Origin of the sequence: Pusillimonas caeni, assembly GCF_003545815.1 — a bacterium.
Classification (GTDB): domain Bacteria; phylum Pseudomonadota; class Gammaproteobacteria; order Burkholderiales; family Burkholderiaceae_B; genus Pusillimonas; species Pusillimonas caeni.
In genome coordinates this window covers 452,575-674,683 of sequence record NZ_PDUW01000002.1, presented here as the reverse complement: position 1 = coordinate 674,683, position 222,109 = coordinate 452,575, and the positions used below count along the sequence as shown (strand labels likewise).

The 222,109-nt window shown below is 64.4% G+C and carries 238 protein-coding genes and 1 riboswitch (1 of these 239 cut by a window edge); of the genes, 88 read left to right on the top strand and 150 right to left on the bottom strand.

Going from position 1 to position 222,109, the window contains the following annotated elements; translation table 11 throughout:
* The 4 genes from CSC67_RS06990 to CSC67_RS21525 all read right to left on the bottom strand — a co-directional run.
* On the bottom strand, positions 1–64 hold the start of the coding sequence (locus CSC67_RS06990; RefSeq protein ID WP_118993769.1) for a MotA/TolQ/ExbB proton channel family protein. Its footprint begins 491 nt before the window's first position; 64 of the gene's 555 nt are visible here — the first part of the coding sequence; its start codon is at positions 62–64; its stop codon lies beyond the left edge, outside the window.
* Positions 65–66: 2 nt separating this feature from the next.
* A complete protein-coding gene (locus CSC67_RS06985) occupies positions 67–2,091 on the bottom strand; it encodes a TonB-dependent receptor (protein WP_209304278.1) in 2,025 nt (674 codons plus the stop codon).
* 289 nt (positions 2,092–2,380) lie between these two features.
* Positions 2,381–3,142 carry a class I SAM-dependent methyltransferase gene (locus CSC67_RS06980; RefSeq protein ID WP_245220152.1) on the bottom strand — a complete coding sequence of 254 codons (762 nt, stop codon included), beginning with the start codon at positions 3,140–3,142 and terminating at the stop codon, positions 2,381–2,383.
* A complete protein-coding gene (locus CSC67_RS21525; protein ID WP_118993767.1) occupies positions 3,139–3,636 on the bottom strand; it encodes a hypothetical protein in 498 nt (165 codons plus the stop codon). The genes CSC67_RS06980 and CSC67_RS21525 overlap by 4 nt, the downstream gene beginning before the upstream one ends.
* A 192-nt stretch (positions 3,637–3,828) precedes the next feature.
* On the opposite strand from CSC67_RS21525, the gene CSC67_RS06970 reads away from it, so the two are divergent.
* Positions 3,829–5,166, top strand: coding sequence for an MATE family efflux transporter (locus tag CSC67_RS06970; RefSeq protein WP_118993766.1), 1,338 nt, complete (start codon positions 3,829–3,831; stop codon positions 5,164–5,166).
* A 33-nt stretch (positions 5,167–5,199) separates the two neighbouring features.
* On the opposite strand, the gene CSC67_RS06965 is transcribed toward CSC67_RS06970, so the two are convergent.
* The 3 genes from CSC67_RS06965 to CSC67_RS06955 all read right to left on the bottom strand — a co-directional run bounded on the left by CSC67_RS06965 (position 5,200) and on the right by CSC67_RS06955 (position 9,804).
* Positions 5,200–6,645 carry an NAD-dependent succinate-semialdehyde dehydrogenase gene (locus tag CSC67_RS06965; protein ID WP_118993765.1) on the bottom strand — a complete coding sequence of 482 codons (1,446 nt, stop codon included), beginning with the start codon at positions 6,643–6,645 and terminating at the stop codon, positions 5,200–5,202.
* A gap of 130 nt (positions 6,646–6,775) precedes the next feature.
* A complete protein-coding gene (locus CSC67_RS06960; RefSeq protein WP_118993764.1) occupies positions 6,776–8,731 on the bottom strand; it encodes a DUF4139 domain-containing protein in 1,956 nt (651 codons plus the stop codon).
* Between the two features lie 119 nt (positions 8,732–8,850).
* Positions 8,851–9,804: a helix-turn-helix domain-containing protein gene (locus CSC67_RS06955; protein ID WP_118993763.1), complete on the bottom strand. Its 954-nt coding sequence runs from the start codon at positions 9,802–9,804 to the stop codon at positions 8,851–8,853.
* Between the two features lie 150 nt (positions 9,805–9,954).
* Between CSC67_RS06955 and CSC67_RS06950 the strand changes: the two genes are divergently transcribed.
* Together CSC67_RS06950 and CSC67_RS06945 are read left to right on the top strand one after the other, a co-directional pair.
* Positions 9,955–10,608: a cysteine hydrolase family protein gene (locus CSC67_RS06950; RefSeq protein WP_118993762.1), complete on the top strand. Its 654-nt coding sequence runs from the start codon at positions 9,955–9,957 to the stop codon at positions 10,606–10,608.
* Between the two features lie 57 nt (positions 10,609–10,665).
* Positions 10,666–11,304, top strand: a complete 639-nt coding sequence (locus tag CSC67_RS06945) for a helix-turn-helix domain-containing protein (protein ID WP_118993761.1) — start codon at positions 10,666–10,668, stop codon at positions 11,302–11,304.
* Between the two features lie 59 nt (positions 11,305–11,363).
* Here CSC67_RS06945 and CSC67_RS06940 read toward each other — a convergent pair whose 3' ends face one another.
* Together CSC67_RS06940 and CSC67_RS06935 are read right to left on the bottom strand one after the other, a co-directional pair.
* Positions 11,364–12,725 (bottom strand): MFS transporter, encoded by a 1,362-nt coding sequence (locus CSC67_RS06940; protein WP_118993760.1) that lies wholly within the window; start codon positions 12,723–12,725, stop codon positions 11,364–11,366.
* A gap of 122 nt (positions 12,726–12,847) precedes the next feature.
* A complete protein-coding gene (locus CSC67_RS06935; RefSeq protein WP_118993759.1) occupies positions 12,848–13,315 on the bottom strand; it encodes a cupin domain-containing protein in 468 nt (155 codons plus the stop codon).
* Positions 13,316–13,440: 125 nt separating this feature from the next.
* Between CSC67_RS06935 and CSC67_RS06930 the strand changes: the two genes are divergently transcribed.
* On the top strand, positions 13,441–14,082 hold the full coding sequence (locus CSC67_RS06930) for a DJ-1/PfpI family protein (RefSeq protein ID WP_118993758.1): 642 nt from the start codon (positions 13,441–13,443) through the stop codon (positions 14,080–14,082).
* 73 nt (positions 14,083–14,155) lie between these two features.
* On the opposite strand, the gene CSC67_RS06925 is transcribed toward CSC67_RS06930, so the two are convergent.
* A complete protein-coding gene (locus CSC67_RS06925; protein ID WP_342447671.1) occupies positions 14,156–14,887 on the bottom strand; it encodes an anti-virulence regulator CigR family protein in 732 nt (243 codons plus the stop codon).
* 72 nt (positions 14,888–14,959) lie between these two features.
* On the opposite strand from CSC67_RS06925, the gene CSC67_RS06920 reads away from it, so the two are divergent.
* From CSC67_RS06920 to CSC67_RS06895, 6 genes are all read left to right on the top strand, one after another.
* Positions 14,960–15,676, top strand: coding sequence for a PIG-L deacetylase family protein (locus CSC67_RS06920; RefSeq protein WP_118993756.1), 717 nt, complete (start codon positions 14,960–14,962; stop codon positions 15,674–15,676).
* Positions 15,673–16,572: a glycosyltransferase family 2 protein gene (locus CSC67_RS06915; RefSeq protein WP_245220151.1), complete on the top strand. Its 900-nt coding sequence runs from the start codon at positions 15,673–15,675 to the stop codon at positions 16,570–16,572. The genes CSC67_RS06920 and CSC67_RS06915 overlap by 4 nt, the downstream gene beginning before the upstream one ends.
* Before the next feature lie 510 nt (positions 16,573–17,082).
* Positions 17,083–19,071, top strand: a complete 1,989-nt coding sequence (locus CSC67_RS06910) for a S8 family serine peptidase (RefSeq protein ID WP_118993755.1) — start codon at positions 17,083–17,085, stop codon at positions 19,069–19,071.
* A gap of 31 nt (positions 19,072–19,102) precedes the next feature.
* A complete protein-coding gene (locus CSC67_RS06905) occupies positions 19,103–19,561 on the top strand; it encodes a hypothetical protein (RefSeq protein WP_118993754.1) in 459 nt (152 codons plus the stop codon).
* A gap of 10 nt (positions 19,562–19,571) precedes the next feature.
* Positions 19,572–21,563 carry a S8 family serine peptidase gene (locus CSC67_RS06900; protein ID WP_135227435.1) on the top strand — a complete coding sequence of 664 codons (1,992 nt, stop codon included), beginning with the start codon at positions 19,572–19,574 and terminating at the stop codon, positions 21,561–21,563.
* 33 nt (positions 21,564–21,596) lie between these two features.
* Entirely contained in the window at positions 21,597–22,055 is a 459-nt protein-coding gene (locus tag CSC67_RS06895; protein ID WP_118993752.1) for a hypothetical protein, read from the top strand.
* Positions 22,056–22,096: 41 nt separating this feature from the next.
* Here CSC67_RS06895 and CSC67_RS06890 read toward each other — a convergent pair whose 3' ends face one another.
* Entirely contained in the window at positions 22,097–22,438 is a 342-nt protein-coding gene (locus tag CSC67_RS06890) for a four-helix bundle copper-binding protein (protein ID WP_118993751.1), read from the bottom strand.
* A 264-nt stretch (positions 22,439–22,702) separates the two neighbouring features.
* On the opposite strand from CSC67_RS06890, the gene ppk2 reads away from it, so the two are divergent.
* Positions 22,703–23,638: a polyphosphate kinase 2 gene (gene ppk2, locus CSC67_RS06885; protein ID WP_118993849.1), complete on the top strand. Its 936-nt coding sequence runs from the start codon at positions 22,703–22,705 to the stop codon at positions 23,636–23,638.
* Here the strand turns inward: ppk2 and CSC67_RS06880 are convergent.
* On the bottom strand, positions 23,632–24,633 hold the full coding sequence (locus CSC67_RS06880; RefSeq protein WP_118993750.1) for a LysR substrate-binding domain-containing protein: 1,002 nt from the start codon (positions 24,631–24,633) through the stop codon (positions 23,632–23,634). The two genes, ppk2 and CSC67_RS06880, sit on opposite strands and share 7 nt — an antisense overlap.
* A 192-nt stretch (positions 24,634–24,825) precedes the next feature.
* Between CSC67_RS06880 and ligA the strand changes: the two genes are divergently transcribed.
* The 7 genes from ligA (at position 24,826) to CSC67_RS06845 (ending at position 32,622) form a co-directional block, all read left to right on the top strand.
* Positions 24,826–25,218 carry a protocatechuate 4,5-dioxygenase subunit alpha gene (gene ligA / locus CSC67_RS06875; RefSeq protein WP_118993749.1) on the top strand — a complete coding sequence of 131 codons (393 nt, stop codon included), beginning with the start codon at positions 24,826–24,828 and terminating at the stop codon, positions 25,216–25,218.
* A gap of 3 nt (positions 25,219–25,221) precedes the next feature.
* Positions 25,222–26,061 carry a class III extradiol dioxygenase subunit beta gene (locus tag CSC67_RS06870; protein WP_118993748.1) on the top strand — a complete coding sequence of 280 codons (840 nt, stop codon included), beginning with the start codon at positions 25,222–25,224 and terminating at the stop codon, positions 26,059–26,061.
* A 96-nt stretch (positions 26,062–26,157) separates the two neighbouring features.
* A complete protein-coding gene (locus CSC67_RS06865; protein WP_118993747.1) occupies positions 26,158–27,384 on the top strand; it encodes a Rieske 2Fe-2S domain-containing protein in 1,227 nt (408 codons plus the stop codon).
* A 10-nt stretch (positions 27,385–27,394) separates the two neighbouring features.
* On the top strand, positions 27,395–28,744 hold the full coding sequence (locus CSC67_RS06860; RefSeq protein ID WP_118993746.1) for a peptidase dimerization domain-containing protein: 1,350 nt from the start codon (positions 27,395–27,397) through the stop codon (positions 28,742–28,744).
* Positions 28,745–28,880: 136 nt separating this feature from the next.
* Entirely contained in the window at positions 28,881–30,398 is a 1,518-nt protein-coding gene (locus CSC67_RS06855; RefSeq protein ID WP_118993745.1) for a carboxylesterase/lipase family protein, read from the top strand.
* 74 nt (positions 30,399–30,472) lie between these two features.
* On the top strand, positions 30,473–31,642 hold the full coding sequence (locus CSC67_RS06850) for an ABC transporter substrate-binding protein (RefSeq protein ID WP_118993744.1): 1,170 nt from the start codon (positions 30,473–30,475) through the stop codon (positions 31,640–31,642).
* Positions 31,643–31,677: 35 nt separating this feature from the next.
* On the top strand, positions 31,678–32,622 hold the full coding sequence (locus CSC67_RS06845) for a PDR/VanB family oxidoreductase (RefSeq protein ID WP_118993743.1): 945 nt from the start codon (positions 31,678–31,680) through the stop codon (positions 32,620–32,622).
* A 19-nt stretch (positions 32,623–32,641) separates the two neighbouring features.
* On the opposite strand, the gene CSC67_RS06840 is transcribed toward CSC67_RS06845, so the two are convergent.
* A complete protein-coding gene (locus CSC67_RS06840) occupies positions 32,642–33,106 on the bottom strand; it encodes an Lrp/AsnC family transcriptional regulator (protein ID WP_118993742.1) in 465 nt (154 codons plus the stop codon).
* Between the two features lie 128 nt (positions 33,107–33,234).
* Between CSC67_RS06840 and metC the strand changes: the two genes are divergently transcribed.
* Positions 33,235–34,428, top strand: a complete 1,194-nt coding sequence (gene metC, locus CSC67_RS06835; protein WP_342447670.1) for a cystathionine beta-lyase — start codon at positions 33,235–33,237, stop codon at positions 34,426–34,428.
* Here the strand turns inward: metC and CSC67_RS06830 are convergent.
* Genes CSC67_RS06830 through CSC67_RS06810 form a run of 5 tightly spaced genes read right to left on the bottom strand, consistent with a single transcriptional unit; the run spans position 34,421 to position 38,767 of the window.
* Positions 34,421–35,311 carry an IclR family transcriptional regulator gene (locus tag CSC67_RS06830; RefSeq protein ID WP_118993740.1) on the bottom strand — a complete coding sequence of 297 codons (891 nt, stop codon included), beginning with the start codon at positions 35,309–35,311 and terminating at the stop codon, positions 34,421–34,423. The genes metC and CSC67_RS06830 overlap by 8 nt on opposite strands.
* A gap of 26 nt (positions 35,312–35,337) precedes the next feature.
* Positions 35,338–36,096 (bottom strand): aspartate/glutamate racemase family protein, encoded by a 759-nt coding sequence (locus tag CSC67_RS06825; protein ID WP_118993739.1) that lies wholly within the window; start codon positions 36,094–36,096, stop codon positions 35,338–35,340.
* Positions 36,096–36,998, bottom strand: coding sequence for an ABC transporter permease (locus CSC67_RS06820; RefSeq protein WP_118993738.1), 903 nt, complete (start codon positions 36,996–36,998; stop codon positions 36,096–36,098). The genes CSC67_RS06825 and CSC67_RS06820 overlap by 1 nt, the downstream gene beginning before the upstream one ends.
* Positions 36,999–37,001: 3 nt before the next feature.
* On the bottom strand, positions 37,002–37,778 hold the full coding sequence (locus CSC67_RS06815) for an ABC transporter ATP-binding protein (protein WP_118993848.1): 777 nt from the start codon (positions 37,776–37,778) through the stop codon (positions 37,002–37,004).
* Between the two features lie 11 nt (positions 37,779–37,789).
* Complete coding sequence (locus tag CSC67_RS06810) at positions 37,790–38,767, bottom strand: ABC transporter substrate-binding protein (protein WP_167752783.1); 978 nt, start codon at positions 38,765–38,767, stop codon at positions 37,790–37,792.
* A 167-nt stretch (positions 38,768–38,934) separates the two neighbouring features.
* Between CSC67_RS06810 and CSC67_RS06805 the strand changes: the two genes are divergently transcribed.
* The 8 genes from CSC67_RS06805 (at position 38,935) to CSC67_RS06770 (ending at position 47,049) form a co-directional block, all read left to right on the top strand.
* The gene (locus CSC67_RS06805; RefSeq protein ID WP_209304276.1) at positions 38,935–39,942 is read left to right on the top strand and encodes a zinc-binding dehydrogenase; all 1,008 of its coding nucleotides are present in this window, start codon (positions 38,935–38,937) and stop codon (positions 39,940–39,942) included.
* 4 nt (positions 39,943–39,946) lie between these two features.
* Positions 39,947–41,761 (top strand): AMP-binding protein, encoded by a 1,815-nt coding sequence (locus tag CSC67_RS06800; protein ID WP_118993736.1) that lies wholly within the window; start codon positions 39,947–39,949, stop codon positions 41,759–41,761.
* Positions 41,758–42,618 carry a VOC family protein gene (locus CSC67_RS06795; protein WP_118993735.1) on the top strand — a complete coding sequence of 287 codons (861 nt, stop codon included), beginning with the start codon at positions 41,758–41,760 and terminating at the stop codon, positions 42,616–42,618. The genes CSC67_RS06800 and CSC67_RS06795 overlap by 4 nt, the downstream gene beginning before the upstream one ends.
* Positions 42,615–43,799, top strand: coding sequence for a M20 aminoacylase family protein (locus tag CSC67_RS06790; RefSeq protein WP_118993734.1), 1,185 nt, complete (start codon positions 42,615–42,617; stop codon positions 43,797–43,799). Before CSC67_RS06795 ends, CSC67_RS06790 begins: the two co-directional genes overlap by 4 nt.
* Positions 43,800–43,830: 31 nt before the next feature.
* The gene (locus CSC67_RS06785) at positions 43,831–44,250 is read left to right on the top strand and encodes a PaaI family thioesterase (protein ID WP_118993733.1); all 420 of its coding nucleotides are present in this window, start codon (positions 43,831–43,833) and stop codon (positions 44,248–44,250) included.
* A 26-nt stretch (positions 44,251–44,276) separates the two neighbouring features.
* Complete coding sequence (locus CSC67_RS06780; RefSeq protein ID WP_118993732.1) at positions 44,277–45,431, top strand: CaiB/BaiF CoA transferase family protein; 1,155 nt, start codon at positions 44,277–44,279, stop codon at positions 45,429–45,431.
* Positions 45,432–45,575: 144 nt separating this feature from the next.
* Positions 45,576–46,586: an acyltransferase gene (locus CSC67_RS06775; protein WP_118993731.1), complete on the top strand. Its 1,011-nt coding sequence runs from the start codon at positions 45,576–45,578 to the stop codon at positions 46,584–46,586.
* A gap of 70 nt (positions 46,587–46,656) precedes the next feature.
* A complete protein-coding gene (locus CSC67_RS06770) occupies positions 46,657–47,049 on the top strand; it encodes a hypothetical protein (RefSeq protein ID WP_118993730.1) in 393 nt (130 codons plus the stop codon).
* Between the two features lie 52 nt (positions 47,050–47,101).
* Here CSC67_RS06770 and CSC67_RS06765 read toward each other — a convergent pair whose 3' ends face one another.
* The 4 genes from CSC67_RS06765 to CSC67_RS21190 all read right to left on the bottom strand — a co-directional run bounded on the left by CSC67_RS06765 (position 47,102) and on the right by CSC67_RS21190 (position 51,573).
* On the bottom strand, positions 47,102–48,232 hold the full coding sequence (locus tag CSC67_RS06765) for an ABC transporter substrate-binding protein (protein ID WP_118993729.1): 1,131 nt from the start codon (positions 48,230–48,232) through the stop codon (positions 47,102–47,104).
* Positions 48,233–48,416: 184 nt separating this feature from the next.
* Positions 48,417–49,589 (bottom strand): acyl-CoA dehydrogenase family protein, encoded by a 1,173-nt coding sequence (locus CSC67_RS06760; RefSeq protein ID WP_118993728.1) that lies wholly within the window; start codon positions 49,587–49,589, stop codon positions 48,417–48,419.
* A gap of 143 nt (positions 49,590–49,732) precedes the next feature.
* Entirely contained in the window at positions 49,733–50,554 is an 822-nt protein-coding gene (locus CSC67_RS06755) for a crotonase/enoyl-CoA hydratase family protein (protein ID WP_118993727.1), read from the bottom strand.
* Positions 50,551–51,573: a 3-hydroxyacyl-CoA dehydrogenase NAD-binding domain-containing protein gene (locus tag CSC67_RS21190; RefSeq protein ID WP_167752782.1), complete on the bottom strand. Its 1,023-nt coding sequence runs from the start codon at positions 51,571–51,573 to the stop codon at positions 50,551–50,553. Before CSC67_RS21190 ends, CSC67_RS06755 begins: the two co-directional genes overlap by 4 nt.
* 176 nt (positions 51,574–51,749) lie before the next feature.
* On the opposite strand from CSC67_RS21190, the gene CSC67_RS06745 reads away from it, so the two are divergent.
* Both CSC67_RS06745 and CSC67_RS06740 read left to right on the top strand, forming a co-directional pair.
* Positions 51,750–52,817, top strand: coding sequence for a ligand-gated ion channel (locus tag CSC67_RS06745; RefSeq protein WP_167752781.1), 1,068 nt, complete (start codon positions 51,750–51,752; stop codon positions 52,815–52,817).
* Between the two features lie 131 nt (positions 52,818–52,948).
* Positions 52,949–53,665 (top strand): tellurite resistance TerB family protein, encoded by a 717-nt coding sequence (locus CSC67_RS06740; protein WP_118993725.1) that lies wholly within the window; start codon positions 52,949–52,951, stop codon positions 53,663–53,665.
* 46 nt (positions 53,666–53,711) lie between these two features.
* Here CSC67_RS06740 and CSC67_RS06735 read toward each other — a convergent pair whose 3' ends face one another.
* Positions 53,712–54,155 (bottom strand): MarR family winged helix-turn-helix transcriptional regulator, encoded by a 444-nt coding sequence (locus CSC67_RS06735; protein WP_118993724.1) that lies wholly within the window; start codon positions 54,153–54,155, stop codon positions 53,712–53,714.
* Positions 54,156–54,238: 83 nt separating this feature from the next.
* Here CSC67_RS06735 and CSC67_RS06730 point away from each other — a divergent pair, with 83 nt between their 5' ends.
* On the top strand, positions 54,239–54,592 hold the full coding sequence (locus CSC67_RS06730) for a DUF1428 domain-containing protein (RefSeq protein WP_118993723.1): 354 nt from the start codon (positions 54,239–54,241) through the stop codon (positions 54,590–54,592).
* Positions 54,593–54,595: 3 nt separating this feature from the next.
* Here CSC67_RS06730 and CSC67_RS06725 read toward each other — a convergent pair whose 3' ends face one another.
* Positions 54,596–55,471, bottom strand: a complete 876-nt coding sequence (locus tag CSC67_RS06725; RefSeq protein WP_118993722.1) for an EamA family transporter — start codon at positions 55,469–55,471, stop codon at positions 54,596–54,598.
* A gap of 163 nt (positions 55,472–55,634) precedes the next feature.
* Here CSC67_RS06725 and CSC67_RS06720 point away from each other — a divergent pair, with 163 nt between their 5' ends.
* From CSC67_RS06720 to CSC67_RS06710, 3 genes are all read left to right on the top strand, one after another.
* A complete protein-coding gene (locus tag CSC67_RS06720) occupies positions 55,635–56,795 on the top strand; it encodes an FUSC family protein (RefSeq protein ID WP_118993721.1) in 1,161 nt (386 codons plus the stop codon).
* Between the two features lie 80 nt (positions 56,796–56,875).
* Entirely contained in the window at positions 56,876–58,402 is a 1,527-nt protein-coding gene (locus tag CSC67_RS06715) for an FAD-dependent oxidoreductase (RefSeq protein WP_118993720.1), read from the top strand.
* Positions 58,403–58,490: 88 nt separating this feature from the next.
* Positions 58,491–59,492, top strand: a complete 1,002-nt coding sequence (locus CSC67_RS06710; RefSeq protein WP_118993719.1) for an SDR family oxidoreductase — start codon at positions 58,491–58,493, stop codon at positions 59,490–59,492.
* A gap of 570 nt (positions 59,493–60,062) precedes the next feature.
* Here the strand turns inward: CSC67_RS06710 and CSC67_RS06705 are convergent.
* The 4 genes from CSC67_RS06705 to ggt all read right to left on the bottom strand — a co-directional run bounded on the left by CSC67_RS06705 (position 60,063) and on the right by ggt (position 64,092).
* Complete coding sequence (locus tag CSC67_RS06705; RefSeq protein ID WP_118993718.1) at positions 60,063–60,800, bottom strand: amino acid ABC transporter ATP-binding protein; 738 nt, start codon at positions 60,798–60,800, stop codon at positions 60,063–60,065.
* An 18-nt stretch (positions 60,801–60,818) separates the two neighbouring features.
* Complete coding sequence (locus tag CSC67_RS06700) at positions 60,819–61,508, bottom strand: amino acid ABC transporter permease (protein ID WP_118993717.1); 690 nt, start codon at positions 61,506–61,508, stop codon at positions 60,819–60,821.
* Between the two features lie 10 nt (positions 61,509–61,518).
* A complete protein-coding gene (locus CSC67_RS06695; protein WP_118993716.1) occupies positions 61,519–62,259 on the bottom strand; it encodes an amino acid ABC transporter permease in 741 nt (246 codons plus the stop codon).
* 69 nt (positions 62,260–62,328) lie between these two features.
* Positions 62,329–64,092, bottom strand: a complete 1,764-nt coding sequence (gene ggt / locus CSC67_RS06690) for a gamma-glutamyltransferase (protein ID WP_425337633.1) — start codon at positions 64,090–64,092, stop codon at positions 62,329–62,331.
* A 224-nt stretch (positions 64,093–64,316) separates the two neighbouring features.
* On the opposite strand from ggt, the gene CSC67_RS06685 reads away from it, so the two are divergent.
* The 7 genes from CSC67_RS06685 to CSC67_RS06655 all read left to right on the top strand — a co-directional run bounded on the left by CSC67_RS06685 (position 64,317) and on the right by CSC67_RS06655 (position 71,415).
* Positions 64,317–64,661, top strand: a complete 345-nt coding sequence (locus tag CSC67_RS06685) for a hypothetical protein (protein ID WP_118993714.1) — start codon at positions 64,317–64,319, stop codon at positions 64,659–64,661.
* Between the two features lie 301 nt (positions 64,662–64,962).
* The gene (locus CSC67_RS06680) at positions 64,963–66,132 is read left to right on the top strand and encodes an ABC transporter substrate-binding protein (protein WP_167752780.1); all 1,170 of its coding nucleotides are present in this window, start codon (positions 64,963–64,965) and stop codon (positions 66,130–66,132) included.
* A gap of 236 nt (positions 66,133–66,368) precedes the next feature.
* The gene (locus tag CSC67_RS06675; protein ID WP_118993712.1) at positions 66,369–67,013 is read left to right on the top strand and encodes a nuclear transport factor 2 family protein; all 645 of its coding nucleotides are present in this window, start codon (positions 66,369–66,371) and stop codon (positions 67,011–67,013) included.
* A gap of 38 nt (positions 67,014–67,051) precedes the next feature.
* Positions 67,052–67,612, top strand: coding sequence for a MarR family winged helix-turn-helix transcriptional regulator (locus CSC67_RS06670; RefSeq protein ID WP_245220150.1), 561 nt, complete (start codon positions 67,052–67,054; stop codon positions 67,610–67,612).
* Positions 67,613–67,682: 70 nt separating this feature from the next.
* Positions 67,683–69,449, top strand: a complete 1,767-nt coding sequence (locus CSC67_RS06665; RefSeq protein ID WP_245220149.1) for an FAD-dependent oxidoreductase — start codon at positions 67,683–67,685, stop codon at positions 69,447–69,449.
* A gap of 12 nt (positions 69,450–69,461) precedes the next feature.
* On the top strand, positions 69,462–70,316 hold the full coding sequence (locus CSC67_RS06660; protein WP_118993711.1) for an intradiol ring-cleavage dioxygenase: 855 nt from the start codon (positions 69,462–69,464) through the stop codon (positions 70,314–70,316).
* Between the two features lie 34 nt (positions 70,317–70,350).
* Positions 70,351–71,415 (top strand): maleylacetate reductase, encoded by a 1,065-nt coding sequence (locus tag CSC67_RS06655; RefSeq protein WP_118993710.1) that lies wholly within the window; start codon positions 70,351–70,353, stop codon positions 71,413–71,415.
* Between the two features lie 92 nt (positions 71,416–71,507).
* Here the strand turns inward: CSC67_RS06655 and CSC67_RS06650 are convergent, their stop codons facing one another.
* From CSC67_RS06650 to CSC67_RS06630, 5 genes are all read right to left on the bottom strand, one after another.
* Entirely contained in the window at positions 71,508–73,346 is a 1,839-nt protein-coding gene (locus tag CSC67_RS06650) for a phosphoenolpyruvate carboxykinase (GTP) (protein ID WP_118993709.1), read from the bottom strand.
* A 98-nt stretch (positions 73,347–73,444) separates the two neighbouring features.
* Complete coding sequence (locus CSC67_RS06645) at positions 73,445–73,843, bottom strand: nuclear transport factor 2 family protein (RefSeq protein WP_118993708.1); 399 nt, start codon at positions 73,841–73,843, stop codon at positions 73,445–73,447.
* A 185-nt stretch (positions 73,844–74,028) separates the two neighbouring features.
* Positions 74,029–74,742, bottom strand: coding sequence for a type 1 glutamine amidotransferase (locus CSC67_RS06640; protein ID WP_118993707.1), 714 nt, complete (start codon positions 74,740–74,742; stop codon positions 74,029–74,031).
* A 40-nt stretch (positions 74,743–74,782) separates the two neighbouring features.
* Positions 74,783–76,231, bottom strand: coding sequence for a glutamine synthetase family protein (locus tag CSC67_RS06635; protein ID WP_118993706.1), 1,449 nt, complete (start codon positions 76,229–76,231; stop codon positions 74,783–74,785).
* A gap of 9 nt (positions 76,232–76,240) precedes the next feature.
* Positions 76,241–77,566 carry an aromatic ring-hydroxylating dioxygenase subunit alpha gene (locus tag CSC67_RS06630; RefSeq protein ID WP_118993705.1) on the bottom strand — a complete coding sequence of 442 codons (1,326 nt, stop codon included), beginning with the start codon at positions 77,564–77,566 and terminating at the stop codon, positions 76,241–76,243.
* A 353-nt stretch (positions 77,567–77,919) separates the two neighbouring features.
* Between CSC67_RS06630 and CSC67_RS06625 the strand changes: the two genes are divergently transcribed.
* Positions 77,920–78,660 (top strand): GntR family transcriptional regulator, encoded by a 741-nt coding sequence (locus CSC67_RS06625; RefSeq protein ID WP_118993704.1) that lies wholly within the window; start codon positions 77,920–77,922, stop codon positions 78,658–78,660.
* Between the two features lie 35 nt (positions 78,661–78,695).
* Here the strand turns inward: CSC67_RS06625 and CSC67_RS06620 are convergent, their stop codons facing one another.
* Genes CSC67_RS06620 through dctP (CSC67_RS06595) form a run of 7 tightly spaced genes read right to left on the bottom strand, consistent with a single transcriptional unit; the run spans position 78,696 to position 85,241 of the window.
* Positions 78,696–79,988, bottom strand: a complete 1,293-nt coding sequence (locus CSC67_RS06620) for a RidA family protein (RefSeq protein WP_118993703.1) — start codon at positions 79,986–79,988, stop codon at positions 78,696–78,698.
* A gap of 11 nt (positions 79,989–79,999) precedes the next feature.
* On the bottom strand, positions 80,000–81,238 hold the full coding sequence (locus CSC67_RS06615; RefSeq protein ID WP_118993702.1) for a M24 family metallopeptidase: 1,239 nt from the start codon (positions 81,236–81,238) through the stop codon (positions 80,000–80,002).
* 1 nt (position 81,239) lies between these two features.
* Complete coding sequence (locus CSC67_RS06610; RefSeq protein WP_118993701.1) at positions 81,240–82,211, bottom strand: DUF1989 domain-containing protein; 972 nt, start codon at positions 82,209–82,211, stop codon at positions 81,240–81,242.
* Positions 82,208–82,360: a hypothetical protein gene (locus tag CSC67_RS21315; RefSeq protein WP_167752779.1), complete on the bottom strand. Its 153-nt coding sequence runs from the start codon at positions 82,358–82,360 to the stop codon at positions 82,208–82,210. Before CSC67_RS21315 ends, CSC67_RS06610 begins: the two co-directional genes overlap by 4 nt.
* Positions 82,361–82,379: 19 nt before the next feature.
* Positions 82,380–83,696, bottom strand: a complete 1,317-nt coding sequence (locus tag CSC67_RS06605; RefSeq protein WP_118993700.1) for a TRAP transporter large permease — start codon at positions 83,694–83,696, stop codon at positions 82,380–82,382.
* A complete protein-coding gene (locus CSC67_RS06600) occupies positions 83,683–84,201 on the bottom strand; it encodes a TRAP transporter small permease (protein ID WP_118993699.1) in 519 nt (172 codons plus the stop codon). The genes CSC67_RS06605 and CSC67_RS06600 overlap by 14 nt, the downstream gene beginning before the upstream one ends.
* A gap of 23 nt (positions 84,202–84,224) precedes the next feature.
* Entirely contained in the window at positions 84,225–85,241 is a 1,017-nt protein-coding gene (gene dctP / locus CSC67_RS06595; protein WP_118993698.1) for a TRAP transporter substrate-binding protein DctP, read from the bottom strand.
* A 143-nt stretch (positions 85,242–85,384) separates the two neighbouring features.
* On the opposite strand from dctP (CSC67_RS06595), the gene CSC67_RS06590 reads away from it, so the two are divergent.
* Positions 85,385–86,101 (top strand): GntR family transcriptional regulator, encoded by a 717-nt coding sequence (locus tag CSC67_RS06590; RefSeq protein ID WP_167752778.1) that lies wholly within the window; start codon positions 85,385–85,387, stop codon positions 86,099–86,101.
* Between the two features lie 80 nt (positions 86,102–86,181).
* The gene (locus CSC67_RS06585; protein ID WP_118993696.1) at positions 86,182–87,165 is read left to right on the top strand and encodes an asparaginase; all 984 of its coding nucleotides are present in this window, start codon (positions 86,182–86,184) and stop codon (positions 87,163–87,165) included.
* An 18-nt stretch (positions 87,166–87,183) separates the two neighbouring features.
* Here CSC67_RS06585 and CSC67_RS06580 read toward each other — a convergent pair whose 3' ends face one another.
* From CSC67_RS06580 to CSC67_RS06515, 14 genes are all read right to left on the bottom strand, one after another.
* On the bottom strand, positions 87,184–88,356 hold the full coding sequence (locus CSC67_RS06580) for an ABC transporter substrate-binding protein (protein WP_118993695.1): 1,173 nt from the start codon (positions 88,354–88,356) through the stop codon (positions 87,184–87,186).
* Between the two features lie 78 nt (positions 88,357–88,434).
* Complete coding sequence (locus CSC67_RS06575; RefSeq protein ID WP_118993694.1) at positions 88,435–89,373, bottom strand: fumarylacetoacetate hydrolase family protein; 939 nt, start codon at positions 89,371–89,373, stop codon at positions 88,435–88,437.
* Between the two features lie 16 nt (positions 89,374–89,389).
* Entirely contained in the window at positions 89,390–89,767 is a 378-nt protein-coding gene (locus CSC67_RS06570) for a YciI family protein (protein WP_118993693.1), read from the bottom strand.
* On the bottom strand, positions 89,764–90,693 hold the full coding sequence (locus tag CSC67_RS06565) for a VOC family protein (RefSeq protein WP_118993692.1): 930 nt from the start codon (positions 90,691–90,693) through the stop codon (positions 89,764–89,766). The genes CSC67_RS06570 and CSC67_RS06565 overlap by 4 nt, the downstream gene beginning before the upstream one ends.
* A gap of 63 nt (positions 90,694–90,756) precedes the next feature.
* A complete protein-coding gene (locus tag CSC67_RS06560; RefSeq protein WP_118993691.1) occupies positions 90,757–91,659 on the bottom strand; it encodes an NAD(P)-dependent oxidoreductase in 903 nt (300 codons plus the stop codon).
* A 90-nt stretch (positions 91,660–91,749) separates the two neighbouring features.
* Positions 91,750–92,649 carry a LysR family transcriptional regulator gene (locus CSC67_RS06555; RefSeq protein ID WP_118993690.1) on the bottom strand — a complete coding sequence of 300 codons (900 nt, stop codon included), beginning with the start codon at positions 92,647–92,649 and terminating at the stop codon, positions 91,750–91,752.
* 75 nt (positions 92,650–92,724) lie between these two features.
* Positions 92,725–93,441, bottom strand: a complete 717-nt coding sequence (locus CSC67_RS06550) for an ABC transporter ATP-binding protein (protein ID WP_118993689.1) — start codon at positions 93,439–93,441, stop codon at positions 92,725–92,727.
* Positions 93,442–93,446: 5 nt separating this feature from the next.
* Positions 93,447–94,202: an ABC transporter ATP-binding protein gene (locus tag CSC67_RS06545; RefSeq protein ID WP_118993688.1), complete on the bottom strand. Its 756-nt coding sequence runs from the start codon at positions 94,200–94,202 to the stop codon at positions 93,447–93,449.
* The gene (locus CSC67_RS06540; RefSeq protein WP_118993687.1) at positions 94,199–95,206 is read right to left on the bottom strand and encodes a branched-chain amino acid ABC transporter permease; all 1,008 of its coding nucleotides are present in this window, start codon (positions 95,204–95,206) and stop codon (positions 94,199–94,201) included. Before CSC67_RS06540 ends, CSC67_RS06545 begins: the two co-directional genes overlap by 4 nt.
* A complete protein-coding gene (locus CSC67_RS06535) occupies positions 95,206–96,123 on the bottom strand; it encodes a branched-chain amino acid ABC transporter permease (RefSeq protein WP_118993686.1) in 918 nt (305 codons plus the stop codon). Before CSC67_RS06535 ends, CSC67_RS06540 begins: the two co-directional genes overlap by 1 nt.
* 96 nt (positions 96,124–96,219) lie before the next feature.
* The gene (locus tag CSC67_RS06530) at positions 96,220–96,531 is read right to left on the bottom strand and encodes a non-heme iron oxygenase ferredoxin subunit (protein WP_118993685.1); all 312 of its coding nucleotides are present in this window, start codon (positions 96,529–96,531) and stop codon (positions 96,220–96,222) included.
* 46 nt (positions 96,532–96,577) lie between these two features.
* Positions 96,578–97,048, bottom strand: coding sequence for an aromatic-ring-hydroxylating dioxygenase subunit beta (locus CSC67_RS06525; RefSeq protein ID WP_118993684.1), 471 nt, complete (start codon positions 97,046–97,048; stop codon positions 96,578–96,580).
* 6 nt (positions 97,049–97,054) lie between these two features.
* A complete protein-coding gene (locus tag CSC67_RS06520; protein ID WP_118993683.1) occupies positions 97,055–98,317 on the bottom strand; it encodes an aromatic ring-hydroxylating dioxygenase subunit alpha in 1,263 nt (420 codons plus the stop codon).
* Between the two features lie 65 nt (positions 98,318–98,382).
* On the bottom strand, positions 98,383–99,372 hold the full coding sequence (locus tag CSC67_RS06515) for a 2Fe-2S iron-sulfur cluster-binding protein (RefSeq protein ID WP_118993682.1): 990 nt from the start codon (positions 99,370–99,372) through the stop codon (positions 98,383–98,385).
* A 286-nt stretch (positions 99,373–99,658) separates the two neighbouring features.
* On the opposite strand from CSC67_RS06515, the gene CSC67_RS06510 reads away from it, so the two are divergent.
* Positions 99,659–100,585: a LysR family transcriptional regulator gene (locus CSC67_RS06510; RefSeq protein ID WP_118993681.1), complete on the top strand. Its 927-nt coding sequence runs from the start codon at positions 99,659–99,661 to the stop codon at positions 100,583–100,585.
* Here CSC67_RS06510 and CSC67_RS06505 read toward each other — a convergent pair.
* Positions 100,582–101,283, bottom strand: a complete 702-nt coding sequence (locus tag CSC67_RS06505; protein WP_245220148.1) for a TetR/AcrR family transcriptional regulator — start codon at positions 101,281–101,283, stop codon at positions 100,582–100,584. The two genes, CSC67_RS06510 and CSC67_RS06505, sit on opposite strands and share 4 nt — an antisense overlap.
* Before the next feature lie 191 nt (positions 101,284–101,474).
* Between CSC67_RS06505 and CSC67_RS06500 the strand changes: the two genes are divergently transcribed.
* Both CSC67_RS06500 and CSC67_RS06495 read left to right on the top strand, forming a co-directional pair.
* Positions 101,475–102,566, top strand: a complete 1,092-nt coding sequence (locus CSC67_RS06500; RefSeq protein WP_118993680.1) for an aromatic ring-hydroxylating dioxygenase subunit alpha — start codon at positions 101,475–101,477, stop codon at positions 102,564–102,566.
* A gap of 130 nt (positions 102,567–102,696) precedes the next feature.
* Positions 102,697–103,803 carry an ABC transporter substrate-binding protein gene (locus tag CSC67_RS06495; RefSeq protein ID WP_245220164.1) on the top strand — a complete coding sequence of 369 codons (1,107 nt, stop codon included), beginning with the start codon at positions 102,697–102,699 and terminating at the stop codon, positions 103,801–103,803.
* Between the two features lie 48 nt (positions 103,804–103,851).
* Here the strand turns inward: CSC67_RS06495 and CSC67_RS06490 are convergent, their stop codons facing one another.
* The 4 genes from CSC67_RS06490 to apaG form a co-directional block, all read right to left on the bottom strand.
* Entirely contained in the window at positions 103,852–104,826 is a 975-nt protein-coding gene (locus CSC67_RS06490) for a DsbC family protein (RefSeq protein ID WP_245220147.1), read from the bottom strand.
* Between the two features lie 72 nt (positions 104,827–104,898).
* A complete protein-coding gene (locus CSC67_RS06485) occupies positions 104,899–106,080 on the bottom strand; it encodes an FAD-dependent monooxygenase (RefSeq protein ID WP_167752777.1) in 1,182 nt (393 codons plus the stop codon).
* The gene (gene mltA / locus CSC67_RS06480; protein WP_118993677.1) at positions 106,077–107,369 is read right to left on the bottom strand and encodes a murein transglycosylase A; all 1,293 of its coding nucleotides are present in this window, start codon (positions 107,367–107,369) and stop codon (positions 106,077–106,079) included. Before mltA ends, CSC67_RS06485 begins: the two co-directional genes overlap by 4 nt.
* 66 nt (positions 107,370–107,435) lie before the next feature.
* Positions 107,436–107,810 (bottom strand): Co2+/Mg2+ efflux protein ApaG, encoded by a 375-nt coding sequence (apaG, locus tag CSC67_RS06475; RefSeq protein ID WP_118993676.1) that lies wholly within the window; start codon positions 107,808–107,810, stop codon positions 107,436–107,438.
* Positions 107,811–107,927: 117 nt separating this feature from the next.
* Here apaG and rpe point away from each other — a divergent pair, with 117 nt between their 5' ends.
* The 3 genes from rpe to trpE all read left to right on the top strand — a co-directional run bounded on the left by rpe (position 107,928) and on the right by trpE (position 111,084).
* A complete protein-coding gene (gene rpe / locus CSC67_RS06470; protein ID WP_118993675.1) occupies positions 107,928–108,629 on the top strand; it encodes a ribulose-phosphate 3-epimerase in 702 nt (233 codons plus the stop codon).
* A gap of 12 nt (positions 108,630–108,641) precedes the next feature.
* Entirely contained in the window at positions 108,642–109,310 is a 669-nt protein-coding gene (locus tag CSC67_RS06465; RefSeq protein WP_118993674.1) for a phosphoglycolate phosphatase, read from the top strand.
* A 253-nt stretch (positions 109,311–109,563) separates the two neighbouring features.
* Positions 109,564–111,084, top strand: a complete 1,521-nt coding sequence (gene trpE, locus CSC67_RS06460) for an anthranilate synthase component I (RefSeq protein WP_118993673.1) — start codon at positions 109,564–109,566, stop codon at positions 111,082–111,084.
* A 439-nt stretch (positions 111,085–111,523) separates the two neighbouring features.
* Here trpE and CSC67_RS06455 read toward each other — a convergent pair whose 3' ends face one another.
* The gene (locus tag CSC67_RS06455; protein WP_118993672.1) at positions 111,524–112,777 is read right to left on the bottom strand and encodes an iron-containing alcohol dehydrogenase; all 1,254 of its coding nucleotides are present in this window, start codon (positions 112,775–112,777) and stop codon (positions 111,524–111,526) included.
* Between the two features lie 124 nt (positions 112,778–112,901).
* Between CSC67_RS06455 and CSC67_RS06450 the strand changes: the two genes are divergently transcribed.
* The gene (locus CSC67_RS06450) at positions 112,902–113,660 is read left to right on the top strand and encodes a GntR family transcriptional regulator (protein WP_118993671.1); all 759 of its coding nucleotides are present in this window, start codon (positions 112,902–112,904) and stop codon (positions 113,658–113,660) included.
* 6 nt (positions 113,661–113,666) lie between these two features.
* Here the strand turns inward: CSC67_RS06450 and CSC67_RS06445 are convergent, their stop codons facing one another.
* Positions 113,667–114,491 carry a sterol desaturase family protein gene (locus CSC67_RS06445; RefSeq protein ID WP_118993670.1) on the bottom strand — a complete coding sequence of 275 codons (825 nt, stop codon included), beginning with the start codon at positions 114,489–114,491 and terminating at the stop codon, positions 113,667–113,669.
* A 307-nt stretch (positions 114,492–114,798) separates the two neighbouring features.
* Here CSC67_RS06445 and CSC67_RS06440 point away from each other — a divergent pair, with 307 nt between their 5' ends.
* From CSC67_RS06440 to CSC67_RS06420, 5 genes are read left to right on the top strand one after another with little or no spacing between them, the layout of a single operon-like run.
* Complete coding sequence (locus CSC67_RS06440) at positions 114,799–116,082, top strand: ABC transporter substrate-binding protein (RefSeq protein ID WP_118993669.1); 1,284 nt, start codon at positions 114,799–114,801, stop codon at positions 116,080–116,082.
* Positions 116,070–116,969 carry a branched-chain amino acid ABC transporter permease gene (locus CSC67_RS06435; RefSeq protein ID WP_245220146.1) on the top strand — a complete coding sequence of 300 codons (900 nt, stop codon included), beginning with the start codon at positions 116,070–116,072 and terminating at the stop codon, positions 116,967–116,969. The genes CSC67_RS06440 and CSC67_RS06435 overlap by 13 nt, the downstream gene beginning before the upstream one ends.
* Positions 116,966–117,964: a branched-chain amino acid ABC transporter permease gene (locus tag CSC67_RS06430; protein ID WP_118993667.1), complete on the top strand. Its 999-nt coding sequence runs from the start codon at positions 116,966–116,968 to the stop codon at positions 117,962–117,964. The genes CSC67_RS06435 and CSC67_RS06430 overlap by 4 nt, the downstream gene beginning before the upstream one ends.
* A complete protein-coding gene (locus CSC67_RS06425) occupies positions 117,921–118,706 on the top strand; it encodes an ABC transporter ATP-binding protein (RefSeq protein WP_118993666.1) in 786 nt (261 codons plus the stop codon). The genes CSC67_RS06430 and CSC67_RS06425 overlap by 44 nt, the downstream gene beginning before the upstream one ends.
* Positions 118,707–119,417 carry an ABC transporter ATP-binding protein gene (locus CSC67_RS06420; protein ID WP_118993665.1) on the top strand — a complete coding sequence of 237 codons (711 nt, stop codon included), beginning with the start codon at positions 118,707–118,709 and terminating at the stop codon, positions 119,415–119,417.
* A 17-nt stretch (positions 119,418–119,434) separates the two neighbouring features.
* Here the strand turns inward: CSC67_RS06420 and CSC67_RS06415 are convergent, their stop codons facing one another.
* Both CSC67_RS06415 and CSC67_RS06410 read right to left on the bottom strand, forming a co-directional pair.
* Entirely contained in the window at positions 119,435–120,436 is a 1,002-nt protein-coding gene (locus tag CSC67_RS06415) for an AraC family transcriptional regulator (RefSeq protein ID WP_118993664.1), read from the bottom strand.
* 225 nt (positions 120,437–120,661) lie between these two features.
* Entirely contained in the window at positions 120,662–121,789 is a 1,128-nt protein-coding gene (locus CSC67_RS06410; RefSeq protein WP_118993663.1) for a cupin domain-containing protein, read from the bottom strand.
* A gap of 318 nt (positions 121,790–122,107) precedes the next feature.
* Between CSC67_RS06410 and CSC67_RS06405 the strand changes: the two genes are divergently transcribed.
* The 11 genes from CSC67_RS06405 (at position 122,108) to CSC67_RS06355 (ending at position 132,508) form a co-directional block, all read left to right on the top strand.
* Positions 122,108–123,277 carry an ABC transporter substrate-binding protein gene (locus CSC67_RS06405; RefSeq protein WP_118993662.1) on the top strand — a complete coding sequence of 390 codons (1,170 nt, stop codon included), beginning with the start codon at positions 122,108–122,110 and terminating at the stop codon, positions 123,275–123,277.
* 604 nt (positions 123,278–123,881) lie between these two features.
* A complete protein-coding gene (locus CSC67_RS06400) occupies positions 123,882–124,448 on the top strand; it encodes an anthranilate synthase component II (RefSeq protein WP_118993661.1) in 567 nt (188 codons plus the stop codon).
* An 18-nt stretch (positions 124,449–124,466) separates the two neighbouring features.
* A complete protein-coding gene (trpD, locus tag CSC67_RS06395; protein ID WP_118993660.1) occupies positions 124,467–125,492 on the top strand; it encodes an anthranilate phosphoribosyltransferase in 1,026 nt (341 codons plus the stop codon).
* A 121-nt stretch (positions 125,493–125,613) separates the two neighbouring features.
* Positions 125,614–126,402 (top strand): indole-3-glycerol phosphate synthase TrpC, encoded by a 789-nt coding sequence (gene trpC, locus CSC67_RS06390; protein ID WP_118993659.1) that lies wholly within the window; start codon positions 125,614–125,616, stop codon positions 126,400–126,402.
* A 185-nt stretch (positions 126,403–126,587) separates the two neighbouring features.
* Positions 126,588–126,911: a type II toxin-antitoxin system RelE/ParE family toxin gene (locus tag CSC67_RS06385; protein WP_245220145.1), complete on the top strand. Its 324-nt coding sequence runs from the start codon at positions 126,588–126,590 to the stop codon at positions 126,909–126,911.
* A complete protein-coding gene (locus CSC67_RS06380; RefSeq protein WP_118993657.1) occupies positions 126,892–127,209 on the top strand; it encodes a helix-turn-helix domain-containing transcriptional regulator in 318 nt (105 codons plus the stop codon). Before CSC67_RS06385 ends, CSC67_RS06380 begins: the two co-directional genes overlap by 20 nt.
* A complete protein-coding gene (locus tag CSC67_RS06375; RefSeq protein WP_118993656.1) occupies positions 127,209–127,661 on the top strand; it encodes an HIT family protein in 453 nt (150 codons plus the stop codon). The genes CSC67_RS06380 and CSC67_RS06375 overlap by 1 nt, the downstream gene beginning before the upstream one ends.
* A gap of 310 nt (positions 127,662–127,971) precedes the next feature.
* A complete protein-coding gene (locus CSC67_RS06370; protein WP_118993655.1) occupies positions 127,972–129,693 on the top strand; it encodes a DEAD/DEAH box helicase in 1,722 nt (573 codons plus the stop codon).
* A gap of 331 nt (positions 129,694–130,024) precedes the next feature.
* Positions 130,025–130,216 (top strand): hypothetical protein, encoded by a 192-nt coding sequence (locus tag CSC67_RS06365; RefSeq protein WP_118993654.1) that lies wholly within the window; start codon positions 130,025–130,027, stop codon positions 130,214–130,216.
* 12 nt (positions 130,217–130,228) lie between these two features.
* Positions 130,229–131,452, top strand: coding sequence for a class I SAM-dependent methyltransferase (locus CSC67_RS06360; protein ID WP_118993842.1), 1,224 nt, complete (start codon positions 130,229–130,231; stop codon positions 131,450–131,452).
* A gap of 117 nt (positions 131,453–131,569) precedes the next feature.
* Positions 131,570–132,508: a DMT family transporter gene (locus tag CSC67_RS06355; protein WP_118993841.1), complete on the top strand. Its 939-nt coding sequence runs from the start codon at positions 131,570–131,572 to the stop codon at positions 132,506–132,508.
* A 55-nt stretch (positions 132,509–132,563) separates the two neighbouring features.
* Here CSC67_RS06355 and CSC67_RS06350 read toward each other — a convergent pair whose 3' ends face one another.
* Positions 132,564–133,253 (bottom strand): TetR/AcrR family transcriptional regulator, encoded by a 690-nt coding sequence (locus CSC67_RS06350; RefSeq protein WP_245220143.1) that lies wholly within the window; start codon positions 133,251–133,253, stop codon positions 132,564–132,566.
* Between the two features lie 205 nt (positions 133,254–133,458).
* Here CSC67_RS06350 and mhpA point away from each other — a divergent pair, with 205 nt between their 5' ends.
* From mhpA to CSC67_RS06320, 6 genes are all read left to right on the top strand, one after another.
* On the top strand, positions 133,459–135,168 hold the full coding sequence (gene mhpA / locus CSC67_RS06345) for a bifunctional 3-(3-hydroxy-phenyl)propionate/3-hydroxycinnamic acid hydroxylase MhpA (RefSeq protein WP_118993653.1): 1,710 nt from the start codon (positions 133,459–133,461) through the stop codon (positions 135,166–135,168).
* Positions 135,169–135,185: 17 nt separating this feature from the next.
* Complete coding sequence (locus CSC67_RS06340) at positions 135,186–136,514, top strand: ABC transporter substrate-binding protein (RefSeq protein WP_118993652.1); 1,329 nt, start codon at positions 135,186–135,188, stop codon at positions 136,512–136,514.
* A 76-nt stretch (positions 136,515–136,590) separates the two neighbouring features.
* Complete coding sequence (locus CSC67_RS06335) at positions 136,591–137,256, top strand: ABC transporter ATP-binding protein (protein WP_342447669.1); 666 nt, start codon at positions 136,591–136,593, stop codon at positions 137,254–137,256.
* Positions 137,249–137,944: an ABC transporter ATP-binding protein gene (locus CSC67_RS06330; protein ID WP_118993650.1), complete on the top strand. Its 696-nt coding sequence runs from the start codon at positions 137,249–137,251 to the stop codon at positions 137,942–137,944. The genes CSC67_RS06335 and CSC67_RS06330 overlap by 8 nt, the downstream gene beginning before the upstream one ends.
* 14 nt (positions 137,945–137,958) lie before the next feature.
* Positions 137,959–138,825, top strand: a complete 867-nt coding sequence (locus tag CSC67_RS06325; protein ID WP_118993649.1) for a branched-chain amino acid ABC transporter permease — start codon at positions 137,959–137,961, stop codon at positions 138,823–138,825.
* A complete protein-coding gene (locus CSC67_RS06320; protein ID WP_118993648.1) occupies positions 138,822–139,823 on the top strand; it encodes a branched-chain amino acid ABC transporter permease in 1,002 nt (333 codons plus the stop codon). The genes CSC67_RS06325 and CSC67_RS06320 overlap by 4 nt, the downstream gene beginning before the upstream one ends.
* Positions 139,824–139,900: 77 nt before the next feature.
* On the opposite strand, the gene CSC67_RS06315 is transcribed toward CSC67_RS06320, so the two are convergent.
* From CSC67_RS06315 to CSC67_RS06305, 3 genes are read right to left on the bottom strand one after another with little or no spacing between them, the layout of a single operon-like run.
* Positions 139,901–140,296 (bottom strand): RidA family protein, encoded by a 396-nt coding sequence (locus tag CSC67_RS06315; RefSeq protein ID WP_118993647.1) that lies wholly within the window; start codon positions 140,294–140,296, stop codon positions 139,901–139,903.
* Between the two features lie 29 nt (positions 140,297–140,325).
* Positions 140,326–141,495 carry a tRNA nucleotidyltransferase/poly(A) polymerase-related protein gene (locus tag CSC67_RS06310; RefSeq protein WP_118993646.1) on the bottom strand — a complete coding sequence of 390 codons (1,170 nt, stop codon included), beginning with the start codon at positions 141,493–141,495 and terminating at the stop codon, positions 140,326–140,328.
* Positions 141,496–141,506: 11 nt separating this feature from the next.
* The gene (locus CSC67_RS06305) at positions 141,507–143,615 is read right to left on the bottom strand and encodes a lytic transglycosylase domain-containing protein (RefSeq protein ID WP_118993645.1); all 2,109 of its coding nucleotides are present in this window, start codon (positions 143,613–143,615) and stop codon (positions 141,507–141,509) included.
* Positions 143,616–143,689: 74 nt separating this feature from the next.
* On the opposite strand from CSC67_RS06305, the gene CSC67_RS06300 reads away from it, so the two are divergent.
* Positions 143,690–144,331: a 5-formyltetrahydrofolate cyclo-ligase gene (locus tag CSC67_RS06300; RefSeq protein ID WP_118993644.1), complete on the top strand. Its 642-nt coding sequence runs from the start codon at positions 143,690–143,692 to the stop codon at positions 144,329–144,331.
* Positions 144,332–144,340: 9 nt separating this feature from the next.
* Here the strand turns inward: CSC67_RS06300 and metF are convergent, their stop codons facing one another.
* From metF to metK, 6 genes are all read right to left on the bottom strand, one after another.
* Entirely contained in the window at positions 144,341–145,189 is an 849-nt protein-coding gene (gene metF / locus CSC67_RS06295; protein WP_118993643.1) for a methylenetetrahydrofolate reductase [NAD(P)H], read from the bottom strand.
* Positions 145,190–145,525 carry a phage holin family protein gene (locus CSC67_RS06290; RefSeq protein ID WP_118993642.1) on the bottom strand — a complete coding sequence of 112 codons (336 nt, stop codon included), beginning with the start codon at positions 145,523–145,525 and terminating at the stop codon, positions 145,190–145,192.
* A 76-nt stretch (positions 145,526–145,601) separates the two neighbouring features.
* Positions 145,602–147,020: an adenosylhomocysteinase gene (gene ahcY, locus CSC67_RS06285; RefSeq protein ID WP_118993641.1), complete on the bottom strand. Its 1,419-nt coding sequence runs from the start codon at positions 147,018–147,020 to the stop codon at positions 145,602–145,604.
* Between the two features lie 70 nt (positions 147,021–147,090).
* A riboswitch (S-adenosyl-L-homocysteine riboswitch) is annotated at positions 147,091–147,189 on the bottom strand.
* 57 nt (positions 147,190–147,246) lie between these two features.
* On the bottom strand, positions 147,247–148,542 hold the full coding sequence (locus tag CSC67_RS06280) for a CynX/NimT family MFS transporter (RefSeq protein ID WP_245220142.1): 1,296 nt from the start codon (positions 148,540–148,542) through the stop codon (positions 147,247–147,249).
* Positions 148,543–148,648: 106 nt separating this feature from the next.
* Positions 148,649–148,846: a DUF1289 domain-containing protein gene (locus CSC67_RS06275; protein WP_118993640.1), complete on the bottom strand. Its 198-nt coding sequence runs from the start codon at positions 148,844–148,846 to the stop codon at positions 148,649–148,651.
* Positions 148,846–150,012 (bottom strand): methionine adenosyltransferase, encoded by a 1,167-nt coding sequence (gene metK, locus CSC67_RS06270; protein ID WP_118993639.1) that lies wholly within the window; start codon positions 150,010–150,012, stop codon positions 148,846–148,848. Before metK ends, CSC67_RS06275 begins: the two co-directional genes overlap by 1 nt.
* 241 nt (positions 150,013–150,253) lie before the next feature.
* Between metK and CSC67_RS06265 the strand changes: the two genes are divergently transcribed.
* Genes CSC67_RS06265 through xerC form a run of 5 tightly spaced genes read left to right on the top strand, consistent with a single transcriptional unit; the run spans position 150,254 to position 154,656 of the window.
* Positions 150,254–151,189 (top strand): lysophospholipid acyltransferase family protein, encoded by a 936-nt coding sequence (locus CSC67_RS06265; RefSeq protein ID WP_245220141.1) that lies wholly within the window; start codon positions 150,254–150,256, stop codon positions 151,187–151,189.
* A 13-nt stretch (positions 151,190–151,202) separates the two neighbouring features.
* Positions 151,203–152,093, top strand: a complete 891-nt coding sequence (locus CSC67_RS06260; RefSeq protein WP_118993638.1) for a lysophospholipid acyltransferase family protein — start codon at positions 151,203–151,205, stop codon at positions 152,091–152,093.
* Between the two features lie 5 nt (positions 152,094–152,098).
* Positions 152,099–152,992 (top strand): diaminopimelate epimerase, encoded by an 894-nt coding sequence (gene dapF / locus CSC67_RS06255; protein WP_118993637.1) that lies wholly within the window; start codon positions 152,099–152,101, stop codon positions 152,990–152,992.
* Positions 152,989–153,675 carry a DUF484 family protein gene (locus CSC67_RS06250; RefSeq protein ID WP_118993636.1) on the top strand — a complete coding sequence of 229 codons (687 nt, stop codon included), beginning with the start codon at positions 152,989–152,991 and terminating at the stop codon, positions 153,673–153,675. The genes dapF and CSC67_RS06250 overlap by 4 nt, the downstream gene beginning before the upstream one ends.
* A gap of 18 nt (positions 153,676–153,693) precedes the next feature.
* Positions 153,694–154,656, top strand: coding sequence for a tyrosine recombinase XerC (gene xerC / locus CSC67_RS06245; RefSeq protein WP_118993635.1), 963 nt, complete (start codon positions 153,694–153,696; stop codon positions 154,654–154,656).
* A 58-nt stretch (positions 154,657–154,714) separates the two neighbouring features.
* On the opposite strand, the gene CSC67_RS06240 is transcribed toward xerC, so the two are convergent.
* The 3 genes from CSC67_RS06240 to aztA all read right to left on the bottom strand — a co-directional run bounded on the left by CSC67_RS06240 (position 154,715) and on the right by aztA (position 157,438).
* Complete coding sequence (locus CSC67_RS06240; protein ID WP_118993634.1) at positions 154,715–155,737, bottom strand: metal ABC transporter solute-binding protein, Zn/Mn family; 1,023 nt, start codon at positions 155,735–155,737, stop codon at positions 154,715–154,717.
* 88 nt (positions 155,738–155,825) lie between these two features.
* Positions 155,826–156,725, bottom strand: coding sequence for a metal ABC transporter permease (locus CSC67_RS06235; protein WP_118993633.1), 900 nt, complete (start codon positions 156,723–156,725; stop codon positions 155,826–155,828).
* On the bottom strand, positions 156,722–157,438 hold the full coding sequence (gene aztA / locus CSC67_RS06230; RefSeq protein ID WP_118993838.1) for a zinc ABC transporter ATP-binding protein AztA: 717 nt from the start codon (positions 157,436–157,438) through the stop codon (positions 156,722–156,724). Before aztA ends, CSC67_RS06235 begins: the two co-directional genes overlap by 4 nt.
* Positions 157,439–157,666: 228 nt before the next feature.
* Between aztA and CSC67_RS06225 the strand changes: the two genes are divergently transcribed.
* From CSC67_RS06225 to CSC67_RS06200, 6 genes are all read left to right on the top strand, one after another.
* A complete protein-coding gene (locus CSC67_RS06225; RefSeq protein WP_118993632.1) occupies positions 157,667–158,176 on the top strand; it encodes a Fur family transcriptional regulator in 510 nt (169 codons plus the stop codon).
* Positions 158,177–158,369: 193 nt separating this feature from the next.
* Positions 158,370–159,482, top strand: coding sequence for a CobW family GTP-binding protein (locus CSC67_RS06220; protein WP_118993631.1), 1,113 nt, complete (start codon positions 158,370–158,372; stop codon positions 159,480–159,482).
* A 56-nt stretch (positions 159,483–159,538) separates the two neighbouring features.
* Positions 159,539–159,982 (top strand): RNA polymerase-binding protein DksA, encoded by a 444-nt coding sequence (dksA, locus tag CSC67_RS06215; RefSeq protein ID WP_118993630.1) that lies wholly within the window; start codon positions 159,539–159,541, stop codon positions 159,980–159,982.
* Positions 159,983–160,170: 188 nt separating this feature from the next.
* A complete protein-coding gene (gene hslV, locus CSC67_RS06210; RefSeq protein ID WP_118993629.1) occupies positions 160,171–160,704 on the top strand; it encodes an ATP-dependent protease subunit HslV in 534 nt (177 codons plus the stop codon).
* A gap of 2 nt (positions 160,705–160,706) precedes the next feature.
* A complete protein-coding gene (hslU, locus tag CSC67_RS06205; protein ID WP_118993628.1) occupies positions 160,707–162,038 on the top strand; it encodes an ATP-dependent protease ATPase subunit HslU in 1,332 nt (443 codons plus the stop codon).
* A 192-nt stretch (positions 162,039–162,230) separates the two neighbouring features.
* Positions 162,231–162,533, top strand: coding sequence for a copper-binding protein (locus CSC67_RS06200; RefSeq protein WP_118993627.1), 303 nt, complete (start codon positions 162,231–162,233; stop codon positions 162,531–162,533).
* Positions 162,534–162,536: 3 nt separating this feature from the next.
* Here CSC67_RS06200 and CSC67_RS06195 read toward each other — a convergent pair whose 3' ends face one another.
* From CSC67_RS06195 to CSC67_RS06135, 13 genes are all read right to left on the bottom strand, one after another.
* Positions 162,537–164,768: an autotransporter outer membrane beta-barrel domain-containing protein gene (locus CSC67_RS06195; protein ID WP_135227433.1), complete on the bottom strand. Its 2,232-nt coding sequence runs from the start codon at positions 164,766–164,768 to the stop codon at positions 162,537–162,539.
* Between the two features lie 47 nt (positions 164,769–164,815).
* Positions 164,816–165,622: a DNA adenine methylase gene (locus CSC67_RS06190; RefSeq protein WP_118993837.1), complete on the bottom strand. Its 807-nt coding sequence runs from the start codon at positions 165,620–165,622 to the stop codon at positions 164,816–164,818.
* Positions 165,622–166,668, bottom strand: a complete 1,047-nt coding sequence (locus tag CSC67_RS06185) for a reverse transcriptase domain-containing protein (RefSeq protein WP_118993625.1) — start codon at positions 166,666–166,668, stop codon at positions 165,622–165,624. The genes CSC67_RS06190 and CSC67_RS06185 overlap by 1 nt, the downstream gene beginning before the upstream one ends.
* A gap of 329 nt (positions 166,669–166,997) precedes the next feature.
* Entirely contained in the window at positions 166,998–167,312 is a 315-nt protein-coding gene (gene avd, locus CSC67_RS06180) for a diversity-generating retroelement protein Avd (protein ID WP_197723105.1), read from the bottom strand.
* A gap of 44 nt (positions 167,313–167,356) precedes the next feature.
* On the bottom strand, positions 167,357–168,430 hold the full coding sequence (locus CSC67_RS06175; protein ID WP_118993624.1) for a phage major tropism determinant: 1,074 nt from the start codon (positions 168,428–168,430) through the stop codon (positions 167,357–167,359).
* Complete coding sequence (locus CSC67_RS06170; RefSeq protein WP_118993623.1) at positions 168,430–168,777, bottom strand: hypothetical protein; 348 nt, start codon at positions 168,775–168,777, stop codon at positions 168,430–168,432. The genes CSC67_RS06175 and CSC67_RS06170 overlap by 1 nt, the downstream gene beginning before the upstream one ends.
* 3 nt (positions 168,778–168,780) lie before the next feature.
* Entirely contained in the window at positions 168,781–169,050 is a 270-nt protein-coding gene (locus CSC67_RS06165) for a hypothetical protein (protein WP_181391112.1), read from the bottom strand.
* 2 nt (positions 169,051–169,052) lie between these two features.
* On the bottom strand, positions 169,053–169,679 hold the full coding sequence (locus CSC67_RS06160; protein WP_167752776.1) for a YmfQ family protein: 627 nt from the start codon (positions 169,677–169,679) through the stop codon (positions 169,053–169,055).
* Positions 169,664–170,716 (bottom strand): baseplate J/gp47 family protein, encoded by a 1,053-nt coding sequence (locus CSC67_RS06155; protein WP_118993621.1) that lies wholly within the window; start codon positions 170,714–170,716, stop codon positions 169,664–169,666. The genes CSC67_RS06160 and CSC67_RS06155 overlap by 16 nt, the downstream gene beginning before the upstream one ends.
* An 11-nt stretch (positions 170,717–170,727) precedes the next feature.
* Complete coding sequence (locus CSC67_RS06150) at positions 170,728–171,171, bottom strand: phage GP46 family protein (RefSeq protein WP_118993620.1); 444 nt, start codon at positions 171,169–171,171, stop codon at positions 170,728–170,730.
* Positions 171,171–171,737: a phage baseplate assembly protein V gene (locus CSC67_RS06145; protein ID WP_118993619.1), complete on the bottom strand. Its 567-nt coding sequence runs from the start codon at positions 171,735–171,737 to the stop codon at positions 171,171–171,173. Before CSC67_RS06145 ends, CSC67_RS06150 begins: the two co-directional genes overlap by 1 nt.
* On the bottom strand, positions 171,734–172,813 hold the full coding sequence (locus CSC67_RS06140; protein WP_135227432.1) for a phage baseplate assembly protein: 1,080 nt from the start codon (positions 172,811–172,813) through the stop codon (positions 171,734–171,736). Before CSC67_RS06140 ends, CSC67_RS06145 begins: the two co-directional genes overlap by 4 nt.
* A complete protein-coding gene (locus CSC67_RS06135) occupies positions 172,806–174,110 on the bottom strand; it encodes a DNA circularization protein (protein ID WP_118993617.1) in 1,305 nt (434 codons plus the stop codon). Before CSC67_RS06135 ends, CSC67_RS06140 begins: the two co-directional genes overlap by 8 nt.
* Before the next feature lie 41 nt (positions 174,111–174,151).
* Here CSC67_RS06135 and CSC67_RS06130 point away from each other — a divergent pair, with 41 nt between their 5' ends.
* Complete coding sequence (locus tag CSC67_RS06130; RefSeq protein WP_118993616.1) at positions 174,152–174,874, top strand: hypothetical protein; 723 nt, start codon at positions 174,152–174,154, stop codon at positions 174,872–174,874.
* On the opposite strand, the gene CSC67_RS06125 is transcribed toward CSC67_RS06130, so the two are convergent.
* The 39 genes from CSC67_RS06125 to CSC67_RS05935 all read right to left on the bottom strand — a co-directional run bounded on the left by CSC67_RS06125 (position 174,871) and on the right by CSC67_RS05935 (position 200,312).
* A complete protein-coding gene (locus tag CSC67_RS06125) occupies positions 174,871–176,799 on the bottom strand; it encodes a phage tail tape measure protein (RefSeq protein WP_135227431.1) in 1,929 nt (642 codons plus the stop codon). The genes CSC67_RS06130 and CSC67_RS06125 overlap by 4 nt on opposite strands.
* Before the next feature lie 120 nt (positions 176,800–176,919).
* The gene (locus tag CSC67_RS06120; RefSeq protein WP_060833174.1) at positions 176,920–177,279 is read right to left on the bottom strand and encodes a hypothetical protein; all 360 of its coding nucleotides are present in this window, start codon (positions 177,277–177,279) and stop codon (positions 176,920–176,922) included.
* A 3-nt stretch (positions 177,280–177,282) separates the two neighbouring features.
* Positions 177,283–177,642 carry a phage tail tube protein gene (locus CSC67_RS06115; RefSeq protein ID WP_060833175.1) on the bottom strand — a complete coding sequence of 120 codons (360 nt, stop codon included), beginning with the start codon at positions 177,640–177,642 and terminating at the stop codon, positions 177,283–177,285.
* A 28-nt stretch (positions 177,643–177,670) separates the two neighbouring features.
* The gene (locus CSC67_RS06110; RefSeq protein WP_118993614.1) at positions 177,671–179,158 is read right to left on the bottom strand and encodes a phage tail sheath subtilisin-like domain-containing protein; all 1,488 of its coding nucleotides are present in this window, start codon (positions 179,156–179,158) and stop codon (positions 177,671–177,673) included.
* Positions 179,158–179,373, bottom strand: coding sequence for a DUF2635 domain-containing protein (locus tag CSC67_RS06105; RefSeq protein WP_060833177.1), 216 nt, complete (start codon positions 179,371–179,373; stop codon positions 179,158–179,160). The genes CSC67_RS06110 and CSC67_RS06105 overlap by 1 nt, the downstream gene beginning before the upstream one ends.
* Positions 179,370–179,930 carry a DUF1834 family protein gene (locus CSC67_RS06100; protein WP_118993613.1) on the bottom strand — a complete coding sequence of 187 codons (561 nt, stop codon included), beginning with the start codon at positions 179,928–179,930 and terminating at the stop codon, positions 179,370–179,372. The genes CSC67_RS06105 and CSC67_RS06100 overlap by 4 nt, the downstream gene beginning before the upstream one ends.
* Positions 179,931–180,341 (bottom strand): gp436 family protein, encoded by a 411-nt coding sequence (locus CSC67_RS06095; protein ID WP_118993612.1) that lies wholly within the window; start codon positions 180,339–180,341, stop codon positions 179,931–179,933.
* Between the two features lie 2 nt (positions 180,342–180,343).
* The gene (locus CSC67_RS06090; protein ID WP_118993611.1) at positions 180,344–180,646 is read right to left on the bottom strand and encodes a hypothetical protein; all 303 of its coding nucleotides are present in this window, start codon (positions 180,644–180,646) and stop codon (positions 180,344–180,346) included.
* A gap of 62 nt (positions 180,647–180,708) precedes the next feature.
* The gene (locus tag CSC67_RS06085; RefSeq protein WP_118993610.1) at positions 180,709–181,644 is read right to left on the bottom strand and encodes a major capsid protein; all 936 of its coding nucleotides are present in this window, start codon (positions 181,642–181,644) and stop codon (positions 180,709–180,711) included.
* Positions 181,645–181,668: 24 nt separating this feature from the next.
* Positions 181,669–182,031, bottom strand: coding sequence for a capsid cement protein (locus CSC67_RS06080; protein WP_102776375.1), 363 nt, complete (start codon positions 182,029–182,031; stop codon positions 181,669–181,671).
* Positions 182,032–182,035: 4 nt separating this feature from the next.
* Entirely contained in the window at positions 182,036–183,145 is a 1,110-nt protein-coding gene (locus CSC67_RS06075; RefSeq protein WP_118993609.1) for a peptidase, read from the bottom strand.
* 268 nt (positions 183,146–183,413) lie between these two features.
* Positions 183,414–183,926, bottom strand: coding sequence for a phage virion morphogenesis protein (locus CSC67_RS06070; RefSeq protein ID WP_060833184.1), 513 nt, complete (start codon positions 183,924–183,926; stop codon positions 183,414–183,416).
* A 3-nt stretch (positions 183,927–183,929) separates the two neighbouring features.
* Positions 183,930–184,724 carry a phage head morphogenesis protein gene (locus CSC67_RS06065; RefSeq protein ID WP_118993608.1) on the bottom strand — a complete coding sequence of 265 codons (795 nt, stop codon included), beginning with the start codon at positions 184,722–184,724 and terminating at the stop codon, positions 183,930–183,932.
* Positions 184,725–186,197, bottom strand: coding sequence for a DUF935 domain-containing protein (locus CSC67_RS06060; protein WP_118993607.1), 1,473 nt, complete (start codon positions 186,195–186,197; stop codon positions 184,725–184,727).
* Positions 186,198–187,913 carry a hypothetical protein gene (locus tag CSC67_RS06055; RefSeq protein ID WP_118993606.1) on the bottom strand — a complete coding sequence of 572 codons (1,716 nt, stop codon included), beginning with the start codon at positions 187,911–187,913 and terminating at the stop codon, positions 186,198–186,200.
* A 2-nt stretch (positions 187,914–187,915) separates the two neighbouring features.
* Complete coding sequence (locus CSC67_RS06050; RefSeq protein ID WP_060833188.1) at positions 187,916–188,464, bottom strand: DUF3486 family protein; 549 nt, start codon at positions 188,462–188,464, stop codon at positions 187,916–187,918.
* A gap of 1 nt (position 188,465) precedes the next feature.
* A complete protein-coding gene (locus tag CSC67_RS06045; protein ID WP_060833189.1) occupies positions 188,466–188,765 on the bottom strand; it encodes a VpaChn25_0724 family phage protein in 300 nt (99 codons plus the stop codon).
* A gap of 4 nt (positions 188,766–188,769) precedes the next feature.
* Positions 188,770–189,111, bottom strand: coding sequence for a DUF2730 family protein (locus CSC67_RS06040; protein ID WP_060833190.1), 342 nt, complete (start codon positions 189,109–189,111; stop codon positions 188,770–188,772).
* On the bottom strand, positions 189,111–189,266 hold the full coding sequence (locus CSC67_RS21735) for a TraR/DksA C4-type zinc finger protein (protein WP_118993605.1): 156 nt from the start codon (positions 189,264–189,266) through the stop codon (positions 189,111–189,113). The genes CSC67_RS06040 and CSC67_RS21735 overlap by 1 nt, the downstream gene beginning before the upstream one ends.
* Before the next feature lie 40 nt (positions 189,267–189,306).
* Entirely contained in the window at positions 189,307–189,615 is a 309-nt protein-coding gene (locus CSC67_RS21310) for a hypothetical protein (protein ID WP_118993604.1), read from the bottom strand.
* The gene (locus CSC67_RS06025) at positions 189,612–190,019 is read right to left on the bottom strand and encodes a hypothetical protein (RefSeq protein WP_135227430.1); all 408 of its coding nucleotides are present in this window, start codon (positions 190,017–190,019) and stop codon (positions 189,612–189,614) included. The genes CSC67_RS21310 and CSC67_RS06025 overlap by 4 nt, the downstream gene beginning before the upstream one ends.
* Positions 190,013–190,645 (bottom strand): transglycosylase SLT domain-containing protein, encoded by a 633-nt coding sequence (locus CSC67_RS06020; RefSeq protein ID WP_118993602.1) that lies wholly within the window; start codon positions 190,643–190,645, stop codon positions 190,013–190,015. Before CSC67_RS06020 ends, CSC67_RS06025 begins: the two co-directional genes overlap by 7 nt.
* 1 nt (position 190,646) lies before the next feature.
* Positions 190,647–190,964: a putative holin gene (locus CSC67_RS06015; RefSeq protein WP_118993601.1), complete on the bottom strand. Its 318-nt coding sequence runs from the start codon at positions 190,962–190,964 to the stop codon at positions 190,647–190,649.
* Positions 190,965–191,069: 105 nt separating this feature from the next.
* Positions 191,070–191,495, bottom strand: a complete 426-nt coding sequence (locus tag CSC67_RS06010) for a Mor transcription activator family protein (RefSeq protein WP_118993600.1) — start codon at positions 191,493–191,495, stop codon at positions 191,070–191,072.
* Entirely contained in the window at positions 191,488–191,877 is a 390-nt protein-coding gene (locus CSC67_RS06005) for a hypothetical protein (RefSeq protein WP_060833196.1), read from the bottom strand. The genes CSC67_RS06010 and CSC67_RS06005 overlap by 8 nt, the downstream gene beginning before the upstream one ends.
* Positions 191,870–192,334 carry a hypothetical protein gene (locus CSC67_RS06000; RefSeq protein WP_118993599.1) on the bottom strand — a complete coding sequence of 155 codons (465 nt, stop codon included), beginning with the start codon at positions 192,332–192,334 and terminating at the stop codon, positions 191,870–191,872. The genes CSC67_RS06005 and CSC67_RS06000 overlap by 8 nt, the downstream gene beginning before the upstream one ends.
* 14 nt (positions 192,335–192,348) lie before the next feature.
* Entirely contained in the window at positions 192,349–192,636 is a 288-nt protein-coding gene (locus CSC67_RS05995; protein ID WP_118993598.1) for a hypothetical protein, read from the bottom strand.
* Positions 192,636–193,238, bottom strand: a complete 603-nt coding sequence (locus tag CSC67_RS05990) for a gp16 family protein (protein ID WP_118993597.1) — start codon at positions 193,236–193,238, stop codon at positions 192,636–192,638. Before CSC67_RS05990 ends, CSC67_RS05995 begins: the two co-directional genes overlap by 1 nt.
* Positions 193,239–193,343: 105 nt before the next feature.
* Entirely contained in the window at positions 193,344–193,916 is a 573-nt protein-coding gene (locus CSC67_RS21520) for a hypothetical protein (protein ID WP_245220139.1), read from the bottom strand.
* A gap of 4 nt (positions 193,917–193,920) precedes the next feature.
* Positions 193,921–194,190, bottom strand: a complete 270-nt coding sequence (locus CSC67_RS05980) for a hypothetical protein (protein WP_118993596.1) — start codon at positions 194,188–194,190, stop codon at positions 193,921–193,923.
* A 2-nt stretch (positions 194,191–194,192) separates the two neighbouring features.
* Positions 194,193–194,873, bottom strand: a complete 681-nt coding sequence (locus CSC67_RS05975) for a DUF7168 domain-containing protein (protein ID WP_118993595.1) — start codon at positions 194,871–194,873, stop codon at positions 194,193–194,195.
* 2 nt (positions 194,874–194,875) lie between these two features.
* Positions 194,876–195,499 carry a DUF3164 family protein gene (locus CSC67_RS05970; protein ID WP_118993594.1) on the bottom strand — a complete coding sequence of 208 codons (624 nt, stop codon included), beginning with the start codon at positions 195,497–195,499 and terminating at the stop codon, positions 194,876–194,878.
* A gap of 28 nt (positions 195,500–195,527) precedes the next feature.
* On the bottom strand, positions 195,528–195,914 hold the full coding sequence (locus CSC67_RS21305) for a hypothetical protein (RefSeq protein WP_167752775.1): 387 nt from the start codon (positions 195,912–195,914) through the stop codon (positions 195,528–195,530).
* On the bottom strand, positions 195,911–196,222 hold the full coding sequence (locus CSC67_RS05960) for a restriction endonuclease subunit S domain-containing protein (protein WP_118993593.1): 312 nt from the start codon (positions 196,220–196,222) through the stop codon (positions 195,911–195,913). The genes CSC67_RS21305 and CSC67_RS05960 overlap by 4 nt, the downstream gene beginning before the upstream one ends.
* Before the next feature lies 1 nt (position 196,223).
* Positions 196,224–196,406, bottom strand: a complete 183-nt coding sequence (locus CSC67_RS05955; RefSeq protein ID WP_102773498.1) for a hypothetical protein — start codon at positions 196,404–196,406, stop codon at positions 196,224–196,226.
* Positions 196,403–197,371, bottom strand: coding sequence for an AAA family ATPase (locus tag CSC67_RS05950; protein ID WP_060833206.1), 969 nt, complete (start codon positions 197,369–197,371; stop codon positions 196,403–196,405). The genes CSC67_RS05955 and CSC67_RS05950 overlap by 4 nt, the downstream gene beginning before the upstream one ends.
* Positions 197,372–197,453: 82 nt before the next feature.
* The gene (locus CSC67_RS05945) at positions 197,454–199,421 is read right to left on the bottom strand and encodes a transposase domain-containing protein (RefSeq protein ID WP_118993592.1); all 1,968 of its coding nucleotides are present in this window, start codon (positions 199,419–199,421) and stop codon (positions 197,454–197,456) included.
* Positions 199,418–199,903, bottom strand: a complete 486-nt coding sequence (locus tag CSC67_RS05940; protein ID WP_118993591.1) for a hypothetical protein — start codon at positions 199,901–199,903, stop codon at positions 199,418–199,420. Before CSC67_RS05940 ends, CSC67_RS05945 begins: the two co-directional genes overlap by 4 nt.
* A gap of 106 nt (positions 199,904–200,009) precedes the next feature.
* Positions 200,010–200,312: a helix-turn-helix domain-containing protein gene (locus CSC67_RS05935; protein WP_102773495.1), complete on the bottom strand. Its 303-nt coding sequence runs from the start codon at positions 200,310–200,312 to the stop codon at positions 200,010–200,012.
* Between the two features lie 101 nt (positions 200,313–200,413).
* Here CSC67_RS05935 and CSC67_RS05930 point away from each other — a divergent pair, with 101 nt between their 5' ends.
* Together CSC67_RS05930 and CSC67_RS05925 are read left to right on the top strand one after the other, a co-directional pair.
* Positions 200,414–200,914 carry a transcriptional regulator gene (locus tag CSC67_RS05930; RefSeq protein ID WP_135227429.1) on the top strand — a complete coding sequence of 167 codons (501 nt, stop codon included), beginning with the start codon at positions 200,414–200,416 and terminating at the stop codon, positions 200,912–200,914.
* Positions 200,915–200,938: 24 nt separating this feature from the next.
* On the top strand, positions 200,939–201,139 hold the full coding sequence (locus tag CSC67_RS05925) for a hypothetical protein (RefSeq protein WP_118993589.1): 201 nt from the start codon (positions 200,939–200,941) through the stop codon (positions 201,137–201,139).
* Between the two features lie 251 nt (positions 201,140–201,390).
* Here the strand turns inward: CSC67_RS05925 and CSC67_RS21185 are convergent, their stop codons facing one another.
* From CSC67_RS21185 to CSC67_RS05870, 11 genes are all read right to left on the bottom strand, one after another.
* Positions 201,391–201,879, bottom strand: coding sequence for a hypothetical protein (locus CSC67_RS21185; RefSeq protein ID WP_135227428.1), 489 nt, complete (start codon positions 201,877–201,879; stop codon positions 201,391–201,393).
* A 147-nt stretch (positions 201,880–202,026) separates the two neighbouring features.
* Positions 202,027–202,110, bottom strand: a complete 84-nt coding sequence (locus CSC67_RS05915) for a hypothetical protein (RefSeq protein WP_245220163.1) — start codon at positions 202,108–202,110, stop codon at positions 202,027–202,029.
* Between the two features lie 45 nt (positions 202,111–202,155).
* A complete protein-coding gene (locus CSC67_RS05910; protein WP_118993587.1) occupies positions 202,156–202,710 on the bottom strand; it encodes a carboxypeptidase-like regulatory domain-containing protein in 555 nt (184 codons plus the stop codon).
* 68 nt (positions 202,711–202,778) lie between these two features.
* The gene (locus CSC67_RS05905) at positions 202,779–203,792 is read right to left on the bottom strand and encodes a TauD/TfdA family dioxygenase (protein WP_118993586.1); all 1,014 of its coding nucleotides are present in this window, start codon (positions 203,790–203,792) and stop codon (positions 202,779–202,781) included.
* A gap of 105 nt (positions 203,793–203,897) precedes the next feature.
* Entirely contained in the window at positions 203,898–204,659 is a 762-nt protein-coding gene (locus CSC67_RS05900; protein ID WP_118993585.1) for a class II aldolase/adducin family protein, read from the bottom strand.
* Positions 204,646–206,202, bottom strand: a complete 1,557-nt coding sequence (locus tag CSC67_RS05895; protein ID WP_118993584.1) for a long-chain-fatty-acid--CoA ligase — start codon at positions 206,200–206,202, stop codon at positions 204,646–204,648. Before CSC67_RS05895 ends, CSC67_RS05900 begins: the two co-directional genes overlap by 14 nt.
* On the bottom strand, positions 206,199–207,410 hold the full coding sequence (locus CSC67_RS05890; protein WP_245220138.1) for a thiolase family protein: 1,212 nt from the start codon (positions 207,408–207,410) through the stop codon (positions 206,199–206,201). The genes CSC67_RS05895 and CSC67_RS05890 overlap by 4 nt, the downstream gene beginning before the upstream one ends.
* Entirely contained in the window at positions 207,407–208,144 is a 738-nt protein-coding gene (locus CSC67_RS05885; protein WP_118993583.1) for an ABC transporter ATP-binding protein, read from the bottom strand. The genes CSC67_RS05890 and CSC67_RS05885 overlap by 4 nt, the downstream gene beginning before the upstream one ends.
* Positions 208,144–209,922: a branched-chain amino acid ABC transporter ATP-binding protein/permease gene (locus CSC67_RS05880; RefSeq protein WP_118993582.1), complete on the bottom strand. Its 1,779-nt coding sequence runs from the start codon at positions 209,920–209,922 to the stop codon at positions 208,144–208,146. Before CSC67_RS05880 ends, CSC67_RS05885 begins: the two co-directional genes overlap by 1 nt.
* Entirely contained in the window at positions 209,919–210,956 is a 1,038-nt protein-coding gene (locus CSC67_RS05875; protein ID WP_118993581.1) for a branched-chain amino acid ABC transporter permease, read from the bottom strand. The genes CSC67_RS05880 and CSC67_RS05875 overlap by 4 nt, the downstream gene beginning before the upstream one ends.
* Positions 210,957–210,964: 8 nt before the next feature.
* Positions 210,965–212,116, bottom strand: a complete 1,152-nt coding sequence (locus CSC67_RS05870) for an ABC transporter substrate-binding protein (RefSeq protein ID WP_209304273.1) — start codon at positions 212,114–212,116, stop codon at positions 210,965–210,967.
* Positions 212,117–212,278: 162 nt separating this feature from the next.
* Here CSC67_RS05870 and CSC67_RS21730 point away from each other — a divergent pair, with 162 nt between their 5' ends.
* Complete coding sequence (locus tag CSC67_RS21730) at positions 212,279–212,605, top strand: helix-turn-helix domain-containing protein (RefSeq protein ID WP_118993580.1); 327 nt, start codon at positions 212,279–212,281, stop codon at positions 212,603–212,605.
* Here the strand turns inward: CSC67_RS21730 and CSC67_RS05860 are convergent.
* From CSC67_RS05860 to CSC67_RS05810, 11 genes are all read right to left on the bottom strand, one after another.
* The gene (locus tag CSC67_RS05860; RefSeq protein WP_118993579.1) at positions 212,537–212,860 is read right to left on the bottom strand and encodes a type II toxin-antitoxin system HicB family antitoxin; all 324 of its coding nucleotides are present in this window, start codon (positions 212,858–212,860) and stop codon (positions 212,537–212,539) included. The genes CSC67_RS21730 and CSC67_RS05860 overlap by 69 nt on opposite strands.
* A gap of 178 nt (positions 212,861–213,038) precedes the next feature.
* Complete coding sequence (locus tag CSC67_RS05855) at positions 213,039–213,341, bottom strand: BrnA antitoxin family protein (RefSeq protein WP_425337630.1); 303 nt, start codon at positions 213,339–213,341, stop codon at positions 213,039–213,041.
* 219 nt (positions 213,342–213,560) lie between these two features.
* A complete protein-coding gene (locus tag CSC67_RS05850) occupies positions 213,561–214,880 on the bottom strand; it encodes a TRAP transporter large permease (protein WP_118993578.1) in 1,320 nt (439 codons plus the stop codon).
* The gene (locus CSC67_RS05845; protein WP_167752774.1) at positions 214,880–215,326 is read right to left on the bottom strand and encodes a TRAP transporter small permease; all 447 of its coding nucleotides are present in this window, start codon (positions 215,324–215,326) and stop codon (positions 214,880–214,882) included. Before CSC67_RS05845 ends, CSC67_RS05850 begins: the two co-directional genes overlap by 1 nt.
* A gap of 117 nt (positions 215,327–215,443) precedes the next feature.
* The gene (dctP, locus tag CSC67_RS05840; RefSeq protein WP_118993576.1) at positions 215,444–216,442 is read right to left on the bottom strand and encodes a TRAP transporter substrate-binding protein DctP; all 999 of its coding nucleotides are present in this window, start codon (positions 216,440–216,442) and stop codon (positions 215,444–215,446) included.
* Positions 216,443–216,622: 180 nt separating this feature from the next.
* On the bottom strand, positions 216,623–217,840 hold the full coding sequence (locus tag CSC67_RS05835; RefSeq protein ID WP_118993575.1) for an amidohydrolase family protein: 1,218 nt from the start codon (positions 217,838–217,840) through the stop codon (positions 216,623–216,625).
* 76 nt (positions 217,841–217,916) lie between these two features.
* On the bottom strand, positions 217,917–219,395 hold the full coding sequence (locus CSC67_RS05830; RefSeq protein WP_118993574.1) for a 4-hydroxyphenylacetate 3-hydroxylase family protein: 1,479 nt from the start codon (positions 219,393–219,395) through the stop codon (positions 217,917–217,919).
* 65 nt (positions 219,396–219,460) lie between these two features.
* A complete protein-coding gene (locus tag CSC67_RS05825) occupies positions 219,461–219,859 on the bottom strand; it encodes a RidA family protein (RefSeq protein ID WP_118993573.1) in 399 nt (132 codons plus the stop codon).
* Between the two features lie 29 nt (positions 219,860–219,888).
* Positions 219,889–220,791 (bottom strand): fumarylacetoacetate hydrolase family protein, encoded by a 903-nt coding sequence (locus CSC67_RS05820; RefSeq protein ID WP_167752773.1) that lies wholly within the window; start codon positions 220,789–220,791, stop codon positions 219,889–219,891.
* A gap of 95 nt (positions 220,792–220,886) precedes the next feature.
* Complete coding sequence (locus CSC67_RS05815) at positions 220,887–221,375, bottom strand: flavin reductase family protein (RefSeq protein ID WP_118993571.1); 489 nt, start codon at positions 221,373–221,375, stop codon at positions 220,887–220,889.
* A gap of 23 nt (positions 221,376–221,398) precedes the next feature.
* Complete coding sequence (locus CSC67_RS05810) at positions 221,399–221,932, bottom strand: MarR family winged helix-turn-helix transcriptional regulator (RefSeq protein ID WP_118993570.1); 534 nt, start codon at positions 221,930–221,932, stop codon at positions 221,399–221,401.
* Between the last annotated feature and the right edge of the window lie 177 nt (positions 221,933–222,109).

Here is a 222,109-nt window from a genome sequence, read left to right as displayed (position 1 = left end):
GCAATGCCAGCACCGGTTGAAACAACCATTGGGAGACCTGCTCCAGTATCAGTTTCAATGCCATGGTTACAAAGCCCTCGTGTAGCGCAGGTAGAAGGCGCGGCCCGGCATGGTGTAGTCGGCCTTTTCGTAGTAGTCGCGGTCGAACAGGTTGGAGACGTCGAAGCGCAGCGTGTCATGGCGCGTGATCTTCCAGCGGGCGCTGAAATCCACCACGGTAAAGGGTTCGTTCTCGAACACTCCGCCCCGCCCGCCGGTATAGATGCGTCCCTGGCTGTTGTCGTTGTCGTAGCGCACGTCCACGTGGCGCGCCGTCAGCGTCGCCCACCATGCCTGGCCGTCGCTGACCGTCAGCGACACATTGCCTTTCCACTTGGCCACGTTGCGTATCGGCACAGCGCCGCCGGCATCGAAATCCTCCGCCTGTATCAACCGTGTCAGGCTGCCCGACAGGCCGACCCGGCTGGCGGGCAGGCCGAACAGCCGTCCCGCATCCAGCGCCAGCCTGGCCTCGATGCCGCGCATGCGGGAATCGTCGGCATTCTCGTAGCTGCTGATGCGCTCCGTCGGCGTTTCGCTGACGATGACCGAGCGGATGCGGTCGCGGATGCGGGCATTGAAGTAGGTCAGGTCGGCATCCAGGTAGTCGTCGGCATAGCCCACGCCCAGATCCCAGCTTTTGTTGCGCTCGGGACTCAGGCCGGCGTTGCCGACGCTGACACGCCGCTGGGCGCCCGCATACTCCACGTTCTCGCCGGCCAGTTCATTGCCTTGCGGCGGAGCGAAGGCCGTACCGGCCGAGCCATGGACGCGCCAGCTGTCCGTCAATTTGTAGACCACCCCGCCGCGCGGATTGAAACTGGTGAAGCTTGACGAGCCCGGAGTGAAGGTGTCCTTGTACGGCGTGGTGCGCGTGCTGGCATCGATCCAGTCCAGCCTGCCGCCCAGCGTGACGATCAGACGATCGTCCAGCCACTTGCTGCCCCATTCGGTAAAGATTCCTCGGCTGTCGCGCCGCTCGTTGGGGCTGTAGGGCGCCAGGCTCTCGCCCGCGGCGTCGAAGGAGAAACGGTCGGCCTCGACACGCTGCCAGTCCACGCCGTAGGTCAGCGTCATGCTGTCGCTCAGGCTCCAGACGTCCTGCAACTGCAGGCCCATGTAGCTCGACTCGGTGCGGCTGGATCGGTAGCGCGGCGCCTGCGCCGGCACGGTGATGTAGTTGTAGTTCTCCCGCGAGGCATAGGCCACCGCCGTCACCTCGTGGTCCCGCGGGGTCAGCGTCAACCTGACATCGCCCCCGACACGGCTGGTTTCATTGGCCGATGCGTTGGGCGGATCGTAGCTGAGCGGGCCGGGCGCATTGTTGTTCAGGTCCGCCCAGTCCAGCGTGACGTCCACCCTTACCATATCGGTCAGGTCGCTGCCCAATCGCGCCTTGCCCGATATGCGGCGGAAATCGCTGTTGGGCCGCGTGTCGCCTCCGCCGGTGCGGAACTCGCCGTTCTGATTCACATAGCCGACGGCCAGGTCGAAGTCCGTCCTGTCGGACAAAGAGCCGCCCAGCGCCACATCGGCCTGGCGCGTATCGAACGAGCCGTAGCCCAGGCTGACGCTGCCGCCTATGGGGCCGGTGGAGCGGCGCGTGATGATGTTGACTACGCCGCCCATAGCCGACGCGCCGTACAGCGACGACGCCGGCCCTTTCAACACTTCGACGCGCTCTATGCTTTCCGGCGACAGCGTGGTGAAGCTGGTGGAGCCGGACGGCCTACCGTCTATCAGTATCAAGGTCCGTGGATTGATGGTGAACTCGAAGTTCGGCCGCATGCCGCGCAGGCCGACACCCGCCAGTCCGTTCGGATACTGGATGACGTCCACGCTGGCGTTTTTCTTGAGCTGGTCGAGGAAAGTATTGCCCACGGTCTCTTCCAGGACCTCGCCTTCGACCACCTCCATCGAAGACGGCACTTCGTCGCGAGGCTGGACATTGCGCGTCGCCGTCACCACGATCGGGCTCAGCTTGACCGATTGGCCGTGGTCAGTGTCGGCGGCGGGCGAGCCCGGCGCTGAAGCCAAGACAGTGTCATTCACGTCCCCGCCGCCCTCGGCGGCTTGAACGCTGCAAGCAAGGCAGAACGCAGCAGCCGCCAACCCCGTCCGCTTCTCTATGCCGATACTCCGCCTTCGATACGACCTGGCCGCTTGCACTTTCATGTTGAACTTCTCCGATCCCTTGAAAACGTTATGTTATAACATAACATTTCGAGACTGAAGAAATCATGCCGGCTCAGGCACGCCGATGGATAGGCGTGCGATCAGGTCGTTCGCGGCGTATGCGAGCGCGAGGTCAGGAAGGCCAGAGTGGTGGCCTATAGGCCGCTCACAACCTGCCGACTCTTATATTGATAGGCCAGGCAACAGACCGCCTGCGGTGTTCGTCGCCCCAGAGCTCCGAAATGTCTTCAGCAAATCGGTTCAGCACATCCATTCGCCCCGCTTCCCTGGCGTGTTGAACCGCCGACCAGGTAAGAAGGTAGCCGAGGAATTCACTCGAGTCCCATTCAAGGCGGATTTCCATTGAAGGCGCCTCGAACTCTTCAAAGGGGAAGTCCATGGTTGCGTAGCCTTCGTCGACGAGTTTGCGTTGCGCAGGCCAATAGGAAGCAATCTCTTCCCAGTAGAACCTCTGGAAACGACACTCGAGATCGGGCTCCAGCCTCAGGACGCCGTAGCTGATCAAGGCAAGCACGCCCCCGGCAATACCGACGCGCCGGACCTCTTGGTAAAAGGCGTGCAGATCGAACCAATGCGCCGCTTGAGCCGCAGTGATCAGGCTTGCGCTATGGTCAGGCATCGGCAGTTTTTCAGCGGGAGCGCACTGATAAGTGATGCGCTCGTTCGGGATGGCGTTTGCGATCTGATCGGCGCTGGGGTCCAGGCCTACGACTCGGTCAAAGCATGAAGCGAGAGAACGGGTCAACTGTCCGTTGCCGCATCCGACATCGACGGCCAGACGCAAGTCGGGGGCCATCGAAGCGAGAAAGTCGGCCAGTTCGGAAGGGTACTCCGGCCGGAATCGGGCATAGTCGCCGCCGCCTTGCTCAAACCAGTTGCGTGCCGGGCGCGGATCGATGGACGTCAAGAGGCTGCTTCCGTAGCGGTTCGTCGGGCCACATCGCCTTCCATAAGCGCCTGGGCGCGCCGCCAGACGATCTGGGCCTGCATGGCCACCATGGCCGCGATCATCAGCAGAACTTCGCCAAAACCGCCATGCGGGTGGGCGTGATGGACGTACTGCCATGCGCCGAATGAGAACTTGCCGATCACCAGCAATAGAAAGAGCGAAATGGTCAGCGCCGTGCCCTGGCTGTATAGGCGGCCGTCGGGTTCCAGGTAGAGCCTCGTCAGCCTTCCACGCACCACACCGACGACGACGCTGGCCAGTATGCTAAGACCCAGCGTCAGCCACGACAGCGCGTCGGGCGGCAGATAGAATCCGCCCGCGACAACGCCCACGACAGCGTAGATGATGGCCAATTTGAAACGCGTACGGCCGACAACCTCGTGGCGGACCGACTGCCTGTAGACGGCGAAAAGCGTCAAGGCAAGCAGAATCAGAATCTGGGAATCAGTCATGGTCGGACGTGCGGTTACGGCAGGTGGCGCCCGCCGCCGTGGTTTGCATCGAGCATGGCAGAAATTTAGTTTTGATCGAAGAAGGCGTCAAGATTTTTAGCTTGAAGGCCTATTCCGTGTGCCCAAGCGACGCAAGGCTCGACCACCTCAGGCACAATAGAGAGCGCTTTCCCGTACCGCCTCCCTTACTTCATGACCTCCATTTCGCCCGCACTCGTCAGCTACCGCAAGGTGTTGTATCTGGCCATTCCCATCATTCTGGCCAACCTGACCCAACCGCTGATGTCGGCAGTGGACACGGCGGTCGCGGGCCATTTGCCGGGCGCCCACCATCTGGCGGGCGTGGCCTTGGGCAGCCTGTTCTTCAATCTGCTTTTCTGGGTCTTCGGTTTCCTGCGCATGGGCACCACCGGCGTGGTGGCGCAGTACTTCGGCGCGGGCAAGGCCGAGTCCATCGTGCTGACGGTGGGGCGCGGCGTGCTCATCGCCACGGCTATCGGCTTGCTGATCCTCCTGCTGCAGCGTCCGCTCGTCAACGGTGGACTTGCGCTGCTGGGCGCCTCCAGCGAGGCGGCCGAACAGGCGCGTCTTTATGCTTACGGCCGGATCTGGTCGGCTCCGTTCACGCTGACCAACTACGTCATCCTGGGCTGGCTGCTGGGCTGCCAGCGAGTGCGTGTCGCCCTGGCCATTCAGATCCTCATCAATATCGTGAACCTCGCCGCCGTCCTGGTTTTCGTATACGGCCTGGACTGGGGCGTAAGCGGAATCGGCCGCGCCACCGCCCTGGCCGATCTCAGCGGCATGACGGTTGGCGCTGTGCTGCTGTGGCGCACTTACCGCGTCCAGCTGAGTGCGATACGCTGGGCCGAGGTCATCGAACCCGCCGCGCTGCGCCGGCTGATCCAGATCAACGGCCACATCTTCGTTCGCACCGCCTGTCTATTGGCCACGTTTGCCTGGTTCACGCACCTCGGCGCCAAGCAGGGAGACGCCCTGCTCGCGGCCAACGCCATCTTGCTGAATTTCCTCAGCTTTACCTCGTATGGGCTGGACGGGTTCGCGCATGCCGCCGAAACCCTGAGCGGCGCCGCGGTGGGCCAGCGCAACGCAAACCGGCTGGCGCGCGTCATTCGCGTTTGCATGGTGTGGGGGTTGATCGGTTCGCTGCTTTACATGCTGGTGTACAGCCTTGCCGGGGTGAATTTGATCGGCCTGCTTACCGACCAGCAGGACATCGGAGAGCTGGCCCGGCGCTATCTGGTCTGGGCAGTGCTGGCCCCCTTGGTGTCCATGCCCGCCTATCTTTACGACGGCGTATTCATAGGCGCGACGCGCACACGGCCGCTGATGTTCATCATGCTGGGGTGCTCGGCGGCCTTTCTGGCCCTGTCGCTGGCGCTGCTGCCGCTTTGGGGCAACCACGGCCTGTGGCTGTCATTCCTGATATTCAACGGCTTGCGCGGAGCGGGGCTGGCACTGGCATTGCGGCCGACCATATATCGGCCGCTTGCCGGCAGCAACGCCTGAACTGGAACGAAGCCCAGGGAGCGCGTAAAGCGCTTACGCCCCCACCACCGACACCGCCTTGGTATTGAGATAGGCCTCGAGCGCCTCGGGACCGCCTTCGGTGCCGTAGCCGGAATCCTTGACGCCGCCGAAGGGCAGCTCGGCCGAGGGCGTGGCGGGCTGGTTGATCCACAGCATGCCGGTCTCGACCCGGTTCGACAGCAGCTGCACATTCTTGAACGAACGCGTAAAGGCATAGGCCGCCAGGCCGTAGGGCAGGCGATTGGCCTCTGCGATGGCTTCTTCGAGCTGGTCGAAAGTACGGACGCCGGCGATGGGGCCGAAGGGCTCTTCGTTGAACAAGGCGGATTCCATCGTCAGGTCGCTGATGATGGTGGGCGCAAAGAAGTTGCCCGCCTCGCCCACCCGTTCGCCGCCTGTCAGGACGCGCGCACCGCGCTGGCGCGCATCGGCCACCATTTTCTCCATGGCGGTGACGCGCCGCGGATTGGCGAGAGGCCCCAGTGTCGTGTCCTGGGCCAGGCCGTCGCCCAGCTTGAGCGACTGAGCATACTGGGCGAGCGCATTCGTGAACTCGTCCGCCACGCGGCGATGGACGAGGAAGCGGGTGGGCGAAATGCATACCTGCCCGGCGTTGCGGAACTTGGAAGCGGCGGCGATCTTGGCGGCCAATTCGAGGTCGGCGTCTTCGGCGACGATGACAGGGGCGTGGCCGCCCAATTCCATGGTGACGCGCTTCATATGCTGCCCCGCCAGGGCAGCCAGCTGCTTGCCCACCGCCGTGGAGCCGGTGAACGTGACTTTGCGGATTACCGGATGCGGAATCAGATAGCCGGAAATCTCGGCCGGGTCGCCGAAGACCAGCCCTACGACCCCGGGCGGAATGCCTGCATCGACGAAGCAGCGCAGCAGCGCGGCCGGAGAGGCGGGGGTTTCTTCCGGCGCCTTGCACAGAAAGGAGCAGCCTGTCGCCAGGGCCGCGCCCAGTTTGCGCACGATCTGGTTGACGGGAAAGTTCCATGGCGTGAAGGCGGCCACCGGCCCGACCGGCTCCTTGAGCACCCATTGCTGGGCGGCCACGTTGCGACCCGGCACGATGCGGCCGTAGACGCGGCGGCCCTCGTCGGCGAACCAGTCGATGATGTCGGCGCCGGCGTTCACTTCTCCCCTGGCCTCGGCCAGGGGCTTGCCATTTTCTTGTGTGAGCAGGCGGGCAGTGTCGTCGGCGCGCTCGCGCAGCAGCGCGGCGGCGCGGCGCATCACGGCCGCTCTCTCGTACACCGAGGCGTCGCGCCAGACTTCAAAGCCGCTTTGCGCCGCGGCCAGGGCGCGATCCAGATCGGCAATGCCCGCATGGGCGACGGCGCCGATGACCTGGCCGGTGGCGGGGTTTCGCACCTCGATGGTCTTGCCGCCCGCGGCGCCCACCCATTCGTTTGCGATCAGAAGCTGCGTGTCGGGATAAGCGGGGCTGCTCATGGCGTTTACCTTGCTCGAGTCGGAGTTCTGATGATAACGCTCCTGAACCCGAGCGGGCTACCCCGGCGGACATGATGCTGCCGGGGCAGGCCAGCCCTCAAAAGAGCATTGAGCCGGCGGCGTTCTTCGCTCAGCGGGCCGACAGGCCCTCTTCCAGCGCCTCGCGCCGGTTGGCGGTTTCCTGCCTCGCCGCTTGCCTGCGCTGGCGCAGGGTGTCGATGCGGTCCTCTTCTTTTTCGAGGGCGGCCAGATAGCGCTGGCCCAAGGCGCTGTCGTCCGGCACGGCAGCCAGGTTGTCGCGCACGCGCGCCTGGTTCTGCGCCGCATCGTCCAGTTGCTCGTCGAGCGCCTGCTCTTGCCGCTGGGCATCGGCCAGTTCGCGCCGCAGATCGGCCAGACGCTGCAGATCCCGGCGCGTGCGATCATCGGCGGCATTGGCGCTCCAGGCGGCCAGGACCTGCTCGTCCGTCTCCATCAGCGCAATGGTCTGCCGGTCTTGGCGCGACATCACGGCGCGCACCGTGGCGCTGCCCTGCGCGGGCACTTCGACCCTGAGCCGGTAGCGAGTGGCGGTTTCGCCCGCCAATTGATCGGACTCGAATTTCCAGCCCTGTGCGCGTGGATGCTCGATGATCACGGTGCGAGGCGCATCGGCGGCGCCCTTGACGGTGTAGACGGTTTCGCGGCGCAGCAGCCGCTGCGCGCGCAGCACGCCTTGGCTGATGCTGAGCTCCGACAGGCGCTCTTGGGGATGCTGCTCGCTGCGGACTTCGACCTTGCCGTCTTCCGCGAAATAGACGAAGCGGCTTTCTCCGACCGGGATGGACGTGAGCTGGGCATCGCCCACGTGGCCCGCCTGGCCGTCGTACACGGTAAGAATGCCCGGGGGCAGGCTGGCCTGCGTGCTGTTCTTGAGCCATACCGCCGCCACCGGATGAAGCCCGCCCCGTTCGGGCTGGAACACAGAGACCTGTTCGGCCTGCACCCGGGTGTCGATGAACGGCACGGAGGCCGTCTGTCCGGCAGCCACCGATATGGGTTCGGGTAGCTCGTAGCGCACGCTGGTCTGCCCTTCGCCGGCCATGGACGGCGCCTGGGGCGCCGGCGCCGGCATGGCGGCCCGGCCTGCCGCAAACGATTGCAGCACCGGGGCGGCCGCCTTAGCCATGGGCGCCTCGGCCATTTCCATCATGGCCGAGGTGTCGGCGCGCGGCGCTTCCACCGCACCGACCGCCACCGGCAATTCGGGGCGGGTATGCCAATAGCGTTGATACAGTCTTTGCGACAGTGTGACGGGTGCGCCGGACACCAGGGTGACCTTGACCGCATCCCAATCCTGGCCGCTGGCGTTCTCGAGCACCGCCCAGGCCTGCAGCCTGGCCTTGCCGTCCTTTTCCGCCGACAGCCGGTAGGCGCTTTTCCACACCGGCGCAGCCACCACGTATGTGAACATGACATCGCGCTCGCCCGTGCCGGACAGGGCGACATCCAAGGTGCGCATCGTGTCCGCCTGGCGCTGGCCGCTGGCCTGAAGCGCCGCCTGCAGGCGCCGCGGCAGGGAATCATCCATGAGTTCCAACACCGTATCGGCGCCCAGCCGCAGGGCATGCACCTGGTTTTCCTGCGTCATCACCGACAGCAAGGCGCCGGGGTCGTCGTCTCGCGGAGGCTCGACGCCCAGCACCCGGCCCTGCACCGTGCGGCCTCCCGAAGAGGCGCGCACCTGCATGCCCGGCAGCGCCGCTGCCAGCGCGGCCGGCGAGGAAAGCGCTTCGGGGCCGAAAGGCAGTCGGGAAAAGGCTTCCTGCACAGGGGCCTCGCCGTCCAGCACGATGCTGGTGGCCTGGCCGCCCGGGTCGTGTACGACGAGGCTTTTCAGGACGTCGTCCACTTGCTCCAGCGGCACGGGCAGTTTGATGGACGATCGGTCCGTGGCGCGCACGTGGCGCTCGATCTGCGCCAGCCCGCCGGACGAAAGAATGAAAGAGGTGATGCGGTCGCCGTCCTGGGCCGCCAAGGCCGCGCCGTTCCACGCCAGGACCGCTGCCGCCAGCCCCGTCATCATTGGTTTGAATACAGTCGCCATACGCTTCCTCGTCTCCCGGATCGTAACCGTGCAGGCATGATACACAAGGCGCTTCGGCACCCGGGGCGGATTCCCCTGCCTGGAACAACTGGATTCAAAATATGTGCGTGCGCCGGCGCCTACGAGGCGCGCGACTTCAGTATCTGCTGAGGACTATGGCCGTACGCTGTTTTGAATGCGCGGCTGAAGTGGGAAAGATCCTTGAAGCCGAAGGCCAGCGCCGCATCGGTGACACGCGCGAACCTTCCTTGCTCGAGCGCCTGGCGGCTGGCGCGCAGCCTTTCCGCCCACAGCCAGCGCATGGGCGTGGTGCCTTCCGAAGCGAACAGGCGCAGCAGGGTGCGGCTGGACATATAGGTTTCGCGGGCGATGCACTCCACATCCAGGCCCGCGTCGTCCAGGCGGCGGGACAGGAAGGCCTTGACCTGCGCCAGGCGCTGGCTGCGACGTTCGGTTCTGGCGTCGGGGCAAGCCAGAGCCGAGTCGATGGCGCTGCTCCAGATATCGAGCGCCGCCGTATCGATCCGGGCGAGAGGCGAGGCCGGCTCGCCCGAGGCGCTTAACGCCATGCATTCCTCGGCCAGGGCGGCGCCCAGCCGGGCCAGAGGGGAACGCCCGTCGATGCGGCGCGCGACCATGTCGTCGACTCCGGCAAGGTGGGACTGCATCAGCTCACGCGAGACGATCACAATGGTGTATGCCGAGGTCTGGCCGAAGGCCAGCGTGAATGGCCGCGCCTGGTCCATCAGCATGAGATCGCCGGCCTGCAGGGTGATGGCGCGCCCTTCCTGCTCGAAAAAGATCGTGCCGCCGCAGCCGACCCATAGGAAGATGTCGTCGCGCAGGTCGCGGCGAATGTCCGCCGGCCCCCGAGTGACGCGCAGGTGGCCGGCGCCCGGTACACGCGAGGAGTTCCGGCTGATGGCCAATTGTCCGAACCGATGCACGGCAACGCTGGCGCTGAAGCCGGGCTCGGCCATCGGCCGCGCCTCGGTATGCGAATAATTGCGGCAGGTCGCATGGTGCCAGCGTTCAAAACCATCGCCGGGATTGACAACGTCGTAAGCATTCATGCCGTACTCCTTGAGACGGGCGGAAGATGAAGATGGCGCACGCAGCAAAACGGTTGGCGGTTCAAGACAATCGTATCAAAGCGCCCCGTACTAGAGTAGGCGCATGCGGGCGGACTTTGCCGCTTCTTGAACCAACTCCGGGAGACAACCATGCCATACCAATGCGACACAATCGACCCCAAGAAAACCGCGGTCATCGTGGTCGACATGCAGAATGACTTCGTAGCGCCGGGCGCGCCGCTGCTGTCGCAGCAAGCGCAAGACATGGTGCCGCGCCTTGCCGAAACCTTGCAGGCCTGCCGCGAGCAGGGCATGCGGGTGGTATACACCGCCCACGTGCATCGCCGCGACGGCTGCGACATGGGCCTGTACGACGACCTGTATCCGCCCATCGCGGACCGCAGTGCGCTGGTGGATGAGACCGAGGGCGGCGACATCTACAAGCCCCTGGCGCCCCGGCCGGGAGAGCACGTCATCAAGAAGCATCGCTACAGCGCTTTCTTCGCAACCGACCTGGACCTGATTCTGCGCGAATGGGGCATCGAGACCGTGATCATCACGGGCACCACCACCGAGAACTGCTGCCACGCCACGGCGCGCGACGCCATGTTCCACAACTATAAAGTGGTGTTTCTCTCTGACGCAACCGGGACTTTCGACTACCCCGACATGGGTTACGGCGCCATGTCCGCCCAGCAGGTGCACCAGGCCACCTTGGCCATACTGGCCTTCTCGACGGCTCACGTGATGACCTGCCAGGAACTCCTGGCACGCAGCGGCGTTCGCGAAGCCGTGCCTTCCTGACGCTCCAGGCCATGGGCCGCCGCGTCCGGCGGCCCATGATCGGGGTAAAATCGGCCCATGGACAACCACAGTGTCAATGAACCGATCGAACAAGCGCACGCCGACGCAAACTCCAGGCTTCCGAACGAACTGGGCCGGCGTCTGCGCGAACATCGGCTGGCACAGGGGCTGACGCTGGAAGGCCTGGCAGCCAAGGCAGGCTTCGACAAGGGCTATCTATCCCGTATCGAGAACGGCAAAAAAGTGCCTCCCATCGCGACGCTTTCGCGCCTGGCCGCAGCCCTCGATACCGACATATCCAGCTTTCTGTCACCGACCGCGCGCGCCGCGCGCAAAGGCGTGAGCGTAGTGCGTCACAGTGAAAAGCGGCCCACGGTTCTGGGAGGCAGCGCATTCGGCTATGACTATTTCGCTCTGAGCGACGCCACCGAAGCGCATGCGGTACAGCCCTTCCTGTTTTCATTTCCCGCCGAAGTCGACAAGTTCACTTTTTTCCAGCACGACGGGGAAGAGTTTCTGTACGTCCTGACGGGGCGCATCGAATGGCAGGTGGGCATGGAAAAATACGTGCTCGAAGCAGGCGACGCCATCCACTTCGATTCGCGCATGCCTCACCGCGGGCACAGCCTGTCCGGCGAGGCCACGGCGCTGGTGGTGATGTATTCGCCCGAAAGCTCGCGCGACAACCTCGCCTAAAAAAGCGCTGAACAAAGCCGCGCGGGCTTGTTCAGCGCCTTGCTGGAAAACGCCTGCAATTAATCGGTCGCCTTCATCATCGGCATGGCCTTGTCCTTCGCCGGGTAGGCATTCTTGCCCGATACGACGGCCGGCGCCGTTTCCTTTGCGTAATAGACGGCCAACATGGTCACCGCCGCAATAGCGATCATCAACAAGGAAACCGTCCAGGTTCCCCCCGCGGTCATGCCTACGAGCGCCGCGGCCGCCACCGGAACCAGGCCGCCGCCTATGGGCGCCGCCATCTGGTAGCCCAGCGACGCCCCGCTGTAGCGCAGGTTGCTGGGAAACATCTCGCTGAGAAAGCTGGCCTGCACGCCGTACATGATGCCGTGGCCCACCGACATCCCGATCACGAACGACAGGATCACGGTAACGGGATTACGGGTTTCGATTCCCCAGAAAATGGGGAACGCCAGGGCGATTGCCGCGACGCAGCCAAGCATGTACACCGGGCGGCGGCCCATCCGATCGGAAATCGCCCCGAAAAGCGGAATCGTGATGAGCTCCACGGCCGCCCCCAGAGCGATCGCTCCCAGCACGAGGCTGCGCGAGATGCCCAGGTCGGTGACAGCGTAGCTGAGGCCGAAAATGGTGATGACGTAGATCCATGAGATTTCGGTGATGCGCGCCCCCAGGCCGATGAGCAGGTCTTTGGGATGGCGCCTTATGGCGTCGATGACCGGAAAGCGAACCAGCTTGCCTTCGCTGGCACTGCGCTTGAACTCCGGCGTTTCATCGATGTGCAGGCGGATGAACGTCCCGACCACGACCAGGACGGCGCTGGCCAGGAAGGGAACGCGCCAGCCCCATGCCATGAACTGCTCGTCGCTGAGGTAGGCCAGGGCAAAGAACGATGCGGTGCCCAGGGCCATGCCCAGGGGAAAGCCGATTTGCACGATGCTGCCGTAAAAGCCCCGCTTGTTCGCGGGCGCGTGCTCGGTCACCATCAGGACCGCCCCGCCCCACTCGCCGCCCACGGCAAGGCCCTGGACCAGCCTGCAGACGACCAGCAGTATAGGCGCCGCAATGCCGATGGTTTCGTAGGTGGGAAGCAGGCCGATCAGCATGGTGGCGATGCCCATGCTCGAAAGGGTCAGAATGAGCATCGACCGGCGTCCCAGCCGATCGCCATAGTGGCTGCAGATGATGGCGCCCAGCGGGCGCGCGAAAAAACCGACCCCGATGGTGCCGATTGAAAGCAGCTTGCCGACCAGGGGGTCGTGGGTAGGAAAGAACAGCGTATTCAGAACCAGCGATGCCGCTGTGGCGTAGATGAGGAAGTCGTACCATTCAATCGTTGTACCAATGGCGCTTGCAGTAGCCACCGTTCGTATGGACGTCTTTTTTTCGGTACCATTTTTTGCAGGATGAGTAGCCATTTCCGCTCCATATAGTGCTCGCGGGGAAGATCCACCATGCGCTGCATGATGGGGCGCATTGCAGCCGGACTTCTATTACTCATAAAACGGTAAAAATGATTACGGAAACTACTGCGCAGGGTCTATGAAGCGGCGGGAGAGAAGGTCGAAGGCTGACGATCGGTCTTGATCTGCTTCTTGTCTTCGACGTCGTATCCGGCGCTGTTTCTGAAAATATTGGGCTTGCGGTAGATGGCGAGAATGGTGCACCCTTCTGCGCTATGGGTTTCGTGCATGGAGCCGGGAACGCGATAGACGTATTCGCCCGCGCGGCAGATTCCGTCGTGATCCGAAAACGACCCTTCTATCACCCAGCTCTGTTCGATCTCGGGGTGCTTGTGGAACGGCAGAGTGGTGCCCGGAGCCCATTTCAGCAGGCAGGTCATCTCGCCCGCTTCCTTGTTTTCGTACAGCACTTTGATCTGGACCCCCTCGAACTGAGAGGGCCGCCACTCCATGTCTTGCGGCTTGACATACACCGACCCGTTCTGGGTGGGCTCCAGCTTGCCCTGCAGACGCTCTTGGAAATGCTCGCTTGCTTGAGTACTCATGGTTCCTCCTTGACGGTGATAACCCTATTGATCGCCTGTCAGGCAAATAGTAGGATTATGTTGTCCAACAGGCAAGTAAGGGATTATGCCTATTCGCAGCGAAGCCATCCTGAACGGGGAATGAAATGCAACTGACTTTTTTGCTGTATCCTGGCATTGAGCCGATAGATCTTGCGCCTTTGGGCGTATTTTCCATGGGAAGGCGAGTAGTCCCCGAACTCTCGTACCGTACGGCCGCGCCTACGCCGAATGTCTTAGTAGAGTTGTCCAATGGGCTAAAAGTAATGCCCGACGTCAGCTTTGGCGACATCGAAGATATGGACGTCTTGCTGGTACCCGGCGGCCCCGGCTGGAAAGAGGCGGCAAGCGACCCGCAAGTCATCGATTTCATTCGCCGCTGGGCGCCCGGCGCCACGATTTGCTCGGTATGTACGGGAGCCATGATTCTTGCCGCGGCCGGCGTACTCGACGGCATGGCGGCCACCACCAAGAATCTCGTGATACCGCCGGAGCCCTCCGTCATGGAGGAGCTGAAACAGCGCTATCCCCAGGTAAGCGCCACAGAAGCCCTGCTGGTGGACAACAAGTCGGTCATTACCGGCGGCGGCGTGACGCTTTGCATCGATACCGCCCTGTATCTCATCGCATCACGATACGGCGAAGAGGCGGCCGATGAAATAGCCCGCATCATGGAATACGGGGCGGCAAGAAAAGCCAATGCCGAGAGAATGCCGCTGGTGGTCTCCGATACTTCCGCCCCTGCTTGACTCCGGCTCAAGCCTCGAAGCATCGAGGCCGCGCCGGACGATACCCGGCCGGCGGCCGGGTATCGTCACAGTTTCAGTCAAAGACGTCATAAAGGATATCGGCAACGACCATTGTGGCCGCGGCAATCAGGATCAGGTCGGTACCCGCGACGCGCCATTCGTAGCCCGGATATCGGGGCAGACGGCCCAGCAACGGCCCCGGCACGACCTTCTTGGCGATGCCGGGAGGCAAGGGCTTGCCCCTGGCCAGATTTTTCCGGATGCCGGGCGGCAATGAGGAATAGCCGCCAAAGCCGTAATCGAGGGCATATTCTCTTGCCAGTGCCGCGGTAATGCCGGCATACACGAGGTCGCCGTAGGCATCGCCGCCACGATAGCGGCCGTGCCGGTCTCTGTGGTCATCAAAATAATCGTAGTACCGGCCCCTGTCATCGTATCGGCGGCCCTCGTCGCGCTGATCGGAACCACCCGCCCGCAGTACTTCCTGATTCTGCTTGCCCGAGTTGCTGCCGTTGCCCTTGCCGGGGTTGCTGCCGCTCCCCTTGCCCGGGTTGTTGCCGTTGCCTTTTCCCGGATTGCCGCCGTCGCCCTTGCCCGGCTGTCCGGCGTTCTGGCCGGGCCCTTTACCTTCGGGAGGCGCCGCCTGGGCGGTGAACACGAGCGCGCTACCGACGAGCAGCGAAGCAATCAAGACCATACGTCGTTTCATTGTGCAAACCTCATTTTTCTTGAACGAACCCATCAAGAATAAGACCTTCGCACCGGCATGCTCATAAAGTTTGCATCCGTTTGATACAACGCTCATGAGACGGAGCCTTATACGCCGATACAGGCGGATCCCGGCCTGCTTGGCACATGGGTTGCTTTCATCGCAGCCATGACTCGCCCGACCCCCCATATCGATCTTGTCGCGACAATGAGCCCGTTGCTGGTGCTGTCCCCGCACTATGACGACGCCGTGTTCAGTTGCGGCCGACTGGTGGCGGCGGTGCCCGGCAGCACCGTCGTGACGGTTTATACCGGCCTGCCCAAAAATTCCGACATGCAGACGGATTGGGATCGCCGCTGCGGGTTCTCGAGCGCGCGCGAGGCCATGCGATGCCGGGCGGACGAGAACCGCAAGGCCCTGGCCGCCTTGCAGGCGCAGGGCGTGGAGCTCGATTTTCTGGACAGCCAGTACGCGCAGACCGCACTGCACGGCGCAGACCTGCTTGCCGATACGTTGATGATCACCATCGCCCGCATTCAGCCTGCCACGGCGATCTTCCCGCTGGGCCTGTTTCACGAAGACCATATTCAACTCTCGAACGCGGCGTTCACGATATGCCCGCACTTTCCCGGCATCCGCTGGTTCGCCTATGAAGATATTCCTTACAACAAGACGGCGCAGCGAGTGCAGGGGCGCATCGACGAACTGGCCGACCGCGGCGTGGTAACCGCCGCGCTGAGCCTGAACGGAACGGGCGGCGATAAATCGCACGCGGTCGAGGCATATCAAAGCCAGTTCCGCGGCCTCGGGCACGAAGATGCCGGGCCCATATTGCAGCATCCCGAACGCTACTGGCGCATTCAGTGTGAAATGGAGTTCTTGTGAAGGAAGGGCTTGCCGGTCGCGCTGGCGCGCAGGACGGCCGGGTGACCATCGTCGTGCTGACCTACAACCGCAGGCAGGAGCTGCAGCGCAGCCTGGCCAAACTCACGGCGCTGCCGGACCGGCCCGCCGTCATCGTCGTGGACAACGGCAGCAGAGACGATACCGCACATTGTGTTCGCCACGATTTCCCTCAGGTGGAACTGCTGCGGGCGCCATCGAACCTGGGCGCCGCCGGCCGCAATCTGGGCGTGGAGCGGGCACGCACGCCCTATGTCGCCTTCAGCGACGACGACACCTGGTGGGCGCCCGGCGCACTGGATGCGGCGGCCGACCTGTTCGAGAGGCATCCGCGCATCGCCGTACTGAACGCCCGCATTGCAGTGGGTCCTGAATGCCGCGAGGATCCGACCTGCAGCGCCATGGCGGCGAGCCCACTGGAACGCATTGCGGGCGTCGGCCCGACACTGGCCGGATTCATGGCGGGCGCCTGCGTCATGAGAACCAGCGCCTATCTCGAAGCAGGCGGATACTGGAAAGCTTTTTTCATCGGCGGGGAAGAAAGCCTTCTTGCGATGGACATTCTCGACGCGGGCCACCAGATCGCGTATGCGCCTGCTCTACAAGTGCATCACTGGCCGTCGCAGGCGCGCGACAGCATCCTGCGCCGCAGGCTGCTGGTTCGCAATGCGATATGGACGGCATGGCTCAGGCTTCCCACAGACCTGGCCTGGCATCGCACCCGGACTTGCCTGGATCAGGTGTCCGACGCCCGCTTACGCTGGCGGACAGTGGCCGACACCTTGCCGGGCCTGCCTTCCGTATTCGCACAGCGGCGGGTGCTGAAGCCGGCAACGTGCAAGCTGCTCGAGCAGCTGTGGCAGCGTCAGGCGCTTTAGCGTCAACAGGCCCTAGCGCGAAACCGGCGGCGTGTGCTTGCTGTGTTCCACGCTCGGTGTGTCCGCCGTGCCTTCGGCTTGCGTCGCAGCGTGGTCGCGGTTTCCCGGCCGTTGCCCCACGGCGGCATCCTGGGAGGCCGCCGCGGTACCGCGATCAAAAGAGGCGCGTTCCGCGCTCTGCCGGCGAGGAGGCGAATCCATCGACGGCTTGCTCGATGCATCTGCCTTTCCGGAGGGTCGGGGCGCCTTGGCGTTGGGATCTGGAGTGTTCATTTCGTTTCACCTGCCTCTATTGCGAAGTCGATATTGACACTCGAGACCAGCACCCCGCGTACCCGGGCGCGGCTCCATCGCGCGGATTTGCGAATTTCCAACAAAATTATTATTTCTTATTGATTCTTTTTCTTGCTTTTATAATCGTCCGCTGAAAGCTTCGGGGGCAGCCTGACCGGAAGCGACAAGCATCCATGCGCGTCCGCCATGGCCTGACAATCTCACCGTCAACGACTCATGAATATAAAAACAATGCGTTTTGGCCTGCTTCCCCTGATCGCCACGCTGCTTGCCGCATGCGGCGGCAGTGGTTCGGACGGAGACAAGCCCGTAGCCTGCGTGGAAACCGGCGCCTATGCCTGCAAGACAGGCGCGACCGAGCCGCTGTATACCTTCCAGTGGGCCCAGAATTATGAAGACAGCTACTTCAAGGCTTTCCCGGACACCTTCAGCGGCGGGATGGATCTGAACGTAGAGCCCGTGCATAAGCAGGGCTACAAGGGCCAGGGGGTCAACGTGCTGGTGCTCGACTCGGGCACCGACCTGCACAACGAAGACCTGGCGCCCAATGCCGACTTCAGCATGTCCTGGAATTTCATCACCAAGACGGACGATCCCTATCCCGACCTGTCCGACCCGGACGACGCCCCTCACGGCACGGTCGTCGCCGGCATCATCGCCGCGGCGCAGAACGAAAAAGGGGTCATGGGCATTGCACCCCTGGCGAACCTGGGCGGCGCAAATTTCCTCGACGGGCAGGATCAGGCCGCCGCCGCGTACGGGGGCGCCTCCTGGTCGAGCAAGGCCCATGTTTTCAATGCCTCCTATGGCGGCGATACCGAAGCCGCCTCGTATGAATCCGAACTCGAGCCCGGCGATACCGCCGCCCTGCGAGGCCTGAAGAAACTGCGCGACGGCAAAGGCGCGCTGTTCATCAAGGCGGCCGGAAATTCGTTCGAACACGGCGCCTGCGGCCAAACGGCGCCCTACTACGACTGCACCAACCCGGCGAACGACACCGGCACTCTGGAGTCCAACATCATCACCGTGGCGGCCCTGAACGCCAAGGGCAGCGCCAGCAGCTACAGCAGCGCCGGCTCGGTGGTGTGGATCACCGGCATGGGCGGCGAATACGGCAGCGAGGGCACGTACGGCGAAGGCGCCGGAGAGGACGGCACCGACGGTCCCACCATCTTCAGCACCGACATACGCGGCTGCATACACGGCTACAGCAAAACGGATGCGAACACGCCCTTCCAGCGCGGCCAGACCGAACGCGACGGCAAGCCCGACAACGCCGACTGCGACTACACCTACATGAACGGCACGTCGGCGGCCACCCCCACCATCTCGGGCGTCGTCGCCCTGGTGCTCAGCGCCAATCCGGACCTTACCTGGCGCGACATGCGCGACATCCTGCTCGCCTCGGCCCGCAAAGTGGATGCCGACTACATTCATCACATCCCGGTAGGCGGCGAAATGCCGTTCGGGGGCCTGATGGACCTGAACACCAACGTGCCCACCGAAACCGTCGGCGGCCCGGCCGACATCCATGACGGCGCCACGGCCATTCCCATGGACCTGGGCTGGCAAAAGAACAGCGCCGGCCACGAACACTCCAACTGGTACGGTTTTGGCGTGCCCGACACGGAGAAAGCCGTGGCTCTGGCGCTCGAATACAAGAAAAACCCCAGCCTGAGCCGTTCCGGCGATGTGCTCATACCCGAGTTCAGCCCTCTGGCCTACTGGCATGAGAACCACCCGCCGGAAGACGAGGAAGACTACGAAGACCTCGGCGACGCAAACGTACGCAGCGGAGCGTTTCCCTACAAGCGGGTGACGTCGTTGGGCACATTCAAAGGAGGGGCCCAGACCGTGGACCAGCTACAGGTCCGCCTGTCGGGCGACAACGTCTGCCTGGGTTCCCTGGGCATCGCCGCCAAGTCGCCCTCGGGCACGGTGTCCCTGCTCAAGCTGCCCAATGACCATTTCAAGGTGGACGGCCTCAACGAGTTTGCCGACTATGCGCTGGGCAGCTTCGCCTTCTACGGCGAGCCGGCGCAAGGCGACTGGGAAATCTTCGCCGTCGCGGGCAATCCCGACATCCCAATCTATGTGTACAAGCTCATAGACGGGAAATATGAACTCGTTAAATCAGCGCCTTGCCCGTCGGCCGATGCGGACGGCTTCAGGCTGCTTGCCGAAACGCGCATCATCGCGCAGTAACCGTGCCATCATCCGTCCAGGAATCTAAAACATGACAAAAAACTTTCTTTGCTCTCTCGGACTGCTTGGCATGTCGCTGGCTCTTGCCAGCAGTGCGGCCTTGGCTCTGACACCGGGACAAAAACTCACCAAGACCGAGATTGCCGAATGGGGCGCCTTGGCCGAATACAAGATCGGCTCCAGCCGCGTTCGCGTCGTCCCGCCCCAGTACTCCGGCAGCCAGGACACCCTGCTGCTGAATGCGCAAGGCGTGGTCGGCAGCAGCCGCAACGAGGTGGCCGTTTCCGAAGCGCCCGCCGATGTCCAGGCAGTGATTCAACAAACGCAGCCGCGGCCCGTGTCGATACAGCATTTTGCGCCGACCGGCATCACGGTGGCGAAGTATGCCGACTTCGGCCAGGCGGTCGACGCGCTGCGCGCGCTCAAGGCGGCCCTGCCCGGCGCCAAAGTGAGCCTTCCCGTGCAGTTCAGCAAGCAAGTACCCTATTGAGGGCGGTAAATTGAACGTAAAAACCATGCGTTTCGGCCTGCTTCCGCTAGCCGCCGTGCTGCTTGCCGCCTGCGGCAACAGCGGTTCTGACAACGACAAGCCCGTCGCCTGCGCGGAAACCGGCGCCTACGCCTGCAAGACGGGCGAGACCGAGCCGCTGTACACGTTCCAGTGGGCCTTGAACTACGAAGACAGCTATTTCAAGGACTTCCCGGAGACCTTCGGTGGCGGACTGGACCTGAACGTAGAGCCGGTGCATAGGCAAGGCTACAAGGGCCAGGGCGTGAACGTGCTGGTGCTGGACTCGGGCACCGATCTTAATAATGAAGATCTGCTTCCCAACGCCGACTTCAGCATGTCCTGGAATTTCCTGACTGAAACCAACGATCCCTATCCCGATCTGTCCAATTCGAGTTCGGCGCCCCACGGCACGGTCGTCGCCGGCATCATCGCAGCCGCTCAGAACGAAAAGGGCGTCATGGGCGTTGCGCCGTCGGCCACGCTCGGCGGGGCCAATTATCTGAGCGGCGTGGACCAGATATTCGCGGCCTACGGCGGAGCGCCTTGGTCGAGCAAAGCCCACGTATTCAACGCATCGTATGGCGGCGACACGGGGGCGCTGCCCTATGAATCCGACATCGGCTACGGCAACGTAACGGCGGCAAGGGGCCTGAAGAAGCTGCGCGACGGCAAGGGCGCCATCTTCGTCAAGGCGGCGGGCAATTCGTTCGACCCCGGCTTGTGCGGCAAGGAGTCCGCCGCCTATTTCGATTGCACCAATCCGGTCAACGATCCCACCACACTGGAACCCAACATCATCACGGTTGCCGCCTTGAACGCCAAGGGCAGCGCCAGCAGCTACAGCAGCGCCGGCTCGGTGGTGTGGATCACCGGCATGGGCGGCGAGTACGGCAGCGACGGCAATTATGGCGAAGGCGTCGGCTACGGCGACGACGGCCCGACGATTTTCGCCACGGATCTGCGCGGCTGCATCCTCGGCTACAGCAATACCGGCGCGCGCACGCCCTTTCTGCGTGGCCAGACCGAACGCAACGGCCAGCCCGACAACGCCGACTGCGACTATACCTACATGAACGGCACCTCGTCGGCCACTCCCACCATCTCGGGCGTGGCGGCCCTGGTGCTCAGCGCCAACCCGGACCTTACCTGGCGCGACATGCGTGACATTCTGCGCGCCTCGGCCCGCAAAGTGGACGCCGACTATATCCACCACATCCCCGTGGGCGGCGACAAGCCCTTTGGCGCCTTGGTGAACCTGGCCGACAACCAGCCCACCGACCGGATGGGCGGCGCCGCCGACATCGTCGACGGGGCGAAGGCCTTCCCCATGGACCTGGGCTGGCTCAAGAACGCCGCGGGCTATGAGTATTCCAACTGGTACGGCTTCGGCGTTCCCGACGCAGAAAAAGCGGTGGCTTTGGCGCTGGAGTACAAGAAGAATCCAGACTTGAGCCGTTCGACGGACGTACAGATTCCAGACTTTCGGGAAGCCGCCTATTGGCAGCTGAACGAGCTGGACGACCCGCAGGACGATACCGGCGACGCACACGTCCGCATCGGCGCCTTTCCCTACCAACAGGTAACGTCCCTGGGCAAGTTCAAGTGGGACGCTCAAACGGTGGACCAGCTTCAGGTACGCCTGTCGGGCGAGAACGTTTGCTTGGGTTCACTGGGCATTGCTGCAAAATCGCCTTCGGGCTCCGTTTCCCTGCTCAAGCTGCCCAATGACCATTTCAAGGCGAACGGCTGGAACCAGTTTGAAAACTATACGCTGGCAAGCTACGCTTTCTACGGAGAATCCGCGCAGGGAGACTGGGAGTTCTTCGCCATTGCGTCGAATCCCGACACCCGGATCACCGTGGTCGAGCGCATCAATGGCGAGCGCCGGGAACGCTTGTCCACGCCCTGCCCCTCGAAAAACGATGACGGCAGCGACCGGGACTTTCATTTGCTGGTCGAAGCGCGCATCATTGCGCAGTAAGCCGTGCCATCCACCGTTCCAGGAATCCGAAACATGAAAAACAGTTTTCGCCGCTACGTCGGACTGCTCGGCATGTCGCTGGCACTGGCCAGCTCGGCGAGCTTCGCCCTGACCCCGGGGCAGGTGCTCACCGAAGCGGAAATCGCCAAATGGGGCACGCTGCCCACATATGAAATCGGCAAAAGCCGCATCAGGGTCATTCCGCCCCAGTACTCCGGCAGCCAGGACACATTCTTGCTCAACGCCCAGGGGATGGTCGGCAGCAGCCGCAATGAGGTGGTCGTGTCCGAAGCGCCCGCCGACGTCCAGGCGGTGATTCAGCAAACCCAGCCCCGGCCCGTGTCGGTGCAGCACTTCGAACCGACCGGCATCACGGTGGCCAAGTATGCCGATTTCGCCCAGGCGGTCGACGCCCTGCGCGCGCTCAAGGCGGCGCTGCCCGGCGCCAAAGTGGGGCTGCCCGTGCAGTTCGGCAAGCAGGTGCCCTACTGAAGCCTGACGGTCGAACACCTGCGCCTGCGCGCAGGCGGCGATCAGGCGCTGGCCGACTGCGCCATGCGCCGGCATTCCTCGGCGCATCGGCGGCACGCTTCGGCGCAACGCTGGCAATGCTCCATCTGATGCCGGGCGCATTCCTGCGCGCAGGCCTCGCAGACCTCCGCGCATAGCCGGCACAGGGACGCGGCAAACCGGCTGCCCCTGGACATATAGCCGGCCGCAAGCCGGCAGATCTGGGCGCAGTCCATGTCGAGTTCAATGCAGCGCGCCATGCTTTTGACGTCCTGTTCATTCAGACAGGAAGCCGCGCAATGGTCGCATGCCGTGGCGCAGGCGTTGCACGCATCGATGCATGACTGGAATTGTTCATGTGGCATAGCAATCTCCGTATCAAGGCTGTCAAAGCGCCGCCCTGCGGCGCGAAATATTGAAGCCGGGAACCAGCAACCCCGATGCCCGCCGGGTACGCGTCGCCGGCATGCGCGCCGCACGGCGAGCGGCTAGCCGAAGACGCGTCGTAGAAATTTTTTCCGGATTCCCCTCCGGACGCGGACTCGCCCACGAGTTCTGTTCACTCCTGTCATGAAATCGCCAGATCCTTGAGGCAAACTGGCGGCATCGCCCACTTCTGCGCGTTCGCCATGACCGACACCCGCCCTCTCCCGCCGTCCATTTCGCCGGCCCAGCGCGCCGAAGCCGAATTGCTCGACAGTTTCGACGAAGAACTGGAAATGGAGCTGGACGACGAGCGGCTCGACGAGTTGCTGCTGGAGGTGCCGCCCCAGGGCCCCACCCCCGAAGGCCGCCTGGACCGGCGATTCTATTTCCGCGAGCTGTTCCGGCTGCAGCGCGAGCTGGTCAAGCTGCAGGACTGGGTGCAGGCCCATAAGCTCAAGATCGTGGTGCTGTTCGAAGGCCGGGATGCCGCCGGCAAGGGCGGCGCCATCAAGCGGATCACCCAGCGGCTCAATCCGCGCATCTGCCGCGTGGCCGCCCTGCCCGCGCCCAGCGAGCGCGAACGCACGCAATGGTATTTTCAGCGCTACGTGTCCCATCTGCCGGCAGGCGGCGAAATCGTGCTGTTCGATCGCAGCTGGTACAACCGCGCCGGCGTCGAGAAGGTCATGGGCTTTTGCACCGACGAGGAATACGAGGAGTTCTTCCGCTCGGTACCCGAGTTCGAGAAGATGCTGGTGCGCTCGGGCATCATCCTGTTGAAATACTGGTTCTCCATCACCGACGAAGAGCAGCACACCCGCTTCATGATGCGCATCCGCGACCCCCTGAAGCAATGGAAGCTCAGCCCCATGGACCTGGAGTCGCGCCGCCGCTGGGAGCACTACACCAAGGCCAAGGAAATCATGCTGGAACGCACCCATATACCCGAGGCGCGCTGGTGGATCGTCGACGGGGTCGACAAGAAGCGCGCGCGACTGAACTGCATCCGCCATCTGCTGGACCGGATTCCCTACGGCGACCTGGAGCATCCGGAAATCACCTTGCCCCAGCGCGAATACAACCCCGACTACTTCCGCCACCCGGTGCCCGCCGACATGTATGTGCCGGCGGTTTATTGATCGAGGCGGCCCCCTCCGGCTGCGGCATAAGCAAGCGTTGGCGGCGTATTCATGGCCGCTGGCTGCTGTGCCAGTAATAGAGCGACTTCGCGGTTGATGGCGGGAATCAATACCTCGCTGCAGATTTCCAGCACGAGATTGAAGACCGCCTCCTGGGTGGAGGTACGGGGGCGCCTGGACGAAGTCGCCAGGACCAGCCTGCTTCCCAGACAGGGATCGACGATGCGCCGGAAGCGGTAGACGCCGGACTTTGAATAAATCGCCACGGCATACAGCGGCAGAACGGCATACCCTGGCCCGTCCGCCAGGATGTCCAGTATGGCTGGGACGCCGTCGACTTCGATCATCACCTGCGGTTTGCAGCCTAGGGACGCCATTTTCGTTTCGACGATGTTCCGGATCTCGTGCGGACGCCGCGGAATGACGAGCGGCAGGTCCGCCACCTCTTTCAGGCTGATGGGAGAGGCGTCACTGGGACTGGACGCCCCGCAAACCAGATACAGCTCCTCTTTCATGACAGTGACCGTATCCAGGTCGGGGGAAGATTGCGGTTTGTACAGCAGCGCCATGTCGAGCCGGCCGCTCAATATGGATTCGTGCATGGGTACCGAAAGGCCGTCGCTGATCGACAACGCCGCACCGGGCAGCCGTTCGCGCACCTCGGAAATAAGACGCACGGCGAGCAGCTTCGACAAGCTGGTGGGAATACCGACATCGACATGGCCCCCGACAGTGCCGCGCAGCTTTCCGAGCTCTTCACGCGCCGTTTCGATCTGGTGCATGATGCGCCGGCCGTGGTCCGTCAGAAGTCTGCCTGCCTCGGTGGCGACCACTCCCCGTCCGGTGCGAATCAACAAATTCTGCTTGAGTTCGACCTCGAGGAGCCGCACCTGCCGACTGAGGGCCGGCTGGGCCACGTCCAGGAGCCGCGACGCCTTGGTGAAGCTTCCCTGGTCCACGACGCACAGAAAATACTGAAGCTGTTTGAAGTCCATGGCCTTTCGGATCCGCCTCCTGTAGCTATTCGGTAATTTTATATCTGCTAGATCTCAGCGAATCTTGCCCGAGCACTCGACGCCGCTGACAATGAGCCCATCGCCATCCCACGGGACGCCAGCACTGAAAAGGCCGGGAAACACAATGCAGCTTAACGCATTCGGCCTTCAATTTCTTCCCCGACAACGCCCATGACAATATTGAGAGACGCCTTGCGAAGCATTCCCGGCACGACGGTCTTCGACGCGACGCAATCGCGCCTGGGCTACCGACTGAACACGTGGTGCATGACGCTTCAATCCGAAGAAAACCGCAAGGCCTTCACAGAGGACGAACGGGCCTATCTGGAGCGGTACGACCTCAGCGCCGAACAGCGCCAAGCCGTGCTCGATCGCGATTACAACCGGCTGCTCGAACTGGGGGGCAATATCTATTTTCTCAGCAAGCTCGCCGCTGTGGACGGCCAGTCTTTTCAGCAGATCGCGGCCAGCATGTGCGGAGTAAGCGCCCAGGAATTCCAGCAAATGATGCTGGACGGCGGCCGCTCCCCTCACGCCTCCCTATGCCAACCGAAAGGAAAATGAAGCATGGCAAAGATCACCGCAGGAGTCGGCACATCGCACGTGGGCGCCTTGGGCGTGGCCATGGACAATGGGCTGACCGGCAACGATTACTGGCGGCCGGCATTCAAGGGGTTCGAATATTCCAGAGAATGGATTGCAAGTCAGCGGCCGGACGTCGTCATTCTGGTCTACAACGATCATGCCGCAGCCTTCTCCCTGGACATCATCCCTACCTTCGCCATCGGCTGCGCCGAGGCTTTCCAGCCGGCCGACGAGGGTTGGGGCCGACGTCCCGTCCCCGAGGTGAAAGGTCATTCCGAACTGGCATGGCATATAGCCGAATCGGCCATTCTCGATGAATTCGACATGACCATCGTGAACAAGCTGGATGTAGACCATGGCCTGACGGTTCCGATGTCCTTGATGTTCGGACAGCCAAAGGCATGGCCGTGCAGAGTCATCCCGCTGGCCGTCAATGTGGTGCAGTTTCCACCTCCCACCGGCAACCGCTGTTACGAACTGGGCAAGGCGATCCGCCGGGCGGTCACGTCCTTCGATCAAGACCTGAACGTCATGGTGTGGGGAACGGGCGGCATGTCGCACCAGTTGCAGGGGCAGCGGGCCGGACTGATCAACAGCGAATTCGACAATCGCTTCCTCGACCTGCTGGCGTCGGATCCCGAGACCGCGGCGCGCATCCCGCATCTCGACTACCTGCGTGAAGCGGGCTCGGAAGGCATCGAACTGGTGATGTGGCTCGTCATGCGCGGCGCCCTCTCTCGATACGCGAGGGAAATACATCGGTTCTACCACGTGCCCGCATCCAACACCGCGCTGGGGCATCTGATCCTGGAAGAAACCTGACACGCCCAGCGATTGATTTTTTTCCTGAAAGCCTTACGCCCATGCCTCTTCGGTCGCGGGCTTTCAGACTGTACTCATTGTGGATGGAGAATTTGCATGACTTTGCCAGCAACCAGACTCGACCTTAACGGTTGCGCTTATGGACGGCCCGTACAGACCCATGATGCCGAATTGACCGAGGTGGGGCCCGGCACGCCATGCGGCGAGTATCTGCGACGCTATTGGCATCCCGTGGCCGTCTCGGACGGCGTCACCACTCGCCCTCAGAACGTCCGCATCCTGGGCGAAGACCTCATCATTTTCCGGGACGGCAGGGGGAGACCCGGTCTGCTGACGCCACGCTGCGCTCATCGCGGTACGTCGCTGTTCTATGGCAAGGTGGATGACGACGGAATCCGGTGCTGCTATCACGGCTGGCAGTTCGACGTGCAGGGCCGCTGCATCGACCAGCCATGCGAACCCGAACGCGGCCGCCACAAGGACAAGGTCCGCCAGCCCTGGTATCCGGTGCAAGAGCGTTATGGACTGGTGTTCGCCTATATGGGTCCGCCGGAGAAAATGCCCGACCTGCCGCGCTGGGATATTTTCGAAGACCTTCCGGGCGAAGAAAAGCTTTTCGCCACCGACTCCAGCTTCAGCGTCGGCGGCGACGACTCGATCAAGATCATTCCATGGAACTGGCTCCAAGACTGGGAAAATACCTTGGACCCCTTCCATGTACAGGTATTGCATTCAACGTTCACAAGCGCCCAGTTCGCAAAGGAAATGGCCGTCATGCCGGAGGTCAGCTACGAACTAACCGAGCTGGGCGTGCGCTATACCGCGCACCGCAGACTGCCGGACGGGCGTGAGCTCGACCGCCGGTCGCCGGCGATCTTCCCCAACATCATCAGCACTCCCGACGTGCATCTGCTGGCCGGCCCCTCCACCACCATGGGGTGGGTGGTGCCCGTGGACGACACCCATCACCGCAGGTTTCACGTGATGCGCATTCCCGCCGACTCCGATCCCTACGTCACGAGACCGCGGCAGATGTACACCGAGCAGGGACGGCCCAAGCGCTGGATAGACATGAGCGCCGAAGAGCGCCAGGAGTGGCCCAGTGATTGGGAAGCGCAATGCGGGCAAGGTCCCATCACGCTGCACAGCGAAGAGCATCTCGCCACCTCCGACCAGGGCATTGCTGTCCTGCGCCGGCTGATGCGAAAGCAGATACGACTGGTCCAGGACGGCGGCGACCCGATCGGCGTCACGTTCGGCGCCGAGGCGACGCAAGAGGTGGGATCGGGCAACTTCTTTCGGCCCCTGGCAGCGGAAGCCTAGCGAGGCGGCCATGCATATCGGCACAAACCCGGAAACTCTAAGCGAAGCCGCACGCGGTGAATGCCTGGCGCGCGCCCTGGACCAATTGGACGAAGCATGGATGCTGCGCACACTGGCCGACGCCGTGGACATTCCCAGTCCAACCGGAGAAGAGAAGGCTGCAGCCGAATACTTCGCCTCCGTCATGCGGGAAGCCGGCCTTGAGGCACAGCTACAACCATTCGATGAGCGGTCCGCCAATGTCGTAGGACGTCTCGGTGACCGGGGCGGACCATCGGTACTGATCTTCGCGCCGCTCGACAGCGCAACCTCCGGCGTGCCGGACGAGGAAGTTCCCTGGGTGGGGCCCGAGCTGCCCGCCGAACACCGCCCTGTCGCCAGGGTCGACGGAGACACGGTCATCGGCCTTGGCGCCAACAACTCCAAAGCCCACATCGTGGCGGCGATCGCAGCGGCGCGCGCCATCAAGAAGGCGGACGTGCCTTTGACCGGCAGGATTATGCTGGGCTTCGGCGCCGGAGGAGCGCCGACAAATGGCCGCCCCTCGCTGGACCGCCGCAACATCGGGCTTGGAGTCGGCTGCGAGTACATGCTGCAACAGGGCGTCCATGCCGATTTCGCCATCGTCACGAAACCCGGCTTCACCGTGCAGAGCGAAGAAACGGGCTTGTGCTGGTTTCGGATCCGCATACATGGCGTTCAGAGCTATGCGGGCAGAAAACATCTGGTACCCGGCCATAACCCGATACTGCATGCCGCCAGGGTAATCCCCCTGCTTGAAAAATGGCTCGATCAGTACTCCGACCGCCATGCCGGCGGAGAAGTGTGGCCACAAGGAGTCATCGGAGCCATCCAGGGAGGCTGGCCGAACAAGCCGGCCTTCACGCCCGCGGCCTGCGATATTTATGTCGACGTGCGGATCAGTCCGCGCGCCCGCCCCATGCAGGTATGGAGGGAACTGTGCGAGGCGCTGGGCCGGATCGGGCGGGAACTGGACGACGAAGACCTCGACATGGATTGCGAGCTGATCGCCGCGGTGACAGGCCCCCCGACCTCGCCCGACAACTGGATCATCGAATCGTGCGTACGCGCATGGACCGCCGAAGAGCACAGGCCGCACCAGCCGATGACCAATACCAGCGGACAGACGGAAGCGGTCATCCTGCGGCGTCACGGCATCCCCACGGCGCGCATCGGGCTGCCTCCCGAAGTTCTTCCCAATGGCGACCACACAATGGGGCGCGCCAGCAGCAGCGCCATGCTGAAGCTGGCATCGGTGCTGTTGCGGACCATGATCGACACCTGCACGCGCAGCCTGGACGAAGTGGGACTGGCAAGACAGGGCGAGCAAAAAAGATGATCCGGCCGCTCTATAGCATTTCGATATATCAGCTAGCATCGCGGGACTCTGTCCAGCAGCGCCCCTGTCCATTAGATTGGCTTCAAGAACGGCCGGCATCGCAGCACGACCATCGGCATGCAGCACGGAGACAAAATTGAATCACGCATCTGAACTTGAAATTCATACCGCGGCCGGCATCGTATCAGGCGCCATGGCGGACGACGCCATCCGGGTCTTCAAGGGGATACCGTATGCCCAGCCTCCGGTCGGCCCGCTTCGGTGGCGGCCCCCGGCGCCTGTGCGGCCCTGGCCGGGGATCCGCCCCGCCACCGCCTTCGCGCCGGACTGTCCCCAGACCCTGGAGGTGGGCTCGCGCGCGCCGCGGCAAAGCGAAGATTGTCTTTACCTTAATATCTGGAGTCCGCGCGAGGCGAGCAAGGCGCCCGTCATGGTGTGGATACACGGAGGCAGCTATGTATCCGGCAGCGGGTCCGAAGAGCGCCTGGACGGCACAGCCCTGGCCCGGCAAGGCGTGGTCGTCGTCACCATCAATTACCGCGTCGGCCTGTTCGGCTTTCTGGCCCATCCTAAGCTTACGCTGGAATCGTCCCACGCATCGTCGGGCAACTACGGCTTGCTCGACCAGATTCTTGCCCTGCAATGGGTCAAAGAAAATATCGCCGCATTCGGCGGCGATCCCGAGCGCGTCACCGCCTTCGGCGTGTCCGCCGGGTCGGCCTCGATCTCGCTGCTGCTTGCATCTCCGATGGGCGAACGCCTTTTCGAGAGAGCCATACTGGAAAGCCCGGGCGCCGCGCGGCCCCTGGTTTCACTGCAGGAGGCCGAAGCCGCGGGTATCGTGCTAGGCCACGACATTGATGCGCTTCGTGCCCTGACCGGCGCTGAAGTTCTGGCCCGCACTTCACTACTGGCGCCCAAAGTACGAGGCCTTACCACCCCGCGCGTGTTGAGGCCGATCCGCGACGGCTGGATCATTCCTGAAGACGAACGGCCTGTCTTCAAGAGCGGCCGCCTGCGCCCCATGCCCATCATCGTCGGAACCAACGCCGACGAAGGCACCGAGGCCACCGCGCCCTGGCCGATCGACACCGTCGAGCAATATTTGGCTCTGGTCCACGCCAACTTTCCCCGCGCCTCCGCCACGCACGCACTCGAACTGTACCCTGCCAAAGAGAACAGCCAGGTCCGTCAACGTGTCGCGCAGCTGTTCGGCGACACTCAATTCGACTACGGGGCCCGGCTTCTGGCCCAGTCGATGGCCGCCCTAGAGCCGCGCACATGGCGGTATGTATTCACCCGGCGTCGCGCGCATCGCGACGATGGCCCTCACCACGGCCAGGAGGTGCATTACGTATTTGGGAACCTGGCCGCCCGCTATCCCGGGGAACAAGCCGTTTTCGACGACGTCGACATCGCCCATTCCCAAGCCATGATGAAAGCCTGGGCCGCATTCGCCGCCGATGGCGATCCGAATGCTGCCGGATTACCGCGATGGGACCCTTATCGGGCAGAGCAGGACAACTATCTCGAATTCGGAGACACGATTCGGCCCGCGGTCGGGTGGCGACGCGAGCCGCTGGATTTCCTGGACCGGTTCTTTGAAGATGCCGGACTGGAAATCCCTCGCAGCAAGCAGGCAGCAAATCGGTAAAGAGGCCGGACAAGCAAGCGGCTCCCTTTGAATACGACAACATGCGACATACGATCGCAGGAGAGAGAGACAACATGAGAACAAGACTATTCATACGCGCCGCGGGGCTCCTGATCGCCGCCACGGCGGCGGCCACTGCGTTTGCGGGCGATACGCTCAAGATAGGGCTCATATTGCCGATGACAGGTCATTTCGGCCCCAGCGGCCAGCAAGTGACAGCGGGCGCACGGCTCTATATGGCGCTGCATGGCGATACGATCAATGGAAAGAAGGTCCAGCTCATCGTCAAGGACGACGTCGCGGCGCCCGAATCGACCAAGCGGCTTGCGCAGGAGCTGGTGGTCAACGAAAAGGTCGATGTGCTGGCTGGTTTCGGATTGACTCCCTTGGCATTGGCAGCGGCCCCCATTGCGACCCAGTCAAAGACCCCCATGGTTGTCATGGTGGCCGCGACGTCCCGTGTGATCGACGCATCGCCTTATATCGTCCGCTCCAGCTTCACCATGCCGCAGGTAGCGATGGGCATTGCCAAATGGGCTCCCGCCAATGGAGTCAAGAGGGTCATGACCCTCGTGACGGATTACGGACCTGGACATGATACCGAAGCCGCCTTCAAGAAGTATTTTTCTGGAGCGGGCGGAGAAGTGGTCGAATCATTGCGCGTTCCGATGAGCAATCCCGACTTCGGCCCGGCATTGCAGCGGGTGCGCAACCAGGCTCCCGACGCATTGTTCGTGTTCGTCGCGGAATCTTCGGGGCTGGCCGTCATGAAGGAATTCAACGACCGGGGGCTCGGCAAAGCGGGCATCAAGCTGATCGGCACGGGAGACATGGTGGGCGACGATATCCTCAACGACATGGGCGACGTGGCGCTGGGGATCGTCACCTCCCACCATTATTCGGCCGCCCACCCCACCGAGGTCAACAAACAGTTCGTCGAAGCGTACGGCAAGGCAAATGGCGGAAACCGGCCCAACTTCATGTCCATTGCGGGCTATGACGGCATGCACGTGATCTACGAAGCCTTCAAGAGGGCCGGAGGCGCCAAAGGCGGCGATGCGCTGCTTGCCGCCATGAAAGGCGTGCAGTTCGAAAGCCCGCGGGGGCCGGTGACAATAGACGCCGAAACCCGCGACATCATCCAGAACGTCTATCTCAGAAAGGTGGAGAAAGTGGATGGCCAGCTCTACAACGTGGAGTTCGACGCCATGAAGGCGGTCAAGAATCCCGTTGGAACCCAGTAACGGCCGACGCCCACCCGCTGCATACAGATAGAAACATGCTCCACGCTCGCATCCATTCCATCACCTACACCGCCGAGGGCGTGCTGCTATTCGAATTGCGGACGCTCGATGGCGCGGCCATGGCGCCCTTCGAGCCCGGGGCTCATATAGACATACACATGCCCGGCGGCCTTTGCCGAAGCTATTCTCTGCTCAATGACTCGAGCGAGCGGCACCGCTATGTGGTGGGCATACAGAAAGACGCCAAAAGCCGGGGAGGCTCCCGATGGATGCATGAGTTCGCGCGGGTCGGCAGCGTGATGTCCATCAGTCCGCCGAAAAATGATTTCCGGCTGGACGAGCAAGCCTCTCATAGCGTGTTCATTGCCGGCGGCATCGGCATCACGCCGCTTTGGTGCATGATTCAGCGGCTTGATCGGCTGGGACTGCCATGGACGCTGTACTATGGCGCGCGCAGCCGGAATGCCGCCGCCCTGCTCGACCTGATCGACACCCCGAAATGGGCGGATCGCGTACACTTGCATTTCGACGACGAATCGGGCGGCAGGCATTTGGATATTCCACGCATGGTCGCCTGCGCGCCCGACGACAGCCATTTCTATTGCTGCGGCCCGGGGCCCATGCTCGAAGCGTACCAAGAAGCCTGCTCGGCCATCGCTCCGGCGCGCGTGCACCTGGAGTACTTCGCCACGACGCAGGCGCTTGCCACCGAAGGCGGCTATACCGTACGCCTGGCCCGCAGCGATCGCAGCATTTCCGTGCCTCAAGGGCAGACCATACTCGATGCACTCAGACTGGCCGGCGTGGATGTGCCTTCATCCTGCCAGCAAGGCGTCTGCGGCATGTGCGAAACGCCGGTACTGGCCGGCATCCCCGATCATCGCGACCTTGTATTGAGCCAGGACGAGAAAGAGGCGAATACCACGATGATGATATGTTGCTCGGGCTCGCTGACAAGTGAATTGACGCTCGACTTGTAGACGGAGACGATTGCGCCGTTCACTCGGGCAGATAATCCAGCGGCAGCGCCGTGGTGTACTTGATCTGCTCCATGGCGAAGCTGGAGCTGACGTCGGCCAGTTCGGCCATGCGGATGAGGCGCTTGTAGACCTGGTCGTAGGCGGCGACGTCGGGCACCACCACCCGCATCAGGTAGTCGGTGTCGCCCGACATGCGGTACAGCTCGACCACCTCGGGGATGGTGGCCACCGCCGCGTGAAACTGCTCGAGCCAGCGGGCGTCGTGCCGGCTGGTGCGCACCGCTACGAATACCGTCACGCCCACGTTCAGGCGGGCGCCGTCCAGCAGCGCGACGCGAGCCCGGATGACGCCGCGCTCTTCAAGCTTCTGCACCCTCCGCCAGCAGGCTGTAGGACTCAAGCCCACGCGCTCGGCCAGGTCGTTGATGGGCAGGGAGCAATCTGCCTGAAGCTGCTCGAGGACGAGGCGGTCGAGTTTGTCCATGGGGTGGCGCATGGTTGGAAATATATTTTCCAAAAATGACGTAAACAAGAAAAATAATTTCCTATTATCGCGTCACTCAGCCAAAAATAGCAATAAAACTTCGTGGTTCGCGGCCTATCATGTTTCTCATGAGCACTTCCCACGACGACACCCTTCTGATTCACGCGGGCCGCGCGCCGGCCGGCTTCGGCGGCCTGGTCAATACGCCGGCCTGCCGCGCCTCGACGCTGCTGGTCGACTCCTACGACGACTGGCGGCGCAGCCGAAGCGGCGGCAACCCCTATGGCCACTACGCCCGCTTCGGCACGCCCACGACCCGCGCCTTCGCCGACATGCTGGCCGAACTGGAGAATGCGCACGGGGCCATCGTCTTTCCCTCCGGGCTGGCCGCCTGCACGCACGCGCTGCTGGCCTTTCTAGCGCCCGGCGATCACGTGCTGATGACGGACAACGTCTATGGCCCCACTCGGACCTTCGCCTGCGCCACCCTGGCGCGCCTGGGTGTGGAAGTGACTTTCTTTGCGCCGCTCGAAGGCGCCGACATCGCTTCGCGCCTGCGCGCCAATACCCGTGTGGTGTATGTGGAGTCGCCGGGCTCCCAGACTTTCGAGGTCGGCGACATTCCAGCCATCGCGGCGGCGGCCCACAGGCAGGGGGCGATTGTCATGATGGACAACACCTGGGCCACGCCGCTGTATTTCAAGCCTTTCGAGCACGGCGTGGACGTGTCCATCCATGCCGCCACCAAATATCTGGTGGGCCATTCCGACGCCATACTGGGTGCGGCCACCGCCAATGCGCGGGCCTGGCCCACCCTGCAGGCCGGCGCCCACGACTTCGGCCAGACCGCCGGGCCCGACGACCTCTACCTGGCCCTGCGCGGCTTGCGCACCTTGTCGGTCCGCCTGCAGCGCCATCAGGAAACCGCCCTCTTGCTGGCGCAGCGCCTGCAGTGCCATCCCGCCGTCAGCCAAGTGTTGCACCCCGCCCTGCCCGAGGCGGCGGGCCATGCCTGCTGGAAGCGCGATTTCAAAGGCGCGAGCGGCCTGTTCGGCGTGGTGCTCAAGCCCATGGCCGAGCAGGAACACGCTCTGGCCCGGGCTTTCGACAGTCTGCAGCTTTTCGGCATAGGCCTTTCTTGGGGCGGCTACGAAAGCCTGGCCCTGCCGGTCGATGCGCCGTTGCGCACGACCGCTCCATGGCAGGCCCGAGGCCCCCTGCTGCGCCTGCATGCCGGCCTGGAGGACCCCGAGTGCCTATGGCGCGATCTATCGTCGGCGCTGGATGCCTACGTGCACGCCGCCGAACCGGCGCTCAGTTGACCGCGGCCCGCCGCCTGGTGCGCCGCGGCGGAGCCGATTCGCCCGCTGCATCCGCTTCGAGCGTCGGCTTCCAGCCGACCGAGCGCGAGACGCCCTGCGTTTCCTCCAGCAGCACGGCAATTCTGGCCGCCCGGTCGGGCGGATCGCTGACACCCGGATCGTCCCTGAAGATCAAGGTGAGCACGGCCGATACATTGCCCTGGTAGTCCAGGATGGGGGCCGCCATGGCCGAAATATTGCTGACGTAGTGCCCCAGCCCGAGCGAATAGCCCTCGCGCCGGATGAATTCGCAGCGCTGCTTGATGGCCGCCATGTCGACCGGCGGCTCGCCCCGCTTGCGGGCGCGCTCGCGCTCGGTCTTGATCAACGGCTCGGTGATGGCGCGCGGCAGGTGGGCCAGGAACACCATGCCCGACGCGGATGAAATCAAGGGAAAGACCGAGCCCAGGCCAAGGTCGGTTCCGGTCAGGAAGGTACTGCGCTTGAGCCGCACACAGGTGGGGCCGTATTCGCCCCAGACGCACAGCAGGCCGGTCATGTCGAACTGTTCGCAGATGCGGTCCAGCGCCTCGGACGAGAGGGTGAACAGGTCGGTCTGGCTCATGGCCGCCACGCCCCACCGCAAGGCGCGGGTGCCCAGGCCGTAATGGCCGGTGGCGGCGTCCTGGACGACGACGCCGCTTTTCTGGAAGCTGGTCAGGTAGCGGTGCGCCTGGCTGGCGGAAATACCCGCCAGGCGGCCGATTTCACGCAGGGGAAGTTGTCGCGGCGCGCCTGCCAGGGCATCGATGACGCGCACGCCGACCTCGACCGACTGAATTCCCTTTTTTTCCTTGACGTCGCCTGCCTCGGCCGGCGCTGCCAGCGCATTGTCATCAGCCATTCCACCCACTCCCTAAATTGTCCAGCTTACGAAGCATCCTCCCCGCAAGCAATGTGCGCACGCCCCAACGCAACGTCCACCGCCATGGCGACGTGCAAGGCCACCGTATCGAAGCACGGCAGGGCCGGCGCCGGGCCTTCCGCCGCCAGCAGCAGCGGCAGCTCGGTGCACGCCACGATGACGGCATCCAGCCCGGCCAGCCGCATTCTATCAAGCATGGCCAGCAAGGCCGTGCGCGACTCGGCATGGACGCGGCCCCTGGCCAGTTCGTCGAAGATTACCGCGTCCAGCCACTGCCTGTCCGCGGCCTCGGGCGGCACGACCTCGATGCCCGCGTGCCGGCTCATCCAGTCCGCGTAGAAGGAAGACTCGGTGACGTGGCGGGTGCCTACGATGCCCACTCGCGCATGGCCGGCGCTCTTTAGCGCGCGCGCCGTGGGCGCGCCGATGTGCAGGGCGGGAAGACGGGTGTAGCCTGGCAAGGCGTCGAACACCTGGTGGGCCGTATTGGCGGTCAGCAGCATGAAGTCGGCGCCCGCCCGCTCCAGCTGGTTCGCGGCGCCGCCGACATGGCCCGCCACCTCGTTCCAGTCGCCCCGCCCCGCCGCATCGACCAGCACCTGGAAATCCAGCGTCACCATGATGCTGACGGCGTTGTGATGGCCGCCCAGTTCGCGCTGCACCGCCTGGTTGAGCAGGCGGTAGTACAAGGCGCTGGACTCCCAGCTCATGCCGCCCACCAGCCCGATGCGGCGCATGGGGACAACCGGTTGGCCCGCACTCATCACAAGCCCAGCGCACTGCCCTCGCCGCGCCGCAGCAGACGGGGCAGGGCCAGGGTGGCGATGACGAACAAGCCGGTGAGGAACTTGAGGTCGGAGGGGTGCAGGCCGGTGGCCAGTCCCAGCGACACCAGTTGGTAGTACACGATGGCGCCCACCAGGGGCGCGCACATCTGCCTGACCACCGTGTGCCGTCCGACGATGGCCTCGCCCACGATCAGGGCGGCCAGGCCGTTGATCAGGACGCCGAAGCCCATGGTGACGTCGGCGTAGCCTTGCTGCTGCACCAGCAGCGCGCCGCCGAAGGCGACGATGGCGTTGGCCAGCGCGAAGCCGCCCACGATGTACACCGCCGACCGTATCGCCAGCGCGGGCGCCAGCCTTTCGTTGACGCCCACGCAGCGCATCGACAGACCGATCTCGGTGCGGAACAGCCAGATCAGGGCCAGCGTGCCGGCCACCGCGAGCGCCCCCAACAGCCCCACTTGCAGCCAATCCGACATGAGAATCCCAGGCGACAAGGCGTCGAACACATTGGCCTCGCCGGGCAGAGGCGCGTTGGGCTTGCCCAGCACGCGCAGGTTCACGCTCCACAGCATGGTGAACACCAGTATGCCGGCCAGCAGCGAATGGATGCGGAAGCGCAGATGCAGCCATGCGGTCGTGGCGCCCGCCAATGCTCCGGCGAGGACGGCCAGCAGCGTGGCCCCGTAGGGATTGAAGCCCGTCGCCAGCAGTGCGGCGGTCAGGCAGCCGCCCAGGGGCAGGCTGCCTTCGCAGGTCAGGTCGGGCAAGGAAAGAATGCGAAAGGGAATCATGATGCCGAACGCAACGGTGGCATACATGAGGCTCTGGACCAGCGTCACCGGCACCAGGTGCCAGAAGCTATACAAAATATCTGTCATGGCTCAACTCAGCATCATCCGGTCGTCGGCAATATGAAAACGCTGCACCAGGTCGGCCACGCCCAGGCCCGCCTTGTCCTGCGAGGACAGGTCGGCGCGCACGCCGCCGTCGGCCATCATCACGATGCGGCTTCCATACTGCAGGGCGTGCTCCATATTGTGGGTCACCATCATGGTGGTAAGGCGGCGCGCAGCCACCAGGCGCTGCGTGGCCTGCATGACGGTGGCCGAAGTGCGCGGGTCCAGCGCGGCCGTGTGCTCGTCCAGCAGCAGCACATCGGGCGCCTCGAGCGTGGCCATCACCAGCGCCAGGGCCTGGCGCTGCCCGCCGGAGAGCAAGCCCGCCCGCGCGGTAAGGCGGTCTTCCAGCCCAAGGCCCAGTTCGGCGAGGTCGGCCCGAAAGCGCTCGCGCCGGGAGGCGGTCAGCGCCGCCCTCCAGCCCCGGCCCCGCGCGCGCAGTTCGGCCAGTACCAGATTTTCTTCCACCGTGAGCATGGGCGCGGTGCCGATCATGGGGTCCTGAAACACACGGGCCACCTGGCGGGCGCGCACGTGCTCGGGCTGGTTCGTGACGTCGGTCCCCGCGATCTCGACGCGGCCCTGGTCGGGAGAAAGTGCGCCGCCGATGAGGTTGAGCAGCGTGCTCTTGCCCGCCCCGTTGCCGCCGATGATGGCCACGAATTCGCCCGGCTGCACCTCTAGCGACACGTCCCGCGTGGCAAGCTTGGCGTCGGGCGTGCCGGCGTTGAAGGTCTTGCGCAGGCCTTCGAGCGTGATCATGGGCTGCGCCATCACTCGCCCACCAGGCAATTGCAATCCTTCAGGCCGTCGGGCAGCGTCAGGCCCAGCGCCTTGAGCCTGACCTCGCTGATCATGGGATGGTGCTCTTCGGGCGTGGGCTTCCAGGCCGGGATGTTTTCGGCCTCCTCGCCCTTGAGCAGGCGGCCCGCGATGCGGCCCGCGGCCTGGCCGGACTGTCTGAACGAGACCGCCAGGGCGGCCAGCGCCTGATGCTGTTCGACCATCTGCGGCACCGAAGTCAGGACCGGCAGGCGGGCGCGTTCGGCGGTGGATGCGATGGCCGCCGACCCTTGCTGGATGCGGCCCGAGGCAACGGGATACAAGGCGTCGACTCGGCCGCGCGCCGACTGCACGCGCTGCGGCAGCTCAGAGGGATTGTCCACGCCGATCTGCACCAGTGTCACGCCGTGGATCTTCGCCACGGCCTGGATGCCCTCCAGCGCTGCCGAAGAGCTGTCGTCGCCGGTGTCGTACAGCACGCCCAGGCGCTTGAGATCCGGCACGACCTTCTTGAAGAAAGTCAGCAAGGCATCGTAGTCCACCGCGACAGAAGAACCCGTCAGCAGTTTCTCGCCCTTCTCCCAGCCGGAAACCATGCCCGCGTGCACCGGATCGGCAATGGGCGTGAACACGATGGGGAAGGTGCGCGATCGCAGTTGCTGGATGGCGGTGAGCGACACCGGCGTGGCGATCGTGGCCATCAAATCGGGATTGCCGCTGGCCAGCTTGTTGAGCATCTGCGGAATGAGCGATCGGTCGAAATTGACGTTGCTTTCCTCGAATTCCAGATTCTCCCCCTGCCGAAACCCTTCTTCAGCCAGCCCTTCCTTGAAGCCGGCAATGGTTTCGTCGAGCGTGGGATGCGGCCCCCAGCCGGCAATGGCGACCTTGTAGTCCCTGGCGTGCGCCGGCAGCAGGGCGCTGCCCGCCAAGGCGGCAACTGCAATGATTCTGGCAAATGTGCGCATGGATTTGTCTCCTGGTGAATGCGTCTCGAAGTCGACGGAAACAACTTGTTCTGCTCGGATTTTCATTGCACTATAGGCAACATGTTGGATACTATACAACCACAATCTGTGGATCAAGAACTATTTTCTTTTGTTTGCCCATAAGCAAATCACCAAGGAGCGAGGCGTTGAAAGCACTTTATTTCGAAGAACACGGCGATCTTTCCGTCATGCAATACGGCGACGTTCCGGAGCCCGAAGTGCCGCCCGGCTGGGTCAAGATCCGCGTGCGGGCCTCCAGCATCAATCACGCCGACCTGTTTTCGCGCCGGGGCATGCCCGGCATCAAAGTGCAATTGCCCGGCATCACCGGCTCGGACTGCGCCGGCGAGATCGCGGAGCTGGGCGAGGGCGTCACCGGCTGGGAGGTGGGCGAGCGCGTGCTGCCCCTGCCGCATCACGTCGACTGGGAAAACGGCCGCTTCGACATGCTGGGCGAAAACCGCAACGGCGCCATGGCCGAATACTGCGTCGTGCGCGCCAGCCAGCTCATGCGCCTGCCGGACAACGTCAGCGACGAGGACGCGGCCGCCCTGCCCTGCGCATACGGCACAGCGCACCGCATGCTGCACACCCGCGGCCGGATCCAGGCCGGCGAGCGCATCCTCGTCCTGGGCGCCTCCGGCGGCGTGGGCAATGCCTGCGTGCTGCTGGCCAAAGCGGCCGGCCTGCACGTCATCGCCGCCGCCGGCGATGACGAAAAATGCCGCAAGCTGCAAGCCTTGGGCGCCGACGAAACCATCGATTATTCGCAAACCGCCTTCGACGCCTACATACGCGAAAAAACCGGCTCGCTGTTGCGCGGCGGCGGCGTGGACGTGGTGGTCAACTTCACCGCGGGCGACACCTGGCTGCCGTCCATGCGCTGCGTCAAGCGCTTCGGCCGACTGCTGTGCTGCGGCGGCACGGGCGGCTACAAGGCCGTGTCGGACATTCCCTATCTCTTCACCTCTGAAATGACCATCATCGGCTCCACGGGCTGGACCATGGAAGACCAGCAAAGCCTGGTGTCCATGGTGGCCGAGGGCCGCCTTGCGCCGGCGCTGGACCGGGTCGCTCCGCTGTCCGGCGCGATCGCCGCCTACGACGATTTCGAGAAGCGCGCCTTCTTCGGAAAAATCATCGTCAAGCCGTAAAACCATGATCGATGTATCCGCCCCATTCGCCAGCGCCGCCGACGCCGAGGCGTTCGCACGCATCCCCTGGCGCGAGCGCCTGCCCGCGGGCGATCTGCCCAATCTCGTGCTGCACGTCGCCGCACAAGAACCCGAAGCCACTGCGATGCGTTTCCTGCCCGACGGCCGGCTGGCGGATGCTCCGCAAGACATCAGCTATGCGGCGCTGGCGGAGCAAGTGCTCCAGGCCGCCGCCCGCCTTGCCGAAGCGGGCGTAGGGCCATCCGACCGCGTCGCCTTCCTGACACCAAACGGGCCCGAGACGCTGATTGCCGTGCTGGCGGCCCAGGCGATCGGTGTGGCCGCGCCCGTCAACAGCTACCTGAACGCCCCTGAAATCGCCGCGCTGCTGGATGCGATCGACGCCAGGCTGCTGGTCGCGGAAGGCGATCTCGTACTGGACAAGCTGGACGCCGTGCTTGCGCATTGCCGGCGCCCGCCCCGCATCGTCAAGCCTGCCGAGCTGATCCGGGGCAAGCCGCTGGCGCGGCTGCCCCAACGCGATGAAGACATGGCGGGGCTGTTCCATACCGGCGGCACCACCGGCCTGCCCAAGCTGGTGCCCCTCAGCGCGGCCCAGCTGGCGGTCACCGCCCTGTTCTCGGCCTACGCCTACCGCTATGGCCCGCAGGACCGGGTGCTGGCGGCCATGCCCATGTTCCATGTCGGCGGCCTGCTGGCCAGCGCCTTGTATCCTTTGGCCTGCGGCGCCCGTGTCGTCATCGCCGGCACGGCGGGCTATCGAGGCCCCGGCACGGTGGACGAGATCTGGCGACTGGTTCGACGCGAGGAAATCAGCGTGCTGACCGCGCCGCCCACCATCATGGGCCGGCTGGCGCTGAACATGCCGGCGCGCTCCGAGGTGCCTGCGCTGCGGCTGCTGACCAATGGCGCGGCTGCGCTGCCCGTGGCCATCGGCGACCGGCTGGTCGAGCACTTCAACGTCCCCCTGACCGAGCCCTGGGGCCTGACCGAGGCCACTTTGGCGGTCACCGCCATGCCGGTCGACGGGGAACGGCGCGGCGGCTCGGTCGGCGTGGCCCTGCCCTATTGCCGGGTCAAGGCCGTGCGCGTCGACGTGGACGGCCGCGAAACCGGCGATTGCGCGCCCGACGAGATCGGCGTGCTGGCCATCAAGGGGCCGAGCGTCTTTACCGGCTATCTCGGCCTGGGCGCGGACAGGCAGCCTTTTTTCAAGGACGGCTGGCTGGACAGCGGCGATCTGGGCCGCATCGACGCCGAAGGCTATGTATGGATCACCGGCCGCGCCAAAGACCTCATCAAGCGCGGCGGCCACGGGCTGGATCCGGCCATGATAGAAAGCGCCCTGTACCGGCATCCGGCCGTGGCGCTGGCCGCCGCCGTCGGCAAGCCCGACGCGTATGCCGGCGAGCTTCCCATCGCCTATGTGCAGCTCAAGCCGGGCGCAGCCTGCACCGAAGCAGAACTGCTGGACCTGTGCGCCCGGATTCCGGAACGCGCCGCCATTCCCAAGGAACTCGCCATTCTGCCCGCCCTGCCTCTGACCGGCGTGGGCAAGGTCGACAAGACCGCCCTGCGCCGCGATGCCGCGCAGCGTACGTTGCAGGCCTTGCTGGACGAGGCGTTGCCGGCCGCCCACGCCCATGTGACGGTTCTTGCCGACCCGCGCCACGGCACGCTGGTGCGCGTCGAGACCGATGCGCAAGCCGAGGACGGCGTGGTCGAAGCGCTGTCCCGCTTTCCCTTCCATTACGAAGTGCAGGCCCGCCGGGGCGCTGCCAAAGGAGCCTCTTCATGAGCCAAGACATCGACGAACTGGACCATCTTCTGACCTATGTGCAAGACCTGGACGCCGCCGCCCAGGCCTACGCAAGATTGGGCTTCAGGCCTACTCCGCTCTCGGACATTACGTCGATGGGCATCGTCAACCGCCTCATCCCCATGCGGCCCCGCACGCCCGGCGCCGCCAACTTCATCGAGCTGATGGCCGTGCGCGACGCGAGCCGCCTGCCCGACGCCATGCGCCCTATTCTTTCGGGCCGGCAAGGCATCAAGTCCATGGTCATGATGAGCCGGGACGTCGCCGCCACCCATGCCCGCCTCACCGAGCGCGGCTATCCCTTTGCTCCGCCGGCCCATATCCGCAGGGAATGGGCGATACCCGGCGAAGGCTCGGTCTGGCCGGAGTTCGACGTGCTGCTGCCCATCCCCGCTCCCCTGGCTTTCAACGTCTGCCAGTACCACAATGTCGAGCTCTATCTGCGCGAAGACTGGCTCGAACATCCCAACGGCGCGCAGCACATGCTGGCCTGCCTGGCCGTATCATCCGACCCGGCCGCCACCATCGGCTATTTCGCCAAGCTGTTCGGCCGGGAAGCGCGCCGGGACGCCGACGGCGGCCAAGCCGTGTCGCCCGGCGCGACCGACCTGGTGGTGTATGACCCGCAGGCCTTTGCCGAACGCTATGGCATCACGCCCGCACAGGGCGCCGACGCCCGGTTTGCCGGCTACCGCGTCGCCGTGCGTTCACTGGCGGATCTGCGCGGGCTGCTTGCCCGCAACCAGGTCGCGCACGAGGACGCGGGCGAACGCATCCTGGTCGGCCCCGACGCCGCCTGCGGCAATCTCATCGAATTCGTGGAACTCGGCGTATGAGCACGCCCTTGGACGTCATCGAGGGCTTTCAGGACGACCTGATACGCATGCGCCACGACCTGCACGCCCATCCCGAGACCGCCTTCGAAGAGACGCGCACCGCGGCCATCGTGGCGGCCGAACTCGAGGCGCTCGGCATCGAGGTCCATGAAGGCATCGCCCGCACGGGCGTGGTCGGCGTGCTGCGCGCCGGCAACAGCCAGCGCGCCATCGGCCTGCGCGCCGACATGGACGCCCTGCCCATCCATGAAGCCAATACCTTCACCCATCGCTCGCGCGTGCCCGGCAAGATGCACGCCTGCGGCCACGACGGCCACACCACCATGCTGCTGGGCGCCGCGCGCTATCTGGCGCGGCATCGCGATTTCGACGGCACCGTCTACTTCATCTTCCAACCTGCCGAAGAGGGCGAAGGCGGCGGGCGCCTGATGGTGCAGGAAGGCCTTTTCGAACGCTTTCCCATGCAGGCCGTGTACGGCATGCACAACATCCCGGGCATACCCGCCGGCACGTTCGGCGTCATGCCCGGGCCCATGATGGCCTCGTTCGATCTGCTCGACATCCGCATCCGCGCCAAGGGCGGGCACGCCGCTTTTCCCCACGAGGCCACCGACGCCGTCCTGGCCGGCTCGGCCCTGGTCTGCGCGCTGCAGGACATCGTCAGCCGGCGCATCAGCCCGCTGGACTCCGCCGTCGTCTCCATCACCACCTTCCATGCCGGCGACACCCACAATGTGCTGCCCGACGAGGCCCGCCTTTCGGGCACGGTGCGGGCTTTCTCCGCATCCGTCCGCGACGCGGTCGAAACCGAAGTGCGCCGCATCTGCGAAGGCATCGCCCACGCCCATCGGGTCGAGGTCGAGCTCAGCTACGACCGCCGCTATCCGCCCACGATCAACACCGAGCGCGAGGCCGGCGTGGCCCGCGAAGCCGCCACCCGCCTGGTGGGCGCCGAGCATGTGCTGACCCGCGCCCAGGCCTTGATGGCCGCCGAAGACTTCGCCTTCATGCTGCAGGCCTGCCCGGGCGCCTATGTCTGGCTGGGCAATGGCACGGGGCAGCAGGGCGGCTGCATGGTGCACAACCCCGGCTACGATTTCAACGATGCCATCATGCCGCTGGGCTGCGCTTATTGGGTATCGCTGGTGCAGACCGCCCTGCCCGCGCCTGCCGCGGCCTGACCACCACTGAACAGATTGAACAGGAGACACCATGTCCGCCCCCATGACCGCAACGGAAATCCAGTCCTGGCTCGACTCATCGCCCTTCATCCGCTTTCTGGGCCTGCAGTGCGTCGAAGCAGATGCCCAGGCCGGAGCGCTGGCGCTGTCCATGCCCCTGCGCAAGGAGCTGGAGCGCGGAGCCGGCGGCCCGCAGTTCCATGGCGGCGCCGTCGCCTCGCTGATCGACACGGCCGGCACCTTCGCCCTCATCATGGGGGCACGCGCGCCGGTGCCCACCATCAATTTCCGCGTCGACTATCTGCGCCCGTCGAGCGGCCTGCTCACCGCCAGGGCCGTGGTAAGGCGCGCAGGCAAGACAGTGGGCGTGGTGGACGTCGACGTCTACGATGAAGAACAACGCCTGACCGCGGTCGGGCGGGGCTGCTTCGGCGCTCCCGCGGCGGCTTGAGCCCGTGCGCCTGCCGACTTGAAATCATGACGAGCCAACGCATACACCCCGACGGGCTGCTGTCGGGCCTGCGCATAGTGGATCTGACCCGGCTGCTGCCCGGGCCGCTCGCCACGCAGCAGCTGGCCGACCTGGGCGCCGACGTGCTCAAGATCGAAGAGCGTCATGGCGACCCGGCCCGCCACATGGGCCCGCCCGCCGGCAATTCATTGGCCTTTCAAATGGTGAACCGCCACAAGCATTTCGCCACGCTCGATCTCAAGCAGGAGCCCGACCGCCGGCGGCTGCTGGCCCTGGCCGCCGAGGCCGACGCCCTGGTCGAGAGCTTCCGGCCCGGCACCCTGGGCCGACTGGGGTTGGGCTGGGAGACGCTGCATGCCGCCAATCCCCGCCTCGTGCTGTGCTCGATCAGCGGCTATGGACAGGACGGTCCCTATGCGCAATATGCCGGCCACGACATCAACTATCTGGCGCTGGCGGGCGTGCTGCACCCCATCGCGCAAAGCGGCGGCGTACCCGTCGTGCCCAACCTGCCGCTGTCCGATGTACTGGGCGCCCAAGCAGCCGCCACCGGCATCGTCGCGGCCCTGCTGCATGCGCGTGTGCATGGCACCGGCGTGCATCTGGACGTGGCCCTGGCGGATGCGGCCCTGAGCGCCAATCCATTGGCCCTGGCGGCGGCCAATGCCGGGCGCGAGATAGAACCCCCGGGCCAAGGCCTGCTCAATGGCGGCGCGCCCTGCTACGGCCTGTATCCATGTTCAGACGGCCTGTATGTAGCGGTCGGCGCACTGGAAGCCAAATTCTGGCGCACGCTGGCCGAAGGCCTGGGCCTGCCCGAACTCGCCGCCCAGCATTGGAGCCAGGGCCTGAAGCCGGGAAGCGCCGCTTCCCATGCCATACGTTCGACGGTGGCCGAGCGCTTCGCCGGCGCGACCCGCGACGAATGGCTGGCCCGGCTGGAACCCCTGGATTGCTGCGTCACCCCGGTTCTGCGGCAGGCCGAAGCGCTGGCTCACCCCCTGTTCCGCGCACGCTGCGCCGCCGGGGCCTTTCCCGTTCCGGGCGGCGCGGAGCGGCTATGGGCGGCGCCCGCGCAGCGTGTGGCGGGCCACGCCTTCGCGCCTCGCCGCGAAGCGCAATCCATCGGGCGCGACGACCCGCCCGGCTGGCCCGCCTGAAGTCTTGGCCGGCCGGTGCGGCTGTCCTTTTAGTGTCGACAAGCCCTTGCATGTTTATATTCAGCAACATCTTCCGCGCCTCTACGTAATGTAAGGCGGGTGCGGCTGTTAAGGTAATGGCAGCTCTACTCTTCAAAAGGTGCCATGCCCCTACAGCAAGCCGACTACGACAAACTCGATGCCGCCCGCTGGATGGCCGCCTTCGCGGTCGTGTTGCTGCATTGCGCGGCCTTTCCCTTGACCAGCGTCCTGGACTATGGTTCGACCGATTGGCAATGGGCCAATCTGTATGACGCCGCCTCGCGCTGGTGCGTGCCGGTCTTCGTCATGATCAGCGGCGCGCTGCTGCTGAACCCCGCCAAGCGCGAGCCGTTCAAATATTTCTATCAGAGGCGCGCCGTACGCATTGCGCCCGCCATCGTGTTCTGGTCGGCGTTCTACCTGCTGTGGGGCGCCCTGATGTACCACCTGGACGGCGTGCCCATGGACGCAGCCGCCTGGCTGCGCAAGGCCACCAGCGGCGCGCCCTACTACCATCTTTGGTATCTGTACATGCTGGCGGGCCTGTACCTGTTCGCGCCGTATCTGCGGGCGGTCTACCAGCGCTGCTCGCACCGCCAGCGCATGGCCGCGGTGGTGGCCATCTTCGTGCTGGCCATCCTGCAGACCCTGCATCGCGAACTCAACGCCGACGGCTACGGCTTTTTCCTGACCTGGTTCCTGCCCTACATCGGTTATTTCCTGGCCGGACGCATGATGTTCGAAGGCGAATTGCGCCTGCCCATGCCGGGCCTGGTCTTGTGCGCCAGCATCGCCCTGACGGCGCTCGGCGCCAGCGTGCTGTCGTCGGCCGACGCCTTGAATGTCTATTTCTACGACACCTTCAGCTTGACCGTACCGCTGATGTCGCTGGCCGTATTCCAGCTGATTCTGAACGCGCGCAGCCTGCCGCGCATGCCGGCCGTGGCCCCGCTGACCTTCGGCATCTATCTGGCGCATCCCATTTTTCTGGACCTCGGCAAGCGGACCGGCTTGTATATGCCCACGTCCGGCACGGCGTGGCAGACGCCCCTGGCGGCGATGCTGATTTTTGTCCTGTCGCTGGGTCTGGTCCTGCTCGTGCGCAGCGTTCCGGGCGGCACGCGGATTACCTAGCCCGCCCTGGAAGCGTCACTTATTCATGGAACGTATATTGCTGGAATGCGGACTTGCACAGGAGACGACCATGAATCACTTGAACAGAATGCTGGCTCAGCTCTTCGTTCTGGCGGCGCTCGCAATGGGCCTTGTCGCGCACGCGGCCGGCCCCGGCGACGCGCAGGACAGGCAGGCTCTGGAAGGCCTGCTTGCCGCGGTGGCCGAGCAGGATCACGACGCTTTCGTCGCCCCCGGAACCCCGGACTTTGCGGCAGCCATCACCTCCCAACAGTTCGATGACGTCGCACGGATTGTCGGGCCGCGCCTTAAACAAGGCTATACCGCGCAGCACCTGGGCAATATGAGGCAGCGCGGCCACGAAATCTCGTTGTGGAAACTGAGCTTCAAGGACGGCGGGGACGACTTGCTCGCCACCCTGAATATCCAGGGCGGCAGAGTGGGCGGGTTCTTCCTGCGGTGACGCATCGGAAGAACCCGCCGCGGCCTGAAGCGGCCGCAGCCGCACCTCGAGCTTATTCCACCAGCTTCCAGTCGCCGCTCTTGACCTGAACCAGGGCGCTGGCACGCTCGTCCAGGCCGGTGTGGTCGGTGGGCGACATGTTGTAGACACCGTGGGTGCCGACGACTTCTTTGCTGTTTTCGAGCGCTTCGCGCACGGCGTCGCGGAATTCCTTCGTGCCCGGCTGCGCCTTCTCGAGGGCGGCCTTGACCGCGTTATCGGCCAGCAGGTAGGCGTCCCATGAATAGGCCGCGAAAGCGTTGCGCGTGCCCTGGCCGAATTTGCCTTCGTAAGCCTGGGTGAATTCGAGCGCGACCTTCTTGATGGGGTTGCTGTCGGGCAGCTGCTCGGCCACCATGACCGGCCCGGTGGGAGCATAAGCGTCTTCGAGCGCCTTGCCTCCCACGCGCAGGAAGTCTTTATTGATGACGCCGTGATTGTGGTAGATGGGGCCTTTGTAGCCGCGCTCGCGCAGCGTGACCTGCGGCAGCGCGCCCGGCGTGCCGGAACCGCCCAGGACGACGGCGTCCGGCTTGGCGGCGATGAGCTTGAGCACCTGGCCCGACACGCTGGTGTCGACGCGGCCATAGCGCTCTTCGGCCACGATGTCGATGCCGGCGTCCTTGGTGGTGGCTTTCAGGCCCGAAAGCACCAGCTCGCCCCAGGAGTCCGAGAAGCCCAGGTAGCCGACCGTCTTGACGCCGTGCTGCTTCATGTGCTGCACCTGCGATCCCATCATGATGTTGATGGGCTGCGGCACGGCGAACGACCAGGGGTTGTCCTGGGCCTTGATGGGCGTGGGCGAGAGCGATATCTGGGGTGTTTTCAACTCGGAAGCCACTTCGGCGACCGCAATCGCGGCGGGCACGCTGCTGGAACCGATGATTAGGTCGACCTTGTCTTCTTCGATCAGCTTGCGGGCCAGCTTGACCGCCGTGGTGGTGTCGGTGGCATCGTCGACAATGACATAGCGCACCGGTTCGCCGCCCAGGGTGTCGGGCACGACGGAGAACGTGTTCTTGTAGGGTATGCCCAGCGAGGCGCCCGGCCCGGTGGCGCCCGTGATGACGCCCACCTTTACCTCGGCGCCCGCCGAGAAGGGAATCGCCGCGGCGAGAGCCAGTGCAAAAAGCTGTTTTTTCATTGTGTGTCTCCGAATAGGCCAATGGATGGCTTGATTTATAGGCGGCTGGCCTTGTCGCCCAGGGGTGAAGCAAGGTGACGCAGGCGCGACAGGCAGCATCGTTCTCGTGCTCGTTAAACGATCTTTTAAACTATATGCATTAAGTTGCACGAAAAGACAACTTTAAGAAACCCCGTACTTACCCTCAGAAACCGAGCTGGCGCGCCACCAGCAGGCGCATGATGTCGCTGGTGCCGCCGCCCACCAAAGGAAAGTACGCATCGCGCAAGAAGCGCTGCACCGGGTACTCGTTCATCAGTCCATAGCCGCCGAAGAGGGACATGGCCATCTGGCAGACCTCGTTGCAGCCATCGCCGGCCACGATCTTGGACAAGGCCGCCTCGGTCGTGATGGGCTCGCCGCGGTCCGCCAGCTCGGCCGCATGATAGGTGTACAGTCGCGCCTGCTCCAGGCGCGCCAGCATGTCGACCAGCTTGAACTGCACCGCCTGGAACTTGCCGATGGGCTGGCCGAATTGCGACCGCTCTTTGGCATACGCCAGGGAGGCGTCATAGGCGGCCCGCCCGTTGCCCAAAGCCAGCGCAGCCGTGAAAACGCGGTCCACCGTCAGCGACTTGTACGCATTCAGGAAGCCGGAGGCCTGTCCATCGTTCAAGTGATGATCATGGGGTACGAAGACGTCGTCGAAGACCAGTTCGGCCGTGTCCGAAGCCCGCACCGAGAATTTGCCCAGCTTGCGGCCCACCGAAAAGCCCGGCGAGTCGGCAGGCACCAGGAACAGATCCAGCCCTTTCAGCCCTTTCGACGGGTCGGTGGTGGCCACCACGGTGATGAAGTCGGCCACCGTGCCATTGGTGGTGAATATCTTCGAGCCGTTCAGCCTGTAACCGCCATCGCAGGCGGTGGCGCGCGTGCGCAGCGACGCCGCATCCGACCCCGAGTTGGGCTCCGTAATGGCGAAAGCGCCGATCTTCTCGCCCCGCAGGGCCGGCCCGAGGTAATGTTCATGCAGCGCGGCGCCGCCCCATTTGAAGATGGTGTGCGTGGCGGTGGAGCCCTGCATGCACACCGAGGCCGCGAACGACACCGAGCCGCGCGCCAGTTCTTCGCACAGCACCGTGAAGCAGGTATAGGGGTAGGCTAGGCCGCTGCCGCCCGCGCTTTCGGGATACATGGCGCCGTAGTATCCCAGCCCGCCCAGTTCGCGGAACAGTTCATGGCCGAAATCGCCTTCCTCGTCCAGCCGCGCCGCCTGGGGCGCCAGGCGCTCGTCCACCCAGCGCGCCACGTGGCGCCGGAATTCGTCCGCCTCGGCGCGCATCTCGTTCACGTCGAACGTCTTTGTCTTCTCGCTCACCAAAATCTCCTTCTGTCCCGGGGCGCAGCTTTCAGCCTGCGTTGCAATGCCGCTGCCCCTCTGGGCCGGTCCGCGACCCGCCGCCCACTCGGCGGGCCCAGCCGCCGCCTCTTTCGATCCGGCGCAGCGCCGCCGGCGTCCGCTCAGCCGCGCCGCACCTTGTCGGCCTTGCGCTCCAGGAAATCGCGCAGGCGCGTCTTGGCCTCTTCATCTCCTTGCGCCACGCCGACCATGAGCATTTCGGTGAACAGGCCCGCCTGCGGATCCTGCTCGATGATGCGCGGGATGGACTGGATGATGGCGAAGTTGGCCAGGGGCGCGTTGCGCGCGATTCTGCCGGCCAGCTCGACGCCTTTTTCGAGCCCCTGGCCCGGTCCCACCAGGTACTGGCTCAGGCGCAGGATCGCATGGGCCTCTTGCGCCTCGTACACCCGTCCCGACAGCATCATGTCCATCACCGCCGCCGCGCCGATGAGGCGGGGCAGACGCACTGATCCGCCCGAACCCAGGAAGATGCCCCGGGTGCCCTCGGGCAGTGCATAGTAGGCCGACTCCTCGGCGATGCGAATGTGGGCGGATGCCGCCAGCTCCAGGCCGCCGCCGATCACCGCGCCATGCAGCACGGCAATGACCGGCACTTTGCAGAACTGGATGGTGTCGTTCAGCCTCTGGCCGATGATCGATGTCTCGAAGCTTTCGGCCGTGGTGGTTTCCTTCAGTTCATTCAGGTCGAGGCCGGCGCAGAAGTCGTCTCCGGCGCCATGCATGACCACGCCCCGCACATCGGCGGGAATGCTGGAAAAGAAAGTCTGCATGCCCAGCACCAGTTCGTCGCTGAGCGCATTGCGCTTGGCGGCGCGGTTCAGCGTCAGGACGGCGATGGCGCCCCGGCGGGACACGCTCAGGCATGCCGGCAACGGCATGGGCCAGGAATCGCCGGGCAAAGGGCTTGAAGTGTCGTTCATGAAGATAAATCCTTTTTCTCACTGGCACCGCCGGCGGCGCCCGGCGCCGATGATTCCATCTTGTGTTGCAGATTCAGCACATCGACCAGCGACCGGTCGCGCCATCGGACCCAATCGGCCACCGGACGGCCGTCCGAGACCTCTTGCGCCGCATCGACCAGCCGCCGGACCACCTCGGGCGTGAGCCGAGGCTCGGGAGCGGGCTGCCACCATTGCTGTATGGCGGCCCCCGCGTGATCGAGTATGCCCCGCATGCCCCCGGGGCCGCCTGCCAGATGCAGGGTCATGAGGCCGCCCATCAGGGCCCAGCGCGGCGCGAGGCCCCAGCGTACGGCCGCATCGATATCGCGGGCGCTGGCCACCCCTTCGACCAGGCAGGCAATCGCTTCGCGCACCAGGGCGAACTGCAGGCGGTTGGTCATGTGTCCGCTGGCCTCGGTGTGAAGCCGGATGGGATGCTTGCCCAGGTGCCGCGCAAATTCCATGGCCCACTGGACCACTTCGGGAGAGGTATGCTCGCCTCCCACCACCTCGACCAGCGGGATCAGGTGGGCGGGATTGAAGGGATGCATCACCACCAGGCGCTCCGGATGCCTGCAGCTCGCCTGCATGCGAGTGGGCGGGATACCGCCCGTGCTCGACAGCACGATCTTGTGGGGCGCGGCCGCCGCATCGACCTCGGCCAGCACCGACGCCTTCAACCCGGGCTTTTCGGGAATGTTCTCTTGAATCACCTGCGCCTCGCGGGCGGCCCGCGCCGCCGAGTCGGCAAAGCGCAGCCGCGCCCAATCCGGCTCGGGCAGCGTCGTTCTTCCCAGCTCGATCAAGGCGGGCCAGGCCTGGCGGATGAAATCGCGCGCCCGCTGCTCGGCGCCGGGCGCCGGATCGTGCGCCACCACCTCCAACCCGCCGGCCAGAAACAGCGCCGCCCAGCTGGCGCCCACCGAGCCCATGCCGAGCACCGCTATGCGCTCGACGCGATCGGGCGACGGCAAATCACTATCGTTTTCAGAGGTCATCGATCCAGTGTACGTAGACGCCCGCCCTCCGCATAGCACCATTTTTCTATAGTGGTTAATCATTTGACGCATAACTCGCCCCCTCCGCGCGCAGGATGCCGCTGCCATGGCAAAACCAGCCCCCGCCTCAGCGCCGGCTCGCATACAATTCGCCAAACAACACGCGAGGGGAATCCATGACACGACCCATGAGGCTGACGCACTATCTCTTCGCGCTGGTTCTATTCCTGGTGGGATCGGCCCTTGCCAGGGCGGACATCGCCCCGCCCAGCCTGAACGAACCCACGGTCATCCATACTTATCTGTATCTGGAAGACATCAACGACATAAAACTGGGCACCGGCACCTACGACATCACCGCCCTGCTCGTCCAACGCTGGAAGGACGCCCGCCTGGCCCATGGCCGCCCCGGCCGCGACCAAGCTCCGCAGATATGGATGGGCCAGCGCGCCGAAAAATATCTGGAGACCCTATGGCATCCCATTCTCGACGTCACCGGCGAGAAAGGCCTGACGGCCAGCGACGTGCATTCATTGGCGATCCATCCGGACGGAACGGTGGTGCTGCGGCAGAAATTCACGGGAACCCCCCGCTTCAAGGGCGAATTGACCAACTTCCCTTTCGGCCGCCTCAGTCTCGAACTGAATATCTCGAGCGTCGCCGTGGACGACCGCCAGATGCGGTTCGAACTCGAGCACCTCAGCCCCAGCGACGACATGCAGCAGCTCGACGATGTCCTGCACGGCAACTGGTATCCGCGCAGCATCGCGTGGAACACCTCCTCCGGCTCTCGCCCCGACACGCCCGGGCAGCGCTTTCCCCGGATCGATCTGCAGATCGTGGTCGAACATGATTTCGTCGACGGCGTGCACAAGATATTCCTGCCGCTGACGGTGATCGCCCTGGCGTCCTGGAGCCTGCTCTGGTTGAACGTGGTCAGCCAGTCTTCCTACGCATCGCCCCGGATCGGCGGCATGGTGACGCTGATCCTGACAACCATCGCGCTGAAGTTCGTGCTGGACCGGGAATTGCCCGTCGTTCACTACCTGACGCTTTCCGACGTGCTGTTCAACGGCACCATCATCATGCTCAGTTTCGCCCTGCTGGCTTCCTGCACGGTAGCGGCCCTGTACACCGGGTATGGGGCGGCCCGGGCGCAGGCGTTCAACACCGGCGTGCGCAGGCTTTATCCCTTGCTTTACCTGCTGGTGATGCTGCTGGGCTACTTCACCATGCTGGATTGATGCCGAGGCAACGGCCGGCGCCGCCCAGGCCTGAAGGGAACCAAGCCGCAAGATGGCGGTCTGCGATAGATGCCTGTTGCGCGATAATCGATTCGGCACGACCCATAACGCTTCTTATCCGAGGTTTTCACATGTCCATCCAGCAGCTGTTGCAGCAAGTCCTTCAATCCGGCCAGGGACTGGTGCAGGACGCCACGTCCGCCACCAATCAAAATGCGGGCCTTGCCTCGAAGCTCGGCGGGTTCGGCGGAGGCGCGCTGGCAGGCGGAGCGCTCGGACTGCTGCTGGGCAATAAGAAGTTCCGAAAAATGGGCGGCAAGTTCGCCGCCTATGGCGGCGCCGCGGCGCTCGGAGCGCTGGCGCTCAAAACCTACCAGGACTGGCAACAGAAGTCCGCCGCCCAGGCGGCCGCCGGCGCGCCCGCCGCCGCAGGGCCGAATGTGTCGGCCGCTGCTCACACTCCGTCTGCAGCTCCTGCCCTGCCCGCGGGCCAGCTGGAAGAGCATTCGCGCATCATCCTGGCGGCCATGATTACGGCGGCCAAGGCCGACGGCCACATCGGCGCCGAGGAGCGCCAGCTGCTCGATCAGGAAGTCGCCAAGCTCACCAGCCACCCCGAAGACCTCTCCTGGTTCGACGCTCAATTGGCCAATCCCGTCGACCCGGCCGGCATCGCCGCGCTGGCGACCACGCCGGAGACCGCGGCCGAGGTGTATCTGGCCAGCTTGCTCATCGTCGACGAGCAAAGCTATATGGAAAAAGCCTATCTGGACGAACTTGCCCGCCGGCTTCCGCTGCCCGAAGGGTTGAAGATCGAGCTCGAATCCAAGGTGCGCAGCCTGGCCTAGCGCCCATCCACATTGAAAGTTAAAGGCTAGAGCGCGCGCCGCCGCGCTAGGAACCCAGGGCGCCCAGGCCCGCGCGCAGCGCATCGGCATCGACCTCGCCCAGCCCGGCTTCGATCTCGGCATGCGTCTCGCGCCAGATGGGCATGGCCCGGGCCAATAGGGCGTGACCCTTGTCGGTCAGTTTCAACAGGCGGCTGCGCCGGTCGGCGGGGTCCGCTTCGATGCCGACCAGGCCGTCGCGCTGCAGCGGTTTCAGGGCCGCAGTCAATGTGGTGCGGTCCATGGCCAGCAATTGGGCGACCGGCGCAATGGCCGGCGGCTGCGGCCTGTTCAGGGACATCAACAAGGAAAACTGGCCGTTCGTCAGGCCCACTGGCCGCAATGCCTCGTCGAAGCGACGGCCCAGCGCCCGCGCCGCGCGCTGGGCATGCAGGCACAGGCAGGTATCTCGTACCTGCAAAGTTGTATCAAATGAAATTCTCTTTGACATGGCTATCTTATTATGTTGATATCAACGTTAATCGTCAAGCGACGATACAGGGCGCCCGCCCACCAACCAACAAGGAGACCCATATGAATTACGTGGAAGGATTCGTCGTGGCGGTGCCGGCCGCCAACAAAGAAGCCTATCTGGATCTGGCCCGCAAGGCGGCGCCGCTGTTCAAGGAATTCGGCGTGAGCCGCGTCGTCGAGTGCTGGGAAGACGACGTCCCCGACGGCAAACTGACCGATTTCCGCCGCGCCGTTCAAGCCAAGGAAGACGAAAAAGTGGTCTTCAGCTGGTTCGAATACCCGTCCAAGGAAGTCCGTAGCTCCGTGCAGGAAAAAATGATGAACGATCCACGCATGAAGGAAATGGGCGACCAAATGAGTTTCGACGGAAAGCGCATGATCTTCGGCGGTTTCGTACCCATACTCGACGAGTGACTGTCAGGGCAGCCGCCGGCTGCTCGCCCACTGCACCAGCAGAATGCTCGCCAGCACGGCCACCATGCCGACCATGGACAGGCCCTTGATGCTCTGCCCCAGCAATGCCCAGCCCAGCACCACCGCCGTCAACGGGCTGAGCAGGTTCAACGAGGACACCGCCACCGGCGACAGGCGGGCGACGCCGCGAAACCACAGGAAATAAGCCAGCAGAGCGCCGCCCAGCGACAGGTAGACATAGCCCGATACCTGCAGCACCGTCATCGATCGCAGCGGGGGGTCGAACAGCAGGGCCACCGGCATGATCATGATGCCGGCGATGAACAGCTGCCAGCCGGTAAAGGCCAGGATTGGCAGGCTGGTGCTCCAGCGGCGTGTCAGATAGGTGCCGACGGACATGCCGAAGGCGCCGGCCGCCGCGGCCGCCACGCCGACCGGATCCCATGTCGAACCCGGCGACAGCAGCAGCGCCCCCATGCCCGCCACGCCCATGACCGCCGCCCACACCGCCAGCCGCGCCGGCCGTATGCTGTCGACCGCCCAGACGATGCCCATGATGAGCAGCGGCTGAATCGCGCCCAATACCGAAGCCAGGCCGCCCGGCAGCCGATAGGCCGATACGAACAGCATGGCCTGGAAAAACCCCAGGTTCAGCGCCGCCAGGATCAGCATGCGGCCCCACTCGCTGCGCGGCGGAACGAGACGGGTATACAGAATGAGGATGAGGCCAGCGGGCATGATGCGCAGCACAGCGGCGGTAAAGGGCCGGTCCGGAGGCAGGATCTCGGTGGTGACGATATAGGTCGACCCCCACAGTATCGGACCCAGCGAAGTAACGAGAACATCCCACCAAAGGGTGGAGAACCGCGATGAAGACATGTATCTACCTTGAAAACGAGATGATACCGTCCCGGGGGAAAGAACGCTCGGCCGCCTGCCGGCTCAACGAAGGAACCGCCGGCGGGCTTCCGCGCATCGACGCATCGAAGGTGTATGTGTATGATTGGCGCACAGCCTTTGCTCCGCCTTTGGCCTCGCGCTCATGACCCCGACGGATCAAACTTCGCGCCCCTCTTCATCCGAGCCCCGTCCGCGCCGCCGCCCACGCGCCAGCCGCGGCCGTTCGGCGCGCGACCTGTTGCGCCCCACGCAGTTTCAGGAAAGCCTGCTGCTGGCGCCGCCGCCTTCGCTCCAGAATACGGCCATTGCCGGCATGCAGGCGGCCATCACGGTGCTGATCGCACTGACGACCATGCATCTTTCTCCCTGGGAGCACCTGGTCGGCTTTCCCGCGCTCGGCGCCCTGACCGCGCTGTTCGGACGCTTCGCCTCCATGCGCAGGCGGCGCAGCATCGTGGCCATCTGCGCCGCGTTGTTCGTGGCGGCGGTGTTTTTTCCGTCGCTCTTGTCCTATGCGGGCGCGTCGCTGCCGGCCATGATCGTCCTGCTGGCGGTCTCGGCCGGCCTGGCCACCATCGCCGTGTCGCACTGGCGGCTGGGCGGCCCGGGCGCCACGCTGTTCGTGTTCGCCGTGGGCGCTGTTCTGGGAGGGCCGGCCGAAACCTGGATGACGGTCGTGGAGCGCACCCTGGCCACCGCCTGGGGGGCCGGGCTGGCCATCATCGTGTGCCTGGCCACCGACGGCTTGCGTGCACGGCCCGTCACCACCGAGGCCGCCCCGGCGCTGCACGCGCCGCCCTTCCAACACCAACTGATTGCCGCCGGCCGTATCGCGGCGGGCGCCGCCGCGGCGGCTTTCATCGCCCACGCCGCCGGCTGGCACTATCCCGCCTGGGCGGCCATCGGCGCAACCGCCGTCATGCAGGGCAGCCATCTGCACATCACCATGAACCGGGCCCTGCAACGCATGGCCGGCACCGTGCTGGGCGCCTGCATCGCCTGGGCCATACTGGCGCAGGCGCCCTCGTTCTGGTGGGTGCTGGCGGCCATCGTATTCTTCCAGTTCATCACCGAAGTCATCATCAGTTACAACTACGCCCTGGGCCAGATCACCATTACGCCCATGGCCCTGCTCATGACCCATCTCGCCGCGCCCGTGGCGGACAGCAACATGCCCGTCGAACGGGTGCTGGACACCATCGTGGGCGCCGCCATCGGCATTGTCTTTGCCGTGGCTTTCTCCTCGGCCGACGACCGGGCCCATCTGGCCCGCCGCCGCGCCAAGCTGGAAGCCCGGCGCTGACCCTACAAGCTCGCGGCATGTGATTTGCTGCGCACCCGGCCCCGCCGCCCGTTGCGGCCCGAATCCGAAAAAGGTGCGCCATGCGCGAGAACAAGATACAAACTTATTGGGAAGCCGTCGCGGGCGGTGCGCCCACCCACTACCCCGGTCTGGCGGACGATGCGCGCGCCGACGTCGTCATCGTCGGCGCCGGCATCGTGGGCCTGACGGCCGCCTACGAACTGGCGCGGGCCGGAAAGAAAGTCATCGTGCTCGAGGCCTTGCGCGCGGCGTCGCAGGTGACGGCCCGCTCCACCGCCAAGGTCACCTCCCAGCATGGCCTGATCTATGGACGCCTGATCCGCGACTTCGGCGAGGACAACGCCAGGCTATATGCGCAGGCCAACCAGGACGCCGTCGAACGCATCGCCGCCGTGGTCGATAAAGAACGCATCGACTGCGGCTTCGAGCGCAAGTCGGCCTACGTCTATGCCGAAAGCATAGACACCGCCTCCGAAGTCGACGACGAGGCCATGGCCGCCTCCATGCTGGGCCTGCCCGCCCGCCTGGTGAAGGACATACCCGCGCCGGTCGAGTGTACGGGAGCCCTGTGCTTCGATGACCAGGCGCAGTTCAATCCCGTGCTGTATCTGGCGGGCCTGGCGCGGGCCGTGGCCGCCACGGCGCAGCTGTATGAAATGAGCCGGGTCGTGGGGGTGGAGCAGGACGGCGAGATACAGCATGTCAAGACCGAGGCCGGCCACACCGTCACGGCCAGGCATGTCGTCATCGCGTCCCACCTGCCCGTCGTGCCGGAAGGAAAGTTCTACGCCAAGGCCTTCACCTTCAGCCACACCGTCGCCGCCGCGCCACTGGCCCCCGACTGCGAACTCGACGGCATGTTCATCTCGTCGGGCGAGCCCACTTATTCATTTCGCACCGACAGTTCGGGCGGCGCCCGGCACATCATCGCGGTCGGCCCCGAGTACAAGACCGGCGTGCCCGAAGATCTGTCCAAAAGCTTTGCCGACCTCGAAGTCTTCCTGCACGAAAATTTTTCCATCGGCCAGCCCGCCTACCGTTGGACCAACGAAGACTTCCGCTCCATGGACGGCATGCCCTTTGTCGGCAGGGCGTCCACTTCGACGCCCCAGCTCTACGTCGCCACCGGCTTCGATGCCTGGGGCATCACCAACGGCGTCGCCGCCGCGCGCATCATCGCCGACCTGATAATGCGGCGTGAGAACCCCTGTACCGAGCTCTTCGACGCAACCAGAATCAAGCCCCTGGTCGGCGGCACGGAATTCGTCAAAGAAAATCTCAAGTCGGCCAAGCAGTTCGTCGTCGACCGCCTGGTTCCCGATTCGTCCGACGGTGACGCCCACCTTGCCCTGGGCCAGGCCCGCGTCATACGCGAGAACGGATCGAGCATCGCCCGCTATCGCGATATGGACGGCAAGCTGCATGAACTCTCCGCTTCCTGTACCCACATGGGCTGCCTGGTCGAATGGAACGACGTCGACCTGACCTGGGACTGTCCCTGCCACGGTTCGCGCTTCGACTACGACGGCACGGTGCTGCACGGCCCGGCCAGTTCCCCGCTCGAAAAGCCCGAACCTTCCAGCTGAAGCCGCGGTTCGCTCTCCGATGCGCAAGGCACGGGGCTTGCCTGCCCAATCCCAGCCCATCAGCCACTTTTGTATCCAGGAGTTGAAGATGACCACAGGTAAACACGACGACGATCGCGCCCGAGCCGAGCAGACCGCCCAGAAGCAGCGTCGTCTGCAGGACGAACAGGACCGGCTCGACAGCCGGAAGGGCGGCTCGTCCGGAGGCGGCCAGCAGGACGCCGCGCAGACCGGCGCGCGCGAACATCCCGAACCGCCCATGCCGGGCCAGAAGCTGGAAAAGCCCGGCGAAGAAAGCGAGCTCGACCCCCGGCCGCAATTCATGGCCCCCGACTACCAGGGCAGCGAAAAGCTGCGCGGCATGTCCGCCATCGTCACGGGAGGCGACTCGGGCATAGGCCGCGCGGTGGCCGTGCTGTTTGCGCGCGAGGGCGCCAATGTCTCCATCATCTATTTGAACGAGCACGAAGATGCCAAGGAAACCTGCCGCCACATCGAGGCGGAAGGACGACGCGCCATCTGCATCCCGGGCGACGTCAAGAACCCGACCTTCTGCCGGGATGCCGTCAGGCAGACCATCGAGGCTTTCGGCCAGTTGGACATCCTCGTCAACAACGCCGCCTTCCAGGAGCATGCCGCATCGCTCGAGGACATCAGCGACGAACGCTTCGACGAGACCATGCGCACCAATATCTATGGCTATTTCTACATGGCCCGCGCCGCCCTGCCCCATCTCAAGCCGGGCTCCAGCATCATCAACACGGGCTCCGTGACGGGCCTTCGTGGCCAGGGCGAGCTGCTGGACTACTCGACCACCAAGGGCGCCATTCACGCTTTCACCATGTCGCTGGCCTCCAACCTGGCCAAGAAGGAAATACGCGTCAACGCCGTGGCCCCCGGTCCGGTCTGGACGCCGCTGAACCCCGCCGACCGCCAGCCGGAACAGCTCGAATCGTTCGGCAAGAGCGCCGAGCTGGGCCGCCCCGCCCAGCCCGAAGAGCTCTCGCCGGCCTATGTCTTCCTGGCCTCGCCCGTATGCTCCAGCTACATCACCGGGATCGTGCTGCCTGTGACGGGCACGCCGGGGTAGGGCATGGCGGCGGAGGCCTTTTTCGGTACCTCGGGCTGGGCGGAGCTTGTGTCTTCAAGGGCTGGCGTGTGCTTATTGTGAAGCTTTCGTTGGGTCCTTAAACGCCGCCGGAGGATAAAGTGCCTGCGCCGGGCGGTCGGGCGGTCCGAGGCAGCGCCCTCCAACGCCCGGCGCAGGCACTTTATCCTCCGACGGCTCATGTTCGGGCAAGCCATACAAGCCGGCGCTCTGCTGCTTGATGTGGTGATGTGGAGCATCGAAAAAGCTTCGGGAGCTGCCGAAGCCTTTATCACAGTCGCGGCCAGTCCCCATTGCAAGCCGTCGTGGACGAGGCCCATTTAGGCCGGGCGTTGGAGGGCGCTGCCTCGGACCGCCCGACCGCCCGGACTAAATGGGCCTCGTCCACGGCGGCGTTTAAAAACCCAATCTGGTACCTAATCTAGAATCCGATCTAGAGCCCGATCCAGCGCCCGACCTAGCATCCAATCGAGATACCAAGTACGACGCCATCCCTATACCCCAAACGCGTATCTACCTCAGCTTCAACAAGACAGCAACCAACGACAATCCTCAAGAATGCGACAGTATCTTCGAAAGAAACTGCTTCGCCCGCTCGGACCGTCCCTCCGGATCGCCAAAGAACTCCTCCTTCAGGCAGTCCTCCACAATCGCCCCCTCGTCCATGAACACCACCCGGTCCGCCACCTTGCGCGCAAACCCCATCTCGTGCGTCACCACCATCATCGTCATCCCCTCGCGCGCCAGGTCCACCATCACATCCAGCACCTCGTTCACCATCTCGGGATCGAGCGCCGAGGTAGGCTCGTCGAACAGCATCGCCACCGGGTCCATCGCCAGCGCCCGGGCGATCGCCACCCGCTGCTGCTGGCCGCCCGACAACTGCCCCGGAAACTTGTCCACGTGCGCGCTCAGCCCCACCCGCTCGAGCAGCTCGCGGCCCCGCCGCTGCGCCTCGGCCTCCTTGCGGCCCAGCACCTTCACCTGGGCCAGCGTCAGATTGCGCATCACCGACAAATGCGGGAACAGTTCGAAGTGCTGGAACACCATGCCGATCTGAGAGCGCAGCTTGGGCAGATTGGTATCGCGCGCGCCCACCGACACCCCGTTGATCCAGATCTCGCCCTCTTGAAACGGCTCCAGCCCATTCGCCGTCTTGATCAAGGTCGACTTGCCCGAACCCGACGGGCCGCACACCACCACCACCTCGCCTTTTTCCACCGAGGTCGAGCAGTTCTTCAGCACCTGGAAGGAACCGTACCACTTGCTGACATTCTTGAATTCAATCACTGCAAAACTCCTTGCACCTTAACGAGCGATCGCCATGCGCCGTTCGACCACTTTGACGAGGCGCGACGCGGTGTACGAAATAATGAAATAGACCACGGCCGCGAAAACGAACATTTCCACCAGCCGCCCGTCGCGCTGCGCCACGTTGTTGGCCGCCCCGAGAAAATCCGTGAGCGACAGCACATAGACCAGCGACGTGTCCTGGAACACCACGATCATCTGCGTCAGCAGCAGCGGCGTCATGTTGCGGAAAGCCTGCGGCAGCACGATCTTGCCCATCACCTGCCAGTAGTTCAGGCCCAGCGCATAGCCCGCGCCCGCCTGTCCGCTGGGAATCGACTGTATGCCTGCACGCATGATCTCGCAGAAGTAGGCCGCCTCGAACAAGATGAAGGTGATGAGCGCCGACGTGAAGCCGCCCACCGCAATCGGCCGGCCCGCCTGCGTGACCCAGCCCACGATGTAGGGCACCAGGAAATAGAACCAGAAAATGATCAGGATCAGCGGCAGTGCCCGCATCAAATTCACATATGTCCCCGCCGCGCCGGACAGCACCCTGTTGGAAGACAGGCGCATCATGGCCAGCAGGGTGCCCAGTATGATGGCGCCCACCGTCGACAGAACCGTCAGCTTCAAGGTAAACGCCAGGCCCACCTTGAACAGGTAGGGCGCCGTGCGCACGATGGTGTCGAAATCGAATCCGGTCATCTTGCGCCCCTTACCTTGCCGCGCCCAGGTAGCCGGGCACCTGCAGGCGTCGCTCGATGCAGCGCATGCCCGCCACGACCAATATATTGATGACCAGGTACAGCACCGTCGCCGCCGCAAAAGATTCGAAGATCTGGAAGGTGAATTCCTGCATGGCCCGCGCGGCCCCGGTCAGCTCGAGCAGGCCGATGGTGAACGCCACGGACGAGTTCTTGATGAGGTTCAAGGCCTCGGACGCCAGGGGCGGCATGATGATGCGCGCCGTCATGGGCAGCAGCACGTAGCGGTAAGACTGCGGGCGCGTCAGGCCCAGCGCCGTCGCCGCCATGCTTTGCCCCCGCGGCAGCGATTCGATGCCCGCTCGTATCTGCTCGGCGATACGGGCCGACGTGAACAGGCCCAGGGCGACCACTGCAGTCCAGAACGTGCTCCAGGTAGGGTCGGCGGCCTTGATGGCCTGTCCCAGCGACTCGGGCACCACCTCGGGCATGACGAAGTACCACAGGAATATCTGCACCAGCAGCGGCACGTTGCGAAACAGCTCTACATAGCCTGCGCACAGGCGCTCGAGCCAGCCGATGCGGCTGGTGCGCAGCACGCCCACCACCACTCCGAATACAAGCGCAATGACCCACGCAGCGGCCGATGCCCCCAGCGTCCAATAGACTCCGCGAATCAGCGTATAGAGATAGGTGCCCGTGCCGTCCGGCGACGGGTCCCAGAAAACCATCCAGTTCCAGTTGTAATTCATGACGATGCTTCAAGCCCGGTTTTGGAATGCCGTGCATTCCGGATCATACGTATCGTAAAGACATTCACTTCAATCGCCCAGCACTTTGCCTTCGCGCCGCGGGTCGGCGCCCCCCGACAGGCCATGCTCGTCGATGACGATGCCCTGCAGGCCGCTGGGAAATTCGTGCACGCTGACGTCGTGGCCCATGGCCCGAAGCGGCTGCGCCAGCTTTTCCAGCGGCGTGCCCCGCTCCAGCTCGGTCTGCTTGTTGCGGCTGCCGTAGTGCGGCAGAGAGACAGCCTGCTGTATGTCCAGCTTCCAATCGATCACGCCGACCAGCGTCTGGGCCACGTAGTTCATGATGGCGCTTCCGCCCGGCGAGCCAATCGCCATGTAGGGCTTTGCGTCGCGAAACACGATGATCGGCGCCATCGTGCTGCGCGGGCGCTTGCCGCCTTCGACACGGTTGGCCACCAGGCGCCCCTGGGCATCGACGGGATTGTGTGAAAAATCGGTGAGCTGATTGTTCAGCAGAAAGCCATGCACGAAAATCTTGCTGCCGAAGGCGGACTCTATCGTGGTGGTCATGGACAGCATGTCGCCCTCGGCGTCCACGACGACGATATGGCTGGTGGAGGGAATCTCCAGCGCGTTGTCGCGCCCCAGCGACGCGAGGCGCGACACCGGATCGCCCGGCGGCGCAACGCCCATGCTGCGGTCAGGGTCGATGAGCGCCGCCCTGGCCTGGAGATACGCCGGATCGATCAACGCCTTGGCCGGCACATCGACGAAGTCCGGGTCGGCGACGTAGAAGTCCCGATCCGCATACGCCAGCCGTCCCGCTTCCGAAAAATAGTGCACCGCCTCGAGACCGAGGGGAGCAAACTGCGACATCGGAAATTGTTCGAGCATGCCCAACATCTGCAGGACGCCCAACACGCCCGCGCTGGGCGGCGGCACGCCGCAAACGCGATACAAGCGGTACGTGCCGCATAAGGGCTCCCGTTCCTTTGCCCGGTAACGCGACAGATCGGCCAGCGTCATGTCGCCCGGCGTCTCGTGCGCCCGCACCGCCGCAACGATGCCGCGGGCGATGGCGCCCGTGTAGAACGCGTCGGCGCCCTGCTTTGCCACCCGGCGCAAGACCTCTGCAAAGTCGGGATTCTTCAACACATGGCCCACCGGCCAGGGCCGGCCCCGTTCGTCGAGAAAGTAGGCGGCCGCGGCGCCCTGGCTGGCCAGCGCCTTGTTTTCAGAGACGAGCTTATGCAGCCGGGGCGACACCCGGAAGCCCTGCTCCGCGAGCCGGATCGCAGGCTTGAACAGCTCGGACCAAGGCAGTTTGCCCTGCCGTTTGTGAGCCAGCTCCATGGCCCGCAAAACACCGGGCACCCCTACCGACAACCCGCTATTGACCGCAGCGCCGTATGACAGCGTCCGGCCGTCGCGCATGAACCGGGCGGGCTGCGCCGAGGAGGGCGCGGTTTCACGGCCGTCGTAGACCTTGAGTTGCTGCGTCGCGCTGTCGTAGTACACGATGAAGGCTCCGCCGCCTATGCCGGACGATTGGGGTTCGGTCAGATTCAGCACCAGCTGGGTGGCGATGGCGGCGTCGATGGCGCTGCCCCCTTGGCGCAGCATGTCGTAGCCCGCTTCCGAAGCCAGGGGGTTTGCGCTTGCGACCATGAAGCGCTCGGCGCGCACCAGCGGCTTTTCCGCGTAGCCGCTGCTTCCCTCGGGATTCTTGTCCTCGTCGGCCGGCGACGCCGGCGGCGCGGCGCAGGCCGCCATGGCCATCCCGCACGCCAGCGCCGCCCAGGCCGCCACGCATCGCTTCGCTCTGATCCGCATCTCAATCAAAAAAACGTTCCTCCTCGAATGCCAATATAGTGCATGGCCTTTCACAATCTGTACGAACTCTGACTTTTTTCGCCTTGGCCGAAACACAAAAGTTACCAAACACCCCGCATCGAGGCGAATTGGTTTCAGTCCGCTGCAAAACGGCTTTTGTCGCTTGCACGCCCCATAGCCCGTGGCTACGCTTCAACCATCACGCAACAGGAATGGAGCCTCACATGAAAACGCGATCCAGTCTTGCCCGTCTCACAGCCGTAGGCCTATTGGCTTTCGCCATGGCCGGCTGCGCAAACGCTCGAGACAGAAAGACCGACAACACCTTGATCGGCGCGGGCCTGGGCGCGGCCGCCGGCGCCGTCATTTCACAGGGCGACCCGCTCTACACGATAGGCGGTGCGGCCGCCGGGGGCCTGCTGGGCAATATTCTGACGGAAGAACCCCGCTATCGTTCGCGCGGCTGGGACAGGGGCCGCCACTATCACCCCGCGCCTCATCGCCATGTGGACAAGCGCTACTACAAGGGCCCCAAGCACCATCACCGACATCACCGTCGCCATCGCTGACTGACCCGGGGCGGCGGACAATGCGTGCCATTGCGCCGGTCACATTCCGAACACTCAATATCGAGCCGTCGGCTCGCCATGATTGCATGGCGAGCCGCTTCCTTATGTGCTTCTTTCATGCGGCGCGCCGTTGGGATCCCGTAAAAATACCGGCAAGACAAAGCACACTGAATATGACAAAATGAATTAGGACCTGTGCAATTATTTTTTCTCCGGTCATAATTTCAGTGATGTAGAAAAATGCTAGGTCCATCCGCCCATGGATGGCGCACAATAGCTAACAACCTGTGGAGAAGACACAATGAAACGCCTTTTGAAGACCGTGCTGGCGACGGGCATTCTGGCCGCCGCTACATCCGTTCAGGCAGCCGAGCCTTTCAAGATCGGGCTCATCCTGCCCATGACCGGCCCCTTCGCCTCGACCGGCAAGCAGATCGACGCCGCAACGCGCCTGTACGTGCAGCAGCACGGCGACACGGTCGCGGGCCGCAAGATCCAGATCATTCTCAAAGACGACACCGGCCTGGCCCCGGAAGTCACCAAGCGCCTGGCCCAGGAACTGGTCGTGCAAGAAAAAGTCAACGTGCTGGCCGGCTTCGGCCTGACGCCGCTGGCCTTCGCCGCAGCGCCGGTGGCCACGCAGTCCAAGACGCCCATGGTCGTCATGGCCGCCGCCACCTCGTCCATCATGGAAAAATCGCCCTACATCGTCCGCACCTCGCAGACGGTGCCGCAGATCGTCACGCCCATGGCGCAGTGGTCGGCGCGTCCCGAGTCCGGCATCAAGAAGGTCATCACCCTCATCTCCGACTACGGTCCGGGCCATGATTCCGAAAAAGTCTTCGTCAAGGAATACACCAAGCAGGGCGGTGAAATCCTAGACTCGCTGCGTGTTCCCTTGCAGAATCCCGATTTCGCTCCCTTCATCCAGCGCGTAAAAGACGCCAAGCCCGACGCGGTCTTCATCTTCGTGCCCTCGGGCGCGGGCACCGCCCTCATGAAGCAGTTCGCCGAAAAAGGCCTCAAGAAGGCCGGCATCCAGCTCATCGGCACGGGCGACGTGCTCGACGACGACCTGCTGCCCAGCATGGGCTCCGAAGCGCTCGACATCGTCACCTCGCAGCACTATTCGGCCGCCCACGATTCGCCCGAGAACAAAGAGTATGTGGCTGCCTTCCGCAAGCTCACCAACAACTCCATGCGCCCCAACTTCATGTCGGTGGGCGGCTATGACGGCATGCACCTGATCTACGCCGCGCTCGAGAAAGCCGGCGCCGATGCCACCGGCGACCAGCTCGTCGAAGCCATGAAGGGCATGAGCTGGACCAGCCCGCGCGGCCCCGTCTCCATCGACCCCGAAACCCGCGACATCGTTCAGAACGTCTACATCCGTCGTTCTGAAATGGTCGACGGCCAGATCTACAACGTCGAGTTCGAAACCTTCAAAGACGTGAAAGACCCCGGCCTGTAAGCCCTGCCCTCGGCGCCGCATGCTCTCGTGCGGCGCAGTCCCTCTGCCGGCCGCTCCAGCGCAAATCAAGACGCGCCGCAGCGGCCGGATCCATTCCGGGGCTGATACCGCCCATGCGCCAACCCGCCCGGGGAAGGCGCGTTGACGACATAGTCAGGCGGTATTACCATGTTTTCCCATTGCCAGGCGCCGCCCGCGGCGCACCGGCATCACACGTAAACCGAGAAGGAAGCAACATGGACCAGGAGTTTCAGCACCGGCTGCAGATTGCCGAAGTCGTACAGAACTGGGCGGTATGGCGCGACGCCGGTTTCTGGGAGCGCTTTGCAACCGTATGGCATGACGACGGCTGGATGTCGGCCACCTGGTTCCAGGGTCCGGCGTCGCAATTCATCGAAGTCAGCCGCCGCGGCTTCGAGAACGGCGTTTCCATCCTGCATTTCCTGGGCGGCTCCAGCGTCGACGTCAAGGGAAAGCGCGCCATCGCGCAAACCAAGATGACGATCAGCCAGCGTGCCGAGGTCGATGGACAACGTGTCGACGTGCTGTGCACCGGCCGCTTCTACGATTTCTTCGAGCAGCGCAGCATTGCGGGCAAGGACGAATGGCGCATCGTGCGGCGCCAGCCCATTTACGAGAAAGACCGCATGGACCCGCTCGACCCGGCCGCCCGCCTCGAGCTCGACCAGAGGCTGCTGCATCAGTTTCCCCAAGGGTATCGCCACCTTGCCTATCTGCAGTCGCGGCTGGGATTCAAGATCAAGCCCGACATGCCTGAACTTACCGGCCCCATCGTCCAGGCCCTGTATCAGCGCGGCCGCAAGTGGCTCGACGGCGCCGACTCCGCCTTCGACGAACCCCCCGCTCCCAGCGGCATATAACAAAACCCTCCCACCGTCCAAAGACGGCGGTACGACACATGAACTTCGGCCCCTTGCGGGCCAGCCTCCCGATGCCCACCACCAGAAACAGCAAACCCAAGACCCGCGCCGCGGCTTCCCGCAATGCTTCCGAGCCCGCGCGGCCGCATGCCGCCGATCCGGGCTGGCGCCGCGAGAACATCGGCCGCCTTCTCAATGACGCCATCGACCGCTTCGAAAGCGGCATTCTGCAGCAGATGGAAGACGCGGGCTACCACGGCTTCTCGCTGAGCCACATCACCGTGACGCGCAATCTCGACCTGGCCGGCACCCGCGCCACCGAGCTGGCGCGGCGGGCCGGCATCACCAAGCAGTCGATGAGCGAGCTGATCCATCAGCTGGAAGCCAGCGGCATCGTCGAGCGACAGCCCGACCCCGCGGACGGCCGGGCCAAGATCGTCTACTTCTCTAAAGCGGGCCTGGCCTGGCTGGAGGCCTTCGGCTCGGCGTTGCACAACGCCGAGCAGGAAATGGCCGGCGAGCTGGGCGCGGACACGTTCGCGGCGCTGAAACGGGCCCTCTCCGCTTACGCTTACGCGCAGCGCGCCGACGAAGGCTGAACGGCCATTGACAAACTGGTCAGGCATCCTTACTATTATTGGCATGGATCCCACTACCCGAGACACTCCCATGCTTCCTGATCGTTCGAGCCAGTGCGCATTTCCTAATCAGATAAAAGCAACGCGGGCCACAGCAACGCATACGACGGCTTCCGTCGCCATCATAGGCGGCGGCCCCTGCGGCCTCATGCTCGCCAACGAGCTGGGCCGGCGCGGCATCACCGCCGTGCTCGTCGACGACAAACCCAGCACCGCCTTCAACCCGCAAGCCAACGCCACCCAGGCGCGCACCATGGAGCACTACCGGCGCCTGGGCTTCGCCGATGAAATCCGCGACCTGGGCCTGCCCAACGACTTTCCCACCGACATCGCCTACTTCACGCGCTTTGCCCGCCACGAACTGGCGCGCTTCAGCCTGCCCTCCGCGGCCGAGGCCAAGACGCGCATCCACTCGCTGTCCGGCTCGTGGAGCGCGGCCGAACTGCCCCACCGGGTATCGCAGAAATATGTCGAGCAGGTGCTGCGCAAGCATGCCCAGAAGCTGCCCGGCATCAGCATCCATTACGGCTGGCGCATGACGGCTTTCCACGATGCCGGCGATAAAGTCGTCATCGACGTCGAAGACGTCGAGAGCGGCCGCCCGCATCGCATCGAAGCCGACTACATGGTGGGCGCCGACGGCCCGCGCAGCATGACGCGCGAACAGCTCGGCTTCCGCTATACCGGCGAAACCGGCATCAAGCGCGATTTCATGGGCGGCCGCATGTATGCCGTCTACGCCCGCGCGCCCGCCTTCTACGAGGCCGTGCCGCATGCGCGCGCCTGGATGAACGTCTGCGTCAACCCCGAGCGCCGCGCCTTCATGGCCACGGTCGACGGCAAGGGCGAGTTCGCCTTCCATACCCAGCTGAAAGAAGGCGAAGACGAAAGCCGGCTCACGGCCGATGACGCGCGCCGGATGTTCCAGGCGGGCGTCGGCGTCGACATCCCTGTCGAGGTGCTGTCCCACGGCACCTGGACGGCCGGCCACTCCTTGGTCTCCGACGGCTTTCAAAAAGGCCGCGTCTTCCTGGGCGGCGATGCCGCCCACCTGTTCACTCCCACGGGCGGCCTGGGCTACAACACCGCGGTCGAAGACGCCGTCAACCTGGGCTGGAAACTGGCCGCCGTGCTGAAAGGCCAGGCGAATCCCGCCCTGCTCGACTCCTACCAGGCCGAACGCCAGCCTCTGGCAATTCGCAACACAGGCTATGCGCGCGGCTTCGCCGACTCGCTGGGCCTGTTCAAGCCCGCCCCCGAAATCGAGGACGACAGCCCCGCCGGAGAAGCCGCGCGGCGCGAGGCGGGCGCGCACATGGCGGCCCACGGCCGCGCCGAGTTCAACATTCCGGGCATCACCTTCGGGGGACGCTACGACGGCTCGCCCGCCATCATTTCCGATGGCAGCGCACCGCCGCCCGACAAAGCCAACGAGTATACGGCCACCGCCTGCCCCGGCGGGCGGCCGCCGCACATGTGGCTGGATGACAGCCGCTCGTTGTACGATGCCTTCGGGTTCGAATGGACGCTGCTGTGCATGGGCGCGGATAATGAAGGCTTGCCATTCCAGGACGCGGCCCGCGCAAAAGGCCTGGACCTGGCCGTGGTGCACGAGCCGCGGGCACGCGGTCTGTACGAGGCCGATTTCGCGCTGATACGGCCCGACCAGATCGTCGCCTGGCGGGGCGATTCCTGCCGCGACGCCGCACGCATATTCGACACATTGCTGGGCGCCGGTAAACAGCTTCCCAGCCTCGACACACTTCGGGGCGGCCCGGCAGCAAAAACAACCGCATAATAGGAGACCCAGATGCGCGACCTGAACGAGCACACGCTTACCGACGAAGTCATCTCACGCTTCGCAAACAGTAAAAGCCCCCGCATCAAGCAGATCAGCGAAGCGCTGGTGCGCCATTTGCACGACTTCGTGCGCGAGATCGAACCGACCCAGGAAGAATGGGAATTCGCCATCGACTTCCTGACCCGCACCGGTCATATGTGCGACGACAAGCGCCAGGAGTTCATCCTGCTGTCCGACGCGCTGGGCGTGTCCATGCTGGTGGACGCCATCAATCACCGCATGCCCGAAGGCGTCACCGAAACCACCGTCTTCGGCCCCTTCTATGTCGAAGGCGCCAAGCAGTACGAACTGGGCGGCGACATCACCGAAGGCGTGTCCGGCACGCCCATGCTGATCACCGGCACCGTCTCGGACCAGGACGGCAAGCCGCTGGCCGGCGCCACCGTCAACCTGTGGCAATCGGACACTGAGGGCTTCTACGACGTGCAGCGCCTCGACTCGCTGGCCTTGCGCGGCGTCCTGCATACCAATGACCGGGGCGAATTCAGCTGTTGGACGGTGCGCCCTTCGGCCTACCCCATTCCCGACGACGGCCCGGTCGGCCAGATGCTCGAGGCCCAGGGCCGCCATCCCTACCGGCCCGCCCACGTGCACTTCATGATCGAAGCACCGGGGTTCCAGAAGCTCGTGACCCACGTCTTTGCCGACGGCGACACCTATCTGGACAGCGACGTGGTGTTCGGCGTCAAGAACTCGCTGATCCGCGAGTACGAAATGCGCGAGCCCGGCCAGGCGCCGGACGGCCGCGACATGACCGAGCCCTACGCCTACCTGCACTACGACTTCCGGCTAAAGCGGGCTTGAATCAAGCAACGGCATCCAACCAGCGAGACCGCACATGGACCATGAATTCATCTACGAAGCGCTGCCGACCCGTGTCGTGTTCGGCGACGGCAAGCTCGCGGCCCTGCCCGCGGAAATCGACAAGCTCGGCGCGCGCCGTGCATTGGTGTTGAGCACGTCGGCCCAGGCCGGCTGGGCCGGCCAGGTGGCCAAAGTGCTGGGCGAAAAATGCGTCGGCATCTTCAGCGAAGCGGCCATGCATACGCCCGTCGAAGTCACCGAGCAGGCGATGCAGCAGGTAAAGGACCTGGCCGCGGACTGCGTCGTGGGATTGGGCGGCGGCTCGACCATCGGCCTGGGCAAGGCCATCGCCCTGCGCACCGGCCTGCCGCAGATCGCCGTGCCCACCACCTATGCCGGCTCTGAAATGACGCCTATCCTGGGCCAGACCGAAAAGGGCGTCAAGACCACCCTGCGCGACGCGCTGGTACTGCCCAAGACCGTCATCTACGATGTCTCGCTGACCCTGTCGCTGCCGCCGGCCCTGTCGGCCACCAGCGGGCTGAACGCCATGGCCCATGCCGTCGAGGCCCTGTACGCGCAAGACCGCAATCCCATCGTCTCGCTGATGGCCGAGGAAGGCATCGCCGCGCTGGCCCAGGCGCTGCCCGGCGTCATCGCCGACCCGCAAGACCGCGACGCCCGCGCCCGCGCGCAATACGGCACCTGGCTGTGCGGCATCTGCCTGGGTTCGGCCGGCATGGCCCTGCACCACAAGCTGTGCCACGTGCTGGGCGGCACCTTCGACCTGCCCCACGCCGAAACCCACGCCATCATGCTGCCCCACACCGCCGCCTACAATGCGCCCGGGGCGCCCGAGGCCATGCGCCGCGCCGCCCGCGCCCTGAAGGCCGACAGCGCGGCCGAAGGCTTGTGGTCGCTCGCAGGGCGCATCAAGGCCCCGCGCGCGCTCAAGGACATCGGCATGCCTGAGTCCGGCATAGCCAAGGCGACCGAACTGGCCATGAAGAATCCCTATTGGAACCCCCGCCCATTGGCCGAGAAAGACATCGAGGCGCTGATCCGCCGCGCCTGGGCCGGCGAGGCGCCGCAAGCCTGACGCTTCATGCAACAAGGGGCCCACAAGGGCCCCTTGTTGAAAGGGATACGGCCGCCGCGCTTCCATGCGGAAAAAGCGGCGGCCCGGACAGCCTACAACTGCGCGCTGAGACGCGTCTGATGGCTGGCCAGTTCGGCCGGCAGGTGGTCGCGCAGCTTGTCGAACAGCTCGGCATGCAGGCCCAGCTCTTTGCGCCAGGCCTCGGCGTCGATGGCGGTGATGGCCTGGAATTGCTCGCTGGTGAAATCCAGCCCGTCCCAGGTGATGTCCTCGTAGCGCGGCGACACGCCGAAGAGGTTCTCCTGGCCCTGGGCCGTTCCTTCGATGCGTTCCAGCATCCATTTCAGCACCCGCATGTTCTCGCCGAAACCGGGCCAGATGAACCTGCCGTCGGCGTCGGTCTGGAACCAGTTGACGTAGAAGATGCGCGGCAGCGTCGCGCCCGACTGCTCGAGCCGCTTGCCCAGGGCGAGCCAATGCGCGAAGTACGCCCCCATGCTGTAGCCGCAGAAAGGCAGCATGGCAAAGGGGTCGCGGCGCACCACGCCCTGCTTGCCCGCCGCCGCGGCCGTGGTTTCCGAGCCCTGCGTGGCGGCCATGTACACCCCTTCCACCCAGTTGCGCGCCTCGGTGACCAGCGGCACGGTGTCGGAGCGCCGGCCGCCGAAAATGAAGGCGTCGATCGGAACGCCCGCGGGATTGTCCCACTCGGGATCGATGACGGGATTCTGGTCGGCGGCCACCGTGAAGCGCGCATTGGGATGGGCCGCCTTGCGGCCCGAATCAGGCGTCCAGTCCTTGCCCTGCCAGTCGATGCAATGGGCGGGCGCCGGCCCCATGCCCTCCCACCATACGTCGCCGTCGTCGGTCAAGGCTACGTTGGTGAACAGCACGTTCTCGCGCAGCGACGCCATGCAGTTGTAGTTGGTCTTTTCGTTGGTGCCCGGCGCCACGCCGAAATAGCCCGCCTCGGGGTTGATGGCATACAGGCGGCCGTCGGCGCCCGGCTTGATCCAGGCGATGTCGTCGCCGATGGTGGTGACCTTCCAGCCCGCCAGCGTCCGGGGCGGGATCAGCATGGCGAAATTGGTTTTGCCGCAGGCCGAGGGAAAGGCCGCCGCCACGTGCATCTTCTTGCCCGTGGGCGACGTGACGCCGAGAATCAGCATGTGCTCGGCCATCCAGCCCTCGTCGCGTCCCATGCTGGAAGCAATGCGCAGGGCGAAGCACTTCTTGCCCAGCAGGGCGTTGCCCCCGTAGCCCGAGCCGAACGACCAGATTTCGCGGGTTTCGGGATAGTGAACGATGTATTTGGTCTCGTTGCAGGGCCAGCGAACGTCTTTCTGCCCCGGCTGCAGGGGCATGCCGACAGAATGCACGCAGGGCACGAAAGCGCCATCGGGCCCCAGCACGTCGTACACCTTGCGGCCCATGCGCGTCATGATGCGCATATTGGCTACCACGTAGGGCGAATCGGTAAGCTCCACGCCGATATGCGCGATGGGCGAGCCCAGCGGCCCCATCGAGAACGGAATCACGTACATGGTGCGGCCGCGCATGCAGCCCGCGAACAGGCCTCCCAGCGTCTGGCGCATGCTCTCCGGATCGACCCAGTTGTTGGTGGGGCCGGCGTCTTCCTGCTTTTGCGAACAGATGAAGGTGCGGTCTTCGACCCGCGCGACGTCCGAGGGATCGGACCACGCCAGGTAGGAATTGGGCCGTTTTTCAGGGTTGAGGCGGCGCAAGGTGCCGGCCTGCACCATCATCTCGCACAGCCTGTCGTATTCTTCCTGGGAGCCATCGCACCATTCGATGCGGTCCGGCTGGGTCAACTCGGCGATCTGTCCCACCCACTGCTTGAGAGCGGAATGCCTGACCCAGTCGGGCGCATTGACATTGGGGGCGGGATCGGGCACTGCTGCGGCGTTCATACGCGGGTCTCCTTGATGTGAGCCTGATGTTCAGTTCACTTTATATATCGTCTCGCCCCGGCCATAAAGCCCGGCGGGGCAACGAAACGAGTCTGCGGTTACAGAGTTTTGGTTTCGGGCGGAATCACGGTAGAGGCCCACGATGCCAGCAGCCACCGGCCGTCGCGCTCGACCCACACCGATTGGAAGAGGTTGTTGAGGTCCTTTTTCTTGCCCCCGCTTTCGATCTGCATGATGACATGGCCGTGCATGACCGCCACTGGGCCATACAGCCGAACCTGGGCGCTTTGCCGTTGCGCCGCCAGATAACGGGTCCGGCCCTCGCGCAGGGACTGCAGATATTGTTCTTTGGTGTCGACCACGGCCGAGGAATGCGTGTAGACGACATCGTCGGCCAGCACGCGCGCCAGGGCGTCCAGATCGTGGGCCAGCATGGCCCGGCAACGCTCGTCGTCGGCCTCGAACAGGCGGCGCTCGGCATCGGATTGCATGTTCATGTCTTGTCTCCTTTGAAGCCTAAAGATACTGCGACGCGGCGCGTATTACCAGCGCTCAGTACACAAAGCATGTCGATTATCCCCTCCCGGAAGGTTTTCAGGGGGGCAAATCGGCACGGGCGCACGCCATCCGCGCGCCCAGGGACACGATTTTTGCAGAGTGCGGGCTTGCCAGCCCGCGGCGGTCAATGCTTCAGACCATGGATCCAGCGCGCATAGGCCTTGCGCAGCATGGCGTGCATGGCGGCCGTGCGCCGGTCCAGGTCGGCCTCGATTTCTTCGCGCGTATTGACGGCGGCGGCGCCCTTGGCCAACTCGCGGTCCATCACCTTGCCGTTGGCGCGCACGTAGACGTCCACCAGTTCGGGCGTCATTTCCAGATGGAACTGCATGGCCAGATGGCGATCGTCCAGCACGAAGGCCTGGTTGGGGTACTGCGCACTGGCGGCCAGCCGGCGCGACCCGTCGGGCAGGCTGAAGGCGTCGCCGTGCCACTGAAAGACTTCGCCCGCGCCCTCGCCGAACCACTCGGCCGCTTCGGGAACGGGTTCCAGATCGACGTTCTGCCAGCCGATCTCCATGGACGGCCCGCGCTCGACCTTGCCGCCGAAGGCGGCCGCCATCACCTGGCTGCCCAGGCAGTGGCCCGCCACCGGTATGCCCTGCCGGCGGGCCCGCTCGACCAGGCGGATCTCGTCGTCGATCCAGGAAAGGCCGTCGTTGACCCCCATGGAGCCGCCCATCAGGATAATGCCGCTGAAGACGGACGGGTCATCGGGAATGGGCGCGCCGTCCATCACCGGCACCAGCACCCAGGGGACCCCCAGCTCGTTCAATACCGTGATGACGGCGCCGGGCCGACCGACGTGGGTGTGCTGGAAAATCGCGATGGGTTTCATTGAAAGTGTGTCTCCCTGGGCGACGAATCGCCGGTAAAAGTCAGAACAGGCCGAAATACTCCCGATGCTCCCATTCGGTGACAGCCTGGTTGAAACGGGACAGCTCGGCCTCTTTGATGTGGCAGTAATAGTTCACGAACAGGGGGGTCAGCTGCTCGCACAGGTACTCGTCCTGGCGCAAGGCGCGCAAGGCGTCGGGCAGCGAACGGGGCAGCGGCTCGGTCGTGTCTTCATAAGGCACGTCGGCGCTGGGACAAGGCTCCAGCTTGCGGCGTATGCCGTCCAGCCCCGAAAACACCTGCGAGGCCATATACAAATAGGGGTTGGCCGTGGGTTCGCCCACCCGGTTCTCGATGCGGGTCGCCGCCTCGCCCACCCCGCCGAGCACTCGCAGCATGGCGCCGCGGTTGTCCCGGCCCCAGCTTGCCCGGTCGGGAGCCAGCGAGAATGAACGATAGCGGCGGTAGCCGTTGATGGTGGGCGTGGACAAGGCCGCCGCGCCGCCGGCATGGGCCAGCAGGCCGGCCAGATACTGGCGGCCCAGCTCGGAAAGATCCTGCCCCTGCTGCTCGGGAATGAATAGATTGCGGCCGGTGGCGGCATCGCACAGCGACTGGTGCAAATGCCAGCCGCTGGACATCACGTTCGGAATGCGCGGGCGGCACATGAACGTGGCGTGATAGCCGTGGCGCTGGCACACCTGCTTGACCGCGCTGCGCACCAGCACCATTGCGTCGGCGGCCAGCAGGCCCGGCATGGGTCCGAAGGTGAGTTCGAACTGGCTCGGGCCGAACTCGATCTCCATCGAATGAACCGGCAGCTTCAGGCCCTGCATGGTGGTGCGCAGCAGCTCCATGAGCTCTTCGCTGGCGTCATAGCGCTGTTCGGTCAGATACTGGTAGCCATGGCTCAGCAGCGAAACCTCGGGGGGAATCCCTGGCTGGCCCGGGGCGCTGCCGTCATGCAGGCCCATTCTCGGGTCTTCGACCCGGAACACATGGAACTCGACTTCGAGGCCGGCCACCAGGGCCATGCCCCGCTCCTCGAGCCCCGCCAGCGCGCGGCGCAGGATGCTGCGCGTCTCCAGCGGCGCGGGGCGGCCGTCGGTCATATAGGCGTCGCACAGCACCCAGCCGGTACGCGGCGACCACGGCAAGATGCGGAAAGTGGACGGGTCGGCCACCATGACGAAGTCGGCGGCGCCCTGCATGCCGTCGAAATTGAAGCCGCCGCCCGCCGAGAACACCGGAAACACAGTGAGGTGGGACGTGTCCTTGGCGAACAGCGTGGTCGTCATATTGACCCCGCCCCGCAAGGCGCCTACCGCCTCGGACGCCACCAGCGTCTTGCCGCGCAAAATGCCGTGCTGGTCGGGAAAGGCAAAGCGCACCACGTCCACTTCGCCGGACTCCAGGCGGCGCGCCAGCTCTTCCGCCGCGCCCGCCTGTTCAGGCGTCCAGGCGTCGTACTTCTCGACAAAACTTGCCATGTTCCGTCCTTAGGCGCTAAGCCGCTGAGATGCCCAATCGGATTCCTGGCGGCGCTTCAGATCGGCTTCCACCCAGTAGTTCTTTTCCTGGTTGCGCGGCCCGATGCCGTCGATGGACGCCGGGCCGGTCACCTCGCGGGCCTCTTCGTCGCTGAGCAGCATCGGCGCCTTGCCCTCGCCGGCCAGCGTGGCCTCGATGGCCTTGACCAGCATGCGGCGGTAGGTATAGATGCATTTGTCGCTGGCCGCAAGATGCTCGCGGGTGCGATCCTGGATCGGGCCCTGCGACTCGACCGCCCACTGGTCGTGCACGTTGATGTCGTGCCCCATGCCCGTGTAGGTTTCAGTCATCTGCTCGTTGGCGTCGAAGCCGTAGTGGTTGCTCTTGTTCTTGCGCGAGGTGTAGCCGGGCAGCTCGTACAGTTCGAGGCGCTGGGCCCGCATCTGCTCTTTGTTCACCGGCTCGGTGAAGCTGGTGAAAATGGCATACCAGTAGCAATGCGTGTCGTCGACGGGCACGTGCCATTGCGAGATCGTCATTTCGGAGCTCATGGGAATGACGATGGCTTGCGGAAACACCAGATTGGTGACGCGGACGTGGGTGAACTCTTCGCTGAGTTCGCGCAGCGACGTCATGCGCATGCCGTAGTTGGTGGGCTCCACATTGATGGTCGGGCGGCCGTATTCGCGCAGCACCTTGGTGATGGCCATCTCGGAGTCGGACGATGCGCCGCGGAACTGCTTGCCGTAGCTGGCCGAGGTGTCTTCGTCCTCGAAGAAGCGGTGCAGGTACGAAGCGTGCGCCGGGTCGATGCCCACCTCGAGCGCCTGCAGCCAGTTGCATTCCCACAGGCCCTTGAAGGCGAATGTGTGCGTGCCGGGCGCCACGAAACAGTCCATGTCCGGAAACGCGGGCGGCTCGCCTTCGCCCAGATAAGCGAAGATCACGCCGCTGCGCTCGACCACCGGATACGCGCCCTGCTGGATGGTTGTGTGGAACTTGCTGCTGGCCGGCTCGGCCGGGGTTTCCATGCACTGGCCCTTGACGTTGAACAGCCAGCCATGGAAGGCACATCGGATGCCGCCGTGTTCGAGGCGGCCGAAGGCCAGGTCGGCGCCGCGGTGCGGACAGTCCCGGTCAAGCAGGCCCAATTCGCCGTTGTCGTCGCGGAACAGGACCATGTCCTGCCCAAGCAGCTTGACGGCCTTCAGCGGCCGGGGGCCGTCCAGTTCCTCGGCCAGGGCGACGGGTTGCCAGTAGCGGCGCAGCAGCTTGCCGGCCGGGACGTCCGGACCCACCCGGGTCATGAAATCGTTCTGTTCTGCAGTAAGCATGGGAGCTCCTCGCAATGCGGTTGGACCAACACGAGGGGGCCGCGTGCGTCGCCCGCAAGCGATGTGGCACCCCGTTCTATTGCATACAGTTTTACGATTTCCGGGTCGTCTGTCAAATGGCCGGCCAATTCTTGGGAATTGTCTTCACCCGCCTCTTCCATGCATCAATGCCAGCCGATAATAAAATTATACCCTTTATTATCAATATATTAATGATAAAAAATAAACCCGGCGGGCATTCTGGAGCGGAGTGCGCCGGATACACCTAATTAGGGAAAACTCTAGGACGAAATCACTCGATTGCATGCAATGAGCCGGGTACAGTAGAATCCATGGCAGCAAACGGAGTCGTCATGAAGCCCATCGCCGAATCGCAACAGTCGCGCGTACTGATCCAGCTGCGCGACCTCATCCTGAAAGGCGCCTTCGCTCCGGGCGAGCGCCTGGCCGAGATCCCCCTTGCCGAAAGGCTCGAAGCCTCTCGCACGCCGGTGCGCCTGGCGCTTACCACCCTCGAATACGAAGGCCTCATCGAAGCCATGTCCAGCGGCGGCTACCGCATGCGCGGCTTCACCGCCACCGAGGTCTCGCACGCCATCCAGACGCGCGGCGTGCTCGAAGGCTACGCCGCCCGGCTGCTGACCGAGAACGGCCCCTCCAAGCAGCTGCTGCGCCAGCTGCACGAATGCCTGGACGACATCGACGAAGCCGTCAACAAACCTCAGATGAGCTTCGACGATTACGCCGCCTATGTGGAGCTCAATGCGCGCTTCCATGCACTGATTCTCGAGGGCAGCGGCAACCGCACCCTGCAGCGCATGATGGACATGCTGAACGGCCAGCCCTTTGCCGCGCCCAGCGCCATGCTGCCCATGCAGTCCTCGCATGAAGAAGGCACCCGGGCCATGCAGATGGCCCAGCTGCAGCACCACGCCCTCGTGCAGGCCATCGAGCGCGGCCAGGGCGCCCGCGCCCAGGCCCTGGGCGAAGAGCACGTCGAGATCGCCCGCATGAACGTCGAATACGCCACCAGCAACCCCGAACTGGCCGCCGAGGTCATGCCCGGCATCAGGCTGGTGACCCGGGCCGGCTAAGCGGCGGCCCGGCAAAGCAGCGGGCACTGACAGGCCTAGCCGGCCCAGGCTACGAGATCGAGCTGGAAGGCGGCGCTCGGCACAGGCAGCGGGCCCGGCGTCCTGAAGGCGGTGATCGGCATTGCGATACGTCCCATCGAGCTGGCCCAGGCCCCCAGAAACACGCCATAGCGCTCCAGTTCAGGCGTCATGAACCTGCAGCGCAAAGGCACCGCCCCCGGACAAGCTTCTTCCAGCATCTTCGCGACATAGTCCACCTGCTTATGCATGGGATCCTCATGAAAAGGCAGCGCGGGATCGACGCGCGCCGCCGGCGCCAGGCCGTTGACGTAGTCGGTGGCGCACAGCCCCGAGAAGAACACATAAGGGCCCGCCCGGATAGCGCGCGGTTCGCACACCCGCTCCGAAGCTTGCGCCGGCAGCGCGATAGCCTCCCTGTCCCAGGGCCCTTCCGGGTCCAAGGCGACCAGCTCTATTTCCAAGGTGGTGTAGGGCGTGGGAAACGTAGCCGGAATAAAGATGCGCGCCGGCGGATCGTCGCCGAATATCTCTCGCCATACACGCTCGATCGCCGCGATCTGCGTCATGTCGTTGAGATGGATTTCCGCCTTGACCACTTTGCTGAAGTCCGCCTTGAAGGAAGCCAGCACGTCTTCCAGATACTGCAACACCACCCTGCACGATGTCTCCGCGTGATCGCCGCGGTACGGGAAATCGTGGTGACCGCGAAGTTCGGAATCCGTCGCTCCGCCGATGACGTTGTTGGTACGGCCCGAGGTAAAAATGAAGCCGCCCCCTTTCACCGCTTTGGAATAGATGGTCTTTCCCCATATTTTCTGGTGCGGCGGCATGGGTGCGGAGTCGGTCGAAGTAGTCAGCGCCTCGCGCGCAAAGGCCGACGCCGATCTCAGCGCTATGCCGTCCACGGCCACCCGCAGATCGCGCACACTGAGCTCGGGTTCGAGGACCAAGGTGCTTGGAGGGGGAAACTCGCCGAAGATCTCCGGGCGCATGCGAAGAGCCTCGTAAACGTCAGACTCGTGCACGTGGAAGGAATTGATTTTCAGCAGTTGGCGCAAGTCTGAACCCGCTTGGCCCAGCACCTGATCCATGGTTCCATAGATACTGCACAACTCGCGATTTACCTGCGACCAGTGATTCGGATAGCCGTCGAAAGGACGAATGCCTTCGGGCACGCCTCTTTCCGGATGCGCGGCGACGCCGCCGCCATAGAACACCAGGTCGCCCGCCGCCGCGGCCAAGGGAATGGTTTCCGCGGCCGCGCCGGGATAGGCGAAGAAGCGCGGGCTTGAAAGATCGATAGACACGTTCGTCCCCTTTAAACCACCGTCAACTTCGCATCCAAGGGCAGCCCGGTTATTTCTTCAGGCCCGTCCTCGGTGATCAGGACTGTGCGGCCAAGCATGAGTCCGGTCTTGTCGTCCCAATCCGGATTGAATACGTCCGAGGCGGTTGCGAACACCATATTCTTTTTAAAATCGATCGCGGGTATGCGCGCGTAGGCATGCTGGTTCCACCCGCCGCCCTTTCCGCCGTACATGGTGCTGGGAAACTCGGGGGACGCCAGCCCATGCCCGTGCAGGCCGCACTCGACCGAGCCGAAGCCCGCATCGATGATAGGCTGGCGAAAGGCCATCACCGCATCCGAAAAGGGGGCCCCCGGCCGCATGGCGGCAATGCCGGCGCGCTGCGATGCAACGCATACCTCGTGGATGGCTTGATATTCAGGTTTGGGCTCGCCCAATGAAATGGAAATCTCCGCCCCCGCCAGATAGCCCTTGTAGCGCGCGTGATATTCGCAAACGACGATGTCCCCGGCTTCGAGCGTTCTGGCCGAAGAGGGCGGACGCTTGCCGTGCGGCGGCGGTATCGCGCCGGAGGACATCCATATCATTTCTTCCTCGCCGCCCCGGCTGAGCGATGCGTCCAGCATGGCCGCATAGATTTCGTATTCGCGAACGCCCGGCCGCGCTGCCTCTTTCATCGCCAAGGCCATCTGCTTCGCCAGCTTTCCCGCCCGCCTGAGCAAGGCGATCTCTTCGTCGCTCTTGACCAGGCGCGCCTGCTCGAGCAGCCAGCCCGCATCGATGAAGCGGGCTGACGGCAGGCCCGATTCGATTTCGGAAAACTGCTGATACGGCACGGCTTCGGGAACGACTCTTGGCCTGGTCTGCCCAAAACCGACGATGCCGATGTTGGCATGCTGGTACTTGCGATCGATGAGCGTATTGACGATATCCCGGGTCGTCTGCTGCCCCGCCCGAGTATCGGAGATCCATCCTCCCGCCAATGCTCCATAGGGCGTTACGTCGTGGGGAAAGCCGGACCAGATGACCGGCTCGCCATCCAGAGGGAACAGGATGCATCCGGGCGCCACCCGGCCCGACAGGTATCGGTTGTTGGCCAGGCCCGCTTGCCACTTCGACTCATTTCCCCATACCAGCAACGCGTCGAATCCCGCATGGTCCATACGCCAGCGGACTTCGCGCCAGCGGCGTTCGCGCTCGTTCGTGCTCAGATCCAGATCGCTCCACGCCTCATTGTTGTAGCTAGTCAAATCATCCTCCTATCTCAATATCGAGCAACTCGGGTGCAATCTGAGGACTGCTGTTGCGGGTATACCAAGTCATGACTGCGGATCGGAACACTTCTTCGTCGGTCCCGCCGAAGCCTCTCCGACGCAGCGTCCGGATGTTGTCCCGGTCTCCTTGCGTCAGCTCGAACGACAGCTCCTCTTTCTTGATCGGGAAGTTGACATACTCCGGCTTGTAGTCGGGGTCCTTGATGCAGCGCCGATCCTGCTCTTTATGCCGGACCTTGAACTGCTCCGGCCGACGCTGGTTGATGTATCCGGTATGCTTGCGGCGCAACTGTTCCAGCACCCGCCCCGTGTATTCCGTTTTGTCGCGCACTTCGACGCCGACAGGATTGAACCAGTAATTCGACGTGTTGGACACATCGCCCGAACCACATACGTTCGGTACCGCCAGTACGTCCATCAGCGCCATCAGCACCACCGTGTCGCCTTTCTTTCCCGTGTTGCGGCGCACATTCGGGATGAAGTTTCCCTGGTCGTCCCAGCCCGTGTTCATCCAGAAATTGAGCGAGTCGTGCACGTCGTCGGGCGTCAGGCCGTATTCGGCGATGGCCTCCGCCAGAGTGTCCTGGCAGTTGGTGTGCACGCCGGGGTAACGTCTTTCTTTCTCGAATTGCGTAGCGTGACACCGCGCCGCCAGCAGGTCCGTGAGGCAGGTGTCCGGTTTCTCGAGGATGACCATCATGGGGTTGTAGCGCGGAGGATTGCTCCAGATGATCGAGCCGACATGGGCGCGGAACCCGGTGCGCCGCATATGCCCTACCGACATCCGCTCGCGATAGTCCTCGAGATTGAAACAATTGAAGTCGACGCATTGAGCGCCCTCTACCAGCGTGATGTGCAGCGTTTGCCCCGCCTTGAGCGGAATCGCCCTGCCGGTCACAGGCTGCATCACGTCCGAGTACGTGGCGTCTCCGTACTTTGCCGGGTTCATTTGCAATCCCTCCCCAGAGTCTGGCGCGCAAACGATCTGAACATCTCCAGAATCATGGCGTCCAAGCCGTCGGTCCGGCCCGATTCGTCATACAGCATCTTGAGCAGAACCATTTGCTGGCTCGTAAATGGCACTTGCAGACTATTCATTTCCTCTCTCCGTGGTTGTTCAGCCGAATGCGAGTTTCGGCAGGTAAGTGGCTATCGCAGGAATCAACATGATCAAGCCGATGACGAGCAGGTTGATCAGCATGTAGGGAATGACCGAACGCCAGATCGCGGTCATGGTGATGGATGGCGGCGTGACGCTGCGCATGACGAACAGCAGCATCCCGAAGGGCGGCGTCATCAACGCAATCTCCAGGTTGATGAGCATCAGTACCGCGAACCAGATCGGATCGAGATGCAGGGCTGCGATGATAGGCATCAGGATGGGAAGCGTCACCATCATGATCGCGATCTGTTCCAGGAACATGCCCAGCACAAGAAGCAGCAGCATCGTCAAGATGACGAACATCATCGGCGACTGGTCTCCGGCCACGACGAAATTCAGCAATCCCCGGCTCGCGCCGGTGAAGGCAAGCAGCTGGCTGAAAGCAATGGCCGAAGCAAGAATCGTCAACATCATTACCGAGATGCGGACGGTGTCTATCAACGAGTTCCAGACAGCACGTACGCTCAGACCGCCATAGGCCGCCGCCAGGCAAAAAGAGGCGAGCGCCCCTACGGCGGCCGCTTCGGTCGGAGTCGCGATGCCGGCGAATATGACGCCTATAACCAGGATGATGACCAGCGTCAGGGGCAGGACGTTGGCGAACAGGCCCTTGAGCTTGACGCCCAGGGTTGCGCGCTCGACCTGGTACGAAGGGGCGAGCGCCGGAAACTTGATCGCCACCCCGATTACAAATACCGCATACAGCACGGCCAGCATAATGCCCGGCAAGATGAGCGCGATCAGGAGCTTTCCGATGGATATCTTGGCCACCGAGGCAAAAATCACCGCCAGGGCGCTGGGCGGGATGAGCATGGACAGCGCACCCGACGCCATGATGGGGCCCATGGACATCGCACCGCTGTATTTGCGCTGCATCAGCTCAGGCACCAGCAGGCGGCCCAGCAAGGCGGTGTTGGCCATGGTGGACCCGCTCAGGGTCGAGAACAGGGTGCCGCTCGCTATGGTCAGCAAGCTCAGGCGTCCTGGCAACCGCCCCATTGCGATATCCAGCGACTTCAACGCCCTGCCGGCTATCTTGGAATGCCACAGGATCTCCCCCATCAATACGAACAAGGGAACCGGCAGCAGCGAAAACACGCTCAGGGACGACTTGACACTGAGCACATAGGACTGGAACGGCCCGCCCCAACCCTGAGTGAGATAGATGCCCCCCAAGGTCACCGCGGCCAGGGCGAAAGCCACCGGCATGCCGATGCCGAGCAGGGCCAATACAGCGCCGAAAATGAGGGTCAACGTTTCATACCAGGCCATTGTCGCCCCCCATCCCGTTGCTTTCGTCCTTCTGCTCGCAGGGACCGCGCCATAGCTGAAGCACGAACTCGATCGCCGCCAGACCGAAACCAAATGGGATGACCCAGTAAATCAGGTAGTCGGGGACCTCTATTGCTTGAATCGATACGGCATTCCGGGCAATGCGATCGGCGAGCACCACCGCCCCCCAGTAGGCCACCAGCCCGCAAACCAGCGCGCAGGCGGCGGTGGTCGATAGCAACAGCCCCCGCCGGACGCCCGGATCGCACTTCTCCACGAACGTGGTAATGGCTATATGCCCGCTTTCCCTGGCCAGCCAAGCCATGCCCAAGCAAGGGATATAAAGCAAGGCGTACTCGGAAACTTCAAACATCCATGTTATGGACCGGCCCGTTATATAGCGGGTAAATACATCGACCGAGATTCCCATCATCACGAGAAAAACGAGAACGGCAGCCAGTCCGCCCAGCACATCCAGCAGGCGATGGTAAGCAAGAGACATCATGCTTTTTCCCCAGATCGGGCGGCTCAGGAACCCGAGCGATTTCCGGTACGTTGCAATTGCTCAGCGAGCTCCTTGTCTTTTTCGAAGACAGCCGCGTTCTGACGTATGAATTCGTCCCAGCCCGCTTTCATCGTGGTGTCGAGAAAATAACGCGCGTCCTCATCCGAGAAAGTGATGAATTCCAGGCCCATGTCGGCCAGACGCTTGTCTTCGTTCTGAAGCCGCTCCTTCATCTGGGCCTCTATGCGCAGCTCAAGTTCGGGTGCCAGCTTCTCCATCTCTTGCCGCACATCTTCAGGAAGCTTTTCCCACGCGGCCTTGCTGAACAAGATCGCCCCATCCAACGAATAGAAAGGATGATTGACCACGTACTTGGTGACCTCGTGCCATCCATAGACGTCGATGCCGGTGTAGGTCCAGCCAAAACCGTCGATCACGTTGCGCTCGAGGGCCGTGTAGACGTCGTCAGGGGCAATGCTCATGGGAGAACCACCCAGGGCGCGGATCATTGGTAGCTGGGCAGGCGAACCGCGCAGGCGCAAGCCGGAGAAATCCGGCTTGTCGATGGGCTTGCGCAAGTACATGCGAAATTGGTTTCCGCCGGACGTATTGGCCAGGTACACCACCCCGGCGTCGGCGTGAATACGCCGCATCAGATCGAAATACCCCGACTTCCTTAGTTCGGAAGGCAGCAGCGTGGTGAACTGCACCGCCGCGGCCAGCGGCACCTCCCCGCGGTAATAGGCGGCCGCGCCCAGTAGAACGTCCACGACCCCATTTTGCAGAGCGGCGAATTGATTGGCCGCCTGTGTAACTTCAGGCCCGCCCAGGTATTCGATCTTTACCCGGTCTCCCAGCTTTTCGTGTACCAAGTCTCTGAAAATGAAAAAAGACTGACTCAAGTCGTAGTCCTGAGTCCATGGCGTCATGCCTTTAAGCACGATCGGCGCTTCCGCCTTTGCACTATGCCCGAGCAGGCAGGACAACACCAAGACCCCATATGCGAGCGCCTTCGCCGCTCGACTAAGCTCTTTCCACATATTGCCTCCATGTTTATATATAAACTAGTTGTTTTTCGTTGTTGTGCTAGTCTAGCGAAAACTTTTCAAGCATTCAACCATAAATTATTTTTTGTATAATTTGACCGAAAATATACGTTTATCCATATATGAAAGGACGTTCCATGGCCAAGGCTTCGAGCACAGCGCCGGCATCCCGTGCCACTGACAATGCTTCGCTGGGCAACCCGACGCTCGCCGAAACAGCATTCACCGAACTCAAGAAGAAGATCATTGCGGGCCAGCTGGCCCCCGGCACGCCCTTGAGGCTGGAGGGCCTCAAAGTCAGCTTGGGCATAGGCTTCACCCCCTTGCGCGAAGCGCTCACCCGCCTTACCGGAGAGGGACTGGTCGAGGTCAATGGCCAACGCGGCTTTCGCGTTGCGCCCGTCACCCTTGAAAAACTCCAGGACACCATTCAGCGCCGTATCGAAATCGAGGCCCTTGCGTTGACGCGCGCCATGGAGCGCAGCAACGAAGACTGGGAGGCCAGAATCATCGCCAACTTTCATCGCCTCTCTCGCCGCAAGGCCATCGACCCGGACACGGGTCTCGTCTCCCCCGCCTGGGACAGCGCGCACCGCGACTTCCACTTCAGCATCGTCGAGGGCTGCGACAGCGAATGGCTGCTCTATTTCTGGCAATTGCTGTTCGATCAGGCACACCGCTATCGGCAGATAGCCGTTACACACGGCATGCCGTATCGCGATGACCATACAGAGCATCAGCGCATGGTCGACGCGCTGCTCGATCGAAATCTCGAAGAAGCCCTGGCTGCGAGCCGCAACCATATCGAAAGCACCTACAAGGTCGTGCTCAAGGTCTTGCCTGAAATCACGTAAAGCGGTGCCGCGCGACTGCCTGGCCGGATCGAGCCAGGCGGCTGAGCGGCATTCCATGCATACGACAATCGGAGCCTTTCATGTCAAACACCCAGGTACAAGTCATCGTCCTTGGCGGCACCATTACGATGACTTCAACGCCCGAGGGCGGCGTCGCGCCTTCTCTCGCGGGAGAGGCTTTGATGCAGTGCCTTCCGGCCTTGCGCCAGATTGCCGACGTGACGGTCGAGACCCCGTTTCTCAAGCCGGGGGCTTCTTTGACCTACGAAGAGTTGAAAGGCGTGGTGCAGTCGGCCCGGGCTGCGGCGCAGCGCGGCTTTGCGGGCACTGTGGTCGTCCAGGGAACGGACACCATCGACGAAAGCAGCTTCTTCTGCGACCTTCTGCATGAAGGCGAGGAGCCCATCGTGTTCACCGGTGCGATGCGCAACGCGTCGTCGGCCGGCGCGGACGGACCGGCCAATCTCCTTGCGGCCATCAGCGTCGCGGCGGCGCCCCGGGCCCGGGGCATGGGCGTACTGGTGACGCTCAATGACGAAATCCATCTTGCTCGCGCTGTCGAGAAGATGCACAAAGGCCTCCCATCCGCCTTTCAGACGCTGGACGGAGGGCCGGTGGGCTATTTCAATGAATCGACGGTGGAGATCCTGCGGCGGCCGGTACAGCGTTTCCATCTTCCCGCTCCCGAGGGCGCATTGCCGCCGGTCGCCGTCATCAAGGTGGGCATGGACGATTCCACGGCCTTGCTCGAGGCCGCAGCCGATCTGGGCTACGCCGGCCTGGTGGTGGAGGCCATGGGCGCCGGGCACGTGCCCGCGCATTTCGTCGAACCGCTAGGCCGCCTGGCCGGCAGGATGCCGGTCGTCCTGGCGTCCAGGGTGGCCGGGGGCCGGATCTTCCGCAATACGTACCACTTCCCCGGCTCTGAGATGGGCCTGATCGAGCAAGGGCTGATTCCGGCCGGCTGGCTCTCGCCGCACAAGGCCCGCATACTGCTGGGCGCCTGCGCGGCGTGCGGCCTGGACCGGACCGCCATCGTCCAGGCCTTCGGCCGCTATTCATGATGGAGGTCCCGTCCGGCGTCAGCTCATCGCGCACTCGCCGGCGTACGAATCAGGCTGGTTCTTGAGCACGTCCTTGGCGATCGTCTTGAACTGCGCCTTGCCGTCTTCGCCCTTGACGATCTCGAACACGTGGTAGCTCTGCACCGGGTAGTTGTTGTTGCCGAAGCGGAAATCGCCGCGCAGCGACTCGAACTTGGCGTTCTTGATGGCCGCGTTGAAGGCTTTCTTGTCGGAAACGTCGCCGTTCAGTGACGCAACCGCCGCATCCAGCAGCATCGCGGCGTCATAGGTAAACGCCGCATAGGCCGACGGCAGGCGGCCGTACTTCTTCTCGTAGGCGGCGACGAATTCTTTGGAGCGCTGGGTCTCGATGCCCGGGGTCCAGGTGTCGACCACGATGGAGCCGAACACCGCGTCGCCCATGGCCGCCACCCCCGCGCCCTCGATGGAGTTGGCCGAGTAAAGCGGGTACTTGTCGGCCAGGCCGGCTTGGCGGTATTGCCGCACAAAGCTGATGGCCAGCGCGCCCGGATAGAACATGAAGACCGCGTCGGGGTTGGACGAAGACACTTGCGTGAGTTCGGCCGAAAAGTCCAGCTGATTCAGGGGTGTATAGATTTCGTCGGCCACCTCGCCCTTGTAGGTCTGCTTGAAGCCGGCCAGCTTGTCCTTGCCGCCCACGAAATTGGGAGTCAACAGGCTTACCCGCTTCACGTTCTGGTCTTGCAGGTACTCGCCCATGGCCTCGGCGGGCGTATCGCTTTGCCACGAGGTAATGAAGAGATTGGGCTTGCACAGTTTGCCGGCCGTGGGCGAGGGCCCCGCCACCGTGCCGATGAAGGGCACGTCGGTCTCGGCGATCTTGGGCTGCAGGGCCATCAGCACATGGGCGAAGGTCAGGCCGGTCACCACGTCGACGTTCTCGCGTTCGATCAGCCGCGCCGCGCCGTTCAGGGCGGTGTCGGGCTTCTGGTGGTCGTCTTCGATGATCAGCGTGGCGGGCACGCCGCCCAGCTTGCCTCCGAGCTGTTCGAGCGCCAGCTGGAAGCCATCGAGCTGATCCTGCCCGACGGCGGCCGAAGGCCCCGACAAGGTCGCCATGAAGCCCACCTTGACATCCGCCGCCGCGGCGGCGGGCAAGGCGCCGGCAAGGGTAAGCGCCAAAGCGGCCAGCTTGAATTGTGTTTTCATGATTTGTCTCCCGTTCTTTCTGATAGTGTTTTAAGTGCCTTCCGGCCTGCCCCGCTGCGTCGGCCTGACGCGGCCGGATCAGACGATGCGTGTTTCGAGTTCGCCCAATCCTTCTATCCACACCCGCATCACGTCCCCGCGCTGCAAGAACACGCCCGATTCCATGCCGACGCCGGCGGGCGTGCCGGTCAGCAGGATGTCGCCCGGCAGCAGATCCAGCCTGTGGCTCAGGTAGCTGATCTGCTCGGCCACGCTGTACAGGTGGTTGCTCGTATTGGAGTCCTGCTTCAGTTCATCGTTGAGCCACAGCTTGATGTCAAGGTCTTCGGGCGTGTCCACGAACTCGGCGGGCGTGATGAAGGGTCCGATGGGGCACGCACCCTTGAAGCATTTGTGACCGATCCAGTCGAACTTGAACGGCGAACCGGCATCGACGGCATCACGCTTGAGATTGTCGCGGGCGGACAAGTCGTTGGCGCACGAATACCCCGCCACGTGCTGCAGCGCCTGCTCGAGCGGCACGCGGGACGCCCGGCGTCCGATCACGACGGCGAGTTCGGCCTCCCAATCGAGCCGGGCGGTGTGGCCCGGCATGGCGACGTCTTCTTTATGCGCGGCCAGGGTGGCCTGGCCCGCCTTGATGAAGTGCCAGGGTTCGATGCCCTGGGATTTCGGGTCGGTGACCAGGTTCATGTTCATCGCCCGCGCCATGGCTTCGACGTGATCCCGATAATTGGCGCCGGCCGCATAGACCACGCCGCAGCGCGTCAGGGGCGCCAGAAAGGTCGGACCGTCCAGAGCGGCGGCACAATGCGGGGCCGGATCGGCCGCGATGCCGCCGGCCAACTCTCGCAGGGAGCGGGATGCCCGGTCCCAGTCGGACAGCAACTCGTCCACCGACGCCCAGCGGGCGCCATCGCCCAGGGCCGTGCGCAGATCGTACAGACGGTCCTGGACCGCGATGCCCGGACGCGCCTCGCCCGCGGCGCCCAGATAGGTGAACAACTGGTATTTCATAAAAGCGTCCCGCGTTTCAACGAAGCAGATAGGATTGGTCGGAAAAGCGGAAGGTGACGGTGACGCCGCCTTCCATCAACAGCCATTTCTTGATGTCGGCCGCATACACGCCCTGCTGAATGAAAGGGTCGCCCGAAAGAATGCGCTCGACCTCGGCCACGGAATCGGCGCGAAAAATGGACATGCCGCCCGCCGTCCCCGGAGTGACGCCTTCCTGCACGAAGGGGCCGGACGCGAAGAGCTCGCCCCGCTTCTCGCACTGCACCGCCCATTCGAGATGCGCCGGCAGCAGCTCGTTGATGCGGGACAGGTCGACGGGCGTGCGCAGCACCACATATAGCGGCTTCTTGAGCATGCCCTGCATCAGCGCTTGTGCTTGCGATGGGCTGTTCATGGGGCCTCCTCGAAATTGACGATGAAGTCTTCGGGCGGCGGCGTGGCCGACCAGACCGCGATGACGTCCTTGGGCGACTCGGCAACCAGGGGCTGCCAATCGCTGTCGTCCTCGGGTATGACGTCGATGTCCCAGAAATATTCGGCCAGGCTGCCCCAGGGGTCGCGAATGTAGTGGAAATAGTTCGACCCGCCTATGTGCCGGCCCAGGCCGAAGGCATCCCGGTATCCGGCGCGCAGCAGGGTCTGGGCGCCGATCTCGATCTCGTCCAGGTCGGCTACTTCGAAGCTGACATGATGCAGGCCGGTATGCGTGCTTTTGGCGAAGGCGACCATGTGGTGGTCGCCGCCCGCCGAGCCGCGCAAGAAGGCGATGACGTCCGCGGCTTGATCCGACACCTTCATGCCCAGCAGTTCGGTGTAGAACTGGATGGAGCGGGGTACGTCGGGCGAGAACTTGATCAAATGCCCCAGCCGCAAGGGCTTGGCCTTCTTGTGGCGGGTTTCCACCCGACATGCGCGTCCCACGCGGCGATATCGCCCGTGAGCATTGATTTCGGGAGGCAGGTTGGCGGTGCAGGCCGGCGCGGGCTCGGCCACCTGCACGTTGAGCCAATCGCCGTGCGGATCCTGGAACCAGATGCCGCCAAAGGGGACGTCGAAGGGCGCCCCTTGTATGGCCACGCCCGCCTGCCGAAGCTTGCCGGTCAGCGCCGCCATGCCGGCTTCGTTGGTGCCCAGCGAGGTATAGGCCAGTTTCTTGGGAGAACCCTGCATGAGGCGGATCTGGTCCTGGTCGCGGCCCTGGCAGCGAAACACCAGGTCGTTTCCGCAGGCCCGCGCCTGCAGGCCGAACAATTCATAGAAGGCGCGCCCCACCTCGAGATCGGGCACGACCATGCCCACGTGTAGCAGCGAACGTATCATCGTATAACCTCTTGTCGTTTCTGAATGGCCTGGGTCCTCGCGCTGGAGGCGCCATGCCGATTGCTAGCTTTGGCCGCCCTGCCCCGGCCTGGAGTCGGCCTCGATCAACTTGATGAGGGCGGCAATGTCTTCGTCTCGCAGGCCGCCGCCCAGCGCCCGCTGGTAATAAGGCTCGGCGGCGGAAAACAATGGCGTCGCGCAGCCGAGTTCGTCGGCCATGGAGCGCCCCAGCTCAAGATATTTTTCGAGGGTGGTGAAAGGCCCGGGAGCCGGGCTGAATGCACGCTTGGCCATCATGGGCGCGCGCACGCCGAACATGGCCGAGCCTCCCGCGCCCTGCTGGATGACCTCGGCCACGACATTCGGGTCGAATCCCGCCCTGACGCCCATGTTCATGGCTTCGGCCGCCGCCAGCGTATGGATGGCCAGCAGGTAGTTGGCGATGAGTTTCATGGATACGGCGGCGCCGTAGTCGCCCAGGTGAAACACCGAGGGACTGATGGCTTCGAGGAGGGGCCGGCACTGCTCCACCAGCTCGGCCTCGCCGCCCACGTACAGCGCCGCCTTGCGGGCCTTGACCATGGGCGGCGAACCGCTGACCTCGGCTTCGAGCACCCGCGCGCCTACCCGCGCGAGCCTGTCGGCCTGCTGCAGCTTGAAGGCCTTGCGGTAGGTGCCGGTCTCGATCACGATCTGGTCCGGCCGAAGCGCCGCCAAGAGCCCCTCGGGGCCGTCGAGCACCTGCCGGGATGCGGTCTCGTTGGGCAGGCACAGCAGCACAACGTCGGATTCGCGCGCCACCTGCGCGGGCGACTCGAGCGCCCGGCCGCCCAGCGCCGTGAATGCCTGCATGCTGCTGCGGCGAAAGCCCGCCACCTTGAAACCCGCCTGAATCAGATTGCCGGCCACCGGCAGGCCGAGCTGCCCGATGCCGATCATTCCCACGGTTTGAGAATGCGTCGCCATGGTCTTGTCTCCTTGTTATATACGAGGATTCTATCGGTGCCCCGGAGCTTAAACCATAGCGATTCGTTGATTACTATGTATTAATGAAATTTATACCTCTAGATCGTAGGACGTGCGGGCGATGAGATCGCGCAGCCACTGGTTGGCCGAGTCGCGATGGAAGCGGTCATGCCAATACAGGGCGATCTCGAACGAAGGCAGGGAAATCGGCACCGGCTTGAGCACCAGCGGGTAGTGCTGGGCCAGCCTCTGGGCCAGGGATTCGGGCGCGCACCATACGAGATCGGTCGTCATGATGAAATGCGGCGCAGACAGATACTGCGGCAGCCGGATGCGGATCTGGTTGCGCAGCCCGGCATCGACCAGGGCCCGCTCGATGACCAGGTGGCCGCTGCCCGAGTACTCCACCAGCAGGTGGTCCTGGGCGCAGAACAGTTCGCGGGTCAGGTCGGCGTGCTCCAGCGGATGCCCCTTGCGCAGCACGCAGACGTAATGCTGCGAAAACAGCGGGCGCCGGTGGATGCCGGTTTCGAGCGAGGGCAGAAAGCCGATGGCCAGGTCGATGCGGCCGCTGGCCAGGCCGGCCAGGGTGTCCTCGATGGGCTGGAAAGTGGTGCGCAGCCGTATCGAGGGCGCCGTGCGGGAAAGTTCCTGCAGTATCTTGGGAAAGCACACCACCTCGCCCACGTCGCGCGTGCGTATGGTGAACTGGCGGCGCGAGGACGAAGGGTCGAAAGGCGCGCGGCGGTTGGAGGCCTTGCGGATCATGTCGAGCGCCGTGAGCAGCTGTTGCGACGCCTGCACCGCGTAGGGCGTGGGCTCCATGCGCCGGCCCACCAGGGTGAACATCTTGTCGCCGTGCTCTTGGCGCAGGCGCTTGAGGGCGCTGCTGACCGCCGCCTGGGTCAGGCCCAGGTTCTCGGCGGCCAGCGTGACCGAGCGGTCGCGCCACATGGCTTCGAACACATACAGCAGGTTCAGGTCTTTCATGCCCTGTGCTCCGTGCCGTCGCGCCGGGCCCTCGCCCCGCCGCCCCGCGGGCGTGCGGAAAGAGGGCGTCCGGCCTCAAACCCCCAGATACTGCTGGACGATGGCGCTGTTCTGGCGCAGGTCGTCCGAGCTGCCGCTCCAGACCACCTTGCCTTTTTCCAGCACATAGTGGCGGTCGGCGAACGGCAGCAGCGCACCCACGTTCTTGTCGATGACGATCTGCGACATGCCCTGCCCCTTGAGCGCGGTCAGCGCCTGCCAGATCTCGGCCCGGATGATGGGCGCCAGGCCCTCGGTGGCCTCGTCCAGCACCAGCAGGCGCGGATTGGTCATGAGCGCCCGGCCGATGGCCAGCATCTGCTGCTCGCCCCCCGAAAGGTGCCCGCCCAGATTGCCGCTGCGCTCTTGCAGGCGCGGGAAAAAATCGTACACCCGCTTGAGCGTCCATTCGGACGTGCCGCCGTGGCGGGCCGCGGCGCGCGCCGTGGCCACCAGGTTCTCTTCGACCGTCAGGTTGGGAAACACCTGGCGCCCCTCGGGCACCAGGCCCAGCCCCAGGCGCGCAATGCCGTACGAGGGCATGGCGCTGGCCACCTTGTCGCAGAAGATGATCTCGCCTTGCGTGACCGGCAGCAGGCCGAACAGGCATTTGATGGTGGTGGAGCGGCCCATGCCGTTGCGGCCAAGCAAGGTGACGACTTCGCCGGCCTTGACGTCGAACGAGACGCCGAACAGGGCCTGCGCATGGCCGTACGAGGCGTGGATATCGCGAACTTCGAGTAATGTCGTCATGTTTCTTATCCTATTGCCTCGTCGCCCAGGTACACCGCCTTGACCTCCGGATGCTGGCGGATTTCTTCGGGCGTGCCCGAGAACATGGCCTTGCCGTACACCAGCACGGTGATGCGGTCGGCCAGGGCGAACACGGCGTCCATGTCGTGCTCGATGAGCAGAATGGTGTGCGAGCCCTTGAGCCGCTTGAGCAGAGCCACCACGCCGGCCGACTCCTGCGCGCTCATGCCGGCCATGGGCTCGTCCAGCAGCAGCACCTTGGGCTGGGCCGCCAGCGCCATGGCCAGTTCGAGCTGGCGCCGCTGGCCGTAGGCCAGTTCGGCCGCCGGCGTGTCGGCCAGTTGCTCCAGGCTGGTGACTTCAAGCGCCTGGCGGGCGATGTCGACCAGGTCTTGGCGGGCCAGCATGGGCTTCCAGAATCGAAAGGCGTGTTCTTTGGCGCCCATGGCCGCAAATACCGTGTTTTCGAGCACGGTAAAGCCCTCGAAAATGGACGTGATCTGGTACGAGCGCAGCAGCCCGCGCCGCGCCCGCTGGTGGATGCCCAGGGCCGTGACGTTTTCACCGGCAAACAGCACGCTGCCCGAATTGGCCGCCAGTTCGCCCGAGAGCTGGTTGATGAGGGTGGTCTTGCCCGCGCCGTTGGGGCCGATGATGGCGTGCAGCTCGCCGGGGCGCACGTCGATGGAGACCGAATCGGTGACCAGCAGGCCGCCAAAGCGCTTGACCAGCGATTCGGTACGCAGCAGATAGTCGCTCATGCCTTGGCTCCTTTGGCCTGTTTGACGCCGCCCTGGGCCGCGCCCGCCTTGCGGCGGCTGAATGAATCCAGGAAACCGGCAATGCCGGCCTTGCCCAGCAGGCCGATGAACACGATGACCAGGCCGAACACGGCCAGCCAGTGGTCGGTGAACATCTTGAGGATTTCTTCCAGGCCCAGGAAGGCCAGCGCGCCCAGCATCGGCCCGAAGACCGTGCCGATGCCGCCCAGCACCAGCATCACGACCAGATCGCCGGAGATGATCCAGGACAGCGTGCTGGGCGAGGCGAAGGCATTGAGGTTGGCCAGTAGCAGCCCGGCCACGCCGCACAGCATGGCCGACAGCACGTAGGAAGCCAGCAGGTAGTGGTTGGCCGGGAAGCCCACCGCGCGCACGCGCCGGGCGTTTTGCCGGGCCCCGCGCAGCACCATGCCGAACGGCGCCACGCGCAGGCGCGCCGTCCACCAGGTGGCCAGCACCAGCAGGATCAGGGACACGATGTAGACCTGGTAGACCCCGCCCAGGTCCAGCCCGAAGAACTGGCTGGTGTTGGAGATGCTGGTGCCGTCGTCGCCCCCGTATTGCTTCAGGCTCACGAACAGGAAGTAGCCCATCTGGGCAAAGGCCAGCGTGATCATGATGAAGCCGATGCCCGAGGTGCGCAGGCTGATGGCCCCGGTGATGAGCCCGGCCACGCCGCAGCTGAACAGGCAGATGAACAGGTGGATCCAGCCGTTGTCGATGCCGTAGAAGGCCGGCAGCGCCACACTGTACGCCCCCAGCCCCATGAACAGGGCGTGCCCCAGGCTGACCAGGCCGCCGAAGCCCAGCGCCAGGTTCAGCGCCACCACGGCAATCGCGTAGATGAGGATGCGCGCGAAATAGGCGACGTAGAAAGTATGGTCGGTGACGTGCCCCCACACCGGCACCAGGATGAACAGCAGAAAGATGGCCAGGGGCACGATGGTGCCGGCCTTCCAGATATTGCTTTGATTCGTGGACATTATTTCTTGGCTCCCGCAAACAGCCCTTGCGGACGGATGGCCAGCACCACCGCCATCAAGACGTAGATCAGCATGGACGCAATGGCCGGCCCGGCGGCATTGGCGATGTCGCGCGCCATGACCTCGCGCAGCAGCATGGGCAGGAAGGCCCGGCCCAGGGTGTCGACAATGCCCACCACCAGGGCGGCGTAGAAGGCGCCGCTGACCGAACCGATGCCGCCGATGACGATGACCACCAGCGTGGTGATCAGCACCGGCTCGCCCATGCCCGACTGCACCGACAGAATGGGACCGGCCATGACGCCGGCCAGGCCGGCCAGCGCCGCGCCCACGCCGAACAGCAGCGCGTTCAGGAACTTGATGTTGATGCCCAGCGCCCCGATCATCTGCGGGTTGACCGAGCCGGCGCGGATCAGCATGCCCAGGCGCGTTTTATGGATGAGCCAGTACGAGCCCACCGCGGCCAGCAGGCCGGCCACGATGATGGCGAAGCGGTACGACGGGTAGGTGATGCCGAACAGGTTGACCGTGCTGTCCAGCCACGCGGGCACGGGCAGGAAGTACGGCTGGGTGCCCCAGATGATCTGCGCCATTTCGTTGAAGAACAGCAGCAGGCCGAAGGTGACCAGCACGTGGTCCAGGTGGTCTCGCGAGTACAGGCGCGAGACCGCCGTTCGTTCGAGAATGAACCCGACGATGATGCACCCGCCCACCGCCGCCACAATGGCCAGCAGGAAGGAATCGGTATGGTTATAGGCGGTGGCGCCGAAGTAGGCCCCCAGCATGTACAGCGAGCCGTGCGTCAGGTTCACGAAGCTCATGATGCCGAAAACCAGCGTCAGGCCCGCAGCCAGCAAAAACAACAGCACGCCGTACTGCACGCCGTTGAGCAGCTGCGATAAAACAAGTGTAGTCATCCATTGCCCTCTATCTTTGGGTGTCGTATATAGGATTTTTGTTTTTTATTGCCCGTTCTGAAAGAAAGGCCTCCAACAGGGCCTTCCACCAGGCGGTCAATCAATTTCGACCCATACTCTACCTTCTTCTATCTTGACTGGATATACTCGAATATCCTGAGTAAGGGGTTCGCACAGGGCTTTTCCGGTACGCACGTCGAACCTGCCCTGATGCAGCGGGCACTCGATTTCATGATCTTCCAGAAATCCGTCGCACAGGCGCGCATGCCCGTGCGTACAGATGTTGTCGGTGGCGTATATCTCGCCTTCCACGTCGTACAACGCCAGCTGCCGCCCCTGCGCCTCGACCCCCACCACGTCGTCTTCAGGCACGTCTTCACGCGCCAATACATCGATCCAGTTCGCCATTGGCTCTATTCCTTCTACCTTTTCGCCTGATCTAAAAAAGTGCTCATTAAATCGGATATATGATCGAGTTGGCAATCATTTCCGAATCGTAAACGCAGTAGCGGGACTTGAATTTCAGTCCGTCGTCGCCCACCCGGACGCGGTCGATGTAACGGCCCACATTGAAAACCGTCGACGCCCCGTCATATTTGGTGCGGAACACCGCGTAGTTGGCCTCGGCCTCGATGATGCCGTTCTCGAAGCGGACGATGCGCGGCGCGCCGACCACGTGACGCTGGTAATAGGGGTCGTGGAACAGCGTTTCGCGTATGCCATAGACGCGGTCCTCGAGCATGTTGCGGCTGATGAACCACATGGTCGAGAGCGGGAAGCCGCGCTCGTGATTTTCGCGCGGCTGCACCTTGTACTCGCACTCCTCGTCGAAAAAACTGACCCATTTCTCCCAGTCCTCGGCATCCACCGCCGCCGCGTACTCGGCGTACAGATTGGTCAAGTCGATATATGTCTGCATGTCCATCTTCGTTCAAACCTCCATGACCTTGCGCCAGTATTCGTACATGCCGCGTATCAGTGTTTCCGTCACCATGTGCTCGGTGTCCTCGACCCCGTAGCCGCCCAGTTCGGCCACCGCGCGATGGTAGGGCTTCTGCTCGAAGCCGCTTTGCGAGAACTCGATGACCTCGCCGTCGTCGGCCGAGACGAAGCCGGCCGGCCCGAACAGATTGGCCTGCACCAGGCGCCGCTGGGTCATTTCGGGGGTGTCGTCCTCGAAGCCGAAGTGCGTCCAGACGAAATCGAAGGCATCCGGGCCGCTGGGCTGGATGTGGCGCGTGGACACGCTGTTGACCTGCTGCTGGAAGATCACGCTGGGGAAGATCGTCATCATGACGGCGGTGGGCTCGCCCCACCACGGCTCGTGCACGATGTCGAGCAGGCGCTTGTCCTTGATCTCCATGCTTTCCTTGAAGCTGGTGACGCCGGTGGTGACCTCGTTCTTGGCCTGGGCATTGCCGCGGGTGGAGATCATGGCGGCGTGGCGGTGCCTGTCGTCCATGCGCAGCGACGACTTATTGTCGGCGCGCCACAGGCCATAGGTGATGAACCAGGTGTGCAGCAGGCCCGGGTGGTAGGGGTCTTTGATGTTTTCCTGCATCAGCTTCCAGTTGCCCGGGATGCGCTGTCGGTTGTAGCCCAGGATCGTCAGCTTGCGGCCGTTGAACAGGCGGTCGAAGTAGCCCAGTATCTCGGGGCCGAGAAAATCCTCGAAGCTTTCGACGTCGTGGTTGAACGAGGCGAACACCACGCCGCCGCGGGTGGCCACGCGCAGCTTGTTCAGGTTGTTTTCCTTGGTCTTGAACTCTTTGGGCATGCCGCCCTGCACCTGGCCGTCGCGCTTGACGCCGCGCAGGAAGGGCACCCCCTGCAGGTCGCCCTTGAGGCTGTAGTTCCATTGGTGATAGGGGCAGACGAGCTCTTTCTTGTTGCCCGAGCGCTCGCGACAGAACTGCATGCCGCGATGGGCGCAGACGTTCTCGATGACGTTGATTCCGCCGTCCAGGTCGCGCGTCATGATCACCGAACGCTCGCCGATCACCGTGCGCTTGAAGTCGCCCGGCTCGGGCACTTCGGCCTCCAGGCCCACGTAGCACCAGTGGTTGTCGTAGAAAAAGCGTTCGAGCTCCTTCTTGTAAAGCGCCTCGTCGGTGTACGCCCAGAAAGGAATGCGGCTCGAGCCGTCGCCCTGCCAGACAGGGTCTTCGGGGAAAACTGCAGGCATGTTGTTCATGGAAGTCTCCTTGCAGAAGCTGAGGGCCCCACATCCCGGCACGCCGGGGGTGGACGCCCGGTGAGTCAATCGCCGCTCGCGTAGAACGCGTCGGCGTAGATATGTTCGATGCCCAGGCCCTTGCGCGTGAACATCAGCGTGGCGGCCTCGACCATGGGCGGCGCGCCGCATACATAGGCCCGGAACCCGTCGAGCCGGGCCCAGTCTTGCTCGACCGCCTCGGTGACCAGGCCCTGGCGCCAGGCAGAACCCGCTTCGCCGCCCGCGGTCAGAACGATGTGCACTGTCAGATTGTCGTGTTCGCGCGCCAGTTGTTCAAGCACATCGGCCTTGTAGACATCGATGGGCGAACGCACGCCGAAGTAGACATGAAGGGGATTGCGCATGCCGCGGGCCAACGCGCCGCGCACGATGGACAGCACCGGCGCCAGGCCCGTGCCGCCGGCCACGCAGAGAATGGGGCCCTCGTGCTTGACGCGCAAATAGGCGGTGCCCAGGGGGCCGCTGACGCGCACGGCGTCGCCCACCTTGAGCTGGTTGGCGACATAGCCGCTGACCCGGCCGCCCGGCACCACTCGCACGTGGAATTCCAGGGTATCGTCCTCGGCCAGGCCCGCCATGGAGTAGGGACGGACGTGCTCGGGGGTGAACTGCAGGGTGGCGTACTGGCCAGGCGAAAATTCCAGCGGCTTGGAGGCCTTGAGCCGTAGGCCCTTGATGTCGTGCGCCAGGTCTTCGATGGCCGCAACCTTGGCCTTGAGAATCTTGGCCGGATGGGTCACGACCTCGTCCGGCTCGGGGATTTCTATGGTGCAGCTTTCGGTCAGCACGCTCATGCAGGCCAGCACGTAGCGCCCGTCGTTCAGGCCGGTAAGCTTGAACTCGCGGCCCGACTCGAGCACCTGGCCCTCGATGACCTTGCAGCGACAGGTGCCGCAGCGGCCGGACATGCAGCTGTAGGACACCGGCACATTATGGTCGCGCAGCGCCTGCAGCAGGTTGGCCCCCGACTCGAACGGCAGGGCCTGGTCCAGTGGTTGTACTAGCAGTTCCATCAATCAACCCGTGTTGGCGCGCCATGCCGGCATGCATGCGTAGCCCGCAGCGCGGCGCGTCGTATCGTCGTGAGTGCTTGTCTCGATGCAGCTTCGCCATTTTTAGTGGGTGACGCTGTGGCGCCCGCGAAGTCTGCCTGGATGCTTTTGGCTGGGTGGCCATGCAAGATGGCCGCGGCGAAGCGCTTGTGGCGCTGTTGCAAGAAGTATAAATAGCCCTTAACAATAAATATATAGAATATGGTGAATGGAGCGAATTCATAACCTGAATAACACAGGGTCTGCCATGGATCTCAAAGACATCGATCTCAATCTGCTCGTCGTCTTCAACCGCCTGCTGATGGAGCGCAGCGTTTCCGCCGCCGCCGACAAGCTGGGGCTGACCCAGCCCGCGGTCAGCAACGCCCTCAGGCGCCTGCGCGTGCTGCTCAACGACGAGCTCTTCCTGCGCACCACGCGCGGCATGGAGCCCACGCCCTACGCCCTGCAGCTGGCCGAACCCATCGCCTACGCGCTCAGCACCATCCAGAACACGCTGTCGCACCAGACGGTCTTCGACCCGGCCACCAGCGACCGCCGCTTCACGCTGGCCATGACCGACCTGGGCGAAATCGAATTGCTGCCCCCGCTGATGGACCGCCTTGAAGCGCTGGCGCCCGGCGTCACCGTCAGCACGGTGCGCAACGCCGACCGGCTGCGCGACGACATGGAGGCCGGCCACGTCGACCTGGCCATCGGCCTGCTGCCCGGCCTGAAGACCAACTTCTTCCAGCAGCGGCTCTTCATGCAGCGCTATGTCTGCCTGTTCCGCCGCGGCCATGCGCTGGACAAGCGGCGCGTGACCCGGCGCGAGTTCTACGCCGCGGATCACGTGGTGGTGGTGTCGGCCGGCACGGGGCACGCGAAGATGGACGAGATCATAGAAAGCGCGGAAGAAACGCGCCGCGTGCGGCTGCTGGTGCCGCACTTCGTGGCGATCGGCCACATTCTGGCGTCGACGGACATGATCGCGACAGTGCCGGAACGCTATGCGCGGCGCTGCGCGGAGCCGTTCGGCCTACGCTATGTGGACCACCCGGTGGAGCTGCCCCGGATCGGCATCAATCTGTTCTGGCACGCGAAGTTTCACAAAGAACCGGGGAACCAGTGGCTGCGGCAGCTTATTTTCGAGCTGTTCTCCACTTCGCTGAACGTGCCGGAGCGGGGGAGCTAGCCCGCCGCCCGGCCGGCCTTCGCACCCGGGTTCTTGAGCGGAAACTGCTCGTCGATGATCTTCACCCACTCTTTCAGCAGCGTCTGGTAGTAGCGGTCGTCGTGTTGCCACATGCGATTGACGGCCATGCCGCGCGTCATGTTCAGGGTGAGATTCAGTATGGTGCGAGCCTGCCTGGGCGTATAGCCGGCTTTCTTGAAGACGTCCAGCCATAGGGCGTTGGTGGTCTGGCGGTAATGCTCCATGACGGGCTTGATGCGGCTCATGAGTTCGTCGTCGGTGCGCGCCACCATGATGACTTCCAGCGCCGCCAGGAAGGGCCAGTCGAAGTACACGCTCAGGCTGTCTGAAATGAATCCCTCCAGAGGCTTCTTCACGGCCTCGGCTGTGCGGGCGATGCGTTGGCCGCGCACGATGCACTCGTCGTAGACGGCGGTGGTGGCGGCCATGACGAGCTCGGCCTTGTTGGCGTAGTGATGCATCAGCGCGCCGTTGGACAGCCCCGCCGTGCCGGCCACTTCCTTGGTGGTCAGCCCGTTGTAGCCGCGGCGCATCAGGACGTCGATGGTGGCGCCCAGCAGGCGCTCTTTGGCGTCGCGGCTGCGGTCCTCCTGCGAGCGTCTTGGCGCGCGCTTGGCGGGAGCCGGCGCGGCGGTCGCGCCGGCGGCGGAAGCATTGGGGGAATTCATGGCGTCCATAGGTGTTCTCGTTATCAGGCCTGGACGGCCGCGGGCCGCGGGTGCGGCCCTTGGCGCGGTGATTCGATTATATCTTCGATATCCGTGTTTACCCGGATTCTGGCACATAAAAACAAACCGCGCACTCTGTTTGTGTTAAATTTCGCCCAATACGATCCATAAAGTACCGACCTCATTTCAAGGAGACAGTCATGGCCTTCGTCAAGAACGCCTGGTACGTTGCCTGTTGGAGCAGCGACGTCAAGGAAGGCGAAATGTTTCACCGCCAACTACTGGGCGAGCCGGTGGTTTTCTATCGCAAGTCGGGCGGCGAGCTGGTCGCCCTGCAAGACCGCTGCCCGCACCGCTTCATTCCCCTGCACCTGGGCAAGATCGTGGACGACGCGGTCGAGTGCGCCTACCACGGCCTGCAATTCGACTGCAGCGGCAAATGCGTCAAGAACCCGCATGGCGAGGGCAAGATTCCCGCGGCGGCGAAAGTGCGCAGCTATCCCGTGCACGACAAGCACACCATGGTGTGGATCTGGATGGGCGACGAGCCCGCCGACCCGGCCAAGATTCCCGACTACAGCGTGCTGGACCCCGAATCGGGCTTCAAGACCAGCGGCGGACATCTGCACATCGATGCCGCATACGAGCTGATGGGCGAGAACCTGCTGGATCTCAGCCACATCACCTATCTGCACGACGGCTATCTGGGCAGCCCCGAGCAGGTGGGCGCCGACCAGACCCTGGAACAGGACGGCGACTGCATCCAGTGCAACCGCTGGATGCCCAATGTCTCGGTGCCGGGCATCTTCGACATGATCTACCGCCAGGACGGCAAGCCGGTCGACATGTGGACCAATATGCGTTGGATTCCGCCCAGCTGCTTCCTGCTGGATTCGGGCGTGCACGAGGTGGGCGGCCAGCGCGCCGACCACGGCTGGTACTACGGCGTCCACATCCTTACGCCCGAAACCGAGCGCACGACCCACTATCACTTCGCGGCCGCCATGCCCGCCGGCACCAAGCTGTCTCCTGAAGACGATGCCAAGTTCCGCACAATGCGCCGCTACGCCTTCGAAGTGCAGGACAAGCCCATCATCGACGCCCAGCAGCAAGCGATCGGCGACGCCGATTTCTGGGATCTGGAGCCGGTGCTGCTGACGGTGGACGCCGGACCGGTGCGCATGCGCCGCACGCTCGAGCGCATGGTGCGCGAAGAGCAGGAGCGCCAGGCGGCTTCGGCGGCGCCGGCAAAGCGCCACGCCGGCGCCCGAGAGCCGGTGACGGCCGGCTGAGCAGGCATCCCGTTCCAATAATCACAACCACACATATCACAACCATACGTCCCAGGAGACAAATGTGAGATACGCTTTACGTAGCGCGTTGGCCGCCACGGCCCTGACGCTGGCCTTCTGTTCGCCCTCTATGGCGCAGGAGCCGATCAAGATCGGTTTCATCGGCACGCTGTCGGGTCCGACGGCGGCCGTGGGCCAGGATCAGCTGGATGGTTTCAAGCTGTTCCTGGACATGCATGGCGGCAAGCTGGGCGGCGTGCCCATCGAACTGCTGCAGGAAGACAGCCAGATGAAGCCGGACGTGGCCCGCCAGGTGGCGCGCAGCCTGGTGGAGCGCGAAAAGACGCCCATCATCACCGGCGTTTCGTTCTCGAACGAGATGCTGGCCATCCACAAATACATTACCGACAAAGAGGTGTTCCTGGTGGGCTCGAACGCGGGCCCCTCGCAGATCGCCGGCAAGCAGTGCTCGCCCTACCAGTTCATCACGTCGTGGCAGGGCGACCAGGCCGCCGAGGCGGTGGGGCAGTATGCGCAAGAGAAAGGGCTGAAGAACATCGTGGTGCTGGCGCCCAACTACCAGGCGGGCAAGGACATCGTCGAGGGCTTCAAGCGCTACTACAAAGAGCCTTTGGCCGACGAAATCTACACAGCCCTGACCCAGCTGGATTTCTCGGCCGAGCTTTCGCAGGTGGTGGCGGCCCAGCCGGATGCGGTGTTTGCCTTCTTTCCGGGCGGTCTGGGCGTGGCTTTTGCCAAGCAGTATGCACAGGCGGGGCTGATGGACAAGATCCCGCTGCTCTCCACCTTCGTGACCGACGCCTTGTCGCTGCCCGCCATCGGCGACAGCGCCCTGGGCATCATCAGCGGCGGCTTCTGGGCGCCGGATTTCGACAATGCGCAAAGCCGCAAGTTCGTCGAAGCCTTCGAGGCGAAGTACGGCCGCATCCCTTCGAACTATGCGGCGCAAAGTTATGACGCGGCGCTGTTGCTGGATTCGGCCATTGCCAAGGTGGACGGAAAGGTCGATGACAAGCCGGCTTTCATGGCGGCGCTGAAGGCGGCCGACTTCGAGTCAGTGCGGGGCGGCTTCAGTTTCGGCAACAACGGCTTCCCGATACAGGGCATGCACGTAATGGAAGTGGCCAAGGACGAGAAGGGGCGGCTGAACCTCAAGACGATCGCCACGCCGTTCGAGAAGTACCAGGACGCTTATCACGAGCAGTGCGAGCTTTGATAAAAAGCTGAAAGCCGGCGCTCACGCGGTGTGAGCGCCGGCTTGAACTCAACGCGCTGCAGCCGCCGCAGCAGCGTTCAGGCGCTCTTCCAGCGCATCCTTCGGCAAGGCCCCGTTCACCCGGGTGCCGTCCTCGAAGATAATCGCAGGCGTACCCCGCACCAGCAGCTTGCGCCCCAGCGCCAGATTCGCCTCGATAGGCGTTTCGCATTGCGCATTCGGCGGCGCTTCATTCTTCAGCATCACGTTTCGCCACGCCTGGGCCCGATCGCCCGCGCACCAGATATTGCGCGCCTTCACCGTCGAGTCCGGCGACAGGATCGGAAACAGCAAGGTATACACCGTGTAGTTGTCCATGCCGTCGAGCGTTTGATGCAGGCGCTTGCAATAGCCGCAGTTCGGGTCTTCGAACACCACCATCTTGCGCGAGCCATCGCCCTTCACCTGCTTGATCGCCGACTCCAGGGGCAGCGAATCGAACGCCACCTTCATCAATTCGTCCAGGCTCTTTGCGGTCAGGTCTTCTTTGTTGCGCGCATCGATCAGCGAACCCTGCATCACATAGTCCACGCGCTCGTTCGTGTAGAGCAGGTCCGAGCCGATGCGCAGTTCGTAGACGCCCGCGAAACGCGTCGGCTTGACGTGATCGAGCGAAATGCCCGGAAATTCCTTCTCGAATGCCGCCTTGATGCGAGCGGCGGCCTCTTCGGGGGAAGCTTGCGCCGGACTCTCGGCGGCTTCGCCGCCCTGAGCCGCCGCATTTTCGCCGCTGCCCGCAGCATCGGAAGCGGCCGAAGCATCGGGCGTCCCTTCCCTGCCCTCTTGGCCCTCGGCCGCGGTGGTGGACGCATCGCCCGCCGTCGCAGCCGGCGCGTCCGCGGCCCGGCCTTCTTGCTGAACCGCCGCCCCGCTTTGCGGCTCGGCCGGTTCATTGGCGGCCTGCGCATGGGCCGCGGCCGGCCCCAGGATGCAGCCCGCCGTCAGCGCCATCGCGCCGAGCCTGTTCGCTATGTCGGAAATCATAAGCAAGTCTTCACCTCTACTCTTGAAACTCGTCCAGCATCTTAACTGAACCCCGCCTGGCCGCCGCAACATCTACCACGGCCTCTCGCCCGACGCCCCGCTTATCAGCCGGCGCTTGATGAAAGGCAGGCGGTCGACAAGCTGCATGCCTACATTGCGCGCCATGACCACCGGCGCGCTGTGCGAAGCAAACAGGCGGTGCAGGCCGTCGGTGACCAGGCCCATGGCCAGCACCGGTTCGGCCCGGGCGCGCCGATACCGGCGCAGCAGATTCATCTGGCCCGGGCCGCAGCCGGACGGCCGGGCGCGCAAGGTGGCGAGCAATTGCGCCACGTCGCCCAGCCCCAGGTTGAGCCCCTGGCCGGCCAGCGGATGCACGCGATGCGCCGCATCGCCCGCCAGCGCCACGCCCGGCGCCACCATGGCGCTGCGTTCGAGGAACAGGGGAAAGCCATGCACCCCGCTGCGCACGGTCAGGCGTCCCAGCGCGCCGCCCGTCGCGGCCAGCAGCCCTGCCTGCAGGCGGGCGTCGCGCTCGGGCTGCGGCATGGCCAGCAGCGCACGGGCCTGCTCGTCGTCCATGGACCAGACCAGCGAAACCTGATGGCCCTCGGACGTATCCGGCATGGGCAGCAAAGCCACCACCCCGTCCGAAGTGAACCACTGCATGGCCGCATTGCCGTGCGGCAGTTCGGCGGTCAAGTGGGTGACCACCCCCGTCTGGTGATAGGGCCTGGACTGGTGTGAAATGCCCGCCGCCTCGCGCACCGGCGACTTTGCGCCGTCGGCGCCGATCACCAGATCGGCCCGCAGGCTGCGGCCCGATTCAGTCAGGACCGTCCCGTTTTGCAGCGCCGAAAAGCGGTCTTCGTGCCAGACGGTGCCGAATACCTGCACCGCCTGGTGCAGTGCTCGCTCGAGCTCGCTGGACTCGATGATCCAGGCCATTTCAGTCTGGACCGCCTGCCACGCCTGCAAGGCCACATGGCCGCTGGCGTCGCCATACACCTGCATGGACTCCACCGGCGTGACGCGGGCCGAATCGAGCATGTTCCATACGCCCAGCTCGCCCAGAAAGCGCCGGCTTTCGGGCGACAGCGCATAGACGCGGGGAAAATAGACGTCGGGCCGGGCCGGTTCGGGCGGCTTGCGCGGCCCCAGCAGCACGGCCTTCTGGCCATCGCGGGCCAGGCCCAGCGCGGCGGCCAGGCCGACTATGCCGGTACCGCAGACGACGATCTGGCCGGTACTCATCGCGCCGCCGGGGCCCCGGCCTGCTTGGGCCACAACACCCACATCTCGCCCTGCTGCTTCATGCGGCCGGCCTTGGCGCCCGCCTCGTCGCCAAAGCCCCAATAGAAGTCGGTGCGCGCCGCGCCCTTGATGGCCGCGCCGGTATCCTGGGCGAAGACCAGGCGCCGCAAGGGCTGGCTCGAAGCGGGATACTGGGTGGCCAGGTAGACCGGCGTACCCAGGGGGACGAAACGCGTGTCTATGGCGACGGAGCGCTCGCCGATCAGCGGGATGCTGTAGGCTCCCTTGGGCCCCAACTCCGGATCGACAATCTGTTCTTCGCGGAAGAACACCATGGCCGGATTGGCGTTGAGCATCTCCTGCACCCGGCCGGGATTGCGCTGCGCCCAGGCCTTGATGTTCTGCATGGAAGTCTGGGCCAGCGTCATCTCGCCCTTTTCGGCCAGCCACTTGCCGATGGACGCGTAGGGCCTGCCGTTGTGGTCGGCGTAGGCCAGCCGGATCATGCTGCCGTCGTCGAGCTGGGCGCGCCCCGATCCCTGTATCTGCAGGAAGAAGGCCTCGACCGGGTCGTCCGCCCAGACAATGACGGGCGGCTGCTTGTCCGAGCTGGAAATCTGGGCGCGGGTGTCGTAGGGCACCACGCGGTTGCCCTGCAGCTTGCCGCGGACGCGCTTGCCGGCCAGTTCGGGATAGACCGACCCCAGGTCGACCGTCAGCAGGTCGGCGGGCGGGGCGTGGAGCGGCCACTGGTACGGGCCCGTGCGCTTGCGGGAAGCACGGATCAAGGGCTCGTAATAGCCGGTGACGGTGTTCTTGGCGGGCTTGCCCGCGGCATCGGCCAGGCGCCAGGGCTGCAGATGGGCTTCAAGAAAGCTTCGCACCTGGGCCGAGCCCGCATCGTCCGAAAAACCGGCCTGCTGGGCCGCCGCGCACACCGGCTGCCAGGCGCGCGGCGCCGCTCGGGCCGGCAGGGCCAGCGAGCCGGACACCGGCCGCATCAGGCCCTTGCAGTTATTGATGAAGGCCTTCCAGACCAGCGACAGGTCGTCGGCCTGCCAGCCGGGCAAGGCTCCCCAGCCGACCGGGACGAACTTGCCTTCGAGCGCACGCGGCGGCGTCTCCGGCAGCGCGGCCAGCGGCGGCACCGAAAGCGGCTGCAGGGCAATGTCCTGGGCGGGCTGTTCCGGCGCGCCGGCCTGTTCGACGTCGGGCGTCACGGTGCTGCAGGCCGCCAGGAATGCCAGCAGGGAAAGGGAAAGCAAGGACTGGGTGCGACTCAGACTCATAGGACTCCGGGACGAAATACTTTGGACGGCCGCCGCCGCGGACGGGCGGCGCAAAGGCCCGAAGGCCTAGTGCAGGGTGCGGGGCATGGCCAGCACGAATTCGGCTATGGGCACCTCGAAAGGTATGCCATTATCGCCCACGCAATGATATGTGCCACGCATGGTACCGAAAGGGGTGGGCAGCGGACAACCGCTGGTGTATTCGAATGTTTCGCCGGGCGCCAGCAGGGGCTGCTGGCCCACCACGCCCAGGCCGCGAACCTCTTGCACCTTCTGTTCGGCATCGGTGATGATCCAGTGCCGGCTGATCACCTGGACGGCCTGTTCGCCATTATTGGTGATGCGCACGGTGTAGGCGAACATGAACTGCTCTTGGTTGGGCTCGGATTGTTCAGGCAGATACTGCGGGGTCACGCTGACCGAGATGTCGTAGGGCTTCATGTAGGGTTCCGAAAGGAGGCGCTGCGCCGGCAGCCGCCAGCCAATTCCACGCCAAACTGCAATAATGGCACTGAATCGACCTTTATCGTAGTTGAACAACGGATCTAGTTTACGCTCATGACCACCGCACCCGTCACTCGAATCGCCCCCAGCCTGCTGGCCGCCGACTTCGCCCGCCTGGGCGAAGAGGTGCGCGACGTCGTCGCCGCCGGGGCCGACTGGATACACCTGGACGTGATGGACAACCACTATGTGCCCAACCTCACCGTGGGGCCCATGGTCTGCGAGGCCCTGCGCCCCCACACCACAGCCCCGATCGACGTGCACCTCATGGTGGAACCGGTGGACGCCCTGATTCCGCAGTTCGCCAAGGCCGGCGCCGACATCATCACCTTTCATCCCGAAGCCTCGCGCCACCCCGACCGCACGCTGGCGCTGATCAAAGAGCATGGCTGCAAGGCCGGCCTGGTGTTCAACCCGGCCACCCCGCTGCACCACCTGGACTATGTCATGGACAAGCTCGACGTCATCCTGCTGATGTCGGTCAACCCGGGCTACGGGGGTCAAAGCTTCATCCCGTCCACCCTGCGCAAGCTGCGCCAGGCCCGCCAGCGCATCGACCTGTGGCAGAACGGCGGCGGCCGGCCCATCGCCCTCGAAATCGACGGCGGGGTCAAGGTCGAGAACATCGCCGAGATCCGCGCCGCCGGGGCCGACACCTTCGTGGCGGGCTCGGCCATATTCGGCAAGCCCGACTACAAGGCCGTCATCGACGCTATGCGCGCCGAACTGGCTCGGGCGGCAACCATCGCGATCTGATCTGGATTTGACATGCGATTCACCTCTGTCCTGTTCGATCTGGACGGCACCCTGTTGAACACCATCCCCGACCTCACCGACGCCGTCAACGCCATGCGCATGGAAATGCACCTGCGGCCGCTGCGCCAGGACGTGGTCGCCACCTATGTGGGCAAGGGCAGCGAAGTCCTCGTGCGCCGCGCGCTGAGCGACGACCTGGACGAAACCATCGAGCAGCAGCGCCTCGCCGAGGGCATGACGCTGTTCTATCAGTACTACCATGCCGTCAACGGCGACAAGACTGTGATCTACGACGGCGTGCTCGACGGCCTGAAATCATTTCGCGAAACCGGCGCCAGGATGGCCGTGGTCACCAACAAGCCCGGCGAATTCACCGAGCCCCTGCTGGTGCGCACCGGCCTGGCCGGCTTCTTCGAGCATGCCGTCAGCGGCGACACCTGTCCCCGCAAGAAGCCCGACCCCATGCCCCTGCAACACGCCTGCCAACTGCTCGGCGGCCAACCGCAGGACACGCTCGTCGTCGGCGATTCGCGCAACGACGTGCAGGCCGCCCGCTCGGCGGGCATGACCGTGGTGGCCGTGCCCTACGGCTACAACGAAGGCCAGGGAGTGCAAAACCTGGATGCGGATGCTATAGTGGCATCCATCGACGAGGCGGCCCAATGGGCCATGCAGCAATAAGCCCGGCCCGCTTCACTCAACCGCACAGCATGACAAAATTCATGGCCACTACCCTTTCACGGCAAGCATTCATCAGCGCCTCCTGGCGCTGGTGGCGTGTGTGCTCCGGGTAGCGGCAATTCTCCCGGCGCGTGGGTCCGTCCACTTCACGCGTCGCGGTCTTATCAAAGCAAAGCCCGGAGCCCCGCCTAGCCGCCGGGCTTTTTTGATTGCTGTCCGGCGGTGCATCCCGACCCACCACACCGAGAACACCATGACAGAAATCGAATTCAACGCATTGGCCGCGCAGGGGTACAACCGCATCCCCCTCATTGCCGAAACCTACGCCGATCTCGACACCCCGCTTTCCATCTACCTGAAGCTGGCCTATGCGGGTCCCGAAGGCGGCCGCAACAGCTGCCTGCTCGAATCCGTGGTGGGCGGCGAGCGCTTCGGACGCTATTCCTTCATCGGCCTGCCGGCCAAGACCGTCATTCGCGCCAGCGGCACGGTGACCGAAGTCGTGCAAAAAGGCCAGGTCGTCGAAACCCACGAAGGCGACCCCCTGGCCTTCATCGAGTCGTACCAGCAGCGCTTCAAGGTCGCCCTGCGCCCCGGCATGCCGCGCTTCGCGGGCGGGCTCGCCGGCTATTTCGGCTACGACACCGTGCGCCACATCGAGCCGCGCCTGGGGCCGGCCACCAAGCCCTTCGCGGGCGGCCCCGACTCCGCCACGCCCGACATCATGCTGCTGCACGTCGACGAGTTCGTGGTGGTGGACAACCTGGCCGGCCGCACCTATCTCATCGTCTATGCCGACCCGCGCGAACCCGAGGCCTACGCCCAGGCCCGCCAGCGCCTCAAGGACCTGCGCCAGAAACTGCGCACCCCCGTCGTCATACCCTATGCCTACGCCAGCCTGCAAACCGAAAGCCGGCGCGACTTCAAGAAAGAAGACTACATCGCCGCCGTGCTCAAGGCCAAAGAGTACATCGCCGCCGGCGACCTCATGCAGGTCCAGGTCGGCCAGGTCATCGCCAAGCCCTATCGCGACTCGCCCCTGTCCCTGTACCGCTCGCTGCGCTCGCTCAACCCTTCGCCCTACATGTATTACTGGGACTTCGACGACTTCCACGTCGTGGGCTCATCGCCCGAGATCCTGGTGCGCCAGGAAACCGTCACCGAAGCGGACCGCCGGAAAACCCAGGTCACCATCCGCCCCCTGGCCGGCACACGCAAGCGCGGCGGCACCCCCGAGCAGGACGCCCAGCTCGCCGAAGAACTCCAGGCCGACCCCAAAGAGCGCGCCGAGCACGTCATGCTGATCGACCTGGCCCGCAACGACGTCGGCCGCGTCGCCCAGACCGGCACGGTCGAAGTCACCGACACCATGACCATAGAGCGCTACTCCCACGTCATGCACCTGGTGTCCAACGTCAGCGGCACCCTGAACGAAGGCATGAGCAACATGGACGTCCTGCGCGCCACCTTCCCCGCCGGCACGCTTACCGGCGCCCCCAAGGTGCGCGCCATGGAGCTCATCGATGAACTCGAGCCCGTGCGCCGCGGCGTATACGGCGGCGCCGCCGGCTACTTGAGCTACAGCGGCGAAATGGACGTCGCCATCGCCATCCGCACCGGCATCGTCAAGAACGGCATGCTCTACGTCCAGGCCGCCGCCGGCATCGTCGCCGACTCGGACCCCGAGAAAGAATGGCAGGAAACCGAAGCCAAAGCCCGCGCCGTCCTGCGCGCCGCCGAGAAAGTGCAGTTCGGCCTGGACGAGCCTATTTAAAGAGCCGCCTATTTAAAGAGCCGCTTATGACGTTGTTTTCCGATTTGGGTTCATAAACGCCGCCGGAGGCGGGGCTTCTCAAGGCGGGCGGTCAGGCGGTCCGGCTTCGCCGGACTACCCGCGTCTACCTCGTACGCGTGGGCGGCGAAAGAACTCGCCCTCAGCGCTACGCGCTTCGGAGCTCAGACAGCTTTCGCCGACTACCCCCACGCTCCCTTCGGTAGCACGCGGCGCCCTCCGACGCCCGCCTTGAGAAGCCCCGCCTCCGGCGGCTTGCGTTTTCGGCTGGCCTGGATGTGATGGAACACCAGCATCCTATCAACGTAGCCATAAGGCGCGACTCCCGGAGCGGCCCAATTCTCGAAATCCTGAGGCGCGGGGCGGGCCCATAGACTCAAATAAGGCACCAACAAAAACATCGATCCCACATCGCGAACAATCAAATCACCGCCCGCTCATACAAAAACCTCCCCTCGAACGCCCGCTCAATAATCCTCCCATACGCCTCCGCCACATCGGCAACCGGAAAAGCACTCGCCAGCCGCGTCACCTGCAAAGCATCCTCCAGCAACCCGGGCAACTGCCCCCGCTCGACACCGAACTCAGCCAGCGTAGGAGCAATACCCAGCTGCGCCACAATATCGCGAACCAGCACAGGCAGCTTCCCCACCGCCGCATCCTCATCCCCGTCATCGATGCCGAACATACGCGCCACGTCCAGCATCTCGGCCCGGCGCACAGACGCCAGCTCATCCAGCACATAAGGCAGCATCACCGCATTCGTACTGCCATGCGACTTATGCGTCAGGCCCGCCACCGCGTACGCAATTCCATGCACCGCATTCAACCCCGAACTGCCATACGAAAGCGCCGCATAGTGGCTCGCGTACGCCATCCCTATCCTCGCTTCCTGATCGCTGCCGTCCTGATAAGCGCGCAGCAGATAACGCGCACAGAGACTGATCGCCTCGCGCGCGAACGACATCGTCAGCGTCGACCGTCCGCTATAGCCCGGATCCGGATTGCCCTGGCGATCGAACTCGAAAGAATCCAGCGTCAGGTAGGACTCGACCGCGTGCGTCAAAGCGTCGATGCCCGCATCCGCCGTCACCTTAGGCGGGCACGAATACGTAAACTCAGGATCGATCAAGGCGATGACCGGGCGAAGCTCGTTATCCATCACCGCCACCTTGGTCGCGTTCTCCGGGTCCACCAGTATCGCTCCCGGCGTCGCCTCGGAACCCGTGCCCGCCGTCGTCGGCACCGCCACCAGAGGCAGGCAGCGCGGCGCTTGCGCCATGGCGCCCACGAAGCCCTTGATCGGCGACCCGTCGATCAGAGTCAGGCACAGCGCTTTGGCAAGATCGATGTTGCTGCCCCCGCCTAAGGCGATCACATGGTCCGGCCGCGCCTCGCCCAACTGCTCCAGCAGGGCGCGGGTGGCGGCATCGCACAACGTCGTCGTCGGGTCGGGCATGCCCCCGTCGTACACCACCGTCCGGATTCCGCAGCCCTTCGCCGCCTCGACATATTCGCGCACCCAGGGCGTATGATGAGTGAAGTACTCGTCCGTCACCAGCACGCCTTGCCGGTAGCCCAGCCGCCGCAGCAGTTGCGGCAGCTGCGCGCGGCTGCCGCATCCGATCACCACCCGCGCGGGCGGGCAAAAATGAATCACATCATTGCTTCTCATGAACCGAACCCCCGTGGAACATCTTCCATACAAGTGATATATTAATCAGCATTCAGTTGCCCCGGCCGCCTGGTGCGGCATCCGGGCATCGCAATTACAAGCCGGCCAAAGCGCCCCGCGCCTGATGAATCGTTCCCCAGCAAAAAAAGCCCCCGCTTCCCGCAAAGCCGCCCGCAAGCCGGCAGCCTCCAAAACTCCCGAGCTCTCGCCGGTGCCCGACGAACTCAATGTCGCCGAACCCAAGCGCACCCTCACCGACATCGCCTACGAACGGCTCGAAGAAGCCATCGTCACGCTGCGCATTCCACCCGGCACCGCGGTTTCCGAGCTGACCCTGAGCAATATGCTCAACATCGGACGCACCCCCATACGCGAGGCCATTCAGCGCCTGGCGCGCGAACATCTGCTGCAGGTGCTGCCCCAGCGCGGCCTGCTGGTGCCCCACATCGACCTGCGCAAGCAGCTTCGCCTGCTCGAGACCCGCCGCGAGGTCGAGCGCCTGATCTGCCGCAGCGCCGCCCGCCGGGCCACTCCCGAAGAACGAGAAACCTTTCTTCACCTGCGCGACGCCTTCCTGCGCTCGGCCGACGAAAACGACGACATCACCTTCATTCGCGCCGACAAGCAGTTCAACGAACTGTCGCTGATCGCGGCGCGCAATGAATTCTCGGAAGGCGCCATGCGGCTGATGCACGGCCTGTCGCGCCGTTTCTGGTACTGCCACTACAAGCAGGTGGCCGACCTTTCCGAAACGGCCCAGCTGCACGCGGCGGTTGCCGACGCCATCGGCAAGGGCGACGTCGACGCCGCCGGCCATGCGCTGGACAAGCTGCTGGACAACATCGAGGCCTTCGCCAAGTCCACGCTTACCTACGATTTCTAATCAGGTTCAGCCACGGGCCGCCAGCGCTTTGGCCAGGGTCGCTTCCTCTTCGGGCGTCAGCACCGGCCCATCCAGCGTGACCGATGCCTCTTCGCGGAAGCGGTTGATGATGGGCTTGAGCTCTTCTTTGACGTGCTTGTCGCTGTAGCCGTTGAACAGGTGCCCCAGCAGCCCGCGGCGCAGATCGGAAGTGCCCATGAGCCAGTCCGCAATGGGAAAGGTGAGGTTCATGTTGTACTTCATCATGATGCCCATGTTGTGATGCGCCGTGTGGTGCCTGCGGATGGTGTTGATGAAGGGCATGTTGCGCACGAACCAGTTCTCGTGCACATGGCAGCAGTAATGGAAGGTCTCGTAGGTAAGGTACATGCCCACCATGGTGATGAACACGATGTAGCCCGCGTTGGGGTTGAATATCAGCGAAGCAATGTAGCCGAACACCGAGCCCGCCACGCCCAGTATCAGCAGCAGCCGCCAGGGAAAGAACACAATGCGGAACTCCCGTGTGCCGTCGATGGTGGCCAATTGATCGGTGAAGTACTGATGATGCTCGCGCGTATGGCGCTGGTAGATGGCCCGCAGGCCGAACACGTTGATGCGCTTGTGCATGACATAGCTGTGCATGAACCATTCGAACAGATTGCCCAGCAAAAACACCGGAATCACCAGCAGCCATTCCCAGCCGGCGTTCTGCAGCTGTGACACACAGTACCAGATGGCCGCGATGCCGGCGGCGTACATCACCGTAATGTGCACGATGCCGTTATAGAAAGGGCTGATGTTGGCCTTGTATTCCTCGCGGAATTTCATCTGCCGTTCTCGGATCTTCATGACTGTCTCCCGTCTCGTATCCATTTGGCCCGAAGCCTCGGGCGTTCGACGTTCAGCATTGGGCGGACGCATGCCGCTATAGTGAAACATTACTGATATATTAGATGCATCCTATTGAAGGGTCAATTGGTATTGTATAGATATCCATATCGTTACAATTACCTCGTTTCCCTAAGGGTTTTCCTGCTGTGTATATCAGTCATATTCATGTATTGTTGATTCTGAAATACTTCTGATGCGTTAGCATCGGCTACGCTTTTCACTGCATCACGTCGCAACGTCCGCACAACACAAACCGGGGAGACACATGACTACACCGACGTCGAAAAAACGCAGAAGCCTGATCCAGGCCGCCGGGCTGGGGGCCACGCTTGGCCTGATGGGCTTTCCGGCCATCGCCAAAGACAGACCTTTGCGCATCGGCATCCTGGCGCCGCGCGGCGGGGTGGCCGGCACCATCGGGCAGACCGGCCTGCGCGGCGCGCAGTGGGCCGCCGAGCGCATCAACGCCAACGGCGGCATAGGCGGCCGCAAGGTCGAACTGGTCGTCGAAGAAGAAACCAACCCCAAAGAAACCATCGAACGCTTCCGGCGCCTCGTCCTGCGCGAGGAAGTCGACTGTGTGCAGGGCATCGTGTCCACCGGAGCCAGCCTGGCGCTGGCGCCCGCCGCCGAAGACAGCGAGGTCATCACCCTTTTCTGGGACGGCACCACGCAGGACGGCGTCAAAGAAACCATGCCCTCCCCGCAATACGTGTTCCGCAGCACCGACAACGAGTGCGAAGCCATCATGGCCTCGCTGCTGGCGATCAAGCACTACAAGGGCAAATTCGTGCGCATCGCGGGCATGAACCCCGACTACTCCTACGGCCGCAACGTGTGGGCCGCATTCCAGGCCCTGCTCAAGAAATACGGCATCGAATACGAGGTGGTCACCGAGCAATGGTCCAAGATCGGCAACCTCGACCTCACGTCCAACGTGGCCGCGCTGCGCGCCGCCAAGCCCGACCTCATCTACTCCGCCCTGCTGTTCGCCGACCTGCCCGTCTTCATGAAGCAGGCCCACGACGCCGGCCTCGCCAACGAAACCCGCTTCGTCCTGCCGGCGGCGGGCTGGCAGCACACTTCGCTGAAGAAAGAATTCATGCCCGAGGGCGTCATCTTCGGCCACAACACCATGTACTTCGACCATCCGCAGGCAAGCCCGCTGCAGAAAGAATTCGTAGGCTGGTACCACGACAAGTTCAACGACTACCCCAGCTGGGAAGCCGACCGCGCCTACTTCTCCATGGAAGTCTATAAAGCGGGCGTCGAAAAGGCGCTTTCCGCCAAAGGCGGATCGTGGCCTTCCACCAAGGAAATCGCGCAAGCCATGTCCGGCATCGAAGTCGAGTCGCTGGGCGGCAAGGGCAGCATGCGCGCCGACCACATCGCCGAGCAGGTCTTCCACCAGGGGCTGTCCACCAACGACAACGACTACGACTTCGCCACCATCACCGACATCACCACCATCTATTCCGACGAGCTTCAAAAGCCCAAGGCCGGCGACGACTTCTGGAAGTGGCTCGAAGAGAAGGAATGGAACATCTAGTCGCTATGAATTTCATCACCAACATCCTGCTCGCAGGGCTGTTCCAGGCCGCCGTCCTGTTTCTGGTGGCGGCCGGGCTGCAGCTCATTTTCGGCGTACAGCGCATCATCAACCTGGCCTGCGGCTCGGTCTACGCGCTGGGCGCCTACTTCGGCATCACCTTCACCACCTGGGCGCTGGCCCAGGGGCTGCCGCCCTATCTGTTTCCCCTGGCGCTGCTGGCCGGCGGGCTGCTGATAGGGCTGGTCGGCATACCCATGGAGCGCGTGCTGCGCCTCATCTACCGCCGGCCCGAATCCTTCCAGCTCGTGCTCACCTTCGCCCTGGTGCTGATGATCCACGACATCATCCACTTCTTCTGGGGAGCCAATCCCAAGCAGCTGGGCAGCCTGGCCATGGTCTACGGCTCGGTCAATCTGTTCGGCGTCACCATGCCGCTCTACAACGTCATGGTCATCGTGCTGGCCATGCTCGTGGCGGGCGGCATGGCATATTTTCTCGGCCGCACGGCCACCGGCAAGATGCTGCGCGCCACGGCCGAGAACCATGAAACCAGCGCCGCCATGGGCATCAATGTCTCCAAGGTCTTCCTGCTGGTCTTCACGCTGGGCACGGCTCTGGGCACCGTCGGCGGCGCCCTGGTCATCCCGACCGGGGTCGCTTCCCTCGAAATGGGCGTCGAGCTCATCGTCAAGGCCTTTGCCGTCGTCGTCATCGGCGGGCTGGGCAGCATGAAGGGCGCCGCCGTGGGCGCCGTCATCGTGGGCCTGCTCAGCACCCTGGCCGTATTCACCTACCCCGAGGTCGATACGCTGGCCATCTACGTCATCGTCATCGGCATGCTCATCTGGAAGCCCTCAGGCCTGTATGGAAGGATCGCAACATGATGTCTAGAATCCTGCTGGTCATTTCCCTGGCGGCCCTGGCCTTGGCTCCCCTGGTGCTGCCCGCCTACTTCCTCACGGTGCTGATTCCGTTCTTCGCCTACGCCATCATTCTGCTGGGCTTCAACCTGCTGTTCGGCTACGGCGGCCAGCTATCCTTCGGGCACGCCCTGTTCGTCGCCGCCGGCGCCTACGCGGCGGCGGCTTCGTACTCGGTGCTGGGCATTGCCTCGTTCGAACTCATGCTGGCAGTGGCCATCGTGGCGGCGCTTTGCCTGTCGATACCGCTGGCGCTGGTGGCCAGCCGCTTCACCGGCATCTTCTTCGGGGTGCTGACGCTGTCCTTCGGCATGCTCTTCCACTCCATCCTGTTCAAGTTCTACAACCTGACGGGCGGCGAAAGCGGCATGCGCGTGCCCCGCCCCACCCTGCTGGGCATGGAACTCGACATGTACAACAAGACCGGCTTCCTGACCGGTCCCTTTTACTACTACTGCCTCATCCTGCTGGTGGTGCTGGGCTATCTCATGTGGCGCCTGGTGCGCTCGCCGTACGGGCTGCACCTGACCGCCTCGCGCGACAATCCGGTCAAGGCGCTGTATCTGGGCGTGCGGGTGCGCTGGGTGCGCACGGTGGCCTTCATCGTCTCGGCGGTCTATGGCGCGATCGGCGGCGTGATGCTGGGCGTGCTCACCGGCCTGGCCGACCCCGAGCTTTCGTACTGGACGCACTCTGGCCACCTGGTGTTCATGACCATCCTGGGTGGCTACCAGCAGTTTCTGGGGCCGGCCGTCGGTTCCCTGGTGATGATACTGGTGCAGGACCAGCTCATGGCCGAAACCGAATACTGGCGCTTCTTCGTGGGCCTGGCCCTGGCGCTGATCGTCATCGCGCTTCCCGGCGGAATCCTGGGCGGCCTGCGCCGCATCAAACTCAAAAAGGAGGGCAAGACCCATGCGGACGCAAGACAACGCCGCCCAGCGCGATCCACTGCTTGAGGCGCGCGACGTCTCCATGCGCTACGGCGACTTCGTCGCGCTGCGCAACGTCTCGCTCACCGTGGGCAAGGGCGAGATCGTGTCCATCGTAGGGCCCAACGGCGCGGGCAAGACCACCTTGGTCAACACCCTGACCGGCCTGTTTCCGCCCACCACGGGCGAGGTTTTCTTCCTGGGCAGCAAGCTGGTCGATGCCGACATCGTCAAGCTGTCCACCCAGGGCCTGGCGCGCGCCTTCCAGCTGGTCAACATCTTCCCCGACCTGACGGTGCGCGAAACCCTGGCCGTGGCCGCCAGCTCGTACGGCGGGATGCGCTGGCGCATGCTGCAGAATTTCCGCAGCAACAAAGCCATCGGGCAGATCGTCGAGGACACGGCACGGGCCTTCGGCCTGCACACCTCGCTGGACGTCCTGTCGTCGGCCCTGCCGCACGGCAAGCGCAAATTGCTGGACGTCGCCAGCGCGCTGGCCCTGCACCCCAAGGTGCTGCTGCTCGACGAACCCACGGCCGGCGTCTCCACCGCCGACAAATACGGCATCATGGAAACCCTCTTGGCGGCCACCGACAAAATGAATGTCGGCGCCATCATGCTGGTCGAGCACGACATGGATCTGGTGTCGCGCTATTCCACCCGCATCATCGCCATGCAGGACGGCGCCAAGATCGCCGACTCGCCCGCCAAAGAGTTCTTCCAGAACGAAGAAGTGCTGTCCATCGTGGTCGGCAAAGGAAGCCACTGAATGTCACTCGAACTCAACAAGGTATCCGTCACCTTACTGGGCAACCAGGTGCTGCGCGACGTCTCGCTTTCGGTCGCGCCCGGAGAACTCGTCTGTCTGGTGGGCCGCAACGGCGCCGGCAAGACCACCACGCTGCGCAGCATCATGGGCTATCAGAAGCTCGACAGCGGCGACATCCACTGGAAGTCCAAGAAGCTCAGCGGCCTGCCCACCTATGCCATGGCCAACCTGGGCCTGGGCTATACGCCCGAAGGCAGCGACGTGTTCGGCGACCTCACTGTCGAAGACAACATCGCCCTGCCCACCTGGACACGTAAAACCGCCAAGTCTTCGCACGAGCGCATCCAGGTCGCGTACAACATATTCCCCAAGCTCAAGCAGTACCTGCATCGGGGCGGACAGCAACTGTCCGGCGGCGAGCGCAAAATGGTGTCCATCGCCCGGGCCATCGCCCTGGATCCCGAAATGCTCATTCTCGACGAGGCCTTCGAAGGTCTGTCGCCGGCGATTCTTCCCACCATCAGCGATGGGTTGCGCGAAATCCTTCGGCAAGGGCGCTCGGTGCTGCTGGCCGAGTCCAATTTCTATCACCTGCCCAGCTTCGCCGACCGCATCTACGTCATCGAGCGCGGCGAAATCGTTTTTCACGGCACCCTGGACGAAGCTACCAAGCATCCCGAGACCATGAAAATCATCACCGGGACCGGCTGAGGGTGCTCGCGGTCCGGCTACCGGCGGCGCGCCCGTCCGGCCGCCAGCGTTTCGTGGGGCGCTTCGCCAAACCGCTGCCGGTAGGCGGCGGCGAAGCGGCCAAGATGGGCGCAGCCCCAACGCAGCGCCACGTCCGATACGCTGGCATCCGCCGGCGCCTCGCTCAATTCCCGCCGCGCTCTGTCCAGGCGCATGTCCCGCAGCAGCTGCATGGGGCTGGCGCCGTATTGCACCCGGCACATGCGGGACAGGTTCCTGGCACTGGTCCCGCTGTGGCCGGCTATGTCCTCCAGCGAGATGTCCTCCTGCAGATTGGCTTCCATGAAGGCCCGCGCCCGCTGCAAACGCTTGGGCACTTCGCGGCCCTGGCCGCCCAGGTAATGTTCATGAAGTGAAATCGACTGCGCGCACAGCAGGTGGCGCATAAGGGCCTCTTCGGCCATCCGCGCCTTCAGCCAGCCCAATTTCGACGGGCGGGCGACCTGCTCGCAAAAGTAGCGCATCAGGGCGCTCCATTGCTCGCCCTCGGACGAATTCAGTTCGATCTGCCGGTTGAAGCGCAAAGGTTCGCCGGGACGGGTTCCGGTCAGGCTGCCATATTCAAGCAGCAGGCGGGCAAGCGGCACCTTGAGGATGATCTGGGAAGCGCCCGCCTCCCAGTTCAGGCGATGCGGCACATTGGACGGCATGATCAACCCGCTGCCCGGGCTGACCGTCCAGCTGCCTTCTTCGCATTCGACGCCCACCGATCCGGACAGCGGCAATTGAATCAGCAGGAAGTCCCCGCCCGGCCGGGTTTCTTCGACCACCACCGCCTCGCCGTATTCGAGCATCCACAGGCCGAGGGCGTCGGCCTGCACCCCGTTCAGGCGTGCAGCCAGCGTGGAGCCCCGCGGCTCGAGCACGTGGTCGTTGAGAAGTTCGGCGACGCGGGTCCGCACCTCGTCGACGTCCTGCGACGCAAACAATACGTGCTGCGCAAGAAGGGCTTGGGTCCATCCCGCCATTGTGTGGGCCATGTTCGGCCTCCCGGCTCTTGTAAGGCGACGGCCCCTGGCCGGCGTCCCGACCGGCACGCTGGAAAAGACATGCCGGACCAAGTTCAAGCTTGTAGGTCCAAGCTTTTATATGAACCAGTATAGCGCCGGGCGGTACAGCCGCCCGGGGCGGAGCCGGGCGTTGCGGCCTGATGCGGCAACCCGTCGAAAGATGCGCCGGCATTCAAGCCGGTGCACGATGCGCGGTCACGCCATGACGGGCTGGCGGCCGCGGTTGTCGGCCAGCGCTTCTTCGCGATAGAAGCCCATGGCCTCGATGGCCGGCAGGTCGTTGAAGCAGAACAGGCAGGCGTCCTCGGTTTGCGAGGCGTTGGCATGTTCGTGCCACGCCCACGACGGAACACAGAAAATATCGTGCTCTTGCCAATCGAAGCGCCTGCCATTGATGATGGAGTGGCCGCGGCCCTTGGCCACCTGGTACAGGAAGCTGCCCGTGTGGCGATGGGCCTTGCCGGCGAAGCCCGGCATGAGCAACTGCATGCTGGCGCCCATGGTCGACATGACGTGGCCGCCCGTCACCGGGTTGGTGTAGTGCATCAAATGGCAGTCATAAGGGTTGGCCTCGGCCGCCTTGGCATAGTTCAGCAAGGCCTCGTAGGTGGGCTCCCATTGATACTTGAACAATGGCGAGTAGGGCGCGCTCCACCTGGCGTCCTGCGGACGCAAGCCCGGCGCCCCCCAGATTCCCACCGAATCGTCGACCGGATGGCCGACCGCCTGATGCAGGTCCGGATGCACGCCGAAAAAGCCCGCCTCCATGGCATTGGCCAGGGGAATGTCCAGGCCGTCCTGCCAGATGCAGGGCAAGCCGCTTTCTTCTACGCCATGCTCGTGCCAGCAGCCGTTGGGCGTGATGACGAAGTCGTTGGCGCCCAGTGTCATCTTGTGGCCGTTGACGATGGTGTAGGCCCCGCGTCCTTCCATGATGAAGCGCAGCGCCGACGACGAATGCCAGTGCGCCGAAGCGGCCTCCCCCGGATGCATGACCTGCAGGCCCGAGTACAGCCAGCCCACCGCCGCCGCCACATCGCGGCGGCCGGGATTGTCCAGATAGATGACGCGGCGGCCCGCCTTCTCGGGCGAGACGAGAGAGACCGAGCGCAGCACGTGCTCGCGCAGATCACGGTAGCGCCAGATCATCGGCACGGACTGGGACTTGGGCTGCCACGGCTCTATCTTGTTGGCCACGGTCCACAACGCAGCGGTTCCCAGCCGCTCCAGTTCGCCGTAATACTCCAGCAGCTCGGGGGTGTCCTGCACGTTCGCCCGGCCCGCGACGTCCTCGCGGTAGGCGTCATAAACAACGTCCGGCATGATGGTTCTCCTTCCGGCAAGTTTCAAGGAAGGCAATGGGCCGGCTCGTTCGATTCCGCGCGGCCATTGCCGATGTGGAAAAGATATCGAATCTCCGGTCCGCCCTCTATCCGCTTCAGGCCAGGCTTCATCCCAAAAAGGACAAATGCACGTTTCCAGCGCCGCACCGATTCGGCGGCCGGCTGTCTTGACAAAATAGTCAGGCTGCTTTACTTTCTAGAATAAAGTCAGCCTTCCTTACTATTTATAAAAACCATGCGGATCACGGCGCCGGGCTAGCGGCCGCCGCGCACGCAACCACTGCGAGGAGCACTCCAAATGAAATTCAAGCTAGGTGTACAACTGGGAATCGCCGCGGGCCTGCTCGGCGCCGCGGCCGTCGGCCACGCCGCGGACCTGAAGATCGGCATGGTGCTGCCCATGTCCGGTCCTTTTTCTTCCTATGGGCAGCAGATTCTGAACGGGGCCAGGCTGTACATCCAGGAGCACGGCGACACGATCGGCGACCGCAAGGTCGTGCTCATCGTCAAGGACGACACCGGGGTGGCCCCCGAGGTAAGCAAGCGCGCCGCCCAGGAACTGATCGTGCAGGACAAGGTGGACATCCTGGCCGGCTTCGGGCTGACGCCCTCGGCCTTCGCCGTGGCGCCCGTGTCGACGCAGGCCAAGATCCCGACCATCATCATGAACGCCGCCACCTCGTCGATCACCACCAAATCGCCCTACCTCTTGCGCGTCTCGATGACGCTGCCCCAGACCACGGCTCCCATCGCGACCTGGGCCGCCAACAACGGCATCAAGAAGGTATATACCGTGGCGGCCGACTTCGGGCCCGGCCATGACGCCGAAAAGCAGTTCATCAAGACTTTCACCGAGGCGGGCGGAGAAATCGTCGGACAGGTTCGCACCCCTGTCCAGAACCCCGATTTTTCACCTTTCCTGCAGCGGGTCAAAGACTCCAAGGCGGACGCCGTATTCCTGTTCGTGCCGGCGGGCGAGCAAGGCGTAGCCTTCCTGAAGGGCTACAAGGACCGCGGCCTGGCCGATGCCGGCATCAAGCTGATCGCCACCGGCGACCTCACCGACGAAGACGTGCTGGACGCCATGGGCGACCCGGCGCTGGGCGTGATCAACTCCATGCATTACTCCGAAGCCCATGACTCGGCCCTGAACAAAGCCTATACGCAGGCTTATTACAAGGCCTACCCCAACAAGCGCCCCAACTTCATGTCGGTGGCCGGCTACGACGGCATGCACCTGATCTACGACGTACTGGCCCGCACCAAGGGCGACGCCGGCGGCGGCGTTTTCCTCGAAGCGGCCAAGGGCACCCGGTGGGAAAGCCCCCGCGGCCCCATCCAGATCGATCCCGAAACCCGCGACATCATCCAAAACGTCTACATACGCAAGGTCGAACGGGTCGACGGCAAGCTGCAGAACGTCGAAATCGACAAAATCGCCGACTTCAAGGATCCGGGCAAAGAATAAGTCTCCGCCAAGCAGCGCCCGGTTCGCGCCCCACCTTTGTGACGGCCCTCGCGAGGGCCGGGACAAAGGTGGGGCGCAAAGAGGAGCCGGATTCGGCCAGGCCCCTTCCGGCGCTTCTCTTCCTTCCGCACCATTGCGGGGGACAGGCAAAATGTCCCACTGGACGCAATCGAGAACAGTCGTGTAAACTTGCGCTGCCTTTCGGGTATTTCCTCCCGGCTCGGCGCATATCGAACCAATCAGCCATGACTCTATCGTTCTCGACCTGCTACAACACCACCTGGTGGCGCTTCCAATAGGAAGCGGCATGTCGTCGCGGTCACGAACCGCAACTTGCCGCCGTACCGGTAGGCAAGTTCCAGTCAAAAGGCTTCAAACACGCACCCCGGCACGGCGGCTCCCAGCAAGGAGCTACACCGATGTCCACCCTCTCCATCGCATTCGCAACTCGCCACGCATACGGCTCGCATCCGATCCGCTGCGGCTCGCCCCTGGGCATGGCCGGGCTTGCACAGCGATGGCGCATCAGCTTGATTCCCGCTTGCACCGCCCCGGGCCGCTTCGCGCGTCCGGCGGTTTATCCATTCCGAATCAAGGCAAGACCATGAAACTGCTGATGCTAGACAACTACGACTCGTTCACCTACAACCTCGTCCAGTACTTCGGCGAACTCGGCGAAGACGTCACGGTGCTGCGCAACGACCAGACCTCGCTCGAAGCCATCGCCCAGCTGCGGCCCGACCGCATCTGCGTCTCGCCGGGCCCATGCTCTCCGGCCGAGGCCGGTATTTCCGTCGAACTGATCCAGGCCTTTGCGGGCAAGCTGCCCATTCTCGGCGTCTGCCTGGGGCATCAGGCCATCGGGGCGGCCTTCGGCGGCAACATCGTCCGGGCCGGCAAGCAGATGCACGGCAAGACTTCGCCCATTACCCACGGCGGCACCGACGTCTTCGCCGGCCTGCCCTCGCCCTATACCGTCACCCGCTACCACTCCCTGGTCATCGAGCGCGACTCCATGCCCGGCTGCCTGGAGATCACCGCCGAAAGCGACGACGGCGAAATCATGGGCGTACGCCACAAGACGCTGCCGGTCTACGGCGTGCAGTTCCATCCCGAATCGATACTCAGCGAGCACGGCCACGCCCTGCTGCGCAACTTCCTGGACATCTGAAATAACAAAGGAATTCTCATGACCATCTCCCTCACCGACGCCCTGGCGCGCTGCATCGAGCATCGCGAGATCTTCCACGAAGAAATGCTGCATCTGATGCGCATGCTGATGCGCGGCGAAATGTCGCCGCAGATCGCCTCCGCCCTGATCATGGGGCTGCGCGTCAAGAAGGAAACCATCGGCGAAATCACCGCCGCCGCCCAGGTGATGCGCGAATTCGCCCTGCAGGTGAAGACGCAAGATCCGGACGAGCTGCTGGATATGTGCGGCACCGGCGGCGACGGCACCAAGACCTTCAACATCTCCACCGCCGCCATGTTCGTGGCGGCCGCGGCAGGCGCCAAGATCGCCAAGCATGGCGGCCGCAGCGCCTCGTCCTCGTCCGGCAGCGCCGACGTGGTCGAAGCCCTGGGCATCAACATCAATCTGACGCCCGAACAGATCAACGAGTGCATCGAGGCCACCGGCATCGGCTTCATGTTCGCGCCCGCCCATCACGGCGCCATGAAGAACGTCGCCTCGCTGCGCAAAGAGCTGGGCGTCAAAACCATATTCAACATCCTGGGCCCGCTGACCAATCCCGCCAATGCCTCGAACCAGCTGATGGGCGTGTTCCACTCCGACCTGGTGGGCATCCAGGTGCGCGTGCTGCAGCGCCTGGGCTCCAAGCACGTGCTGATCGTGCACGGCAAGGACGGCATGGACGAAGCCTCGCTGGGCGCGCCCACCCTGGTCGGCGAGCTCAAGGACGGCCAGGTCATCGAATACGAGATCCATCCCGAGGATTTCGGCATGTCCATGATCTCCAACCGCTCGCTCAAGGTCGAGAACCGCGAAGAGTCCGCCCAGCTCATCAAGGAAGCCCTCGATAACGTCCCGGGCGCCGCTCGTGATATCGTAGCTTTCAATGCAGGCTTGGCAATCTACGCCGGCAATAAGGCCGATTCCATCCAACAGGGATTGAAACTAGCATTTGAAGCCATAGCAAGCGGTGCCGCCCGCGCCAAACTCGAAGATTTCGCGGCTTTCACACAAAAACTGTAATCTTGTTGCCCTGCCTGGCAGGCGCCCACCGGGCCTGTCCGGCCACCGACGCAAGGCGGCCTTTGCCTGTTGCGCAGTCAAAGCGGCCGCCCGTTGGTGATATGCCGCCCCGGAGAAACCGATGAACGACATACTAGAAAAAATCCTCGCCACCAAGAAATCCGAGGTTTCCGCAGCGCGCCAGATGCGCAGCGAAGCCGACGTGCTGCGCGAAGCCAAAAGCCGCAAGGACGTGCGGGGCTTCATCCGCGCCATCGAAGACAAAATCGCCCAGGGCAAGCCGGGCGTCATCGCCGAAGTCAAGAAAGCCTCGCCCTCCAAGGGCGTCATCCGCGAAGACTTCAACCCCGCCGACATTGCCTGCTCGTACGCCGCCCATGGCGCCGCCTGCCTGTCGGTGCTCACCGACGTAAAGTTCTTCCAGGGCTCGTACGACTACCTGCGTCAGGCACGCGCCGCGTGCTCGCTGCCCGTGCTGCGCAAGGACTTCATGATCGACCCCTACCAGATCGCCCATGCCCGCGCCCTGGGCGCGGACTGCGTGCTGTTGATCGTCGCCGCGCTGAGCCTGGACCAGCTCAAAGAGCTCGAAAGCCTGGCGCTCGAACTGGACATGGACGTGCTCGTCGAAGTGCACGACCGCGACGAACTCGACACCGCTCTGCAGCTGCAAACTCCCCTCATCGGCATCAACAACCGTAATCTGCGCACCTTCGAGGTGTCGCTGCAAAACACCATCGACCTGCTGCCCCTCATCCCCGAAGGCAAGCGCGTGGTCACCGAAAGCGCCATCCTCGCGCGCGAAGACGTCGACCTCATGCGCTCCCACGGCGTGCACGCCTTCCTCGTCGGCGAACGCTTCATGCGCGCCGAAGAACCGGGCAAAGCGCTGCAGGAACTGTTTTTCTGACGCGGGTAATACCGGTGTTGAGAAGCTGACTTCTCAGTACACCGGTTTCGGGGTTTTCCCCCAATGATCAAGTAGTACTCCGAGCCGATTTCGTCACCAGCCACAATGAACACTATGGTGATCGTAGTTGCCTATTGACTATCATTCGTCAATAAACGAAAATAGCACATCGGATTGAACACTACTTGACGCTGCATGGGCAGAAAGACCTTTATGCAGATTGGCTGAAGCGCCTGCGCGACAATCAGGCCAAGGTAGCCGTCATTCGTCGCGTCGCCCGTATCGAATTGGGAAATTTCGGCAATCATAAATTCTGTCGAGAAGGCGTATGGGAACTGCGTATCGATGCCGGGCCGGGCTATCGCGTGTATTACGCCCACTCCGGCAAGCGTGTCGTATTGCTTCTAGGCGGCGGCGACAACCGCACACAAGAATCCGACATCGACAAAGCGGTGTTTTACTGGAATGAATGGCAATCAAGAGGCGACCATGCGAAGCAAACCCCATGACGAAGCAATGGCTGAGATATATGCCAATGACCCGGCCCTTGCTCTCAATGTCATCAATGGCATTCTAGAAGACGGCGATCACGGCGAACTGCTGATCGTGTTGCGACAGCTAACGCAGGCCTTTGGAGGCGTACAAGCGGTGGCAAAACAGGCTCATTTGAATCCCACCCAGCTATATCGCACCCTCTCGCCCAAGGGCAATCCGGCTCTAAGCAGCCTGACAGCCATCCTCAGGGCCATGGGTTTGCGGCTCGCCATCCAGCCACTTGGCTCCTTCGCATCGACTCAAGCAAGATAATGCAAAGCCCCTCCTGTCCCCTTTGCCAGCCAGCCGGCGGCTTGAACGAAATCTGGCGCAACGCGCAACTGCGTGTCATCGACGTGCCGGATACGGGCTATCCCGGCTATACGCGCGTGATCTGGAATGAGCACATTACCGAGATGACGGACCTGGATGCGTCCCAGCGCCGACAGGTGATGGATGCCGTATGGCTGGTGGAAACCGTCATGCGCAACGAGCTGGCGCCGCTCAAGGTCAACCTGGCCCAGTTCGGCAACCAAGTGCCGCACCTGCACTGGCACGTGATTCCCCGCTGGCCGCTCGACACCCACTTCCCTGACGCCGTCTGGGCCGCCCCCAGGCAGCGCAGTCCAGAGCAGCAACTGGCCTGGGAAGGGTTTCGCGAACAGCAGGAGAACCTGCTGCCTGCGTATCATGCGGCGCTGCGCGCAGCGCTCGGCACGCTGTAGGCGTTCGACAACAGTCAATATGACTTAGGGGTTTCCCTAATACCTGCTTTGCCCGTATAATCTTCCCACTGCATAAATCATGTGTCGGCATTTTCATACAGCGCATCGCTGTGTCATAGCAGTTGTCTGAATCCTCAGCACCCATGCCGAACACCATCGCTCCCTGACCTCCGAGCCTTTCGCCGCGTTTTCTTGACGACGCCGCACTTCTAGGTTGATTCGGTCGGCACGATGCTCCAATCAACCAGCGCTCCGGGCTCTCTTTAATCGCCCCCCGCTAAGTGTGCCGTTCATTCGGCAAAGGTATCTCATGTCTTTCGAAACCCTGGGTCTCGAACCCAAGCTGTTGTCCGCGCTCGTCAAAGCCGGCTTTTCCACTCCCACGCCCGTCCAGCAGGCCGCCATTCCCAAGGCCCTGGAAGGCCACGACCTGATGGTCTCGGCCCAGACCGGCAGCGGCAAGACGGCCGCCTTCATGCTGCCCGCCCTCAATCGCATCGCCGGCATGCCCGCCAACAAGGGCCGCGGCGTGCAGGTGCTGGTGCTGACCCCGACGCGCGAACTGGCCATGCAGGTGGCGGACGCCACCAAGGCCTATGGCGCGCACATTCCCGATCTTCGCACCGCCGTCGTGGTGGGCGGCATGCCCTATGGCGCCCAACTGAAGGCGCTGTCGCGCCGCGTCGACGTACTGGTGGCCACGCCCGGCCGCCTCATCGACCACCTGCAGGCCCGCCGCGTCAATCTTTCCACCGTCCAGACCTTGGTGCTGGACGAAGCCGACCGCATGCTGGACATGGGCTTCATCGAGGACATCGAGACCATCGTCGCCGCGACGCCCGCCGACCGCCAGACCCTGCTGTTCTCGGCCACGCTGGACGGCACCATCGCCCGGCTTGCGCGCGACATGCTGAAAGAGCCCCTGCGCATCGAAGTATCGGGCCACAAGCAAAAGCACGACAACATTACGCAAAGCCTGCTGTACGCCGACGACGCCAACCACAAGCTGCGCCTGCTCGACCACCTGCTGCGCGATACCAAGCTGGATCAAGCCATTGTCTTCACGTCGACCAAGCGCGGCGCCGACGACCTGGCCAACCGCCTGGCCGACCAGGGCTTTTCGGCTGCCTCGTTGCATGGCGACATGAACCAGCGCCAGCGCACCCGCACCCTGGGCCTGCTGCAAAAGCGCCGCCTGCAAGTGCTGGTCGCCACCGACGTGGCCGCGCGCGGCATCGACGTGCAAGGCATCAGCCACGCCATCAACTACGACCTGCCGATGCAGCCCGAGGACTACACGCACCGCATCGGACGCACCGGACGCGCCGGCAACAGCGGCCTGGCCTTCACCCTGGCCACGCACTCCGAGCGGCACAAGATCCGCCGCATCGAGCACTTCATCGGCCAGCCGATTCCGTCCAACGTCATTGAAGGGCTCGAGCCCACCAAGACGGCGCGCCCCACCTATACCGACCGCAAGGGCAAAGGCAAGGGCGGCAAGAGTTTCGGCGGCGGCTTCGGCGGCAAGCGCGAGAACGGGTACAAAGGCCGCAGCAGCTTCGGCGACAAGCCCGGCTATGCCGGCAAATCGCGTCACGAAGAAGGCGCTTCCTTCGGCGGCAAGCCCCGTTTCGAAGAGCGCTCCGACTACGCCGGCAAACCACGCTTCGACGAGCGTCCCGCCTATGCGGGCAAGCCCCGCTTCGGCGACAAGCCTGCCTACGACAGCCGCGCCGACGGCGAACGCCCGGCACGCCGCTTCGACGATCGTCCCGGCTATGCCGACCGCGACGCCTCCGGCTACAAAAGCCGCGGCGAACGTGGCGGCTTCGAGCACAAGGAAGCCCGCGGCCACAAGGCAAACGGCGACCGCTGGACTTCGGCCAAGCCCCACGCCGCCCGTGCCGCGCACCCCGGCCGGCCCGCGCCTGCAAAAGACGCCGGTTTCAGCGGCCGCAGCTCGCGTCCCAGCTTCGGCGGCAAGCCTGCCGCACGCGGCAAGAGCCCGGCCCGCCGCGGCGATTTCGCCTGAGCGCATAAGCCGTTCCGCCAACTAGGCAGGCCCCGCAACGTTGGATGACCTCCAACTTTGCGGGGTCTTTTCATTGGCGGGGCCCTCTTCCAACTCTCTCGCTCAACATACCGACGCAGAAGCAAGGCGTCCTGCCGAAGGGTCAGCGCACCAGCCGACCCGCTTGCGCTTCCTGATCGTACCTGTACAGGCCCGTCCAAAAGCACCCTGTGGCGCCTGCCCGCGGGACAAGCGGCGTCAATCCGGTTACAAAAACAGGCCCGCCCGGGACAGCGCCTCCATCGCCTCCTATACTAAGGGTTGTGGAAACACGTCAATATCGACCCACGTCATGAGACAACTCGCCAACCGCCCTGTGTTTCTGGCCATGCTCCTGGCCATCCCTTTATGGTTCGTGCTGGACAACTTCATTGTGGCGGCGATGGTGGCTCTGCTCATCGCCTTCTTCACCGCCATGGTGCATTCGCTGCGCGTTCTGAAGAAAAGCGAACGGCAACCCGACGAACGCACCGACGGCAACTGACGCATTACGATGATGAATATGGCAAGAAACACCACTGTTCCAGCCGGCCTTCCTTCACTGGACGTCGACTCGGCCTCGCACCTGCGGGCCATGCAAGACTATCTCGCCTACCGCATACAGCACACCGACGACGGGTTCATGCCTTTCGAAGAATGGATGCAGCATGCGCTGTACGCCCCTGGCCTGGGCTACTATGCGGCCGGCAGCACCAAGTTCGGCAGCGAGGCGCCCGAAGGCGACTTCACCACCGGCCCCGAACTCACCCCCCTGTTCGGCCAGGCCCTGGCCGGCCAGGTCGCGCAGATCTTGGCCGCCACCGGCACCAAGACCGTCCTCGAGGTCGGGGCGGGCACCGGCGCCCTGGCCGCGGCGCTCATCCCCGCATTGAACCTGCTGGACATCCGTCCTCAATACCAGATTCTCGAAGTCTCGGGCGAATTGCGCGAGCGGCAGCAGCAACGGCTCGAGGGCCTGCATGCCAACGTTCAATGGCTCAAGGCCCTGCCCAGCGACTTCAAGGGCTGCATCATCGCCAACGAAGTCCTGGACGCCATGCCGACCACCCTCTTTCGCTGGGACGATGCGGGCAATGTGCTGGAGCTTGGCGTCGGCCTTGAAAGCAGCAGCACGCAGCAAGACGGCGCAGGGCCGGACGCAGGCCAACCCCGCTTCATGCTGGCCGAACGCCCGGCCGACGAATATCTGCAGACGCTGGTGGCCCTGCGCATGCCGCCGCTTCCCGGCTACCGTTCCGAAATCAACATCCAGGCCGAAGCGTGGATGCGGCAGCTGGGTGCCTGGCTCAAGAAAGGCGCCGCCCTGCTGATCGACTACGGCTTTCCGCAGCGCGAGTTCTATCACCCCCAGCGCGCCGAAGGCACGCTGATGTGCCATTTCCGCCATCACGCGCACGCCGACCCCCTGCTTTATCCCGGCCTGCAAGACATCACCACGCACGTCGACTTCACCGCCATGGCGGACGCCGCGCTGGAAGGCGGCCTGGATATCCTGGGCTACACTTCGCAAGCGCGCTTCCTGATGAACGCCGGACTGATCGAGATTCTGACCGGACTCGACCCGCACGACGCCGCAGGCTACGCCAAGGTCGTGGGCCCCGTGCAGAAGCTGCTCTCCGAAGCCGAAATGGGCGAGCTCTTCAAGGTCATGGCCGTGGGCCGCGGTCTGGACGTGCCTCTCATGGGGTTCACCAGCGGCGACAGGCGGGATCGACTCTGAGCCGTCCCGACCTACCGTACATATAGATAGAGATAGCGGCAGACGTACCGGGCCTCGAGTCCTTGCGTGCGGCTGCGACGAACGCTACGGCGAACGATGAATAAGAAGGGATGGGACATGCAGGAACGCAAGGGGATAGACGGCCGGGCCTTTGGCATGATGGTGGTGCTGTGCATGATCTGGGCCTTCCAGCAGATCGCCATCAAGGCCGCCGCCTTCGACGTGGCGCCGGTGCTGCAGATCGCAATCCGCTCGGGCGTGGCCGCCGTGCTGGTCGCAATGCTGATGGCTTGGCGCCGCGAACCGCTGAGCCTGTCCGACGGCAGCTGGCGCCCCGGCCTGCTGGTGGGCGCCCTGTTCGGCATCGAATTCGTGTTCCTGGGTGAAGGCCTGCGCTATACCACCGCCTCGCACATGGCGGTCTTCTTGTATACGGCGCCTTTCGTCGCCGCCATCGGCCTGCACTGGCGGCTGCCCGAAGAAAAGCTTGCCGCCGCCCAATGGTTCGGCATCCTGGTGGCCTTCATCGGCATCGTCGTCGCCTTTGCCGGACGCGAAGCCGGCGAAGCCACCCCCGCGGCCAGCAACATGCTGCTGGGCGACTTCCTGGGACTGCTGGCAGGCGCCGCCTGGGGCGCGACGACCGTCGTCATCCGCTGCACCCGGCTCTCGCAGACCTCGGCCACCAAAACCCTGTTGTACCAGTTGATCGGAGGGTTCATCATCTTGTTCGCCGCCGCGCTCATTTCAGGCCAGATGGGCTTTCGCCCGACGCCGGTCGCCGTCAGCAGCGTGCTGTTCCAGTGCATCGCGGTGGCCTTCATCAGCTTTCTTGCGTGGTTCTGGCTGCTGCGCAGGTATCTCGCCTCGCGCCTGGGCGTGTTCTCGTTCATGACACCGCTGTTCGGCATCTTCTTCGGCGTCTGGCTTCTGGACGAACCTCTGGACACCAGCTTCCTGATCGGCGCCGTGCTGGTCGCGATCGGCATCGTGCTGGTGAGCGGGTATGCGTGGATGAAGCAGATGCTGCAAAGAGGCGCGCAGCCTCGCTGCTGAAAGCGCTGCGCTGGGCAGCTCTATCTGGGCCACACCAACCGTGCCGATGCTAGGACTAGTGATGTTTCTCAGTCAATGCCGAGAAAATCGGCCCTGGAACAGGTCCGGTCTCCACTAAGGGCATGAACGCTATCTTGTGCGCTTCTTTTTTGCTAAGCCCAATTCCATGCAAGACAGCAGCCATCATTTCTTCGACATGGGTTTCGCTGCACGGCTCCATCAACATGGTTTCGATGCCGTAGAAAATGGACCCCAGAATGACATCCCGTATCGCCTGCGGATTGTCCACTGAGAAACGCCCTGTCCTGACACCCAGCTCGACGTCACGCGTCAAATAGGTGTCGAGCAATTTTCCACGCACCGCTCTGGCTGAGCCGACCCGGGTCAGGAATCGTCCCCATACCGAATACTCTCGCGCCATACGCACGTACAAACGCGTCCCCGTGGTAACTCGCACCGCCGGATCGTCGAACTTTAGTACTTCCAGATCCACCACGCTCAGCACTTCGTCGCTCATCTGGCTGGTGACGGCCACGAGCAGCTCGCTGGTCGTATTGAAATAGTTGTAGAACGTCCCGCGAGCCACGCCTGCAGCCGCGATGAAGTCATCGATAACCGGAAGATCCGGACCCTTTTCAGCAAAAACCCCCAACGCACTACGCATCAACCGTATGCGTGTTTTTTCGCGCCGAGCCAAGCCGACTCTGGTGCGGTGGTCCTCCGGTTTCGAATTCGGCTTGTTCATGTGCATACCTGGAAAAAAGGCATTGTACCGTTCCACTCCGTAACGGCGGCCGACCATATCGGAACAAACCCTAGGTGTTCATTTTTTGTATTGACGATAACGTCATTATGACTAGAATATCAAATTGACAATATAGTCATTAGTAAAACAAGCGACGAGGCGGCCGAGATCGCCATGCTATGCGCACTGTAAGAAGGAGCAGGAGATGAGCAGCGAAGCCGACCACGTCTACGACGTCCTACAGGTGGGATATGGCCCCGTAAGCGAAGTACTGGCGCTGACTTTGGCCCGAAATGGGTATTCAGTCGCGGTTTTCGAACAATGGAAGGAGCGCTACGCTCTGCCGCGCGCTGTGTGCATCGATCACGAGATGTTTCGCATGCTTTCGGGCATCGGCATGCGGGACGAATTGCCCACGGTCAGCCATCCCGCGCCTCCATACCGCTGGTTCAACTCGGAATGGAAGGAATTACTGCATATCGACTGGTCGGCTGAAGCCATATCAGGTGGAACCGACGTTAATTTTGTCCATCAACCGACCTTGGAAACCATGTTCGACGCCAAGGTAAGGCAGTATCCACAGATCGACCTGAACCTGGGCTGGAAGGTCACGGCCATCCGCCAGACTCCAGCGTATGCGGAACTCGAGGCCTGCAATACCGAAACCGGTGAAACTCGCAGGGCCCGGGCCAAGTATCTGATCGGCGTGGACGGAGCAAACAGCCTGGTCCGGCAAAGCATCGGCGCTACGCAAGAAGACCGTGGATTCGAGGCCGACTGGCTTGTCATAGACATTTTGCCCAACGAAGGTGTAACGCTCGATATCCCGCCCGCGGCGCAGTACTGCAACCCCGAGCGTCCGACCACGATTGTCCCCGCCGGGATAAAGAACGGTCGCTACTATCGGCGCTGGGAGTTCATGCGCATGCCGGGCGAGTCCCTCGAGCATCTGGAAAACATCGAAACCGCCTGGGCACTCCTCGAACCCTGGGTCAAGCCGGAACAGGCGAAGATCATCCGGCACAAGGTGTACAACTTCCGCTCGCTGATAGCCGATAAATGGCGCGACGGACGCATATTGATCGCCGGCGACGCGGCGCATGTCATGCCGCCCTTCATGGGACAAGGCATGTGCGCCGGGCTGCGCGACGACTGGAATCTCGCCTGGAAACTCGATCTCGTCCTGAAAGGCTTGGCGGACGACAGTCTGCTGGACACTTATCAAGTCGAGCGGCGGCCGCACGCACGAGACGTCATCGACCTGTCAATGTACCTGGGCAAGGTCATCTGCATTTCCGATCCGAAGGTCGCGGCGGAGCGCGACCAGGCCTTCTTCGAAGGCAAGGCCACGCCGCCTCCACCCTTCCCGTCGCTGGCGCACGGCATCATTCATCGCGACAGCTCGAGTGAGGTCGTCGCGCCCGCGGGCGCCCTCTGCCCCCACGGCACCGTCTCCTACAAAGGCCGGCGTGGCCGGTTCGACGACCTGGTCGGGCTGGGCTTCGTGCTCGTACTGCGCAATGCCGACGCCCGGCGCGCGCTGACCAAAGAGAACGTCGCCGTGCTGCGGCAGCTGGGCGGCCATATCATCCATCTCGCTGAAACCGCGGATAGCGACGAATCCGTGGTCGACCTGGACAACAAGTTCATTCCTTTCATGGACGAACTCGGCTTGGTCGCGATGCTGGTACGCCCCGACTTTTTCATGTATGGCGGCGCAAAACAATTCGACCACATCCAGACGCTGGTTGCGGACCTGGCGACTGATCTGCGCCGGCACGGGGTGCGAATAACGTCCGTCGCGCGTCAGAAAATGAGAACGGAGCGCTATCGACCGGCTGAACCAACACTCCATCCTGCATCACAAGAAATAACCGACAGGCTCGGAGCAAGGTGCGACCGGTCCCACAACTAAACCAAAGAGAGAGAGACATGAAGATAAAACACGGCCACCCATCGGCCGGCGATACGGGCCTGCTCGACGCCGGACGGCGAAAAATCCTCACGGCTTCCCTGCAGGCTTCGGCCCTGAGCGTACTGGGGTGGGCGGGCTTCGTGCCCGCCGCCTATGCCCAGACCGGGAGGAAGATCAAGATCGGCTACGTCACTCCCCTGACCGGTCCACTCGCCGGATTCGGCGAGGTCGACCGTTTCGTGCTCGACCAGTTGAAAGACACCTTCGCAAAAGGAGTGGCGGTGGGCGGAGAACAACGCACCGTCGAAATCGTAGTGAAGGACAGCCAGTCCAATCCCAACCGCGCATCCGAAGTAGCCGCCGAACTGATACTGAGGGACGAGATCGACCTCATGGTCGTAGGGTCGACTCCCGAGAACTCGAATCCCGTTTCCGATCAATGCGAGCTGAACGAAATTCCCTGCATATCATCGACCACGCCCTGGCAGCCATGGTTCTTCACACGGGGCGGAGACCCCAAGACCGGCTTCGACTGGACTTATCATTATTTCTGGGGCCTCGAGGACATCATCGCCAACTTCACGAATATGTGGAAGTCCATACCCACCAACAAAGTGGTGGGCGTGCTCTTTGCCAATGACGCCGATGGAAACGCGTGGGGCGACCCCCAGCATGGCCTGACGCCCGCCCTGAAGAAGATGGGCTACACGGTCGTCGACCCGGGCCGGTATCAAAGCGGCCAATCCAATTTCAGCTCGCTCATTGCAGAGTACAAGAAGGCCGGTGTCGAGATCATTGCCGGCGTACCGACTCCGCCTGACTTTCAGAATTTTTGGACCCAATCCAGCCAGCAGGGCTTCAAGCCAAAGATCGTGACCGTGGGTAAAGCGCTGGCGTTTCCGTCATCGGCCGAAGCGCTAGGCCCCATCGCGGAAGGCGTTACGCAAGAGTGCTGGTGGAGCCCGAACCGTCCTTATAAATCCTCCCTGACCGGGCAGACAGCACAGCAGTTGGCCGACGATTACGAGCGTGTCACCGGCAAGCAGTGGACTCAACCCCTGGGTTATGCGCACTCGCTGTTCGAAGTCGCACTCGATGTGCTCAAACGCAGTAAAGACATCGACGACAAGGCATCCATCCGCGACGCCATTCCGACAACTAAGTTGGACACCGTCATTGGTCATGTCGCATGGGGCGACGGCCCGGTTAAAAATGTCGCCAAGACCACGCTAGTGGGAGGCCAATGGATCAAGGGGGCACGCCATCCCTTCGATCTGGTCGTCGTCAACAACGACACCGCCTCCGACATACCCGTCCAGGCCGAGATGATCGTCATACCCACATAGCACCGCGGCCATGGCTCCCCTATTATCCGTTCAGGGCCTATCGAAGTCGTTCGGATCGATAAAGGTTACGAACAATTTGAGTTTCGACCTGCGCCGCGGCGAGGCCCTGGGCGTCCTGGGTCCGAACGGTGCAGGCAAAACCACCTTGTTCAACCTGATAAGCGGCGATCTTGCCAGCGACTCGGGCCGCATCCTGCTCGAGGATCGCGACATCACCCGCCTTCCGGCATACAAGCGCTGCGGCGCCGGCCTCGGCCGCTCGTACCAGGTGGCTCAGCCTTTCGGCGGCATGACCGTGTTCGAGAATCTGGCCGTCGCGGCCATGTTCGGGGCAGGCCAGTCGCGCGCGCAGGCGCATGACTCGAGCGTGGACATACTCCGACGCACGGGGTTGCTTTTCAGGGCCAACCAACTGGCGGGTAGCCTGACGCTGCTTGATCGCAAACGTCTCGAGCTAGCCCGAGCCTTGGCCACCCAACCCGAAGTGTTGCTGCTGGACGAGATAGCTGGAGGCCTGACGGAAAAAGAAGCCGGACAATTGGTCGAAATGGTCCATGAAATACGCAATGACGGCATATCGATCATCTGGATCGAACATGTGGTGCATGCCCTGATAGCCGTCGCCACCCGCCTGCTCGTGATCAATTTCGGCAGCAAGCTGGCCGACGGCCCGCCTCGGGAAGTCATGCAAAGCCCCGAAGTACAGCGTGTCTACATGGGAATAGAGGCTCAACATGCTTGAGGTAAATGACCTGCGTGTGTTCTACGGCGACTTCCAGGCGCTCTTCGGCATTGATTTCCGTATCGAAGCAGGCCAGACAGTCTCCATCATCGGCGCGAACGGCGCGGGGAAATCAACCTTTCTGAAGACCTTGTGTGGTCAGCTGCGTCCCCACTCCGGGTCCATCCTGTTCGAAGGGCGTCCGATCGGGGGATGGCCGCCCAGCACGATCGCCGGCCTAGGCATATCCATGGTGCCCGAGGGCCGCCGACTGTTCACCAGCCTGACCGTCGAAGAGAACATACTGTCGGGCGGCTTCTCCCGCCGAACAGGTCCCTGGACCCTGGAGCGCGTCTATCGGCTGTTTCCCGCCCTGCGGACCCATCGCAATGCGCTCGCCACGACGCTTTCCGGCGGACAACAGCAGATGGTCGCCATCGGGCGCGCCTTGATGGCCAACCCGCGCGTGTTGATTTGCGACGAAGTGTCATTGGGGCTGGCGCCCGCGGTGATTAAGGATATCTATACCGCCCTGCCACAACTGCTGCAGGATGGCGTGGCCCTTATTCTCGTCGAGCAGGATGTGAATACGGCGTTGAGCGTATCCGACTATGCGTATTGCTTCATGCATGGACGAGTATCGCTTCAGGGCCGGCCCGGCACATTGAGCAAGGCAGAAATATCCGACGCCTACTTCGGCATTCAATAAGGAAACACACCGTGATGGATTGGCTTGCCGTCGTCGTGCATGGCACTCTTGCAGGGGGAGGCTACGCCCTGTTCGCCATCGGGCTTTCGCTCGCCTACGGCGTAATGAGGCTCGTCAATATCGCACATGGAGACTTCATCGTGCTGGCGGCATATATTGCACTGGTTATCGCCGTGGGATTGGGGCTGCACCCACTGCTGGCCCTGCCTATCGTCGCGACCATCATGTTCGGGCTGGGCTACCTGCTTCAGCGCACAGTACTCAATCGCGTTCTGGGGCCCGACATCCTGCCGCCGCTGCTGGTCACCTTCGGTCTGGCCATCATGCTTCAGAACGGCCTGCTGGAGCTTTTCTCGGCCGACGCCCGAGTGCTGTCGGCCGGGACCCTGGCCACTGACAGCGTCAGTCTGGGCGACAGTCTGGCCGTCGGGGTGCTTCCACTGGCTACCTTCGTAACAGCCGTTGCCTGCACCTTCGGGCTCTCATGGCTGTTCCGGCGCACACGGCTGGGCATGGCCTTTCGCGCAACCTCGGACGACCCGCACACCGCCCAGTTAGTCGGCATCAAAGATAAGCACGTTTACGCGCTGGCCATGGGCATCGCCTTCGCCGTCATGGCGGTGGGTGGCGTGTTTATGGGCATGCGCGCATCTTTCACACCCGACCTGGGCCCAAGCTATCTGATCTACTCGTTCGAAGCGGTCGTCATTGGCGGCGTCGGATCCATTTGGGGCACCCTGGCGGGTGCGATTCTGCTGGGCGTCGCCCAAGGCGTGGGCTATTCCTTCGGTCCCGGATGGGGGATTCTGACCGGCCACATCGTATTCCTGCTGGTCTTGCTGTTCAAGCCCGCGGGGCTATTTTCAAGGAACCAGCCATGAGCCCTTCTTCCGGATACGCTGTCACCCTGGGCACCCGCGCCAGCCGCATAGGCCTGTTCGCCGCCGGCATAGGCTGCGCCGTTCTCTTCACAATGCCCTTCTGGGCCGGCTCCAGCACCATGCGCCTGCTGATCGAGATCATGTGCTTTCTGGCGCTGGCACAAATGTGGAACCTACTGGCCGGATACGGAGGCCTCATCTCCATAGGCCAGCAGGCTTTCGTCGGCATCGGCGCATATGGCCTGTTCCTGTGCGCAAACCATTTCGGCGTGAATCCATTCATCGCCGTACTGCTGGGCGGGCTGATTGCCGCCGCCCTGGCTCTTCCCGTCGCCGCAATCACCTTCCGGCTCAAAGGGGGCTATTTCGCGGTGGGAACCTGGGTCGTGGCCGAAGTCTGCCGACTTGCCGTTTCCAACGTACAGCTTTTGGGAGGAGGTTCTGGACAAAGCCTGACCGCAATGCGCGGCGTTCCTAAGGCCGTTCGGGAATCCACCACATTCTGGATTGCTGCCGCGATCACGGTTGGCATGCTCGCTTTGACGTACTGGGCGCTACGCTCTCGTTTTGGCATGGCGTTGACTGCAATCCGCGACAGCGAGGCCGCGTCCAAGAGCCAAGGCATCCATGTCCAGAAGATCAAGCTGTATGTATTCGTGTTCGCGGCATTCGGCTCCGGCCTCATCGGTGCCCTGTATTATCTGAACGCCCTGCGCATTTCCCCCGCGTCGGCGTTCGACCTCAACTGGGTCGTCATAGCGATTTTCATCGTGGTCATCGGCGGCATCGGCACGCTGGAAGGCCCCATCATCGGCACACTCGTCTATTTCGCATTGCGCGAGCTGCTTGCGGACTATGGCAGCTGGTATCTGATGGCGCTGGGCTTGTGCGCGGTGATCATCATGATCCAATGGCCCCGTGGTATCTGGGGCACGGTCCAGCATCGATACGACCTGCGCTTTTTCCCTATTCAGCGGCGTGTGCGCTTATTGGAATAGCGGCTACAGCGCATCCCACAGCTACATTCGCCTTGCATGCCCGGATGCGCTTGAACCGTGCGCCGCCGCTTCCGCCCTCAACCAGGCAGCCGAACCGTCACTTCGACTTCTATCAACAGCCCGGGAACCGCCAGACCAGTCACGCCGATAATCGTCTGCGCCGGGTGCTCTTTGCTTCCCTGGACCTCTTCGATCGCTGCCGTGATCACCTCATACTGGGTAGGATGAAGCGTATAGATCGTGCGGCGGACAACATCGTCCCATGAGGCGTCGACGGCTTTCAGCGCCACCTCGACATTGCGCATCGCCGCCTTGGTTTGCGCACCGAGGTCGTCACCGCCGATGATGGAGAAGTCCGGGGCCAGCGCGACTTGCCCGGCGATGTACGCGACCGTACCCGGTTCGGCCACGGTAATGTGGCTGAAGCCGGGCGCGGGATGCAACTCAGAGGGATTAAGTAATTTTCGTGCCACGTTTGTCTCCTTATTGGGTACACAAAAAATTATGGCGAGCGGCGTAAAGCATCAAGCCGCGCCTGCCTGAGCGCCGCCTTGATCCGCTCGGGCTCGCCGCCGGCCGCCTTGGCCACGGCGCCTGCATCGATGGCGCGCACGGCGTCCAGCCGCTGGCGCCAGCCGGGGAGATCGACCTCGGTCACACACTGCGCAGCCTGCAGCAGGTTCAGAAAGCGCTGCGGCTTGCGCAGGCCGTCATTGCGCTCGATGAGGTCGAGCCACGCCTCCATGCGGCCGGGAGCCAAAGCATGCGTTCCGTCCGCTGCATGCAACGCGTCTACGTTCGAGGAAGCGCCACCTGCGGTTTCCGCGCCCTTATGAAGCCCTTCCAAAGCGGCAGCCAGCGCCGGCAGCAGCCTGGCGTAATCGATGCACTCGCTGGGCGCCCGCACATGGCGGCCGATGAGCTCGGGTTCGGGCGATTTGCGGCACAACAATGCGAACCGTTGCGCCAGCGCCAAGTCGGCGCGTACCGCGCAATCGAGCTGGCGAGCGATCTCTTCGTCGAACCGCAGTCCGGGCATGATGCGCGCCAATGCGCCGGCCTGCGCCAGCACGTCGAACATGCGGGCCGGGCTTCGGGTTTGCAGGCCCTTGGCCACCTCGCGCCATACCCGCTCGGGAACCAGGGCGTCTACTTCGCCTTCGTCGACCAGGCGGCGGCTCAATGCCATGGTTTCGGACGCGACGGAAAAATCGGCAAAGCGCGCTGCAAAGCGCGCCAGGCGCAACAGGCGCACCGGGTCTTCGGCAAACGCCTCGCCCACGTGGCGCAACACCTTTCGTTCGATGTCGCGGTGGCCGTCCCAGGGATCGATCAGGCTGCCGTCGGGCGCCTGGGCAATGGCGTTGACGGTAAGATCGCGGCGGCGCAGGTCGTCTTCAAGGGTGACGTCGGGGCCGGTATAGAAGGTGAAGCCCTTGTAGCCCCGCCCCGATTTACGCTCGGTGCGCGCCAGAGCGTATTCTTCTTTGCTGACGGGGTGCAGGAAAACGGGAAAATCGCCGCCCACCGGCAGGAAGCCCCGGGCGGTCATGTCTTCGGGCGTGCCGCCCACCACGACCCAGTCCCGGTCGCCGGCGGGCAGGCCCAGCAGTTTGTCGCGCACGGCTCCGCCCACGACATAGACCTCGAGCCCTTGTATTGCCGGATCCATATGCGCCGCCGTCAAGGCAGCGCCACCTGGCGCGACGCCTGCGGCGAGACGGTGCCCAGGCGCTGCTTGAGCGACTGCGATTGCCCCGAGAACATCATGGAGTAATACACGGCGTTGGACATGACGTTCTTGACGTAGAGGCGGGTCTCGGTAAAGGGAATGGTTTCGGCGAACACGGCGCCCTCGACCGGGCCGGTGAGCTTGGAGCGCCACTGCACCGGCCGCCCCGGGCCCGCGTTGTAGCCGGCCGTGGCCAGCAGCTGCGAACCGTTCAACTGGCCCAGCACCATGTCGAGATAGCTGGTGCCCAAAATGGTGTTGGTGTCGAAGTCGTTGACCGAAGAAGGCGTGAAATTGCTCATGCCGATTTTCTTGGCGACCCAGCGCGCGGTGGCGGGCATGAGCTGCATGAGCCCCGATGCGCCCACGCGCGAGCGCGCATCGGTGATGAAGCGCGATTCTTGCCGGATGAGGCCGTACACCCATGCCGGGTCGAGATTGATCTGGCGGGCTTTTTCAGTGACGCGGCCCTCGAAGGGCGCCACGAAGCGCTGCGAGAAGTCGATTTCGTCTTTGGTGAGCAAAGAGGTGTTGACCACGCGGTCGTAGATCTGCTCGTAGCGGGCCAGCTCGGCCGCGGCGCGCAGTTGGCGATCGCTCATGCCGCGCAGGGCGAAGTTCCATTCGGGCACGGCCTCGGGGCGCCAGCCCAGGCGAAACAGCTTGATGGCGCGCTGCAGGGCCGGGTTGGCCTGGGCCTGGGTGAATTCGGCCTCGGTGACGGGCGCGGGCGCCGGCGGCAGGCTCAGCGGCTCGCCCAGCTCTTCGACCGCCAGTTGGCCGTAGAAGCTGAGCTCGTTGCGCAGCGAAGCATAGAATTTGCGCGCCGTGCCCGGGTCGCCCTGGGCGGCGATGGCGCGACCGCGCCAATACACCCACACCGGCTCGGCTTGCTGCTCGGCCGACATCTTGAGTATGGCGCGATCGACCTGCTTCCAGTCGATGGGGGTCTGCCGAAGCTCGGAGCGCACCTCCCAGGCATGGTTGTAGTCGGTCATGGGTACATTGCCGGAACGCCGGTACCAGCGCACGGCCTGCGGCTCGACGTTCAAGGCGGACACCAGGCCGAACTGGCCCCATACCCACTGCATGTCCTGCCTGGGTACGGCGGACGCCCAGTTTGTCTCGATGTAGGATTCGGCCTCGAGCCTGTCTTTGCTGCGTGCCAGGCGTGACAACGCGAGTGTGACGAGCTCACGCTGCTCGCGGGTGGCAGGCGCTTTTTGCGTGGCCAGCCATTTGCGCGCGTCCTTCATGAGGGCCGCGTACGAGCGCATCTGGGTGCCGTCGAACATGAGGGCCGCCATGCGCTGGGCGTTGCCCGTCTTGCTGGTTTCGAGAATGGCGCGCAGCTCGGACTGCAGGGCGTCCCAGCCGACCACATTGTGCTCGACGAGCTGGTCGAGCAGGCTCCAGCATGCGCTGACCGGTTCGAAGGCCGCCATGGCTTGCTTCTCGGTGACGGCCTGGCCTGTCATGTGCTGGGCCATCAGGCGCGAGCAGTTGACCGAGGCGTTGCCGTTGACGACGGGACCCAGCCGATTCACCGTGGCGTAGTCGCCGGCGCGCGCCGCGGCCACGATCCAGTCCGCCTTGATGCGATCGGCAAGGTAGGCATCTTGATTGGTGGCCATGAACTGATGCAGCTCGGCCTCGGGGATGGGCAGCGTGGGATTGGTGACACGCTGGCGCAAGGCCCAGTACTGCGCATACGAACCGACAAGCGGCGTGGCCCGCGCCGTGGGCACCAGTTCGTCCAGCCGCGACCACTGCTTTTTCTGCATGGCTTCGCGCGCGTCGATGAGCGCCTGCTCGGCGACCTGGGGCGCAACCTGCGGCGCGGAGGGCGCCGGGCTGACGCTGCCCGACACGGCGCTTGAGGCAGCCGCCGCCGCGGACGGGGACAGCTGCGCGGCGGGCGTGATGGCCGTTTGCAAAGGCGCCTGCGCGGCCGCGGGCGGCTGGACCGCCGCCGATGCCACGGGCGCTTCGGCGCCCGCGCAGCCTGTCAGGCCCCCGAACAAGGCCAGCCACATACCCAGCGCCGGTAATCTGCCCATGCCGGAAATGTTTCGGGATTTCTGATACCGTTGACCCTTTAATAACATCTTGCTGAACCCCGCCTTAAACCGTCATGAGCAACAGTATAGAGAATAAATCCGCCGCTTTGCGGACGAAACTGAAACAGCTTCGGGCGGCGCAAAACCCATTGGATACGCGGCGCGGCGCTTTGCTGATACGCGGCCGCCTGTTCACCTGGCTGGCTTCGTCGCGCGCCGAATTGGCCAAGGCGGGCAAGCCGGCGCCGCAGCATGTGGCGGCTTTCTGGTCGCTCGAACAGGAACCCGATCTGCGCCCCCTGCTGACCCAACTGGTCGAAGAAGAAGGCCTTACCGTCTCGCTGCCGGTGGTCACCGGCCCCGATGCACCGCTGAAGTTCCGGCTATGGACGCCGGACACCCCGATGGCCAAGGGCCCTTTCGGCATCGAAGAGCCCCAGGGGCCCGAGGCGCCGGCGCCCGACATCGTTCTGGTGCCCACCCTGGGCTATACCCGCCAGGGCGATCGCGTCGGCTATGGGAAAGGCCATTACGACCGTACGCTTGCGGCCCTGCGCGACCAGGGCCACCGCTTTGTCGCCCTGGGCATCGCCTGGGCTTGCGGCGACCTTTCAGGCACCGACTACCAGCCGGCCGACCACGACTTCAGGCTGGATTCGATCCTGACTGACAAGGGCTGGCCCGTTCCCGCGCCCAATCTGCTCGACCGCGCCTGAACGCCGTACTCAGGCCGTCGCGGCGCTGGAGACGCTGAGATTGCGCGTGATCGCCAACGTGGCGTCCGCGTTGTTGAGCGTGTAGAAGTGCAGGCCGGGCGCGCCCTGGTCGAGCAAGACCTGGCACAGGCGGCTGATCACCTCTTCGCCGAAGGCGCGTATCGACGCCTTGTCGTCGCCGAATTCGGCGAGGCGCAGCCGTATCCAGCGCGGCACTTCGGCGCCGCACATGTCCGAAAACCGCAGCAGCTGCGCACTGTTGGTGATGGGCATGATGCCCGGCACGATAGGTATGCCGACGCCACGCGCGCGCGCCCGGTCGACGAAATCGAAGTAGGCGTCGGCGTTGAAGAAGTACTGCGTGATGGCGCTGTTGGCGCCGGCGTCGACCTTCTCGACGAAATGCCCCAGGTCGGCCGCCGCGTTGCGCGCCTGCGGGTGCATCTCGGGGTAGGCGGCCACCTCGATGTGAAACCAGTCGCCGGTGGTCTCGCGAATGAAGCGCACCAGCTGGCTGGCATAGTGGAACTCGCCGGTGTCGCCGCCCATGCCCGAAGGCAGGTCGCCGCGCAGGGCGACGATGCGCCGCACGCCCTGCTGCCTGTAGGCCTGCAGGATGTCGGCCAGCACCTCGCGCGATGCGCCGATGCACGACAGATGAGGCGCGGCGTCGAAGCCCAGCTTCTGCATGATGCCCACGGCATCGGCGGTGCCCGTGCGGGTGGAGCCGCCGGCGCCGAACGTCACGCTGACGTAGCCCGGCTGCAGGGCCTGCAACTGCTTGGCCGACCGGATGAGCTTTTCTTGAGCGGCGTTATCGCGCGGCGGGAAAAACTCCAAACTGACCAAAGAACTCATTTAGGCAATCACTCGCGATAGCAGGCCGGCAATAATGCTGTAGACCAGTGCGCCCAGCATGGCCCACCAGAAGCCGTTGACATGAAACCCCTTCAGCACCGAACCCACGAACCAGAACACCAGGGCATTGATGACCAGCAGGAACAAGCCCAGCGTCACGATGGTGACCGGCAGGGTCAGCAGCACGAGCACCGGCTTGACCAGGGTGTTGATCAGGCCCAGCACCAGCGCCGCGATCAGGGCCGACCAGAACGAAGCCACTGAAATGCCCGGCAAGATGTAGGCGACGATCAGCAAGGCAACCGCATTCAAGATCCAGATAAGCAGAATTTCCATGGTCAGGCTCCTGTAGCGCCGGGCCTGGGTGGCGCGCCTCTAGAAAGCAGGCGCGCCGGCCCGGCTGTTGAACAGCTTAATAGCGGTAATGGTCGGGCTTGAAGGGGCCTTCGACCGGAACGTTGATGTAGTCGGCTTGGTCCTGGCTGAGCGTGGTCAGCTGCACACCCAGCTTCTTGAGGTGCAGGCGCGCCACTTTCTCGTCCAGGTGCTTGGGCAGCACGTAGACCTGGCCCTTGGCGTAGGCGTCGCCGCGTGTAAAGAGTTCGATCTGGGCGATGGTCTGGTTGGTGAACGACGCCGACATCACGAACGAGGGATGGCCCGTGGCGCAGCCCAGGTTGACCAGGCGGCCCTTGGCCAGCAGGATGACCCGCTTGCCGTCGGGGAAGATGATGTGGTCGACTTGCGGCTTGATTTCTTCCCACTGCAGGTCTTCCACGCCGGCGACGTCGATCTCGTTGTCGAAGTGGCCGATGTTGCAGATGATGGCCTGGTCTTTCATGCGCTCCATGTGCTGGCGCGTAATGACATGGTAGTTGCCCGTGGCGGTGACGAAGATGTCGGCCTTGTCGGCGGCTTCGTCCAGCGTGACGACCTTGTAGCCTTCCATCGACGCCTGCAGCGCGCAGATGGGGTCGACTTCGGTCACCCACACTTGGGCGCGCAGGGCGGCCAGCGCCTGGGCGCAGCCCTTGCCCACGTCGCCGAAGCCGCACACCACGGCGATCTTGCCGGCCACCATGACGTCGGTGGCTCGCTTGATGCCGTCGACCAGCGACTCGCGGCAGCCGTACAGGTTGTCGAATTTGGACTTGGTGACCGAATCGTTGACGTTGATGGCCGGGAAGGCCAGCTCGCCCTTCTTGGACATTTGATACAGGCGGTGCACGCCCGTGGTGGTTTCTTCGGTAACGCCCTTGATCTCGGCCAGGCGGGTGGAATACCACTTGGGGTCTTCGGCCAGCTTGGCCTTGATGGCGGCGAACAGCACACGCTCTTCTTCGCTGCCGGGCTTGGCCAGCACCGATGCGTCGTTCTCGGCGCGCGCGCCCAGGTGCAGCAGCAGCGTGGCGTCGCCGCCATCGTCGAGAATCATGTTGGCGTGGCGGCCTTCGGGCCATTCAAAGATTTTGTGCGTGTACTGCCAGTAGTCTTCGAGCGTTTCACCCTTGATGGCGAACACCGGCGTGCCGCTGGCCGCGATGGCGGCGGCGGCGTGGTCCTGGGTAGAGAAAATATTGCACGAAGCCCAGCGCACCTCGGCGCCCAGCGCCACCAGGGTCTCGATAAGAACGGCGGTCTGGATGGTCATGTGCAGGCTGCCAGCAATGCGCGCGCCCTTCAGGGGCTGGGCGGCGGCGTATTCTTCGCGAGTGGCCATCAGGCCGGGCATTTCGGTTTCGGCAATGGCGATTTCGCGGCGGCCCCAGTCGGCCAGCGAGATATCGGCAACTTTGTAGTCGGAGAAAGTGGTGTCGGCAACAGTGTTCATGGAGTTTCCCAGTAAACCTGTGCAGGACGAAGCGATGGAAACGGTTGGCTCACCTTCGCCTGCGTACAGGAGATGATGAGCGCCGTTGAATACTGATGGTTCCTGAGCCTAGCGGGGCAGCGAACGCCTTGGCGGCCCGCCTGCGCCCGTCGCAGCGCTCCTCAGGAAAAAAGTGAGGTCAATTGTAGCCGATTTAATGTGTCGGCCAAGTGATTCGGCGGCTGACTTATTCGATGAAGCGCGCCCTGCCGGCCAGCAGCCCGGACCATAGCGCCCCCAGGATCAGCAGCATCATGAATACCGATGCGGCGTCCCAGTTGCCGGTGTACTCGTGCAGTATCCCGATGATGAGCGGCGCCACGGCGGCGATCATATAGCCCACCCCCTGCGACATGCCCGATATCGCCGCCGCCACCTGCGGGTTGGGCGAACGCAGCACCAGCAATGCCATCGCCACGGCGAACATGCCGCCGAACCCCAGCCCGAACACCCCTGCCCAGATGTAGACGGCGCTGGTCGCCCCGTAGACCAGGCCCAGAAAGCCCGCACAGACCAGCGCCATGAACACAGAGATGGCGGGCCGCTGATCGCGCCCGCGCGTGGCGATCCAGGGCCCGGTGATGGAAGTTGAAAGCTGGATGGTCATGAGCGTCGCCAGCACAAAGCCCGCGTCCCGCGAGTTAAGGCCTCGATCGATCAGTATCAGCGGCAGCCAGCCGAAGATGCAATAGGCTATGGCGCCCTGCGTGCCCATGAACAGCGTCACCTGCCACGCCAGCCAGTTGCTGCGCAGGCGGGGCACCGCCACCGGCCGCCGGGCGCTGAAAGCCGGCTCGCCCCGGACCTGGGGAACCCAGGCCAGTGCAGCCAGAAGCGCCGGAATCGCCCAGAACCCCAGCGAAAAGCGCCAGTCGCCGAGCCATTGCTCCATCGGCACCGTAACGCCCGCCGCCGTGGCCGCCCCCGCCGCCAGGGCGGTTGAATACAAGCCCATCATCAGCCCCGCGTTGACCGGGAAATGCTTTTTGATGATGCCCGGCAAAAGCACCATTACCACGCTGATGGCCAGCCCCAGGAAGAAAGTGCCCACGAACAACCCCGGCGCGCCCAGGTTGCTGCGCAACACAATACCCCCCGTCAGCAAAAGCAGGCTGAACAAGATGGTGCGCTCGGCCGACTGCAGCCTTAGCAGGCGCGGCGCAAAAGGCGCAAACACGCCGAAGCACAGCACCGGCAGCGTAATGAGCACCCCCAGGGCCGTCGCCGACAAGTTCAGGCTCGCACCTATCGAACCGATGACCGGCCCCACGCTGATCAGCGCCGCCCGAAGGTTCATCGCCACATACACAATGGTGATCAACAGCAGCACCTGCGCCAAGCCCTTCTTCCCGCGCTCATGCGCGGGAGCTTCCGCTTTGGCGGCTTCCCGGCCCAGGGACGAAGCCCTCCCCCTGCCTTCCTCACGATGCCGCGGCGAATCCTGATTGATACCTGAGGTAGCCTCTGACGAACTGTCGGGCATGGCCTTGTCTCTCTTTCTTCAACTTGCTCCAGCCCTGAAGTGTGCCACATAAAAGTGCAGCACACGTCCCATTATGGGGCGGCTTAAAGCAAGCTGAACGAGCGTGTCAATTATTGCGGCGCGGATACCCTTCGCTGAGTATCCGCTTCCAGACCGCGCGCTTTTCATCTTCCGAGAAAAACACCCAGTTCGCCACTTCCATGACCGTGCGTCCGCAACCGCGGCAGACCTCGTCGTACAGCGTCGAGCACACCGCCACGCAGGGCGAATCGCGCTCATCCGGGTTGTACGACGGGTCGGACATCAGGCCGCCTTCTTGAGAATCTGCACCTTGTCCGTCGCTTCCCAGGAAAACTCCGGCTCGGCGCGGCCGAAGTGGCCGTATGCCGCGGTTTTGCCATAGATGGGACGCAGCAGGTCCAGCATGTTGATGATGCCTTTCGGGCGCAGGTCGAAGTGCTCGCGCACCAGCAGGGCGATCTGGTCGTCCGACACCACGCCCGTGCCGTTGGTGTTGACCGTGATGTTGATGGGCTCAGCCACGCCGATGGCGTAGCTGATCTGCACCTGGCATTGGCGCGCCAGGCCCGCCGCCACGATGTTCTTGGCCACATAGCGCGCCGCATAGGCCGCCGAGCGGTCCACCTTCGAGGGGTCCTTGCCCGAGAACGCGCCGCCGCCGTGAGGGCATGCGCCGCCGTAGGTGTCGACGATGATCTTGCGGCCGGTCAGCCCGCAGTCGCCCTGCGGGCCGCCGATCACGAAAATGCCCGTCGGGTTGATCATGAACTTGGTCTTGGCGGTCAGCAGGCCCTCGGGGAAGCTGGGCTTGATGATCTCTTCGATGACCGCCTCGCGGATCTCGGCCTGCGAGATATCGGGCGAATGCTGGGTGGACAGCACTACGGTATCCACCTCGACCGGCTTGCCGTCCACATAGCGGAAGGTCACCTGCGACTTCGCGTCGGGACGCAGCCACGGCAGGCGGCCGTCCTTGCGCAGCTCGCTCTGGCGCTGCACCAGCCGGTGCGAATACCAGATGGCCGCGGGCATGTAGTCGGGCGTTTCGTCGCAGGCATAGCCGAACATCAGGCCCTGGTCGCCCGCGCCCTGGTCCATATTGGCCTCGGGGTTGCGGTCCACGCCCTGGGCAATGTCGGGCGACTGCTTGTCGTAGGCCACCAGCACTGCGCAGCCCTTGTAGTCGATGCCGTAGTCGGTGTTGTCGTAGCCGATGCGCTTGATCGTGTCGCGCGCCACCTGGATGTAGTCGACGTTGGCCGTGGTGGTGATTTCACCGGCCAGCACGACCAGGCCGGTGTTGCACAGCGTTTCGGCGGCAACCCGCGCGTAGGGGTCCTGGGTGAGGATGGCGTCGAGGATGGAGTCGGAAATCTGGTCCGCGACTTTGTCGGGATGGCCTTCGGAGACCGATTCGGAAGTAAAGAGGAAATCTTTGTTGGTTACCACAGCGATTGCGTCCTATGAGCCGGCAAGCGGCTCGTTGAAGTTGAACGAAACGCGTTGCACCTCGGCATGGAACGGCTTGCAATACGGGGCGCGACGCTTTAGCGGTATTTACACGGCCGGGCGGGCCCGATGCCGTCATCGCTCCGCAAGTTGTCGGTTAACTCAGCGATGCTTGGCATTTTAAGCGAAAATACGGCCCTGGGCGTTTTCTCAGCACTTACAAAAGGGTTATAAGCTTTTCATGCTCCTGACCGTATTCCGTTTCCTGGCGTGGTTGCCGCTGCCCTTGCTGCATGCGGTCGGCCGTCTGGCGGGGCGCATTGCCTACGCCAAGCCGGGCAAGTACCGTCAACGCATACAAAGCAATGCGCGCCAGGCCGGCTACGACGATCCGGCCTTTGCCCGTCGCGCGGCGGGCGAAGCCGGCGCCATGATCATGGAGCTTCCCAAGGTGTGGCTGCGCAGCGAGCAAAGCCTGGCCAGAACCGTCAGCGACGACAACGCGGTGGTCGAGCAGGCCCTGGCCGAGGGCCGCGGCATTCTCTATCTGACGCCCCATCTGGGCTGCTTCGAGATCGCCGGCCGCTACCAGACCCTGCATGGGCCCATCACCGTCATGTTCCGCCCCCCGCGCAAAGAGATTCTGGCGCCCGTCATGGAAAGCGCCCGCAACACCTCGGCCCTGCGCGCCGTGCCCGCCACCATGCAGGGCGTGCGCGAATTCGTGCGGGCGCTGAAGCGCGGCGAAGCCGTGGGCATGCTGCCGGACCAGGCCCCCGCCCAGGGCGAAGGCGTCTGGGCGCCCTTCTTCGGCCGCTCGGCCTACACCATGACTTTGGCCGGCAAGCTGGCCTCTCAAACCGGTGTAGCTGTCATCCTGACGGCGGGCGAGCGCCTGCCGCGCGGAAAAGGCTGGCGCATCCATTACCTGCGGCTGCCCGACCCCTTTCCCACCGACCCGCTGCAGCAGGCCATTCTCATCAATCAGACCATGGAAAGCCTCATACGCCGCTTTCCCGAACAATACCTATGGAGCTACAACCGCTACAAGACGCCAGCCGGGGCTCCGCCCCCGCCCGAGCCCGCCAGCACGTCGGCCATGCGCGATACGCCCCCGCCCGCTCCGGCGGGCGTTTCCGGCACAGACCCAGCGCGCACGCCGGATGCGGCAAGCTGAGGAGCGGCGCAAGATGAAGTTCAACAAGACAGGCCTGCTTACCGCCGTGTTTTCTTACTTCGGGCGCTGCGGCACCGCCACGCGGCTGCGCTGGGGGCGGGCGCTGGGCTGGCTGGCGCCCCGCATACTGGGCTCGCGCGCGCACATCGTGCGCACCAACCTCGAACTCTGCTTTCCACAGCACAGCCAGGCACAGCGCGAAGCCTGGCTGCGCCGGCACTTCCAGTTGCTGGCGCAGTCGGTGGTCGACCGCGGCCTGTTGTGGTTCGGCACGCGCCGGCGCATCGAGCAAACCATTTCCATCGAAGGGCTGGAGCACCTGCAGGCCCTGCTCGATGCCAGGCAGCCCATCATCTTGCTGGCCCCGCACTTCATCGGCCTGGACGCGGCCGCCACCCGCCTGACCCTGTTTCTTGAAACCTCGGCCACGCTGTACACGCCGCAAAGCGACCCCGACGTCGACCGCCTGGTGCGCGAGGGGCGCGGGCGCTTCAACACCGTGCATCTGATCAGCCGCCGCGACGGCGTGCGCGGCCTGATCCGCCAGCTGCGCGGCGGCGTGCCCGTGTATTACCTGCCCGACATGGACTGGGGCATAGAAGGCGGCGCGTTCGTGCCCTTCTTCGGCATACCCGCCGCCACTCTGCTCACTACTGCGCAAATCGCCAAGTCGCGGGACGCCGCCGTGGTGCCCATCGTCAGCCGTCTCGATATCGAGACGGGCCGCTACCGTGTGGACGTGCTGCCGCCCATCGCCGACTTTCCCGGCGAACAGTCGCTGGAAGACGCCACGGCGCGCCTGAACAAGCTGATCGAATCCTGGGTGGAGCCCGACCCGACGCAGTATTATTGGGTGCACAGGCGCTTCAAGACCCGCCCGCCCGGCGAAGAGCGGCCTTATTGAACATCATGATCTGGAATTTCACCAAAATGCAGGGCGCCGGCAACGACTTCGTCGTGCTGGATGGCGTGCGCCAATCCATACAGATGACGCCCGAGCGGGCGCGCGCGCTGGCCGACCGCCATTTCGGCATCGGCGCCGACCAGATTTTGCTGGTCGAGCCGCCCCAGCACCCCGAAGCCGATTTCCGCTATCGCGTCTTCAATGCCGACGGCGGCGAAGTCGAACATTGCGGCAACGGCGCGCGCTGCTTCGTACGCTTCGTCCACGAACAGGGGCTCTCGCGCCGCAATCCCCTGCGCGCCGAGATCTGCACCGGCCTCATCACCCTCACCGAGACGCCGTCCGGCGAAGTCACGGTCGACATGGGCCGCACACGCTTCGAGCCCGCCGACGTCGGCCTCGACGCCCGGGGCTTGTCTTCGCGCCCTTGCGGCGGCGACACGCTGTGGTCCCTGCCGCTGCAAGGCGGCGAAGCCGTCGAGCTCTCGCTGGTGGCCATCTCCAACCCGCATGCCGTGCAGCTCGTGGATGACGTCGACGCGGCGCCCGTCGCGCGCACCGGGCCGCAGATCGAGTCGCATCCGCGCTTCGCCCATCGCGTCAATGCCGGCTACATGCAGGTGCTCGACCGCCACGCCATCAAGCTGCGCGTGTACGAGCGCGGCGCCGGCGAAACCCTGGCCTGCGGCACGGGCGCCTGCGCGGCCGCCGTGGCCGGCATACGGCGCGGCTTGCTCGACAGCCCGGTGCTGGTCCATACTCGGGGTGGGCCGCTGACCATCGCCTGGAACGGCGGCGAACTCACCATGAGCGGCCCGGCCGTCAGCGTCTTCACCGGCCAGGTCGACATCGACGCCCTGACAAACTCGAACCCTTTCAAGGAAGCACCCCAGCCATGAGCACCAGCCTCAACGCCGACGACGTCGCCCATTTCCTGCAAGCCAACCCCGAGTTCTTTCAGCAGCACGCCGACCTGTTCGCCAACCTGAAGGTGCCCCATCCGCACGAAACCCGCGCCATCTCGCTGGGCGAGCGCCAGATCATGACCTTGCGCACCCGCAGCAAAGACCTCGAATGGAAACTGTCGGGCCTCATCCACAATGCCGCCGGCAACGAAAAAATCAGCAAGACGCTGATGGCCTGGTGCTGCCGCATGCTGGCCGAAGACGACGCCACCCGCATTCCCGGCCACATCGTGCGCAGCCTGGGCGACCTGTTCGACCTGCAGGCCATCGCCCTGCGCCTGTGGGACCTTCCCGGCCTGGCCGACAGCGAATTCAACCAGGACGTCACCGACAGCGTCCGTCAGTACGCGCAAGAACTCACCGCACCTTATTGCGGCCCCATGCAAGGCCAGGAAGCCGCCGGCTGGCTGGGCACGCCGCCGGCCTCGCTGGCCATCGTCGCCCTGCGCCCGGCCGACTCCGGCCAGCCCATCGGCCTGATGGTGCTGGGCTCCGACGACCCCGAACGCTTTACCTCCGACATGGCCACCGACTTCCTCGCCATCATCAACGACCTGGCCAGCGCCAGCCTGTGCCGCCTGCGCGCTCCCGCGCGCACCGAGCCTGAAACGGCCTAGGGCCGACCGGCCAGCACCATGAACGCCCTGCCGGAACCCATGGAGCAATGGCTGGAATACCTGCGGGGCAACCGCCGCTATTCCAGCCACACTTTGCAGGGCTACCGGCAAGACCTGCAGCACCTGGTTCGCCTGCAGCCCGACGCCAGCCTGCACAGCTACACCGAAAACCACATCCGCCAATCCGTGGCGCGCCTGCACGCCCAGGGCCTTCAGCCACGCAGCCTTGCGCGCGCGCTGGCCGCCTGGCGCGGCTTCTTCCAATGGTGGGCGCCCCGCGCCGGCCTGGCCCACAACCCCGCCGCCGGCGTGCGCGCCCCGAAAATACCGCGCAGCCTGCCCAAGGCCTTATCGGTCGAACAGGCCCAGGTGCTGCTCGACCGCCCCGGCCTGCCCGAGCCCAAGACGCCCATCGAATGCCGCGACCAGGCCATGTTCGAAGTGCTGTACTCGAGCGGATTGCGCCTGGCCGAACTCGTCAGCCTGGACTGGCGCTATCTGCGCAACGGCCAATATGAATCACAAAGCTGGATCCAGCTCGAAGAAGGCGAAGCCACCATACTGGGCAAGGGCGGCAAGAAACGCAGCGTTCCCCTGGGCAGCATGGCCGCCCGGGCCCTGAACCGATGGCTGCAAGAGCGCCCCAAGCTCGCAGGCGCACCCTCGCCCGACTCCGATCCCGACCCCTACGCCGCTCTCTTCCTGGGCGCGCGCGGCCAACGCATCTCGCCGCGTGTCGTGCAGCGCCAATTGAACCGCGTCGCCACCCTGGCCGGCCTGCCCGTCAACGTCCACCCCCACAGCCTGCGCCACAGCTTCGCCAGCCACCTGCTGCAATCCGCCCAAGACCTGCGCGCCGTGCAGGAACTGCTCGGCCACTCCAATATCTCGACCACGCAAATCTACACCCGGCTCGACTTCCAGCATCTGGCCAAAGCCTACGACCAGGCGCATCCGCGGGCCGGACGCAAGCAGGATTGAGCCGCTCGGGGTTCGACGCGGCTACGGCGCCAGAAGGCAATGGCTCGGCTGGCGGCAGTTATTTGTCTCGACGAGACGCGGCGGAACCAATACGCGCGGGCCTTAGCGCATAAATCAGCTGGCCCGCATTCCACTTGAACATGCCCAGATACGTTCCGGCCGGCTGATCCGGTTCGCTCAGCGTATCCGCATAGAGAACGCCGCCCACGGCTGCGCCGGTTTCCCGGGCGATCTGTTCGGCCAGCTTCGGATTCGCCGACCCTTCCAGGAAGACGGCCGCGCCGCCCACCGCGCGGACCTGCTTCACGATGGCCGCCATATTGCGCGCCGACGCCTCCGCCTGGCTGGAGATGCCCATGATCGGGATGAACTCGATACCGTAGTCGCGCCCGAAGTATCCCAGCGAATCATGCGGCACCACCACCTTGCGCTTGTCTTTCGCGATCTGCCCCAGCGCCTGGCGCACCTCGGCGTCCAGCTTCTTCATCTCATCGATGTAGCGATTGGCGCGCGCCAGATAATCGGCCGCGTTGTCCGGGTCCGCCTTGGCCAGGCCGGACGCGATATTGCGCGCGTAAATCATGCCGTTGGTCAGGCTTTGCCAGGCATGCGGGTCGATATCCCCGGCGTGGCGGCTTCCCGCTACGCCCGGCTTCCCGCCCTGGCCATGCGCATGGTCCGCCTGGTTGCCGTTCGCCTGAACAGCGGCCTGTTCGCCGCGACCGAGCCGCAGGGGCTCGATGCCTTGCGAAGCCACCACCTGCAGCCCCTTGAAATTCGACGATGCAAGCAATCGCGGCAGCCAGGCCTCGAAGCCCAATCCGTTGACCACCAGCACGCGCGCCTCGGACAGCGCACGCGCATGTTCCGGCGTAGGCTCGAATGAATGCGCGTCGCCCCCAAGCCCGATGATGGTGGTCAGCTGCACGTGGTCGCCGCCGATCTCCGCCACCATGTCGCCCAGCACCGAGAAACTGGCCACCACAGGCATCGGCTTGGCCGTGGCGCCGGGCTGCGCAGCCCAGGCCGCCGCTGTCAGCACGCTGAACAGGACGGTCGCCAGAAGCCGACAGCCACGCATAACGCCACTGCTAGACATCATTCGAACCAACATGGTGAGTTTTCCGGAAATGAAACACGCCGAAAAGTCCGCCGGCGCGATTACGGTTTCATGGCAACAAAGCCCGTGACAAGCGTCGCCGTCGAGCATACGCCTGTCGCGCTGCCTGCAACAACCCGCCATACGGCCCTAAGACGATGGAAAGTAGGTAGATACATCCCGCGGACAGGATGATAGCGGAAGAAGCGGGCGCGTTGGTATGGAATGAGATCAAGAGGCCCGCATACGCGGAGACCGAACCGATTATCGCCGCCAGCAACATCTGGCGGCCCGCCGTGCGGGTCCAGAAACGCGCCGCCGTGGCGGGCAGCATCATGATGCCCACCACCATCAGTGTGCCCAGCACCTGGAAGCCCGAGACCAGCGTCATGACCAGCAGCAGCAGGAAAACCATGTGGATGATGGAGCCGCGGCCCCGCTCCACCCGCAGGAATCCCGGGTCCAGGCATTCCAGCACCAGCGGCCGGTAGATCAGCGCCAGCGCCGGCAAGGTGACGCTGGCGCTGGCCGTGACCAGCAGCAGGGCCGAATCGTCCAGGCCCAATACCGTGCCGAACAGGACGTGGATGAGGTCCATATTGGAGCCGCGCAGCGACACCAGCAGCACGCCCAGGCCCAGCGAGATCAGATAAAAGGACGCAAAGCTGGCGTCCTCGCGCAGCGGCGTCAGGCGCGCCACCAGGCCGGCCAGCATGGCCACCACGATGCCGGTGATCATGCCGCCTATCGTCATGGCGCTGAGCGACAGGCCGGCCGTCAGAAAGCCCACCGCCACGCCAGGCAATATGGCGTGCGCCATGGCGTCGCCCATCAGGCTCATGCGGCGCAGCACCAGGAACACCCCCAGCGGGCCGGCCGCAAAGGCCAGCGCCAGCGACCCCGCCAAGCCCCTGCGCATGAAGCCGTAATCGACGAAGGGCGTCCACAGCCAGTCGAGCGCCCAGGTCATAGATAGTCTCCCGCGCAAAGATGCCGCGCCAGGTGCAGGTTCTCGGGCGTCAGCACCGACTCCGTAGGGCCCCAGGCCACCGCCTGGCCGGCCATCAACAGCGCCTCGGGAAAGCGGGCGCGCACCATTTCAAGGTCGTGCAGCACCACCACCACCGTGCGGCCCTCTTCGTGCCAGGCCATCAACAGCCGCATCAGGTCTTCCGTCGTGTCGCGGTCGATGGCGGCAAAGGGTTCGTCCAGCAGCAGCGTGCGCGCGTCATGCAGCAGCAGGCGGGCGAACAGCGCGCGCTGCAACTGGCCGCCCGAAAGCGTGCCGATGATGCGATGCCGGAAGTCGGACAGGCCCACCGCTTCCAGCGCATGCTCCACGCGCTCGTGCTCATCGCCCGAAAAGCGGCGCCAGGCTCCCACGCGGCGCCATGCGCCCATGGCGACCAGATCGTAGACTGTGATGGGAAAACTGCGGTCCAGGTCATCGGCCTGCGGTAAAAAAGCCAGGTCGCGGCGCGGGTCATCCGCCAAATGGATGTGGCCTTTAAGCGGATTGAGCAAGCCCACGATGCCCTTGAGCAGGGTCGACTTGCCCGCGCCGTTGGGGCCCACCACCGCCGTCAGGGTGCCGCGCCGAAAGGCGCCCGTGACCCCGCGCACCGCAATGCGGCCGCGCCAGCCCAGCGACACGTCGTCCAATTCAATGACAGGAGGCGCCATGTCGCTTACCACCAACCCATGGCCCAGCCTGTCAGGCCCCACAGGAATGCCACCGCCGCCAGCACGCGCAGCGCCCGCCCCCATGAGGAGGCCAGCACGGCGGATCCTCGGTAGGCCGTCGAACGACGTGGAAACAAAGCAGAGCGGGCCATGTAGAATGGAATCGATTCCTTGCAGAATCCGTTATGTTATAACATTTACACTAACCCCATAGCACGCCTTGCAGCCATGTCCGTGAAGAAGACCTCGACGCCCCTCTCGGTTGCGGCCCAATTGGACACCGCCGAGAACCTGTGCCGCGAGCGCGGCAAGCGCCTCACGCCCATCCGCCGCAAGGTGCTGGAGATTCTTCTCGAGCAGGGCCGCAGCGTCAAAGCCTACGAGCTGCTGGACGAAATACGCCGCGTGCAGCCGGGCGCCGCGCCGCCCACGGTCTACCGCGCGCTCGACTTCCTGATCGAAGAAGGCCTCATCCACCGCCTGGACGCCGTCAACGCCTGGTCCGCCTGCCTGGACGCCGGCGGCCAGCCCCACGACCTGCTCGTCATCTGCACCAACTGCGGCGCGGTGGCCGAGTTCAGCGACCCGGCATTGAGCCGCCAGCTGGCCCGCAAAGTGGCCACCGCCGGTTTCGTTCTGGCCAACCACGAAACCGAACTGCGCGCCCTGTGCAACGCCTGCCACGCCCAGGCCCATGCAAGCGGCGAACCCCTTCACGGGCACAGCCACCGGCACTGAACCGCGGCCGCAAGGCCCCGTGTTACAAGGGTTTTCCCCAGCCAAGAGCCGCTTGGGCCCGAGGTTTGCTCTTCCCGGCCGGCTGTGCTGTAATCGCACGTTGTATGATTTTTTGCGCGGTATGGAATTACCTGGTGTAGTCGCCAATTGAGCGCCGCCTTGCAGTTCGCATGCCGCGAAAGCGAGCATAACGATGGCATCAGGTTTGGACAAAATGGTTCCGGTCACCATACTGACCGGTTTTCTGGGCGCAGGTAAGACGACGCTGCTCAAGCGCATCCTCACCGAAAACCACGGCCAGAAGATCGCCGTCATCGAAAACGAGTTCGGGCCCGAAAGCATCGACAACGAACTCCTGGTTCAAGAGCGCGACGAACAGATCATCGAGCTCAGCAACGGCTGCGTCTGCTGCACCATTCGCGGCGACCTGCAGCGCGCGCTGTCCGACCTGCGCCAAAAGCGCCAGTCGGGCGACATCAAGTTCGACCGCGTCATCCTCGAAACCACCGGCATGGCCAACCCCGGCCCCGTGTGCCAGACCTTCTTCATGGACGACGAAATCGCCGAGTACTACCGGCTGGACGCCGTCATTACCGTGGTCGACGCCAAGCACGGCATGGAAGCCCTGGACAAACAGGAAGAGGCCCAGAAGCAGGTAGGCTTTGCCGACGTCATCCTGGTTTCCAAGAAAGACCTCGTCAACGAGGCCGACTATCAGGCGTTGCGTTCGCGACTGGTGCAGATCAACCCGCGCGCGCCCATCAAATCGGTGCACTTCGGCGAAGCCGACATCAAGTCGCTGCTGGACGTAAGCGGCTTCAACCTCAACACCATCCTGGACATCGACCCCGAGTTCCTGGCCGAAGAGCACCCCGACGCCGCGCACGACCACGATCACGGGCACGAGCACAACCACCACGATCATGCCCATGATCACGACCACGAAGGCGACTGCGGCCCCAATTGCGGTCATGCGCATCACGGCCACCATCATCACCAGCACAACGATGAAATCGGCGCTTTCGTGTTCCGTTCGAACAGGCCCTTCGACCCCGAACGCCTCGAAGATTTCCTGGGCGGCGTCGTCCAGGTCTATGGCGAAGACCTGCTTCGCTACAAAGGTATTCTGTACGTGAAAGGCAGCAAACGCCGCCTGCTGTTCCAGGGCGTGCACATGATGATGGGCGCCGAGCCGGGCAAACCCTGGCTTGCCAACGAGAAACCCAACACTAAGATGGTATTCATCGGCCGAAAACTTCCCGAGGACATTTTTACCCAAGGGTTGGAACAATGCCTGATCCCATAACCGAAAGTTCGCTCGCGTTATGAGAGCCGACTCGACACTACTAAAAGAGGTAGACCATGGCCACAAAAACGTCAGCCACTAAATCTCCGGGCCATCTGCTTACGGAAAAAGAACTCCTGGCAATGCCCGAGTCCGACTACATGAACGAAGCTCAGCTGGAATTCTTTCGCAATCGCCTGAAAGAACTCGAGCAAGAGATTCTGAACAACGCGGACGCGACCACCGAGAACCTGCGCGAAACCCAATTCGTGCCCGATCCGGCCGACCGCGCCACCATCGAAGAAGAGCACGCGCTCGAACTGCGCACCCGCGACCGCGAACGCAAGCTCCTGAAGAAAGTGCAGCAGTCGCTGGCGCTGATCGACTCCGGCGAATACGGCTGGTGCGAAGAAACCGGCGAGCCCATCGGCCTGCAGCGCCTGTTGGCCCGCCCCACGGCCACCCTGTCGCTCGAAGCGCAAGAGCGCCGCGAAATGCGCCAGAAGCTGTACGGCGACTGAGCCTCGGCGTCCGGCAACCCGCCCCCGGCTTGGCGCCGGGGCGGGCTTCTCTGTCTCATCCTTCCGCATTCCAGTACTTCCCCCCCCCGCCTCCGCGGCGCCGCTCCAGCCCATCAGGACAAAAACTCCCGATCCCGCCTTGAATTCCGGCCGGGCGTCCTCATCTATGGAATTCAAAGGAAGAATCCATGGAACAATTTCACGCTACCACCATCATCTGCGTTCGGCGCGGCGACCAGGTCGCCATTGGCGGCGATGGGCAGGTAACCCTGGGTAACATCGTTTTCAAGGGCACGGCGCGCAAGATCCGCCGCCTGTACCACGACAAGGTGCTGGCCGGCTTTGCCGGCGCCACCGCCGACGCCTTCACCCTGCAAGAGCGCTTCGAGGCCAAGCTCGAAAAATATCAGGGCAACCTGATGCGCGCCGCGGTCGAACTGACCCGCGACTGGCGCACCGACCGCGTGCTGCGCAGGCTCGAGGCCATGCTCATCGTGGCCGACCGCGAGCACTCCCTGGTGCTGACCGGCAACGGCGACGTGCTCGAACCCGAGCACGGCCTGGCCGCCATCGGCTCGGGCGGCGCCTATGCCCAGTCCGCCGCCCTGGCCTTGCTGCAACACACCGACCTGCCGCCGGCCGACATCGTGAAGAAGTCGCTCGAAATCGCCGGCGACCTGTGCATTTACACCAACCAGAATCACATCGTCGAGAACCTGTAATCATGTCCGCCACGAATATGACCCCCGGCGAAATCGTCTCCGAACTCGACAAGAACATCGTCGGCCAGAACCGCGCCAAGCGTTCCGTCGCCGTGGCGTTGCGCAACCGCTGGCGCCGCCAGCAGGTGCCCGCCCCCCTGCGCAACGAGATCGTCCCCAAGAACATCCTCATGATCGGGCCCACCGGCGTGGGCAAGACCGAGATCGCGCGCCGCCTGGCCAAACTGGCCAATGCGCCCTTCATCAAGATCGAGGCCACCAAGTTCACCGAAGTGGGCTACGTGGGCCGCGACGTCGACACCATCATCCGCGACCTGGTCGAGATCTCCGTCAAGCAGACCCGCGAGATCGAAATGCGCCGCGTGCGCGCCCAGGCCGAAGATGCCGCCGAGGACCGCATCCTCGACGTGCTGATCCCGCCCGCCCGCAATGCCCGCGGCGAGCCCGACCGCGAAGAGACCAACGCCCGCCAGACCTTCCGCAAGCGTCTGCGCGAAGGCCGCCTGGACGACACCATGATCGAAATCGACGTCGCCCAGTCCATGCCGCAGATGGAAATCATGGCGCCCCCCGGCATGGAGGAAATGACCGAGCAGCTCAAGGGCATGTTCGCCGGCCTGGGTCGCGAAAAGACCAAAAGCCGCAAGCTGACCGTGAAAGAAGCCTTCAAGCTGCTGGTCGAAGAAGAAGCCTCGCGCCGCGTCAACGAAGAAGACCTGCGCACGGTGGCCGTGAACAACGCCGAGCAGAACGGCATCGTCTTCCTGGACGAGATCGACAAGATCACCACCCGGCAAGAGGCCGGCAGCGGCGAAGTCTCGCGCCAGGGCGTGCAGCGCGACCTGCTGCCCCTGGTCGAAGGCACCACCGTCAACACCAAGTACGGCGTCGTGCGCACCGATCACATCCTGTTCATCGCCTCGGGCGCCTTCCACCTTTCCAAGCCTTCCGACCTGATTCCCGAGCTCCAGGGCCGCTTCCCCATCCGCGTCGAACTCGATTCGCTCACCGCCGACGATTTCGTGCGCATCCTGTGCGACACCGACGCCTCGCTGACCAAGCAGTACAGCGCCTTGATGGCCACCGAAGAGGTCAATCTCGAGTTCACCGACGAAGGCATCCGCCGCCTCGCCGAACTGGCCTTCAACGTGAACGAGCGCACCGAAAACATCGGCGCCCGCCGGCTTTACACCGTGATGGAAAAGCTGCTGGAAGACCTGTCGTTCGAAGCCACCGCCAACAGCGGCAAGACCGTCACCATCGACGCCGCCTACGTCAACGACAAGCTCGAAGAGGCCGCAAGCAGCGAAGATCTGGCGAGGTATGTGCTGTAAAACCTCTAGCGCCTCGTCGCCTCTACGATCGATGAATGGCTGGTTGAATTCATCCCGTAGGTTGGTGCTGGCGCTAATCAATATGCATCCGAAACGGACCTACAAACCATTATGTAACACCCAGCATCAGGTCTGCCACAGGGACGCCGCATGACCGCGTTATCATTAAGACACGCAATTCAGGAGTCCAGCATGTCTTATCGCCAACTCAGTATCGTACCGGCCGTGCTGGCCGGACTCGTGGCTGTTGCCGCCTGCGTGGCGCCCGCTCATGCGCAAGAGGCTCAAGCCTCGGGCGAGGTGCGGCGGGTCAATGCAGACGAAGGCAAAATCACCATCAAGCACGGCGCCATCTCCGAACTCGAGCTGCCCGCCATGTCGCTCGTCTATCGGGCCGACCCCACGCTGCTGCGCGGCATCCAGCCCGGCGACAAAATCACCTTCACCGCCAAACGCGAAGGCAAGCGCTACGTGGTGACGAAAATATCCAAATAGAACTCAAAACGCGATTTTGGCCCATCCGCCTATACCCTGGTCGCGCAGGCTCCGTCCGAAGCGGCCCAGATAGGCGAAGCCGACATTTGCCGTTTTGCCGACGCGGGCGTCCAGGCCCAGCTGCAGCGACCATGACCGCCGTTCGGGGGCCAAGCCTTGCGAGGCAAACAACGTTTGCGTGGCGCTGTCGCGGAATGATTGCGTGGTTTCGGCGTGACTGCGGCCGGCATGATGCCAGGCCAGTTGAGCGTAGATTATTCCTTCTTTACCTGCCGCCGTCGGCCCCGCCGCCGGTCCCGACGACAACGCCCGAACGCCCGCCTCCGCCCTCAAGCCCAGGGTGGAAAGCCAGGCCGTCATGGAGGCAGGCCGGACGCTCAAGGCCGCCGGCCCGCCCGTCTCGACGAAGCCATCCAGTCCCGTCCGCACCCAAGCGAGCCGGGCAAAAGGCGTGATGCTGACGCGATGCAGCGTCTGCCTCCTACCCGCTTCTGCCACGGGCTCGCCTGTCGACTCCCCTGCCACTGACGTCGACGGAACACCGGTCAACGGCCATGCCGCCTCGCCAAACACTTGCGTCGTATGGCCCCGGTAGCGCGCGGCCAGTGTGTCGCGCAGGGCGCCGGCGTTGACGAAGCGGCTGATTTTGAGGCGGTGCCACGATCGTGCGGCGCCGACCGCCAAGCGCAGGCCAGCAATGTGTCCGGCCAGATGCAGCCCCGCGTGAGTGCTCTCGATGTCGGCCCGCGCCGAGCCTTCGTCGCGGTCCATCCGGCTGCGCTGGGCGCCGAAATAGGCGCCGGCATTCCACGAAGCGTTCACGGCCGCGGCGACGCCCAGCGCGACGCCGTCCAGACGCCGTGTATCGCCCGGTATGCCGTTCCTGCCATCTCGCACTTGGTCGGCATGGAACGCTTCGACCCACGGCATCAGCACGCTGGAGATGATCGAAGCATGTGCAGCTGTGTCCGTCGATGGCGACACAGCTTGGTACATCGACGATGGCGCGAGCAGCCTCATCGAGTGTGAACCTGCATCCTGTTGCGACGCAGTCATCGCCATCGCCCTTCGCAGCACCGCCTCGCGCAGAAAGCGGCTGTCGTCCCATACGCTGGACAGCACGGAAGCATTCCAGCTGCCCGTCAATTGCCGCAGGGCGTCGCGGGCGGAGTCCTTATCCAGCCCCACCAGGCTTTCGTTCAGCTCAGGGTTCGATTTGGGCGGAGCCTGATCCGTCCCGCCATTGTCGACCACGTCGCCGGGCGGTTTGGGCGCTTCGGGATCGGAGCCCGGCGGCGACACGTCCTCATCGATGATCTTGCCTACCCCTTCTTCATCCGGCGTCTCGCCCACGTCGTCGATGGGCAGGTCGTTGCGAAGCAAGGTCAAGGTGACGGTGTCATCGCTGTATGAAAGGCTGGGTGTCAGAAAGGCCAGGTCTGACGACACCGAAGCGAACTCGCTATCGCCGAAGCCGCCCCGCGCCGTCAACACCACATACGACGTGCTGGCCTGCCAAAGTCCATTGTGCGCCAATACGGCCACCTCGCCGTCGAGCAGGGCCTTGCCGCCGACCCGCACCGCATCCGATTCCCCCGTAGCCAGGACATCGACCTCGAAGCGGCTGCCCGTCTCGAGACGGATATCTCCCATGACGGTCAGCATGCCCAACTCGTTACCCGATCCAGTCATGAACCGTATATCGCCAGCGACTGCGGCGTCGCCCGGCGCCAGGATACCGCCCCGCCCCACATGCACAGCGGCCACAGACCCTGCGCCTTGCAACCGCGAGCTCGTCTCCACTTTGACCGAACCCGAAAAGATCTCGTTGATGGCGAGCGTCCCTTGAGCCACCCGGACCGCTCCCGTATAGGCCATGGCATCGCCCGCGATGTCCAGCACACCATCGCCCAGCTTCACGAAGGGCGCACTGCCCTGCAGCAGGCCTGAATGCACGGCCCTGCCGGCCTCCACCTTCCAGCCCACCGTCTGGTCCAGGCCCGCCGGCGGCGCGACAGGCGTGTAGCGGCCGGCGGGCAGCATGTCGGCGATCTCCAGCCCACTTAGGGTCAGCGGCCGGGCCACGTCGATACCGGGCGAATACTCCAGCCATGTGCCGCGTATCGCCTCGATGCCGCCCCATAGGCCAAACACCGAGGGGCCGTCCACGTGCAGGCCGCCCTGCAACAATCGCGTGCTGCCTCGATACGAATTGCTGCCCGTGTAGCGCGCCACTTGGTTTGAGACATTGAACCACTTGGTTTGAGACAGCCCGCAGCACCTCAAAACAGCCCCTGCTGGCCAATTTCCCGCCGCCCCTGCTCGCAGGCGTCGTTCCAGATCAGCAGCTCCCTGGCCGCGCTGCCGGCACCACCCCCGACCGTGTACTTAATGCCCAGCACGTCCATGTGCAGGCCGGCGAACACCCGGCGGATGTCGGGGTGGTCGTTGATGCTGATAACCATCGCCCCGCTGATAGACCTGGCCAGCTCGGCCATGCGCTCGTAGTGCTCGAAACCGAACTCGACCCCGTAGCCCTCGGTCATCCAGTAAGGCGGGTCCATGTAGAACAGGCTGTGCGGGCGGTCGTACTTGGCCACCACCTGCCCCCAGGACAGATGCTCGATATAGGCGCTTTGCAGGCGCAGGTGCGCCTGGCTTAGATCCTCCTCGATGCGCAGCAGGTTCAGGCGCGGGCCGGTGGTGGTGGCGCTGCCGAAGGCCCGCCCCTCGACCTTGCCACCGAACGACAGCTTTTGCAGGTAGTAGAAGCGCGCCGCCCGCTGGATGTCCGTCAGCGTCTCGGGCCTGGTTAGCTTCTCCCACTCGTATATCTGGCGGCTGCTCAAGGCCCATTTGAATTGCCGGATGAACTCCTCTAAATGGTGTTTAACCACTCGGTAAAGGTTGACCAAATCCCCATTCACATCGTTCAGCACTTCGACCTCGGACGGCTCCTTGGCGAAGTAGATGGCGGCCGCACCGGCGAACGCCTCCACATAGCACGTATGGGCGGGGAACTTGTCCAGGACGGCGGACGCCAGGCGGCGCTTGCCGCCTATCCAGGGGATGATTGGTCGGTGCTGAATCAACGGACTGCCTCCTTGCCTCCTCGGCTGAATACCACGGACCCCAGGATCTGGCGCCGCAGGCTCTCACTGTTGGCATGGGACGCATGGGCGACCCATGAATTGATGCGTTCCTGGACCTGCGCCAGGCTGATCTTTCCCTCGGCGTAGTCGCGCTGCATCGCGCGCATGGCGCGCTTCATCCGGCGCACCGAGTCTTTGCGCAGCAGGCGCTTGTGGGGCCATATCCGATAGCCCAGGAAGTTGACGCCCCGCGATGCCGGCAGGACGCTGGCCTTGCTGAAGCGCAAGCCCATGCTGGCCAGCTTGTCGTCGAAGGCGTCGCGCAGCTCCAGCGCCTCCTGCTTGCTGCGCACCAGCACCACCATGTCGTCCATGTAGCGGGCGTACCGCTGTAGGCCCATCGTGCGCTTGGCCCACTGGTCGATGCGGTTACCCACCAGGTTGGCGATCCACTGGCTGGTCAGGTTGCCCACCGGGATGCCCACCGGGTCAGTCTCGCCCGATCCGCCCGTGCTGGCGATGATGGCATCCAGCAGCTTGAGCGTGGCCGGGCAGCTGATCTTGTCGCGCACCACGGACCTGGCCAGCTCGTGCCGGATCGAAAAGAAATACTTGCTCACGTCCATCTTGAGCACCCAGGTGTCGCCGGTGGCCGCCATGCCGCGCAGCCAGCGCTCGACCCTGGCCGCGCCCAGGTGCGTGCCCTTGCCGGGCCGGCAGGCGTAGCTGTCGAAGATCATGCCCCGGTCCCAGATCGGGGCGCAGACGTTGCAGATGGCGTGCTGGGCGACGCGGTCCCTGTAGGGCGCGGCCAGGATCACGCGCTGCTTCGGCTCGTAGACCAGGAAAGACCGATACCGGCCGGGGCTGTACGTGCCCCACAGCATCTCCATTTGCAGCGCGCCCAGCTCCTCCCACATGCGGCCCTCGAACTCGGCCACATCGTACCTGTCGCGCTTGCCACGCCTGGCCAGGCGGTGCGCCTCGACCAGGTTGTCCCAGTCGATGATCTCCTCAATCAGATTCTTGCCTCGCCTTCCCATCTCACCTTCTCTTGTTCTGCAATAAGCGTCCGGGCGGGGCTTTCGCTTGCGCTACTCGCGCCGCCCGAACCGTCGTATTCGGCCTGCTCTCGCAGGACCAGGACGGACCGGCTGACCCCCTGTAGGGATCTTGGGTGACGGCGACACCGTCGCCGCCCTCTCTAGAATGGTGGTCACAGACGCAGCGCAGGCCCACATTGCCATTCGCATTCCACGGATTCGCATTCGAGTTCAGGGAGCGCGCGCCCGCGTTCACGCCGTCGTCGAAGTTGCCACCGCCAATGAAGCACCGCCAGCTGTCGCCGAAACCCGGCCCACCCCTTACTACTCTATCCCTCCAATCGCTGACGCCAGGCCCCGAGCATGGCGCCGACCTCGGCCAGCTTGCCGGCCGCATCGCCCACACGCTTGGGGCCAAGCAGATCCCGCTCGGCGCCGTGTCGCAGCAGCGCGTGGATGTAGCGCACCTGCTCGTCGGCCCGGTAGACCTTGCTTTTCTGGTTGGACATGGCCGCTTCGATAAGCCTCCGCACCAGCTCCCACAGCGCCTCCTCCAGGCGCGCGCCGTAGCGGAATCGCTGGTGACGCGGGATCTTGTCGATGTGCGGCCCTAAATCAACCATCAGCCGCTCCACCTTGTTCACGATTACCAGGCCCCGCTGTCGCGGGGCCGATTCAGGGTTCACGCTCACAGGGCGTCACAGACGCAGCGCAGGCCCACAGTGCCAGTCGCATTCCCCGGAGTCGCAGTCGAGAGCAGGGAGCGCGCGCCCGCGTGCACGCCGTCGTCGAAGTTGCCACCGCCAATGAAGCACCGCCAGCTGCTATTGGCGTTGTTGGTCCCGAAGACATACGAATACACCTGGCCGCGCGCCAGGGCCGCATCCTTGCCCACGTTGACAATGTCGGCCTTCCAGGCTGCCGTCGTCCCCAGGCCGACATCCAGGTGGTTATCCAGCCAGTCGTACAGGTTGCCGGCCGCGTCCACCACGTTGAACATGGACACCGCCTTGGCCACGCCGCCGGCGGTGGTGGGGCCGGTGTTGGTGGTTGCGGCCCAGGCCGTATCGTTGCTGCCATTGGCCCCTTGCGGCGCGCCCTCGGCGTAGGTCAGGAACTCCTCGACGGTCGGCAGGCGCTTGCCGGCGTTGCGGGCCAGCAGGTGGAAGTCGGTACGCGCATACACGTCGTCGCGCAGCGGCATGGCGCCGTAGCGGCTGACCGGGATGTTTTCCGGCCACACGCCGCTGCCTTCGCTGTTCAGGTAGATGTCCACCCACAGCCGGCCGGGGACCACTTCAACCATGCCGGTCGGGTCGCACGTCGGGCGGTGGCCCAAGTCCCACACGCTGTTCGGCACGATCTGCACGGCGGGCGCGATGGCGGTGTTGTAGCGCTGGGCCACGGTGCGCACGCGGCCGTAATGGAAGCCGCCGATCTTGCGGCTGGTCGCGGCCGTGTACCCGCCGGGCACCGTGATGTTGGTGCTGGCCACCAGGCCGGCGCGGCCGTCGTCGCCCTGGACGGCGTACAGGTACACGTCATCGCCCAGCGCCAGGCCGTCCAGCGAGCCGTCCTGGTTGCCTTCCTCGGTGGGGTCCCAGTCCGTCTTGGGCGGCAGCACATAGCCCTTGCCGTTGCCGCCGATGTTCACGATGCCCTCGGGCACGTCCAGGCGCATCGCGCCGGATGCGCTGATTGCGCCCATCATGCTGAAATGCCCGGCGCCCATGGCCGGAATCGCGTAGGTCTTCTCCGCCATTACGCTGCCTCCAGGTCAGAAATTGCTTGTTCCACGTCCTGCACCGTGAAGCCCAGGCGGAAGATTTCCGCCGTGGGGCTTTCGATGCGCTTGATCTGCACGCGGCGCACGTCGCCGTCCTCGTCCTGGCTTTCCAGGACGCGGTATTCCGGCTCGGCGCCGTCGGGCACCTCGTCCTCGACCAGGTCGCGGTCATGCACATACGTCCAGCGCCCGGCCAGCAGGCCCTCCCAGTGCCGCTTGAGCGTGGCCACGCCCTGCGGGCGGATTTCGCCCTGGACGGCCAGTCCTTGCAACAGGTCATAGTCGGCCCGCGTGCGCAGACCGTAGCGGGGTACTCCCTGCATGTCTTACTCCTCCTCGACAGTTAAAGCCGCCACGCCATCGACGCGGCTTACCGAGCGTCGATCCGCAATGGCATTGATGGCCGCCGCCAGCTGGGCCTCGTCGGCGATGTCCGGGTCAATGCCGGCATCGGCCAGGATGGCCAGCAGCTCGCGCTGCAGCATGTTGAACCAGGCCGCCAGCATCGGCGTGGCGCGCACGTTGCTGGCGGGGTCTCCGTTTCTCCATTCACCCTCGGATGTCACCCGGTCGGTGAAGGCACCTACTTTTTCCATGATTAAGCCTCCCGATAACCTACGTTCAAAATCAGCCACGACGGCGCGGCCTCATGCAGCGCGCACTCGATCAGCTCGTCGCCCCAGCTGCGCAGCGGGTCGCCGATCTCGGACCCGCCGATCACCGCCTCACGAATCACCCCGGACGGCACCAACACGTCCCAGGCCCATAGCCAGTCCTCGCCGTTCAGCGGGTCGCCGATCTCGGCGCCTCGCGGCCCGACACCGTTGGCCAGCTCCATCGTCGCTTCGTGCTGCTCAATGATTTCCGTGCCCGGGTAGCCCAGGCCCTCGGCCATGTCGATGTAGTCCGCCGCGCGCATCCCGCCGCGCCCGACAATGCGCCCAATCAGCGCGACCTGGCGGTCGGCCAGGCTCTGCACCGCCGGCGCGCACTGGCTGGGCAGGCTGTAGCTGGCCTCCCACTCGGGGAACAGCTCGCGCGCCTGGCGCGGGTCGGCTTCGGCCAGCAACTGCCGGGCGCGCGCATCGACGCGCACGAACTCCTGGGCCAGGCCCAGCAGCACGCGCTGCAGGCGGCTGTCTGGATCGGTTGGCCACACCACGCCGGGCGGCAGCATCGCAAACAGCAGCGCCCGGTAGTCGGCGTCGGTCAGTCCTCGATCCACTGCGCCCCTCCCCATACCGGCAGCACGCCGGTGCCATGCTCGACGTTGGCCGTCGGCCATTGCAGGTCGTAGTCCTCGACGCCCGGCGCCAGGCTGATTGCGCTGCGGATGCGGCTTATCAGCAGCGTGCCACCTGGCTCGCCCTCACGGTCCACCAGATCCTGCAGGGCTTGTGCGGCCGCCGCACGCACCGCCTCGGTATCGGGCAGCACCCACAGCTGCGGTACGAACGGCTCGGTTTCAGGCGCCACCACGTACACCTGCGCCTGGACGTTCTTCTGCGCCTCGATGTGGTCGGCCACGGCCTGCAGCAGCTGCTGCGACGGCAGCGGGCCGTCGCTGGCGTCGTCGGCCATGATGCGCACCACCACCGACCCCGGACCCATGCCCAGCGGGTCTTCCCAGGCGCGCGTGACGCCCGGCACCTGTAGCGCCCACTCCTCCCAGTCGCCGGCGGCGCCGCCACGCGGCACGCGCGCGCGGCGCAGCATGATGCGGTCGCGCCAGCTGCCGAAGGTCTCCAGGTCGGCACCGCCACGGATGCCGTCCTCATCGACCACTGCCTGGCCGACCACGCCAGGCAGCGGCGACACCAGGCGCAGCTGCACGCCGGCGTCCTGGTCACCCGCCGCGCCCGTCTCCACCGCTTCGACGGCGGCCACGGCTTGGCCGTCGGCGATCCTGACCTCCTCGGTGGTCCGATACTCCCGGCCATCCACCTGTAGCGTGGTGCCGGCCACGATTACCGCGTCGTCGCTGCCCTGGAAGCGCACCCGGCCCACCGCGCGCGACGCCGTGCGGCGCGGCACGCCCGCGCTATGCAGATGCAGGTTTTCGTCGTCGCAGGTTTCCGGGAACAGCTGTCGCTCCAGCCATTGCAGGTAGCCATACAGGCCATGCACCGCGCCGGCATCGGCAGCGGCCAGCGCCTTGGTCATCCGCACCGCCAGTTCGGCCTGGGCGCCAGGCAGGCGCGACAGCAGATCCTGGTCGATCCGCGTCAGCAGTTCCGGTAATGTGGGTCGCTTAAACGCCATGTAATCCTCCTTTATGCGGCGCTTTGCCACACGTACTCGTACTGCCGCTGCAGCACGGTGCCGTCGCCGCGCACGATGCCGATCAGCAGCTGCAGCACGCCGCGCCGCAGGTGTACGGCCTCGACCTCGACCGCGCGCGCGATCTCATCCTCGACCAGCCAGGCCAGCGCCTCCTCGGCGTACTGCTGCGCGCGGCGCAGCACCGAATCCAGCTCCTTCTCGCGGCACAGCAACCACAGACGCGAGCCGTGCGGGCGCGGGTTATAGACATCGGCCCACCAGCCGCGCCGGTCGGTGGCGCCATCGGGCAGCCGATCCTCGGGTAGCGCCCGACGGTCCGTGAACAGCGACAGCACCACGGCGGTCACCAGCCCATCGTCCGTGGCCAGGTCGCCACCGTCCAGCAGCAGGTCGAACACCTTGGCGGCGGGGTCGTAATGCAGTGCCAGATCCATCAGCCCATCCCCTGGTTCGGTTTGCCGGTCGTGCCGCCCGAGTCGCCCGGATGGTCGTGGCCGTCGTAGGTCTCGCGCATCTCGGACATGGCGCGCCCGCCCGAGTCGCAGCGGTCCCGGATCTCGCCGGTGCATTCGAGCAGCTCGGTCTCGGCGCGCACCTTCGGCGCGTTCGTGATGGTCACCGGCTTGCCGGCGCCGTCGATCACGATGCCGGCGCGCGTCAGATGCACGCTTTGCCCCTGGTCGTCGTACAGCGCCACTTCACCCTCTGCCAGGCCGACCAGGCGATAGCGCCGGTCATCGACCGACAGGGCCACCAGGTGCGCGCGCGCGCCGCTAATCGACGCCACGATGGCCTCGGCGCCGGGCAACGGGTGGCTGGTGTAGCCGTACTGCTGGAACCGCTCGGCCCAGGCCGGCGCATCGCCCAGCAGCGTCACCTGCACGCGCTGTAGCTTCAGGGCGTCATCGACCAGCACCAGCACGCCCCGGCTCAACAGCAGGCGCAGGCGGCGCCATACCGGGCCGACCACGCGCTGCAATATGCGACGTTGATCCGTCATTCCCACCCCCAGCCTGGCGACGGCTTCGTGGCAGTCTTGCCGCTGGCCTTCTTCTCGGACTCGGCCACCGGCACCGGCTCGAAGGCCGCCGGCGGTGCCACGCGCAGCTCGGCCGTGCGGCCGCCTTCGCCCTCGACCAGTTGCACGTCGGACACCAGCAGGCGCTCGTCCAGGCCCAGGTAGGCGTCCTGCACCAGCACCAGGTCGCCGGGACGCCATACGCCTTGCTCGTGGCGCCAGCCGCCCACCGTGTAGGTGACGCCCCGGCTCTTGGCCCAGCGCATGCGCGCCTCCAGCTCGGCGCGGGCCTTGCAGTCGGCCGCATCGGCTGGCGTGTCGCACACGATCAGCGTCTTGCGCGGCGCGCGCACACGCGGGTCGGATGCCTTGCTCTTGGGGCCGGCGGCCTGGCTGCCGCTCCAGGTGTCGCTGCCGGGCGTCTGCCCGACCACGATGTACTCGTTGAAGCGGTCGCGCTCGCTGAACACGCCGCTGCCCTTGCGAATGTTCCCGCCCAGCACCAGAGGCGTGGCGATCTCGCGCTGCACGGCGTGGACGATCACCAGGCGGCCCTGGGCATCGCTGACGATGCGCGCGCCACGGATCTGCGCGGCCCGCTCCAGCGCCTCGGCGATGGGCTGGCCATCCTCCAGCGCGAAGTCGGCGAACGGCTTGGTGGCCTTCACGGTGTCGATCACCTCGATGCCGTAGGGCTTGGCCAGCTTCTCGGCGATCTGCATCAGGGTCAGGCCGTCCAGGCGCACGTCCTCGCCGCTACAGTCGATCAGGTCGGCCGGCTTGCTGCGGCCGCTGGCGGCGATGGTGTGGCTTTCGGCGTCGTAGTCGGGCAGCACTTCGTCCAGATAGCCGGTCACCACCAACTCGTCGCCGACATGCACGGTGCAGGCCAGGCCAGGCGTCACCGGGCGGACCTGGCCGGCGTCGGACCAGCGCTCGGTCAGCGTCAGCTCGAACGAGTCTGCGATCTGCTCCAGGCTCATGCGGATGCGGACCTCCTGCCAGCCTTGATGCTGCTCGCTGCCCAGCTGTAGAACCACGGGTTCTCGGTTACTCACTCAATACCTCCAGTTCGATGCCGCCGCGCAGGGCGCCCGGATGCGGTACGCCGTTGCGGATGACGATCTCGTCGGCCCGGCGCGCGTCGCCATACAGGCGGTGCGCCACCACCAGGGCCGGCAGCGTCACCTGGGGCGTGTACGTGGTCAGGCCAGGCAGCGCCACAGCGCGGGCGCGCAGGTCGGCCGTGACAGCCGCACGCAGGGCCACCAGGGCGCCGTAGACCACGTCGCTAATCGGCTCCTCGGTGGCCATCTGCGCGTCGATCAGGGCCAGCGTGTCCTGGCCAGCGGCCTGCGCTTCCTGCCGGCTCGGCCAGTCGGTCTCGGCGACCAGGCGGGCCGCCGTCAGCGCGGCCGCGCGGCCGTTCAGTTGCCGGGCGGCGACCGCGTTCTGCGCACGCTGGCGCCGCTCCGGCGTGTCGGCCGCCGGCGGCGGCACCGCTGCGGCGCTTTCGGCCGTCTCGCGCAGCAGCCGCGCGGCGCGCACAGGCGTGCCAGGCGACAGCAGCACGCGGGCGCCCATGCCGGCGGCCGCCGCGTCGCCGGCCAGGCCCGTCGTGACGTTGGCGCCGCCGCCGTCATCGTCGGACTGGCCCACCAGGCTGCGGCCGCTGTACAGGTCCAGGGCGTTGATTGGGCGCATGACGGCGCCTTTCAGGCGGTTGTATCCGCCGATCACGATGCCGGCCACGTTCATGGGGAAGCGGATGAACTCGGCGACCTGGTCGGCGATGCCGCCCACCACGTCCTCGATGCCGCGCACCACGGCGGTCAGATCCCGCTCGACGGCCACCAGCGACCAGCCGAGCAGCCCATCGACGCTCCACTTGTCGGCGAAGTCGTCCAGGATCGACCCCTCGAAGATGTCGGCGGCCAGGCCGACCTCGCGCTGGGTGTCCATGGCCGTGGCCGGGTAGGACTCCTCGCCCGCCTCGGAAAAGGTCACCTGGAACGTGCAGACCCCGCCCTCGGCGGTCGATTCGCTCCAGGCCACATCGCTGGCCACGGCCATGACGCTGCCCAGGTACGGGTGCTCCAGCGTGGCCGCGCCCGGCGTGTCGAACGCTTCGATCAGGGCGTCGCGGTCGCGGTCGTAGTCGTCGCCGGCGACGAACAGCTGTAGGCGCCACTCCTTGGCGCGGCGGCCCATGTCTTCCGAATAGGGCTTGTCGCGGCGCGGGTATTCGTGGATTAGCCAGCGCCGGCCGCCCTTGGTGTCGGCGCGCTCCACATAGAACGGCACGCCGCGATATGCCCCGCGCATTTCGGGGTCGATGCGCTCACGCCACGTCATGCGTTACACTCCCTTACGCTTTGGAATGAGGGGAGAAAGCCATGGAAACCATTTTTCTGATACTGCTGTTGGCCTCGCTTGTTGCGCTGGCTGTTGGCATCGTCAGCCCACGCCGCGCGATGCCTTGGGCCAAATCGGCAACGCGATTTAAAGCGCTCGGCCTTTATCTCGGGATTGCGGTGATTTGCTTCGTTGGGTTCGGTGTGAGCACAGACGCCAAGAAAGCCGAACCCACGGCCACTACGGTCGCAGCGGAAAGCGCGCCTACGCCGGCCGCTCAGTCTAAAAAGCTTAGTCCGGCCGAACTTGTTGCGACGCGCATGCCTGAGTCCCAAAAGGGCTTTTTGGCCTTGATGGAAAAAGCGGCGCGCGAGTATGAAGCCGCACCCAACGAACTGGTGAAGTCGAAGATCGCCCAGCAAAGAAAGGTCGATTCCAGGCCGTTCACCCCGCAAGGAAAAGTCCAGAACTGGACGGGCACGATTGAACAGCTGGCCACCAACGGCGACGGCAAAGGCATTGTGGTCATACGCTCCAGCAGCACCGTCAAGTTTCAGACCTGGAACAATGCGCTTTCGGACATCGAGCATAAAACCCTGATCCCGCAAAGTTCGCCGTTGTATGACACCGTTGCAAGCCTTGATGTGGGCACGCCCGTCAGCTTCTCCGGCTCCCTCATTGCCGAAGGAAGCGTGACCGAACAAGGCTCGGTCATGCATCCCGAATTCATCGTTCGTTTCGATAGAATCTCGCCGTTGCATTAAGGCACCATCCCCAGCGAACCGGAGTCCACTTCAAAGTCCAGTCCGCCATTCCGGCGGGCTTCTGTTACGCGCGGCCGACCCTGGCTGTCGATCACGATGCGCAGTTCGCCGCCTACGTCAGCCCTGGCCACCGGCGCGGCCATTGCGCCGGACCCTCGGCCCACCGGCGCACCCAGCGCCACCGGCGGCGCGCTCGGGGCCGGCGGCGGCAAGCCCGGCGCAGCCGTCGCACCAGGCGCGCGCCCACCAATGCCCAGCCGGTCGCGCGCCCAGGCCGGAATCCAGCTGGTCAGCTCGGCCACCTTGCCGCGCAGCCACCCGGTCAACTGATCCCAGCGCGCGCTGATCCCGTCCCACAGGCCACCCACCCACTGCCCGCCGATTTCGGTCAACGGCCGCGCGCCGAACAGATCGAATACGGCGTCGATGCCCTTGGCCAGCAGCGCGGCCGGATTGAAGGCCAGCAGGTCCTGGGCGATCTCGCCGATGCTGCGGCTGAAGAAGGCGCGCACGCCTTGCCACAGGTTGCCGAACCAGGCGGTAATGGCGCTCCAGTTGTTGTAGATCAGCCCGACCGGCGAGAACGCCAGCAGGTCGCCAGCGATGTCGCCGATGCCGCGCCCGAAGAACGCCTTGATGCCTTGCCATAGCTGTCCGAACCACGCGGCGATGCTGTCCCAGTTGCGATAGATCAGATACACCGCGCCGGCCACGGCCGCGATGCCCGTCACGATCCAGCCCACCGGCGTGGTCAGGAAGGCCAGCGATAGTGCGCGGATGCCCGCGATGGCCGCCGGTATCGCGCGGGCGGCCAGGCCGACCAGGCCACGAGACACGGACAGAAGTCCGCCAAGGAATGAGGCTGTAAGACGCGCACCAACAACAACAGCGGTGTAGCCAAGCTTCAGCAGCGAAGCCACCACAAGCAGGATTGACACAATCAAACGGGTGGCCATGACCGCCGCCACGCCGCCCAGCAAGTTACCGAATCCGCCGACTCGCTCGGCAACCCAGGACACCGCCCGGCCTACCAGCTGCAGCGCGCGCCAGATTTGCATCAACCACTCGCGCACCCGGACGCCGATTGCGGCCTTGTTGGCCTTGACCAGGTCGCCGAGCCGAGACAGCCAATCGTTGATCGCCGGCAGCAGACCGCCCACAATGGTCATGCGCAACCCGCTGACCAGGCGGGTCATGTCATCAATCGCATCGTTGTAGCGCTTGCCCTCGGCGATCTGTTCCGGCGAGAACACCGCCCCCAAGTCATGGGCGGCCTGCTTCATTTCATCGATTTCAGCCTGAGACGCCCCGACCATCCCCGCCAGCTCTTTTCCAGAACCACCGAACAGCGCATCGACCAGGTTCTGACGCTCGGCGTAGTTGTTGATGTCACGCAGCTTGGACGAGACCAGGGCATAGAGTGCGTCCGCATTGCCCTTGGTGGCACGAATCTGCTTGTAGTCGATGCCCAGCCGCTTGAAGGCGTCGGCAGCCGGCCCCTTGGCCGTCATGATGAACTCGTCGGTATTGGCCTGCAGCGTGCGCATGCCGCGCACCAGCGAATCGTTGCTGACGCCAAATTGAGACGCCACATACATCCACTCCTGCAGCGCGGTGGTCCCCACTCCCAGCCGCTGCGCGGATAGGCGGATTTCGTCGCTGGCGCTGGTCACCCCGGACACCAGCCTATGGATGCCCCATGCCGCGCCGGCGGCCAGGCCGCCCAGGACCAGCGCCTGCTTGCCCAGGGCCTTGGCCTGGTTGATGGCGTGCCCCATCTGCGTGCCGACCTGGCGGGCCGCTCGTCCGAGCCGGTCCAGGCCGGCGCGCTGCGCCAGGCCGGACAGGCTGCGCTGGATGCCGCGCACAGGGCGCGTCACCTGGTCCACCAGGCGCATGACGATGCTGGTCACCATGTTAGCCACGGGCTTTTAGCTCCTCTGCAAGTGCTTCGGCCTGGCGATACCACCAGACCAGGTCATCCAGATCCATCTGCAGCAAATCGGCGGGACTGAATCCGCCGAACGCCACGGCCACCGACCGGATCAGTACCGGCCAGTCGCCTGGAGTTTGGGCAAAAAAGGCGTTACCGCCTTCATGGCCACGTCGATGTCGCGCGAGTCCAGCTCGCCGGCGGCGGCCACCGGGATGCGGGCCAGGGTGGCCAGCAGCGCCAGCGTCTTGCCCATTTCGCCGCTGGCCTTGTCCATCGCCTGCAGGTGCTTGCCCTTGATCTTGTTGGGCATGGCCAGCTCGGTGATGGTGCGCTCGTCGTCCAGCTTGCTGGGCTTGAAGGTCAGCGGCTCCAGCAGCGTGACGATGACGCCGTCGTCGGTGTATCGCACGCGCGCGGCTTCTTCCGGGGTCAGCTCCACGCCGCCGGGCAGCTCGGTGGTTTGGTCCATGTCTTAGATCCTTTCGCAGGTGCGGGCGGCCATGTTGAAGCGGATCTGGCCCTCGCCGCTGTTCAGTTCGGTGGTCTCGGTCACGAAGGCGCCGGTCAGCATGTAGTCCTGGCCGTTGTCGCACTCGAACAGGACCGTGGCGTTGTTGATCTTGCCCAGCTCGATGATGTCCAGGTCTTCCGTATGCAGGACCGTGGCCGTCAGGGTCGGGGCCACCGGCTCCTCGTTGTAGAAGACCCGGCGCCCGGCCATCTTGGTGGCGCGGTTCACGCCGCCGGGATTCAGCGTCGCGCCGCGCTCGGTGGGGAATTCCTGGCCATCGACGCGAATGGTGGCCACCCCGGTGATTTTTGCTCCGCTCATGGTTGTTTATCCTCCGTTTAAGGCCCCGTTAGCGACGGAACTGCGTTTGCTGCGCATGGACGCGGTACTGGCCGATCAGCATGGGCGAGTCCATGACGTTCAGCCGGTTGGGATCGTCCGGGTCGATGTTGGCCCGGATGCTCTCGGCGTAGCCCGCGTAGTCGCGCGTCCAGCCACGCTCGCCCATGAAGGTCAGGCGGTACAGGCTCAACAGCTCGCTGATTGCAACCTTGGGCGTCATGATGGGTTGGCTCGGGTCGTAGAAGTCGCGGTCCTCGTCGGCGGCCAGCTTGTGGCGCGGGTACTTCTGCGCGAACAGGCTGATCTGCTCGAAGCGGATGCGCTCCAGCGTTTCGGGCGTGTTGATGTCCAGGTAGCTGTCGTCGGCGATACCGGCGCTGTTCTCCTGGTAGGTCGTGATCTGACGCTCGATCTGCACCGTGCCGTCGGTGGCCACCGTGTAGGTGGCGATGCCGTCGTACAGCAGCAGGTTGCGCTCGTCGTCGCGCCAGCGCACATGCTCGGCCGGGCCGATCAGGCCGGGCAGCGCCAGGCGCTGCAGCGGCCGCGCCGGGTCGATGGCCAGCGATCCGGCCGCGACGATGGCGTCGGTGGCCGCCCACAGCCAGGTCGGCGACACGGCCAGGTTGGTGCCCATGATGGTGACGTGCGGGCTGTTGCGGCTGTTGCCCTTGGTGGCCGTGTCCGAATGATTGCCTCGGAAGGCGGCAAACGCCCGCCCGCCGATCTGGCGCATGGGGCCGTAGCGGTCGGACAGCTCGGCCTCGATCGTCTCCAGGCTGGTCTGGTCGGTGTAGGGCAGGCAGATCCAGTTCCACCATTCGGCGCCCATGGCGGCGATGGCGTCGTCCAGCTCGGGATTGACCGCCCCGCCCGAAAACGCGGTGTAGGTCAGCTCCAGGCCGGCCGGCTTGCCTTCGCCCTTGACGCTGTCGCGCAGGTCGATGTCGTTGCCGGTCTCGCCCTTCCAGCGGCAGGTCAGCACCACCTTGCTGGGCGTGTCCTCGTCGATGGCTGCCGTCACCGGCACGCGGTCATCGTCACCGACCGCCGTCACGATGGCCTGGGCCACTTCCTGCGGCGTGTCGCCGCCGGTGATGGGCACCCATACACGGTAGCCGGCGATGTACAGCGCCAGCGGCCGGGTCTCGGTCGGCCCGTCGGTCACTTCGATTTCACCGGCAGCGGCCACGGACACCGGAGCATCTTCCAGGGCGATGGCCCAGGTCTCGGTGTACAGGTCCACCTTCTTGATGGCGCGGAACATCTCGGCCAGCATCGAACCGCGGCCGAACAGATCGTCGCCTTGCTGCTCGCTGGTGACGCGCACCAGGGTGCCCGGCGCCTGGCTGCCCGACGGCAGTTTCTGGCCGAACACCAGCAGCTTGCCCTGGAACACGGCATTGCCGGCCAGGCGGTTGTCGAACTCGATGTACCAGCCCGGCACGCGCAGCGCGGCCGGGATCTCGTTGAACACGGTGGAACTGATAGCCATCAGTCAGCCTCCTTTGCTGCGGCACCGGCCTGGCTGGCAGGCTTGGCCTTCGGTTTCTTGGGCGGCTCGATCTCGACAATCGAGCCGTCGGCTTTGCGGCGCGCCCAGTAGCCACTCCAGTCCACCCAGGCGCCCTCGGCGGGCAACGGCTGGCCATCGAGCGGCCGGCGCACCACCAGCCCGTCCTGGGCCGGCTTGACGTACTTCTTGGTCACGGTGATACCTCCTCGTTGCCCGTCGGCAGTTGTAGATAACTCTCGGTGTTGGGGCCGTCGCCCACCTGGTGCGTGCCGCTGTAGATGGCGAAGTCGGCCAGCTCGCCCGCATCGCGCGCGGCCGGGAAACCCATCTCCAGCGAGAACGCCATTTCGTAGACGGCCACCCCCTTGCGCTGGGCCGTGGCCGGCGACAGCACCCGCAGACCCTCGAAGTGCAGCGTGCCAAGGTCGGCCGCCTTGTGCTGGTCCAGCGTGGGCACCACGCGCTCGACGATCTCGTAGGCGCCAATCTGGCGGCTGTTGCCGCGCTGGCGCTCACGTCCGCCGCTGGCGTGGCTGGTGACCGCATAGACCAGGTAGCGCCCGACGATGCGCCCGCGCGTGCGGCCAGGCGTGCCGCCGTCGAAGTACACCCACACGCCCGGCATGCTGCGAAACGCCAGCGCCAGGGCGTCCTGGTCCCACGGTCCGGGCAGCGTCTCGACCGTGCGCACGGCCTTGCCCAGCGCCTGCTGCACGGATTCGACGATGGAGTCTTCGGCTTCGGCCAGCATTCACCACCCCTTGAGCGCGTCGTCATCGAACACGCGGCCGCCCGAGCGCACCACCATCGGCTCGGCCACCGCCGGCGGCCGGGTGGCCAGCGGCATGTTCATCTGGCCGGACTGGATGCGCTTGAGCATGGCCACCGCGTCCTCGTACCGCTGGCGCGCCTGGTCGGTGGCCACGCCACGCTGTAGCCGATAGCGTGCGATGTCGGTGGCCAGCAACGTCAGCAGGCGCAGCGGCTCGCTGATTGGCAGGCGATAGCGCGCGGCCAGGTAGCCGTCGATCTCAGCGCTGGCATCCTCCAGCGCACGCTCGGCCACGGCCGTGTCGATCTCGCCGGCCTGGTCGCGGTCCGTCAGCTCCACGATCTCGGTCTCGCCGAATTGCTCGACCAGGTCGGCCACGCTCGCGTACATGCTCACCCCCGGCCGCCGGCCTTGGCCGTCTTGGCGGCAGGCTTGCCACGGCCACCGACCTGGCCAGCGCCTTGACCCGCGCCCTGGGTGCCGCCCGCGCCACCCGCCTGTCCGCCGGCATCGCCGCCGCCTTCCGGCGTCTTGGGCGGCTCGGCCGGCACGGTCGGGCGCGTGTCGCGGATCACGCCCAGCAGGGACAGGCGCATGATCTCGGCCTGGTCGGCCTTCTCGTCCAGCTCGATCTCGCCGCCCGCTTTCAGGCGCTTGCCGTTGCGGCGCACCGGCTCCAGTAGTGGAAACTTCATGGGTCACATCCTCCTAGTAGTGCGGCCCGCCCGCAGGCGGGCCGTGTGGCCAGGGCGGCCGGTTACGCGCTGGTGACGCCCTGGATCAGGAAGCCGGACTCGATGCCGGACAGCACCGGGCTACGCTCGTAGGTGACCGGGTAGATCCAGCTCTTGCTGTTGCGCTCGTTGTACGGCTCCTCGACCAGCGGGTGGCCTTCGAGCGTGTACGTGTAGCCGAACGACGGCGTGCGGGCCGAACTGACCTGGGCGGGCACGAAGGCCAGCACCGCGACGTTGCCCCACACGTCCACCATCTGGTCGCTGCCCTCGTTCATGTAGACGGCCTCACCCACTTCCAGCGTGCGCAGGTTGAACAGCTTGGCCAGCATCTCCTTGGTCACCGAGTCGCTGGACGTGTACTTGAAGCGCTCCAGGATCTTCGGGTGCTCGGCCAGGGCGTTGAAGCCCGCCGCCGACACCACCATGGTGTTGGGGCGCAGGCCCACGATGGAGCGCACCGCCTCGCGGTACTCGCGGATCTGCTTGGCCGGGTCGGAATCCGGGTCGTTCCACACGTCCGAGCCGGCCAGCGTGTCCTTGTTGTTGGCGCCGTAGTTGGCCGCCTTCGTGGCGATCTCGGCCTGTTCGATCTCCAGGGCCAGCGACAGGATCTCCATGACCTCGTTGGTGGCCTCGGTGCCCAGGTCGATGCCCGGCACCTGGGCGGCGTCCTGCATGTGCTCCCAGGGCACCTTGCCCTCCAGGGCGTCCTGCACCAGGGCGAACGGCTTGCCCTCGTAGCCGAACTGCACGCGCTTGGTGTTGGCGCCGGGCGCGCGGCGGGTGGTGTAGCGCTTGAAGCTGTCGCGGCCGAATTCGATGATCTGGCCGCCGCGCTGCTTGACCGGCACGCGGGGGAACAGCGTGAAGCCCACACGCTCGGGATGGGTGTAGCCCTGGGCCACGTTCGACAGAATCGGGTCGATCACGCGGACCTGGCGGGTATTCATGTTCATGTTTGACGGCTCCTTAAATGATGGTTAGCGGCGGGTCAGCAGCACTTCGACGAACTCGCCGGCGCCGCTGGCCCCGTCCAGCGCCTGGGCCAGCACCGCCTCGGTGCTGACCTCGCCCTCCACGGGCACGGTGGCCACGATGGCGCGGCCCTGGGCGTCGCTGACGATGTCATCGCCCAGGTCGATGGCGCCGCCGGACTCGATCACGGTGGTGCCGATCACGTCGATGGCCAGGTCGTCGCCATCCAGGGCCGACGTGGTGGACACGCCCAGGGCCTTGGCGCCGGCGGCGGTCACCTGGGCGCCGCCGAACCCGACGAAGCGGCAGGCGGCGACGGCGCCGGCAGCGGTCACCGTCAGGGTCAGCAAGGGGGTTTTCTGGCTCATGGCGTTACGCTCCTTTCCGCTGGACGGCGCGCACGGCCGTCACGTAGTCGCACTTGTGGGACTCCTGATAGGCCAGGGCCTGCTGGTGCAGGCGGGCCTTGTCGGGGTCCACCTGGTAGCCCTGGGGGGCCTGGAAGGCGCCCGCCTCGGGCAGCTCCTCGGCGCGGCCGCGCTCGGCGTAGTCCACCGATTGCGGCAGCTCCTTCAGGAAGCCTTCCAGGAAGGCACGGGCGCTGGTCTTGGTGCGGGTCGCCCCTTCGCCGAACTCCAGCGGCTGCTCGGCCTCGTCGCTGGCCATGAAGGCCACCAGGCCGTCGCGGTGCCGGGGCAGCACGCGCCCCTCGGCCACCAGCTTGTCCACCAGCTGCACACTGGTGGCCGCGCGCTCCTGGCGCTCGCGCTCGGCGAACGCCGTTTCCTTCTTGGCGATCTCGGCCTCGCGGTCCTCGATCTCCTTCTGTTTGCGTTCCAGTTCCTGCTTGTCCACGTCGGTTACCTCCTGGGTAATGGTTGATTTGGGGGATTCACGAAAAGCCGGGCCGGGCTTCGCCGCCTCGATGTCCTCGACGGCCCAGTCGGGCAGCACCCGGTCGGCAACCTCCAGCCCCTCTTTGCCGATCAGGAAGTCGCGCAGCGCCCGGAACAGGCGCTGCACGGTGCCGGCGCGCACTTCGCCGAACTCCAGTTCCACCACGTCGCCGGCGTCGGCGTCGGCGTCGGCGAACTCGACCTGGCGCAGCCCCTTGACCGCCGGCGGCTGGGCGCCCAGGAAACCGACGTGCCGCAGATAGAACACGCCGGGCACGGGGTTGTTGGGGGAGTCGGGCCGGTAGAAGGCGGCGGACACCTTCTTGAAGCGGCCGGCCTCGACCAGCTCGGCGAATGCCGGCTCGACCTGGTCGGGTTCGGCCTCCAGGGATTCGCCATAGCTCAGGGACTTGACCCAGCCGTAGGCCGGGCCGTCGTGGCGCGGGTGGCCCACGACGATGGGCGCTTCGTGCTTGGCCGGGTCGTAGGCGGCAGCGCTCGCACGCAGCTGCGCCTCGGTGAAGCCGATGGTTTCGCCCGACATCGCGGTATGCGTGCCAGGCCGGAAGATTTCGATTCGCTGCATGTGGCCTCCGTACTCGTGGAAGCCAGTATCTCGGGACGCGCGCCGGCGCATCAGGTGAAGCACTTCACCGGATGGCGGATTGGGGGGGGATGGGGGAGCGGCGCAGGCGAATGCCGGCCACCCGTATATCTAACCACCGGACAGGTCGGTCGGCAACCTGTTTAAAACCCGTTTAACAGCCCGCAGGCGCGTTTAATGGGTCGATGGTGGTGCAACGGGGCATGCCAGGCCCCAGAACGGCCGTTTTGGGCCTCCCAGGCCGGGGCCGCTATCGGGCCTCGGGCGGCAAGGCGTGGCGCACCAGGATCTCCTCGATGACCTGGCGGTCTTCCTTGGACAGGCCCAGGTACGGCCGCGCGGGGATTTCCACCTGCTGGACCAGGGCAAACGCCTTCTTGGGATTGCCGATGGCCAGGCGCCCGCCGTTCTTGGCCCGAATGATACCGCCCAGCTGGTGGATGGCGCCGTATATCTTGTTGGTGCCTTGCTCCAGGACGCCATCGCCGACCTGGTAGTGGATGGAGCCGCGCAGGCCGGCGCCGCCCGTCTCGGTCAGGATCTGGTCGTTTCGCTTGTTGGCCAGCGTGAAGGCCGTCAGCGGCTCCCAGGGGTTGCCCGCCGGGTCGGTCTCCGACCGGAAGCGCTCCTCGACCGATCCCTGCAGGTGCTCGCCGATGTCGAACAGGGCCGGGCGGGTGCTGCCCATGTTGCGCACGATGCGCTCCAGCACGTCGCCGACCACCTGGTCACGGATGTCCACCTCCAGCTGGATGCCTGCCATCGTCTAGTCCTCCAGGTCGCCCGGGCGCCGGCGCAGGGCGGCCAGGATCTCGGTCATCATGGCATCGGCCAGGATCTCGGGCAGGCCGGCGCGCTTGCGCTCGACCGTCTCGCGGGTGCGCTGCGCCACGGTGCGGCCAGGCGCATAGTTCCAGCCCGGATCGACACCCTCGGGCACCTGCTCCTGGCGCGCGCCAGTCGGGTCTTGCCAGGGCGTGCGCCGCACCGGCGGGGCCGTATCCGGCCCGGCCTTGCCCAGTCGCCGCAGGTCCGCATCGCCCACGGCCACCACCTTGCAGCTGCACCCCCAGCCGTTGGGTGGGTAGTGCTCGTTCCACCAGGGGTCATCGGCGCGCAGCACCATGCCATCCCAGGCCAGATGCTCGGGCCGGGGATCTTTGCTGCCGCCGTGCAGGTAGCGCCAGTACGGCCGCACCCGCAGCAGGTCCGGGTCGGTCAGCTGGGCGTGGCGACCGGCCGCGTAGGCGCTGCGCAGGTTGGTCTCGTAGATGACGCGCGTGCGCCAGCCGCGCCCGCCGCGATAGTCCCAGCCGGTCTTGGCCACCGTCTCGTCGAACCGCTCCCGGAACCTGGCCAGCGTCGTGCCCTGGCTGATTGCCTCGTCCACGGCCGCGCGCAGATCCTTGAGCAAGTCCGCCTTGGCCGCGCCCGCCACCATGAACGCGGTGTCGTGGGCATCCTTCCACACGTCCGTCCAGCGTCCGCTGGGCAGGTTGATCTTGTTGCGAAAGAAGGCGATGGCCTCCCGGAACGGCAGGTCGCGGTACTGGACGGCCATTTACTCCCCCTCGGCCACATCGGCCCGTCCGGCCAGGGCGGCCGCCGCAATGGCCCGGCGCATGACCACGGCCAGCTGCTCGCTGGGCATGTCGGCGTACAGGCTGTACAGGCCGTCGCGGATCTCTTGCAAGCTGCCGGCGTTGGCCACCAGGCGGCGCACCGGCTCCATCAGCGCGGCCATCGCCGGCTCGGCCTCGCGCTCCAGGCGGTCGGTCATGGTGTCGGCGCGCAGCCGCACGCTGTCGTCGCCCTCGGCAAAGCCAAAGGGCGATGCGGCCGCCGGCGGCGGGCGGTTGTCCACTTCCCAGTCCTCGCCGTAGTGGTCCTGGACGTAGCGCAGGGTCGGGCGGTAGCCCAGGCGGGACACGCGCTCGTCGCGCTCGGACAGGCGGTTCAGATCCTCGGGCTGCTCCATCTTGCGCCACACGCGCGGCGCGGCCGCGCCGGGATAGTTCCACTCGGTCAGCCAGCGCGCGACGCCCGCGTTGAATGATTCGCACAGTACGTCGGCGTCGGCCTTGGTGATGTCGTCGCGCACGTCGCCGGCCATATCCTCGCCGCCCAGCCGGCCCGGCGCGCTCTCGCTGGACCCGGTATGGCCCAGGGTCACCTTGGCGATGGCCCGGTCCATGCGGTCGTACAGCTCGGTGTAGTCCGCCGTGCCCGACCTGGCCGCCTCGATAAGTTCGATGTCCATGCCATCGGGCAGCGCCACGCCCGAGTCGCTATGCACGGCCTGTAGGGCCTGTAGCAGCCGGTCCTTTTGCTGCTGGGTGGCCGAGCCGGGATAGTGCCCCTTGGCGGTGGGCTGGCCGAACTTGTCCAGGAACACCAGCCACAGCCGCAGCCCGTTGCGCTTGAAGAACACCGGCCAGTACAGCCAATGGCCCAGGCCCTGGCCATAGGGTTCGTCGTCGTGGTCGGCCCCGGTGGCAAACGTCCAGAACTTGCGCCCCGGCAGCAGCTCGCCGTCGGGTTTGTTGGCCGTGAGCATGCGCAGCCGACCGGCACCGTCGAAGCGAAAGCGCCGGCGGTTGCGCACCTTGATGGCCTCCAGCGTCACATGCCGGCCATCGCGGCCGTACATGCACTCGCCCACGGCGTAGCCGTAGAACACGCCGTAATGCATGCCCATGGTGGTCTGGTCGAACTTGATGTTGTCCAGCTGCTCGCGCAGGAAGTCGGCGGCGGCCTGGTCCTGCGCGCCGGTGCCGCCCGGCTGCACGTCCCAATCGGCCGATATGACCGCCAGCTGACGCTGCTGCCAAGTGGCCTTGACCTGGTCATCGCGCAGCAGCTCCTCGTACAGGCGCAGGTCGCTATTGCCCCGACTGCGCAGCACGGTGTCGGACGGCTGCAGCAGCTGCAGGGGCGAGACAAACCCGCGCGTGATGTCGCGGCCATCCATCGTGGTGGCCACTTCCTGCATGATTGGTTTTTCGTTGTCCGGCTTCTCGTTCTCGGTCGCCATCTAGAACCCTCCCATATCCAGCGAGCCGCTGACGGTGCCCCAGCCGGTATCCGTGATGCGCCCCACGTCGGCCTCCACGGCGTAGCTGTTGCGCTTGACGCCAGTGCTCATAAAGTCGATTTCCCGGTCGGCGGGATTGGTTGCGGCGAAGTTCATCAGCGCGCCCGCGATGGCCCCGTCGCCGTGGCGCACCAGGTCGGCATCTTTCAGATCCTTGCGCTCGATCTTGGGCACCATCGGGATGCCGTCGATGTACTCGACGGCGCGGTGGTCATCCTCCAGCGATGCGTCGCGCGGCAGGGCAATGAAGCCGTCCTCGAACAGGCCGATGTACTTGCTCATCCATTGGCCGTACCAGGCGCGCGACAGCACTACCTCATGCACCGGCCCGCCGTAGTAGGTGCCCGTGTCCTCGTTCAGTTCGGCCCGCCCGTAGCGGTCGCCGGTGTACTCCATCAGCGTCTGGCCAGGGCCGGTGCTGTCCCCGGCGAACGTCCACCGCTGCAGCCGGTCCAGCAGGAACCACAGGATTTGCTCCTGCTGCCTGGTAGGCGCGTTGGCCAGCTCGACCAGGAACGGCACGTCGCGCGCCAGCTCGGTGGTGATGCGCGCCGGCTTGATGATGGAAAAGTGCCGATGTCGCGCGAAGTCCATGCCGACCGCCCAGCGCCCGGCGAAGCCTTCCATGGCGGCATCCAGCACCGGCGCCAGGTGGGCCGCCATCCACTTCTCGCACCACGCCTCGCGCTCGGCCTCCGAGCGCCGGGGGAAGTCGTCATCGAACACCAGGCGCAGCACCGGCCGGACCTCGGGCATGGCCCGCTCCAGCCACACGGTCGGGATGGCCGTGCCCTGGCCGTCGCGCGGGATCACGTCCAGTTCCTCGCGCATGGCCGCCTTGCGCGGGCCGTAAGCCGCGCGGATGCTCTCGTACCAGTCGCGCTTGCCCTCGGGCGTGGCCGGCCGGCCAGCCATGAAGCAAACACGCTCGTACAGGCCGTTGCCGACGGCGTCATCAAAGCCGATGCGGATCACGCCGGCCTTCTTGCCGTAGCGGCCGGCGCGAACGTCGCTTACCAGCTCGTTGAAGGCGTTTTTCTTGCCCCGGTGCGTGGACCACACGCGGATGCGCCCGCCCCAGATCAGCAGGGCCGTGGCCGACTCCAGGACGTGCGCCACGTTCTTGTGCAGGGCGGCCTCGTCGATGTTGACGAAGCCCTGTAGGCCGTGGATGTTCTCGGGCCGCGACGACAGGGCCGTGACGCGAAAGCCGCTGGCAAAGCGCACGCGGAACGCCTGGATCTGGCGGCTGCCGCCGTCCGGCAGCTGGTCCTCGAAGATGTGCATCTCGATGCGGCTGGCCTGGCCGCGCGCCACGATCTGCGCGAACTTGCCCACGTAGCCGATGTACTCCAGGCCCTTCTCGCGGGTGTCGGCCATGTACCAGATGTTCGCCCCGCCGGCCTCCTTGGCCGTGGCCGCCGTGATGGTGTCGGTCAGGGCCTGGGCGAAGGTGATGCCGGTGCGCCGGCCCTTCTCGCACACGGCGATGTCCAGATCCTGCTGCATCCGAATCCAGGCCGATTGATGCGCCATGAGCACGCCCTCGGCCATCGGATTGAAGTCGGCCGGGATGCTGCGCACGGCCTCGGGCAGCTCGTCCCACTCGACGATGCGCTGGGTATCGGGCAGCGGGGCCAGGGTGTTTTCTGCCATCGCTACATACCCATCAAGACTTGTTCACGCCAGAACTTGGCGTCCTCGGCGTTTAGGCCCTTGGCCACGGCCGCATCCTCGACGCGCTGCGCGGCCGCCTCCAGGGCCTCGCGGCGAACCTCGCGCGCCCATTTCTTTTGCCCCAGGCTCATGCGGCCGATGTCGGCCAGGGCGTGCGTGACGGTGGCCATGTACTTGGCCGCCTTGTCCGGTTCGTGCTCGGCGTTGCGCAGGGCGATGGTGATGCGCAGCAGCTGCTCCTGGACGATGCGCGCGGTGGCATCGACCAGCGACCCCCGGCTGTCGTCGTCGTCCTCGGTGAACGCGCGCGCCATTTCGGTGGTGCGGCGCACGTCGCCCATAGCCAGCTCGAACTCCTGCTGCAGATCCTGCCCGTATCGCTGCATGGCCGAGCGCGACACCTGAAAGCCCCGCTCGGCCAGCCAGGCGGCCAGGCCCTCGTAGCCCTGGAATCCGTTGCCGACCAGGCGCTGGTTCAGCTCGTCGCGGACCTCGGGCGGTAGGTCATAGACCTTGCTGCGCTTGGGCATGTCACACCCCCGGGCGCGGCCGCGCCACGCCGGGGACGGTGGCCCGGCCGGCGGCCGCATCGCCGCCGCGCACGGTCAGCGTGACGATCCAGCCCGCGCGCGGCTGCTGCACGATGACCAGGCCCTGCTCCTGTAGCCAGGCCAGATCGCCGTGCAGGCGGTCGCGGCTGACGTTGTGCGCGTAGGCGCCCACCAGTTCGTCGTTCAGGCTGTACTCGTTGGTCGTGTACTCGTTGCGCCGCGACAGAATGCGCAAGATCGCCAGCCGGCGACCCTCGGTTTCAAAGTCCTGATAGCTCATCGTCTTACTTCTCCCTTCGCTCCTGCAGCAGGTAGTCGTGCAGGCGATTCAGCAGGTTGGTCGTGCCCACCAGCTGCGCCGACACTTCGGCCAGCTTGCGGTTGGTCTGCGCCACCTCGGCGCGCAGCGCGTCCAGGTCGGCATAGCCGGGCCTGCTCTCCAGCGTGTGCTCGACGCGGTCCAGGCGCTGCTGCACTTGCGTGACCCGGTCATCGACCCGGTCGATAGCGTCCGTGGTGGCGCGGCTGCGCCCGGTCCACCAGACGTACACCGCGATGGCCGCCGTAATGCCCGTCTGCAGCACGTCCCAGAACAGGCGCGCCGCGCCCCAATCAACCCCTTCCATCAATACCTCGCATGTTGTGCCTGCCGTTTCTCATGGGCGACCTGGCAACCCACACACCGCACCGCGCCAGGCAGCACCGCCAGGCGTGCCGGTTCGATGACATCGCCACAATCCAGGCAGTTGCCATCCACCGAGCCGGGCGCGTCCTGGCGCATCCGGGTGCGTAGCGCTTCCAGCGACGCCGCGCGTTCTTCTTCAGCGAGCCGGGCCGCCAGCTCGTACTGCTGCTCTGTCCACACAGTCCATACTCCAGGCCCGCACGGCCGCGACCTTTTCCCAGCCACGGGTGCCCCAGCGGTGCAGTTGCTCGATGTACGCCGCCACGGCGCGCTGGCCGTACGTGCCGGCCGGCCTGTCCGGCTCGGTCTCCGGCTCGGTCTGCCCGGCCGGCGTCGCGCACAGCACCGGCGCCGGATCGGCCGGCGGCATCGTCGGCGCCGGTGCGACCGCACAGCCCGCCAGCCCGGCCGCCACACTCGCCAGGACCACCAGGCGCGCGATCACGGCAGCGCCTCGATGGTCCGGCGCAGCACCGGCGCCACGGCGCCGTCGTCGGCGTCAGGCGCGGCCCGGATGGATTCGCGCAGGGCGCGGTAGGCGTCCTCGCGCCTGGCCAGCTTGTCTTGCAGCGCGACGGTGGCGGCCTCGGCCTGGCGGCGCTCGTCGGCCAGGGCGGCCAGGTCGCGGCCGCGCTGCTCGGCCGTGCCGCGCCACTGGTCGCGCTCGCCGCGCACCCGGTCGGCCTCGGCCTGCGCGGCCGTCGCGTTCGACTCGGCCCGCTGCACCGCATCCTCCAGGTCGCCGACCTGCCACTGGTGCCACGCCCACAGGGCGGCCAGCGCCAGCAGGGCCAGGACCGTCGTATTGCCCAGCAGCCAGCGCAGGCCGGCGGTGATGGCCTTCAGCATGGGCGCGCCCCTTGCCATCCGGCGGTGCGGTAGATCGGTTCCAGCTGCAACAGGATGCGGCGCACGTATTGCCGGTTCTCGCGCTCGGCCCAGGCCGCGCGCGCGGTGTGCAGTTCGACCTGGCCGAACCAGACGCGGGCGTCACCGCCAGCCTGGCGCGTCAGGCGCTGGTCGCGCTGTAGCCAGCCCAGCCCGCCGTTGTAGGCCGACAGCGTCATGGCCCAGTGCTGGCACACGTCGGCCGCGTCGATGCGCTGCCAGTGCCAGCGGTTGTAGCGGGCCTGCGCACGCATGGCCCAGCCGGGCGAATACGGCGCGGCCTCGCCCAGGTCGGGATAGATGGATGCGATCCAGGCGGACGTGTCGGGCATAAACTGCGCCAGCCCTTGCGCGCCGGCGCCGCTGGATACGCCAGGGCGCCAGGCGCTTTCCTGGTGGATCTGTGCGGCATGGACGGACACCGGCGCGTCCAGCCCCCACTCCTGTTGCACGATGCGGGTCAGCTCGCGCTTGTAGCCGTCGGCGGCGGCCGGGATGGTCTGCGCGTACACCGGCCCGCCGCAGGAAAACAGCAGCAGGGGCAGCACCAGGGCCGCCAGGCGGGCGAACAGGTGCGGGCGCGCCACGCTAGACCCCCAGGCCCAGCGCCAGCACGGCGGCCGCGATGATGGCGGCCCGACGCATCATGCACCAGCAGGCCACGGTCCAGGCGACGCCGTCGCCGCCTTGCTTGGCAGCCTCGACCACCGCGCCGGGGCGGGCATAACAGAAGATGCCTCGGTCGATCCAGTAGCCCAGGTACGCGCCCAGGCACAGCTTGGACAGGCTCCAGATCAGCACGCCCAGTTGGTGCGGCGCGAAGACGCCCACCACGGTGGTGGTCAGCAGGGCGCCCAGCAGCCAGGGCCACAGGCGCAATCGGTCGAAGAAGGTATGTTTTTTCATGCCCCGCAGTGTGCGGGGATGGGCGGCTGCGGATTAGGTGAAGCGGTTCACCCATGCAGCACTAAGGCAGGCAGGCGACAGGGTAGCGCGTACCGACGAAAACGTCTAGAACAGCCAGAATTGCGACACGTCGGCCGAGTCCTGCGCGGCGCCGGCATCGTCCTGGTCGCCGTTGGCCAGGATGGTGTAGACCTGGCGCATGGTCAGGCGGTAGCGCAGCGCCAGCTCGCGGATGGATGCGCCGGCCCGGCGCTCGGCGCGGATGCGGCGGTCGCGCACCACGCGCATGCCGGCCAGGCAGCGGGGCACGTCCAGCGTATCGGTGCCGAAGCGCTCGACCAGGGCCTGCGCCGCATCCAGCCCCATCCATTGCGCCAGCGGGTGCTCGCCGTCGATGCGCTCGGGCACGTACACGCGCGTGCCGCCGGCGCGCTCGACCAGCGCCATGGCCGGCGCCATGCCGACCGCGTCGATGACCTCGGCCAGCGATTGCGGCAGCAGCTCGGCCTCGATGCAGTAGCGGTCAGCCATGCCGCACCGCCTTCTTGCTGGCCAGGCGCTCGACCAGCTCGCGCAGCCGGCGGCTGTTCTGCTCGCGCTCGGCGCGCGACACCTGGGGCGCGGCCAGCTTCATCGGCTCCGGGCGCGCCGGCAGCAGCTCCAGCAGCGCACGCGGCGCAGGCCAGCGGTCCACCTGGCGCGTCAGGCGCAGGAATGCCTCGGCCAGGCGCGGCGCGTCCAGATCCTCCTGCCAGGCCACATTGGCCGACCACAGCGCGCGCACCCACACGTCCTCGGTGTAGGAAATGACCTCATGGCTGGGCGCGCCGGGCAGGTGCAGGACCACCAGCGCGGCCAGGCCGGTGCTGATTGACCGATAGAACCACTCCGGCACGTTCGCCTGGTCAGCCATGCCCCCTCCTGCCCAGCGCCGCCAGGGCGGCCGCCGTCTTGCTGGCCGGGCGCGCCGGGGCGGTCGCCTCGCGCAGCGGCTGCACGACGCCGGCGCCGCGCGCCTGCTGCGACTCGACCACGCGCTTGAGATAGTTGTGGTTCTTCAGCGGCCGGGTGTCCTCGCCCGTGTCGCGCTTGGCCCGGATGGCCTCGACCGTCTCGGACAGCGCCACGCCGACCAGCAGCGTGTCGTGGTGCATGGCCAGCACTTCACGCGCCAGGCGCAGCTGGCGCTCGTAGGCCGTCGCCCTGGACGGGCCACGGAACAGCCCCACGTAGGCCACCAGCGGCCGGGATACCTCGCGCGGCAGGTCGGCCAGCAGCGCCATCAGTTCGCGCAGCGCCTCGTCCTCGGCGATGTGCTCCAGGCTGAAGCTGGCGTGGCAGCAGGGGCAGCGGATGTCAGTGTTGGCCATCGTTTAAATCCTGTTTATCGGCCCTTGAACGGCACGACGTTTTCCAGCTCGCGCTGCTCGCGGCCGCTGGCGCGAAACGCCTGCCACAGCACCAGGTGGCCGGGGCAGTAGTGGACGTTCGGGGCGACTTCGTAGGCGTGGCTGTCGCACAGCGGCAGGTCGCAGGTGCGGCCCTCGCCGACCGGGTAGTCGCACAGGTTCGTGCCGACATCGCCGCATTTCTCGGCCGCGCAGTGCGGGCCAAGGTCGCCGCACAGGAAAAACTTGTCGCCGTTGGAAGTCAGGCCGGTATAGCAAGGCATCAGTGCGCCTCCCCGGCCAGGTCCGCGATCAGGCGGCGCAGCGTGGGCCGGTGGCGCATCCACCCGGCGCGCAGCGTGCGCTGCTCGGCCAGCCCCTCGCGGGTCATGCCCAGGGTCGCCAGGCGCTCGTCCAGCGTCTCCAGCAGGCCGCGCTTTTCCTGCTCGACATGCAGCGCCGCGATGACGCCGCGTAGATCCTCCTGCTTGCGCAGCCAGGCCACGCGCTCGATGCCGGTCTGCTGGCGGGCGATGGTGTCGGCGTAGGACCAGGGCAGCTTCATGTCGGCCAGGTACGCCTCGATCTTCTGCAGCATGGCCTCGCGGTCCAGGTTGTGCGGCGTGCCGGGATGCTGCGCCACGCGCTTGCGCGGCGTGGCCTGGGCGCCGGCCCGGCGCAGATGGTCCAGCACGCGGGCGCGGCCGGCCGCGTCCAGCTCGCCCGCCGAAGTCTTGCCGCCGTGCTGCCGCAGCATGGCCCGGTAGTCGCTGTTCGGGTTCGGGTCGGTCGTGTCCATGCCCAGCGCCTTGGCGGCCATGTGGATCTTGGCCAGCTCGGCGCGGCAGCGGGCGCAGCCGGGTTTCGTTGCCTTGCTCGCGGTCATAGCGGCTCCAACATGGCCCAGAAGAAAAGAATGACGGTCGCCACGCCCGCAACGAAACCAAGAAGCAGGCCGCAGCTAAAGAAGCCCCACTGTCGATCATCCATTTCAACCCTCCCGAGCCACCAGGGCGGCGGCCTTGAGTGCGCGGATGCCCTCGGCGATCTCGCGGGCCGCGTCGGCCTTGTAGGTGGCTTCCAGGCTGCGCATGACGCCGATGTGGGCCTTCTTGTCAGCCACCAGCGCCGCATCCTCCAGCGCCGCGTCGCGCACGTCGTGGTCGTGATGGGCGGCTAGGCCCTCGGCGTAGCCGTTCTCATGGGCGCGCTGGACCGCGCCGGATGGCGCGCCAGTGATGGGATGCCCCAGCACCCACAGGAAGCAGCAGAAATTGGCCACGTCGCGCGGGTCGCCTTTCTCGACGTGCGCGCGCAGCATCTGCGACAGGACGGCCGGATCGCATTGCTCCCAGCCGCCGCGTCCTTGGGCGCGCGCCGCCGCCAGCTTCTGCTTCATGGCGGACGCGAAGACATCGACCGCCACGTCGTCGGTGTGCAGGTCCACGTGGTGCTCGTCGGCAATGCGCTGGATCTCGGCCAGGCAGTCGGCCTTGCTGACCGGACTGCCCGGCACCGAGTAGGCGTGCAGGGCATCGCGGATGCGTTGGATTTGACCGTTCATGTGTTCAACCCTCCAGAAGTAGGTTTTTGCGCGTGCGGCTGACCGGCGCGGCGCGCTCGGGCACCAGGTCGATCTGCGAAGGGTCCAGCAGCTTGAACTCGACACGCGGCGCGGCGCCGGCCTGAAAGCGCTCCGGCCAGCTGTAGGATTCCCGCGCGCACTCGACCACATGCTGCAGCAACTTCAGCATGGCCATGCCTTGCTCGGCTGGCATGAGCAGGTGCATATGGCCGATGGTGACCAGGCAGGGCTGGGGGGATTTGCGAGTCGCCATGGTCAGCCCTCCAGCATGAGGGGCGCGGCAGCAGCGCCGACGCCCTGGTGAAGTTGCACGCCCTGGCCAGCAAGATGGCCGGCCGCACGGTCGGCCCAAGTGTCGCCACGCGCTGCGCGCGGCTCACGCGGCTTGAGGCTATCCAGGTCGGGATGGTTCAGGGACATGAACGCTTCGATGGCCTTGTCCTGCTCGTCGGTGCGCTCCATGTTCGACACGGCGCCGGAAGCCGCATGTACCCAGCCCATGCAGAACGCATCGGCTCGCGCCCGCTTGTTCTTAGGGCCGCAGCGCTTGAGTTTGGCTGCGATGTAGTCCTTTCGCGCCTTGAACAGCAGGCGCAGTAGCACCTGCAGGGCATAGGCCGCCACGTCCACGTTCGGCGAGCAACCGACCAGAAGCCAGCGCGGGCCATGAACAAAGCCGTTGCTGAAGATCAGGCGGCAGCCGAAGGCATCGGCGACCATGCTGGCCGTCAGCGATTCGTGCATGGTAGGGTTGTCGGCGCGTGCCCGCACGGGCATTTCCTGGACGCTGGCGGCAGTGACCTCCAGGTCGGATATGCCGTGTTCACGCATGAGCGCCTGGGCCTGGCGCAGCGCGGCGGCGGCCTCGGCCGGTTCGGCCGAGCCTGCCAGCGCCATGCACTTCTGGATCTTGCGCAGGATGCTGTCTTTGTCCATGGTCACACCGCCGCCAGATCCAGCGCGACGGCCTGGTACTGGTCGCCGTCGCCGATGCGCTTGTAGACGCGGATGTACACGGCCGTGCCGGCGGTCTGGATCGAGTCCTTCAGCGCCTCCATCGCGCGCTGCCAGTCCTCATCCTTGATTTCCAGGCGCAGCAGCTCCAGCACGGCGGCCGTCTTGATCTGGCCCTTGCTGTCGGTGCGGAACGCCCGGTCCACCAGCACGCGGATGTTGGCGTTGGCGCCCTCGCTCCAGCGCGTGATGCATTGGTTGATAAGGGCCTTTGCCGCTTCCAGCTCCTCGGTAAAGCACACGCGCTCGGCGTAGCTGCGCTGCACCTTGTAGGCGCCGTCGTAGGTCGCGGCCGTCACGTTGCCCTTCTCGCCGCCCAGCTTCACGCCGTAGCGGTCGCCCGCGATGCTGACCAGGTCGGCGATGTCGCCCAGGGCCTTCTTCTTGAAGGCGCGCAGCCTGGCGTTCAGTTCCTCGGCCTCGGCGGCCAGCTCGCGCGCGACCTGGTCGCGCATCTTGTCGTGCTCGCGCACCTGGTCCTCGGGGACAAGGTGGCCGGCCGCGTTGCGCATGTAGCCGGGGGGGATGGTGGTGTCGGTAGTGCTCATGGTTACTCCTTGGATGTGGTTGTGGTTGTCAGCAGATGCGCCGGGCGTGCGCGGGGCGGGCCGCATCCTGCACGCCGGGGCGGCAGCTAGGGCACTCGCCCGCGACCAGGTGGTGGTCCAGCTGCCCGCACCATTCGCAGATGCCGATCTCGACGGGGCGCCAGGCGCGGCCCTCGGGCACGGTGTAGGCCACCACCTCCACCCGGCCGGCCTGCTCCAACTGCAGCAGGGTGGCGCGCACCAGGTGCAGCGGCGCCTCCAGGTCGCGCGCCAGGCGCACGGCAGTGACCGGCTCCCGGTGGCGCTCCAGATAGGCGGTGATCTCCCGGACTATCGCCGGACGGCCCCACGCCTCGACGTACATGGCCATCGTCTTCAGGAAAGCCTTGCGGGTGCGGATCGCCGGGCCTTTCATGCCTTCACCTTGCGCGTGAAGAAGCTCAGGAAGGTGCGGCGATGGTGCCGCCGGTGGTTCAGCACTTCGATGGCCGCGCCGTTGCGCCGGGGCAGGTGTTCGATCTCCTGCTCGGCTCGCGCGGCCTCGGCGTCCAGCTGCTGCTGCACGCGCCGCTGTTCGGGCAGCAGCGGGAACGGCTCGAACTCCAGATGGTCGTAGCGGGCCGGGTCGGCCAAGTACTGCTCCAGCGTCACGCCGTGGCGCTTCAGGTGCATGGCCACGTAGCGGTCGGCGTAGTGATTCAGGTAGGCGTCGCTGTACATCATTTCAGGGTCTCCTCGCGCCGTTCGCGCTTGCGTGCATCATGCTGCCCCCCCCCCGCACTTTCCGGGGTTCGGTGGCGGGCTGCTCGGCGGCGCCGGACACCCACACGATGGGCGTCTCGCCGTCGAACAGATCCGGGTGCATCGGGCCGTACTCGACCTGCTCGGGCTGGTGGCGGGGCTTCACGATTCGCCCCCCAGGTCTTGCCAGGCGTCGCGCACATGCTCGGCGGTCGGCCGGGCGGCGCCGGACGTGGCCGCGAACATGCTGGCCAGGCGCAGCGTCTGCGACAGGCCGCGCAGTGCGCCGGGACGCCGGCCGATGCCCAGGCACAGCTGGCGCGCCTCGGCATCGTCGATGCGCCAGGCGTCCAGCAGCGCCAGCACGTCGGCATCCTTGGCGCGCGACAGGCGCACGCGCTTGGCCACGCGGGAAAACAGCTGCGCGAAGCCGACCTGGCGCTGGCCGCCGGTCAGCTGGCTGTACACGATCTCGTTGCCGACCAGGGCCAGGCCGATGCCGGCCGCGTCGTGAATGGACCGCACCGCATCCAGCGCGCGGTGCGTCAGGTGCTGCGCTTCGTCGATGACCAGCAGGCCGCGCGTCTCGCGCACGCGCTCCACGATGTTGGCCTCGATCACATGCACCGCGCCGGTGGTGCGGATGCCCAGCGTCTGCGCGATGCGGGTCAGGATGGGGCCTGGCGCCGACACGGCTGGCGTGGCGGTGACCACCCACACGTTGGGCGCGCGGCGCTGGTATTGCTTCAGCGCGGTGGACTTGCCCACGCCGGCGCCGCCGTAGATGACGGACACGGCCTCGGCCATCTGCGAGAACGACAGCGCCGACAGCACCGCGCGCGCCGTGGGCGTCTCCACCCAGCCGGGCGCGGCCGGCAGCGTGGCGGACACGGCAGCAGCGGCGCGCCGGCTTTCCAGCCAGCGGCGGATGTCCGCCTCGATGGCGGCCACGTTGCCCGTATAAACGCCGTTCAGCCACTGGCTAAGGCGCGCTTTACCGATGCCGGTCAGGCCGCTGATCTGCGCTTGGGTCAGATCCTCGGCCTGCATGATGGCCTTGACCTCGCCAATCAGCACGTCGTCGTGCGGGGCGCGGCGGGCGGTTTCCAGTTGCGTCACGTTTTGGTCCATCTGGTATGCTCCTGTTTGCTGGTTGATGGCCACATGGCCCGTTTGCTACACGCCCCGCGCAGCGCCTACTGCGCGGGGTTTTTCATACCTGGCCGCGCTTCCATTGCTCCATCTGGCCCAGGATGAAGTCGTCGAAGCGGTGCCGCTCGGCGGGCATTTCTCCCTCTGCCTCGGGCACCACATCGCTGTTCGCTACCTTCTTGGCCGGCGCCTTCCAGGCGCCGCGCACCACATTGGTCTGCAGGGGCGTCTCGGGGTCCGGCTGGGGATCGGGCATGTAGTCGGCCGCCTCGATGGCCGACATGCGGATCTCGGCCTCGGCCATCTGCTTGGCGGCCTTCAGGCGCTGCTTGTGCTGGCGCCGCCATTCGCGGCCCGCGCTGGTGTCGCCGAAGCCGGCGGCCATCATGCAATCGGCCTGGCCGATGTAGCGGCCGTCCAGCTGGTACAGATGCACGCATTCGTGCAGGCTGTCCGGGTCGAAGCGCACCACCACCTTGCGGCCGACGTGCTCGATCAGCGCGTCGCAGGCGTAGCGGTTGCGCCCGCTCGGCCCCTTGCCGATGGCCAGCGCCACGCTGGCGTCGCGCTGCACCGTCACCGCCTCGGCGGCCAGCATCCACATGCGGCGCTGCGCCTCGGTGGCGCGGCGGATCAGGTGCGCGCTGCGCTCGTAGCTGTCGCGGAACGCCTGGTCGAACGACAGCTCGCCCGCGCATATCTCGGTGCGCCGGCCGGTACGCGCATTCCAGGCGTCGATCTCGGCGCGCAGCACCTGCACGAACACGTCCCACTCGACCGCCGTGGACTGGTAGTTCTCGGGCTTGGCCATGACGTTGGGGCCGGTGTAGGCGCCGGCGAACTTCGGGTGCTTGTCCACGTATTCGCCGATGCCGCCTACACCGAAGGCGCGCTCGACCGGCTTGGCCTGGCCGTGGCCCTTGCCGTTATGCACGCTGGTCCAGTGCAGCTTGATGCCCAGTTGCGGCATCAGGCCCACCGGGTCTTCCTCGCGGACCTTGAAGCGGTAGCGCGTTTGCACGCCGGCGGTCAGCCACTTGTTGGCCGCCGCGCGCGTGTTGTCGATGGTGGCGTGCTCGGGGATGCCGTAGCGCTCGATCACGTCGCCCAGGGCCAGGCGGATCATGTCGCTGTGCTCGGTGCGGTCCGTTCGGTAGCCGACGATGCGGCGGCTGTAGATGTCCTGCCAGAACCACGTCTTGGGGCGCCCGATGGTGCCGTCCGGGAACCGGACGAACACGTTGTGCTGGTAGCCGTCGCCGTTGATCCAGGCCATCGCGTACAGGTCGCGCACGGTGCGATGTTGCGACGGGTATAGCCGCATCATGGCGTGCTCGCCCTCGCGCTTGAGTACGCGCAGCGTGCGCGGTATCTCGTTCGCCCACCGGGTGACCGTGTTCCGGCTGGGCACCACCCACCCCTGCTCGCGCGCCGCGCGCACCATGCGGTCGTAGGCGGTGGCGATGGATGGCGCCTCGGCCCGCAACCATTCCGCCTTGAAGAAGTCCCAGGCGCGCTCGTCGCACTCCGCCTTGGCCGTGCGGCCGGTGTAGGCCGGAACCAGCGCGGCCAGCCAGTCGGCCGGGTCCAGCCCGGCCACCAGCTTGGCCCAGCGGTACAGCGTGGGGCGTGACTCGCCGAACGCCTTGGCCGTCTCCTCGACGGCGCGCGACCGGCCGGTGCCGGCGGCCACCAGGCGCTCGACGGCCTGTAGCGCGGACAGGCGCCGCGCGGCTTCATCCTTCAGGCTTTGCGGGCGGCGGTCGTAGGCGTCCCACAGGCCGGCGCGATCAGGCGTAGGCGCCACCGGGCGGGCCGGGGCGGCGGGCGCCGGTGGCGCGTCGCGCTTGAGCAGCGCGGCCTGGGTTTCGACAGGGAGTGATGAGAAGGCGTACTCCCACCCCTTCCCCTTGCTCCGCTTGCGACGAGTGATGCGGCCTCTTTCGCCCCAGCCATTCACGCCGCGCTCGGTGCTGGGCAGGCCGGGCAGGCCGGCAAGCTCCTGGGCGATGAACCATTCGCGGGTCATGCGTCATCCTCCCCGCCGAACAGGTCCAGCTCGGGCGCAGCGCTTTTCCGCACGTTCTCTCGGTGGCCGGCCAACTGCATCATGGCCAGCGTCACGCCCTGCAGCACGTCCTCGGGCTTGGCCTCGTCGCGGTAGAAGCTGGTCAGCAGGGATACGGCGCTGTTCAGCGCGTTTTGCAGATCCAGCAGGTCGCGCTCGCCGGCGGCCCGGCCTGCCGGGATGTCGATCACCAGCTTTTGCGCACTGACGGCGATGTGCTGGGTGACGAACGTGGAGTCGCACGCGAACTCGAACGGGCGGATGCGCTTGCTGGGGATTGATCCCTCGCTCATCCACTTGTAGATCACCCATTCAGATACGCCGATCAGCTCGGCCACGCGGGCGACCGAGCGATTGTGCTTATGCAGGGCGTAGTCCAGGCACAGGCGGATGGCCTCTTGCATGGTCGCAGCCTGGCGTGGCTTCCAGCGGCGGCGGCTCATTTGGACCCCCTCGCGGCGGACACATTCCAAACGCCGCCGCCGGCTGCATCTAGGCCGGAGCAGGCCCAACATTTAATCTGTCCCCTTCCCAAGAACAGGAGCGCGATCATGCACATGCGACATCCCCCTCTAGAGTTTTTGCGTCCTCGTCACACCGTGGAGCGCTATACTTCTTCTGATAGCGACTCGGCCAAATTTCGGCCGGGTCAACGCCTATTGCTGCTGCAATGATTCGCTCCCCCTTCGGCCATGGCCGATTAAGCGGAATCGTCAGGGTGGTAGGCGCCGCGTAACCGTGATGCGCCGCCAGTCGGCGAAGACTCCACCCGGCCTTCTCTAGCGCCGCCTTTATATCGGCGCGGTGCCAGTCACTAGAGGCCGGTTTTTTCGGGGCTTTGTGTTTAGTCATGCCGTAATCTTACGGCAGATATTCTAGGCGCGCAAGAGAATCTGCATGTTCCGATTCAGAGAATACTCTTGCTGACATAGATAATGATCTAGGTCTTTGATATGAAAAGAAAAATCGTAGAATCGGAAGGCAGAGCCTTGAACGGAAAGGGTTTTCCGATTCTTGAGCCGGGAATCGGAACGCGCATCAAGGCAGCAGCGGAGCGAATCGGCACTAGAGCAAGTGCGGCATCTGCGGCTTCGGTGTCAGAGGATATGCTGTATCGATACATCCGGGAGCAGAGCGCCCCGTCGTTCGCCGCTATGGTCGGCTTGGCAAGGGCCGCAAAAGTGCGCCTGGACTGGCTGGCAACAGGGGAAGGGGAGCCGCACGGCGCGGGGTCGGAGTCAAGCGACACAGAAGCGCCTGGTAGCGCCGACCTAGACCTGCTGGAGCGTGTGTCGCGCTCGGCGTTTGAGGAACTGCAACGCCGAAACATCCAGCTGGAGCCGGCCGCGCTGGCGCGACTCGTCCGGGTGCTGTACCGCCACTTCGCAAGCCGACAAGAAATGCCGGATCACGCTACAGTAAGTAACATCATAGATTTAGCCGCGTACCGATAGCAGCGGCAGGGGCGGAAGGAGCGTATGAGCGACGAAATCGACTTAGACAAGGAGATACGGGAGATTCTGGAGCGTGGGCAGGCCGGCCGGGGCGTGCCTCTCATTCAGAGCAACATCATCATCGGCAATCGCGGGGTCGTCATCATCGGCGGCGACGGCAGCGTCCAGCAGCACACGCCCGCGCAGGACCAGCAGGACACGGCCGACAAGCGCCGCGCCTCGTGACGGGTGTTTAAACGCCCCGTAACTTACATTTCCAGGGCGCTGGCGGCCGCCCGTTTAAACAGCGCCGCCTAGGCTTTCGCGCCCGTCTCAAATCATGTGGTTCATCGGCCGCCAAGGCGCCGCATGTCTCAAACCATCCGCCAGTGCCGCGCCGGCCGCCACCCACGCCTAACTCGTTGATTTTCGTGGCGTCAGCCCGCATCAACCCACGCCAACCCACATAGACCCGGATGTCTCAAACCATCTGGTTCCTAACAGCCCGACAGGCGCAGCGTTCCGGCGCCCAGCTTGTACAGGCCATTCGGCGAGCCGAAAACCGCCCCGATATTGCCGCGCAGGTGAGCTTCGATTCCATCGGCCACCTCGATATAGGCCGAGGCATCGATCAGATAATCCCTGTCCGACTCCCAGCCCGGCGTCTCGATGCGCAGCACATCGCCCTCAAACACAAAGGGCGCAGATGCCATCTGCGCCCTTGCTTCCGTTCCCCACGCCATGCCTGCCACACACGCCGCCACACCCAGCCAGCGTCGCCAGGGCGGCGGATGATAGGCCCACCTGCCCTGCTCGCCGCCTGATCCGCGTTCAATCAGCCCGCCGGATTTTATCGCCGGCCAGCCGCCGCACCTCGCGATCGAACCTTCCCGACTTTCGCTCGGCTTTCGCCCAAGCTGCGCCCCGGTCCTGTCTCGTCCCGCCAGCAGTCCATTTCGTTGGCGCTTTGTATATTGCTCAGCCATGCATCTCTCCTTGAAAATAAAGATCCAAGAACAAACGAACGCCACTGATGCAAGTACTTTCCACATGGGCTGAAAATGCCCATGTGGCCAAGTATAGGCAGGAACGTAATATTTTGATAGATAAACTAACTTATTATTAATTTTCGTCTACAAGAACACAGCGGCACTGACGTTGAAGCGTCGAGCCAACTTCTTGGCGATCTCTTTGCCGACCCCTCGCCGGCCACTCAGAATGTCCGAAATACGCCCTTGGGTGCACTGGTGGGCAAGTCTTCCTCAATCAGGCCCGCCCGCCGCCCGCTTCCAGGCTATGCGCGCGTCGGCGCTGCCGGGCCCGGCCACTTTCATCTGCTGGGTCTGGGCCTTGCCCTCGTACGTGGCGCGCACCGTGTAGGTGCCGGGCTTCAGGTCGGCCAGCAGGAAGGGGCCGACCGAGGGCAGGGACAGCACGCTTTTGCCCTGCTCGTCGGTCACTTCCAGCTGCACTTCGGCCACATAGGGCGTGGAGCCGTCCTCGTCCGTGGCGGCGAAGGTCAGCGCCAGGGGATAGCGTGACTTGGCCTCTTTGAAGGCCGCCGCCGCATCCGAGCCGAAGCCGCCGGTCACGTATTCCACGCCTTGTGCGGTCTGGGCCGGAGGGAGCTGCGCATGAGCGGCGCCCATCCAGCCGATGCACAACAGCCCCGCTCCCCCCAGCAGCGCCGAGGCGCAGGCCAAACGCATCCGCCGGGACGCGGCCGAGGAAGCCACCCGTTGCCGGCCTTGAAAAAGCGCCTCGGCAGGTCGTGCGCGGCCGAAGGACATCGAAGATTGAATAAACAGATTCTTCATGATTCTTCCTCCTGAAATGGTCTTGATCGCCAGCAGTTGGCGTACCCGCCATTGTCATCCAAGAAGCCTCAAGCCGCCTTCCCCTCCTCCACCGCAATCCCATAAAACCCGTAGGTATCGGTAAACCGGTCGCGCTCGGAGAAGTTGAGCCATAGGCGCAGCAGCCAGCGGCGGCGGCCGGGGTCGTCCCAGTCGGTGAAGCTGGTGCGCGAATGCAGGGTGGTGTGGTTGTTCAGCCACTGGATGTCGCCCGGACGGAAATCCATCGACAGGCACAATTCGTCGGACGAGGCCAGGGCGTCGATCACGTCGAAAAGCTGGCGGTGCTTGTCGGTAAGCGGCGGCGCGCCTTCGTAGCGCTGGCCCGATTCGATGAAGTTGCGCAAGTACATGGTGGACAGCTTGCCGTTGTTCCATCCGCATATCGAGGTGACCCAATAAGGCTTGCCGGTGATGGCATTGTGCTCGCCGCGATGGTCGAACCACAAGGGCTCGTACATCAGGGGGATGAGCTCGGGGTGATCGCGCAGAATGGCGTTGTAGATGCTGCACGAGCTCACCACCAGGCTGGCTCCGCCGGTCTTCGAGGGCCGCACACAAGCCAGGCCGACCACGTCGGCGCCGTCCACATGGAAGGGAGCGGCGTGGTTGGTGTGGTAGAAGCGCGAATCGGCATTCTGGGTGGGGTCGGTGCTGGTGGTGTTGATGACGCTGCCCAGCAGCTCGCCCTTGGAGTTCTGCACGATGGGGCCGCCCAGGTGCAGGCCCAACCCCCAGAAGGCGGTGCTGAGTTCTTCTTCGCTCCATTCGCCCACGGGCAGGCCGCGCCATAGTTCGAAGCCGCGCCCGTACTCCAGTTCTTTGCGCAGCTTGTCGATGCGCGGCGTCAGCAGCGGCAGCGGAAAATCGCCGGCCGCCATCTCGCGCAGGGGCCGGCCCTTGGCCATGGCCTGGCGCACGGCCGCCTTCAGCTCATCGACCTCGTCCTGGTTCAGGGTGTACTTCCATACGTCGGAATCCTGCATTTCGGCCCGGGTCCATGCCGCCGGGTGCTCGAAGGTCTGCATCAGCATTTCAGTCATGTCTCTGTCTCCTACCTGTGATGTTCCCGCTGGCGGCCAGCGGGCGATTTTTTCCGGCTCTCGGCGTTTTGCGCCGAGGGCCGCCGACTCCCGGCCACGCCCGCCTTAGTCGCGATAACCCGGCAATAGCCTGTCGAGCCGCCGCAGCAGGGCCGGCCAGGCCAGCAGGGCCGGGTGGGCGGTGCCCATCTTCTCCAGGGCGGCCTCCACGCCCGCCAATACCTGCGGGTCGATTTCCAGCAGCTCGCCCCCCGCCTGGGCCGATAGCTGGATCTGGCAGGCGGTTTCAAAGATGTACATGGACCAGAAGGCGTGGGCGATGGTGGGCCCCACCGTCAGCAGGCCGTGGTTGCGCAGCATGAACCACTCGGCGTCGCCCAGGTCGTTGCGCAGGCGGGCGCGCTCGTCGTCGTGCACCGCAAGCCCTTCGTAATCGTGGTAGGCGAGCGAATTCAATATCAGCGTCGACTGCTGCGAAATGGGCAGCAGCCCCCTGGGCTGGGCGCTTACCGCCACGCCGGCCCGGGTGTGGGTATGCATGACGCACGCCACGTCCGGGCGCGCCGCATGGATGGTGCTGTGGATGACGAAGCCCGCCCAGTTGACGGGATGCTCGGTGGCGGACAAGGCATTGCCCTCGCTGTCGATCTTCACCAGCGACGACGCCGTGATTTCATCGAACAGCATGCCGTAGGGGTTGATCAGGAATACCTCGCGCCCGTCCTCGTCGGGCAGGCGCGCGCTGATGTGGGTGGCGATCAGGTCGCTCATGCCGTACAGCGCCGCCAGGCGATAGCAGGCGGCCAGGTCGACGCGCATCTGCCGCTCCACTTGCGACATGCCGGTGAACTGTTCAGTGTTTTCCATTGCTTTCCTCCGCCATCAGGGCACGCAGGGACTTCTTGTCGATCTTGCCCACGCCCGTGCGGGGCAGGGAATCGACCAGATGAATGGCCGAGGGCCATTTGTACTTGACCAGGCGCTGGGCCAGGAAGTCGGCGACATCCTGCTCGCCGACGCCCGAGTCGGCGATGACATAGGCCACCAGCACCTCGCCGCGATAGGCATCGGGCACGCCGATGACGGCCGCTTCTTTCACGCCGGGGTGGCGGAACAGGGCCTCTTCGATCTCGCGCGGATAGACGTTGAAGCCGCTGACGATGGCCATTTCCTTCTTGCGGTCGCAGATGGTGAGATAGCCCTCGTCGTCCAGCCTGCCGATGTCGCCGGTGTACAGCCAGCCGCCGCGCAGGGCCTCGGCGGTTTCCTGCGGACGGCCGTAGTAGCCCGTCATCAGCTGCGGACCCCGCACGCGGATCTCGCCCACCTCGCCCGTCGGCAGCACCTTGTCGCTGTCCTGCACGTCGACGATCTGGATCTCGGTGTCGGGCACGGCCACGCCCACCGCGCCCGTCTTGCGCACGCCGTGCAGGGGGTTGTAGGCGATGACCGGGCCGGCCTCGGTCTGGCCATAGCCTTCGCACACGGTACAGCCCGTGGCCGCCTCCCAGCGGCGCAGCGTTTCCTCGGACAAGGCCGAGGAGCCCGATGAACACAGCCTCAGCGAACTCAGGTCGGCCTGCGCAAAACCTTCATAACCCATGAGCCCCGCATAAATGGTGGGGCTGCCCAGCATCAGCGTGATGTGCTCGCGCTCGATCGCCTCCAGCACGATGTCGGGCCGATAGCGCGGCACGATGACCAGGGTGCTGCGCGCATACACCGCCAGGTACAGGCCCATGGCCATGGCATAGGAATGGAACAGCGGCGTAATCGCCAGCACGCGCTCTTGTCCCGCGCGCGTGGGCACCAGCGCTTCGCGCTGGCTGATATTGGACGACACGGCGCTGTGCCGCAGGCTCACGCCCTTCGGCACGCCGGTGGTGCCGCCCGTGTATTGCAGAATGGCGGGCGCATCGGGCTCGGGCAGCGGCAGCGGCAGCGAATCGGCCAGCTCGGCCTGGCCGGCCCAGCGCGTCAGGCGCTGCGAGCCCTCGCAGGCCCCCACGCAATAGCTCACGTCGAAGCCGGCCAGCACCTGCTCCACCACCGCGCGGCCCGCCTCATCGTAGACAATGCCGCGCGCATTGGCGTTTTCAAGCACCTGCTTCAGCTCGCTGACGGTATAGGCCGGGTTCATCGGCACCACCTGGGCGCCCGCGGCCTGCACGCCGTATATGGCAATCGCCACGTCCAGCGAGTTGGCCATGTACACCACCACGCGCTCGCCCTCGCCCAGCCCCGCCCGGTTCAGCTCGCCGGCCAAGCCGCTGACGCAGGCCGCATATTGCCGATAGGTGAGCTGTTCTTCATCGCAAATCAGTGCGATATGGTCGGGCGCACGGCGGGCCGCATCGTCCAGCATGTGCACCACCGTCGGCCATACATGCGGCATGGAATAAGCGCTCATGATGCGTCCTGCACCTTCACAACCACCGCCATGGCCGAGTCGCCCGCCGCGCAGCCCACGAAAAGGCCGTAGCCGCCGCCGATGATCACCAGCTCTTCGATCAGTTCGATCACGCCGCGTATGCCCATGGGCGCCTGCGGATGGCCCCACACCAGCGAGCAGCCGAAGCGGTTCATCTTGCGCGCATCGATGCCCAGCTCCTGGGACATGACCAGGTCGTTGACGATGAAGGGGTTGTGGGTCTTGACGGCCGCCAGGTCGCTTGCCTTCAGGCCCGCCGCCTCCAGGGCGCGGCGCGCGGCCGGCGCCGGCGCCGCCGGCATGAAGGCGGCCTTCACCCGCGATTGCCCGAACGACACCAGCCGTATGCCCACCTTGCGGTCGCGCGAGAGTTCGGCCGCGCGCTCGGGCGTGGTGACCACCATGCCGGCATTGCCGTCGGCCGGATGAGTCTGCCCGCCGAAGGTGACCGTGCCGCCTTCCATCACCGGCTTGAGCTTGGCCAGGCCCTCGGCCGAGGTGGGGAAGATGCCCTCGTCGCCCTGCAGCACGCTTTGCTCGCGCCGGAAGCGGGCATCGGGCACGCTGAAAGGCAGGTCCATGAATCGCTTCAGGAAGGCGCTGTCGTCCTCCAGCGCCTCTTCATACTGCTGGTAGCGCAGCAGGGTCAGTTCGTTCTGCTGTTCGGTGGTCAAGCCGTATTCCGCCGCCACGTTCTCGGCCGTCTTCAGCATGTTGAAGCCGGTGTTGGGATCGCAGTTGAAATTGTCCAGCACCCAGTTCTCGTGCTCGCCCGTGCCGCCGGGGCCGTCCGGCGCCGGATAGTAGATGTGCGGCCCGTTGGACACGCGGTCGGCCGCCACGGCCAGCGCCACCGAGGCATCGCCCTCGCGCACGGTGGAGGCCACCGACTGCAGCAGCCGCGCGCCGGTGGCGCAAGCCTGGCTGATGGTGGGGCCGGCCACGTTTTCCGAGCCCAGCTGGGCCATGAGCCAGGGCAGGCCGAAGAAGGCGCCGCGCTGCGGCACCGACATGCCCAGCGCCGCATGATCGAAGACGCTCACGTCGAGGTTGCGGCGCTGCAGCGCGCCCTTGGCCACATGGGCCGCGAACTTCAGGCTGTGCAAATGGGCGAAGCTGCCCTGCCAGCGCGCAAAAGGCGTAGACCAATAAGCCCCGTAGGGAATGGCAATGTCCGTCACTATCATGCTCCTTGCTTAACCGTTGACGTACCCAGATAGGTGGCGACCACTTGCGGGTCCTGCGCCAGCTCGCTAGCCGGCCCCTGCAGGGCAAAGCGGCCGCCCTCCATCACATAGCAGTAATCCGAACTTTCCAGCGCGATGCGGGCGTTCTGCTCCACCACCAGCACCGACATGTCATGATCGCGCAGCGACACGATCACCTTGAAGATCTCCCGCACGATCAGCGGCGCCAGCCCCAGCGAAGGCTCGTCCAGCAGCAGCAGGCGCGGGCGCGACATCAGCGCCCGGCTCAGGGCCAGCATCTGCTGCTCGCCGCCCGACAATGTGCCCGCCTTCTGGTCCAAGCGCTCTTTCAGGCGCGGAAACACGGTAAGCAGCCAATCGCGCGTGCGGGTGGTTTCGGGGTCTTTGGAGCCGCGATAGCGAAACGCCCCCAGGTCGAGGTTGTCGGCCACCGACAGGTCGCCGAACAGCTCGCGCCGCTCGGGCACCAGGCACAGCCCGTGTTCCACCCGTTCTTCGATCAGCCAGCCGTCCACCCTGCGGCCGGCGTACTCGACCGCGCCGGTCGAAGGCACGCTGCCCACCAGCGCGTTGAGCAGGCTGGACTTGCCCGCCCCGTTGGGCCCCACGATGGACACCACGCTGCCCTCGTCCATGGCCAGGCCCACACCCAGCACCGCGTCGATCTTGCCGTAGCTGACCTTCAGGTCTTGCACCCGCAACAGCGTGCTCATCACGTGGCCTCCATGCCGCCCAGATAGGCTTCTATCACCTTGGGGTCGCCGCGCACCTGGTCCACCGGCCCCATGGCGATGCGCTTGCCGTACTGCAACACCACCAGTCGGTCCACCAGGTTCATGACGAAATCCATATCGTGTTCCACCAGCAGCATGGTGACCCCCTCTTCGCGCAACTGGCGCAGCAGGTCGCCCAGCGCCGCTTTTTCCTGGAAGCGCAGGCCGGCCGCCGGCTCGTCCAGCAGCAGCAATACCGGGTCGCCGGCCAGCGAACGCGCAATCTCCACCAGGCGCTGCTGGCCCAGCGGCAGCGAACCCGCCGGCTGGCCCGCCACGTCGGCCAGGCCCACGCGCTCGAGCTGGCGCTGCGCCTCGAACAAGATGCGCGCCTCTTCGGCCCGGTCCAGCCGCAGCATGGACTCGATCAGGCCCGGCCCGCCCCGGCCGTAGGCGCCCAGCGCCACGTTCTCCAGCACCGTCATGTCGGGCCGGATGCGCACGTGCTGGAAGCTGCGGCTGATGCCCAGCTTCGATATGCGGCGCGGGTTCAGGCCCGCGATGGAGCGGCCCTGGAACAGCACCTGGCCCTCGGTGGGCGCCAGCACCCCCGTCAGCACATTGAACAAAGAGCTTTTGCCCGCGCCGTTGGGGCCGATGACGCCCAGCAGTTCGCCGGCCGCCACCTTGAACTCCACCGCATCCACCGCGGTCAGGCCGCCGAAGCGCTTGACGAGGCCGCGCACCTCGAGCAGGGGCGCGCCCTTTTCGAGCCGGTCGCGGCGCGGATACGGCTCGGCGCTGGCGGGCGCCACCGGCCCGCCGCGGCCGGCGGCGCCGCGGCGAAACAGCGCCATCAGCCCGTCGCCCGAGCCGCGCAGCAGCAGTATCACCACCACCCCGAACACCATGATCTCGAAGCTGCCCCCCACGCCCATCAGGCCGGGCACCGTGTCGCGCACCACCGTGCGCAGCAGCTCGACCACCGCCGGGCCCAGCAGCGCGCCCGCCAGGCTGGACGTGCCGCCCACCACCGCCATGAAGAGGTAGTCGATCGACGCGCCGATGCCGAAGGGCCCCGGGTTGACCACGCTTACGTAATGCACATTGAGCCAGCCCGACAAGCCGGCCAATATCGCCGCGAATACAAAAATCGACACATTGAGCCGCGTCGTCCACACCCCGAAGGCCTGCGCCATGACTGGGTCTTTCAGGCTGCGTATGGCGCGGCCCATGCGGCTGTCGAGCAGATTGCGCACCACCAGGAAGGCCAGGGCGTTGAACAGCCAGATCAGCACGAAGAAACTCTGCTGCACGCTCAAGCCCAGCCAGTCCAGGCGTATCGGCGGCACGCCGCCGATGCCGTTATAGCCGCCCAGCCCCGCCACATTGCCGAACAGGTAGTACAGGCTCATGCCCCAGGCCATGGTGCCCAGCACCAGATAGTGGCTGGAAAGGCTGATGGTGAGCCAGCCCAGCACCCAGGCGCTGGCGCCCGCCACCAGCAGCGAGGCCGGCAGCGACATCCAGGGCGACCAGCCCAGCGAGGTGACCAGCACCGCCGAGGTATACGCCCCCAGCCCCACGAAGGCCGCCTGCCCGAAAGAGGTCAGCCCCGCCATGCCGGCCAGCAGCACCAGCCCCAGGCACACCAGGGCGTGCAGCCCAATATAGTTCAAGGGCGTAATCGCCGCCGCCGGCAGCAGCAGCGGCCCCAGCACCAGCACCGCCGCCGCCAGCGCCGCCCACCAGCCCAGACGATCAGTACGCCGCTTCATGATTCATCGTCCCCATGGTGGGCATAAAGCGATCTCCACATCAAAATGGGCACCAGCGCCGAAAACACGATCACGTCGCGCATGGAAGAGGTGTAGAAAGAAGCAAAGGCGTCCAGCACCCCCACCCCCAGCGCGCCCAGCACCGTCAGCGGGAAGCTGACCATGCCCGCGCACACCACGCCGATGAAGCCCTTGAGCGCCAGCAGGAAGCCCGAGTCGTAGTACACCGTGGTGATGGGCGAAATAAGCACCCCGGCCAGCGCGCCGATAAAGCCCGCAATACCAAAAGCGATGAGCCCCGAGCTTTGGATGCGGATGGCGACCAGCCGGGCGCCCAGCCGATTCATGGCCGTGGCCCGCAGCGCCTTGCCCCACAAGCTGCGTTCAAAGAACAGCCACAGAGCGATCATCAGCACCAGCGACACCGCGGCCACCAAAATCAACTGGTAAGACAGCCGCGTAAAGCCCACATCGAGCCGGCCGCTGATGATGGGCGCCGAGCGCAGCCCCTCGGCCCCGAAGAAATACAGCCCCGCCCCCGTCAGCACCGTATGCAGGGCCACCGCCACGATCAGCTTGGTCAGCACCGAAGTATGCAGAATGGGCCGGAACACCGCCGTGTACAGCAGCGGCCCCAGCGGCGCCACCAGCAGCAGCGTCAGCAGCCCGCGCAGCAGTGGCGACAGCGGCATGGGCGCCATCCAGGCCACCAGCGCGCCGGCCGCCACCGGGTAGACGATATTGGCCAGCAATTGCCCGCCCAGTCCGCGCCAGGTGCGAGCGCGCCATGCCGACCACAGCCACGACAGCATCGCCGCCAGCCCTATGCAGGGCAGCAGCCACACCATGCCGGGCACCTTGCCGGTGTTCAGCACGCCCATGGTCAGCGCGGCCAGCGCCACCACCTCGCCGGCCGGCACCCACAACACTCGCGTCACAAGAAACACCTGCAGGATCGACAAGCCGATCAAGGCATACAGCAGCCCGTTCGTCAGGCCGTCCTGCGTCAGCATAATGGCAATCGTGGCGTTCATCGCGGCCTTTACTTGTCTTCAAGCAGGCGGAACTTGCCTTCTTTCACCGTTACCATCACGCGGGCGCGTTCATCCAGCCCATAGTGGTCGTCCGGCGTGTACTTGAAGATGCCGTTGGTGCCCACCACCTCTTGCCCCGACTGCAGGGCGTCGCGCAGCGCAACGCGAAACGCCTCCGTGCCCGGCTTGGCTCCGCCCTCCAGCGCCTTGGCCGCGGCCGCGTCCAGAATCAGCAAGGCATCCCACGCCGTGCCCGCGAACGCCGGCACCGGGCCCTTGCCCCACTTGGCTTGGTACTTCCCGATGAAGTCCTGCGACACCGCCTTGATGGGGTTGCTGTCGGGCAGGTCGCCCACCACCACCATGGGGCCGGTGGGCATGCGGGCGCCCTCCACCGCCTGGCCGCCCGAATCCAGAAAGGCCTGCGCCACCGTGCCGTGCGTCTGGTAGATAAGCCCTTCGAAGCCCTGGTCGCGCAGCGTCACGTGCGGCAGCACCGCCGGCGTGGTCGAAGCGCCGATGAACACCGCGTCCGGATCGGCCGACACCACCTTCAGCACCTGGGCGATCACCGACGGGTCGGTGCGGTTGTAGCGCTCTTCGGCCACCACCTCGACACCGGCCTTGGGCGCCATCTCTTTGAAGATGTCCCAGTTCATGTCGCCCCAGCCGTCGGCATAGCCGATGTAGGCCGCCGTCTTGATACCCTGCTTCTTCATGTCTTCCACAATGGCGGACGACATCAGCGGCACCGGCTGCGACACGTTGAACACGAAGGGCCGCTTGTCTTCCGGGATGGAGACCGGCGCCATGGCCAGCTGAGGCGTCTTGCTGCTGTTGGCAATGTCGAACAGCGTCATCGACGTGGGCGAAGAGGTGGAGCCCACGATGGCGTCGACCTTGTCCACGTCGACGAAGCGTCGCGCGTTCTTCATGGCGTTGGTGGCATCGCCGCCGTCGTCCAGCACGATCCACTGCACCGGGCTGCCGCCCAGCGTGGGCGGGAACAGTTCGGCCGCGTTGCGGTAGGGAATGCCGTTGGACGCGTTGGGGCCGGTAAACGTACCGGTAAAACCTATCTTGATCGGATCCGCGGCGTGCGACGCCGACGAGAGCGACATCGCCAGGCCGGCAAGCATGGCGAGCAATGTGCGGGACATGAGACTCCTCCTGTTCTAGAACATGGAACGAACCCGGCCAACGCCAGGGCTCGGCATGCGCCACTACCGGGCGCTTGGAGTGATCTTATAAGGCCCGCCGCAATTATGAAATAAGATAACCATGAATTAACCGAGCCCTGTAATGCCATATCGGAATATCACATGACCCAGCTTCCCGACTTCCAGCGCCTGGTCGGCCGCCTGCGTTTGCGCCATCTGGCGCTTCTGGACTCGCTCGGCCGCGATCCCAACGTGGGGCGGGCCGCCAAAAGACTGCATATGGCACAGCCCACCGCCAGCAAGCTGCTTAGGGAAATCGAGGATACCTTACGCGACGCGCGATGGAGGCGCTGCGCTGGTGAATCCGATGATGAAGGTGGTGCTGGAGGCGGCTCGGGAGTGTGTGGAATAACCCGGGCCTTACATTGCCAGTTTCGAACTAGCCAGAAGATTCATACTGACGCCGGCTTCCGCGGCTTGAATTGCTAGCTTGCGATGCACTTCCGGTGTCACCCTGACGCGGAATTGACCGCTATACGTTCTATCGGCAAATGGCTCCGGCACGGGTTCCTGCCGATTCTGAAGCTCTTGCACCGTATCCGAAACCAGCTTGCGGATTCCCGCCAATGCGTCTTCTGGCGTAGAGGCGAGCCAAGACAAAGAAGGAAACTCGACACACAAGCCGACATGTTCACTGTCTTCCGCCGACCAGGTAACCCGATAGGTGTAGTGATCTCGGTTCATTCCTTGCGCTCCGTTTCGTGGAGGGTTCATGTTGCATTTGGGCCAGCAGCTTTTGAAGTTTTTTCATAGCCCAAATGGTTCCCTATATGGTACCAATATTCCTGAGTGCTTGTGGCCTGGTTGCGCGAGTTGGCCCAGCAGCATGGGCGCCTGACCACTTACTTTTCCAGCGCCCCACTCAAAGCCAATGAGGCCGTAGCGTATCGTTGATTCGCGTCTGCCAGCCGTCTCCGCTGGCACGCAACGCAGCCAGCACGTCCGCATCCAGACGGATCTTGACCGCTTCTTTCGTTACAGCTTGCGTACTGCCCACAGGGCGTCCGCGACGACGCGCCGCGATCTGCTGCGGCGTATGCACCTGGACGAAATTCCCCGCTTTGGCCTCGGCCAGCGATTCGCGCAGGCCGGGCAACGCTTCCCCGGCGTCGGCTTCGATGGTCGATGCCACCTTATCCACATCGAGCTTTTTCAAAGTTTTCACGATTTCCTCCAGGTTCGCCTGATCTCTTTGACTGCTACCGTCTCGCACTCAACCTTGGCATACACCATGATCAGCAATACCATCTCATCATCGACCAAGTGGAAATAGATTACCCGCGCACCTCCACTCTTGCCGCTGCCGGAACGCTTCCAGTACGCCTTGCGAGCGCTATCAGCACCCTGAATTACCTCTTCTTATTACTGCAGTCCTAGAATTACGTTAATTCGCCGACAGAGACGGCAGCCAGGTCGCCACCTCCGGCACGAAAATAATCAATACGATCAAGCCCATAGACATGGCCAGATAGGGCACAACCGATTTGAAGATGGTGGTCAACGGAATATCCGGCGCCACGCCTTTCATTACATACACGAGCAATCCGAAAGGCGGGGACATCAAGCCCACTTCAATCGCCACCAGCATCATGATGCCCAGCGCGATCGGGTCTTGACCCACCCCCAGGGCCAAAGGCACAAAAAATGGCACCGTCAGCAACATCATGCTGATCTGCTCCATAAAGCACCCTAGAAAGAGCAGGATGATCGCAAACAGAAACATCATTTCTATACGCGAAAGCTCCAGCGACACCACGTATTGCAGCAAGCCGTCTCCAGCGCCAGAAATCGACAAGATCTGAGAAAACGTCATCGAAGCGGAAACGATGAACATGATCATCGCCGTGAGCTTCGCGGTTTCCAGCAGGCATTTTTTGAACACGGCCAGCGTAAGGCGGCGGTAGCACACCGCAGCTACCAGCGAAGCCATGGCGCCCAGCGCGGCGGATTCGGTAGGAGTCGCCCAGCCAAACAAAATGCCGCCAACAACGCAGAAAAAAATGCCGAACAACGGCAAGACCTTTATCATCAAATCGCCGAGGCGACTCAACAGGCTTTCTTCGGACACAACGACATCGTCTCTGGGTGCTATCGACGGGTCGAGCACCCCTCTCAGAATCACATAAGCGAGGTATGCAAAGGCGAGCAGCAACCCGGGGATCACACCGCCCACCAAGAGCGCCCCGATGGAGATGCCGCCTAAACTGCCCAAGACCACCGCCAAGGTAGAGGGGGGTATCAGCATGGCAATGCCACCCACGCCAATAATCGGCCCCAGCGCAAAAGAGACGCGATAGCCTCGATTCCGCATTTCCGGCAAAAGCGTGCTGCCCAGCATTGCCGTATTGGCCACCGTCGAACCCGACAGCGTGGCAAACATCGAGCCGCCGATAATGGCCACAATGTTCAACCGGCCCGGCACCCGGTGAATCAAGCGCTCGATTACTTCCACCACCTGTTTTGCAAGGCCGGTATGGAACAGCACTTCTCCCATCAAGACGAATAAAGGTATGGGTATCAGTGCAAAACTGCCTACGCCACTGACCAGGTTGTGCGCCAGCTGGATGACGCCGCTGCCTCCGCCTAAGAACAAGTAGGCGCCGATCAGGTTGATCATGTACAACGCTATGGCAACCGGCGCGGCAAGCGCCATGAAGAAGATCAGCCCGCCCAGCAGCAATAAAAGGGGAAAAACCCAATCCATCACGAATCTCCCTTTGAAAGGGCTTGCTCATCATGGGGCGGATGGCCCGATACGAGATGGCGTAAGAACTCGATGGCCAGAAGAGCCATGATCACCGGGGCGACAGAAAGCACCCACCATTCGGGAAACACCACACTCTTGAAGACGATGTCTCCCGCTTTGTACGAAGACCAGGCATCGGCGAACCCGCCGATGCTGATGATCACGCACGTTACGATGCCCAGCACATCGACCAGCTTGGAAATCGCGACGCCGCGGCGAGCCGAAAGCAGCCTGATGAAGGCGTCCATTTTCACGTGGGCGCCCTCCCTCATGGCCCAAGGCACCGCAGCCATGACCGATATATAGAATAAATACTCAGTCACCTCGAGCACCCAGGACAAAGACAGGTGGAAAAGATTGCGCCGTATCAGATCGAATGCAATAAGGCTTGCCACTGCGAACATGACAAAGCCGGCGAAAATGCCTAGAAAATCAAGAATAGCGTCGTATAGCTTTACAAGGGCTCGCATTACTCATGTTCCTATTGACAAAAACACGCTTGACCACCTGCGCTGAATCCATCAGCTCATGAGCTGCCTGAGCTTGGCGGCATTCTGCGGCGCCATCTTCTCGATTTCCGCCCATCCTGCGTCGTAGGCGGTATCCAGGAAGTACTTCGAATCGGCCTCGTTCAATTGAGCCGCCTTGATGCCGTTCGCAGCCTGCTTCTCCTTGGCCGCTTCATTCGTTTTCCGCTCTGAATCTTCAAGCCAGGTTTCAACCCAGTCAGAAGCCGCCTGCAGGACACCCCTTTGCTCGTCGGAAAGGCTCTTCCATTTATTCTGGTTGATCAGTATTTCGTTCGGCGCCGTATAGAAACCGGGGTCGACACGTGTCGCGGTAACGGGGAACAGCCCTAGCTCGTCCAGCCCTTGAATCGGCCAGCCAAAGCCGTCGACCACGCCGCGCTCCATCGCGGTGTAGATTTCAGATCCCTGGGTTTGAACCAGCGTCGCGCCCAGCGCCGAGAAGAAAGCCCGATAGTTGGGCGAAATTCGCAGGCGCAGCCCTTTGAGATCGGGCTTGTCGAAGTTCTGGACGCTCTTGCTGAAGTAAATGTGGAAGGGAATCGTGCCCTTGCCACGGCCCAGCCAATGAGAATTCATTTTCTTGTTCATGATCTCATTGAGAAAATCGTATCCACCGTTCTGCTTCAGCTGGGCAAAAGAGACCCGCTGCAGCTTGATAGAAGCCGATTCGGGCATCAGGTTGCTGTAGTAGCCCGAATTCGTGTTCAAAATATCGAACACACCGTTTTTCACGGCCTGCCCCATGTCGAACACGTTCATGATCTTGGCCCCGCCGCCAAGGTAATTGATTTGAATGATGCCCTTGCCGGTTTCATTCACCCGGTCGACGAATCGCTCGAACTCTTTTGAAAACGCCGTACCCTGCGTCCAGGCGCTGACCGCCCGGATAGTCAGTTCCTGGGAACGGACTATGCCTGGAAAGGCGAGCGCCGAAGACCCGATGGCGATCGTCTTCATGGCATTGCGCCGATTCATGCTGAACTTACTCATTAGTATCTCCCGAAATGTTTAGATACACCCGAGCGTCCACTCAGGACCTGCACAGACATGGACCGGGTGAAACCGTCAAGGCTTATAGGTGGATAAGCCGTCTTGCTTTTCTTCTACAACCGCTGCAAAACATATGGGCCATCGCATTCAAGACACGCCATGAGCTCCATATTCCGATGCTCAACGCAACTCAATAACCCGGTTGGGCTGCTTCACGATGACCGGCATGGTGGCCGCCGGGGGTGTCAGGCGACTGCGAAGGCACTTGATCTGGCCGTCGATCATCACCATGCTTATTCCCGGCAGATCGCCCACCCGCACACTCTCGAGCAGCGTGCGCCCTTCTCCGTTCATGGGCTTGTCCATAAATACGAAGTCGGCCGCGCGCCCCGGTTCGATCAGGCCGCAGTCAAGGTCGCGGACCCTCGCCGTATTTCCGGTGGCAAAACAGAAGGCGATTTCCGGCGCAACGTCGGCCAGGCTCGCCAACAGCGAAATCGTGCGAATGATGCCCAGGGGCTGGGCGCCTGAACCTGTGGGGGCATCGGTACCCAATATCACGCGATGCAGGCATTTCAGCTCGTGGGCATGGCGCGCCGTAAGGACCGCGATGCGCTCGTTGCCGTTGTGCACGATCTCCATGGCCTTGTCGCTGCGCTCGCAAAGCTCGCACACCTGCTTATAAGGCAAAGAGGTGTGCCCTCCGTTGATATGCCCGATGACATCGGCGTCGGCCTCCAGCACAACATCCTTGTCGATCAGGCCTGAACCCGGAATTGATTCGCCCCCGGTATGAATGGTGGTTTGAATGCCGTATTTCCGGCACCACTCGACCATCTGCCTGGCCTCGTAGCCGGCCTTGACAGAACCCAGGCCGATTTCACCTATCATCTTCACACCCGCCTCGGACATCTCGCGGAAATCGGCTTCGACCATGCCTTTTTCAACGATGGGGGCGCCGGCGTGAACCTTCACCCCGCTGGGACGGAAATTCTTGAAGCCCCGCTGCGAGGTAATGGCCAGCGCCTTCACGCCTTGTATGTCGGTGGGGCGGCCCGGGTAGTGCAGCTCACCCGCCGATATCATCGTGGTAACGCCGCCATTCAGGCATGAATCGATCCACCCGATCTGGTTCTGCCGGGGCGTGAAATCGCCCGCCACCGGATGAACGTGAGAATCGATCAGGCCCGGCGCCAAAGTGGTGCCATTGCAATCGATGACCATATCGGCGGCATCGGCGTCGAAATCCTTATCAGACCCTACGACCACGATCTTGCCCGCCTGCACGAAAACGGCGCTGGCATCGGAAATCGGGTTTTCAATATCGCCCGTCAGCAAGGTCCCGACGTTTTTTATAACGATCGATAGATCTTCTATTCCATGATTGGCAATCAGCATGGACGCCTCCCCATGTTAGTAAGCAGTAAGCCGGCTCCGCGGACGCGCATACCGCCGCAGAGCTGCGGGCCGTGAATTACGCTTCAATGCTTGACAACAATCTGTCCACCTCTGAGCGCACGCCGTCCCACCTGAAATTGCCCAGCGCGCGCGCGCGGCATACATGGCGCGGGCCGTTGTAGAACATTTCGTACTGGGTGTGCCTGCTGGCGAATTCAGATCCGATCAGATCCCAGGCAAGCCGCATCAGCTTGTAGCGCTGCATGCTTTCCGCGATGTTGTCCGACAAAGAGAACTTCATGTAGATGTCGCTGGTGACCGGGTTGTCCAAAAAGCCTGAGTCGGCGGGCAGCTGAAAATAATGGCTGCCTATCAGTTGGCGGCAGTGATCGATGAACTCGGGGTAGTACTCCATGGTGTAGGCCATGGTTGCGTACAAGGCCTGGCGATCTTGCGCCACATAGCCTCCCTCCCAGGTTTCAAGGTTGGCCGTCTCGGCGATGACCAGGGCATCCACCATGGCCACCCGGGTCGCCAGAAGGCCAAGCATGTCCCTCACCGCCGGAATGTCGATAATCTGATTGCTGACCAGCACGCGCTCCATCACGCCCAGCAAAAGGCGCAGCTTTTCAAGGTGCCGAATATGGGCCTGAACGTTGCCCAGCACGTGGGCCGGCGTGTCGTTGAATATGGCCTTGGCCGCATCGGTATGGTTGTGAGCAAAGACCCTGTCCCATGGAACCAGGACGTTATCGCAATACACCACTGCATCGGTTTCGTCGAAGTTGTAGGCAAGCGGGTTGTCGACTTCGGCCCTGTCCTCGGATACGAACGGCCCTCGAGAGATCAGCGTCAGCCCCGGGGCGTCGACCGGCACGGCGCAGGCCACGGCAAATGCCTCTTGCCCCTTGGCAAGCGGCTGGTAATTACCGAAAAGAATTTCATCGGCCAAAATGGCGCCTGTGGCCAGAATCTTGAAACCCGAGATCACCAGGCCTTCGTCGGTTTCCTTCACGACACGCAAGGCCGCATTCTGCGCCCAAGAAGAACTCGGGGCCGATTTGTCGGTAGTGACTTTTGTCGGATCCGAACTCTTTGCGCCCGCCGGCGTTACCACCGCGTAAGCAATGTACAGATCGTTCTCGCGCGCATAGCGATAGTATTTTTCGATATTCTCGACATAACGGCTGCCCAGCCTTTCGAACACGCTGGGCATGCACGACATGCCCGTGATCCAGCCGGCAACGTGATCGGCCGACCGGCCAAACAAACCGTACGAGCACTGTGCCCAGGCCCGATGCAGCGCATTGCGCTTTTCCAGATCGGCGGCCGACCGCGGGCGAAGCCACATCGCGTTGTAGTCTCGGCCGTCTTCCGAAAACGTCAGAATGTCCCTGTTTTCCGGCTTGGCCGCCTCGTCGTACATATTGGCCACCACCCGCGCCGCATTCTTGTACGCGGCATGCTGGGTAACGTCCTCCACCCGCTCAGAGCCGATATAAATATTGGCCTTGCGGCTGGCAATCTTGTCCAGATATTGTCGTCCCGTTCTCAACTCGATACTCCCGAACCCATTTGGATAAATAGAAAAGCGGCAAACAGTGTCCTGCGCACAGCCCGTTACAGGGCCGCTATCGCCTGGAACTCGATCAGCAACCCCGGATCTGCAAGATGGTTCACCTCGACGATGGTGCTGGTGGGCAGGTCTTCTTTGAAGAACTCCATGCGGGCCGAGACAATCTTCTTGAACTCACGCACGTCGCAGGTGTATACAACCAGCGAAACGATGTCCCGCAGCGTGCCGCCCGCCTCTTTCATAACGGTTTCCATGTTCCTGATGCATTGCCGCGTCTGCTCTTCCATGTCGCCCGCGCCTACGAGCCGGCCGTTCTCGTCGCGCGACAATTGGCCCGAAAGAAAGATCAACGACTTGGGGTTGTCGACCCGTATGTAATGGTTGTAGATGTTGCTTCTGACGTTTTTCAGGTTGCCGGGATTTCCGCGTGTAATGGTTGACATAACCCCCTCCAGATTCAAATTATCAATAACTAACGTATGTGGTTGACCAAATCGAGCCCCAGCTCGCCGATGCTGCAAGTCACGGTGTCGCCGGGCTTCAAGAAAAGCGCCTCGGAGTTCGCCTGCCCCACCGCCACACCTCCGGGCGCGCCCGTTGAAAACATGTCGCCGGGGCGCAGGCAAACCAGCCTTGAAAAATGCGCAAGAATTTTCGAGATCTTCCAGATCTGTTCGCGCGTATTCACCCGCATTCTTTCTTCGCCATTCACGCTGCAACTTACCCATAGGTCGTAGGGGTCTTTTATTTCGCTCATGCTGACGATGCAGGGACCCAGCGGGCCAAACCCTGGGGCGTTCTTCGCCGTCCAGAACCGGGTGCCGCTTTGCACCTCTTTGCGCTGAGTTTCCCGGCACGTAAGGTCGTTAAGCAAAGTGATGCCAAAGACATGTTCCAGCGCCGACTCTTCAGTAATGTTCATGCCGCCCTTGCCCAGCACAAACACAAGCTCGGGCTCGTAATCAAGCTGGGAAACGCTCGGGGGCTTGCTGATGGTCGCGTTGTGGCCCGCCAGGCTGTCGTGAATCTTGACAAAGCCGGTCGGCTCGGTGGGCAGTTCTTTGATCAGGTCGGTGCGGCGCAATTCCTCGAGGTGGGTTGCGTAGTTCTTCCCCACACACAGCAGCTTGTTCTTGTAAGAAATGGGGGGCTCGTACACCACGCTGTCGGCGTCTACGCCTTCAACGACAGACAGTTGCGCGCCGCCCGCGGCCAGCTCGCTGTAGTAATGCTCGTACCGCCCAGCATTTTGAAAGACATGCTCAACCATGCCTTGCCATTGCCCTTCAACATTCGACAGGCTGGAATCGCGGCCCGACAGCGCCCGCTCTACGTCCTGCACCCGATACAGCTTGCCCCCATGGGCAAACCCCATTTCCGACGCGTCGGACTGCGGGCGGCGATAACGCGCTATTCTCATGGTCTCCTCTCTATGCTTTACCTAGCCCGCACATGCAGGCGTGTTCTTATTCAAGGGTTGGTTGCCGGCAGTTCGTGATAACCGCCTTTATAGAAAAGCAAAGGCATCTCTTCATTTTCAACGTCGAAGTTCAAGACCTGGCCCACCAATATGGCGTGGTCGCCCGCATCGAACTTCGAGTAATGCCTGCACTCGAACGTGGCAAGCGCGCATTCCAGCACCGGCGCCTGGTATTCATTCAGGTAAAACGCCACGTTCTCCCATTTGTTCGAATACGCCTGCGCAAACTGCGTTGACAATTGGCGCTGGCTTTTCTTCAAGACATTGATGGTGAAATGCCCGGCATTCACCAGATCGTTGTAGCTGGCGATGTGCTTCGAGAGATTTACAGAAACCAAGGGCGGGTCAAGCGACACCGAGGTGAACGAGTTCACCGTGATCCCCACTTTCAGGCCCTCCGCATTCACTGCGGTTACCACCGCCACCCCGGTGGGAAACAGGCCCAAAGCGTTTCGAAATTCCCTTGGCGTAAAGCTCATTTCAGTTTCCCTAGTAATCGGCCTTACCGAGAGCCATGAGGCTTCGCATTTCTTGTAGCGAGATACCGCTGCAAAGTAAGGGCCTCGCGGCTGCTGTCTATCAGACGTTCGATAATCGGCGCCAGCACCGTCAACTCTTCAGGCGTCAGCACCCCGAACTGCACGTTGTTTACCTGCGATCGAACATCTTGAATTCCCTCAAGCAGTTCTTTGGAGCGTTCGCTAAGCGCGAGGCGAACCACCCTTTGGTCGCTATCGTCTTTTGTTTTGACGAGCAGGCCCTTCCGCTCGAGCACCCCCACCTCGGCCGTGATGTACGACGCACTCAAATGAAGGTGTTCAGCCACATCCTTGACGCAAGGAGCGCCTTTATCGGAAAAGTGCTTGATATAGAGCAGCACGCTATATTGCGGCCCGCTTATTCCAACCATTGCCGCATAGCCATCGCGAATCGAGGTATGTACCGCCAGAAAAGGCAGCAGCGCGTTCACCAAGCGCAAGCGCTGCTGTTCGCCTTGGATTGCGGAGGTAGATGTCGTGTCAGGAGATGTGTTCATATGATTAGTGTTGCTGGAAATGAATTAATAATACCTTTGTTCCAAAGCTAAATATACAAGGTTTATGTAGGGGTTTTCCCTTGAAACCTAGGATTGGCGGCGATTTCTTGTCCTCTCACCGGACGCATGAATCAAGGCAGGGAGCCATCATGAAATAAGATAGCCCCGTATCCACCG

Excerpts from the sequence above, each read along its gene's own strand:
- CSC67_RS21525 (WP_118993767.1), bottom strand. The coding sequence starts at position 3,636 with ATGACTGATTCCCAGATTCTGATTCTGCTTGCCTTGACGCTTTTCGCC.
- CSC67_RS06970 (WP_118993766.1), top strand. The coding sequence starts at position 3,829 with ATGACCTCCATTTCGCCCGCACTCGTCAGCTACCGCAAGGTGTTGTAT.
- CSC67_RS06965 (WP_118993765.1), bottom strand. The coding sequence starts at position 6,645 with ATGAGCAGCCCCGCTTATCCCGACACGCAGCTTCTGATCGCAAACGAA.
- CSC67_RS06960 (WP_118993764.1), bottom strand. The coding sequence starts at position 8,731 with ATGGCGACTGTATTCAAACCAATGATGACGGGGCTGGCGGCAGCGGTC.
- CSC67_RS06955 (WP_118993763.1), bottom strand. The coding sequence starts at position 9,804 with ATGAATGCTTACGACGTTGTCAATCCCGGCGATGGTTTTGAACGCTGG.
- CSC67_RS06950 (WP_118993762.1), top strand. The coding sequence starts at position 9,955 with ATGCCATACCAATGCGACACAATCGACCCCAAGAAAACCGCGGTCATC.
- CSC67_RS06945 (WP_118993761.1), top strand. The coding sequence starts at position 10,666 with ATGGACAACCACAGTGTCAATGAACCGATCGAACAAGCGCACGCCGAC.
- CSC67_RS06940 (WP_118993760.1), bottom strand. The coding sequence starts at position 12,725 with ATGGCTACTCATCCTGCAAAAAATGGTACCGAAAAAAAGACGTCCATA.
- CSC67_RS06935 (WP_118993759.1), bottom strand. The coding sequence starts at position 13,315 with ATGAGTACTCAAGCAAGCGAGCATTTCCAAGAGCGTCTGCAGGGCAAG.
- CSC67_RS06930 (WP_118993758.1), top strand. The coding sequence starts at position 13,441 with ATGCAACTGACTTTTTTGCTGTATCCTGGCATTGAGCCGATAGATCTT.
- CSC67_RS06925 (WP_342447671.1), bottom strand. The coding sequence starts at position 14,887 with ATGAGCGTTGTATCAAACGGATGCAAACTTTATGAGCATGCCGGTGCG.
- CSC67_RS06920 (WP_118993756.1), top strand. The coding sequence starts at position 14,960 with ATGACTCGCCCGACCCCCCATATCGATCTTGTCGCGACAATGAGCCCG.
- CSC67_RS06910 (WP_118993755.1), top strand. The coding sequence starts at position 17,083 with ATGAATATAAAAACAATGCGTTTTGGCCTGCTTCCCCTGATCGCCACG.
- CSC67_RS06905 (WP_118993754.1), top strand. The coding sequence starts at position 19,103 with ATGACAAAAAACTTTCTTTGCTCTCTCGGACTGCTTGGCATGTCGCTG.
- CSC67_RS06895 (WP_118993752.1), top strand. The coding sequence starts at position 21,597 with ATGAAAAACAGTTTTCGCCGCTACGTCGGACTGCTCGGCATGTCGCTG.
- CSC67_RS06890 (WP_118993751.1), bottom strand. The coding sequence starts at position 22,438 with ATGCCACATGAACAATTCCAGTCATGCATCGATGCGTGCAACGCCTGC.
- ppk2 (WP_118993849.1), top strand. The coding sequence starts at position 22,703 with ATGACCGACACCCGCCCTCTCCCGCCGTCCATTTCGCCGGCCCAGCGC.
- CSC67_RS06880 (WP_118993750.1), bottom strand. The coding sequence starts at position 24,633 with ATGGACTTCAAACAGCTTCAGTATTTTCTGTGCGTCGTGGACCAGGGA.
- ligA (WP_118993749.1), top strand. The coding sequence starts at position 24,826 with ATGACAATATTGAGAGACGCCTTGCGAAGCATTCCCGGCACGACGGTC.
- CSC67_RS06870 (WP_118993748.1), top strand. The coding sequence starts at position 25,222 with ATGGCAAAGATCACCGCAGGAGTCGGCACATCGCACGTGGGCGCCTTG.
- CSC67_RS06865 (WP_118993747.1), top strand. The coding sequence starts at position 26,158 with ATGACTTTGCCAGCAACCAGACTCGACCTTAACGGTTGCGCTTATGGA.
- CSC67_RS06860 (WP_118993746.1), top strand. The coding sequence starts at position 27,395 with ATGCATATCGGCACAAACCCGGAAACTCTAAGCGAAGCCGCACGCGGT.
- CSC67_RS06850 (WP_118993744.1), top strand. The coding sequence starts at position 30,473 with ATGAGAACAAGACTATTCATACGCGCCGCGGGGCTCCTGATCGCCGCC.
- CSC67_RS06845 (WP_118993743.1), top strand. The coding sequence starts at position 31,678 with ATGCTCCACGCTCGCATCCATTCCATCACCTACACCGCCGAGGGCGTG.
- CSC67_RS06840 (WP_118993742.1), bottom strand. The coding sequence starts at position 33,106 with ATGGACAAACTCGACCGCCTCGTCCTCGAGCAGCTTCAGGCAGATTGC.
- metC (WP_342447670.1), top strand. The coding sequence starts at position 33,235 with ATGAGCACTTCCCACGACGACACCCTTCTGATTCACGCGGGCCGCGCG.
- CSC67_RS06830 (WP_118993740.1), bottom strand. The coding sequence starts at position 35,311 with ATGGCTGATGACAATGCGCTGGCAGCGCCGGCCGAGGCAGGCGACGTC.
- CSC67_RS06825 (WP_118993739.1), bottom strand. The coding sequence starts at position 36,096 with ATGAGTGCGGGCCAACCGGTTGTCCCCATGCGCCGCATCGGGCTGGTG.
- CSC67_RS06820 (WP_118993738.1), bottom strand. The coding sequence starts at position 36,998 with ATGACAGATATTTTGTATAGCTTCTGGCACCTGGTGCCGGTGACGCTG.
- CSC67_RS06815 (WP_118993848.1), bottom strand. The coding sequence starts at position 37,778 with ATGATCACGCTCGAAGGCCTGCGCAAGACCTTCAACGCCGGCACGCCC.
- CSC67_RS06810 (WP_167752783.1), bottom strand. The coding sequence starts at position 38,767 with ATGCGCACATTTGCCAGAATCATTGCAGTTGCCGCCTTGGCGGGCAGC.
- CSC67_RS06800 (WP_118993736.1), top strand. The coding sequence starts at position 39,947 with ATGATCGATGTATCCGCCCCATTCGCCAGCGCCGCCGACGCCGAGGCG.
- CSC67_RS06795 (WP_118993735.1), top strand. The coding sequence starts at position 41,758 with ATGAGCCAAGACATCGACGAACTGGACCATCTTCTGACCTATGTGCAA.
- CSC67_RS06790 (WP_118993734.1), top strand. The coding sequence starts at position 42,615 with ATGAGCACGCCCTTGGACGTCATCGAGGGCTTTCAGGACGACCTGATA.
- CSC67_RS06785 (WP_118993733.1), top strand. The coding sequence starts at position 43,831 with ATGTCCGCCCCCATGACCGCAACGGAAATCCAGTCCTGGCTCGACTCA.
- CSC67_RS06780 (WP_118993732.1), top strand. The coding sequence starts at position 44,277 with ATGACGAGCCAACGCATACACCCCGACGGGCTGCTGTCGGGCCTGCGC.
- CSC67_RS06775 (WP_118993731.1), top strand. The coding sequence starts at position 45,576 with ATGCCCCTACAGCAAGCCGACTACGACAAACTCGATGCCGCCCGCTGG.
- CSC67_RS06770 (WP_118993730.1), top strand. The coding sequence starts at position 46,657 with ATGAATCACTTGAACAGAATGCTGGCTCAGCTCTTCGTTCTGGCGGCG.
- CSC67_RS06765 (WP_118993729.1), bottom strand. The coding sequence starts at position 48,232 with ATGAAAAAACAGCTTTTTGCACTGGCTCTCGCCGCGGCGATTCCCTTC.
- CSC67_RS06755 (WP_118993727.1), bottom strand. The coding sequence starts at position 50,554 with ATGAACGACACTTCAAGCCCTTTGCCCGGCGATTCCTGGCCCATGCCG.
- CSC67_RS21190 (WP_167752782.1), bottom strand. The coding sequence starts at position 51,573 with ATGACCTCTGAAAACGATAGTGATTTGCCGTCGCCCGATCGCGTCGAG.
- CSC67_RS06745 (WP_167752781.1), top strand. The coding sequence starts at position 51,750 with ATGACACGACCCATGAGGCTGACGCACTATCTCTTCGCGCTGGTTCTA.
- CSC67_RS06740 (WP_118993725.1), top strand. The coding sequence starts at position 52,949 with ATGTCCATCCAGCAGCTGTTGCAGCAAGTCCTTCAATCCGGCCAGGGA.
- CSC67_RS06735 (WP_118993724.1), bottom strand. The coding sequence starts at position 54,155 with ATGTCAAAGAGAATTTCATTTGATACAACTTTGCAGGTACGAGATACC.
- CSC67_RS06730 (WP_118993723.1), top strand. The coding sequence starts at position 54,239 with ATGAATTACGTGGAAGGATTCGTCGTGGCGGTGCCGGCCGCCAACAAA.
- CSC67_RS06725 (WP_118993722.1), bottom strand. The coding sequence starts at position 55,471 with ATGTCTTCATCGCGGTTCTCCACCCTTTGGTGGGATGTTCTCGTTACT.
- CSC67_RS06720 (WP_118993721.1), top strand. The coding sequence starts at position 55,635 with ATGACCCCGACGGATCAAACTTCGCGCCCCTCTTCATCCGAGCCCCGT.
- CSC67_RS06715 (WP_118993720.1), top strand. The coding sequence starts at position 56,876 with ATGCGCGAGAACAAGATACAAACTTATTGGGAAGCCGTCGCGGGCGGT.
- CSC67_RS06710 (WP_118993719.1), top strand. The coding sequence starts at position 58,491 with ATGACCACAGGTAAACACGACGACGATCGCGCCCGAGCCGAGCAGACC.
- CSC67_RS06700 (WP_118993717.1), bottom strand. The coding sequence starts at position 61,508 with ATGACCGGATTCGATTTCGACACCATCGTGCGCACGGCGCCCTACCTG.
- CSC67_RS06695 (WP_118993716.1), bottom strand. The coding sequence starts at position 62,259 with ATGAATTACAACTGGAACTGGATGGTTTTCTGGGACCCGTCGCCGGAC.
- ggt (WP_425337633.1), bottom strand. The coding sequence starts at position 64,092 with ATGCGGATCAGAGCGAAGCGATGCGTGGCGGCCTGGGCGGCGCTGGCG.
- CSC67_RS06685 (WP_118993714.1), top strand. The coding sequence starts at position 64,317 with ATGAAAACGCGATCCAGTCTTGCCCGTCTCACAGCCGTAGGCCTATTG.
- CSC67_RS06680 (WP_167752780.1), top strand. The coding sequence starts at position 64,963 with ATGAAACGCCTTTTGAAGACCGTGCTGGCGACGGGCATTCTGGCCGCC.
- CSC67_RS06675 (WP_118993712.1), top strand. The coding sequence starts at position 66,369 with ATGGACCAGGAGTTTCAGCACCGGCTGCAGATTGCCGAAGTCGTACAG.
- CSC67_RS06670 (WP_245220150.1), top strand. The coding sequence starts at position 67,052 with ATGAACTTCGGCCCCTTGCGGGCCAGCCTCCCGATGCCCACCACCAGA.
- CSC67_RS06665 (WP_245220149.1), top strand. The coding sequence starts at position 67,683 with ATGCTTCCTGATCGTTCGAGCCAGTGCGCATTTCCTAATCAGATAAAA.
- CSC67_RS06660 (WP_118993711.1), top strand. The coding sequence starts at position 69,462 with ATGCGCGACCTGAACGAGCACACGCTTACCGACGAAGTCATCTCACGC.
- CSC67_RS06655 (WP_118993710.1), top strand. The coding sequence starts at position 70,351 with ATGGACCATGAATTCATCTACGAAGCGCTGCCGACCCGTGTCGTGTTC.
- CSC67_RS06650 (WP_118993709.1), bottom strand. The coding sequence starts at position 73,346 with ATGAACGCCGCAGCAGTGCCCGATCCCGCCCCCAATGTCAATGCGCCC.
- CSC67_RS06645 (WP_118993708.1), bottom strand. The coding sequence starts at position 73,843 with ATGAACATGCAATCCGATGCCGAGCGCCGCCTGTTCGAGGCCGACGAC.
- CSC67_RS06640 (WP_118993707.1), bottom strand. The coding sequence starts at position 74,742 with ATGAAACCCATCGCGATTTTCCAGCACACCCACGTCGGTCGGCCCGGC.
- CSC67_RS06635 (WP_118993706.1), bottom strand. The coding sequence starts at position 76,231 with ATGGCAAGTTTTGTCGAGAAGTACGACGCCTGGACGCCTGAACAGGCG.
- CSC67_RS06630 (WP_118993705.1), bottom strand. The coding sequence starts at position 77,566 with ATGCTTACTGCAGAACAGAACGATTTCATGACCCGGGTGGGTCCGGAC.
- CSC67_RS06625 (WP_118993704.1), top strand. The coding sequence starts at position 77,920 with ATGAAGCCCATCGCCGAATCGCAACAGTCGCGCGTACTGATCCAGCTG.
- CSC67_RS06610 (WP_118993701.1), bottom strand. The coding sequence starts at position 82,211 with ATGAACCCGGCAAAGTACGGAGACGCCACGTACTCGGACGTGATGCAG.
- CSC67_RS21315 (WP_167752779.1), bottom strand. The coding sequence starts at position 82,360 with ATGAATAGTCTGCAAGTGCCATTTACGAGCCAGCAAATGGTTCTGCTC.
- CSC67_RS06605 (WP_118993700.1), bottom strand. The coding sequence starts at position 83,696 with ATGGCCTGGTATGAAACGTTGACCCTCATTTTCGGCGCTGTATTGGCC.
- CSC67_RS06600 (WP_118993699.1), bottom strand. The coding sequence starts at position 84,201 with ATGATGTCTCTTGCTTACCATCGCCTGCTGGATGTGCTGGGCGGACTG.
- dctP (WP_118993698.1), bottom strand. The coding sequence starts at position 85,241 with ATGTGGAAAGAGCTTAGTCGAGCGGCGAAGGCGCTCGCATATGGGGTC.
- CSC67_RS06590 (WP_167752778.1), top strand. The coding sequence starts at position 85,385 with ATGGCCAAGGCTTCGAGCACAGCGCCGGCATCCCGTGCCACTGACAAT.
- CSC67_RS06585 (WP_118993696.1), top strand. The coding sequence starts at position 86,182 with ATGTCAAACACCCAGGTACAAGTCATCGTCCTTGGCGGCACCATTACG.
- CSC67_RS06580 (WP_118993695.1), bottom strand. The coding sequence starts at position 88,356 with ATGAAAACACAATTCAAGCTGGCCGCTTTGGCGCTTACCCTTGCCGGC.
- CSC67_RS06575 (WP_118993694.1), bottom strand. The coding sequence starts at position 89,373 with ATGAAATACCAGTTGTTCACCTATCTGGGCGCCGCGGGCGAGGCGCGT.
- CSC67_RS06570 (WP_118993693.1), bottom strand. The coding sequence starts at position 89,767 with ATGAACAGCCCATCGCAAGCACAAGCGCTGATGCAGGGCATGCTCAAG.
- CSC67_RS06565 (WP_118993692.1), bottom strand. The coding sequence starts at position 90,693 with ATGATACGTTCGCTGCTACACGTGGGCATGGTCGTGCCCGATCTCGAG.
- CSC67_RS06560 (WP_118993691.1), bottom strand. The coding sequence starts at position 91,659 with ATGGCGACGCATTCTCAAACCGTGGGAATGATCGGCATCGGGCAGCTC.
- CSC67_RS06555 (WP_118993690.1), bottom strand. The coding sequence starts at position 92,649 with ATGAAAGACCTGAACCTGCTGTATGTGTTCGAAGCCATGTGGCGCGAC.
- CSC67_RS06550 (WP_118993689.1), bottom strand. The coding sequence starts at position 93,441 with ATGACGACATTACTCGAAGTTCGCGATATCCACGCCTCGTACGGCCAT.
- CSC67_RS06545 (WP_118993688.1), bottom strand. The coding sequence starts at position 94,202 with ATGAGCGACTATCTGCTGCGTACCGAATCGCTGGTCAAGCGCTTTGGC.
- CSC67_RS06540 (WP_118993687.1), bottom strand. The coding sequence starts at position 95,206 with ATGTCCACGAATCAAAGCAATATCTGGAAGGCCGGCACCATCGTGCCC.
- CSC67_RS06535 (WP_118993686.1), bottom strand. The coding sequence starts at position 96,123 with ATGACTACACTTGTTTTATCGCAGCTGCTCAACGGCGTGCAGTACGGC.
- CSC67_RS06530 (WP_118993685.1), bottom strand. The coding sequence starts at position 96,531 with ATGGCGAACTGGATCGATGTATTGGCGCGTGAAGACGTGCCTGAAGAC.
- CSC67_RS06525 (WP_118993684.1), bottom strand. The coding sequence starts at position 97,048 with ATGGACATGCAGACATATATCGACTTGACCAATCTGTACGCCGAGTAC.
- CSC67_RS06520 (WP_118993683.1), bottom strand. The coding sequence starts at position 98,317 with ATGAACAACATGCCTGCAGTTTTCCCCGAAGACCCTGTCTGGCAGGGC.
- CSC67_RS06515 (WP_118993682.1), bottom strand. The coding sequence starts at position 99,372 with ATGGAACTGCTAGTACAACCACTGGACCAGGCCCTGCCGTTCGAGTCG.
- CSC67_RS06510 (WP_118993681.1), top strand. The coding sequence starts at position 99,659 with ATGGATCTCAAAGACATCGATCTCAATCTGCTCGTCGTCTTCAACCGC.
- CSC67_RS06505 (WP_245220148.1), bottom strand. The coding sequence starts at position 101,283 with ATGGACGCCATGAATTCCCCCAATGCTTCCGCCGCCGGCGCGACCGCC.
- CSC67_RS06500 (WP_118993680.1), top strand. The coding sequence starts at position 101,475 with ATGGCCTTCGTCAAGAACGCCTGGTACGTTGCCTGTTGGAGCAGCGAC.
- CSC67_RS06495 (WP_245220164.1), top strand. The coding sequence starts at position 102,697 with ATGGCGCAGGAGCCGATCAAGATCGGTTTCATCGGCACGCTGTCGGGT.
- CSC67_RS06490 (WP_245220147.1), bottom strand. The coding sequence starts at position 104,826 with ATGATTTCCGACATAGCGAACAGGCTCGGCGCGATGGCGCTGACGGCG.
- CSC67_RS06485 (WP_167752777.1), bottom strand. The coding sequence starts at position 106,080 with ATGAGTACCGGCCAGATCGTCGTCTGCGGTACCGGCATAGTCGGCCTG.
- mltA (WP_118993677.1), bottom strand. The coding sequence starts at position 107,369 with ATGAGTCTGAGTCGCACCCAGTCCTTGCTTTCCCTTTCCCTGCTGGCA.
- apaG (WP_118993676.1), bottom strand. The coding sequence starts at position 107,810 with ATGAAGCCCTACGACATCTCGGTCAGCGTGACCCCGCAGTATCTGCCT.
- rpe (WP_118993675.1), top strand. The coding sequence starts at position 107,928 with ATGACCACCGCACCCGTCACTCGAATCGCCCCCAGCCTGCTGGCCGCC.
- CSC67_RS06465 (WP_118993674.1), top strand. The coding sequence starts at position 108,642 with ATGCGATTCACCTCTGTCCTGTTCGATCTGGACGGCACCCTGTTGAAC.
- trpE (WP_118993673.1), top strand. The coding sequence starts at position 109,564 with ATGACAGAAATCGAATTCAACGCATTGGCCGCGCAGGGGTACAACCGC.
- CSC67_RS06455 (WP_118993672.1), bottom strand. The coding sequence starts at position 112,777 with ATGAGAAGCAATGATGTGATTCATTTTTGCCCGCCCGCGCGGGTGGTG.
- CSC67_RS06450 (WP_118993671.1), top strand. The coding sequence starts at position 112,902 with ATGAATCGTTCCCCAGCAAAAAAAGCCCCCGCTTCCCGCAAAGCCGCC.
- CSC67_RS06445 (WP_118993670.1), bottom strand. The coding sequence starts at position 114,491 with ATGAAGATCCGAGAACGGCAGATGAAATTCCGCGAGGAATACAAGGCC.
- CSC67_RS06440 (WP_118993669.1), top strand. The coding sequence starts at position 114,799 with ATGACTACACCGACGTCGAAAAAACGCAGAAGCCTGATCCAGGCCGCC.
- CSC67_RS06435 (WP_245220146.1), top strand. The coding sequence starts at position 116,070 with ATGGAACATCTAGTCGCTATGAATTTCATCACCAACATCCTGCTCGCA.
- CSC67_RS06430 (WP_118993667.1), top strand. The coding sequence starts at position 116,966 with ATGATGTCTAGAATCCTGCTGGTCATTTCCCTGGCGGCCCTGGCCTTG.
- CSC67_RS06425 (WP_118993666.1), top strand. The coding sequence starts at position 117,921 with ATGCGGACGCAAGACAACGCCGCCCAGCGCGATCCACTGCTTGAGGCG.
- CSC67_RS06420 (WP_118993665.1), top strand. The coding sequence starts at position 118,707 with ATGTCACTCGAACTCAACAAGGTATCCGTCACCTTACTGGGCAACCAG.
- CSC67_RS06415 (WP_118993664.1), bottom strand. The coding sequence starts at position 120,436 with ATGGCCCACACAATGGCGGGATGGACCCAAGCCCTTCTTGCGCAGCAC.
- CSC67_RS06410 (WP_118993663.1), bottom strand. The coding sequence starts at position 121,789 with ATGCCGGACGTTGTTTATGACGCCTACCGCGAGGACGTCGCGGGCCGG.
- CSC67_RS06405 (WP_118993662.1), top strand. The coding sequence starts at position 122,108 with ATGAAATTCAAGCTAGGTGTACAACTGGGAATCGCCGCGGGCCTGCTC.
- CSC67_RS06400 (WP_118993661.1), top strand. The coding sequence starts at position 123,882 with ATGAAACTGCTGATGCTAGACAACTACGACTCGTTCACCTACAACCTC.
- trpD (WP_118993660.1), top strand. The coding sequence starts at position 124,467 with ATGACCATCTCCCTCACCGACGCCCTGGCGCGCTGCATCGAGCATCGC.
- trpC (WP_118993659.1), top strand. The coding sequence starts at position 125,614 with ATGAACGACATACTAGAAAAAATCCTCGCCACCAAGAAATCCGAGGTT.
- CSC67_RS06380 (WP_118993657.1), top strand. The coding sequence starts at position 126,892 with ATGCGAAGCAAACCCCATGACGAAGCAATGGCTGAGATATATGCCAAT.
- CSC67_RS06375 (WP_118993656.1), top strand. The coding sequence starts at position 127,209 with ATGCAAAGCCCCTCCTGTCCCCTTTGCCAGCCAGCCGGCGGCTTGAAC.
- CSC67_RS06370 (WP_118993655.1), top strand. The coding sequence starts at position 127,972 with ATGTCTTTCGAAACCCTGGGTCTCGAACCCAAGCTGTTGTCCGCGCTC.
- CSC67_RS06365 (WP_118993654.1), top strand. The coding sequence starts at position 130,025 with ATGAGACAACTCGCCAACCGCCCTGTGTTTCTGGCCATGCTCCTGGCC.
- CSC67_RS06360 (WP_118993842.1), top strand. The coding sequence starts at position 130,229 with ATGAATATGGCAAGAAACACCACTGTTCCAGCCGGCCTTCCTTCACTG.
- CSC67_RS06355 (WP_118993841.1), top strand. The coding sequence starts at position 131,570 with ATGCAGGAACGCAAGGGGATAGACGGCCGGGCCTTTGGCATGATGGTG.
- CSC67_RS06350 (WP_245220143.1), bottom strand. The coding sequence starts at position 133,253 with ATGAACAAGCCGAATTCGAAACCGGAGGACCACCGCACCAGAGTCGGC.
- mhpA (WP_118993653.1), top strand. The coding sequence starts at position 133,459 with ATGAGCAGCGAAGCCGACCACGTCTACGACGTCCTACAGGTGGGATAT.
- CSC67_RS06340 (WP_118993652.1), top strand. The coding sequence starts at position 135,186 with ATGAAGATAAAACACGGCCACCCATCGGCCGGCGATACGGGCCTGCTC.
- CSC67_RS06330 (WP_118993650.1), top strand. The coding sequence starts at position 137,249 with ATGCTTGAGGTAAATGACCTGCGTGTGTTCTACGGCGACTTCCAGGCG.
- CSC67_RS06325 (WP_118993649.1), top strand. The coding sequence starts at position 137,959 with ATGGATTGGCTTGCCGTCGTCGTGCATGGCACTCTTGCAGGGGGAGGC.
- CSC67_RS06320 (WP_118993648.1), top strand. The coding sequence starts at position 138,822 with ATGAGCCCTTCTTCCGGATACGCTGTCACCCTGGGCACCCGCGCCAGC.
- CSC67_RS06310 (WP_118993646.1), bottom strand. The coding sequence starts at position 141,495 with ATGGATCCGGCAATACAAGGGCTCGAGGTCTATGTCGTGGGCGGAGCC.
- CSC67_RS06305 (WP_118993645.1), bottom strand. The coding sequence starts at position 143,615 with ATGGGCAGATTACCGGCGCTGGGTATGTGGCTGGCCTTGTTCGGGGGC.
- CSC67_RS06300 (WP_118993644.1), top strand. The coding sequence starts at position 143,690 with ATGAGCAACAGTATAGAGAATAAATCCGCCGCTTTGCGGACGAAACTG.
- metF (WP_118993643.1), bottom strand. The coding sequence starts at position 145,189 with ATGAGTTCTTTGGTCAGTTTGGAGTTTTTCCCGCCGCGCGATAACGCC.
- CSC67_RS06290 (WP_118993642.1), bottom strand. The coding sequence starts at position 145,525 with ATGGAAATTCTGCTTATCTGGATCTTGAATGCGGTTGCCTTGCTGATC.
- ahcY (WP_118993641.1), bottom strand. The coding sequence starts at position 147,020 with ATGAACACTGTTGCCGACACCACTTTCTCCGACTACAAAGTTGCCGAT.
- CSC67_RS06280 (WP_245220142.1), bottom strand. The coding sequence starts at position 148,542 with ATGCCCGACAGTTCGTCAGAGGCTACCTCAGGTATCAATCAGGATTCG.
- CSC67_RS06275 (WP_118993640.1), bottom strand. The coding sequence starts at position 148,846 with ATGTCCGACCCGTCGTACAACCCGGATGAGCGCGATTCGCCCTGCGTG.
- CSC67_RS06265 (WP_245220141.1), top strand. The coding sequence starts at position 150,254 with ATGCTCCTGACCGTATTCCGTTTCCTGGCGTGGTTGCCGCTGCCCTTG.
- CSC67_RS06260 (WP_118993638.1), top strand. The coding sequence starts at position 151,203 with ATGAAGTTCAACAAGACAGGCCTGCTTACCGCCGTGTTTTCTTACTTC.
- dapF (WP_118993637.1), top strand. The coding sequence starts at position 152,099 with ATGATCTGGAATTTCACCAAAATGCAGGGCGCCGGCAACGACTTCGTC.
- CSC67_RS06250 (WP_118993636.1), top strand. The coding sequence starts at position 152,989 with ATGAGCACCAGCCTCAACGCCGACGACGTCGCCCATTTCCTGCAAGCC.
- xerC (WP_118993635.1), top strand. The coding sequence starts at position 153,694 with ATGAACGCCCTGCCGGAACCCATGGAGCAATGGCTGGAATACCTGCGG.
- CSC67_RS06240 (WP_118993634.1), bottom strand. The coding sequence starts at position 155,737 with ATGCGTGGCTGTCGGCTTCTGGCGACCGTCCTGTTCAGCGTGCTGACA.
- CSC67_RS06235 (WP_118993633.1), bottom strand. The coding sequence starts at position 156,725 with ATGACCTGGGCGCTCGACTGGCTGTGGACGCCCTTCGTCGATTACGGC.
- aztA (WP_118993838.1), bottom strand. The coding sequence starts at position 157,438 with ATGGCGCCTCCTGTCATTGAATTGGACGACGTGTCGCTGGGCTGGCGC.
- CSC67_RS06225 (WP_118993632.1), top strand. The coding sequence starts at position 157,667 with ATGTCCGTGAAGAAGACCTCGACGCCCCTCTCGGTTGCGGCCCAATTG.
- CSC67_RS06220 (WP_118993631.1), top strand. The coding sequence starts at position 158,370 with ATGGCATCAGGTTTGGACAAAATGGTTCCGGTCACCATACTGACCGGT.
- dksA (WP_118993630.1), top strand. The coding sequence starts at position 159,539 with ATGGCCACAAAAACGTCAGCCACTAAATCTCCGGGCCATCTGCTTACG.
- hslV (WP_118993629.1), top strand. The coding sequence starts at position 160,171 with ATGGAACAATTTCACGCTACCACCATCATCTGCGTTCGGCGCGGCGAC.
- hslU (WP_118993628.1), top strand. The coding sequence starts at position 160,707 with ATGTCCGCCACGAATATGACCCCCGGCGAAATCGTCTCCGAACTCGAC.
- CSC67_RS06200 (WP_118993627.1), top strand. The coding sequence starts at position 162,231 with ATGTCTTATCGCCAACTCAGTATCGTACCGGCCGTGCTGGCCGGACTC.
- CSC67_RS06185 (WP_118993625.1), bottom strand. The coding sequence starts at position 166,668 with ATGGGAAGGCGAGGCAAGAATCTGATTGAGGAGATCATCGACTGGGAC.
- CSC67_RS06175 (WP_118993624.1), bottom strand. The coding sequence starts at position 168,430 with ATGGCGGAGAAGACCTACGCGATTCCGGCCATGGGCGCCGGGCATTTC.
- CSC67_RS06170 (WP_118993623.1), bottom strand. The coding sequence starts at position 168,777 with ATGCAGGGAGTACCCCGCTACGGTCTGCGCACGCGGGCCGACTATGAC.
- CSC67_RS06165 (WP_181391112.1), bottom strand. The coding sequence starts at position 169,050 with ATGGAAAAAGTAGGTGCCTTCACCGACCGGGTGACATCCGAGGGTGAA.
- CSC67_RS06155 (WP_118993621.1), bottom strand. The coding sequence starts at position 170,716 with ATGGCGTTTAAGCGACCCACATTACCGGAACTGCTGACGCGGATCGAC.
- CSC67_RS06150 (WP_118993620.1), bottom strand. The coding sequence starts at position 171,171 with ATGGATCTGGCACTGCATTACGACCCCGCCGCCAAGGTGTTCGACCTG.
- CSC67_RS06145 (WP_118993619.1), bottom strand. The coding sequence starts at position 171,737 with ATGACGGATCAACGTCGCATATTGCAGCGCGTGGTCGGCCCGGTATGG.
- CSC67_RS06135 (WP_118993617.1), bottom strand. The coding sequence starts at position 174,110 with ATGACGTGGCGTGAGCGCATCGACCCCGAAATGCGCGGGGCATATCGC.
- CSC67_RS06130 (WP_118993616.1), top strand. The coding sequence starts at position 174,152 with ATGGAAACCATTTTTCTGATACTGCTGTTGGCCTCGCTTGTTGCGCTG.
- CSC67_RS06120 (WP_060833174.1), bottom strand. The coding sequence starts at position 177,279 with ATGGACCAAACCACCGAGCTGCCCGGCGGCGTGGAGCTGACCCCGGAA.
- CSC67_RS06115 (WP_060833175.1), bottom strand. The coding sequence starts at position 177,642 with ATGAGCGGAGCAAAAATCACCGGGGTGGCCACCATTCGCGTCGATGGC.
- CSC67_RS06110 (WP_118993614.1), bottom strand. The coding sequence starts at position 179,158 with ATGGCTATCAGTTCCACCGTGTTCAACGAGATCCCGGCCGCGCTGCGC.
- CSC67_RS06100 (WP_118993613.1), bottom strand. The coding sequence starts at position 179,930 with ATGCTGGCCGAAGCCGAAGACTCCATCGTCGAATCCGTGCAGCAGGCG.
- CSC67_RS06095 (WP_118993612.1), bottom strand. The coding sequence starts at position 180,341 with ATGTACGCGAGCGTGGCCGACCTGGTCGAGCAATTCGGCGAGACCGAG.
- CSC67_RS06090 (WP_118993611.1), bottom strand. The coding sequence starts at position 180,646 with ATGAAGTTTCCACTACTGGAGCCGGTGCGCCGCAACGGCAAGCGCCTG.
- CSC67_RS06085 (WP_118993610.1), bottom strand. The coding sequence starts at position 181,644 with ATGAACATGAATACCCGCCAGGTCCGCGTGATCGACCCGATTCTGTCG.
- CSC67_RS06080 (WP_102776375.1), bottom strand. The coding sequence starts at position 182,031 with ATGAGCCAGAAAACCCCCTTGCTGACCCTGACGGTGACCGCTGCCGGC.
- CSC67_RS06075 (WP_118993609.1), bottom strand. The coding sequence starts at position 183,145 with ATGCAGCGAATCGAAATCTTCCGGCCTGGCACGCATACCGCGATGTCG.
- CSC67_RS06070 (WP_060833184.1), bottom strand. The coding sequence starts at position 183,926 with ATGGCAGGCATCCAGCTGGAGGTGGACATCCGTGACCAGGTGGTCGGC.
- CSC67_RS06065 (WP_118993608.1), bottom strand. The coding sequence starts at position 184,724 with ATGGCCGTCCAGTACCGCGACCTGCCGTTCCGGGAGGCCATCGCCTTC.
- CSC67_RS06060 (WP_118993607.1), bottom strand. The coding sequence starts at position 186,197 with ATGGCGACCGAGAACGAGAAGCCGGACAACGAAAAACCAATCATGCAG.
- CSC67_RS06055 (WP_118993606.1), bottom strand. The coding sequence starts at position 187,913 with ATGGCAGAAAACACCCTGGCCCCGCTGCCCGATACCCAGCGCATCGTC.
- CSC67_RS06050 (WP_060833188.1), bottom strand. The coding sequence starts at position 188,464 with ATGCCCAAGCGCAGCAAGGTCTATGACCTACCGCCCGAGGTCCGCGAC.
- CSC67_RS06045 (WP_060833189.1), bottom strand. The coding sequence starts at position 188,765 with ATGAGCTATCAGGACTTTGAAACCGAGGGTCGCCGGCTGGCGATCTTG.
- CSC67_RS06040 (WP_060833190.1), bottom strand. The coding sequence starts at position 189,111 with ATGGAAGGGGTTGATTGGGGCGCGGCGCGCCTGTTCTGGGACGTGCTG.
- CSC67_RS21735 (WP_118993605.1), bottom strand. The coding sequence starts at position 189,266 with ATGCGCCAGGACGCGCCCGGCTCGGTGGATGGCAACTGCCTGGATTGT.
- CSC67_RS06025 (WP_135227430.1), bottom strand. The coding sequence starts at position 190,019 with ATGCTGAAGGCCATCACCGCCGGCCTGCGCTGGCTGCTGGGCAATACG.
- CSC67_RS06015 (WP_118993601.1), bottom strand. The coding sequence starts at position 190,964 with ATGAAAAAACATACCTTCTTCGACCGATTGCGCCTGTGGCCCTGGCTG.
- CSC67_RS06010 (WP_118993600.1), bottom strand. The coding sequence starts at position 191,495 with ATGGCTGACCGCTACTGCATCGAGGCCGAGCTGCTGCCGCAATCGCTG.
- CSC67_RS06005 (WP_060833196.1), bottom strand. The coding sequence starts at position 191,877 with ATGGCTGACCAGGCGAACGTGCCGGAGTGGTTCTATCGGTCAATCAGC.
- CSC67_RS06000 (WP_118993599.1), bottom strand. The coding sequence starts at position 192,334 with ATGGCCAACACTGACATCCGCTGCCCCTGCTGCCACGCCAGCTTCAGC.
- CSC67_RS05995 (WP_118993598.1), bottom strand. The coding sequence starts at position 192,636 with ATGCCTTGCTATACCGGCCTGACTTCCAACGGCGACAAGTTTTTCCTG.
- CSC67_RS05990 (WP_118993597.1), bottom strand. The coding sequence starts at position 193,238 with ATGACCGCGAGCAAGGCAACGAAACCCGGCTGCGCCCGCTGCCGCGCC.
- CSC67_RS21520 (WP_245220139.1), bottom strand. The coding sequence starts at position 193,916 with ATGAACGGTCAAATCCAACGCATCCGCGATGCCCTGCACGCCTACTCG.
- CSC67_RS05980 (WP_118993596.1), bottom strand. The coding sequence starts at position 194,190 with ATGGCGACTCGCAAATCCCCCCAGCCCTGCCTGGTCACCATCGGCCAT.
- CSC67_RS05975 (WP_118993595.1), bottom strand. The coding sequence starts at position 194,873 with ATGGACAAAGACAGCATCCTGCGCAAGATCCAGAAGTGCATGGCGCTG.
- CSC67_RS05970 (WP_118993594.1), bottom strand. The coding sequence starts at position 195,499 with ATGAGCACTACCGACACCACCATCCCCCCCGGCTACATGCGCAACGCG.
- CSC67_RS21305 (WP_167752775.1), bottom strand. The coding sequence starts at position 195,914 with ATGAAAGGCCCGGCGATCCGCACCCGCAAGGCTTTCCTGAAGACGATG.
- CSC67_RS05960 (WP_118993593.1), bottom strand. The coding sequence starts at position 196,222 with ATGATGTACAGCGACGCCTACCTGAATCACTACGCCGACCGCTACGTG.
- CSC67_RS05950 (WP_060833206.1), bottom strand. The coding sequence starts at position 197,371 with ATGGACCAAAACGTGACGCAACTGGAAACCGCCCGCCGCGCCCCGCAC.
- CSC67_RS05945 (WP_118993592.1), bottom strand. The coding sequence starts at position 199,421 with ATGACCCGCGAATGGTTCATCGCCCAGGAGCTTGCCGGCCTGCCCGGC.
- CSC67_RS05940 (WP_118993591.1), bottom strand. The coding sequence starts at position 199,903 with ATGAGCCGCCGCCGCTGGAAGCCACGCCAGGCTGCGACCATGCAAGAG.
- CSC67_RS05935 (WP_102773495.1), bottom strand. The coding sequence starts at position 200,312 with ATGACTAAACACAAAGCCCCGAAAAAACCGGCCTCTAGTGACTGGCAC.
- CSC67_RS05930 (WP_135227429.1), top strand. The coding sequence starts at position 200,414 with ATGAAAAGAAAAATCGTAGAATCGGAAGGCAGAGCCTTGAACGGAAAG.
- CSC67_RS05925 (WP_118993589.1), top strand. The coding sequence starts at position 200,939 with ATGAGCGACGAAATCGACTTAGACAAGGAGATACGGGAGATTCTGGAG.
- CSC67_RS21185 (WP_135227428.1), bottom strand. The coding sequence starts at position 201,879 with ATGGCTGAGCAATATACAAAGCGCCAACGAAATGGACTGCTGGCGGGA.
- CSC67_RS05910 (WP_118993587.1), bottom strand. The coding sequence starts at position 202,710 with ATGAAGAATCTGTTTATTCAATCTTCGATGTCCTTCGGCCGCGCACGA.
- CSC67_RS05905 (WP_118993586.1), bottom strand. The coding sequence starts at position 203,792 with ATGACTGAAATGCTGATGCAGACCTTCGAGCACCCGGCGGCATGGACC.
- CSC67_RS05900 (WP_118993585.1), bottom strand. The coding sequence starts at position 204,659 with ATGGAAAACACTGAACAGTTCACCGGCATGTCGCAAGTGGAGCGGCAG.
- CSC67_RS05895 (WP_118993584.1), bottom strand. The coding sequence starts at position 206,202 with ATGAGCGCTTATTCCATGCCGCATGTATGGCCGACGGTGGTGCACATG.
- CSC67_RS05890 (WP_245220138.1), bottom strand. The coding sequence starts at position 207,410 with ATGATAGTGACGGACATTGCCATTCCCTACGGGGCTTATTGGTCTACG.
- CSC67_RS05885 (WP_118993583.1), bottom strand. The coding sequence starts at position 208,144 with ATGAGCACGCTGTTGCGGGTGCAAGACCTGAAGGTCAGCTACGGCAAG.
- CSC67_RS05880 (WP_118993582.1), bottom strand. The coding sequence starts at position 209,922 with ATGAAGCGGCGTACTGATCGTCTGGGCTGGTGGGCGGCGCTGGCGGCG.
- CSC67_RS05875 (WP_118993581.1), bottom strand. The coding sequence starts at position 210,956 with ATGAACGCCACGATTGCCATTATGCTGACGCAGGACGGCCTGACGAAC.
- CSC67_RS05870 (WP_209304273.1), bottom strand. The coding sequence starts at position 212,116 with ATGTCCCGCACATTGCTCGCCATGCTTGCCGGCCTGGCGATGTCGCTC.
- CSC67_RS21730 (WP_118993580.1), top strand. The coding sequence starts at position 212,279 with ATGACCCAGCTTCCCGACTTCCAGCGCCTGGTCGGCCGCCTGCGTTTG.
- CSC67_RS05860 (WP_118993579.1), bottom strand. The coding sequence starts at position 212,860 with ATGAACCGAGATCACTACACCTATCGGGTTACCTGGTCGGCGGAAGAC.
- CSC67_RS05850 (WP_118993578.1), bottom strand. The coding sequence starts at position 214,880 with ATGGATTGGGTTTTTCCCCTTTTATTGCTGCTGGGCGGGCTGATCTTC.
- CSC67_RS05845 (WP_167752774.1), bottom strand. The coding sequence starts at position 215,326 with ATGTTCGCAGTGGCAAGCCTTATTGCATTCGATCTGATACGGCGCAAT.
- dctP (WP_118993576.1), bottom strand. The coding sequence starts at position 216,442 with ATGAGTAAGTTCAGCATGAATCGGCGCAATGCCATGAAGACGATCGCC.
- CSC67_RS05835 (WP_118993575.1), bottom strand. The coding sequence starts at position 217,840 with ATGCTGATTGCCAATCATGGAATAGAAGATCTATCGATCGTTATAAAA.
- CSC67_RS05825 (WP_118993573.1), bottom strand. The coding sequence starts at position 219,859 with ATGTCAACCATTACACGCGGAAATCCCGGCAACCTGAAAAACGTCAGA.
- CSC67_RS05820 (WP_167752773.1), bottom strand. The coding sequence starts at position 220,791 with ATGGGGTTTGCCCATGGGGGCAAGCTGTATCGGGTGCAGGACGTAGAG.
- CSC67_RS05815 (WP_118993571.1), bottom strand. The coding sequence starts at position 221,375 with ATGAGCTTTACGCCAAGGGAATTTCGAAACGCTTTGGGCCTGTTTCCC.
- CSC67_RS05810 (WP_118993570.1), bottom strand. The coding sequence starts at position 221,932 with ATGAACACATCTCCTGACACGACATCTACCTCCGCAATCCAAGGCGAA.